This window comes from Barnesiella sp. B2-R-119 (assembly GCF_023656675.1).
GTDB lineage: Bacteria > Bacteroidota > Bacteroidia > Bacteroidales > Barnesiellaceae > Barnesiella > Barnesiella intestinihominis.
In genome coordinates this window covers 230685-461370 of sequence record NZ_JAMOKL010000002.1, presented here as the reverse complement: position 1 = coordinate 461370, position 230686 = coordinate 230685, and the positions used below count along the sequence as shown (strand labels likewise).

The following is a 230686-nucleotide window of genomic DNA, read 5'->3' as shown; positions in this document are numbered from 1 at the left end:
TGAAAGAAAACGAATGTCCCGATTTGCTTACACTGGCGAAGGCTAGGGGTTCAGTGCGATCTTTTAAGTCTTCGAAGGTCGAGCGGGCTAAACTCGAATATATTTTGGAGGTGGCGAGACTGGCTCCGTCGGCTGTGAATTTTCAACCGTGGGCTTTTGTCGTGGTTCGTGACCCGGAAAAGCTAAAAGCTTTGTACGATTGTTATCCACGTGAATGGTTCGCATCGGCTCCGATGTGTATAGTTGTTTGCGGAGACCATAGTACGTCGTGGAAGCGTTTGTCCGATAATAAGGATTTTTGTGATGTCGATATAGCGATAGCAACCGAACATTTAGTTTTGGCTGCTGCCGAACAAGGGTTAGGTTCTTGTTGGGTTTGTAATTTTGACGTGCAGCGATGTAAAAAGATTTTGAATTTGCCCGATTTATGGGAACCTATGGTTCTTTTGCCGTTGGGCTATCCTGCCGAGGGTGTGGAGACGGAGAGAAAGAGGAAACCATTTAATGATGTGGTGAGATGGGAAGACTTTTGAGTTTTATCGAAGGAGTTCTATTTTTATGTGCGTGTTGCTTAGTTTTAAGTAACTGTGGCAGTAACGGTTGTGTGGATAATCGTAGTAGTATTCCTTTGGCTCAATTTTATTCTTATGATGCACAAGAGACGGCTTTGTCTGTCGATTCCATTTCAATTTTCGGTATAGGACAGCCAACCGATTCTATGTTACTCGATTCGGCGGTTGCCGTAACACAAGTTTATCTTCCGTTGCGGTTTACACAAGACTCGACGCAATATGTCATTCATTACGAACAGCAAGGTCTTTCGTCTCCTCGTTATAACGATACGCTCACATTTGTTTATCGGTCGTATCCCTATTTCGTGTCGATCGATTGCGGGGCGATGTATAATTTTGTTATCGATACGTGTCGGTATACACGTAATATACTTGACTCTGTTTCTGTGACAGTCCCGGAGATCACGAATAAAAATGTGGAGAGTATACGGATTTTTTATACAGTTCAAACCCAGACCCCAGATGAGGAGTAAAATTTTCATATTGTTTTTAGGGGTAATCTTTGCGTCGGTTGCGCAACGACGGGTCACACCTGTCGATCCAACAGCGAAAAGAGAAATTGTACCGGTGCAAACGGATAGTGTCGTTGCGGAGCCGGAAGAGCCAGAAATAAAGGGGTATCTTTATCCCTTGCTTAATGGTCTCTCCGTAAATGTCAACATTCTTGACGGGATCGCAAATCTATTCGGACAAAGTTATGGCAATTATGAAATAGCGGCAGAATTGGATTTGCATAATCGTTTTTTCCCAGTATGGGAAATCGGGATCGGACATGCCGATAATACTCCCGAGGGATTGAACTTTACATACAGGAATAAAGCTTCTCTTTATAACCGTGTAGGAATGAACTACAATTTCGGATATAATAAAACGGCAATGAGTTTTTTCTATATCGGTATTCGGTATGGCTTTTCTTTTTTTACGTATGATATAGATAATATTTTAGTAGAGTCACCTTATTGGGGAGAATCTGAAAAACTACAAATTACCGGACAGAAATCATGGGCCCACTGGGGTGAGCTGTTGGGAGGGCTTCGGGTGCAAGTGTATAAAAATTTTTATATGGGGTGGACTGTTCGTTATCGATTGATGTTCAGCCATAAAAAGAATACTTATTCTCAACCGTGGTATATACCGGGATTTGGAACGGATAGTTCCCCGTTTGGATTTACTTATACGGTAGGTTATCGATTTTCTTTCGGGAAAAAAGAAAAGAAAATAGAGTCTCAACCAGTTGCAGAATGACGATATGGGTATGTTGGAATCAATAGAGAAGATATTGCACGATGTTGCCAATCTATTTTCTGCCAATACGGAAGCAGGGCATAATGTGGTTTATGTAATCTTGATCGTTTTGATAGCCATTTTGTGCGATGCGCTTTGTAAGTTGCTAATAAATAGATTGCTACTTCCAATCATTCGCCGTACAAAATTTGAATGGGACGATCATTTATATGACAAGAAGGTGGTGTCGAGGCTGGCTGCGTTGGCTCCAGCTTTTATTCTATATGCCTTTTTGCCTTCGGCGTTTGATATAGAGAGTAGTTGGTATATACTTATCGATCGTATATGCAAGGTTTATATCATAGCTCTTATTCTTCGATTCTTGAATGGTGTGCTGAATGCATTTCTCGATATTTTTAATGAAAAGGAAAGTTTACGCCATTATCCCATAAAGGGCGGTGTGCAGACCATACAGGTTATCTTATTTTCAATTAGTTTTATCAGTATAATAGGAACAATTATAGATCAATCTCCTGCTCGTTTGTTTGCCGGATTGGGTGCATCTGCAGCTATTCTCATGTTGATTTTTAGGGATACGATATTGGGGTTTGTAGCCGGAATACAGCTTTCGGCAAATAATATGTTACATAAAGGAGATTGGATAACGGCTCCGGCATATAATGCTAACGGTATCGTACAAGATGTGACTCTCAATACAGTAAAAGTTTTGAATTTTGATAATACGACGACCACTATTCCGCCATACGCTTTGGTGACAGGCTCTTTTACCAATTGGCGAAGTATGTTTGAAGGAGGGGGGCGTCGTATCTCCCGGCAGATACTTTTGGATATAAATAGTATTTCTTTTCTCCGTGAAGAGGATTTACTTCGATTTAAGGATCATTTTTTGATCGGTGAGTTCGTTGTTCAGCGGTTACACTCTATTCAACAGGCTTGTAACTCTGGAAATTCTTTTTTTGCAGAGGAACTTAGGGTTACGAATAGTATGTTGTTCAGAGTTTATTTGGAAAACTATATACGTCAAATGGGAAAATCCAATCCCGATATGCTTTATATGGTACGTTATCTGCCTATGGCGGAGCGAGGACTTCCGGTAGAACTTTACTTGTTCTCTGCGGAGAAAACATGGAAGATGTATGAGGCCGTTGTAGCAGATTTGATCGACCATACCATAGCCGTGACAGCCGAGTTTGGGTTGCGTTTGTATCAATCACCGGGAAGTTATGATATACAATGCCTTCGGGAAAGAGTAAATCAAATATAGGAAAAATGAGAAATTCTAGACGATATGTTTTTATAATTACTTGTAATGTAGAAAGTTATTTTTATTTACAGTTTATAGGTTAATATTTATGAACGATTGTTTGTGCATATTAATTCATAGAAAAAAATTAAATGATAATTAGGGTGTATTCTTATTCCTGCTTATATTTATTCCGTAGATTAAAAGAGCTTTGGTAGATATTTTTATAGTGCTATGATTTCTAAATATATAATAAGGGCTTTGTATAAGAAATATTCAAAACCTCCGCGAAATTTTTCCGAGTTGAATATCGATGAATTTGTATCTATTTGCGGCGATTCATACGGTATTACCGTCGACGATGTGTCTATGACATTCGGCCAGATGAGTGAAGATAATCCGTTTCGTACCATTTTGTTGCGTAATATATACGGTATGGAGAAATTCGAATATCACATGGCGTTGGTTTCTTCATCATACATTCTGTTTTTTAGTCGAGAAAGTTGTGATGTAACTGTTCATTTTAAGCCGGAATCAACCTCCTGGCTGAAACGTTTTTGCTGGTGGGTTAAATTCCGGCTTTTGCATCTAAATTAATTAGTAAATAACGGGTTCTTTTTTGGTCGTTTCATTTTTCCATTTCTGGGCATATTCTTCCAATGTATGTCCGATAATTGTCCCGATTTTTCGGTAATTCATTTCATCGAGATTTGCTAACGATACTCGTATAGACCATCGAGGTCCATCGAATCCATCACCGTTCAGAACGACTACACCGGCTTCTTTGGCTAATCTAATGACAAAGTCGAGTGGTTCGTAATTTTTTTCGAGATACTCGGCAAAATCTTTTCCATATAATTGGGTTGCCCATACCATAATATCGATTTCGGAATAGTATCCGGCCCGCAAGCTATCGGGAAGTAATTTGAATCCGGTCTTTTCCCACATGGCCGTCAGTCTATTGGTTATCATCTTCTGCAATTTGTTTTTGTATCTGTCTTGCATATCGCAAAGAGAGAAGAGAGCGAAGAGTGACATTTGTATTTGTTGAGGTGTGGATAATCCTGCCGTGTGGTTAAGTGCTACCAACCTGCTGTCGGCGACCAATCGATCGATAAATAAAATCTTGTCGGGATTGAGGTTGATACTATCGTATCTGTCGTGTAGTTCTTTTCGTTGTTTTTCGGGAAGAAGCGCTATTTGAGCATCGAATACGTTGTGTCGGGCAATAGCGATAGTCGCTAATCTCCAACCGGTGGCCCCGAAATATTTTGAGAAAGAATATACACAAGCCGTGTTATAGGGTAGTTCATACATAAGAGAACGGAAATGGGGCACGAATGTACCATATACATCGTCGGTTATAATCATGAGGTTGGGATTGTTTTCCCGTACGATTTTTATTATTCTCTTGTGGGTCGCTTCATCTAAACTGTATGAGGGAGGATTGCTCGGGTTGACCAAACAGAGCAGTTTTATAGAAGGGTCTTTTAGCTTATCTAATTCATTCTCGGGATATTGCCAAGTATGATAGCCTTCTTTTGTCAGTTGTGAGGCTTGTATATTGACTACGTCGAAATTAAATTCTTTTAGTTGGGGAATTTCGATATAAGGCGTAAAGATAGGAGTCATGAGAGCTATGCGGTCACCTTGTAATAACAGTTTATTTGCTTTCAGCGAATTGAAAAGATAGCACATAGCAGCGGTTCCACCTTCTGTCGCGAAAAGATCGTAGTGGTCGGGAGATGTTTGTCGGTCGCACATTTCTTGTATTAAATATTTTTCAACGATCAATTCGGTGTATTTGAGTATACGGTCCGGGTCGGGATATTGGTCGCCTATGATGCCATCGACCCATTCATGAATCAAGTCATCGGCATTTATGCCTTCTTTCGTGAGAAACTGAACACTTTCGTTCAACAAATGTGCAGCCGGTGTTTTTTCGTGATGTTTGAGAAAATTTTCAAACCGTTTGGCTATTTCTTCTTTTTGAGGCATTCCGGCGATACCTTCTTCGGGAAGTTCAAATGTGAGTTTTGCTTCTTCGACAGCAAAAGTACCTAAGAGGAAAAAGGCCTCCCTCGCGACTGTGTTTATCCAATTAGGATTTCCCCGACCTGCATTTAAGAATTGGCAGACGGCTTTCTGGTCGCACTCTTTGGCATAGGAAATTAGATCGTTTTTTATTTCGAAGGGACTCATCTGTTCCAGTCCTTGTTCGAATCTTTTGCCGTAATCGGCCATGGCACGAGGCAGTTTTTCTTGACTTTTCATAATTGTTACGAGTATTTGTTTATATATGTCTTTTGTTTATGCAGAGAGAAGGACTAAGACGACGCCTCCTAAAATGAGCAGAGTATTACCAATAGCATAAGTTACCGTGTATCCCATAGCCGGTAACGTGCTTCCAAGACTTTCTTGGATAGCTCCCAACGCCGCAGTTGTGGTACGGGCTCCCGCGCAGCAGCCTAAATTTATAGCTGGTCGGAATTTGAATACTTTCGCACCGATAAGCAATCCTAATAATAACGGTATTGTAGTGGCTAAAACTCCGGCAATGAATAGCATGAAACCTGCTTCACGGATTCCGGACAGGAACGTGGGGCCTGCGGTTATTCCTATAACAGCGATGAACATATTCAAACCTAAGTTATTGAATATCCAAACTGCTGGTTCGGGAACTCGTCCGAAGGTCGGGTGTTTGGTTCGTAACCAACCGAAGAATAACCCAGAGAGTAGAGCTCCGCCACTTGTACTCAAACTGATAGGAACACCACCTAAATGAATGGTTAGAGCTCCAATGATACCGCCGATGAGGATACCGAGACCTACGAATATCATATCGGTTTTATTGGTAGGCCGGTCGACATATCCTAAGGTGGGGGCTGTTTCGCTTATTTCTCGTTTTAGCCCTACGATTTCCAGTGTGTCGCCTTTATACAATACAGTTTTCGGATAGACCGGTATTTCTACGCCCGAACGCTTTATCTGTTTGATAATGATTCCGTGCATACAGGGTAACGAACGGAGATGACGAACTGTTTTTTTATGAAGTTCTTTGTTGGTAAGTAGTACGAAAATATCTTCCACGGGGAAATCCAATAGTTCTGGATCGAAAATTTCTGGCCCTATCCAGCTTTCGTCTTCTATGATGGTTTCCCGTCTTCCGCTTAAAACCACTTCATCACCTTGTTTAAGAACTGTTTTTGGGGTTATGTCGAGGACTTCTCCATCGATTCGGACACGTTCGACGAAGACTCTTCTTCCCATCTCCTTAATATGTTTTTCTATTTCTTTTACCGTTTGTGGAGTTTTGAACCAGTCCGATTCTATTTTGTAGGCCCTGAATACAACCGGCCGGTTGGCATTCATGAGTGCCGGATCGTTTTCTTCGTTGTCTTGTTTCAGTTCTTTTTCAAGTGCCCGGGTATCGTTTTTTACTTTTTCGAGTCCACCGAGTAACCGAGGACCGAGTGTACCTAAGATGTAAGCCGAGCCTATGGTTCCGAAAATGTAAGTGACGGCATAGCAAACCGGTATGATATTCAACCATTCTTGTTGTTTTTCTGCTGAAATTCCAAGAGTACCGATGGTGTCTGTTCCAACTCCGATGGCTGCCGATATGGTTTGTGCTCCGGCAAACAGACCTATGGTCATACCTGCATTATAACCCATGATTTTGGCAATTAAGTAGGTAGAGCCTATACAGACAATGCCAAATATACAAGCGAATATAACTTGATGGATTCCGTCGCTGCGTAAGGATTGGAAAAATTGAGGACCTACGCTATATCCGATAGCAAATAGGAATAGCAGGAAAAATACCGATTTGAGTGGACCGGGAATATCGATGTTCATTTGTCCTACCAATACACCTACTAATAAAACCGAAGTGACGGTTCCCAAAGAGAAGTTTTTGTATTTGAGACTTCCTATCCAAAAACCGATACCCAGAGTGAGAAAAATCGCCATCTCGGGATAGCTGCGGAAAAAATGAATGATTATATCCATATAGTTTTAAAATTAAATTAGGCTTTGTTATGTGGGGTATTTTTATTTATATGGATATAACAAGTTTCGGTGTGGATTGTTTTATTGTCGGAATATGATTATATGGTTCAGTAGAAAATCTGTGAGGGAGTCCTAAATTTCAACGATGAATTTTTTGTCTATAACCACGTTTCAGTCACTTCGATGAGAAGTCGGGAATGCTGTCATAGGATTTTGTAGAGTTTAATCTATTCGTCATAAGTGTTTAAGCCCTCCGTCCTACGGATACTTCCCCTTATTTTGTTTGACAACAAAACACAGAGGCGGAGATTTAAAATATATCTTCGATAGTGGCTTATAAATTCCCTGCTGATTTTCCACTGAGTCGATTATATTTGTAGAATAATTAAATTATGAAGCGATGGTTAAGATAATGGAGATAAGATTACCGCATTACGGGAGAGGGTATCATTTGATAACCCAAGAGCTTTTGTCTCGTCTCCCTCAGTTGCCGGAAAACGGCTTGCTGAACCTTTTTATCAAGCATACTTCGGCTGCATTGACAATCAATGAGAATGCCGATCCAGACGTTCGTTTGGACTTTGCAGCCTTCTTCGACCGAATCGTGCCTGATGGGGCTTCTTATTTTAAACATATATACGAAGGAGACGACGATATGTCGGCACATATCAAAGCATCTTTATTGGGAGCTTCTGTGACTATTCCGATAAGAGGCCGAGCCCTTGATTTGGGTACGTGGCAGGGTATTTATTTGTGTGAGTTCCGTAACGGCGGAGGTGCTCGTCGTGTCACCGTTACGATTGTAGAATAAAAAACGAGGAGAATACGGTATTCGTATTCTTCTCGTTTTTATTGAATTGTCGTTTTTTGTTACATATTGTTGTATTCGTCGTCCATATTCAGATCGGCAAATCCTTCTTCGTCGAGTTCCGAGGGATCGAAGGTTTCATCTCCGTAAAAGGTTTCATCGAAGTCGGAAGAATTATTCGCGACATTCTTTTTTTCTAGTTCTTCGAAATCCATCGTTTGTTGGGGAGGATTGCCTTCCTTACGTGTGCAGACCGGGGTCTCTAAATCTTTTCCCGGTTCGATCTCTTTCAATTCCATAAAAAACATGCGGTCGGTCATGTAATCGAATACAAAAACTAATCGTTGGCCTTCGTCTTCGATGAGGTCGCTTAGTTTTGTAGACGCCATGATCCACGTATCTTCGTCAGAATCTTTCCCCATGTCCATCAGGGTAATTTCTGTTTTTTTCTCCCAATCGTCGTCACAAATGAAGAATGAGGTCATTTGATCCTTAGAAAAGCCGACAGAATCGAGTATGGCATCGTGCAGTTCGAGAAAAGAAGCATCGGAATCGATGCATATTTCCCGTTTGAAATTGTCGACTTCGTCTGAAACAATTCTGAATTTATATATCATAATTTTTTTGTAATTAGGTTCTTTTTTTCGGTATGTAAAAGTACTAAAAATCTTTCTCCTGCCAAATAAAGGCTATAAAATTTCATGATTATAATCGATATTCAGGGAATAACTTGCGGATAAGCATAAAAGGTCGTTGTTATTTGAGGTTTGCATTTAGTACTCAAAAAAAGGACGAGGCATATCTTTCTGATATGCCTCGTGTATGATGGGAAATTAGAGGGGTGTCTTTTTATATTTCTAACCCCTCTCCTCAGAAACTATCGTTTCTTCGGTGTCTCCCCTATACCATTTCGCAGCACCCCGTAATGCTACGGGACACGGCAGAGGAGAAGGGGGGATACATCTCACCCACCTCCTCTGTGTTTTGTTGTCAAACAAAATATAGAGGAGGTGGCACGTAGTAACGGAGGGGTTAACTCATTTCGTATATTAGAAATTCCAGCCGACGCGTAACGACGGAGTCGCATGGAATCCGAATCTGCTTTGTAAATTAGAAGTAGTACCGTCTGTTTCGGTGGTCGTCGACCCTGAGACAGTTGTGGTAGTTCCTCTTTTGTAGTTCATAGAGTCGTAACCCAATCCGAGTTCGAATCCTAAATACAGGCCTTTGCACAGATAAACATCTACACCGGTAAATACATTTACGCCAAATCCCAGACCGGGACGTTTGGTCTCTGTTTTATCGTCGTTTTCGGTGTTGTCGGTTTTTGTTTTAGCGGTAGAAGTCAATAGGCCAATTTCACCGCCAACATATGGAGAGATTCTTTCGTATTTGGTGAAGTGATACTCAAAACCGGGCATAATCGAAAATGTAGTGATAGATTCTTTGCTGTTTCTTTCGTACTCTTTTTGGTCTGTCGGGCTTTCGTAATAGGTGACATCTTTATCGGTAGATGTGTTTAATCCCAGTTTCAAGCGAACAGCCATTTTTTCGTTTAAATGCAAACGAACTTTGGCGCCGTAGTCGGGTAATGAAAATTGTCCGTCAGTAGTAGCTCCGCCGGGCGAGTAGTTCAATTCTGTCGAGAAACTCATGTTTTCAGGTTTGTACTTGTTTTGTGCGTTTACACTAGTCAGTACTACGGCTGCCATAGCTGCCACTAAGAAAATTTTTTTCATAACATTGCTTGTTTTGTTTTTCCTACTCTTTTGATGGTTTTCGGAAATTCCATTAATAATATAATTGCAAATATATTTAATAGATTCTAATTCTAAAATATTTTATTTAAAATAATGCAATAAAATTATATATTATAGTATGTATGAGTTTGGGGACTTTTTTAACAAATCGCAAACATAACTTACATTATAATATAAGTAACGGGCTTATACAACAGACTACATCGTATGAATTGAGTATGGTTGTTCCCGAAACCGGAGGATTGGGATTGAGGTTGAGCTTTTAACATGGAGAAAATAAGAAAGAGCCGGTACATCACGTATCGGCCCTTTCACCTCTGATATAAATTGGTAGATATTATTATAGATATCCTTTAATGATACCCCGTTTTGAATTGCGGACGAACAATACGATTTCGTCCCGTTCTTTGGTTGCGGGCAGTTCTGCCTCGATACGTTCTATCGCGTCGCTATTATTCATGTCGGATAGATATAAGTAACGATAGATTTCTTGGATATTGCAAATGGTTTCGTTGCTGAAATTGCGCCGACGGAGCCCGATGGAGTTTATTCCGGCGTAGGATATGGGATTGCGGCCGGCTTTGATGTAGGGCGGTATATCTTTGTTGATGAGAGAACCTCCTTGTACCATCACATGTGCGCCGATGTGGCTGAACTGATGAATGAGGCTCCCGCCGCCAATCACAGCGTAGTTGTCGATAATTACTTCTCCGGCCACTTGCGTAGCGTTGGATATAATGACGTTATCTCCGACAACGCAGTCGTGAGCGATGTGTGAGTAAGCCATAATCAAACAGTTGCTTCCCACTATGGTTTTTCCTTTGGCTGCGGTTCCCCGGTTTACGGTGACACATTCGCGCAGTGTCGTATTGTCGCCTATTTCCACGGTCGTGTCTTCTCCTTGAAATTTCAAGTCCTGAGGAATCGCCGAGATGACCGCTCCCGGGAATATTTTGCAGTTTTTGCCAATACGCGCACCTTCCAGAATAGTAACGTTGGAACCTATTTGTGTTCCTTCGCCGATGATTACATTTTTGTCTATGGTTACGAATGGTTCGATTACTACGTTATTCGCAATCTTTGCGTCGGGATGAACGTATGCTAACGGTTGTTTCATTTATTTGCTTTTTAGATTTATTTATTCTTGATAATCTGTGCCATGAATTCGGCCTCAGTGACAATGCGCTCGCCGACAAAAGCATATCCTTTCATATAGGCGCATCTCCGACGCACTTCGGTCATCAGTGATAAGTGGAATATGACGGTATCTCCCGGTACGACTTTCTGGCGGAATTTGACATTGTCTATTTTCATGAAATAGGTCGAATAGCGTTCCGGTTCGTCGACGGTGCTTAATACCAGCAAACCTCCGGTTTGAGCCATAGCTTCGACCAAAAGAACACCCGGCATAACGGGTTCGGCAGGGAAATGCCCTTGAAAGAAAGGTTCGTTACCCGAAACGTTCTTTACACCCACGATGTGGCGTGTCCCCATTTCGATAATTTTATCGACCAATAGGAAGGGATAGCGGTGGGGGAGCAACTGACGGATACGATTGACGTCCATAAGCGGCTCTTTATTGGGATTGTAGGCGGGACATTGAATGTCTTGGCGACGGACTTCTTTGCGAATGAGCCGAGCGAATTGATTGTTGATTTTATGCCCGGGTCGAGTGGCGATGATACGACCTTTTATGGGTTTACCAACCAGTGCTATATCCCCTAAAATGTCGAGGAGTTTATGACGGGCCGGTTCGTTCTCGAATTCGAGCGGTTTGTTGTTGATGTACCCCAATTCATCGACGTGTTTGTGAGGAACGTTTAAAAGGTCGGCAAGCCTGTCGAGTTCGGTTTGTGAGGTTTTTTGATCGTAGATAACGATTGCATTGTCTAAATCTCCTCCTTTGATGAGATTATTTTTTACCAGCGGTTCTACTTCTCGTACGAAAACGAATGTGCGAGCCCCGGCAATTTCTTTTTTGAAATCGTGCAGATCGTCGAGACTGGCGAATTGATTGTTCAAGATAGGAGAGTCGAATGAGATGAGCGTGTTGATACTAAACTCATCGTCTGGTAATACTACGATTGAAGAACCGGTTTCTTCGTCGTGGATTTCGATTTTTGATTTGATAAGATAATATTCCCGTTCGGCATTTTGTTCTTCGAGTCCACAGCGCTCTATTTCTTCGGCGTAAACAGCGGCACTGCCATCGAGAATGGGCATTTCGGGTGCATTTACCTGAATGAGACAGTTGTCTATTTCTGCTGCATACAAAGCAGCCATCGCATGCTCGATCGTGCTTATTCTTACATCTCCGTCGGCTATGACCGTTCCTCTGCTTGTTTCTACTACGTTTTCGGCTAATGCCTCGATGACCGGTTGTCCTTCAAGGTCGACGCGTTGTATTTTGTATCCGTGATTTTCGGGGGCCGGTAGGAACGTGGCCGTAATATTCAATCCGGTATGTAATCCTTTACCGCTGACCGAAAAGCTGTTTTTTAGAGTCTTTTGTTTCATCGATATTATAGTTTATTATTTTTCAATTGTTCTTTTAATGCTTCTATCTCCCTTTCGAGAGCTTTCACCGTACGGGTAAGTTCGGGAAGCCGTTTTACATAAACGACTTGTCTGGCAAATTCTTTGGAAGGAACAGCAGGGTATCCCATGATTACGGCGTCGTTCTCAACATGATTGGGTATACCCGATTGGGCTCCGACTTGAATTCGGTCTCCCAGTTTGATATGCCCGGCGACTCCTACTTGACCGCCTATCATAGCGTGGCTGCCGACTTTTGCCGAACCGGCAATTCCCGCTTGGGCCGCAATAACCGTGTGTTCTCCTACTTCGACGTTATGTGCGATTTGTATCAGGTTGTCGAGTTTCACACCTTTTTTGATAATCGTAGAACCCATTGTAGCTCGGTCTATTGTTGTATTGGCTCCGACCTCGACGTTGTCTTCGAGTACGACGTTTCCTATTTGAGCGATCTTCGCATATTCCCCGTTGGCTTGGGGAGCGAATCCGAATCCATCGGCTCCGATAACGGTTCCCGCATGCAGAATACAATTGTTGCCAATGACACAGCTGTGATAGATTTTTACTCCTGCAAAAATGGTAACGTTATCGCCGATAACTACATCATTCCCGATATAGGTTTGAGGATAGATTTTTACGTTTTTACCTATTTTTACTCGCTCTCCGATATAGGCGAACGCTCCTAAATAGATATCGTCGGGGAGTGTGACCGACGAGGAGACATAGTTGGGTTGTTCAATACCACGTTTGGCGATAGTCGCTTCATTTACCAAATTGAGAAGCATCGCTAAACAGGCATATGGGTCATCGACTTTGATGAGAGTGGCTTCGATAGGATGCTCCGGCTCAAAGTCTTTATGTACCAGAACTATGCTGGCGTGAGTTTGGTATATATAGTGCGTGTATTTGGGATTGGCAAGGAAAGAGAGAGTACCGGGTGTTCCTTCTTCAATTTTAGACAGGTTATTGACTTCTACCGAGGGATTTCCAACCAACTCTCCATGCAGGAATTCTGCTATTTGTCGTGCTGAGAATTTCATATTGTTCTCTGTCTTTTGAGTTTACAATCGGCAAATTTCGCAATTTTTTTCAAATTCTTGGTAATAAGAAGTAGATTTTATTACAAAACGGTTACTCATTGTGATTCCATTTTATTTTATAAATCTGATTTTTAATGGTATAAAAATTTTCTGTTTGTGAAGCTAAGATTTATTCTTAAAAAAGAAGGTGATAAAAAGTTTGCATCTGTAAGAAAAATTCGTTTCGATAGATACTTTTTTAAGTGAAAAATGATTTCCTTTCGGATATTTATGTTATCTTTGCAACCTGCATTTTCAAGGTATATCGTGCCTAGAAATAGTGCAGATAGTTTATAACAAATATACATTCAGCATAAACTATGAAATTGATGCAAGAAAAACTGTCGAAGTATGATGCTCCGCAGAAGGCCAAAGCCCTTGGTGTTTATCCCTATTTTCGTAAAATAGAAAGCGATCAGGACACCGAGGTCTTAATCAACGGCAAAAAAGTTTTAATGTTCGGTTCGAACAGTTATTTAGGTCTTACCAATCACCCAAAAATTAAAGAGGCTGCTATTGCCGCTATCCGTAAATATGGTACGGGTTGTGCCGGTTCCCGATTCTTGAATGGAACATTGGACATTCATGAGGAGTTGGAACATCGGTTGGCTAAGTTCGTAGGGAAAGAAGAAGCCATTATTTATTCAACTGGATTTCAAGTCAATTTGGGGGTAGTCTCTTGTGTCACTGGACGCGGAGACTATATTTTATGGGACGAACTCGATCATGCTTCGATAATCGAAGGTCGTCGTTTGTCTTTCTCTACTCCGGTGAAATATCGCCATAACGATATGCAATCGTTGGAGGACCAGTTGCGTAATTGCAATCCTGATAAGGTGAAATTGATAGTGACCGATGGCGTGTTTTCTATGGAAGGCGATGTAGCCAATCTTCCTGAAATCGTACGTCTGGCTAAGCAGTATAATGCAGCCGTGATGGTCGATGAAGCACATGGTATAGGTGTTTTCGGACGAGACGGACGTGGAACATGCGACCATTTTGGTGTGACCGATGATGTGGATCTCATTATGGGTACGTTCAGTAAATCATTCGCTTCGTTGGGCGGTTTTATCGCTACGGATAAGGTAACGGCAAATTATTTACGTCATAACTCTCGTTCCTATATTTTCAGTGCAAGTATTACACCGGCTTCGACTGCGGCGGTGGGTGCTGCTTTGGATATTATGGAGAGTGAACCGGAACGTATAGCCAACTTGTGGGACGTGACGAATTATGCTTTGGAAGGATTCAGACGTATAGGTTGTGAGATAGGGAATACATGTACGCCTATTATTCCGTTGTTTATTCGTGATAATGAGAAAACATTCCGGGTAACTCGCGATTTGTTTGATGAGGGTATTTTTGTTAATCCGGTTGTTTCTCCGGCTGTTGCGCCTAAGGATACGTTGATAAGATTTTCTCTGATGGCTACGCATACACGAGCACAAGTAGATGTGGCTCTTGAAAAAATCGAAAAGTGTTTCAAGCACTTGGATATTATCAAATAAGTATATAAGTATAGTTTGTTTTTAATACCGTTGGAGAGGAAGTCTCCAACGGTATTTTTTTAGGCAGTAGAGTTTTATTTGAGTTATTTAAAAAACTTACCCACCTTATTGAAATAAGGTGGGTAAGTTAAAATCGGTTGAGACTAACGTATTAGTCATCTATGTCGATTAGGTTGAAATTTAAATCGAATGTAAGTTCTAATCGATTCGTAAGTTTCACTTCATAATCTCTTTTGTCCCTATCGATTTGTACAATTTGTGTATCTGGATAGTTTTGGGATACATAGCTTGCAATTTGTACAGGAATGATAGCTGTTGGCACTGTCGAATATTTACATTCAACTTCTTTCCATTCACCGTCTTTTAAAAATTCGACTTTGGAACCATTGGTGAAAACAACTTCATAACGGGTTTCCAGAAAATCCCGTTCGAGTTTTGCCAAAGCGACTTTCTCTTTCGGGAAATGTGTCTTGATGAACAGCTGTGCTTTTTGAGGTAATTGGGTAACAGCAATGGGTTTGTCGTTATCGGCGCAAGCCGTAGAAATACCAAGAGCCATTAGAATTGTTGTAAGAATCATTAGCTTTTTCATAACATTCAAAAATTATTAGTTAGACATTGTTTTAATTTGATGATACAAAGATTAGGAGCAATTTTGAAATGAATTTGAAATTCTGGGATATTATTTGAAAAAAATCGTTTTTTTAGTTTATGGCCAAGTAATGGAGAAATAGTGCTTCGACTCTTTGAACTGATATTCTATATGCAGATTGTAATATCGACAAACCGCTTTTACCAGAGCCAAGCCTAATCCGGTAGAACCTTCTTTTTTGCTTCCCTGATAAAATCTTTCGAATATGTGTTCGGTGTCCAGAGGCGTTGTTCCATCATTGGCAATTGTCAGGGTACGATTGATAAGAGTGATTTCGATATTACTGTTTTGTGTTGTATGTACATATGCATTTTTAAGTAAATTGGTAATTAATGTAGAGGCCAAAGACTCATTCATTAAAACAATGAATGTTTCAGGAATGTTTATTGTATAGGAAATATTTCGTGATGAGTATATTTCGTTGTATAGAGAGATTTGTTCTTTAATTATAAAAGCTAAATCTATATTTGTGCTCTCGGGGAATTGTCCGTTTTCAATTTTTGTAAGTAGTAGTAACGTTTTATTGAGTCGAACTATATGCCCTAATGTTCTTTGCATCTTGAATAGTTCTTCTATTTGTGTTTCATTGAGCTCTGTATTATCGAGCAGCCATTCGAGACGATTTCCTAAAATGGCTAAGGGAGTTTGTAGTTCATGAGAGGCATTCCCTATAAATTGTTTTTGTTGCTCGAAAAGTTCTTCCGAACGATTTGCCGCTTCTTGTGCTGCTACATTGAGCTTGTGAAATTCAGAAATATTCGTGTCGTTGGGTACTGGTGTATTGTGTCTGCCCGGAGTGTAATTGTCGAGCCAGTGTAACAGTGCATACAAGGGACGCATGCTGCGGTGGAAAATCCATATTGTCGATCCTATTATCGTTATGAGAAGTACGAAGTAGAGGAGTATGATCCAAAATAAAATAGTCCTGACCAAATCGTCTTTTTCGAAAGTCGGTATGGCGACTTTCAGTTCATAGTAATTATCATCATTATCTAAGAAAATGGTGGAGAGGATGCGTGCTGGTTCTGTCTCTTCTTTTTCTGGAATGTAGACTTCGGCATCGTAATATTCGATATGGGGTTTTGATGAAGCATAGGCTTCGTCAATGGGTGTTATGGAATAACTATTATTAGATCCACTATTTAAGGAGGGCAATTCTCTGCCGGCAAGCATGCGTATAATTATCAATTCGGAATAATCTTCCAGCGTATCATCGGCCTCGTCGTTGATTTCTTCTACCATCATAAAATAGAAGAGAGTCGCCCAAAGTGCCATGAGCGGAATCAAAATTAAAGATAAACGTAAAGCTATACGGTATATGAGTTTCATGAGACGGTGATTTTATTCGATTGGCGGAACGAGTTTGTATCCAAATCCATATATGGCTTTTATTTCTATGTTGGCTCCTGCATCAATAAGTTTGCGACGTAAATTTTTCATTTGAGCATATACAAAATGAAAATTGTCTGCTTGGTCTGCATGGTCTCCCCATACGGCTTCGGCAAGGACAGATTTATCTACTAAGTGATTAGGGCGTTGCATGAAATAGAATAGAATGTCGAATTCTTTTTTTAATAAGGATAATTCTTTGTTATTGACCAACACCCGGGAGCTCTCGGGTTCAAGGGATACATTCCCTAAGATCAATGCCATTTCTCCACCGCTTTTTCCTCGCCGTAGCACACTTTTTATACGGGCTAAGAGTTCGGCTGTATGAAATGGTTTAGGGAGGTAGTCATCGGCTCCCATATCCAATCCGAGAATTTTGTCATCAAGGGAATCACGAGCGGATATGATAATGATGTTTTCTCTTTTTCGTAACTCTTTCAGGTGTTTTAGTAGTTGTAGCCCATTCCCGTCGGGCAACATGATATCGAGTAAAATACAGTCGTAACTATAAGCTGCGATTTTAGCATCTGCTTCGGAATAAGTGCTGGCAGTTTCGACTACATAGCGCTCCTGTACTAGCGCTCGTTGCATAATTTCCCGTAAGGAGGGTTCGTCTTCTATGATAAGTATTTTCATGTATCAAATTTATATATTCAATTTTGTAGAGAATTTAAAATGATAAAAAATTGTATTGGGGAAAAGGAACGTAAAGTAAATAGACTTAATTATTTTACTTCCTTTTTGGAATAAATAAAAAGGAATCTACATTTTATGTAGATTCCCCATATGAGAGCAAGAAGTGGATTATTCTGTTACTTCTTCAAATGCGTCTTTCCCAAGTCCGCAAACTGGACATACCCAATCATCTGGAATATCTTCAAATGGAGTACCCGGAGCTATACCTCCATCAGGATCACCTACTGCTGGGTCATAAACCCATTCACAAGCTGTGCAAATGTACTTTTTCATACAAAATTTTTTTAATAAAACATATTTGGGGTATAAATCAGAAATATACTAATTCTACCGAAAGTAAAAATAGGTATAATTCGTTTAGAAACCAAATTATCCAGAGTTTCTTTTTATAACCATTTCAATTTTCTAACAAAAGAAGAATACTTTTGTTTTGTATCGAGGGGAGGATATTGTTCAAACCAATCCGTGCAAGGTCTATTTTTTATAGATTCGCGATACCTGTCAAATTTCGAAATAGCTATCTTTTGTTGAAAAAGAAAAACCTCAAAAGATTAATACATAATCTTTTGAGGTTTCATTCCTTGTTGTAGCGATTCCGGGAATCGAACCCGAGTCTCAACCGTGAGAGGGTTGCGTGCTAGGCCACTACACTAAACCGCCGTTCGCTTTTTGAAAAGCGATGCAAATATAACCGATTTGTTTTTATTGAACAAACTTTCGGTATGAAATTTTTTCAGTGTCTCGAATAAGATTGTTATTGTTTTGAAGATGAATGACTAAATTATTTTTTCTAACTCCTTGATGTTTTTAGCTATTTCTTCTTCTGGTAAATTGTAGTTCAGAAGGTCTCCTGCTAAATATTGGTCATAGGCAGCCATATCGATGAGCCCGTGGCCGGATAGATTGAAGAGGATGCATTTTTCTTTTCCCTCTTCTTTTGCTCTTAATGCTTCTTGTATAGTGGCGGCTATTGCATGAGAAGATTCCGGGGCAGGGATAATTCCTTCGCATTGAGCGAATAATGTAGCTGCTTTGAATGTATCGAGTTGTTCTATGTCCACGGCTTCCAAGAGGCCATCTTTTTTCAGTTGGCTGACGATCGTTCCTGCTCCGTGGTAACGTAGTCCACCTGCATGTATATTGGCCGGGGAGAAGTTATGTCCCAAAGTGTACATGGGCAGTAGAGGTGTATAGCCCGCTTCATCTCCAAAATCGTATTGAAAAATTCCTTTGGTCAATTTGGGACAGGACGCAGGTTCGGCTGCGATTAACCGAATGTCTTTTCCCTCTTTTAATTTATGGCGTAAAAATGGGAATGAAATTCCCGAGAAGTTGGACCCGCCTCCGAAGCAAGCGATGACAATATCGGGGTATTCGCCGGCCATTTCCATTTGTTTTTCAGCTTCTAGCCCGATTACTGTTTGATGTAAAGATACGTGATTGAGTACACTACCTAAAGTATATTTACAGTTGGGGGTACTCATTGCCAATTCTATCGCTTCAGATATTGCCGTACCTAAACTTCCTTGATAATTGGGGTGATCGGTTAATATTTTACGTCCTGCTTTGGTCGACATACTGGGTGAAGCAATAACTTGTGCGCCGAATGTTTGCATAATAGAACGTCGATAGGGCTTTTGATGGAAGCTCACTTTAACCATGTAGACTGCAAGTTCCAATCCGAATGCTTTTGCGGCTAAAGAGAGTGCAGCCCCCCATTGTCCGGCTCCGGTTTCGGTTGTGATGTTGGTTATACCTTGTTTTTTACAATAGTAGGCTTGTGGTATGGCCGAATTTAATTTGTGAGAACCAACAGGGCTTACACTTTCGTTCTTGAAATAGATGTGTGCAGGAGTATCCAATGCTTTTTCGAGCCCCAAAGCTCTGACAAGAGGAGTAGGACGCCATATTTTGTACATATCGCGTACTTCTTCGGGGATTTCTATCCATGCGTCGGAAGTGTTTAATTCTTGTTTACAGAGTTCTTCTGCAAAAATCGGATAGAGGTCTTCTACGGCTAGGGGAGATTTGGTTGCCGGATTTAATGGACTCATTGGCTTGTTGGGCATGTCTGCAATGACATTATACCATGCTTGTGGTATGTCTTTTTCTGCAAGGATAAATTTTTTTGTAGCCATTTTACTCCTTTGGTTTTTGTGATTTATAAAGTAAAAATAAAGTTTTTACATCTAATTGAAAAGCAAATATATGAATTTTTTATTAAATGTATAGAAAAACTATGATTTTTTTGTCTATATGAATTTATCTTTGAATTTTTAAATGCAAAAAGAGACGCTGCTCACGCAGCATCTCTTTTTTAGAATTCATCACATTATGCTTATTTTAAAGTGCTAGATAGAGTTACGCTCACGCGCGACTATGCGAATTATAGATATCTTGATTCAACAACCGACCAATCGACGATTTTCCAGAGGTTGTGCAATTGCTCTGCTCGTCTGTTGCGATAGTCGATATAGTAGGCGTGTTCCCATACGTCGAACGTTAACAAAGGAGTAAGTCCTTTGGTCAAAGGAGTGCCCGCATTATTTTCTTTACTGATAACCAGATTTCCGTCTTTATCTTTGGATAACCAGACCCAACCAGATCCAAATAGAGTAGTCCCTGCTTGTTCAAATTCTTTTTGGAAGTTTTCGAAATTTCCCCACTTCTTATTTATAGCTTCTGCCAACTTCCCTTGTGGACTTTTTTTTCCATTCGGGGAGAATGTGAAGAAATAAAATATGTGGTTCCATGCTTGGGAGGCATTATTAAATAGAGCTCCGTCGGCTTCTTTGATGATTTCTTCGAGAGGCTTGTCTGCGAAGGGTGTTCCTTCGATAAGTTTATTTAGGTTATCGATATAAGTTTGTTCATGTTTACCGTAATGGTATTCTATCGTTTCCTGACTGATTACAGGGGCTAAATCATTAATACCATAAGGTAATGGAGGCAATTCGTAAATCATAATTATTTATTTTTCTTTGTTACTTATATAACAATCGTCGGACTAAAAAAGTTTCGTATATCTAAGTATTTTTTCTGTTACTTGGAGTATACACATTTTTATAATGTCCGATTCATTCTCTAATTACTTGATTTCATTATTTCTCGGGTTTACTCGATGGCTTGGCTATCGATTCACGCATGGCAGTGTCTGCCTCGACATTTTTCATTTTATAATAATCCATGATTCCGAGATTTCCCGAACGGAAGGCTTCCGCCATAGCTCTGGGAACTTCGGCTTCGGCTTCGATTACTTTTGCTCTTGCCTCTTGTGCTTTGGCTTTCATTTCTTGTTCGAGAGCGATAGCCATGGCCCGACGTTCTTCTGCTTTTGCTTGTGCGATGTTTTTATCGGCTTGTGCCTGATCCATTTGCAAGGTGGCTCCAATGTTTTTACCGATGTCGATATCGGCTATATCAATGGAGAGGATTTCAAATGCAGTTCCTGAATCAAGCCCCTTTTTCAATACTAGTTTGGATATGGAATCCGGGTTTTCAAGAACTTGTTTATGGGACTCGGACGAGCCGATGGACGACACGATACCTTCTCCTACACGAGCCAATATGGTATCTTCACCTGCACCGCCGACTAGTTGACGAATATTTGCCCGTACTGTTACACGAGCTTTGGCTATTAACTGTATACCGTCTTTGGCCACGGCTGTAACCGGCGGTGTGTCGATAACTTTCGGGTTGACAGACATTTGCACGGCTTCGAATACATCGCGTCCGGCTAAGTCAATAGCGGTAGCCATTTGGAAGCCTAAATCTATATTAGCTTTCGAAGCGGATACGAGTGCGTGTACGACGCGTTCTACATGACCTCCGGCCAGATAGTGAGCTTCTAATTCATCACGCGTGATTGTTTTAAGTCCGGCTTTGTGGGCTTCAATCATAGCTCGAACAATGACTTGTGGCGGTACTTTTCTGATTCTCATCAAGAATAATTGGATAAGAGAGATTCTTACCCCCGATACTCGTGCCGAAATCCATAAAAGGAAAGGTACGAAGTAAAAGAATACAGCGAGTATGGCAATAATGCCAATTAGAAGAAATACGCTTAATCCTACCATAATTTTATTTTTGTTTAGAAGTGTTTATATTATTCCCTGTTTTTTCATTTTCTGTTTCTTTGCAAACAATGACTACAGTGGGTTCTATGCGGATTATTTTTACAGGTGTATCTTCGTCAATCAGTTCATTATCTGCGCGGGCTTCGATGGTGTGGACTCCCACGATGATTTTTCCCATAGGGTTTAGTCTACTTAGTGTTACTCCCATGTCGCCGACTTTAATATCAGGGGTTATCGGGGAGGGTACTACCGAGTTTATTTCGGTATGCAGAGACATTTTGTCCAAGCTTCGGGATCGCATAAATCCTATGATGACAGTAATAGTAGTGACGGCTGCAATGAATAATGTTATTACAGCCCCATTTGTCCCGAAGGCCGAATAGGCATAGTAAATTCCACCTCCATAAAATAAGACCGAACATATACCTGCGATGGTAATTCCGGGAAGAAAGAATATTTCCAGTACCGCCAGAACTAGCGCTAATATTATTAATAGTGTAACAGCTAATATATCAAACATATTTCTTAGATTTAGGTTCTATCTATATTCCTTTTGCAAATTATCGAGTTCTATCTTTCGAGCCTGATTTTCGTAATTTTCCGGTTGAGGATAGAGTGTGAGCAGTTGCGATTCCAAATTTTGAATTTCGGACGATAGTCTTTTTAAAGTTGTGCCTTTCGATTTAGTATATTGAGATCGCAGTTCCGAGAGCTTAGTTTCTATTTGAATGATATTCTTACGTAATTCTTTGGACTTTACATATAGATTGCGAGCTTCAAGACTGACGAATTGGTCAAGTTTAGTATAATGGATTCCGTTACAAATTGCAAAGATGAAATCGGGGCGAGTCTCTTTTTGGGGTTCCTTGATATTGTCCAATTGTTGCAATAAATCGGTATAATCTGCATTTTCCGGCCAAGACTCTCGAATAGATCGAATCAGAGCTAGCGATTTGATATCGGTTTTGATTTCATCGATGTTATATGTTTGTTTGCTCTCATTCGGGATAAATAGATAGATTGTCACTTTTCCGGGAATTTGTTCTCTATCCGATACAAACCAACCGATGTTTAACATCTCGTCTATTGCCATCATGTAATCGTTGTATATCGAATTGAAGGGCATACCTACGTTTTCGGGTTTCAAGTAGGTGTTATTTTCAAGATTTAAACGGGTGATAAATATGTCGTATCCTCCGATCGAACCTTCTCCATTTGAGGCAAAGTAGAGTGTAACTCCGTCGTTGAGAAAAAATGGATAGGCTTCATCTTGTTCTGTATTGACACCATTGGGTAACGGTATGATGTTACTCCATTTCCCTTCTATCAGTTTATTTTTTGTACATAATTCATATCCTTTACCTTCAAGGGGATATCCGAAAAATACATTGTCTCCGCGTTGGGGAATATAGCCGATCGTGTTTTCGGGAATATCTATGCCTAGTGTTTTATTCATTCCTATCCGTCCAGATTCGGGGGACATTTTGAAATACTTGAAAAACGAATCGGCATCAACTATCAAACTATCTATGATTTGTACCCGTTCGACATATTGCAACATTAATTTCGCTCTACGTGCACGAGCTATGGCTTTGCCGATAGAATCGGGTATTTGTTTTTTCGCTTTGGACAATGCAGCTGTATATTCTTCATAACTGCTTATGGCATCTTCAAAGCGGTATTGAGCCATATACATGTCTGCTAAATAGTGAGGCGATTCGAGAACTTTACGTTTAGCCCCTATTTTCAGATATTTTTCAGCTTCGTTATATTTTTTCTCGTGAAAAAGGCATACTCCATACCAATGGTTCAACGATCCATCATTGGGGCGGCGTTTCAGTTGTGCCTTGAATACAGGAGCGGCTTCTTTGTATTTACCGGCCTTGTACAACTCTCGTGCTTCGTCAAGCGTCAGTGCACTCGATGAGAAGATTGTCGAGAAGGCAATTAGGACTGCAAATGAATATTTTAGAATTTGTCTGAACATTTTCATGTTTGAAAAATTGTACTCAAATATACAATTATTTTTTATTCTGAATGTTGAGAGCGAGAAAATTTTTTAAGAAGTATTCTAAATCGTCATTCGATTTGAACGAATTGTATGGTAAAATGAAAAAAATATAGTTTGATAAGTGGAAGATAATGTCTGTCGAGGTATAACGTATACGGGTAATTCGTTCCCATGCTATGGATTCTGTTCGTCCATCGTCGAAAGTACAAGAAAGGCCGTTTTTGTTTATTTCGACTGTTTTTGAAAGTATGGACATACGGCAATCGGGGTGTAGAGCATAAGCGAACCACAGGTAAGAGATGATCATAGGAAATACCAAAAATAAAATGATAAGTCCTACATAAATAAATAGAGGGTTTTGAATGGATAGCCCCACGAGAAGGAGGAAAAAAGATAGAAGCCACCCCCAATTATTATGTAACCAGATTTTCAGCAGTCTGTTAAAATAGTATTGAGGAGATAACTGGTATGAAAAAGTTTCAATATGGGTTCTATTCATACAATGTTTTACTATATACTTTTACAAAGATAATATAATTGATGACAAAATCAAATTTTTGATTTTACCGAAGTATAGTCTATTTTTTATATTGTAGAGATAATATATCGGGGAAGAATAATTTTTGAAGGGGACTTTTTTATTGTACAGCTTTTAATAAATTTGACCTATGAAATTTATTCTATTTACTGCTATTTCGTGTAACTTTGCACTCCAAAATAAGACGCAATGCAAGGATTATATTCGATAGGATTACTTATTGTTTCTAATGTGTTTATGACACTGGCTTGGTATGGGCATTTGAAATTGCAAGAAATGAAGGTTATCAATAATTGGCCGCTTTATGGTGTGATATTGCTTAGTTGGGGTATAGCATTGTTCGAATATTGTTGCCAAGTACCAGCTAATCGATTGGGATTTAGAGAGAATGGAGGACCGTTTAGTCTTATGCAATTAAAGGTAATACAAGAAGTAATAACCTTAATCATATTCACTTTATTTTCGGTCGTAGTTTTTAAAGGAGAGTCGTTGCATTGGAACCATATTGCGGCGTTCGGCTGCCTTGTTCTTGCCGTTTATTTCGTATTTATGAAGTAAGCGATAATCGTATCTATTTAATGATTAGGTGTAATATAGGGTAGAGCTTTCCCGAAAGGCTGGTTTTGTCCCGACCGATTATTTTGGGACACATAAGTGTGGTAGAATCGAATGATTTTTTACAATTCTACTTGTGGAAAGTAGGAAGGAACGAGCCCTTTATAGTAAAGTACATCTTCTTCGCTTAAAAAGTAAAGGGAACTTCTTGCAGAGTTTCTCCATACATTAAGTATTTCTGTGTAATCTCGCGAAGAAGATAGGGCGATTTTATATGACATATGAGTTTATCGAACACGATACTTATTTGTTGGAGACTTGTGTTTGTGGCAATTGTCGTCGCATGACTTTCTTGAAATCCCGAACAATTTGTTCTCCCATATTTACAATAGTACTGTCGACTTTGTGTATTTCTACCGGTGTGACAGCGTTTTTGTATTTGGCTTTGCCCATACCGAACTTCATTTTATCTAAATTCCCCGAAATATTCAGTTCCAGTTTGAAGGGTATGGGCGATTTGAGTATGGATATGTGATAATTGAAATTCATATCCAAGTCTTGGTTTCCTCCTACGGCAGCCCGGTAGCGATCCATTTCTATTACAAACGGGTAGACGGTTACATTACCGTCTTCGACACTGATGTTGACAGAGATACTGTCGATCAAATTTCTCTCTTTGTTCTTGAAGAAAAATTTTTTCGATATTTCGGTAAAAGTTTCACCGTCGAGAAGGACAAGGCTATCGCCTTCAACATGGATAGCTGATCGTAATGAGGGTATTTTTATATTGAGGCATGAGTCTAAGCCCGACTCGGCCGATACATTGAAATCGACAGTTCCTTGAAATGACCGTAGCATGGGGACAATGGTATCTAACGAAGGAATAAAATCGACAAGTTTCCCTATATTGATATTATGAAGTTTGAAATCGAATCCGGCATATCCTTGCTCTGGTTGTCGGGCTTGATAGATCAGCGTCGTGCGCATAGTCGCATCCATTCCTTCCATACTGAGCTCTTTGAGGTGAATGGCTTGATTGCGTATATCTATTGCACCGTGTACGTTTTTGAAAACCATTTTCCCGTAACGAACCCGATTCAAATTGGTTTGTAATTCAAAATCGATATTTCGAGGAATAACGAATAGTTTTAGGGCAGTCGACGTAGTGTCGGATTCAGTTTCGATTTGAGCAGTGTCTTTTGGAAAAGAGATAGACCGAATTAACTGGTTACAATTTAGATTCTTAGAGGAAAGTGTTAATGTGGCCCGTAGTTTTTTATTGTGACGCATAGCGCCGTATAAATCGTGAATCGCACCGGTCGCTGTTAAATCGGATCTTCCTATTTTCATGGTCGCGTTATGTAAAGTAATAGTTCGATTACCGACAGAAATCGCAGTCTTTTGCATTCGAATAGGTAAAGCCGATTGTGGGGTACGTACAAAAAGTCGATTAAAACCTACTATGCCTTTTGGAATCCACAAAGAGTCTTTTAATTGTTGTGCCGTTATTGTAATCCCGGCTTTGTCCATGCCCAATTTAGTATCTCCGAGACGGCAGAACAAGGTGTCGGCTTCTAATGCGAATCCTATTTCGGGTCGGGTAGGATTGTTTTCTGTCGGTTGTAATTTTATAGTTGCAACGGTTTTCCCACAAAATAAATTTGATGTATCCGGTAGGGAGGCTTTTAGTTTGTTTGCATTTAGTTTACACTCTACAAAAGCGATTCGTGTAGTATCTTGTGGGTTGGTCGTTTTTATTAAAGCCGATAGATTGTTTATCGATGAGTTTAATCGCGTTGAGTGAAAAGCCATATTTCCTATTTCGATATGAGCTCCTAATACATCGTTTCCCACGAAAGACAGTGAAGCATCGCTCGTGAATTCGAATTTCTTATTTTTGTCTCGTAAAGCCAATTTGCTCATATTTATTTTTCCTTTGGCCCGAATTCGTCCTATGTCTTTCTTTTTGATAGATGACAAACGGCAACGCACGTTCATGTCGGCATCTAATTTCCCTTCGATACTCACTCCATCTTGTAAAGGGAACGTTTGTGCCAATGCCGTTAGGTCTATCGTAGATTGGGTATGAAACGAGATATCGGGATCGCCTAATAGATCATTTACTTTGGCGTCGGCCAAGATATCGGTATGAGCTCCTTTGAAGTGAAATATTTTAAGATCGAGATAAGATGGCGATTGCCGCATTAAGTCTATCTGTCCGAAAAAGTTGGCTTTAAGTTCATCTATTCCATAGGGCAATTGGGCATATTGGGCGGATGCATCGTTTATTTCTATTTTTAATGTAGCTAATGGCATTTTCCCTTTTCCATATAGACCTTTTAGATTGCCATTAACTGTAACGTCGCCTTTGGCCGAAACTTTTTCTTTTTTGAGAATACTTTCGGGAATCATGTGCAGGACTGTTTCCAACGAAGGTGCATGTAGCCCGTATTGTAGATCGATATCTAACGCTTGTGCGGTCGTGTCTTTGCAGATAGAGCCGTGTATGTCTAATTTTATGCCGTTAATCTCCATCATAGCATCGTGCAAGGAAAGAGCCCGTTTCGAACGATTTAGCTCGATGTCGGTTTGTAGGTGGGTGGCGATACGATGAGCTAGTAATTCCCCATTTTGCCAGAACAGAATGTTTTTGTTGTTGAAATCCAATGCTAACGTAGACTGTTCTTTCTTTAAATTTGCTTTTAATTTAAGATTTGCATCCCATAGATTGGCGAATACATTCGTTTCCCGATCGTCGAAAGTGACCGTGGTATGACGTAGCGAAACGTGCTTGATGTCTATTTCGTTAATAATTGGCGAAGTAGCGGTTGTTGTATCGGGTGTATTTGTCGTGTCGGCGATCAATATATTCCAGTTGGCGATTCCATCTTTTCCTTTAAAGGCGTATATGTTTGTGCTATCCAATGATAATCGGTTGATACTGATCTTTTTTTGCTGCAAATAGTCGACGAGATTGATTACGGCAACGGCTTTTCGAAAAGTGGCTAATGTGTCGGTACGTTGCCATAAAGAATCACGGATAGCCTTTGATACTAATGTGCCATTTTCCAATTTTATTCCAAAACGGGGAAAAGTTGAAAAAAAGGTCAGCTCTACGCTATTCATATCGAGCTTGGCATTTATGTTTTGATTGGCTACGTTTAATACGATGGGGGTCAATTTTTCAGGCGTAAATATAAAATTTATGGAGAAAGCTATTACTGCCGAGAGAAAGACTATTAACGCTCCCAGTGTAATACCCGTAATCTTAAACAATTTTTTTGTTCGGTTTTTCATATTAACACTCTTTTAGTCATACAAAAATAACAAGAAAGTTGTGAAAGCAGTTTGTATTTGTATGAAGTAAATATTTTTTAATTGATGTCATACTCTTTTTACATAGCTGATAGTCGTCATAGAATACACCGGTAGATTGCTATTTGATTCGTAGTGAATCTGTTTAACAAAGAATATTTGCTTCTGAAATCCGTTTCTTCTATCTTTGTGAGAGAAGTTTTGAAAAATGATAAGGATAATATTATGTTGGCATATACATACGTTGAACCCGGTAAGTTTGAATTGCAAGAAAAGCCGAAACCCGGATTGAAAGATTCTCGCGATGCGATTGTGAGGGTGACTCTTGGAAGTATTTGTACCAGCGATCTCCATATCAAACATGGTAGCGTGCCGCGTGCCGTACCGGGAGTAACGGTCGGGCACGAGATGGTGGGTGTCGTAGAAGATGTGGGAGAAGATGTTATAGGTATTAAGCCGGGAGATAGGGTTACTGTAAATGTCGAAACTTTTTGTGGCGAATGTTTCTTCTGTCGTCGTGGGTATGTCAATAATTGTATGGATCCCAATGGCGGTTGGGCTTTGGGGTGTCGTATCGATGGCGGTCAAGCCGAATATGTTCGAGTGCCCTATGCCGATCAAGGTTTGAATCGTATTCCAGATACGGTAAGCGACGAACAAGCTTTGTTTGTAGGCGATATTTTGGCAACCGGTTTTTGGTCCGTACGTATTTCGGAAATTACATCGGAGGATACGATTCTGATTATTGGAGCCGGTCCTACCGGCATTTGTACCTTATTGTGCGCTTTGTTAAAGAATCCCCGGCGTATTATTGTTTGTGAGCAGTCCCCGGAAAGAATACAGTTTTTGCAAGAACATTATCCCGACATATTGGTAACTACTCCTGAACATTGCGAGGAGTTTGTTCGTAAAAATAGCGATCATGGCGGTGCTGATGTGGTTTTGGAAGTGGCGGGAAGCGAGGATACTTTCCGTTTGGCTTGGAAATGTGCTCGTCCCAATGCTATTGTAACGATCGTGGCACTTTACGATAAACCTCAAATTTTGCCCTTACCCGATATGTATGGAAAAAATCTTATCTTTAAAACCGGAGGGGTGGACGGTTGTGATTGTGCAGAGATACTTCGCTTGATAGAATCGGGTAGGATAGATACCACGTCACTCATTACTCACCGTTTTTCATTGAATGAAATTGAGAAAGCTTACCGTATCTTTGAAAATAGAGAGGACGGAGTTATCAAGGTTGCGATAAGAAGTGTTTGAAAATAAGATGAGTCTTTGTATAAGTTTGTAAAAAGATATTGTATTCTAAAATTATAGATTTGAATTATAAATACTTTATTCCTGACCGTGTTACGGGATTTTGCGTTCCTGTACCAACCGACAGGGAATCGATTTTATCTTTTGCCGAAATTAGTACCATTTTATTTATCATGCTTGTTATGGATTGCTATTTGTTAATCTAACAACTTTTCGCAATAAGTTTTATTTACAACTCTATCTCTCATCAATTTCATATCTGTAAAATTTCGACTAATGTTTTGAATAATTTCAAGATAATTGTCAGAACCATCTTCTTTTATGTAGTAGAATGGCTTTATAGATATACAGTTCTTATGTTCAAATAATGTATTTAAGAGGGTCCTATCCGAATTACCACAAGAGTGGCCCATAATATAGACTTGATAAGGAGTTGAATTGATAAAAGTTAACATTTTACGATAATTATCGGTTTCGAGATATTTTGTGGATTTGATATTGCGTAAATGCTCATTGTTGTAAAGCTTTACAAGTTCACTAAGTTCATCACCGTTGCCAAAGATAATGTCGTCAGGCTTCTCTAAATCACCATGAATATGATTGATGGGAAACCAATACTCTTTTGTTTTGCCTTGAGGAATATATAAATCGGCAGTATGGGTATAATTAAAATTTAGTAGCAATAATCTATTGGGATATAGTAATGAGTCAGGAATGATATTTTTGTCGATCACACTTTCGATACCAAAGAACTTAATTTGTGTTCCATATTCTTTAGCAAAGTTTTCAAGAACTTGACTGTTTTTTCATGTCCATTTCTATCTTCCAATTGGTGATATATAGTTGCATACGATAGACCTTGTACCCCTGCATATTGTTCTGCTGCAAATTTTAATAAATATTCTCGGGCGCTGATTGCAATTTCATTCGTTTTTATTGGAGCAAAAATCTTATTTCTTAAACTTTGGTTGATTATCGCTCTATTAATTTTGGTACTAACGTACATATCGACACTGGAAAATCTTAGAAGGGGGCTGGTTCGGGGATTTCCCGACTCCAGCCCCTTTTCTATTTTTATCAACATAGGATATGGGTACAACATTTATAACGTATAAATACACTTCAATGTCCCCATGATGATATAATTTCCATTTCCATATTTGATTTTTGACGGGAGGAAGTTTGAGGGTAACGCACGGTGTTCCGTCCAATTCTCCCCGTCTGTAGAAGTCCAAATACGACCTCCACCACCTCCTGCTACAAATTGTTTCCCGTCAAATGTGATACACTGACAGGATATTTCTGTAAAAAGCCTTTTCCAGTTCAAACCGTCCGTTGATGTGAATACGTCTCTGTCATTTGCACAACTTGAGACCAACACGAATCGACCATTACCAAATGCTACATCGTAATAATCCACACGGGCATTGTCATAAGAAGGTTCAACCTGTTCTTTGTGCGTAAAATCCCTGTTCCATACATATATACAATAACAGTCACAAATTATCCATAAATTATTTCCAAATACCATACGCCCATTTCCAGAGTCCGTAACGGGTTCAGACCAATTTGCTCCGTCTTTTGAATATGAGATGTAATGCCCCGTTTGATTTTCTCCTGAGATTAAAAACATTTCATTGGCATATTCAATGTTCAGCCAGTCAATTCTGTCATTCTTGTGAGTCTGTACAGGCTCGCTCCATGTCTCCCCGTCCAATGAGCTGGTAAAATATCCACCATTACCGACTGCTATATATTGGGATTTCCCGATGCAGTATGTGTACATCTTTGATTATCAATAGTATAGCGCTCTAAAAGGTACAACCAACAGGTTGGCAAGTATCTGAGAATGTGTAAGTTAGTGATTTTTAGCACCATTCTCGGCTTGTACCTCCATTTTGGAAAGTAAAAGTAAGTGTAATTTCTTGAATATCAAAATGTGCGGTACAAAAACTTGTAAAAAATGGCGTTTTTTGATGAGAAAAGGTACAAAAATGGCTCTGAAACTGACGTGGTAATTAGATCCATAATTTTATTCAGTTTTGGGAATTTCTTTACTTCTGGAACGATAATTCTTCAATCTTACATTACTATTCAATATACGATCAATAATTTATAAAGAGATTGTATCTATACAAACATATTTAAGACTTTTTGCATGCTTACATTATGTAAGCGAAAAAGAATAAAAATGTGTGGTGGTATGATCGAGAACCCATTGCATTCCGCCCACCAATAATACAAAGATTCTGAATTCTATGCAGACTAAACTGACACATACTTTGGCCGATATGAAAGAAATTACAGTCATCAGATTACAGCCATTCAAAATTACTCCATCAACTCATACAGAAAAATACGTTGAACGAAGCGGGAAGAATGGTAGCAGGAGAGTATCTGTAACCCAGTAACAATAATATGTTATGCTCTACAATAAGTAGTTTTTACAATCATTGTGGAGCTTCTATAACACCCATCTTAGAGCATCCTATTCCTTATTCAATATAATCTATAGTTTGTTTTCTAAAATTCTAAATATTTATTTCTGAACTCAATGACACTTACGAGTTTTACGTTTAATTCTTCTCTCGAAGCAATCATACAACAGTTGGTAATGGAATTCTCAGTTTTCTGAAATTTCTAAAATACTTCATAGGACTTGCTTGATTCCACAGAGATGTATTTGTTGTCAGAAACTCGTTCATAGAATCCATCTCTTGCAGTTCTTGAAGTATATTATCATCGTTCCTTATCAGATCGGTAAAGGCATTTTGCGGATAGATAATCAGGCATCTGACCTCCTTATTCGATACAATAAAGTCTGAACCAAAATTTTTCAAAATAGAAAGATCTCTGCTATAACCACTGATTTCTCTAATATCTGGTACTATCCCGGTATAAGACATTTCATACTTGGGTTTATATTTCGCATCAATAATCAACCGTTCTCCGATATGGATAAAGTCAACAGCTGTCTTTCGATAACCAGGTACTTGAAAACGGATATTATCTTGGTATGCGTGATACAACTTACTATATACGTACAATTCAAACAACCTTGACATGTCTATCCAAAAACATGGAGTAAAATGATTCTTCTTACTGATATTAGACAAAGAGTAGTCGTATCTGTGAAGTATATCTTTCGCCACTTTGATTGCTTGTTCATAGTACCTAAATAGCTTGCTTCCTCCACAATATTTAACGGCAGAAACTTCTATATTGTCGGATACATTAACGAAGGCAGTCATTATTTTATTGATGCGAGCTTGCAATTCACCCGTACGTTTGTTTGAGGGCAACAGTTTCAAGAGCATAGCTTGGGCAAACAATAGTGCACGTTTTAATAACCGATTGGCCGGAATATCTGTGGTGTAAACCTGATACGTGCATACATTTCGATTTTTTCTTTGATATATAATATTCTTCTTTATTTGCTGCGAAATGACAAGGCTACCTTTGACTTTGTTCTTCAGATTCTTTGTTATTATCACATAATCCCTTTTGAGTCCATATCTGACTAGTTGCTCCATTAAAGTCACGTAATGTACCAGAAGCAATGGTGTAAGTTGGCTGAGATTCTCTGTAGTCTCAATAGGCGACTTGTCAAAGTCAATGCCATAACATTTTGAAAAATATCCCTCTCCATGTTTTGAATCCACTGAAAGCGCAACCATGAACATCTCCAAATAGTCTATATTGGGAATCTTAGGAAGAACTATCACAGGAAGTTCCCGTTCAACCAGCCACGTGGCACCAATGTAATAGCTTGCCGTAAGAGTAGAATCGATAGCAAGGCATTGAGGTGTCCCCATATAATCAGCAGGGATTCCCGGTAATTCCACATTGTGTGCCGTAAGAAAAGAATATATATCAAAATCCTCCGAAGGAACATAGGTTTGGTGCTCGGTGATAACTATTGGGGTCCTCAACATAATTAATAATCTGTATTATATTTCTCTATAAATTTCTGCATATACAGACTTTTTTCTTCTTTGCCATCTGATTTTTTGCGAATGTCTTCAAGCGGACTTTTGCAGCAAATACCATCCTTATAATATTCGTTCAGTAGAGGTAGTATCTCAAATTTCCACCGCTGTTCCAGACTTTCTTCTTCCTTGTACATAAAGTAGCTATGACCTACCATCAAATCTTCATAATCCATATCCACAGCACTTTGTTTAATATAGTTCTGAACGGCAAGATATAGTTTCTTCGCTTCGTCCTTTTGGGCATCATCAGAATAGCTATTTTCCGCAACTTCCCACAAAGATTCAAGCGTGCAGAAAGCAAAACGCCTGCGAATGGCATAGTCAATGTTTCCGACGCTTCGGTCTGTAGTATTCATTGTTCCAATAATATACAAATTATCAGGAACTGAGAAATCCATTTTAGAATAAGATAGCTTAGCAGAAATGCAATTTGTCTTTCCTTCTCTTTTGTCTGATTCGATCAAAGTGATGAGTTCTCCAAATATCTTTGATATATTTCCTCGATTAATTTCATCAATAATAAGTACATAATTCTTATCCTTACATAGCACTGGAGATTTCAGCCCAAAATCAGCATATAGTTTGTTTACAACCCCCTTATTATACCCTACCCAATATTTGGGACCATGCCCAAAATATTCAAGGCGAATATTTTCTTTTGTAAGGACTCCGTTCATTTTTTTCTCTTTGCCAGTATAAAGTGTAAGATTTTGCTTTGAATTTACTGCTACATGAAAAATAGCACCACCAGAACTTTTTATAGGGTAAAAATCAGTATTCTGAATTTCAGCCAATAACTTATCGTAACATTCATCAAAATTTGAGTCGCCTTTGATACTTGCATCTTGGCAAATTTTCTTAAATATGCCATCCTCAATATCGTATGTGACTTGCCCATTCTCCAATTGCGGCTTTAAGCCTTCAATAAAATCATCATAATCCATTGTTTGATGAAAAGTAGAGAATGCTATCTGCCCCTTTTGATTCAAGTCATTATATATTTTTATCATATCTTCACGACTTAATGACAAAGTGTTTACTCCACAAATATTAAGTGCGATTTCGATAGTACTATACGTCTTGCCCGTTCCTGGAGCTCCTTGAAGAATAATGTTCTTCTTTGTCTTCAAAACATCTATGATGGCATATAAATTCTCCTTCGATATCATAGCGTCAACTTTTAATTTAATATATTTACAGATTTCATAGTCAGCTTCATTATCTTTTTTTAATTCATAAATAGCTGGTATCCTAGCCGAACTGCCAAATGCATTGTTGTTTCCAAACTCAATTTTCTCCTTTCCTAAATCCACAAATCCGGTTAACTTTCTAGTATAAGGCCAGTCATGTGAGTTTTCAGAAGAAACCATTCCTGCAAAAAAGATCTGCTTATTTTTGTTCGCTCCACGGGCACAAATAACATAGTCTCCAATTTGCATTTCATCAAACATCTTACCTTTGTGCTCTTGAGGCGACCATCCCATCATTATAGTATGTGTCTGAAACATTTGTTCCAGATAATCTTGTATATTTCCATCGTTTTCGACATTCGGACTGATTACATAATATCTGCTCATTGCATAATATGTTTATTGTTTGAAAGGTGTAACTTATATGTTATCAAGTATCATATAACATATAAGTTGGTGATTTTAGCACCATTTTCGACTTGTATCTCCATTTTGGAAAGTAAAAGTAAGTGTAATTTGCAGAATATCAAAATGTACGGTACAAATACTTACGAAAAATGTCGATTATAGGTGATAAAAGCTATAAAAATAGCTCTGAAATAAATTTGGAAGTTTCTGTTATCCCATAAAGTACTCTGTCTTCAACCAATTAGCATAAATCGAGTCCTGGAATGAGATTGCATCAGCCTTATTATCCAATATATCATTCTTGATAAGGGTAGCCTTTGAACGGGATATTGAGGTCACTGAAAAGATTTGATAGCGATGCATCACTTCAGTCGAAGTGATGGCCTTTTCTCCGGTTATAAGAGCCTTGAGGTAGTTCAAGTTGCTGTGTGTTCAGTGTTTCGGTGATGGTTAAAAACAACAGACTTATGTGACAGCAGTCGCTATTTTTAAGATTGCCAAAGTAGTAATATTCTGAACAGAAAAGGAAGTATTATTTCTTTTTCTGTTCAAATTATTGCTATATTTTGCACTATGAATAGACAATTAAGTGAAATAGAAATCAATCATAGAATTGTTATATTCGGAACTTAAGTCTGCTGATAAGAAAGTAATATTAAAATACAGATTTAATATATTTTATCAATTCCATATTGTTGCAATTGGGAATTTCTAAACTTTTACCTCCTTTAAATCCATGTTGCAATAAATCGGATTCTGTCAATCGAGAACGATTTGATTCTGCAAGCAATTCCAGTTTATAAGTTTTATCATCAGGAGCCTTTTCTATCCAAAATTCTTTATCCTCACGTTTGCAGTTCTCTGCTGTTACAATCATTTTGAAACGGACATAACGTTCATCGGACATAAACAGATATACGATATCGCCTATGGCGAAACGAGCTCTCCCCATTCTCCAAGAAATAAACCCTAAGGTATTTATTGCATCAGCATGCCTACATCTTTTCTTATTGGCGAAGGCAATCCAAGTACGGTTACATTTATTCATAGTTTTATTATTTTGCGAAATATTCAGTCTTCAACCAATAGGCATAAATCGGGTCTTGGAACGAGATTTCACCGGCTTTATTATCCAATATATCATTCTTGATAAGGGTAGCCTTTGAGCGGGATATTGAGGTCGTTGAAGAGATTTGATAGCGATGCATTACTTCGGTCGAACTGATGGCCTTTTCTCCGGCTATAAGAGCTTTGAGGTAGTTCAGTTGCTGGGTGGTCAGTGTTTCGGTAATTGTTACAAACAACAGACTTAACTGTTCCACCAACGCTGTGTGTGCCTCACGTACGATTTCAACGGTACATACATCCTTTGTTCTGAGCCATGAAAGCTGTGCCAACTGCTGTGCGTAATATGGATGGTTATCTACGAGTTTTGCAATCAAATGGCTTGCTTCATCGTCAATGTTCTTACCGGTATCAGCGAAACGACTCTTGAAAAATTCCACAAGGCAAGGCGTCTCAATCTTATTGAGAAACATCAGGTTGCCGAACTTGTAGAATGGTTTGGAAGAGTCGGTAAACACTTCCATCATCATGTGGCGCTTGCTGCCATAGAGACAATAGGCCACACTCTGGTGCAGCTGCCAATGTGAACGCAACTTTTTCTGGAAATAGTCTGGGTCAGTAAATTCCGCGATATTTTGGAACTCATCTACGCAAATCACGATTTTCAGGCCTTTCTTCCTGGCAATCTTTTCGGCAAGATCGAGCACTTCATCGGGATTGCGCTTTACCTCCTCCCAATCAAAGTCGATTGAAACCTCATTGGTGGGGTCTGTACCGATTGAAATTTTGGGAACAAGATGCGAAAAGAAACTCTTCGCACTCTCGATTGCCTCCTCCCATTTTGTGGAAGTGGCGGCAATGACCTTCTGGGCGAGCAGCGAATAAAAATGCTCTTCGCTACGTACATTGAACAGGTCGATATGACAGATTCGGAGGTTGCTGTCCTGCGCCATCGCTAATTTTGCAGCCTTATTTACAAGCGAACTTTTACCCCAACGGCGAGGAGAGATAATAATCGTGTTGATTAGCGACGTAAAGTTCTGAACCAAGTCGGCTGTTTCTTTCTCACGGTCAGTAAAATTCTTCTCGGTAGCAATCTTTCCAAATATAAACGGAATTTCCATAACGCTCTATTTTTGATTTAGTGTACAAATATAATACATAAAATGTAACTACAAAAACTGTTGCTACAAAAAGTGTATATACGTTTATTGTAGTATTTTACTGATTTGTGTCTTCTTTGTATAAATATCAAGGTAAAAGTTGTACAATCATAATGAGTTTCGCTTTCCAGTAAGAAACAATATATTGTTTGTTATAGGTGAAATACGAACACTACGAATAATATAATAGTATTTAATGTCTTAACGTCCAATGATGTGGCCAAACTGATTACTGATTACGGAAAGAGTAAAATTGAAAATTTATTTCTGTAACATATCATAAAATAAAGTAAAACCAATAAATTTGTATATTATATGATATATTGAGTTATGACAAAAAGTACAATGTGTACCAAATTGCCAAGAAAATTGGAGCAGAAGATGCAAATTGTGGGAGAACAAATCAGACTTGCACGATTGCATAGAAACCTTAGTATCGCTCAGATTGCCGAACGTGCTACCTGTTCGCCTCTTACGGTTTCACGTATCGAGAAAGGGGCACCGACAGTAGCAATAGGCATTTATCTTAGGGTGCTTTATGCGCTTCAGCTGGATGACGATATTCTTCTGCTTGCAAAAGAAGATACAATGGGAAAGGCCTTGCAGGATTTGAGTCTCAAGAAACGTGAAAGGGCTTCCAAAAAAGAATAAGTTTATGTACTTACTGGTCTTGATTGGTTGAAAGAACCGTGATTGATCGAAGAAGTGAGTACAAATCCTTTCGTAGCTCTGACTATTATGAAAATAATCAGACTTTAAGTAAGAAAATGGAAGATGTAAGCCCAAACTACAATTTAATATGAAGCCATTTTGCATGTGTTGTTATAGTTTATGGGACCGTTTAGATAGTGTACAAATATATCTAGTACTCATGGAATAGGTTGTGTCAGATAATACGGAAAGGAAAAGAAATATGATACCATTCAAATCAAACTCAAGTGGCCGACTATCACCCAGAATAAGCCGTCTTACTTTTATAGAATCTCCCTAAAGGAATTTGCTGGTTGTCAATAAAATTCGTAAATTTATTCTATCAATTGAATGGTGTGCTATAGAATTTCAATCTGATATCAACATAACCTGTAATAATTCCCTATTCCTTAACTTTACATTGCTGAAGCTTACTCAGACGGCAGAACAATCTATGTAGTATACACTCTCATCTATTGCTGTAACTTCAGATTCGTTTTCAATCCGTATAACACAACATTCCTGATGCCTGATTGTAAAATACGCCTTTTGTGACTTTATATGTTTCGTAAGTAATGTTTTCTTGCCGTTTTTTCACCTTTCTCGATATGAATTAGTAACTTTGTTATATATTTAGATATTAAAGATAATTAAAAGACAGATAAAAAAGAGAAACATGAAATATAGGTATCAATTAATCTTATTAGGTTCAATAGAAGATTCTATTGTCGAAGAAATTAAGACTCAAATTATATTAGAAATTACCAATTTAAAATTACCTGAAGGTATTCTAAATATAATAGACCGAAGTAATTGGGAAGAAGATTATGTAGGGAATCAACCGACATTCTCTATATACTTTGGAGACAAAAATGGAAATTTTAAAGATTTACCTATTGTCGACAAATTAATTAAGGATGGAACAATGATACTTCCAGTTTATTACAACAATTTCTCAGACGAAATACCGAAAGAACTTGAAAATCAAAATGGAATTCTATATAATGATAATCAACGATGTCGGATTGCAAATGTTGTTTTACAGGCATTTGAACTCTTGAGAAACACAAGAAAAATATTTATAAGTTATAAAAGATCAGAATCAACCTCTGTGGCCATACAAATGTATGAAGCCCTCGAATCTCATCACTTCGATGTCTTCTTAGATACACATTCCATCGAAAAAGGAGAACCTTTCCAAGAGGAACTGTGGCACAGGATGACTGATTGTGATGTAATACTATTACTAAATACTCCGGGATTTTTGGAAAGTCATTGGTGTAAGGAAGAGCTCGCTGAAGCTGGTTCAAAACAAATTGGAATTGTTCAATTAGTTTGGCCCAATCATAAGGTTGATGCTATTTCCCATCTAAGTTTCCCATTAAAATTAGAAGGGGCTGATTTCGTCGATACAATCTATGACAATAAGGATAAATCAAAACTAAACAATGACAAAGTTGAAGAAATAGTGCAATTGGTAGAGTCGGTACGAGCTAGAAATTTAGCATCTAGGCAAGATAATTTAATAACCGAATTCATGAGTATTGCCAAGCAATGTGGCAGAAATATTACGGTTCAACCTGAAAGATATTTAACTGAAGTGATATCTGACAAACGAATCATTTACATCCCCACAATCGGAGTTCCACAATCTTTCAATTGCCAAGCAGCAGAGATTCAATACCGATATAATGAAAATCCGCAACACACTTGTATTAGACTGATATATGACGACTTAAGAATTAGAGATAAATGGTTAAAACATCTAGATTGGTTAAATGGCAACTTTAAAAAAGATATATTGACTTTAAAAAAACAAGATTTTAAGAAATGGCTAGAAACAACGAAATAAAAAATATATTTTTATCAGCAAGTATTCCTTTGCAAGAAAGAGATCCAGGATATATAGAAACAGCTGATATTATAGCAATACGAGATGCAGTAATAGCATTAACAACAGTAGTGCTCCCTTGCCATAAACTCATTTGGGGAGGTCATCCGTCTATTACTCCTTTAATATATAATGTTATGGAAAAGTTGAATTTGAATATTCAAGAGCACATAACACTATACCAATCAAGATTTTTTGAAAAATATTTTCCAGAAGATAATAATAAATTCAAAAATATAGTATTAACAGATATTATTGATGACGATAGAGAAAAATCTTTGTTGGAAATGAGAAACAGAATGTTGGATGAATATGAATTTGCTGCTGGTGTTTTTATAGGTGGAATGGAAGGAGTAGAGGAAGAATATAGAATGTTCATAAAGAAACATCCACATGCCATTACTTTACCTATAGCAAGTACTGGAGCAGCAGCAAAAAAAATATATGATGAACAATTTTTAGATAAGAATGAGCGATTAGTAAAAGACTATGCATACATGTCTTTATTCCAGAAATATTTACTTAATAAAATATAATCAAGATGGGCAGAAAAGTTTTCGTGTCATACAAATACGCCGATACCCTAGTTAAAGACTTAGGTGTTTATGAAAAAAATGAATGGGGACAAATGGTAAGAGTGGATACCAAAGTCCGCCATTATGTAGACAAGTTGCAAGAAAAAATAGGAAAAGACAATATAAACCTTGGGGAGAAGGATGGAGAGAGTTTAGCTGAATTTTCTGATACAACAATAGAAACAGTATTAAAGTCTAAAATCAGGCAATGCTCAATAACAATTGTATTAGTATCTAAAGGAATGAAAACGAATCAACCAGAGAAAGATCAATGGATACCTTGGGAAGTTTCATATTCTCTACGCACTGTACCTAATGGCAACAATACTAAGCAAATGAATGCTATATTAGGAGTTGTTCTTCCTGATGAAACCGGTTTATATAATTGGTATTATAAATCAGATTTATATTGTAATTGCACTACCCATTTCACAAGTCTATTGTTTAAAATTTTACAAGATAACAGTTTTAATATCAAGGAAAAACAGTTTCGACAATGTAATGGGAAGAATATATATACAAATGAAGAACCTTCATTTTTTAAAACGGTAAAATGGGATGAATTTATTGAAAATCATAATTATTACATAGAAAAGGCTATTGAAATAAAAGACAACAAAGATGCATATGATGTGCATATAAACTTAGACTAATTATGAGTTTTATATCTGAAACACAGCCATCAGTTATAGGTGCAAATTATGATTATAGTAGCTACAATAATTATCAATATATATAACTAATATCCTTTTATTATGGCAAGAAACGTATTCGTATCTTACAAGTATGCAGATGAAAATGTACAACACTTGTTTGGGCATTTTCCTACCAAGGCACGTCATTATGTGGACGAGATAGAAAAACTATTAGCTGCAGAGGATCATATATTCTTTGGAGAGCATGATGGAGAAGATTTGTCTGATTGGTCAGAAGATGAAATTTGGCAAGAGTTAAAGGACAGAATCTTTCCCACGACTATTACTATTGTCCTAATTTCCCCAAATATGAAAGAGTATGGAAAGTATGATAAATCGCAATGGATTCCATGGGAAATTTATTATTCATTAAGAGAAACGGTTCGTAGTGACAGAAAGAGTCATAGAAATGCAATACTCGCAGTTGTTTTACCTGATAAACAAGGGAATTATGAATATGCATTAAAGTCAAATACATGCTGCGAAACAGGTTGTACAACATATATCAAAGATTGGATGTTTACAATAATAAAAGAGAATTTATTTAATCAAAAATATCCGGATATTGTTGATTGTCAAAATAATACTAGAATTTGGTATGGCGAATATAGCTATATTCCTATGGTTAGATGGGATTACTTTAAATATCATGTTACCTCATTAATAGAACGCGCAGAACGAATTAAAGATGATTATGAGAAAAATAATTCTTATAAACTACACATTAGCGTTAATAAATAAGCATTTGAATATATGTCCATCTACTACCGCAAGCAGAATTATCGAGATATGATTTTCAAGAAGAACCTACATCTAAAGCATATTTCTGAAAAGTTGTTTGAAGTTATGCCAAAGAATTTCTCTTTTAAGGATTTCTTGTCTGCATTTAAAGAGTGCTATCCGTGTCAATGGGAGGATATTGTACGTTATTGTAAGGAAAAGAAAAATGATTTTTATCGAAGAAGCCGTAAAGGGCTTCGTACAGTTCCATATTATACTCCAGAACAGTATTTAAAACATACGGTTCATATGCGCTCTTTATCTAAATATTTGAATGAACAGGATAGGAATAATAAGTATGCATCTTTAGTTCTTAAAGGGCAAGAGAAGAAAAGGCGGCGTAATGATAAGCTCGCTTCAAATCTTGTTTTTGTTCAGGAGGTTTGCCCTCCATACATCAAACAACTGATCAAATCATATTTTAAAACGCGTAAGAGTTCTCCTCTTGACATCAATGCACGTTACCTGATACTCCTAGAGGCAACTCAGTTCCGATGTAATGAAACGATAGAATTCTTGAATAAGATAAATGCTTGCGAGAAAAACGATGATCTTCGAGAAATGGCCTTTTATTCCCTTCAGAGACTAGGAGAAAATCCATGGTTGTCAAAGAAACGTAAAGGTAAAAGACGTCTCTCTATGCTAAAACCAATTGACGTACAGAAAAATCCCACAGAATTAATTCAACTTATATACTCCAATCAACATATGTTGTATCAGGAATATGATGTTTTTCTTTCTCATAGTTCACTTGATGCTAATGAGCTTTTACAACTTAAAGTTCTCCTTAATCAGCAAGGAAAGACTGTATATATTGATTGGGTAAATGATAGAGTAATGCTGAATCGTCAAAATCAAAATCATGATACATGGAAAGCTCTAGAACTAAGAATGGATCAATCCAAGACGTTACTTTATGTGATGACGGATAATAGCATTAAATCGCCATGTACAGAAAGAGAGGTTATGTATTTTAAGAACGCATCTAAAAGTGTGAAAGTATACAAGCCACATCCTGTTTCATTGCCTACTCCTATTTATTTAGATGGATGTGATTTTATAACAGAAAAACAGTTACATAACCTTTGAATGCGTTTAAGAAAAGGAAGAGTTGCTGTTGGCAATGCGGTTTCCTTTTGAATGATAAAACGGTTGGCCTTTCGAGAATTTACAACCGTCTTATAGGTTGTTGTAAGTAATAATTTAAAGTATATATCAAGAAATAAAGCTGAAGCTTTTTTGATAATATCCTTCTTCGTTACTATTTCATAAAACTTCTAATAATGAATTTTTAATCATTTTCTGATTCACTGCATCTGTCGTGGAAATGCGAAGTAGGTGAAACCCTAATTTTTTGTGAATATTTGATTTCTAAACTCATAGCTTGTTTATTCGCTTCATTTCCTAATGAGACAATTGTATCAAGTTGAATTTTATAAAATTGATTTAATATATTGATAATGAATTTAATATACTAACAATGAAAATATGGGAGTATTTGGTTGTATTCTAAAGTTTTCATGATATTCTCGGATAAGTGTGTTATTTTAGCAGAAATTATATCTATCAAGAATATGAGTAATGGTTAGAGTTTTTTGTTCAGTTGGAAGTATTGATAATCCTATTCCTATATTTTTTTGTTTAGGATTAAATGCCCCCGACAATACTTCGAAAGTTTACAGAATAAAACACTTAAACATTTCTTGGACAATACAAAAGTGCGACTAAAGAAGCCTATTATATAATATAATTCACTACTTTTGTGGAATAATAGTGTTTGTATTATGAAATTGAACAGAATAAAACCTGTTTTAGCAGAAAAGGGTATTTCTCAAACATGGCTAGCTAAGAAACTTGGTAAGAGTTTCAGTATGGTCAATGCGTATGCTTGTAACCGTTCACAGCCTAATTTGGATACTCTTCAGCAAATTGCGGAGATTCTTCAAGTTGATTTGAAGGAATTGATAACCGATAAAGGAGAAAGGTAAAGTTATGGAATACAAATTCAATGAAAATACACGAGTGCAGGTTCCGGCTGCCTTACATTTGTGTAGGCTTGGATATACATATTTGGACAATATAACAGAATATGACAGCAAGACTAATATTCTGACGGATGTTTTTTTGCGTAGTGTTCAACGTCTAAACCCAGAGCTGTCCGATTTGCAGGCAAAGCAATTGCTGAGTGAAATCATATTGATACTTAATAATAATGATCTTGGAAGGGAGTTTTATAACAAACTGTCTTCCAACAGTAATATAAAACTGATAGACTTCCAAAATGCCGATCGTAACGAATGGCATGTAACCACTGAATTTGAGTGCGAGAATCAGGATAGCGGAGACAGTTTTAGACCGGACATAACATGTTTTGTAAACGGACTTCCATTAGCATTTATTGAGGTTAAGAAGCCGAATAACCATGACGGTATTTTAGCAGAAAGGGAGCGTATCAACTTGCGCATGAGTAACGAAAAATTCCGGAGATTCCTGAATATTACTCAGTTGATGATATTTTCCAACAACCAGGAATATGACAATGAAAGTCGAGTTCCGATTCAAGGTGCATTTTATTGCTGTACATCCAAAAGCAAAGCTTTCTTCAACGTCTTCCGTGAGGCTGATAAAGGTTTTGTGGCAGGGTATCCTTATAAGGTTGTATCTGATAGTACGGAGAAACAGATATTGCAACACAGAAATTGTGTCGTTATCAAAAACTTACCTGAATATAACACAAATAAAGATGTAAATACTCCAACCAACAGGATCCTAACATCTATGCTCTGTAAAGAGAGATTTCTCTTTTTACTAAGATATGGCTTTGCCTATGTAGATAGAAAGATCGAATTGGAAGATGGTAGTAAGACTACCCAGTTGGAAAAACATGTAATGCGTTACCAACAGCTTTTTGCCTCTTTTGCCATTCGAAAAAAATTGAATAATGGTGTAAAAAGCGGAATTATCTGGCATACACAGGGTAGCGGAAAAACAGCCTTGGCGTATTATTCCGTACGTAGTCTGACTGATTTTTATGCAGCAAAGAAAACCGCCGTGAAATTTTATTTCATTGTGGATCGTCTTGACTTGATGGAGCAGGCCAAGGATGAATTCGTGGCAAGAGGACTGTCTGTCAGGACGGCTAACAGCAGAGAAGAATTGATGTCAGATATACGCAGTACGAATTTGACAGAAAATGCAGAAGGAAAAGCGGAGATTATGGTGGTCAATATCCAGAAATTCAAACAGGATTCCGCCAAAATACAGATTGATTCCAATTATAGCACCCGTTTACAGCGTATTTTCTTTATCGACGAAGCGCATAGAGGTTATAACCCACAAGGAAGTTTCTTGGCAAACTTATTGGCAGCCGATAGCGATTCTATAAAGATTGCTTTAACAGGTACACCTTTGCTGAAAGAGGAAAGGGAATCCTGGCGTGTATTCGGTGATTATATTGACACGTATTATTATGACAAGTCAATAGCAGACGGCTATACACTGAAACTTATGAGAGAACCTGTCGAAACAATCTATAAAGAGAAAATAGAGAGTATTCTTGACAAACTGGCAGGTGGTATTGAAGTCAGGAAAAGTGATATTGACCGTAACAAGATCATTGAACATGAATCTTATCTTAATGCTTTAATAGACTATATTATAGCCGATTTCCGACGGTTCCGTATTGAACAAGCTGATGATACGGTGGGTGCGATGATTGTATGCAAGACAAATCCACAAGCCCGTGAAATGTATCGTTTGTGGCAAGAACGCTTTAATAAGGCATTGTATATAGAAGAGAAACATGATGAAAATCTGATGATGGCTGCTGAGCCTATGGTAGCCTATGGAAATCATACAAAACCGCTTAGGGCTTCTTTAATTTTGCATGATGAAGGAGATAAGGAAGAACGTAAGGCATACATTGATGAATACAAGAAGAAGCTATCAGTTGATATCTTGATTGTCAATCAGATGCTCCTGACCGGATTTGATGCTCCCCGTTTGAAGAAACTCTATTTGGGGCGTAGTCTTGACGGGCATGATTTGCTGCAGGCATTGACAAGGGTAAACAGGCCATACCATAAATTCAAGTATGGGTATGTCGTGGATTTTGTGAATATCAAGGAAAATTTCGATGCTACGAATGACCGCTATCTGCGTGAATTAAACCGTACTGCTGATATTGAGGAAACAGGCGAAAAAGAAACAGTAGGAGAAGCTCTCATTGTAGATAAGGAGCAGATTATAGAACAGATAAAGGAAATCCGCAACATTTTGTTCAATTATACTTGTGATAATCTTGAAGAATTCAGAAAGGAAATAGACGAGATTGAGAATAAAGAAAATCTATATACGCTCCGTTCTACTCTTGAAAATGCCAAAGCAATCATAAATCAAATAAGGGCATTTGGAGATGAAGAACTTAAAGAAAAAATTGACAGTCTTCCCAAAGGTAGTATTCCTACACTCATTACAGAGGTTTCGCACCGTATCGAACGAATGAATCTGCTGGAAAGTACCGAACATAAGGCGGATGTCTCAGGAATCATCAATGTTGCTCTTTCAGAACTGGAATTCGAGTTCAAAAAAGGAATTTCAGAGGAATTGCGTATTATTGTCAATGACATCCGCGAACGTTGCGAAAGAGTTCAGGCTGAATTTGAAGCTAACTTTGATAGAACGGAAGACAAGTATGTGATTTTAGCTGACGAGTTTCGGGAATATTTTAGGAAGAAAGGTTTTGTCCCTCAAAGTACTCAAGATGCAAAAGAAAGCATTGATTATATGGATGCGGTGATGAAGAAAATTCGTGAAATCAACCGTCGCAACAATATACTCAAAAAGAAATATCAGGGAGACGAGCGTTTTGTTCGTATTCACAAGCGGATAGAAGAGGAAAATGAAAAGCGTGAAAGGCCTATTATTTCTAAAGCCGAATACGAAATAGCAGAAAGTCTGTCAAAAATGAAACGTGAGATTGATAACCGGATTTACCTTGATATTAACATCATTGCGAATGAAAACAGTTTCAAGAGAGACACATTGGCTATGATAGGTCATCAACTCATAGATTTGGGAATAAATGCAAGTATCTCTGACCGCAAGTTTATCAACAATCTCATTGCAAATGAATATATAAACCAATACAATCAAGTTCACTTAAGATAATATGGATGCAAATACCCAGAATATATCAGAAGCTACAATAGCCCTTATCGACTCATTGAAATCGACCACTTCCCATTTCGGTCTTGCCAATAGTGGAGGTGAGTACAAGATTATTACGGAAATGTTCCTGTACAAGTATTTCAATGACAAATTCGGATATGAGGCAAAACGTGATAAAATCTATGGAGAAAGATTGAGCAAGGCAGACAAGTGGGATGCTGAATATGATAAATTTACGGAAGAAGAAGTCGAAGATTTGTTCAGCTATCTTCCAGCATCTGTTCCTTTGCTTAAACCTGAACATACATTAGCGCATTTGTACAATACCTCCGGAGCAGGAGATTTTTCTACAAGGCTGGATGCTACACTGATTGATATTGCCAATCTGAATGCAGATACTTTTTCTGTTGTAACTTCCGGGAAAAGCAGGGTCAATATATTTAGTGCGCTTACACAGTTTGTAACAGATCCGCAGAAAAGGGATGAATTTGCACGTTCATTGATGAGTTCCGTTGCGTCATTCAATTTTGAAAGTGTTTTTGCAGAAAAATATGACTTCTTCTCACGAATATTTGAGTATCTTATAAAAGATTACAATAACGCAGGAGGCGGAAAATATGCGGAATATTATACTCCAAGAGCAATTGCACAGGTAATGGCTCGTTTGTTGGTTGGTGATAATGCTGACTTGCGAGGTATAACCTGTTATGACCCATCAGCAGGAACAGGTACATTACTTATGGCATTGGCTCATCAGATAGGAGAAGACCGTTGTACGATCTTCAGTCAGGATATATCTGAAAAATCCAGTGAGATGCTTCGACTGAATCTCATTCTGAACAATCTTTCAGGAAGTCTTCCGAATGTTGTACAAGGTAATACACTTACAGAACCTTACCATAAGGAAGAAAACGGAACACTTCGAAAATTCGATTTCGTGGTTTCCAATCCGCCATTCAACCTGGATTTCTCGGATTTTAGAGACACGTTGGCTTCTGATACAGTACGTTTTTGGGCTGGTGTACCATCTATCCCGGCAAAGAAGAAAGAGTCAATGTCTATCTATCTATGCTTTATACAGCATCTTGTCAATTCGCTGAAAACGGCCGGAAAAGGGGCAATTGTTATTCCTACTGGATTCATTACAGCCAAAAGTGGAGTTGAAAGAAAGGTTTTGGAGAAAATTATTAAAAACCGCTGGGTGTATGGCTGCATCTCCATGCCAAGCAATGTGTTTGCAAATACAGGTACGAATGTTTCCGTCTTGTTCTTTGACAAAGCTGCTTCTGCCGAGAAAGTCATATTGATTGATGCAAGCAAGTTAGGAGAGGAATATAAGGAAGGGAAAAATAAAAAACTCAGATTGCTGAATGAAGACATTGATTTAATTGTCAATACATTCAAAAATAAAGAAGCCGTCGAGGATTTCTCGGTTGCTGTAAGCTACGATGAAATCATTGAGAAAAATTATTCGTTGTCTGCCGGGCAATATTTCGACATCAAGATAGATTATGTGGATATTACGGAAGAGGAGTTTAATTCCCGCATGGCAGAATATAAAAAGACATTGAGCGAACAGTTTGCTGAAAGCCATCGTCTGGAGGAAGAGATAATGAAGCAGTTGGACGCTTTAAGGTTTAATGCTAATATCGGGAACAATGAATAGCGAAATACAGTTTTTGTTATATAGTCTTCCAGATGAAGAGGGAAAGGTACAGGTAATCGTCAAAGACGAAACTATTTGGTGTACCCAAAAGGCTATGGCACAGCTTTTCGGAGTTGGGGTTCCTGCTATCAGTAAACATCTGAAGAATATTTTTCAGGAAGGAGAGCTGCAGAAAGAAGTGGTTGTTTCCAAAATGGAAATAACCACTCGACATGGCGCTATGGAAGGCAAGACGCAAACATCTTCTGTCGATTTCTATCACCTTGATGCAATTATTGCTGTAGGCTATCGGGTTAATTCACTCAGAGCTACAAAATTCCGGCAATGGGCAACCAAAATTCTGAACGAGTATATCCGGAAAGGCTTCGTACTTGATGATGAACGGTTGAAACAAGGGACTGCAGTGTTTGGCAAGGATTATTTCCGTGAATTGCTCGAAAGGGTACGTTCTATTCGTGCCAGCGAACGCCGTATCTGGCAACAGATTACTGATATATATGCGGAATGCAGTATTGATTATGACAAAAACGCTCTGACTACTCAAGAGTTTTATGCCATGGTACAAAATCGCTTCCATTATGCTATTACAGGACAGACTGCAGCAGAGATTATCTATTCGAAAGCCGATCATACAAAAGAACACATGGGACTGACTACGTGGAAAAATTCTCCTGATGGTCGGATTCTCAAATCGGATGTGTCTGTAGCCAAGAATTATCTGACTGAAAAAGAGATCCGGCAACTGGAAAGGACTGTAACATCATATTTTGATTATATTGAAAATCAGATTGAACGGCATAATACTTTCACGATGGAACAATTTGCTGCAAGTGTCAATAAGTTCCTTACATTTAATGATTATCAGATTCTTCCGGACAAAGGCCGTATCTCTGCATCACAGGCAAAAGCTAAGGCTGAAAGTGAATACGATATTTTTAATAAAACTCAAAGGATCGATTCTGACTTTGACAAACAAGTTAGAGGGATGTTAGGTAAGAAACAATAAGATGAAGTTATGGATTTGAAAAGATATAAGTTAGGAGAAATCGTAAAATTGCATACTATTACTATATCACCTAATTCTGGTACTATTTACAAATTGTATAGTCTACCTTCTTTTGATAACGGTATGCAATGTGAAATTGTGGATGGTAACTATATACAGAGTAATAAGTTTTCTGTGCCAAATAAATGTATATTATTTAATAAACTGAATGTCCGCTTTAAACGTGTATGGAGAATTAACAATGAGGACACAAACAAATTGTGTTCAACGGAGTTTTTACCACTTATTGTCGATGAGAATATTGTAGATTATCAGTATTTATATTATTTGCTGATTTCTGATGGGATTACGAATTATTTATGTGGTCAAAATACAAATACATCAGGAAGTCATAAGAGAATAGATCCGAATGACTTCCTAAATATAAATGTCTTTTTACCTTCAAAATCAGCACAAAAGCAAATTGGTAAGCTTCTTTCCTACATTGATAATAAAATCAACCTTAATCATGCGCTAAATCAGAATTTAGAGGCGATGACAAAGCAACTTTACGATTACTGGTTTGTGCAGTTTGATTTTCCTGATGAAAATAGAAGGCCGTATAAATCTAGTGGTGGCGAAATGGTTTGGAATAAGAAACTGAAGCGTGATATACCTATTTCATGGGAAACAAAGCAAATAGATGATGTTGCTGAGATTTATAATGGTGCAACTCCCTCAACTATTAATGAATTAAATTATGGAGGGGACATAGTTTGGATTACTCCAAAGGATTTATCTGACCAAAAGCAAAAGTTTGTCTATAAAGGAGAACGAAACATTTCACAGGTAGGCTATGATTCTTGCAGCACTCATTTGTTACCTTCAAATACAATATTGATGTCAAGCCGTGCACCAATAGGTTTATTGGCAATCTCAAAAACCGAATTGTGTACAAACCAGGGTTTTAAGAGCTTTGCCCCTAAATCGGGAAACATTGCCGTTTATCTATATTATTATCTACAACATCATATCAGACAGATAGAACAATTGGGTACAGGAACAACCTTCAAAGAGGTTTCTCGTGAGGATATACTGAAGTTCCCAATATTAAAGCCAAGTGATAATGTATTAGATTTATGGGAAGAAATGGTATCAGCCCTCAATGACAGACAGTTAGAGATTCAAAAGGAAAACGAAAGCCTTATTAAGCAGCGTAATGAACTTCTACCTCTTCTGATGAATGGTCAAGTATCGGTAAATTCTGATTTATAGAACGATTGATGGCAATTTTTTTATCTAAACATTGAAGAATAGACACAATGTTATCTTGGATGCTTAGACTAACATCTTCAATTGGTATAGTGGCAAATGCAACTTCCAGTTGAAGATTTTTTAATCCTGAAGTTTTACCTTCAAAATTAAAAAATACTCCAAGATTATAAATGAACTGAAAATAATAATATACATAGAGAGGATTCCAACCTTTTTTTAGCCTAAAAGCTGTACAAAAGTTAGAACATACAACAGGGCCAACATTATCCAATAATTCTTGTGATACAAAAGAAACACGCCCTGTAGATTGCGTTGGGCTACCGCCTGACTTCTCAATTATGATATCGCCTACTTGAAGGCATCTTTTTGAATATGATTGTTGACTAATATAACGTATGGGAATTGTAGAAAAATCATATTCAGATATAGGAACAATATCTGCCCCACGTACACAGGTTACTGCACAAGACGTTTCGTTGGAACAAGTTTCTTCGCCCCAATCGCCAGCTATAAATTGATCTATAATGTCTTTTATCTTCATTTACATCCTTTTGGGATGCGAAGTTACGCATTTTCAGGCAGAATCCAGTACTGTACTTCACCCTAAATACTTCTTATGGGCCAGCTTTACATTATTTTGATTAACAATGGCATAATGCAATGTGGTATCAATGCGTACATGACCGAGCAATCGCTGCACTTGTTCGATTGGCATACCTTTATCGATGGCCATTGTTGCAAGCGTACGACGAAATTTATGAGGATGGACCTTAGGCATAGAAAGGGATTGCCCAAGTTTCCGGATACGCACTTCTACACCACTGATAGTTAGGCGAGTGAATGGTGAATGTAGTGAAACAAATAAAGCAGGATTGCTATCTGTGCGTGCATCGAGGTATTGCTGCAAATGTAACTTCGTTCTGGCATTGAAATAAACGATGCGTTCTTTATTACCTTTTCCGAACACAATACATTGCCGTTCGTGGAAATCTATATCATCACGGTTCAGTTTTACAAGTTCTCCTACACGAATGCCTGTAGACGAAAGGATGTCTATAAGAGCAAGATCTCGTTTATTAGTACAACTATCACGCAGTTGTTCCAACTGTTCATCAGAAAGCACCTCCTTAACAAGTGAATCCGTTTTTACCTTGTGAATGCGTCTGACCGGACTTTTGGCAATATAATCTTCATCTTCTAACCATGCAAAGAAACTAGAAAAAATACGTCGCATATTGTCAATGGTTACTTTGCTTGATTGATGTTCTTCTTGATATTCAGAAAGATAGGAGCGAATATCTGTTGTGGTAATATGACAAATTGCAACAGATAGTACAACCAATAATCGTTCAATGGTATTACGGTAGTAGGCTAATGTTTTGTCCGAACATCCTTCTATCTTTTTTGCTGATATGAAAGAGTTTAGAAGATGTTCATTTTCTTGTGATTGTTTGCTAAGACAATCTGCTTTTTCAATAATTTCTACATTATGTAGTTCTGATGCAAGCACAGTTTTAAGCTGTGCCATTTGTCTGCTGTCTAAGTTACGCTGCATCTTCGCAACTATGGCCTGAATGATGTTCTCTTTCATAATTCTATAAGATAATGATAACATCATAATATAGAATATAATTCTAGAGAGACCAAAACTGCCCCTCTTGAATCTTTTTCATTAGTCTTCATTCCAATGCTTTTCGCATTCGGAACAGAATTTAGAACCTGCTTCTGTATAGAACTCATTTCCACAATATTCACAGATGATTTTGACCAATTTTCTTTGAATAATTTTATCGTTCATAATAAAATTAATTTAGTGATCTTATGGGAATATCCCACGTATATTTATAAATAGTGTTTTTGGGGGAAAAGGTTTAAAATAGTTGCTAAATCAGAATTTACCGACACCTGACCATTCATTAAAAGCGGTAGAAGTTCGTCGCGTTGCTTAGTGAGAGACTTTATTTCCTTATAATTTGTATCTATCTGCAAATACAATCTACAAGATATTTTTGCATACTCCTCTATCATAGAATCAGGAGGCACTACTAAATCTAGATTCTCTATATCTGATGTATTTATTGATGGGTAGGCACTTACGGCTGATTGTGCAATAGTAGATAAATTCTCTATTGTTGCAGCTTGAATAAGGAACTGATAAATGAAGTAACGATATGCACTCCAATTTGCAGTTATTACAGCAAATCCCGTGGAAACTACCATATTATAATCGGGATTCATAATAATGCCAAAATGCTTAAGATTTGGGCGCACTGTTGAGTAAACAATATCGCCTTCTTGCACTAATCGCCTTGCCCTACTCGGAATAATATCACTCGAAGGATTCAGAAATTGTAGTTCATCAATTGTATTATTGGTGATATTTGACGTATCCAAATATAGGATTGAGTGATTGAAATAACCGCTACTCGTTCTTTTGTTGAAAGAGCAACGCTCGCCAAGTTTTAAGACATTCCATCCTTTAGGAATCTCTCTCTTTAGTTTTTTATTCCACACCATCTCACCGCCATTTGACTTATATGGTCTTCCATTCTCATCTGGAAAGTCAAATTGTACAAACCAATAATCATAGAGTTGTTTCGCCATCGCCTCTAAATTCTGATTTATCGGTATATAAAGAGAAAATGAGAGGAAACACCCCCTCATTTTCTTTAAACCTAATATCAGACATTCAACTCCTTTAACGGCAACCCATAATTATATTGTCTGAAAAATCCTCTGTGGATAAGTTTCAGGCCAAGGGTCTGATAATACTTGTAGTCATCATCCTCGGTGCAGAGGTATTTGTAACCATAGCGTGGGGCGTATTCCTTGAAGAATCGGGCAAGGTCTTTCAGGTTTTCCTGCTGGTTTCGTTTGAAGTTGCTGCGTACAATGATAATGCTCCAGTCGGGGATGCTGCCAACACCACAACTGTATTCCCAAAAGCGGATGTATAAATCCATTTCGCCTACATGAACAGAAACACAAATGCCGTTGGCGTTGTGCATAATGGAACAACAGTTTCTGTAACCGAATCTCTCACACAAATAGAGATTGAAATCGTAAATAAAATCGGAATAGTTCATAATAATTTGAATTTTGATGGTTAATAAAAATTTGATTATAGACTGAAACCTCGCTTGCGTTTCGGTTTCTTTTTCTTCTTTTTAAGCCGGTTGGCCTGTATCGCTTCCTCTGTATCATAATCCGTAGGAGAGGGTATGAACAATCCCACACTGATGCCGGAATGATTCTCCTGCTGGTATTCATGCCGAGGTTCCTCGCGTATGGTTGCTGCCTGTACCTGACGCTGGTTCATGGTAGCGGAAAGAGCGTTATATCTCAGTTCCTGGTCGATGTTCAGGAAACTGAACTGACGATCAATCTTGGAACCGCTAAAAGTTAGTTGGTCACATGTGAACTTGACACCTTGCATCTCTCCGGTCGTGCGACTTAGCTTCCATTGCGTATCAATTCCGTACTTCCGTAAGGCCAGTCTCAGTTCACTCCAGCTTCGGGCGTTCGGAACTTCTCGTTTCAAGGCATGATAGATAAAATACTTTACCTTGTCATGACGACGTAACCGCATGAAATTGACATGCTCTTTTCCTTCGGCAAAATGCAAGCGGTAACGGGCTGTCAGCATCTTGCAAACCTTTTCATTTCGGTAGCGATCGTTCTTGTCGCTGATGGTGTAGCCATCATTATCCACCCGGTTGTAAACGATGTGACAATGCGGATGGTCACGATCAGTATGCCGGGCGATGATGAACTGTGTGTTCTCGATTCCCATCAACTTCATATAGTCGTGGGCGATTTTCAGCATCAGCCCATCATCGTCACGGATGCGGTCTCCGTCTTCTGCGGAGAAGCTCAATGATATATGGCCGACCGTATTCTTGACCTTGTCGTTCAGTAAAGTCTGCAACTCGAATTGTTCCGCTATTTCTTCAGGTGAACCGTAGACACCAACCGCTTTCAGCAGGCGCGATTTATCCTCTTTCAGCACATAGTTTACGCACCCGGAAAACGATGTGCCTTTGACAATCTTACCTATCATCCTTGAGCTGTTTTATGAGTTGGGAAATCTCTTGGGCGACGGTCCGACACTCATCAGCCACACGATAAAAACCGTAAACGTTGGCTCGTTTGGCAAGCTGATTCAGGTTCGTGCTTTCGCCAATCAGTTTACGGATGATGTCAATATTTTCTCTTGTAATCCGTTCGCGTACTGTACCATGTTCGATGAGCGAACGCACTACTTCGCTTTGACTGCGTTTACTGCGTCGGCTGAGTGCTCTGAGCCAGCCGAACTGTTCGTCTGTAAGACGGATTGTAACTGTATTTTTCTTGTCCATACTATTTGCTTTTGAGATTAATAATTGTGACCATCGGGAGCTGTCTCACCGTCTTTTGAGGTGAGCAAGTGGCCGGGAAATGTAATACACCGGCATAAACTTGCTCCAGTGAAAAAGAAGTGAATCAGACATCAGAAAGTCATCGTTTGAAAATTCCTTTCTAGGAACGTTGAGCCATTGCTGAAAGAGGTGTTTTCTCCACATTTACAAGCTGCAAATCGAAAGTCTCGACCAGTGTTTTTAGGGCTGGATTCAATGTGATAAGACGATTAAAAATAGCCTCCTTAGTTTCTTCTCTCAGCAGAAAATCGGCAATGTCATAACCTGCATCACGTTCTTCTTTTGTTGCATTTCTTTCCATAAAATCGAAGAGAGAAACCTCTATTCCCAGGCTTCGGATCATCTCCATTTTACTGTTCCAATAGTCGGTCGCACCCAGATCGGGGAAGAGCAGGACACGTCGGTTTCTCAATACGCTCATGGCATCCCGATTGAACGCTCCGTTCTTTCCGCCCGAAGCAATCCATAGATATTGCGGCAGATAGAAGCTGGATATCAAAGCGCTTTTCTCACTCTCCACAAGGGCAACCGGACGTTGCTGGTCGGAGGACAAAAGATGTTCACCAAACAGGCATTGCCGGAGGTTAAAATTCTCTTTCTTCAAAAGGGAATGTACCCACGTGATGTAGTTGTGCGGCTCTTTAATCCTTCTTCCGTTTTCGGGATTGTAGAGCATCACTTTTCCGGTGCGTACCCGTCCGGAAATATCTACCTGCCAGAAAACTGTAGATCCCGACCAATGCTTCGAGGTTCCTACATGGTAGCGCAACATCAGTTCTTCGGTAGCCTCCTGTCCGAAATGGAAACTCAGGAACTGAAACAGCTTGTTCGTGTGATACAGCTTCAGGGACTGCTTCATGATTTCCGGCTCTATGAATGAAGGTTCAGGAGACAGACTGGTGCGTGGCTTTGACACTGGTACAAACTCTTCACTCAATCGCTCCTTGGCAATCGGATTCTCATCAAAGTACATTTTGGGCGTATAGTTGTAGCCGCACTTTTGTTCATGGTTGCATCGCCCTACATAGTCAGGAAAGCTGATTTGTTTTTCCGTATCGATGTATTTGGCGAAACAACTTTTGCGGTGGCAGTTCGGGCATGTGTGCCGGGTGCTGACACCTTTGTATGGTTCTAACTTGAATCTGTAGTTCATTTTTCTTTCTGTTTGGATGTTACTATGCACATTTTCGCAACTTCACAAACCCCTCGGTTGCGAAAATGTGCATAGTAACAGGTTTATTTACTGTATTCTCCATGATTCTCTTTTCTGAATAATGTTCCGATGTGGCGTTTTAGAAACATCTTGAAAGCATGTTCCTTCATCCCGTAACTTTCAGCAATGCCGATACCTTCTGCCGTAGTAAACCTCTGAGGCAGGTTCAGGTAGATGTTGCGGTGCAATTCGCTCAACTGTTCCTGACTGACGGCAGTCTGCACTTTTACGGCTGTAGTCCGAAAATACTCAGTCAGCAGGATGGCACGGTTCACGCTTTCAAGGTCAATCGTATGCTTGTCGCACTCTCCGCAAGTCCATCGGGCAAGCTGGATAATCAGACAAAACCGGATAATGTAGATTTCCAGTTTGCAGTAAATACCTACCAAAGCATCATTGGTTTCCATATCACATTGGCGGGCATTTTCATGCTGCCAACTGTAAAGCTGTTGCTTGGCATCTTCATCGAATGGCAGGCATTGAGGCTGCAACTCATTATTCTCGTCATGCGGACAATCCTGTGCGATCAACTTGTCGATAATCTGTTGCCATTGGATTTCCAGTTTTTCAGGAGTTTCCCGGTCGTTCCATCTGCTTTTCAAAACAGATTCAGGCATCACGAAAAGAATACGGTCTATGAAACCGTTACTCGAACGCTCGCCCTTGACCAGTTCGCCCAAAATCTTCTTTTGGATGGTACCGATAACGGAGATATAAGGACGTCTGATAAAAATGGAACTTTGCGTACTCTTGCGGTCGGAAATCGTGGGCTTGGCATTGAACACCGAAAGCCAGAATTGTTCTTCCGAACCGTTATTGTAGCGGTTGAAATTCTTGAACCAGGCCGACAGCTCGTCCGACCAAAGGCAGAGTCCTCTGGGATTCTGGGCATGTATCAGGCTCAATCCTTCGGGAGTGATATCCGAAACAAGAAAGCGTCTGCGCACGGGAGCTTGCGGAAACTCATCCAAACCAGCTTCCATGCGTTCCTTTTTGCTCATGGACATAGCGCGTTCATACTCGGCATACAACTTCTGATACTCCTGATTCTGACAATAGTCATGTTCAATAAACGGCTGGAAAGCGAAACTCAGCGGATGACTCTTATTGGCTCCGGGGCGTCCAATCAGTGCCATGTACAGAATGGGACTTTCCTGCCAGTTGCGCTTTACCTGCACCAGATGGGAGTTTCCAATCCCCACGGCAATGGCTGCAAGGATAGCCGCAGCGACATAATCCACGGGATAGCCCTGACAATCGTGCAAACTGCTGATGATGCGCTGAATCCTGATAGGAAAGATTTCTATCGGGAACTCGCTACCGGACATCTTGGCTCCGATGCGCACAGCCTCGCCGATAATACCTTCTGCTGTTAATTTGGAGGTTTCCATAGCCGTGCAGATCAAAAGTTATAGCCTCCCTTTGGTTTGCGCTTCGCTCCATATACTATCTCCGCTGCCTGTTCCTGGAGCGATATTGCCTGCATCTGCTTGCGGCCGGACTCAATCCATTGCAGCAGCTCATCTTCATAGAAGTAGAGTTTTTTCCCTCGTTTGTAAGCCGGAATCAGTCCTTTACGCGCAAGCGTGTAAATGGTAGGCTTTGCCTTTCGTGTGATTTTACAGGCTTCGTCAATTTCAATAAGACGATGCTTGTCGGAAGAAGCCTGCGGTTGCAGTGCCGCTACCATTTGACGGATTTGTTCCATCTGTTCTGTGAGATAACCTACCGCCTGCGGCAGCTTATCAAATGTGATTTGTTCGTTTGCCATACGTACTTGTTTTTAATTGTTCGCTGGCAAAGGAAATTGGTGTTTTGATGGTGGAAAACATCACCGGAATATAACTGTGAGATAACTTTTGGTGGTGATAAATTAGTATATTTGCAAAAAAACAGACTATGAACAATACAGATAAAGTCTATCTAATAAAATGGGTTGGACCATTCTCATATGATGAGTTATATAATTGGGAAAAGAAATGGTTGGAGAATAATAATGAAAATTTTAATTTGTACTTGTTGCAAGGAAAAAGAAAATACGCTAGAAAATTTTCTTATTATTGTGGACAAACTATTAGATGCGTATATAGAAGACTAAAAGATAAGGATCATCATTTTAAAGAAATAGAACATAGCGATTATTCTATATGGATTGGTAAATTTTCCAATGTTGTACCGAATAAAACAGATATAAATGTAGTAGAGAAAATCATAACTTCAGAGCTAGCAGTATTGGAATTAGGATTTGAAAATATGATGAATGAAATAAATTTCCATCCACCAGTTTTCGATGTATATATTATTAATCAGTGGTATCATCCTATAAAAAATAATGAATGGAAGAGGATTCATTATAATTCACCTGCTAATTATATTCCAGATTTAATGATTTATGATTCAAATTCAAAAGAAATGAAGGGAACTAGAAAAATAAGGAAATTAGGAATATTGGAATAAGTTTCATGTAATATTCAGATTTAGTCTGATTTTACATCCAGATTCTGTGTGTGACATTTTACGTTCAATAGTTGAGATTTCCAGGTCGCGAAGGGTATGGGCAAAGACATTCTTGATTAAGGTAGCAGTATGAATACGCTTTCTACCAAAAGCCTTGCCAATATTCCAACCAAAGTGCATAATATCAATGCTTTTAAGTTGTGAGTCAACCTTTACGGGCGATATCTTTTGTAAGGTATCACTTGTACTATATTCTGCAACGTATGTACATAGACGGTTGAGATCTTCTTCACTCATATAGGCAACCATTGTTTGCTTCGTATAGCTAATGACCTTTTCCAATTTGCTTTGAATAGCACGATTCTTTTTTGCGATAGAATTGGTTCGCATAACTTCATATTCTGAAGGTTCAGAGATTGCTTCTTCAGTGGTAGGAGCAGGCTCAATGACATCAGGCATAGCCTGGTTTGAATCTTTGATTGTAGTGGCTGCCGGCTCAGAAACGGTTTCATTGTGATTTTTCATCGTTTGAAAAGCAGAGGAACGCAATAGAAAGGCTTCTATGCGTGGTAGCAGAAACTGATTGAAAGTTGTCTGTAAACTGGCATAGATCGCCATCAAGACAATTACTGTTGCAAAAAATGCAACACTACTACTGAAATCGTCAACACCTTTGGATAAAACAAATAGCCGAGCTAAAACGCCAACAACAAGAGTACCTACCAATACAAGGGAATAGAGTGTTATATGTTCTATACTTTTCTGATTCATAATGATATTTGCTAATCGTTTGTGTACAAATATATGTCATTTCATAGATACTATGTTATAAATCCAAGAAAGTGGCAGCATTTGTCCTCGATATGGTACTTATTTCTATGCCATCTATGCCACAGTAGAATAAAAAAGAATCCGACATTGGTTTAAAACCGAGTCGGATTCTTATAAATCAATAAACATTGTATAATAAATATATGTCTATCACTTGTTTTTAGCTTCTCTATATCAATCGACTAAAATGTTGAATAAAAGAGTATTCATGCTGAATGTCATAGTTAAAGTATATATTTATATTAATCCTCCATCAAATGTTTCCTGTCGACATTATCTTTTATAAGATATACGTTTATCGGAATCTTCATTAGCTTGAGTGTTTTAACGCATCTAAAAAGACTAATACGAGAAAAAATTGGTAACGCATCTGATTTTAATTCTTTGTTCTTATTTGAAATTATTCCATAAGTTACATGGTATTGATCGTTGTTTATTTTCTCTTCAAAATTTCTATTATGTTCTATTAAATCTTTTAACTTTTCTTTTGCTTCAGGGCTTTGTTGAAGAATTATTACAGAATTCACACCTTGGTTAAATAAATGACTTAAATATGCTGAACGAGTAGATATTTTATTATGTATTAATTCAACCACCATATTGTTTTTTAGAGCAATTAAATCACATGGCTCAATGTTACGTTGTCCTTGTGGAGCTATAGATTTCTTGTCAAGACAATAAACTTCATCTATAGGAGAATTACGTTGAGCATGAATATTGTACTCGTCTTCTCGTTTTTGATTGCATTCACATAATATTGCATGCTCATCAATAAATATAGGGTCTAGTTCAGATTTAAGTCTATCTATAAAATTGGTATTTATTTCGTACCATTCACCCTCACATAGATGATATGTTTTATTATTATAAGTACAATCAAATAAAAATGCTTTATAAATTGAATAACTCTGTATAGGACTTCCATTTTCATCCAAAATACATAAAGAGTGTTTATTGAATATTGAAATATTTTCAATTTCTACATTACGTTCGTTAAGGTATTCTCGATAATTACCAATATACACATCTTCGTATTCATTAGATGGTCTAGATGCGCCACGATATTTTACTTTGAAATTTGTTGAATAATCTACAATGTCTGGAATTCCCAATGTAAGATTAATGGAATTCTCATGAAAATCATTTAATAATAGATCTTCTAAAGAATTGATCAAATCAGGATCTTTTATTGGTGTAATGTTTTGTAAATCAGGAAACGATTCTTCGTAATCTCTACGTGTATAAATAGTATACAGTCTAGAACATAATTCAACCAATTCGTTTGGTTCACAATCAGTTGTAAATCTTAGACTGCATGCACCTGTAGCATTTCGTAATGTATCTTGATATTCATTTTTTACAGCACCTGTTAATCTCTTAACTATAGAGTCATCTGTACTAATATTAAAATGAGTCAGGTTTGATGCATTAGGGATTTGAATTCTCTGCCTTTTTGCTGTTTCAGGCATTAATAAGTCAGTTGATTTGATTTTATCAGGATCTAAAGTATTTAAAGTTGTCCTAAGCCCAAAGTCATATTCATAAGAGTTTTCTTTGAGATTATGATAACTTGTTCCAAAAGTTATGGCAAACCATCTTTCTCCAACTGGCAGAAAAACTATTGCGCCAACTGAAGTTAATCGAAGCTCCTGATTTATACCCCAATACTCTTTCCACCATGGGGATCTTATAGGATTCTGTCCATAATACATTACTCCACCTTCAGGTATGTTTGTATCATCTTCTCTAAGAAGTTGTAATTGGTGCCCTTCTTTCAAAGAATTATTCGCATTGAATTCAGGCTTTAAAAGATAGACTGAAAAATTTCTGCTTTTCGGCATAGATTAGATGGTGTTTTTTGTGAGTTCAACATATTCAATATTTTAGACAAAATACTGCTTGTATATTAAAGCTGTATATATGCATATAAAATTACTCATTTTTATTGCATAATTGATCATTTTGAAAATATTTATATCAATACCGTCTAAAAACATAAAAATTAATCCCAATAAATACATTTGGTTGACTTTGATTTTTCTTCAGTGAACTTTATCGAACAGACCAAGTTGTATTCCAATTTATAACGAATTTATAGTATTAGGAAATAAATTGCTCATTTATATCTGTTTTACCATTTAAGAGGATAATGTACAATATTTAGCCTATTATTTAATGACATTTCAATAATGAAATGGCTGTGAGATTTTAAAGTTCATTACTTTTGTGATAATTTTCACCATATATTATTGAGGACTTCTAATCAACAAGAAGTCCTCAAAATTTTTTATTTCAGCGAAATCTTATTCGCCGTCTCTCGCTTCTTGGAATTGACCAAATCGGCATAGATTTGAGTGGTGGTGACATTTTTATGCGTCAGCATCTTCGATACTGTGTAAATATCTGTACCTAAAGAGATTTGGATGACGGCGTATGAATGACGGAAGCAGTGGAAGGTTATGTGCTTTCTGATTCCAGCTTCGGCAATCCACTGTTTCAGGGGATGATGGGTCATGGAGCGGGTTAAGCCTTTGAAGACTTTTCCGGTGCCCCATTCGCCACACAACTCCAGTGCTTCCTGACTGATGGGAAGGGTAGCCTCGGTTTCTGTCTTTTCGGTACAGATACGAATATAGTAGCCTTGATCTGGCCCGACTTCAAAATCACGCCAGTCCAGCTTCAGAATATCACTGATACGGAGACCAGTCATGCAAGCAAACAGGGATGCCTGTTTCAAGACAGGAATCTTGCAGGGCGTAGCCGCCAGTTTCTTGACTTCATCAAGTGTCAGATACTCTTTCTTGACCTCTTTCCATTCTATCTTTTCCAGAAAGTCGTTCAAGTTCTCACGCAGCATCTTCTCTTTGTAGGCTATTTTCAATAAGGCACGGAATGTCGAATAATAACCAGCTGCCGAATTGCGTGAGATATAAGCATTGGGATGATTGATCTGTTTGCATTTGAGCAGATAATCCTTAAACTTTTCGCACAGTTCCACGGTAACATCGCCGAATGTACATTTGCCGCCGACAAATTTCTCAAAGTGGTTGTAAACACAATCCCATTTCTCATACTTTTCCCGTGCCTTTGTCCGGAAGTAGGCGAGGAAATCTACCTTTTGCTTGTTCTTGTCCAGGAACCCGAATTCTTCATTGATAAGCGACTGGACACGGATACAGCGGATTGCCTCTGCCTTGTTCAGCATATCCTGATTGAACATTCTTTGTTGCTCGTTTTTGGGTTTGGCATAGATATAGATGCCGAGGAATTCCCGGCGACTCATCTTCATCGTATAAGGATTGCGGATGGCCGGGTAATAATCCAGATAAAGAGATATGCGGTCGTTACGCAATGGCTTTTGTCTCAGAGTTACGTTGGTGCATGTAAGTGTCATAGCTATATTGTTTTTTATTAATACTTGTTTTTGTTGCAAATAAAATAGGTGTTCTGATGGTGGTTTTCATCACCGGAAAATAACTTTTGGCTCATTCTATCTTTGGAGGTTCAAAGAATTTGTCCAGCTCTGCCCGCAGAATCTTTGTATATTTACCGACCTTGATACGGGGGATATTATGGTATTTCACATAATGGTAGAGTTGATCCCGTGTCAGATTGAACCGCTCCATCGCTTCGGCAATGGTGTAGTATTTGGGCTCTTCGGGAGCTATGAGACCTTTGGCAATGTCCACATGCTTCTTGGAGTAGTACACCATGATGCCAACCTTCTTCTTGGGAATGGCATTCTTTGATACAAAAGAATAAATGGCCGTTAGCGTCATGCCGAACTTCTCCTGCATGTCTTGTGTGCTGTACCATTCCTTAATTTCAGGATCGGGAGCTTTCTTTGCAAAGTAGTCATCAATATGCTTTTTGCTCCAAAAGGTTTTCCCTCGATTAAAGGTTCTTGGTATATTATGCTCTTTAGCTATACGAAATATCCAAGAATCTTTGACACCGAATTTCTCTTTAATCTCATTGGTGGTATAGAAGTCTGTGATAGGAAGAGTGTCTTTAGATTGTCGTTTCTTGTAGGGGTTTCTTTTAAGCATCTCTTCTATATCGCTCTGCCGAACAAATGAAAGCCTACTGCTCAACTTATAAGCAGCAAGATGTCCAGTATAAATCATTTTATAAACAGCTTGCAGTGAAAGCCCCAACAAAGTAGCAGCCTGAGCGATCGACAAATATTCCTTGTCTTTAATATCTATCAAAGGCTTTTCACTCTTAACGATTTGAATCCTTTGCTCTTCCTGCTGAATCCGTTTTGCTCGTATGGCCTGTTTATAAGCCAAATTCGCGCATCTGTGTGAGCAGTATTTCGTAGTTACTTTTTGTGCTACGAATTCTTGGCCACACCACTCACAAATCTTTTTAATTCTAATGTTGCTCTTTGCCATTTTACTTGAATTTTTAAGGTTTATTTCTCCTTGATTTCTCCAGTTTTATTCCACCATCTTAAACTATATTCCACCATATTCAACTTTCTCCACGACCTTGCCAACGAAAATCCTCAGATTTCGTGGTGAGGTACACAGGAGGTACAAAAAATGGCGTAAAAAGGCTTAGCAACGATTATCAACGATACTTGAACAACAAAAAAGGCGCCCGTAAAGAGCGCCATATTAATCGATTGCAATCAATTTAACTATTTGATAATCAGATATTTACTTACCGATGCAAAACTTGGAAAATATGGTCCCAAGTATTTCGTCAGTAGAGATTTGACCTGTGATTTCTCCGAGGTAGTGCATGCATTCTCTAATGTCTTGGGCGAGGAAGTCTCCGGAGAGGCCGGATTGTAGTCCGTTAAGGGTACGTAGGATTGCGTCGTGGGCATTTAGCAGGGCTTCGTAATGACGTACGTTGGTGACGATAATGTCATTTTCGCCAGTTTGTGTTGACTGTATGGTATCTGTAAGCTGTTTTTCGAGTACGTCGATATTTTGGTCGTGTGAAGCTGAAAGAAAGATGAATGAAGTGTTGGGTTTTTTACGAGTGAGGCGTTTGTATAGGTCTGTGAGTTGTTGTTGGGTTGCGGATTCAATCTTATCTACTTTGTTAAAGGCAACGATGAGGCGTTTATCGGTGCAGTGGGGGAGGACTCTTCCAGCGATTTTTTCAATGTCTTGTGTCGATCCAGTGGCATCAATAAGCCAGATGACGATGTGGGCTTGGTCTAGTTTTTGGAAGGTGCGTTCGATCCCCATATTCTCGATGGCATCGTGCGTTTCCCGTATACCGGCAGTGTCGATAAAGCGGAAAGTAATTCCTTGTAATACGACGGTATCTTCGATGACATCGCGGGTTGTACCGTGTATGTCCGAGACGATGGCTTTATCTTCTTTGACAAGGCGGTTGAGCAGTGTCGATTTCCCGGCGTTGGTTTCTCCTATAATGGCAGTAGGTACACCGTTTTTGATGGCATTGCCGAGTGTGAACGAATCGGAAAGGCGCTTAATGACTCGTTCTATTTCACTGGCGAGGTCGGTTAGTTTCTCCCGATCGGCAAATTCTACTTCTTCTTCGCTGAAATCAAGTTCGAGTTCGACGAGCGAGGCGAATGTGAGTAGTTTTTCCCGTAGTTGGATAAGTTCTCGGCTGAATCCTCCACGCATTTGTTGCATAGCTAAACGATGAGAGGCCGCCGAGGTGGAAGCGATAAGGTCGGCCACGGCTTCGGCTTGCGAGAGGTCAAGTTTCCCATTGGTAAAAGCCCTACGGGTAAATTCTCCCGGTTGGGCCAGGCGGCAGCCTGCTCGCAATAGAAGGCTGATGATTTGTTGTTGAATGTAAATCGACCCGTGGCAGGATATCTCGACTGTATCTTCTCCTGTAAACGAGTGGGGAGCGATGAAAAGCGTAACGACTACATCGTCAATGGGAGTTCCATTTTCATCGGCGATTGTTCCGTAGTGTGCTGTATTGGGCTTTGCTTCGGATAGTTTTTTCTTGTTTGCGGTGTAAAATATACGATCGGTTATAATGATAGCGTTTGTTCCGCTTATGCGAATTACGGCAATACCTCCCATACCGGGAGCGGTAGAGATGGCGCAAATCGTATCTTCGGGTATTGGCTTGTTTAGTTTAAGTTCCATATTTCAAGGGATAGGTCGCTTTCTATTTTATGTTCAATACTGTCGGGTAAGTTGTGGAAAAAATCTATTCCGGTCACTCGTTCCACACTGTCGATGGTGATTGCCAACTCTTTTAGAGACGGTTGTTCCGCTTCATTGTCGAATATAAATGCGATTCCTCTGGGCGTGCCGGAATACGGAACAGCGACTACTTTGAAAAAGCGGGTAGGGACGACTATCTCGTGTCGTCCGATTGTCTTTCTCGGAGTAGAAACGATGGGTCCGCAAGTAATGAGTAGTGCACTGTCTCGTTGTACCCATTCACGTATTTGTTCTTCCAGTTCTTTCCAGCGGCCTCGGTTTAATTCGGGAATTTGCGGACAGATATTTGAGAGCAGGAATGATTCTTCCATTGCTGTTTCGTTCCATTTCATATCGGCAGCCGGAGCCATATGTCCTCGGTCGTATCCGCTATGCGTGTAATCACGGGTGTCTATCATTGTGCCCACTACATCGTAGTCGGGGGTAAATCGGTTGTTGCGTGTAGCACTACCTTGCAGTTCGTCTCGTAGTAATTCGTAACTTACCCAGTTGGGTTGTTTCCAATGGGAGTTATACGAGACCGTGTAGCCCGTACGATATAATATTTGTTCCGGCGTACCTTCGGGAGTATGGGCCATTTCAGCATCTTTTACATGACAAAGAGAGTTTGTAAACGATTGTTGAGGATTTTGGGGTTGTTGAGCTTGTTTTATTAGCCACCATATACTGTATGTAACGAGTAACAGCAGAAATAAAGCCCCCCAATTATTTATTTTTTTACTGTTCGATTTTTTCTTTTTTCTCTTTTTAGCCATATCCTCCACTTTTGAATGTGGTCGTGCAAATGTAAGAAAAAATTTTTTTACCTTTGTTCGTCGGTTGGATAATCCATCGACTTAGGTTTAGATCAAGAAAAACCAATAAAAATATATACGATGAATTTAGTAGATCGTTTCCTTCATTATGTGAGCTTCGATACTCAATCGGACGAGCTTACAAACTTGACTCCCAGTACACCGGGACAGATGCTGTTTGCCCAAAAACTGGCCGAGGAGTTGGAGCGTATAGGCCTTACCGAGGTGACGCTCGATGATAACGGGTATCTTATGGCCTCATTGCCTTCAAATATAGATAAAGATGTCCCTGTGGTAGGATTTATAGCCCATTTGGATACTAGTCCCGATATGTCGGGACGGCATGTGAGTCCGCGGATTGTTGAAAATTACGATGGTAAGGATATTGTATTGTGTGCGGAGGAGGATATCGTATTGAAACCTTCGGAGTTTCCCGAACTACATCATTATATAGGTCAAGACCTTATTGTTACGAATGGGAAGACTTTGTTGGGGGCCGACGATAAAGCAGGTATTGCCGAAATTGTGACAGCGATGGAGTATCTTTTGAAACACCCGGAGATTAAACATGGCAAGATACGCATTGCATTCAATCCTGACGAGGAGATAGGCAAAGGAGCGCACAAGTTTGATGTTAAAGCCTTTGGAGCAGATTGGGCCTATACGATGGATGGTGGTGAAATAGGCGAATTGGAGTATGAAAACTTTAATGCGGCTGTGGCTCGAGTGACTTTCAAAGGCCGTAACGTTCACCCGGGATATGCCAAACATAAAATGATAAATTCGATTCGCATAGCCAATCAATATGCTATTATGTTGCCGCGTTGGGAAACTCCCGAACATACCGAAGGTTATGAAGGTTTTTATCATTTGATTTCGTTCGAGGGCAGTGTGGAGAAGACGGTATTGACTTATATTATTCGTGATCACGATCGAGATCGTTTCGAACGCCGTAAGAAGGAACTCGAACATTTAACTCGTAAAATAAATAACGAGTTTCCGGGTTGTGCCAGTATCGAAATAAACGACCAATATTATAATATGCGTGAGAAGGTCGAACCTGTGATGCATATCGTCGATTTGGTATCCGAGGCTATGAGGGCCGTAGATGTTGTTCCGATGGTGAAGCCTGTACGTGGTGGAACCGATGGAGCGCAACTGTCGTTCAAAGGATTGCCTTGTCCTAATATTTTCGCCGGTGGGTTGAACTTCCACGGGCGTTATGAATTCGTGCCCATACAGTCTATGGAAAAAGCTACCGAGGTGATTGTGCAAATTGCCAGAATGGTAGCCGAGAAGTAATAATCTTTGTCGGGTTTGGACAGATATGGAAATTATTTTTCATATCTGTTCCTTTTATTTCATAGCGAAAAGTTCATGTCGGGCACACTCATTGTTCTTACAGGGCCTACCGGGGTGGGAAAGACCGAGCTTAGCCTTCAATTGGCAGAGCGGTATGTTTGTCCTATTGTGTCGGCCGATAGTCGGCAGTTCTATGGCGATATACCTATTGGAACGGCGGCTCCTACAATCGAGCAACTGTCGAGGGTCGAACATTATTTCGTAGGGCAGTTGGCGTTGTCTGACTATTATAGTGCTTCGTGTTATGAAGAAGATGTCTTGAAACTGCTCGATAAACTTTTCAAGACAAATGACTATGTTCTATTGACAGGAGGCTCTATGTTGTATATCGATGCGGTTTGTAAAGGTATCGACGAGATACCTACCATTACCGACGAGATACGTCGTGAAGTTGCGGCGCATTACGAGAAAGTGGGTTTAGCCGCCCTTTGCGAAGAGCTTAAAGTGCTCGATCCAGTATATTATGCAGAGGTTGATTTGAATAATCACAAGCGGGTGATTCATGCGATAGAGATTTGCCGACAGACCGGTGGCCGATACAGTGATCTGCGTACTCGTCGGGTGAAATCCCGCCCTTTCCGAATTATAAAAATAGGATTGATTCGTCCACGGGAAGAGCTATTCGAGCGGATAAGTCAGAGAGTGGAGCAAATGATTGCCGATGGCTTGGTCGATGAAGCTCGAAGGGTATACCCTTATCGTCATCTTAATTCTTTAAATACAGTGGGCTATAAAGAGTTGTTCGCTTATTTCGATGGGAAGATGACCTTAGAAGAGGCTGTCGAGAAAATCAAGAGAAATACCCGGGTCTATTCCAAGAAACAAGTCACATGGTATAAAAAGGATCTCGATATGAAGTGGTTCTCCCCAGATGATAAGGACGGGATTATCGCTTATATCGACGAGAATTCCGTTTTGTGAAAGACTAATGTGATGTTTGTTTATGCGTGATCTCGAATGGTATCTTTATAAAAAGGATACAGGATTTATATCTATAAAGTTATGAGAATATTGAAGCCTTTTATGTTACTAGCTGTTATTGGTGTTTTATATTCCTGTGCAGCTGTTCATTTGCAGACTTATCGCAATGGCTATATCATGGATAAGAATAATGTAGTTGTCGGGTATTATTGGAATGGGTATCTCCTCGATTTGGAAAAGAATATCATCGGATACTATGCAAACGGGTATATTTACGATACTCGCCATGAGGTTATAGGAAATTATGTAAATGGATATATAAAGAACTTGAAATTAAAATAGGTCTGATGTAAATTTCATGTTCTTATTTATTTGAAGGTTGGGTTCACGGGCTCTATCTGGTATTCTGTCACTCCTTTGTTGTATTTTGAAAATATCTCATGGGCTTTTTCCACGAATCCTTTCAGATGAGGCCGATGGGGATGCTCTTTCAATTCTTGTATCGCAGGTACTACCCGGAAGTTTTCTTTTTGTATAGTTGGTCGTCGGGTATAAACAAGTGTGTGTTGTGCCGATTGTAACAGTATTTTTCCCGTGATATCCCGCCGGATAACAACCTTTACCATTGCTCCGCCCACCGTATCGCGGGTTTTCATATTGGAGATGAAATTTCCCAGTGAATAGACGATGAGGGCACAAGGGTTCCCTTGTTCGTCGTATCGTAATTCCATAGGTTGTATCACGTGTGGGTGGGCTCCTATAATCAGTTGTACACCTTCTTTCACTAAAAAGTCAGCCAAATCTTCTTGTCGTTTGTTCGGCAACAGTTGGTATTCATCGCCCCAATGTAGGCAGGTAACGATAAGGTCGGCACTCAACGTTTTGGCACGAAAAATGTCTTTTTTTATTTTTTCTTTGTCTATGTAATTGACAATTAATGGGGAATGTGGCGTAAATCCATTCGTTCCGTACGTGTAATTCAGAAAGGCGATTCGTATTCCTTTTATAGAGGTTATGAACGGATAGAATCTTTCGAATGAGTCTTTTGAATCGTAGGTCCCTATATGGTCTGCTCCGATAGAGTCGAGCATATGCAATGTGCGTATAGCTCCTCGGGTATAACGGTCGAGACAGTGATTGTTGGCGGTAAGGAAAAGGTCGAATCCTGCGTTTTGTAATGCGATTGGAAATTCGTCCGGCGCAGAAAAACAGGGATAACCGGTGTAAGGTTGTCCGCCGATGGGTGATTCTAAATTGACGACTGCATAATCCGCCGCAGCTATTTCGTGAGTAATGTCTGCAAAACAAGGTGAATAATCGTATGCCTCGCCTTGTTTTGCAGATTGTATTTGGGCTTTATGTTGCATGGCATCGCCAGCGAAAAGAAGAGAAACTTCGGTAGCGGGTATTACCGGAGCTTGTCCTAAAATGAGCGGTGCTAAAAAAGATATAAGCCCTATCATACGAGTTTAGGGATAGATTGCTTTTTTCCCGGCCAACAGGGTGTTACGCATGAGCGACACGATAGTCATAGGGCCTACTCCGCCGGGAACGGGGGTGATAAAAGAGCACTTGGGAGCTACTTCATCGAATTTTACGTCTCCGGTGAGCTTGAATCCCGATTTTTTTGTAGCATCGGGAACTCGGGTCGTACCCACATCGATGATGACGGCACCCTCTTTTACCATATCGGCAGTGACGAATTCGGGAGAACCGAGTGCGGCGATAATAATGTCGGCCGTACGGCATATCTCTTTGATGTTGGGGGTTGCACTATGACATACGGTTACCGTGGCATTGCCCGGATAAGCCTTTTGCATCATGAGTGTAGCTACCGGTTTGCCAACAATGTTGCTTCGTCCCAGTACCACACAATGTTTTCCTTTGGTCTCTATTTCGTAGCGGGCAAGCAACTCCATGATTCCGGCGGGTGTAGCCGATACGAAACAGGGCAACCCGATGGACATGCGCCCTACATTGACCGGGTGAAATCCGTCGACATCTTTCCGGTAGTCGATAGCTTCGATCACCTTTTGTTCCGAGATGTGTTTGGGCAAGGGTAGTTGGACGATAAATCCGTCGATATCGGGGTCGTTGTTCAGTTCGTTTACTTTGTTCAAGAGCTCTTCTTCGGTAACATCGCTTTCATAGCGAACGAGAGTCGATTTGAACCCGCATTGTTCGCAGGCTTTTACTTTGTGCGCCACGTATGTTTCACTCCCGCCGTCGTGTCCCACCAGAACAGCTGCTAAATGAGGCCGTTTGCCTCCGGCACTGCAAATATATTCTACCTCTTGGGCGATTTCTTGTTTTATGCGGTCGGCCACCGCTTTTCCATCGATTAGTTGCATAATATTGAGATTTTGTAAAAAAAGACTACCGGACACACCCCCTTTTTGCCTGTCGGCAATCGATTAGAATCGGGAGTATATCCGGTAGTTTCATGTTGAGTGATTAAAATTATCTTCTTTTGAATCCTTTCATCATGGCTCCTTTGTTTTGGGTAACCATTCGCATCATCTTGCGGGTTTGGTCGAACTGCTTGATAAGTCGGTTCACCTCTTGTATCGAAGTTCCGCTACCTGCGGCGATACGTTGTCGGCGGCTACCGTTGAGCAGTTCGGGGTTGCTGCGTTCTTTGGGGGTCATCGAGTAAATAATCGCTTCGATACTTTTGAAAGCATTGTCATCGATGTCCATGTCCTTGATCGCTTTTCCCACACCGGGAATCATAGAAGCCAAATCTTTGAGATTACCCATTTTTTTGATTTGGTGTATCTGGCTGAGGAAGTCGTTAAAGTCGAATTGGTTTTTGGCAATCTTCTTTTGTAATCGTTTGGCTTCTTCCTCGTCGTATTGTTCTTGGGCTCGTTCTACCAAAGAGACGATATCGCCCATGCCCAAAATGCGGTCGGCCATACGAGCCGGGTGGAAGTAGTCTATGGCTTCGAGTTTTTCGCCTGTTCCTACAAATTTAATAGGTTTGTCGACTACGGTGCGGATAGAGAGTGCCGCACCGCCACGGGTGTCGCCGTCCAATTTGGTGAGAACTACTCCGTCGAAATCGAGACGATCGTTAAATTCTTTGGCTGTGTTGACCGCATCTTGTCCGGTCATGGAGTCAACGACGAACAAGGTCTCGGTCGGGTTGATTTTTTTCTTGATAGCCTCGATTTCGTTCATCATTTGCTCGTCGATAGCCAAACGTCCTGCCGTGTCGACGATAACCAAATCGAAATGGTTTTCTTTGGCATATTTTACGGCATTGGCGGAAATGCTCACAGGGTCTTTGCTATCTTCCTCGGTATAAACCGGTACATCGATTTGTTCACCTAAGACCTTTAATTGCTCGATAGCGGCAGGGCGATATACGTCGCAAGCGACCAGCAAGGGGCGTTTCCCTTTTTTCGATTTTAGCATTTTTGCCAACTTACCGGAGAACGTGGTTTTACCCGAACCCTGTAATCCTGACATGAGGATAATCGACGGATTTTGCGACAAGTTTACTTCGGCGGTTTCTCCACCCATCAAGGTCGCCAGTTCGTCGTGTACGATCTTCACCATCAATTGTCCCGGCTTCACGGCGGTGAGTACGTCTTGCCCCAATGCTTTGGTTTTTACCGTGTCGGTAAATTGTTTGGCTACTTTGTAGTTGACGTCGGCATCGAGCAGTGCGCGTCGTACGTCTTTCAGCGTTTCGGCGACGTTGATTTCGGTGATTTTACCTTCACCTTTCAGTATTTTAAAAGACCGTTCGAGTCTTTCACTAAGGTTTTCAAACATAGTTTTATAACAATATTTTTACACAGATGGATAAATCGTTGCGAAATTACTCAAAATCGTCGGAATATGCGAATAAAAATATAAGAATAACATCTTTGAACATACGACAGTATGTAAGAGAGTTGGTATATGAGTAGAAATTTGAATTTAAAATATGAGTATTTAAAAATATTTACTATTATTGTATTTGAATAAAAAATGAAAAGAACGTAAATCTTTTGAGAATAAGGAGTAGCCGTTTTTTTTGTAAATAGAATATTGATTTTAATGACGAGTATATGAAAAAGTTTTTTCAAGTTTTAGGAATTGTCACTTTACTTTTGGTGGGATTGTATTATATAGAGGAATGTTCTGGAACAAAAGATCAATCGGAAGCGGTAGAAGATGTACAAGATGACTTGGAGATGGAAAAGTCTGTTCACTTGAAATTTAAAGGAGTACCCATAGACGGGACATTGAAAGAATTTATTTCTCGAATGGAGCGTAAAGGGTTTGAACATCGTTCGTCGTATGATTCAAAGGAACGGCTGGTGGGTGACTTTGCAGGGATTAAACAGTGTATGGTTTATGTGGAAACACTTGATAATAGAGATTTGGTATCTCGCATTATTGTCGAGTTTCCCAAACAGGAACGATGGGAGGAATTGTTTGGCAATTATAAAAACTTGAAAAGTATGCTTATGGAGAAATATGGAAACTTTTCATCGTGTGTCGAACGATTCCAAAATTCCTATATCAGAACAGATGAGGATCGTATGCGTGCCGTTCATATGGGGGAATGTATGTATAAAACCAATTTTTCAATTGCCGAGGGAGATATTACACTTAGTATAGATTATGAAGAATGGGGGAAGGGGTTTGTCGTATTGAAATATCAAGATAAAATAAACAGTGCGATAATTAGAGAAGCTGCGATAGAAGATTTGTAGTAAAAATAACAAAGTTGATAAAATTTTTACTATTTTTGTAGATGGAGAGGGAAGACTTTCTCCAAGACATGTTAGAAAAAAGAAGCGTTATGCTTATCTTGTAACTTGAGAACCTAGGAAATTCGCGAGTCGTAACACAAGAGATGGCATAGTGGTTCTCACGCTATGGCGTGAGCTGCTATTATCACATTCGTGTTACGGGTTTTCCTAGGACCTTCAAGTTAGAACGTGGCATTTGCAGTCTCACGCTTCGTGTATAAAAACGGTCCTTGTGGAGACTGGGGGACGAAAGAAAATTTTTATATGAAAAAACTTATTTTTTTATTACTAATTGTAATAGGTTTTTCTTCTTGCGTATTAAATAGAACATATATTAGTGATTACAGGGAGCAAATTCGTTTGATGAAAGCTAATTTCCCAGAAATTTATGAATTGTACCGTCAAGGTGATGTTATTATAACTTCTGTTTATACTTATGAAAAAGACGGTCAAGAAAGGGTACATATAGAGTATCGTTATAGATAATCTATTGTATAAATATTATCATACTCTGTTTGAGAATAGAATATGTGTAATTATATGAAAATAGGTGATTCCGAACCATTATATCTTCTTCACTTTCCAGTTCATTTTTTTGAAAAAGAGGAAAGATAGGAGTAGTTTGAATCCCCAATAGATGTACTCTACTGTCCAACAAAAGGCTATGTCTACCCGAAGGGTAACGATAATCCAATAAATAGCCAGCGTATAGAAAACGATCGTGATCATTTCGATGAGAAAAGCCGTGCGAGTGTCGCCGGTTCCCGATACAGATTGAAAGAGGATATTTCCCGGTAGGGCTATAAGGTAGAACGACGACATGACATAGACCGAATGTGTACATTCTGCGATAAGCGAGCTATCGTTGGTATAGATGAGGAGTATCCAATGAGGAGCTAAGCATAGCAAGGCAATGAGGGGTAATACTATGGCGTAACACATTTTGACGATACGCCGCACGATTGGAATTACATCGTCGGCTCGGCGGGCTCCCATAGCATTGCTCACGAGGGTACAGGCTGTCGCTCCAAAAGCATTGACTGGCATGAACAGCAGGGTAGAGGTGCTGCGGATAATGTTGGAAATGGCCAGTGGAAGTTCTCCCAAATGTTCGACGGCTACGAAAAAGAGAAACCATGTGCCTATGGTGAGAAAGTAGAGAATCATGCTCCATACCGATACATTCAGTATTTCGCGAATGAGGCCGAATCCTCCGGAACGCAATCGGAACATCTGGTATTTTCCCCGATCTATATAAAAGAACGTGTAGAGGAAAAAGTGCAATGCGGCTGTCGCTTCTGCCAAAACGGATCCAAGTGCAGCTCCGGCAATACCCATTTCGGGTGCACCGAAGTGCCCGAATACAAAAATGTAGTTGAATACGACATTGGCGATAGTCATGATGACTGCATTCATCATCAGTACTTTGGTGCGGGTGACAGCTACGAAAAAGGCCCGGAACATCACCCCGATAGAAGTGAACAGGAGCCCGAATATCCGATATTGCATGTAATCTTCTCCGGCTTGACATACGGCAGTGGAGGAGATGAGGACTTTCAACATTTGTGGGGTCCCTATAAGAGAAGCGAAGATGAGGATTATTGAAAATATTTCCAAAAAGAGAATACCTTGCCCCATGATAGGGCCCAAAGTCCCATATTTGGCTTCACCGTTTCTACGAGCCATGAGAATTTGTGCTCCGGTGCTAAATCCGAAAGTGACCATGTAGAAAGCAAGATACAATACTCCGGCTAAGGCGGAGGCTCCTAATTCTACTTGTCCGACACGTCCCATAAAAGCCGTATCGGTGATGTTGATGAGATTTTGTACAAAAAGGCTTACTAATATGGGGAGAGAGATTCTCCAAATTTCTTTACGACTATACATGCAGGAGGTGAAGATGATTATATATTAAAAAAGCCCACCTGACGAATCGGGTAGGCATTCGCAAGCGATATTCTTTATTATATGAGTTTATTGGTCGCTGTATCTGGAAAGATAACAGCCGGCGTAAAACTTTTTGCCTCTTCGGGAGTCATTAGAGCATAGGCCATAATGATGACGATGTCTCCCGGTTGTACTTTTCGGGCGGCGGCTCCGTTAAGACATATTACTCCTGAACCTCGTTCTCCTTTTATGACATAAGTCTCGAAGCGTTCTCCATTGTTGTTGTTTACGATGGAGACTTTTTCATTGGCAATAATGTTCGCCGCATCCATTAAATCTTCGTCGATTGTGATACTTCCGATATAATTCAGATTTGCTTGGGTGACGGTGACTCTGTGAATTTTTGATTTTACGACCTCTATAAACATGGTTTCATAAGTTATTGTTCGGGGCGTCGATATGCGATGTTGTCGATTAATCTCACCTCTCCGTTATATACGGTAATACAACCTACTATATAATCGCTGTCGTTCCAGTCTGCGATAGGCTGTAACGTGTTCCCATCGACTATTTCGTAGTATTCTACTCTCATTTCCGGTATTGCATCGATGGTAGAGATTACTTCATCGATAGTCTCTTTCACCGAATGGCTGGCTGCAAAGGTACGACTTTTAAATAATGTCTCTGCTATTTTGGGCGCATTTCTTCTTTGAGACTCTGTCAATCGGGTATTACGGCTGCTTAGTGCTAATCCGTCTGATTCGCGTACGATGGGGACAGCTATGATGTTGAATGTATAGCCCATTTGAGCGGCCATAGCTCGTATAACGGCAATTTGCTGAAAGTCTTTTTCTCCGAAGTAGGCATTATCGGGGTTGACTATATCGAAGAGTTTACTGACGATTTGAGCCACTCCGTTGAAATGTCCCGGTCGGTATTTACCTTCCATGACTTCCGCTACTTTTCCCAAGTGAAATGTCCGGGTATCTTCGGTTGGATAGATTTCTTCTACCGAAGGAGCGAATGCATAATCACAATTTACCGATTTGAGTAATTGACAGTCCTTGTCGAGCGTGCGAGGGTAAAGTAGCAAATCATTTTTGTCGTTGAATTGAGTGGGGTTGACGAATATACTGACTACTGTCACGTCATTATTAGCCACGCTGGTCTTTACCAGTTGCAGGTGTCCGTTGTGTAAAGCGCCCATTGTTGGGACGAGGCCTATCTTTTTACCTGCATTTCTGTCCGAATCGAGTTGTTTACATAATTCGGCTATTGTTGAGAATACTTTCATAATTGAACATTGGTTGAAAAAATTGTGCAAAAGAAACAAATAAAACCCAAACGACGAAGATAAAGCTGTATTTTTTTATGGAGAGTAACCTTAAATGTTTCTTTTTGAGAGGGAAATATAGGGTGTCTGACGATTTTTTGGTGTTAATACTTCTAATATTTGGAGGGTTACGCTATTTTTTTTATTATCTTTGCAGAAAGATGCAAAAGTGGGCTGTATCTTGGCCTGACTTGGTTAAATTCGTTTCAAGCCACGGGTATGCCATTTTTGCAAAATAAATTGAGTTTAAGAGGAGCAGAATGAAAGAAGCCAAAGTCCTATTTATTGCACAGGAGATTACCCCTTATCTGCCAGAATCGGAAATCGCTAATATTTGTCGAAATTTACCGCAAGGTATTCAGGATAGAGGGCATGAGATACGTACCTTTATGCCTAAGTACGGTTCTATTAACGAGCGTCGTAATCAATTGCACGAGGTGATTCGGTTGTCGGGAATGAATTTAATAATCGATGATACAGATCATCCTCTTATTATTAAAGTCGCTTCGATACAATCGGCTCGTATGCAGGTCTATTTTATAGACAACGATGATTATTTTCAACGTAATGCCGACGGGGTAGTCGACGAGGATATGCGTCCCGATAATGACGAACGGAGTATTTTCTTTGTCAGAGGGGTTATGGAGACCGTGAAAAAGTTGCGTTGGACTCCTGATATTATTCACTGTCACGGTTGGATAACGGCGTTGACTCCTTTGTATATTAAGAAAAGTTATGCCGAAGATCCTTCTTTTCGGGATGCAAAGGTGATATATTCGTTATACGATAATGGTTTCAAGACTCCATTCGACCCCAATTTTGCTGCAAAATTGAAGTTGGAGGGGATACAAGACACCGATATACCTTTTGCGGTAGGAGAGTCTATTGATCCTGTTGTTCTTAATAAATTGGCTATACAGTATTCCGACGGTGTGATTCAAGCCAGTCGAGATATAAATTCGGAAATTACGGATTATGTACAAAAAACGGGCATTCCTTTCTTGGGGTATCAAGACCCTGAAAATTATATAGATGCCTATAATGATTTTTATAATAAAATTGTAGGTAACGAATAACGTCAGTTACTAAATAGAAAATGAAAATATTTAGATTTTTACCGATAGCTTTTGCGATAGTTTTAGGTTTATCTTCTTGTGGAGACGAAAATAGCGCAATCGGTTCTTCGATAGTCGATACGAATATTGAAATTGTGGTGGACTCTTCTTTTCAAGAGTTGATAACGGTTGAGTCTGTTCCGAATGATAGTGTCGTTGGAAGAACTATAACACAATTAATCGGGCGTATTTCTATTCCGGGATATGGTAGGTTAGAAACCGATTTTCTTACCCAGTTTATGCCGGCTGCAAACTTTGATACGGTTGGTGTGAATAAACTCGATTCTTTGATTTTATATTTAAGTTACAATACAGAATCCTTTACAGGAGATTCTTTGGCCCCTATGCAGTTGAGTGTATATCCGTTGGATAAACGGTTGGAGTCGCCTGTATATAGCGGTATCGATCCGGCGGAATATTATAATGCACAAGCTGCCCCGGTTGCTTTGACAAGTTATAATGCTTCGTTTTTAGGATTACCGGATTCTCTTATAGAACTCGGCTATAAGATGATTCGGGTGAAATTACCCGATGAAATGGCTGACCGTTTTTATCAGAAATATAAAGAAGATCCAACTGTATTTTCGTCTCCTAGTAGGTTTACACAATATTTTCCGGGTTTTTATGTAAAGACATCTTATGGAAGCGGGTGTGTTGTGAATGTCCAAAATACGGTAATGAATTTACATTACACCAAAACAACCGTGATTAATGATAAGGATTCTACATATAACTCGACTCAAACTCTAATGGCGGTAACTCCCGAAATAACAACGGGAAACCATATAAAATTGGAAATAGATGCAGAGATAAAAAACGAAATATCTTCGGGGAAGGTCTATTTACAGGCCCCGGCAGGGTTAAATGTTTTGATTCACTTTCCAACGCGTAAAATTATTGAGACTTTTGAAGATGCAGTAGGGGGAAGTGGTAGTGCTTCGACTGTACAAGGACTTGTGAACTCGTTGACTTTACGTATTCCCGTAAAGACGGTTTCTAGTAATTATAATCTTGATCCTCCGCAATTTTTGCTGTTTATTCGTAAATCTGAGTTGCAAGAGTTTTTCGAAAAGAAAAAACTACCTGACAATGTGAATACATTTTATGCTAAGTATGATAGTGATGACCATGTTTATAATTTTACGGGATTGAGGACCTTTATCAATAATATTATAGAAAAGAAACGGACGGGTACTGAAATCACAGATGCCGATGAGGAAATCGTTCTTGTACCGGTGTCTGTGTATAGCGAAACGGTATCTTCCGGTGGAAGTTATTACTATTATTCTTACAATGAGAAGGAGGTAGTTACCGATGTTGTTCCCTATATTTCTGCTCCATCATTGGCGTTAGTCGATGTAGATAACATTGAGTTGCGATTAACATATAGTAAACAGGATATGAAATAATTCTCTTTATATTTGAATACAAGAGGGAGAGATAAAATTTATCTCTCCCTCTTGTGTATTGTTGTGTTTAGTATTTTCATACATAGAAATCTCGTTAGAGATTTTCAAGGAAAACAGGAGAATGAATTTCTTTTTTTGTTTGGTAAGAAAAAAATAGAGAAAAAGAGTTGCGGTGTTTCTTTAAATATATTACCTTTGCACCGCAATTGCCACAATAGCTCAGTTGGTAGAGCATTTCATTCGTAACGAAAAGGTCCCGGGTTCGAGTCCCGGTCGTGGCTCAGGAAAAGAGATTCAACTTACTTTTCAAATAGTTGAATCTCTTTTCTTTTTATATAAAAGTTTAGAAATCATCATATATAGCTTTTACGATTGAGGTATAATCGAGTCTTTGGTTGGCTTTGAAAGTTCTGTTGGTTATTCATGGGTATCGGTTTTGAGAGAATGAAAATAGTAAAAGTCTGTGTTTAGGGTAGATAAGGTAGAGGTGAATTTTTTTTGTAATTTTCTTAGGAAAGATGTTGCGTAGAAATAAAAAAAGATCTATCTTTGCCGTCGCAAAACGAAACTGGTGCGGTAGTTCAGCTGGTTAGAATACATGCCTGTCACGCATGGGGTCGCGGGTTCGAGTCCCGTCCGCACCGCAGTAAAGAGATAAAATTCTTTATAACCAATTAAAATGGTGCTTGTAGCTCAGTTGGTTAGAGCATCGGATTGTGGTTCCGAGGGTCGTGGGTTCGAGCCCCATCTAGCACCCCAAAAGAAAAGGCGAGAGTTATTTACTCTCGCCTTTTCTTTTAGAGGGAAGTCTCTCAAATGAGATATTACATTTTTCTCCTGTGTTGCGTTAGCGAAATTATCGGCTGAGTCCTAAAAATATCAATGATTATACTTTTGTGAATGAGGGCTGGACTGGGTAAGGAGAAATAAAAAATTCTATTTCCCATTTTGTTTGGGCTAAACCTGTGTTTATATTTGTGGAATATAGGAGGTGTTTTGGCAAAAAAACTTAAACAAGTTTAGGTTTTTGCAGTTGACTTTCGCTATATTTGTAAAATATAGGATGCGGTTCGGCAGAGTCAAATTGGAAATGTGATTTCCGTTTGCCTTTGCGCTCACCTTTCGCTATATTTGTCAAAACTAATCAAAGTATGGGACAAAATTTTGGATTTGTAAAAGTGGCAGCGGCGATTCCTCGTGTGGAGATAGCCGATTGTATATATAATGAGAGAGAAATATATAATCAGATAATAGAGGCTGTTCATCGAAATGTACAAATTATTGTTTTCCCGGAACTTTCTATAACAGCCTACACTTGCGGCGATTTATTCGGCCATACGCTTTTATTGGAACAGGCTCGAAAGGCTTTGTCTCTGTTGGTGGAGGAGACTAGCGATTATCCGATATTATGTATCGTGGGAATGCCTGTGGCTGCTGGGAATTGTTTATATAATTGTGCCGTAGTATTCCAATCGGGTAAAATATTGGGAGTCGTTCCCAAAAGCTATTTGCCCAATTATAAGGAATTTTATGAGGAACGTTGGTTTACTTCTGGTATTTCGGCAACGATCGATACTATTGAACTATGTGGTGATAGAGTTCCGTTCGGTACAGATTTATTATTTGAGAGTGCGGGTGTCGTCGTGGGAGTAGAATTGTGCGAAGATTTGTGGGTTCCTATACCTCCCAGTTCCTACCTTGTACAGCAAGGTGCAGATATTATAGTAAATTTGTCGGCTACGAATGAGTTGATAGGGAAACACTCTTATCTTCTTTCTCTTGTCCGGCAACAATCGGCGAGGTGTGTGGCCGGATATGTTTATGCTTCGGCCGGATTCGGAGAGTCTTCTACCGATTTGGTATTTGCAGGGAATGGCCTTGTTGTAGAGAATGGTAGTATTCTTGCCGAATCGAAGCGTTTTTCTTCAACGCCTCAACTTGTAGTAAGTGAAATCGATGTGGAGCGGTTGCGTACGGAGAGAAGAGTGATGACTTCGTTTGCAAAGGGTGCTTGGGCACATGGCAGAGATGCACGTTTCATTCCGTTTGTCTTGACCGATATTCCATTGCGGTTGACTCGTAAGGTGGGGGCTTTCCCTTTTGTGCCTTCCGATTCGTTTGTCTTGAACGAACGTTGTGCCGAAATACTCGATATACAAAGTTCGGGGTTAGCCAAGAGGTTAGTACATACCCAAGCTCAAAGTGTGGTTCTCGGTATTTCGGGCGGTTTAGATTCGACATTGGCTTTGTTGGTCGCAGTCAGAACACTCGATAAACTCGGTTGGAATCGAGAGAAGATAATAGGTGTGACTATGCCGGGATTTGGGACAACAGGTCGTACCTATCATAATGCTATGATGTTAATGCGTTCGTTGGGTATAACTATTCGGGAAATTTCTATTCGGGAGGCTTGTGAGCTTCATTTTAAAGATATTGACCACGATATTTCAATCCAAGATATTACTTACGAAAATTCCCAAGCGCGGGAACGTACACAAATTTTGATGGATATAGCGAACCAGACCGGAGGATTGGTTATAGGAACCGGGGATTTGTCTGAATTGGCATTAGGTTGGGCCACATATAATGGTGATCACATGTCGATGTATGCTATCTCAACAAGTATTCCCAAAACTTTGGTTAAGTATTTGGTGAGCTGGGTTGCCGAGAATGAGCTGGTAGGCGAGGCGCGGGATACGTTGATCGATATTGTCAATACTCCTATTAGTCCAGAATTGATACCTGCCGATGAAAATGGAGAGATAAAGCAGAAGACCGAGGATTTGGTAGGTCCCTATGCTCTGCATGATTTTTTCTTGTATAATATGTTGCGATTCGGTTTCTCTCCTGCCAAATTATATTTCCTTGCCCAATATGCTTTCGAAGGGGTGTATGAGCCGGATACGATAAAAAAGTGGCTGAAAATATTCTGTCGGAGATTTTTTAATCAACAATTCAAGAGGTCGTGTCTTCCCGATGGTCCAAAGGTGGGAACGGTAAGTCTTTCTCCTCGCGGGGATTGGCGGATGCCTAGTGATGCGTCGAGTGCCATGTGGCAGAAAGAGTGTGACGAGTTATAATCTGTTTTTCCTGCTTACTGGTCGGTCTGAGGAATTTTTTCTTTGGATAAAGAGCTTTTTGTAGAAATTGTATCGTTGGGTAATATTGTGTTCCGTGGAATAGAATCGGATTGTATATCTTTGGTTTTACCGTTGTTTTTGGGATTTTTTCTAAATAAGTCTCCCCAACGGTTAAAATCGTGACGCAACATGATCCCTACGCCTTGTGTCGTCAATGCCGATTTGATGTAATAATTGCGGTCGTTATAATGATTATAGGCCTTCAATCGTATCGTTCCGCTTTTATTCAGCAAATATTCCAAATCGAAATCTCCGATGAATGTATTGTTATTGACCGTGTTGTCTCTATATCCGAAGCTCCCGTTGAAAATCAATCGATTGTTCAGTAGCTGGCTGGATAGGGCAAGCTCCACCTCCATATCGGAAAAATCACCTTTTTCACTACGGAAGTTTGGCGAAATATTCCAGTTTTCGCTTAATTGTCCCAGAATGTTACCTAATTGAGAAGATAAGGTCGAGGAAGCGACAGAGACAAGTTCGTTATTTCTACTTTGCCCCATATTCATGAAGTCCGGAGTGTAGAACCTATTCAAGGCCAATAGATAGATGATCTGACGGTTCATCATGTCGTTTGTACTGATGATACTACGTACCCGTCTGTCTACGTCTTGGGTCAAAGTAGGGAATGCTATGTCGAAGTTTAGGTCTGGTCGACGTACGTCTCCGGATACATTCAAAATAGTTTGTACGGGTACTGTCGTTCTTGATAATTCTTTGTCATTGGCGAAGTTTTCATCGAGATCGAGCAGATTGGCCGAAAGGGAGTAAATAGCCGATATATCTAAGTTGGTAGCCATAGGATCCCCGTGGAAAGAAACTCGGCTTCCTTCTTTAATAGAGAAGTCTCGTGTAATGATATCTTGCAAGCTGAAATTGTAACTCCCTTTTTCTAAGACATAGGAACCATATAATTTTATATCGCCGTCCATTGAATTATATTCCAGTAATATACTGCCCTGACCGGTCGCTTTTATCATATCTCCGGTAGATTTGTCCATGATTAGGTTCATTTGGGCTTGGTTGGTTGCTTCTATTTGCAGATTTAAATTTAATGCACTACTGTTTTGTATTTTACTGTTCTCCATCATGCGGGCATTGTTCTTAATGACAATGCTATCGGCTTGGAGCTCTCCTATCTTTGTGTTCTGTTTTCCTGAATTGGTGAAAGTAATAAAGTCATAATCTCCGGCAGCTTCCGATCCTGATAGGACGAAGGTGAATTTCGACTGGTCTCCGGTGGACATATTTACGTCGATTTGGGTTTGTCCCAGACTTCCTTTTATCATAGTAGAGCCTGTCCCGTAAATGGTTCCATAATATATGGGGCTTTGCCTTTCTGTCATATCGTAGGACAGGAAATCTTGGGCTTCGGTTATGGCAATATCGTAACTTACATCTTTGAAATTATGATGTTCTATCCAACCCGAACCTTTTGCCGTATGTTTCAATTTATCATAAATCGTAACGTTGTCAAACCAAATACGGGTAGGGGATAAATGAATACTATCGGATAGATTGTACCGAGTGTTCAAATATTCAATACCGAAATCTAAATTTTCGACATAAGCATCACCGGTAACATTTAGGGCCTTGAATCTTCCGAAAAAGTCTATGTGTCCGCTGGCTATTCCCGATATGTCGCTCATAACGGTAGAAACAAATGGTCGAAGGAATGCAATATTCAATTTATCGGGATCGAACGAAAGAGAGAGAGAGTCTTTTGTCGGAAATATATATCCGTCGATATAAGTTTGTTTATCTTCTTTATTTTCGATGAACCCTTTCATGAGAATACCTTGATTGTCGTTATCCCACATGCTGAATAGATGTAAGTCCCCGAAGATCGCTTCATTGTAGGAGAAATCTTTTACATCGAATTGTTCAGTACTTAATCGAGGTGCGCCTGTCAATAGATGTGTAGCTAACAAATTTCCAGTAGCGTTACCCCCGAAAGTGACATTTTTTATATTGAGTGTACCGAAAATATAATCGAGGTCTACGTCGTTGAGTTGTATTTTCAATTCGTCTTCTTCTCGGTTGGAGGCGATACCGTCTATAAGTATATATTGGGGAGCATGTGATATTTCAAAATCATTGATTTCTATTTGTTTCTCACAATAGGAAATATCCGAAGGGCTCATTTGCCAAATAGTATCGTTGAAAATAAGAGTGGAAGGATTGATGTGAGTTTGTATTTGTAATTTATTCCCTTCGTGGGTTCGTGAAAAATGGGTCGATGTATTCAATTCTCCATAAAATGTCGATTGGGTGTCGTTATTCCAGTTGAGTACAAGGTCGAGACTGTCTCGATAGGCCTTGCTTCTAAGGCTCCATGTCGTTCGTATTTGTTTTTTATTGTAGGAGTTCGTTTCTATGAATAAAGCCATTTCGGTGGAATCTTTTCGTGCTGAAATGAATGCATCTTCGATATGACTTTTTTTATACCAGAGATGGGGAATCGTTCCGGTTATGAGGGCTGTGTTTCGGAGGCTATTCATTTCACCTTCGATAATAGCTCTATCTGTGAATGTAACAGGTAGTTCGAGCACTTGTGCCATGTGTATATTAGGCTCTACGGTAAATCTGAATTTAAAATTATTCGGTTGTTGATTTTTTTTGTGTTCTGTTTTTTTAGGTTGGTTCTCTTGGAATGGGAATATAGATGGAAGGGATTCCGATAACAGTGTTTGTAAAGATTTTTGTAGAGTAGAGAATTTGTAATTACCTTCAATCCAACCGTTAATATAGTCCGAAGTAACAGCTATACTTTGTGGAGTGTTTTGGTTATGAGCTTCTATATTGAATTTATTTAGTCTGAATGTATCGTCGTTGTTTGTAAAAGATAAACTATCGATAGATAAGAGGCCTTCTGCGTTGTCCAAATTGTTCCCTGTAAATTTGGCGACTACATTGAATCCTAACTTGGAATTTTTATACTTGGGCATTAGTTTTAAAGCCGATACATTGAGGTCTCGTGCCTGTAAGACGAGGTCGAATTCGGAGTCTTTATCTTTTAAGACAGAAAGACCATTGACTCGGAGTTTTCCATTCGGATCGTTAATTTCGATTATACCATTATATCGATTGTCCCCGAACTCACCGTTAAGCATGATGTTTTCGTAAGGATATCCTTTGTATTCAAAATAGCTGATTCCCCCGACCACTTTGCCGGTTGGGGCCTGATATTTGGCTTTTTTACTGTCGAGTTCGACTTTGAAAATAATTTCGCCATAAGGATTTCCTTCGGTGAATAGTCCATTTAGATTAAATTTTTTCGATTCTATCAATCCGCTGTATCGAGTCGTATTCAGACTATTGTTTTGGTTGATGGATATATCGGAATGAACAGAGCCGAGATCTGTTTCTAATGTTCCGCAGGCTGTCAGATTTTGGTTTTGGTTCGAGATATTACCGGTGAAATGAATTGTACCTAACCGGGAAATAGTTTTACATTGTTCTTCGGTTAGAAAAGGTAATTTGGAAGAAATATCGGCCAATCCCGAAGATGAAGCGTTTAATGTGATAGGGTCGCAGAGTATATCTCGTTTTTGTGGATTTGTTATGTTTTTCACGGATATTTGACTGTGAGCGATGATATCTTCTTTCCCGAAATTAAAATCAAAGGTATGGAAATATAGATTGTTTGGAGTTCCTGTCAGATGCATCGAAATGAGTATCGGAGTATTTATTTTTTCCAATACCGGGATAAAGGCAGCTATATCGCTGGGATTAATTAGGGATTTCGTTATCTGTAAAGAGAATCGTGTTTGGTCGTAGAAGTGTTCGGCCGAGAGTGTATCGGGCAGCGTGGCGATAATTGGTTTGATTTCGATACGGCTATGGGGTAATTGTATTTTAAAGTCAGATAACCTTGCTTGTTGTCGGTTGGCTTCGAATTTAAATTGTAGACGATTTAAAGAAAAACCCGATTGCTCGTCGAATCCCAATCGCTTGATGGAGATATTTACTGAGTCTTCCGATAGTGCTTTGATAGATAGTTTTGACAATAAGTTTCTCAAATCGATATGGTTCGGGTCGAATTGTCCGCGTCGTATGGGTGCGGATAATATGTCGTATTTGATTTTTCCACGGCGTATGATCGCATTGTTTATTTTGAAATTTATTTTCTTTTTCGGTGTATTCTTATTGCTTTTGAAAGCGTCGATAATAAATTGCAGGTTTGTTTCAGAGCTTGGAGTCTCTTTTGTTATGCGGGCATCCAGACCGAATAGCTGTATATTCGTGAAAACCAATTCTCGATCGACGAGTAAATCTGAAAGGGAGATACCGGCCGATATTTTATTGGCATATAATAAAGTGTCTCCATTTAAGTCGGGTATATATGCACCGAACAGCTCTAACTTATTGAATGGTGATATTTGTATTCGGTCGATAGTTATGTTTGTATCTAAAAGTGCGGATAGCTCTTTTATGCCGATGTACCTGACTTTATCCTGTATGTTGGGGATAGATAACAAGATATAGCCAAGTGTATATATCGCTATGATAGAGAATATAACGATATGCACAAATATCCGAAATGCAGAATAGATTTTCCTCATCTTTATAAGTATGCAAAAGTAGTGTTTCCTTTTGAAAGTAGCGATAGGATGCTTAGCTTTTCTTTTTTATTAATGTATGAAATAATTATAAAAGTCAAATGGTTTTACCGATGAAATATGTACTTTTGCAGACCTCGATTTGATGAAGGATTGAAAGGAGTAAATGTATATGAGCATAACTATTTTAGGTATAGAATCTTCGTGTGACGATACTTCTGCCGCAGTTATTCGCGATGAGGTCATGCTGTCGAATGTGATTGCTAGTCAAGCGGTTCACGAGGCTTATGGAGGGGTTGTTCCTGAATTGGCATCTCGGGCGCACCAACAGAATATTATTCCGGTTGTGTCGGAGGCTTTAAAACGTGCGGGGGTGACTCCGGAGGATTTGAGTGCGGTGGCGTTCACCAGAGGCCCCGGACTTATGGGGTCTTTGCTCGTCGGAACTTCTTTTGCCAAAGGTTTTACGACAGCATTGAATATTCCTCTCGTCGATGTCAATCATTTGCAAGCTCATGTTATGGCTCATTTTATCAAACGGTCTCCCGATGATAACACTCAGCCTCCCTTCCCGTTTTTGTGTTTACTCGTTTCGGGGGGGAATTCGCAAATCATAAAAGTAGAGTCTTATAATGAAATGACTGTTATCGGACAAACGATAGACGATGCTGCCGGTGAAGCTTTTGACAAATGTGCCAAAGTAATGGGATTGCCTTATCCGGGAGGCCCGGTTGTAGATAGATTGGCGAAGGAAGGGAATCCCAAAGCGTTTGCACTAAGTAAACCTCACATACCCGGTTTTGATTATAGTTTCAGTGGACTGAAAACTTCCTTTTTATATTTATTGAGAGACAAAATAAAAGAAGACCCCGATTTCATCGAAAAAAACAAGTGTGACTTGTGTGCATCGTTGCAGACTACGATTGTGGACATTTTGATGGACAAACTTTATAAGGCCGTTAAACAAACCGGAATAAAGCATGTGGCTGTTGCCGGGGGCGTTTCGGCGAACTCTGCTGTGAGGGCTGCTTTTGAAGATTATGCCCGAAAGTATGGTTGGACAGTTTATCTGCCGCCCTTCTCTTTTACGACCGATAATGCGGCTATGGTGGCTATTACGGGTTATTATAAATATTTGGATAAAGAGTTTTGTGATATAGCGAAGGCTCCTTTTGCTCGGGTTGAATTATAAATACGAATGAAATGAATGTCGAGATTATTGTTATCGGCGATGAGTTGTTGATCGGACAGGTGACCGATACGAATTCTGGGTGGATTGCTCGGGAGCTGAATCATATAGGGTGGGAGGTTACCGAGATAACGACAGTTAGAGATAGGTCTCGGGAAATAACCGATGCTCTGAATAGCTCGTTCGGTAGGGTCGATGTCGTTTTGATGACCGGCGGATTGGGCCCGACGAAGGACGATATTACAAAGCAGACTCTTTGCGATTATTTCGGTGGAAAGTTGGTATTCGATGAATCGGTATTCGCCAATGTGGAAACCATTTTTCGTCGTCGTAAATTGACGATGAATGAAAGTACGCGCAATCAAGCCTATGTTCCTAATGTGTGTACAGTTATTCAAAATCCCGTGGGTACGGCTCCTGTCATGTGGTTTGAAAGAAATGGCAAGGTATTGGTGTCTATGCCGGGTGTCCCGACAGAAATGAAGACCGTCATGAAAGAGGCGGTTATAAGTCGTTTGAGGGAGTATTTTCAAGATCATTCGTCTATCTTGCATCGCACTTGTTTAGTGAAAGATTTTACGGAATCGAGGTTGTCCGAAACTTTATCCGACTTTGAAGCGCAATTGCCGGCGTGTATCAAACTTGCCTATTTGCCTACGCCGGGAGTGATTCGGTTGAGACTGACTGCTCGTGGCGATGAAGAGTCATATTTGCAGAAGATTATCGATGATGAGTTTTTTAAATTGAGGACTATATTGGGTAGCCATCTGTTTTGTGGTTCGGATACAACTCTCGCAGGAGCATTAGGGTCGATATTAACCGAAAGAGGAGAAACGTTGGCGACAGCCGAAAGTTGCACGGGAGGAAATATAGCTCATGAAATAACAAGGGTAGCGGGTAGTTCGGTCTATTTTAAAGGTAGTGTCGTGGCTTATTCCAACGAGGTGAAAGCACGCGTTTTGAATGTGTCGTCGGAGACATTATCGGGTTTTGGCGCTGTGAGTAGGGAGACCGTCTTGCAAATGGTATCGGGGGTACAAAGATTGTTGTCTTCCGATTGTGCGATAGCGACTTCTGGAATAGCAGGTCCAGGTGGAGGTAGCGTTGAGAAACCGGTAGGAACGGTGTGGATTGCAGTTCGGTATGGCGAGCGAAGCGAGGCTGAATGTTTTTGTTTCGAAGGCGATAGAGAGCAAGTAATTGCACGTGCGACCCAATCGGCTTTGTTGATGTTGATACAACTGATGACAAAATAGAACTGAATAAAAAAGTTCCGATTTTAATACCTTAAAAATTTGGAACATATTTCTAAAATGCTTTACTTTGCACTCTGTTTGCGAAAGCAGTAAGAAAAAACAAATAAAATAATAGATAGCGATGTCAAAGATTTGTCAAATTACAGGGAAAAAAGCAATGGTTGGCAACAACGTTTCGCACTCAAAAAGAAGAACGAAAAGAAGATTTAATGTCAACCTCTTTACAAAGAAATTTTATTGGGTAGAACAAGATTGTTGGATCACGCTTACACTTTCGGCTGCCGGTCTTCGTACAATCAATAAAATGGGATTAGATGCAGCTATCAAGCAAGCTGCCGGAAATGGGTATTTAACAGAAATAAAAATGTTATATTAAGATATGGCAAAGAAAGCAAAAGGTAATAGGGTTCAAGTAATTCTTGAATGCACGGAACACAAGGCGAGTGGTATGCCCGGAACATCGCGTTATATTACTACTAAGAACAGAAAAAATACCACAGAAAGATTGGAGTTGAAAAAATACAATCCCATCTTGAAAAGAGTTACTGTACATAAAGAAATAAAATAAGGAAGGATTGAACCATGGCAAAGAAAACAGTTGCATCGTTGCAAAAAGGCGAAGGCCGTACTTATTCTAAGGTGATAAAAATGGTAAAATCGCCGAAAACAGGGGCTTATACTTTCCAAGAGGAAATGGTTCCGAATGACGCAGTTAAAGATGTACTTAGTAAGTAAGTCATAATTAGCGTAATATAAAGAAACTTTCTTATACGAAATGTGTAAGGAAGTTTTTTTTTACCATGATAATTTTATAGCTTTGCATATCCACCGGGGTAACTGCGTATAGTTACTTTTCTTAAAAATTTTATATATGGGATTGTTTGATTTCTTTTCGAAAGAGAAAAAGGAAACCTTGGATAAGGGATTATCTAAGACCAAAGAGGGCGTATTTTCCAAGTTAGCGCGTATTGTTGCCGGGAAGTCGCAAGTCGATGAGAATATATTGGACGATTTGGAAGAAGTATTGATCACGTCTGATGTCGGAGTGGAAACTACACTTCGTATTATAGACCGAATAGAGAAACGGGTGGCTCGTGACAAATACATAAATACGAACGAATTAAACTCAATTCTCCGGGAAGAAATCACAGCGTTGCTAACCGAAAACGATGTTGAGGATGCCGGTGAATTTTCTGTCCCCGAAGGGAAAAAACCGTATGTAATCATGGTTGTCGGGGTGAATGGTGTAGGCAAGACTACAACTATCGGTAAGTTGGCATATCAATATAAAAAGAGAGGGAATAGTGTTTATTTGGGAGCTGCCGATACGTTTCGTGCCGCTGCGGTCGAGCAGTTGATGATATGGGGTGAACGGGTTGGAGTCCCTGTCGTGAAACAAAAAATGGGAGCCGATCCGGCATCCGTGGCGTTCGATACGTTGAGTTCGGCGAAGGCGAATAATGCCGATGTGGTAATTATCGATACGGCAGGTCGTTTGCACAATAAATTGAATTTGATGAACGAGTTGACCAAAATAAAGAAAGTAATGGAGAAAATCGTTCCCGGTGCTCCTCATGAAATCTTGTTAGTATTGGACGGCTCCACAGGTCAGAATGCTTTTGAGCAAGCCAAGCAGTTTACTGCCGCGACCGAGGTGAACGAGTTGGCCATAACGAAACTCGATGGTACAGCTAAAGGTGGTGTGGTCATAGGTATATCCGATCACTTTAAGATACCGGTTAAGTACATAGGGCTGGGTGAAGGCATAGAAGATTTGCAGGTGTTCCGCCGTAAGGAATTTGTGGACTCGTTGTTCGGAGATTGATATTCGTGAGTTTTTAGGATAGACGGCTGGGTGGTCTTGCAAAGGCTTCATAGCCGTATTTTTGTGTAATGACAATGATAAAAAATAGCGTTGATATTATTACGTTGGGTTGTTCGAAAAATCTAGTGGATTCCGAACGATTGATGCATCGTTTCTCAGAAGCCGGTTATAAGGTGAGACATGATCCTGAAAAAGTTTCGAGTGAGTTTGTCGTAGTGAATACTTGTGGCTTCATTGGAGATGCCAAAGAAGAATCTATCGAAATGATTTTACAAATGGTCGAAGCTAAAAAAGCTCATAAGATACATCATCTTTATGTGATGGGTTGTTTGTCTCAACGTTATCGGGAAGAACTGGAAACCGAGATACCCGAGGTCGATAAGTTTTATGGAAAATTCGACTGGACTGATTTGTTGACAGATTTGGGATCGCAAATTTCCGAGGAGAAAGATTTCGGGCGTATACTGACAACTCCGCCTCATTATGCCTATGTGAAAATTGCCGAAGGTTGTAATCGATTTTGTTCTTATTGTGCTATTCCTTTAATTACAGGGCGCTTCGTTTCTTATCCTATGGAACAGTTGCTCGACGAGGTGAAGAGCTTGGTTTCGCAGGGCGTGAAAGAGTTTCAGATTATTGCTCAGGATTTATCTTCCTATGGACTTGATTTGTACGGGAAATTGAAATTACCGGAGTTAATCGATCGCATGGCGCAGATTCCGGGTGTGAAGTGGATACGGTTACACTATGCTTATCCGTCACAATTCCCTTATGAGATATTACCTGTTATACAGCGTCATGATAATGTTTGCAAATATCTCGATATCGCATTGCAGCATATCAGTGACCATGTGTTGGTAGATATGCGTCGGCATGTGACGAAGCAGGAGACTTATGATTTGTTGAAACGCATACGGACAGAAGTCCTTGGCATACATATTCGCACGACATTGATGGTGGGATATCCCGGTGAGACCGATGAGGATTTCGAGGAATTAAAGGAGTTTGTTCGGGAGGCTCGTTTCGAGCGTATGGGAGCGTTTGCCTATTCCGAAGAAGAGGGTACTTATGCGGCCAATCATTTTCCCGACTCTATCCCGGAGGAAGTGAAACAGGCCCGACTCGACGAGTTGATGGCATTACAAGAAGAAATAGCACTTGAAAGCAATGCTTCAAAGGTAGGTCAAATATTTGATGTGATAGTCGATCGGGAAGAGGAGGACTATTATGTGGGGCGTACGGAGTACGATTCTCCCGAGGTCGATCCCGAAGTGCTTATTGCAAAAGATCGTTTTCTGACTGTTGGAGATTTTTGTCGGGTAAAAGTCGTCGAAGCTCTGCCTTTTGAGCTTATGGCTGTTCCCGTGGAGTTGGATTGATAAGTCGGTGAGATATGGCGAAAGAGGTTGATTCTATACATTTACTATCTTGTGCTATTGAGGCGAGTTTGGGGAATGATTTCCCGGCTTTCGCTTTTCGTCTGCCGGGCGAAGATGGTTTTTATTGGGGCGCTTGTGAGCCTGATAGACTTATGACTCTTGCCGATGGCGTTTTCCCGGAAAAACAGGAGGGCTTCTTTTTCGCACCTTTTGTGGAAGGTGAGTTGCCTCGTTACTTTTTCCCTGTGAAGATACAACGGGCCGAAGAGATAAGTTTGGAGGCGTTGAATTACGGGGCGGGACAAACTTTGGCAAATTTGGAGATAAAACCGGTAGATAGTTCTTTTGAACAGTATGAAAAACAAGTAAATACGCTTGTTGCAGCAATGTCTCGTAAAGAGATAAAAAAGGCTGTTCTTTCCCGCACCGTCACATTGAACCGTCCGGTAGTTTCCGATGGGCAGCTGTTTTTTCGACTGGCTGCAAAATACGATTCGGCTTTTGTTTCGTGGGTCAATGTGCCCGGTGTAGGACGATGGATAGGAGCTACGCCCGAAACATTGCTCGATTGTGCCGGAGTGTCATTGACTACGATGGCTCTCGCAGGTACGCGAAAGGCGGGAGCGAAGGAGCCGTGGGGACAAAAAGAACAAGAGGAGCAACAAATTGTGACCGATTATATATCGAAGGTATTTAGAGATAAAGGTCTCGAACCAATTATCGGTGAGCGGTTTTCTCGCAAGGCAGGACAGGTGGAACATCTGTGTACGCCTATTTCTCTGAAAGTCGGTTCGGCAAATGGGAGATTGGCCGAGATATTGTCGGCGCTTCACCCTACGCCAGCTGTGGGTGGGTATCCCAAAGAACTTGCGATGGAATGGATTCGTCGAGTAGAACCGCATGAGCGCAGATATTATGGCGGTTATTTGGGCCCTATGTTCGGTGAGCATGTTCGTTTGTTCGTCAATCTTCGGTGCATGGAAGTAGACGATTCCCGATTGAGATTGTATGTCGGCGGAGGTTTGACCGATAAATCGGACCCGGAAAGTGAGTGGAAAGAAACCGAGGCGAAAGCGCAGACTTTACTGTCGATTATCAATGGTTATAAGTAGAGTGAATATGAAAACGACCGATAAACAGGGCTGTAATATTCTTGTCGCACTTTTGGCGGAGCATGGTGTAAAGCGTGTCGTTCTGTCGCCCGGATCGAGAAATGCTCCTTTATTAATGGCATTTTCGCGTACACCCGATATACAGGATTATGTCGTTGTCGATGAACGTACAGCGGCTTTTATGGCATTGGGTATGTCGCAACGTAGCGGTGAACCTGTGGCACTGGTTTGTACATCGGGAACAGCGTTACTCAATTATGCTCCGGCTGTTGCCGAGGCCTATTACCAACATATTCCGTTGATAGTTATTTCGGCGGATCGTCCTATGGAGTGGATCGATCAGGACGATAGTCAAACATTGCGGCAGTACGGCGCTTTGTCTCACTTTGTGAAACGTTCGTATAATTTACGGGCGGAACTATCTCTGCCGATGGACGGGTGGTACTTCAATCGTTGTATAAACGACGCTTTGTTAACGTCATTGTCGGGAGAAAAGGGCCCTGTTCATATTAATATCGCTGTTTCCGAGCCGCTCACGCAAGAAATGGATATGCCTTCCGTACGGGAACGTTTTGTTACTCGCATACCTTCGTCAAGCATTCCCGATGAGCAATCTATGAAACTTTTGTGCGATGAGTTTATGTCGGCTCGAAAGGTGTTGGTTTTAGTGGCTTTCTCACAGCCTGACGAGCAGTTGAGTCAAGCTCTTTTACGTTTAGCGGAATTGCCGCAGGTTGTCGTTCTTACCGAAAGCATAGCCAATGTGAGGGGGAAGAATTTGATACCTACGATCGATAGGGTTTATTCGGTAATCGATAAAGCGGAATGGGAAGATTATGCACCCGATTTGCTCATTACATTAGGCGGATCATTGGTGTCGCGTATGATAAAGGCTTTTTTACGGCAGCATAAGCCCAAGTTGCATTGGCGTATATCACAAGGCGATCATGTAATAGATACGATGCAATCGTTGACTTGCCATATCGATTCTCAGGCTGCATCGTTTTTAGAGGTGTTGTCTCGAAGTGTATTCCCGATAGAGAGCGACTACTCGATGCTGTGGCATAGGAAAGAGGTGATTGCTACTCGTTTGCACGACGATTATATCGCTCATGTCGAGTGGTGTGATTTGAAAGCATTTTCATTGATATTACCTGCGATTCCGCCGGGAACAGCATTGCAGCTTTCCAACGGTACTACGGTACGCTATGCCCAGTTGTTCAAGTGCGAACAGGTGTTGCGGAGCGATTGTAATCGGGGCGTGAGCGGTATAGACGGCTCCACCTCGACCGCTGCGGGTGCGGCTTGTGTGGGTGAGGGAATGACGGTGTTGATTACGGGAGATATGAGCTTTTCGTATGATGTAAATGGGTTATCATCGACTTATCTTTCTCCTCGGTTTAAAATTATCGTAATGTGTAATGGGGGTGGGGGAATCTTTCGATTTATTAAACCGACTTCCGATTTGCCCGAACTGGAAACTTGTTTTGAAATACATAGAGATATTTCGGTCGAGAAATATGCCGATTTGTTCGGACTTCGTTATTTCGAGCTCAATGATGAGAAATCGGCCGCAGAAGTACTTTCTCTCTTTTTTGCCGAAAAAGATCGGCCGGCTATACTGGCGGTCCACACCCCGAATGTTTATAATGCCGAGGTTTTGCGAGGATACTTCCGCCGGTCGAGACAATGATGATAATGATTAAAATTAAAAATATAAGAATATGAAACCGATAGATTGGAAAACGATTAAGGAGTATGAGGATATACTTTTCGATTATTATGATGGAATCGCGAAGATAACGATTAACCGCCCGCAAGTATATAATGCGTTTCGTCCGCAAACGAATTGTGAGATGCTCGATGCCATGTTTATTTGTCGGGAACGTTCCGATATTGGCGTTATCATTCTGACGGGAGCGGGAGACAAAGCGTTTTGTTCCGGTGGAGACCAGAAAGTGAAAGGAATTGGCGGTTATATCGATGAAAACGGTGTCCCGAGGTTAAATGTTTTGGATTTGCATAAAGCTATACGTTCCATTCCCAAGCCGGTTATCGCTATGGTCAACGGTTATGCGATCGGAGGCGGACATGTGTTGCATGTGGTATGTGATTTGACAATCGCTTCGGAGAACGCTCGATTCGGACAGACTGGCCCGAAAGTGGGAAGTTTCGACGGAGGATTCGGTTCGTCCTATTTAGCTCGTATCGTAGGGCAGAAGAAAGCGCGCGAAATATGGTTCCTATGTCGCCAATATTCAGCGAAAGAGGCAGAAGAAATGGGGCTGGTCAATAAAGTTGTTCCTTTCGACCGATTGGAGGAAGAGACAATCGAATGGTGTCGAACGATATTGAAACGTAGCCCGATGGCTATACGAATGATTAAGCGGGCGTTGAATGCCGAACTTGACGGGCAGCGGGGTTTGATGGAATTTGCCGGTGATGCCACTCTCATGTATTATCTCATGGAGGAGGCGCAGGAGGGCAAGAATGCTTTCCTTGAAAAGAGAGACCCCGATTTCCAGAAATTTCCCAAATTCCCCGGATAGATGTTAAAGGCAAGTTATACTCCTTATATACTTCATTTCAAAGTCCCTAGCGGAACTTCTCGGGGCGTTCTCACGCAAAAGGAGACCTATTTCTTGAAAGTGTGGGACGAGCATAATCCCGATTGTTTCGGGATAGGAGAATGCGCACTGTTTAAGGGATTGGGAGCAGACGATCGTCCTGATTATGAAGCTATGTTGCAAACGGTTTGTCGGGGTATCGACCGAATAGATGAAATAGATTTGTCTACATGGAGTTCTATCCGTTTTGGAGTGGAGACCGCCTTACTCGATTTGCAGCATGGCGGACGACGCATGATTTATCCGTCTGAGTTTACTGCCGGGAAACAAGCGATTGAAATAAACGGATTGATATGGATGGGCGATAAGCGCACTATGGCTTCCCGTATCGATGAGAAATTAGCGGCCGGGTTCTCTTGTATTAAGTTGAAAATTGGAGCGATAGATTTCGATGATGAATGTGAATTGCTGGCTGCAATCCGGCGACGATATCGCCGGGAGGATATAGAGTTGAGGGTCGATGCCAACGGTGCGTTCTCTCCTTATGATGCATTGGAACATTTGCAACGTCTTTCGGCTTATGATTTACATTCGATAGAACAGCCCATACGAGCCGGACAATGGGAGGCGATGGCTCGGTTGTGCGAAGAAACTCCTCTACCGATAGCTCTTGACGAAGAATTAATCGGGATAACCGATTCCACCGAGAAGTTAGCGTTATTGGAGACGATTTCTCCGCAATATATCATTTTGAAGCCTTCTTTGATAGGGGGATTTTCGGGTGCGGAAGAGTGGATTGAATTTGCTCGGAATTGTCGTGTGGGTTGGTGGATAACATCGGCATTGGAATCGAATGTGGGATTGAATGCAATTGCGCAATGGACGGCGACATTGCCTATAAATATGCCTCAGGGATTGGGAACGGGAGCTTTGTACACCAATAATATACCGTCACCGTTGGAGCAGATAGGAGATGAGTTGAGATATAATCCTGATAAAACTTGGATTTTTTCGATGGATTCATGGAAATAAGGCTAAATCATCGTATTTGTCGTAATCGAGAAGAGATACTCAATGCTTCTACACCCGAAGTGGCTGCTTTTCTCGATGAGTGGTTCGCACCTTCCGATTTTGTTTGGGGACATACTTCGGGATCGACCGGAACTCCAAAGCCGGTAAGATTACTGAAACGAGATATGGAGGCTTCGGCACGGTTGACCAATGACTTTTTCGATATTACCTGTCGTTCGGTAATGTTGTTATGCTTGTCGCCCGATTATATTGCCGGTAAAATGATGATTGTAAGAGCCTTGTTATCCGGTGCTGATTTGTTGGTCGTAACTCCTTCGTCGTTGCCTTTGACGACAATAGACGAGCCTATCGATTTTGCCGCGATGGTTCCGGTGCAAGTAGTCGAATCTTTGAAAAGTACGATGCAGAAATCAAGACTTTCTCGTATAACGTCTCTAATAATAGGTGGTGCACCTTTATCTCCCGGTACTGAGGTGGAGCTGGAAAAACTTCCTGTCGATATGTATGCTACTTATGGTATGACCGAGACAGTTTCGCATGTCGCATTACGCCGTATCGGTGACTCTTTGTCGTTATATTGTGCGTTGGGTGGTATATCTTTTTCGATAGATGAACGAAATTGTTTAATCATTCACGCTCCGCACTTTTCTGTAAAAGAGTTTGTAACGAATGATGTGGTTGAGTTGGTAGATTCTCGGAATTTTCGATGGATAGGACGGTATGACCATGTGATCAATACGGGAGGGATAAAGGTTTTTCCAGAGTTGATCGAAAAGAAAATAGCAGGTCTGTTTACACGCCGTTTTTTTGTAACGTCTTGTGACGACCTGAAATGGGGTGAATCGGTTGCTCTCGTTATAGAAGGCGAGGCTTTGTCTCTGGAACAAGAAAAAATATTGCTGGAAAAGATTCGGGCAAAAGTAAATAAATATGAGTTCCCACGTAAAGTATTGTATGTGCAGAAGTTTAAGGAGACGTCTTCGGGAAAAGTTATACGGAATATTTAGTCCTTTTTCTTCGTTGAGAAAGAATTAGAAATATAAAATTTATGATTTTATTTTGATAGTAATAAAAATGTATTTGTATTAACTTGTCTTGCCGAATACTCAAATTATATTTACCTTTATTGCAAATTTAATATATCTCTAACATTTTAATATTTTACCATGAAATTTTTTCAAAATTTAGTATGGGTAGCCATTTTTTTGTTATCGGGTACAGTGGCCGCTCAAACACCTGTTTATCTTGATGAAACCAAGCCGATGGAAGACCGAATAGAGGATGCTCTGTCGAGAATGACGCTCGAAGAAAAAGTGGCATTGTGCCACGCACAATCCAAATTCAGTTCACCGGGAGTGCCTCGTTTGGGATTGCCCGAAAATTGGATGACCGACGGTCCTCATGGAATTCGAGCCGAGGTCATTTGGGACGAATGGGACCAAGCAGGGTGGACGAACGATTCTTGTATGGCATTCCCGGCATTGACTTGTTTGGCAGCGACTTGGAATCCTGAGATGGCTCTGTTGTATGGCAAATCGATAGGCGAGGAAGCGCGATATAGAAATAAGAATGTATTATTGGGACCGGGTGTCAATATCTACCGTACTCCGTTGAATGGTCGTAATTTTGAATATATGGGAGAGGATCCCTATTTAGCTTCGGAGATGGTGGTTCCTTATATCGAAGGGGTACAGTCTAACGGGGTAGCAGCCTGTGTGAAGCATTATGCGTTGAATAATCAGGAATACGATCGGCATGCTGTCAATGTGGAGGTTAGTGACCGGGCTTTATATGAAATTTATCTTCCAGCGTTTAAGGCTGCTGTACAAAAAGGAAAGGCTTGGGCTATTATGGGAGCCTACAATCGTTATAAGAATCAATATTGTTGTCATAACCAATATTTGTTGAACGATATTCTCCGAAAAGAATGGGGATTTGATGGTGTCGTAGTATCGGATTGGGGTGGAGTATTCAATACGATGGAGGCTGCTTATAATGGTTTGGATATGGAGTTCGGGACTTGGACAGATGGTTTGACGAATGGTAAAGGAGATGCGTATAGCAATTACTATTTGGCACAACCGTTTCTTGATTTGTTGAAAAACGGAACGATTCCGGAGTCTGTTGTCGATGGCAAAGTTCGAAATATATTGCGTCTGATGTTTCGTACTACGATGAATCGAAACAGACCTTACGGTTCTTTCAAAACCCCGGCTCATGCTTCTGCTGCTCGTAAAATCGCCGAGGAGGGCATTGTGTTGTTACAGAACAAAAATAATGTATTACCCATTCGTTTGTGCGAAACCAAACGCATCTTGGTTGTCGGAGAGAATGCGATAAAGATGATGACGGTAGGTGGCGGAAGCTCTTCGTTGAAAGCCCAATATGAGATATCCCCATTGGACGGATTGAAGGCAAGAGTCGGAGATGCTGCTGAGGTGATGTATGCTCGTGGATATGTCGGTAATATCGATGGATCTTATAATGGGGTGGTTTCCAAAGTCAATCTTGCTGAATCTCGGTCTGCCGATGAATTGCTCGATGAAGCTGTAAATAAAGCGAAGTCGGCCGATTATGTCGTTTTTGTCGGCGGTTTGAATAAAAATAGCCACCAAGATTGTGAAGGTGGAGATCGCACATCGTATGGGCTCCCTTATGGTCAAGACCGAGTTATCGAGGCTTTGTCTCAGGCCAATCCCCGCACGATAGTCGTATTGATTTCGGGAAACAGTGTGGCGATGCCGTGGATAGATCAGGTCCCTGCCATCGTCGAAGGTTGGTATTGTGGTAGTGAAGCCGGTAACGCATTGGCTTCTATATTGGTGGGCGATGTCAATCCTTCCGGGAAACTCCCGTTCAGTATGTATGCCAAATTGGAAGATTATCATGCTCATTCATTCAATGATTCGATTGTTTATCCGGGGTTGAATCACCAACAAATTTATAAAGACGATATTTTTGTAGGCTATCGTTGGAGCGATCTTCACAAGAAAATACGACCGATGTTCAGTTTCGGTCACGGATTGAGCTACACGACATTTGAATATGGTAAAGCCGAGATCGATAAGAAAGTCGTGCAACAAGGTGAAAGCCTCCGGGTTCGTATCCCTGTAACCAATACAGGCAATAGATTTGGGGCTGAAATCGTTCAGTTGTATGTGAGTGATTTGAAATCGAGTTTACCCCGTCCGAAGAAAGAATTGAAAGGATTTAAGAAAGTTGATTTACAGCCGGGAGAAAGTCAAATCGTAGAGTTTGAGATAGAGGAGTCGAAGCTCTCTTATTTTGATGATAAGAAACATGCCTGGGTTGCGGAACCCGGGAAGTTCGAAATATTGATAGGAGCTTCTTCGAGTGATATAAGATCGAAGGTCGCGTTTGAGTTGGAATAATTAATCTGTGTAAAACAAAGCACTCTCGACAAATTTGTCGAGAGTGCTTTGTTTTACTTATTATAGCCCAAGTGGGATATTATCCGAATTTGCTAATTTTTCGTAACCGTTCTTCATCTATAATTTGTATGCGTCGGCCATCGACTGTTATGATTTTTTCGTTTGTAAAACTCGATAGGGTGCGTATGGCGTTAGATGTGGTCATGTTCGATAAGTTAGCTAAATCTTCACGAGCCATATAGATGTTGAGTGTAAGTCCATCTTCTTCGACACCGTAATTTTCTTTAAGTACCAATAAGGATTCGGCTAATCGTCCTCGAATATGTTTTTGTGTGAGATTGACTGTGCGGGCATCCGAAATGCCTAAATCGTTGGATAGTTCTTTAATGAAAAACCAAGCCAAGCCGTTATTTTTGCGAATATGTTCTTCTACTAACGGCATGGGCAAGAATCCCACAATAGAATTTTCAATGGCTGCTGCTGCCGTTACATAAGGTTCGCGAGAGAAATATGCCCGATAGCCGAAATATTGAACCGGTCGAATTAATCGAATAATTTGGCTCCTGCCACCAACGCCGTCTTTGTAAATTTTTACTTTACCTTTTAATAAGCACATTAGTTGTGCGGGATCTTCTCCCTCACTGTAAATAATTTCATTCTTTTTGAAATTCTGAGTTTTAAAGTTTTCGGCGATAATGCGTTTTTCCTCATTTTCAAGTAGAGCCCAAAAATCAGACATTTCTTGTTGTAGTATGGATTCTAATGTGCTTTTTTTAACCATTTGCCTTATAGCTATGTTTTACAGCACAAAAATATATAAAAAATTGATACATTGTTCCTTAAAAGAGGAAAAACTATAATATTTAATAGTAAATCGGGATTTATATCAATAAAAAATAAGGAGCGAAAAAATCATTTACGCTCCTTATTTGTATAAAGAAAAAGTGTCCTTATAGGCTGTTATTTATAAGATATCGTTCGGCATCCATTGCCGCTTTACAACCCGATGCCGCCGCAGTGATAGCCTGTCTATACCGGGGATCTGCGACATCTCCGGCAGCGAATACACCTTCTATGTTAGTTTCGGTTGTGTGAGGTGCAGTAACTATATATCCGTTTTCATCGAGGGTAATGGAATGTTTGAATATATCTGTATTGGGTTTGTGTCCAATGGCAAGGAAAAATCCATCTATGGGTAAATCGTAACGCTCTTCATGCGCTGTGTCTTTGCCTTTAACCAAATGTACTCCTTCCACTCCGTTTTCTCCGAACAATCCTTCGGCCTGAGTTTCAAATAAGATTTCTATGTTAGGATTTTCATTGACACGGCGTTGCATGATATTGGAGGCTCTTAGAAAGTTTTTTCTGACGATTAAGTAAACCTTAGAGGCTAAGTGGGAAAGGTATTCTGCTTCTTCGCAAGCCGTATCGCCTCCACCTATTACTGCGACTATTTTTTTTCGGTAGAAAAATCCATCGCAAGTAGCGCAGGCCGACACTCCCATACCTGCATATTTAACCTCATCTGGGAGTCCTAAATATTTGGCCGAAGCACCAGTAGAAATGATTAAGGCATCGGCTTCTATAATTTTTTCACCGTCTATGGTTATACGATATGGTTTTTGAGAAAAATCGACAGCTGTGGCAATCCCTCGGCGAATGTTTGCCCCGAATCGTTCGGCTTGTTTTTTCAAATCTTCCATCATATCGAATCCTGATATACCTTCGGGGTAGCCCGGGAAATTTTCTACATCGCTGGTCGTTGTTAGTTGTCCGCCCGGTTGCATGCCTTCATATAGAACCGGTGATAGGTTTGCTCGTGAAGCATAAATAGCTGCCGTATAACCGGCCGGTCCTGAGCCTATAATTAGACAACGTATGCGTTCGTTTTGTTCCATAATTTCTATTTATTTGTGTTATTAGCGTAAATCGATAAGTTCTGCTTTTGGATATTGCTTTTTGTTAAAAACAAATGTCGAGTCTGGAAAGTTTTGGTCGGTAGCATATTTTGATAGGTTGATTATGCTATATGTCCGATCGCTATAATAGAGCTTAAAAGAGCTTGGATTCCATGTAGTTGTGTTGATAATAATTATAATGTGGTCTATATTTGTTCCTTTCTTCTTTGGTGTAAGTTCTGCTATACTTTCTTTGGAACTTTTTGACTTTAATGTTTTGATGGAAAAGTCTTTTTTGTAGTTATTGATGAGTATGTAGGGATTGACTGTTGCGATTTCTTCGGCCGTAGGTTCGGTTAGGTTTACTTCCTCTGTTGCCTTTACATATGCCCATTGTTGCAAACCATCGTACCATACAATCATAGATGTTGTATTCCAGTAAAATTTGTTCCCAGATAGTTTTATAGTTCCGTTTTGTTTTTCTACGGGTTCGTTCAGTGCATTAAAAACGGTCAGTGTAAAAGTAGCCGATATACCGTTCGATTGTTGGAATTTACCAACGACTTTATCCAATGCCTTTGTACCGTTTTGTGCATGTAGAGGTTCCATGCTCAATAGTAGAAAAAGTACGGAGCAGTATAGTAGAATGCGATTTGTTTTCATTTCATTAATTCTAATTTGTTTTCGAGAGCCATAATATCCACAATCAGTACTTGTCGAGGTTTACCCCCTTCGCTTGGGCCTACGATACCGGCAGCTTCCAGTTGATCCATCAGTCGTCCCGCTCTATTGTATCCGATGGAGTAGCGTCTTTGTAAAGACGATGTGGAGGCCTGCCCTGAAACGACGATCATTTTAGCGGCTTCCTCGAATAGGGGGTCTCGGTTGATTACATCGTTTCCATTGCTCCCTGCGTCACTGTCGGGATTTTTATATTCTGGAAGTTCATATGGTTCGGGGTATCCTTGTTGTTTGCTGATATACTCACAAATTCGTTTTACTTCGGGAGTATCGATAAACGCACATTGAATACGTTTCAAATCACCACCTTCGGTAAATAACATATCACCTCGTCCGATGAGCTGGTTTGCTCCGGGAGCATCGAGTATAGTCCGTGAATCGACCATTTGCATGACTCTGAAAGCGATACGTGCCGGGAAATTTGCCTTAATGTTACCGGTGATAACGGTCGTTGAAGGACGTTGTGTAGCTATGATCATGTGAATACCGACAGCTCTCGCTTTTTGTGCTATTCGAGCGATGGGCATTTCGACGTCTCTGCCTGCCATCATAATTAAATCAGCGAACTCATCGATAATCACCACGATATAGGGCATGAATTTGTGTCCGTTATTCGGATTCAGTTTTCTATGGATAAACTCTTCGTTATACTCTTTGATTGTTCTCACATTTGCTTTGGCGAGTAGGGCATATCGATTATCCATTTCGATACAGAGAGAATTTAAAGTGGCGATAACCTTGTCGCTGTCGGTAATTACGGACTTTTCTGCGTCGGGTAATTTAGCCATAAAATGTCTTTCTATAACCGAATAGATACTGAATTCGACCATTTTGGGATCGACTAATACGAATTTTAATTGAGCCGGGTGTTTTTTATAAAGTAAAGATGTGATAATGGCATTCAGCCCGACGGATTTTCCTTGTCCGGTAGCACCAGCCACCAATATGTGAGGCATTTTACAAAGATCTGCTATGCAGACTTCGTTCGTAATACTTTTTCCTAATGCAAGGGGAAGTTCATATTTACATTCTTGAAATTTTTTGGAAGCTAAAACAGAATACATGGAGACCATTTTGGGGTCTTTGTTTGGTACTTCGATACCAACGGTTCCTTTGCCGGGAATAGGGGCTATAATGCGAATCCCTAACGCCGATAGGCTGAGGGCAATATCGTTTTCCAAACTTTTTATCCGGGCTATTCTTACTCCGGGTGCTGGTTTTATTTCATAAAGAGTAACGGTAGGACCCACAGTCGCCGTAATGGAACTGATTTCTATATTGTAATTTTTGAGGGTTTCGGTGATCAGTTTTTTGTTGGCGGACTGTTCTTCCATGTTGATCTCCACCTCGCTGTTTTCCCGTTTGTCCAGTAAATCGAATGTCGGTCTTTTATAATGCGAGAGGTCTTTCGTAGGATCATAATCTTCCATAGGAGCTTGTGTGGCTAATACTTCGGTCTCAGCCGTCTCGATGACAAAGTCGGGGTCACCGGTCTCGATGGTAACTCGTTTAGTCTCCTCTTCGATAGGAAGAATATTTTCTTGTATATCTTCGAGTGTAGGGATTTCTTCGGTAGGGTCATCGGGATATTCGGGCAATGTATTTACAATATCGTTTTCCGATGAGGGTATGTTTTCAGTATTTTGGGTTTCGTTAGATTCCGTTTCCTTATTGTCATTTTCGTTATCTGTTTCTGGGTTATCCGTCCTGTTTTTTATTGCTTGGATCGCCTTCCCTGTGAGGCTGACGGACGATACTCGTCGAATATATTCGATGGTTTTATAACTTAGATGGACGAGCAATATGATAACGAGAGCTATAATGAACAGAGCCGTTCCCCATGGTCCTATCCATGCATTGAGCCATAAAGTCGCATAATACCCGTGATATCCCCCTAAATATAGGAAGGTGTTGTTATAACTGTGCATGAAAATGAATCCGAAAAAGAGAGACAAAACTATTATCGACAAGGCACAGCTAATCGTAAATCGTATCATTCGAGTATGGGCGACTTTCATGAATCGACGGCCTACGACATATAACCATAGAGAAACGATGAAAGCAGATATACCCATCCAACGATTTATCATGAGGTTGGATAAGTATGCCCCGAATGCACCCGTCCAATTTTGAATCTCGTTTCCAATGGAAGAAAGTTCTCCTACCGATAGATTCTCAACTTTACTTTGGTCGATGCTTCCTGTAAAAAAGAATGAGATGAAAGAGATAGTCAAATAGAGGGAGAATATGACTAAAATGACACCTAAAATGAAATTTACACGTTCATTTTTAAATATGTTTTTACGTATTTCTCTTTCATTCTGAGATGTATTGTTTCCCTCTTCGGGTTGGGCTTGTTTTATTTTATTTTCTTCTAAGTCTGTTGTAGGCATATTATGAGAATACTTCGCTTTGGATTTTAGATTAGATACAAATGTACAAAAAATACTTATTCTCAACAATATTATGAGTTTTTCCAAAAGTAAGATGTGAATAAAATGAGGACTGTAAACAGTTCAAGCCGGCCGATGAGCATAATGATTGACAAAGTCCATTTTCCTAAATCGGGGATAAAAGCATAGTTACCTGCCGGACCGGTTGAACCGGCCCCGGGACCGATATTGCTGAGGCAGGAAAGTGTCGAACCGAATGCTTCTTCCATAGACAACCCCAATGCCGATAGGATAATAGACCCTGCTATAAGTACCATGACATATACTAAGATAAATGCTAATATTTTGGATACTATTTCGTGAGATATGGCTTTCCCATTTACGCGTACAGGTAATATAGCATTGGGGTGTATGACTCTGTAAAGTTCATTTTTTGTATTTTTGGCGAGGACCACCAGCCTGTCTATTTTTGCTCCTCCACAAGTGGAGCCGGCACAAGCTCCGAAGAACATGAGTAGTAAAAATATAGTTGTAAAAAATGGGCCCCAAGCGACATAGTCATCTCCGGTGTATCCGGTTGACGTAACAATTGTTACAACCAAGAATAGCGATCTTCGAAAAGTATCTTCGAAGGATCCGTTTTGGTCGGTTATGTATAGTCCTGTAATGACTAATAAAGTGGCCCCTAATACAATTGCCGTGTACCATTTGGTTTCTTCATTGTGTAATAGTTTTTTGAAATCTCCGGTTACGGCTCTATACACCAAAGCAAAATTTATACCTGCGATAAATGTGAATATAGTCATGACATATTCTGTGTAAGAGGAGTTCCAAAAATTTATACCGGCTTGTTTGGTCGAAAATCCACCTGTTGCCATGACGCAAAATGCTTGACAGATAGCATCGAAAAGATTCATGGGACCCAACCACAATAGGAGACAGAGGATAATGGTGAGTATGATATATACACTCCATAATTTTTTTGCTGTTTCTCCGATTTTAGGTTTCAATTTTTCGGTTGTTATGCCGGTTACTTCGGAATTAAATAAAAGTAATCCACCCTGATGGTTGAGCATGGGCAGTATGGCGATTGTTAACAAGATGATACCCATTCCTCCGATAAAATGCATGAAACTGCGCCAAAAGAGAATACCATGTGGAAGAACGTCTACGTTTTCTATAATGGAAGCTCCTGTCGTTGTTAGGCCGGATACTGTTTCGAAAATAGCATCTGTAATACTCAAATGATTGGGCATTAAGCAAAATGGGAGCATCCCGAAAGCCGAGAAGAAAAGCCATATAGAAGTTACCAGTAAATAACTTTCACGCTTTCCTACGTCGTTACGGGAATTTCTAAAAATGTAGAATAATATACCACCTACGATTGCAGTTATTGATGCCGATTTAATAAAGGCCGGCGCATCTCCTTCTCCATAAATAAGAGCTACGACAAACGGAACGAGCATGAATATAGATTCCATGCATAGTAATATTCCGATGAATTTCAGTATGACATGAAAGTTAATTTTGGGCATGATATTCCTAATTGAAAAGCTTCTCTATTTTATGTAATGCTGTGTCGAGACAGAAAATAACGACGTGATCATTCGGTTGTATCCATGTGTTTCCGGTTACGACCATGCCGTGTCCATTACGAACCAATCCACCGATTGTTAAATCGGACGGGAGTTTTAGGTCTTTTACTGCGGCTTTGGTAATTTTAGAATTTTCTTTTGCAACCAATTCTACGACTTCGGCGTCGGATAATGCGAGACATTTAGCATTTGAGGAGTCTTCGTCGAGCAACAATTGGAAGATACGGCTGGCTGCTAGTAATTTTTTATTGATGATATTTCCTATATTTAGCCGTTCGGCAGTAGAGATGAACTGGATATTTTCGACTTCTGCAATAGTCTTTTTTACCCCTAATTCTTTGGCGGTTAAACAAGCTAATATATTTGTTTCGGAACTATCGGTTAATGCTATAAATGCATCCATGTCACGGATTCCTTCTTCTTTCAAAAGATCCACATTGCGTCCGTCTCCTTGAATAATGATTATATCGTTCATGTATTCGGCTAATTTATAACTCTTTTGCTTGTCGCATTCGATGAGTTTTATTGCCATATTATCAGGCGCGTAACTCGATATGCGTATAGCGATACGGCTGCCTCCCATGATCATTATTTTGTGAATTTCTGCTTCTGTTTCACCTGAGAGTTTTTGAATTTCTTGTATATGATTAGGAGTCGTGGTAAAGTATGCGATGTCTCCTATTTTTATTTCGTCGTTTCCTCTTGGAATAATAGTTTCATGTATACGTTTGATGGCCGCGATGTGAAATTGGCTTTCGGCTGTTGTAAGTTCATAGAGTTTTTTATTCAGAATTTTAGCGTTGTCGTGTAATTTTACACTTAGTACGATTAATTCTCCATTACAAAGTTCAAACCAGTTGCGTGTCCATGTGTGTTTTAATGCGGTTATTACTTCTTCTGCGGCCAGTTTTTCGGGATATATCAGTTCATTTACTCCCAGATTTTCAAAGAAGGCTTTATTTTCAGGTAAAAGGTATTCGTAGTTGTCCACTCTTGCCAGAGTTTTTTTTGCGCCTAGTTTCGATGCCATTGTACATGCCATGATATTACGAGACTCGAAGGGCATGACAGCAATAAATAAATCGGCTTTATATACTTGGGCTTGTTTTAATGTTTGGAATGCAGTAGGGTTCCCGATGACAGTCATTAAATTATAATTGGCATCGAGTTCTCGTAGTTTCTCTTCATCATTGTCGATTAGAATAATATCCTGTTCTTCTCGGGATAACAGTTTTGCTAAATGTGTTCCAACCTCTCCGGCTCCAGCAATGATTATTTTCATAATTATTAGTTCTCTTTTATTTCTATGATTTACCAATTACCAATAATTACCGAGTAAATGTTTTCTTCATCTATACCACATAGTTGGTGTAGTTCTTTAACTGTCCCCTGTGCTATGAATTTATCGGGGATTCCTATTCGTTTTATATGGGGTGTATATCCATTGTCGGACATGAATTCTAATACAGCACTTCCGAAGCCTCCTGTTATGCATCCATCTTCTACGGTTATGATTCGTTTGTATTTTTGGGCTACTTCGTGAAGAATTTCTTCGTCAATGGGTTTGACAAAAATCATATCGTAGAGAGCTGCTTTTACACCTGTCTTTCGGGCCCGCTCTACGGCTTGTCGTGCCGCGACACCCGCAGTCCCGATACTCAGTACGGCTATCTCATTTCCGTCATAGAGCTTGCGACCTTTCCCGATAGGAATTTCGTGCATAGGGCATTCCCAATCGACATGACTTCCGCAACCGCGAGGATAGCGAATGGCAAACGGCCCGCGGTCGGATAGTTGTGCTGTGTACATGAGATGTCGCAGATAATGTTCGTCCATAGGTGCAGCAATAGTCATATTGGGTATGCAACGCAAATAGCACATATCGAATGCACCGTGGTGGGTAACCCCGTCTTCTCCCACGAGTCCAGCGCGGTCGATACAAAATGTTACCGGTAAGTTTTGTATGGCGACATCGTGAATGACTTCGTCGAATCCTCTTTGGAGAAAAGTCGAATAGATACTGCAAAATGGTTGTAATCCTTCTTTGGCCAAACCAGCGGCAAAGGTGACGGCATGTTCTTCGGAGATACCGACATCAAAAGACCTTTCGGGAAATTTCTCCATCATGAAACAGGTAGAACTTCCCGTTGGCATTGCAGGTGTGATAACTGTTATTTTATCGTTTTTTTTAGCCAATTCGACAAGCGTGAGTCCGAATACATCTTGAAATTTGGGAGGTTTTTGCTCTTCTGTTGTGGTAATTCTATCGCCCGTTTCTGGATTAAAACAGCCCGGAGCGTGCCAAATAGTCGGTTCTTTTTCGGCCGGAGCATATCCTTTCCCTTTGATCGTACGTAGGTGAAGTATTTTCGGACCGGTCATATCTTTTATATCGTTGAGTTTATTGACGATATTAACCACATTGTGCCCGTCTATGGGACCGAAATATCGTATATTTAAACCTTCGAAAATGTTTTGTTGCTTGGTTAGTAAAGCTTTTAGGCTATTGTTGAAACGTAAAATGGCCCCCCTGTGTTCATCGTCTATCAGATTTAGCTTACGTAGGGTACGATAAGCATCGTATCTGAGTTTATTATAGCTTTTCGATGTAGTGATGTTTACTAGATATTCGTTTAGCCCTCCGACATTATGGTCGATTGCCATATCGTTGTCGTTCAGTATGATGAGCAAGTTATTGGGACTGATGGATGCGTTATTCAATCCTTCGAAAGCTAATCCTCCGGCAATGGATGCATCTCCGATGACAGCAATGACTTTTCTTTCTTTTTGTTCGTGTTTCAGTTGTGTAGCAATGGCCATGCCTAATGCTGCTGATATGGAATTAGATGCATGCCCGGCAATGAAAGCGTCGTATTCGCTTTCGGCTGGGTTTGGAAATCCACTCAATCCGTTGAGTTTACGACAAGTATAAAACCTGTCTCGTCTTTCAGTTAAAATCTTATGCCCGTAGGCTTGATGTCCCACGTCCCAAACTATGCGGTCGTATGGAGTGTCGAATACATAGTGTAAGGCCACGGTCAATTCCACGGCCCCCATGCTAGACCCAAAATGTCCCGGATTATGGGCGAGAGTATTGATAATGAAATGCCTGATTTCGTCACACACTTGGGGTAGCTCGCTAACCTGTAATTTTCGTAAATCGGCGGGTGTGTTTATTTGTTTCAGTAGTTCTGTATTGTCGGGGTTCATTTTTAGTCTCTTTTACGTAAATACAATGGTACTATTTACCTTTACTCTCTTGCTTCCATCGTTTGTAGAGTGGAACGAATACAATGATTCCCGAAGCAATGATAGCGAACAGAGCTTGCCCGTCGATGCCTCTTCCCCTAATTAGAAGAACGCATAAGAATACCCATAATAAGGCTATGCATGAAATACGGAACGTATTATATTTTCTCATGTTAATCCATAGGTTTGTTAGTGCGCTTATATATACGCCTAAGTTAACCTACAAATATAAATATTCTTTTGCAATCCATGAAAATATTGTATCAATTTCATTTTATAAAGTTGGTAAGGCAGGGCGTGTGTGAAATGAAAAAGGCTTGTGTTAAGCAAGCCTTTTTCATGATTTTGAGCTATTCTATGTTTTTTCTCACTTGGGTGAGGTATTCTTTCATTTTTATAGAATCTTTACGCTCGATAATATCGAGGAGAGACGATAATTGCTTCTGTATTCTCCGCACTTGGTCGGGGGTATTGGGATTGAAAAGAATTTCGGTTAGCAGGTAGTCGTCCTCCGAAAGTAGCCCCCTTGCTATGTCCATATGTTTTTTGAATGTCGTGCCGGGAGCCTCTTGATGTTTCATAATCGAGGCGAACACCAGCGTCGAAGTGAATGGAACCGAGAGCGAATAAGCTATGGTTTCGTCATGCTCTTTAAAACTGTATTCGAATATATTCAATCTCAGTCGCTGGTAAATATCTTTGAAAAAAATTTTGCCCATGTGGTCGCCTTCGGTAATGATGATTGTATTTTGTGTACTTAGGTCGCTCAAATTAGCGAATGTCGGTCCGAACATAGGGTGTGTCGATACGAATGGGTGTCGGGCTTGGGCGTAAAATTCGGGTAATCCGGTCTTGACCGAAGCAATATCCGATAGGATTGTGTGAGCCGGTAAATAGGGGAGAACGGTTTGAAACGCTTCTATCGTATATTTTACGGTTGCCGCATTGATGACTAAGTCGGGAGTAAAATCTTGTATTTCTTCTGGCCGGGTCATTCGCAAAGTATTGAATGCGAATCTCAGTCGATGAGGGTCTATGTCGTATAGGGCGATTTCATGGTCGAAACTGAGTACATCGGCAAAGAAAGAGCCCATTTTTCCGGCTCCGAGAATTACTATTTTCATTGTTTTTATTTATTAATAATATCCATTTGTTGATGTACCGATTCTTCGTGAATGGCTTGCATCACTTCTTTCATGAATTCTCCGCTCATTCCCAACTCAACGGCTTGTGCCATGCGTTTTTGTAGGATTTCGTCATAGCGGTTAGTTTGCAGCACGGGCATACTGTGCTCTTTTTTATATTGCCCGATTTCTCTGGATATGCGCATGCGTTTGGCTAACAGTTCGAGTAGTTGATTGTCGAGGTTGTCTATTTGGTGACGTAGTTCCGATAGGTTTTCTGTCGTCTGTGTGGTCTCTCGTATTACCAACATGTTGAGTATATAGTCCAGAGCGTCGGGGGTCACTTGCTGATTTTTATCGCTCCATGCACAATCGGGGTCGCAATGGGATTCAACGATTAGTCCGTCGAATCCCAGATCCATCGCTTGTTGGCTCAATGGAGCTACAAGTTCGCGTTTACCACCGATGTGGCTAGGGTCGCAAAAAATAGGAAGATTGGGGAGACGGCGACGTAGTTCGATGGGAATGTGCCATTGAGGCATATTGCGGTACAACTGTTTGTCGTAGCTGCTAAAACCCCGGTGTATGACTGCCAGTCGGTGGAGACCAGCGTTATAAATGCGTTCGACGGCTCCTATCCATAGTTCTAGGTCGGGATTTACCGGATTCTTGATGAGTACCGGAATGTCTACACCTTTCAGTGCGTTGGCTATTTCTTGAACCGCAAAGGGATTGGCGGTCGTGCGTGCTCCGATCCATAAAATGTCGATACCATGTTTTAATGCTTCGAATACGTGCCGTTCAGTGGCAACCTCTGTTGCCGTGTACATACCGGTTTTTTCTTTGACGTGTTTTAACCAAGCAAGGCCTTCTACGCCTATACCTTCGAATCCGCCCGGTTTGGTACGAGGCTTCCATATACCTGCACGAAATATTTTAATGCCGCGCTCGGCGAGGCTTTTCGCTGTGGTCATTACTTGCTCTTCGGTTTCGGCGCTACATGGGCCAGCTATGATAATAGGGCGTTTAGAGTCTATTCCGGGAAGTAAAATTGATTGTAAATCTTCCATAATGGTATTGTTATTTATTTGATTTGATTTTTTCTATACGGTGTAACGCTTCTTGCATCTTTTTTTCGGGGGCGCAAAGCGAAATGCGAATATATCTGTTCCCTCGACTTCCGAAAATGAATCCCGGGGTAATGAAGACGTGCGCGTTGTATAATATTTCGTCGGCTAACGATTCGGCATCTGTTGCACTATCGGGAATTTTTCCCCATACGAACAATCCTGCTTGTGACGGATCATAACTGCAACCGAGAGCTTTCATGATTTTTTCTGCGATATCACGTCGGTTACGGTACACTTCGTTTAATTGGTCATACCATTCTTGACCGCATGACAATGCTTTTGTCGCAGCCATTTGTAGCGGACGGAACATTCCTGAATCGATATTACTTTTCACTTTCAAAATCCATTCGATAAATTGAGGGTTGGAAGCAAGCATACCGATTCGCCAACCGGACATATTGTGAGATTTGCTTAAAGAATTCATTTCGATACAAATGTCCTTAGACCCGGGGACAGCTAGTATACTCATCGGATTGTCGTTGAGAATGAAACTGTACGGGTTGTCGTTCACGATGATTATGTTGTGACGTTTCCCGAAATCCACCAGCTTGGTAAACAATTCCATAGATGCTTTGGCTCCCGTAGGCATATTGGGATAGTTGACCCACATTAACTTTATACGATCGAGCGGTAACGATTCTAATTGCTTGAAGTCGGGTTGCCAATGGTTATTTTCGTCGAGGTCGTAGGTGAAAATTTCGGCTTCGGCCAGTCGGCTGACGGAACTGTATGTGGGGTATCCCGGATTGGGAACCAATACCCCGTCTCCGGCATTGAGAAATGCCAAACTGATGTGCAATATACCCTCTTTGGACCCTATAAGGGGTTGTATTTCTTTTTGAGGATCGAGTGTTACATTGTACCATCTGTTATACCAATCGGCGAAGGCTCGGCGTAGTTCGGGTAGGCCTATGTAAGGTTGGTATCCGTGAACATCAGATTTCCGGCTCTCCGTACACAGGGTTTCAATCGTTTCGGGGTGGGGCGGCCTGTCAGGCCCGCCTATGCCCAGATTGATAATATCCAAACCGCGGGCATTTAGTTCGGCTATTTCTTTCAACTTTTTTGAGAAGTAGTATTCGCTTATGTTATTTACCCGATTAGCGGGTCTGATATTAAAGGGGTTGATTGAATTCTGCATATTCTCCAAGTATTTTAAAGTCTTTTGTTAGAGGTCTTATTGCTTCGAGGGATTGTTTGTATCGAGTGAAATTATCAAATGTAAGGTCTATATAAAATCGGTATTCCCATTCTTTCCCGATAATGGGCATGGACTGTATTTTGGACAAATTGATGTCATAGAAAGAAAGTATGGTGAGTACTTTTGATAAACTGCCTTGTGTATGTGGCAAACTGAAAACAAGTGAAGCTTTGTTTATGCGTTTGCCTGCTATTAAAATTTCACGGTGAGAAGGATCGGCAAGAATTAGAAAACGAGTGAAATTTCGTTTATTGGTTTCGATACCTTCTGCCAAGATATTCATGTTATAGATTTCGGCAGCTAGTTTACCGCAAATGGCAGCATGGCCCGAAAGATGACGGTGTGAAATTTCTTGGGCACTACCGGCCGTATCGTCTTTTTCTACGACTTTCATTTTAGGGTGAGCTTGTAAAAAATCACCGCATTGCATTAATGCCATGGGGTGAGAGTTCACTTCGAGGATATCGTCCATAGTTTCTCCCGGTAGTGCGGCCAGTACGTGAGAAATACGTAATTTATATTCTCCTATGATACTTAATTCACTTTTTCGTAATAGTTCGTGATTCTGTAAAATGCTGCCTGCAATGGTGTTTTCAATGGCAATGATACCCAATAAAGAACGGTCGTTATTCATGCGGTTGAACATTTCGGGAAATGTCGAGCAGGGAACCGTTTCTATTTCTTCTTCCCCGAAATAAGATCGGGCGGCGGCCTCGTGGTAGCAACCGGCTATGCCTTGTATGGTGACTTTTTTATTCATAAGCAAGATAAATAAAAAATCCCGTTCGTATTGAACGGGATTTTATCATAAGTTTCTTAATTGTTTTCTATTTCTTTTTTTTGCATAAAACCCCGTTTCTATTTTTCTCCAAAATAAAAATAAAAGTAAAAGTAATATGCAAAATCAAAATTCTTCATTGCCTGTCAAATATAAGTTTGATGTTGCAAATGTAATGAAATCATTTTTGAATCCAAACAAATAGTTATATATTTTTGAATAAAACGAGATTTTTTTTATCGCATCGTTTTGTCTATGGTATTTGAAACTTGCTTTGTATGTGACGAATAGGAGAAAATTTTGCATAACGGCGATGTCTACGGATTTTTTCGCTATCTTTGTCGTGAATGTAAAGGTAAGTTGAGCCGGGCATGACTAAATAAATTGGTTTCCATCTTCGGTTATACTATCTTTGAAGTACAAATAATTATGTATTTATGGAAACTTCGGAATTAACACTTTTTTCTGCAATGTGTGAGTCTTTTTGTACGGCAGTGGAGAAGGCTCGTGCAGAGGCGATGTCCTTGACCGATATGTATGTGCAGGTGAAATACGATGAACAGTTGTTTTCGGTATTTGATGATACTGAAAGTATATTGGTGCAATCGGTAATTGATGGATTGGACGAGTGGCGAGATTCCAGTGGAGAACGTTCGGATGCTGCGATAATTGCTTTTCTGAGGAAGGTGTTGAGTCATGAAGATGTGAATCATGCTTTACATTCGCTGGATATTATACCCCCTTTTTCTGTCGTGTTGGTAGATAATGAGATGGAGCCCGTTGCCGATTTGGTTACATTGGACGATGAGAATATCTATTTGCACGATGATTTTTGGGAAAAAATGGATAAAGAGCTTGACGATTTTTTTGAACAATTGATGTCCGATACGAAATAAGGTGGGGTATTGGGGTTCAAAGGAGGCTGCTCTTGCGGAGTGGAAAGTCTTTTCACGATATAGGTAGAAAGAAAAAAATTAATAATAATTTGATTATCGAAAGATAAGCACTAATTTTGCGCTCTCAAATTTGCACGCTTTTTGTGGAAAGTTGAGAATAAATTTGTGAGTCTAATTTAATAAAATCATAAGAATGAACGTTTCGCATCAAAACACTGACAACCTGAATGCCGTGATTTCGATTGAAATTTCAAAGGCTGACTATCAGGAAAAAGTAGACAAATCTCTTCGTGCTTATGGGCAAAAAGCGAATATTTCCGGATTCAGAAAAGGGAAAGTTCCTTTTAGTATGCTCATGAAGATGTTTGGAAAATCGGTTCGAGTTGAAGAAATTAATCGTTTGGTTTCCGAGTCTCTGTACAATTATATTCGTGATAATAAGCTCAATATCTTGGGCGAGCCGATGACCGCAGAAGATATGACTGTCGATTTGGATACACAAGACGATTTCACGTTCCGTTTTGATGTGGCATTAGCCCCCGAATTGAATGTAAAGGTCGATAAAAAAATAAAAGTACCTTACTATACGATTACTGTCGATGATGACATGGTAAAACGTCAGAATGAATCCTTTTTGTCACGTTTTGGTAAACAGATTTCGGTAGATGAGTCTACCGATGAAAGAGACCTTATCAAAGGTTCGATGGTAGAAATGGTAAAAAAAGGGACTCCGGTAGAAGGGGGAATTACGGTCGAAAGTACCATCGTTTCTCCTGCATATTTCAAGAATGACAAGGAAAAAGCTAAATTTGCCGGTGTGAAGAAAGGTGACAAAGTGATGTTCAATCCTTCGAAAAGTTGTGATGCTTCGGTCGCAGAACTGGCCTCTATGTTGAATATCGATAAGGAAAAAGCTGCCAATGTGACATCGAATTTCGAGATGACAGTGACAGATATCACACATTTGCAACCTGCCGAATTGAATCAAGAATTATTTGACAATGTATTCGGTAAAGATGTTGTAAAAACAGAAGAGGAATATTTTGCTAAACTTCGTGAAATGATAGCACATCAATTGGTTCCTGAAAGCGATTATAAATTTTCGATTGATGCACGTGCTGCGATAGAAAAGGCAGTAGGTGAGTTTGATTTGCCCGATGCATTTTTGAAACGTTGGTTGTTGGCTACCGATAAAAATCGTAAAGCTGAAAATATCGATGAGGATTTTGCGAAGATGGTTCCCGATTTGAAATGGCAGTTGATTAAAGAACAAATCGTAAAACAATTCGATATTCATGTCGATGATGCCGATTTGTTGGCTTTGGCAAAACGGGTAGCGGCAAGTCAGTTCGCACAATATGGTATGACAGGTGTTCCCGATGATGTTCTCGAACGTTATGCTAAGGAAATGTTATCGAGCAAAGAGTCTCGTTCGCGTCTTATTGACCAAGCTACGGAGCAGAAGATTCAAACTGTTATTAAGGAGTCTGTAACGCTTACGGCCAAAGAAGTGACGATGGATAAATTCCAGAAAATGTTTGAAGTTGCCGAGTAATAAAATCGATATAATTATCGATAGCCCCGAGACGTAATGGCTTCGGGGCTTTTCATTGTTTGAAATCTTCCAATATAGTTAATTGATGCTTGTAGTTCGGTTGATGTATTATTTTTTGTGAAGATATTGGTAAAAAAGACCGGGCTGCAGAATTTTATTTGGGGTATAATTGTTTTTATTTATATCTTTGACTAAAAATAGGGATTAAAAAAACAATCTAAAAACGATATAATTATGACTAATGATTTTAGAAAATATGCGGTAAAACATTTGGGTATGAATGGACTTGCCCTTGATCAATATGCGCAGTTTACCAGTAGCTATCTTTCCCCTTCTATTATGGAGGAGCGCCAACTGAATGTAACCCAGATGGACGTGTTTTCGCGTTTAATGATGGACCGTATAATCTTTTTGGGAACTCCTATCGATGATTATACATCGAATGTTATAGAAGCACAGTTGCTTTATCTCGATTCTGCCGACCCGGGTAAAGATATATCTATTTATTTCAATACTCCCGGAGGGTCGGTATATGCCGGGTTGGGTATCTACGATACCATGCAGTTCATAAGCAGTGATATTTCTACGATCTGTACAGGTATGGCCGCCTCGATGGGCGCTGTATTGTTGGTTGCAGGGACAAAGGGAAAACGTTTTGCTTTGAAACATTCCCGGGTTATGATACATCAACCGATGGGAGGCGCACAAGGTCAGGCTTCGGATATAGAGATTACGGCAAGGGAGATACAGAAACTTAAAAAAGAACTCTATACCATTATAGCCGATCATTCGGGAAACTCGTATGAGCGTGTGGAGAAAGATTCCGATCGTGATTATTGGATGACTGCTCTTGAAGCCAAAGAATACGGTATGATTGACGACGTATTGGTAAAATCTATGAAATAATATTCTAGGAATGGCTAAGGGCGAAAAGTGTAGTTTTTGCGGAAGAGGAGAAAATGAGGTAAGATTATTAATGCCGGGGCGTGACGGTTGTATTTGCGACGAGTGTGCCGAGCAAGCCTATCTCCTTTCCGAAGAATATTTGCATAAAAAGAAAAAAGCGAGTTCCAAATGGACCGTATCCCGAGAGGATTTACCTAAACCGGAAGAGATAAAAACATTTCTCGATCAGTATGTTATCGGGCAGGACGATGCTAAACGTTATTTGTCGGTCTCGGTCTATAACCATTATAAACGTGTTTTGCAGGTAGCCGATAATGATGATGTTGAGATTGAGAAATCGAATATTATTATGGTTGGCCCTACTGGAACCGGAAAGACCTTGTTGGCGAAGACGATTGCTCGTTTATTGAAAGTTCCGTTTACGATTGTCGATGCTACTGTCTTGACCGAGGCCGGTTATGTGGGCGAGGATATCGAAAGCATTTTGACCCGTTTGCTGCAAGTTGCCGATTATGATGTCGAGGCGGCTGAGCGAGGTATTGTGTTTATCGACGAGATCGACAAGATTGCTCGTAAAAGCGATAATCCTTCGATTACCCGTGATGTTAGCGGTGAGGGCGTACAGCAAGGTTTGTTGAAATTATTGGAGGGTTCTATCGTAAATGTTCCGCCGCAAGGCGGGCGTAAACACCCCGAGCAGAAAATGATACCGGTGAATACAAAGAATATTTTGTATATTTGTGGTGGGGCTTTCGACGGGATAGAACGCAAAATCGCCATGAGGTTGAACACCCATGTTGTAGGTTATAATGGAGGTGGTAGCAATGGTCGTATAGATCGGGAAAATCTGTTACAGTATATTGCACCCCAAGATTTGAAATCGTTTGGTCTTATTCCTGAAATTATAGGACGATTGCCCATTTTAACCTATTTGCAACCTTTGGACAAGGCCGCGCTACGGAGAATTCTGGTAGAGCCTAAGAATTCGATTATCAAACAATATATCAAACTTTTCGAAATGGACGGAGTGCAACTTTCGTTTGATGAGGATATGCTTGATTATGTTGTCGAAAAGGCCGTAGAGTTCAAGTTGGGAGCCCGAGGGTTGCGCTCTATTGTCGAAACGATTATGATGGATGCTATGTATGAAACGCCTTCTTCGACAAAAAAGAAATTGCATATAACACGTAGCTATGCAGAAAAGAAGTTAGAAAAAGCAAAACTATTGGCAGTATAAGAAAAAACAGTAAGAAAAAATTTGGTAATTAAGAGGAGTTGTTTATAAATTTGTTTGACCGATAAAGGTCGGCGAATATACATAACGAGAAAGAGAGTAACCGTATGGCAAAAGAAGTAAATTTGACTGAGGAACTGAAAAGGAATTTCGGATTCGATACATTTAAGGGAAATCAGGAAGCGATTATCAGAAATTTGCTTGCCGGGAATGATACATTTGTATTGATGCCTACCGGAGGAGGGAAGTCGCTTTGTTATCAATTGCCGTCGTTGATTCTTGACGGTACTGCGATAGTTATTTCGCCTTTGATTGCATTGATGAAGAATCAGGTCGATGCTATGCGGAATTTCAGTGCCGAAGATGGTGTCGCTCATTTCATAAACTCCTCTTTGAACAAAACTGCGATAGACCAAGTAAAAACCGATATTTTATCGGGGAAAACCAAATTGTTATATGTTGCTCCTGAATCCTTGACGAAGGAAGAAAACATTGATTTTCTTAAACAGGTGAATGTGTCGTTTTATGCGGTAGATGAAGCCCATTGTATTTCGGAATGGGGACATGATTTCCGTCCTGAATATCGACGTATCCGACCTATTATTAATGAGATTGGCGTACGTCCTGTAATAGCTCTTACCGCGACTGCGACTCCGAAAGTCCAGCATGATATACAGAAGAATCTGGGCATGTTGGAAGCTACTGTATTTAAGTCGTCGTTTAATCGTCCTAATCTTTATTATGAGGTTCGCCCGAAAACAGCGAATATCGATAAAGACATTATTAAATATATAAAATCGCAGGAGGGTAAATCGGGTATAATCTATTGTTTGAGTCGAAAGAAAGTAGAAGAACTGGCAGAATTGTTACAGGTAAACGGAATTCGTGCGCTGCCATATCATGCCGGAATGGACTCTGCGACTAGGACTCAGAATCAAGATGCATTCTTGTTGGAGAAAATAGATGTTATCGTTGCCACGATAGCCTTTGGTATGGGGATTGATAAGCCCGATGTCAGGTATGTCATACATTACGATATACCCAAAAGTCTGGAAGGCTATTATCAAGAGACGGGACGAGCCGGTCGAGATGGAGGAGAAGGTCAGTGTATAACTTTTTATATCAATAAAGATTTACAGAAACTCGAAAAATTCATGCAGGGAAAACCCATTGCCGAGCAAGAGATTGGTAAACAGCTTTTGTTAGAAACTGCTGCTTATGCCGAGTCTTCTCTTTGTCGTCGCAAGATTTTACTGCATTATTTTGGAGAAGAGTATGAGGAAGATAATTGTGGAAATTGTGATAATTGCCTAAATCCTAAAAAGCAAGTGGAAGCAAAAGATCAACTTTGTGCGGTTCTTGAAACTATTATTGCACTGAAAGAAAAATTTAAAGCCGAATATGTGATAGATGTCTTGTTAGGTAAAGAAACGAGCCAAATACTTTCGTATCAACATGAAGATTTAGAGGTGTTTGGAAGCGGACAGGGTGAAGATGAGCGCACGTGGAACGCCGTCATTCGACAAGCATTGATAGCCGGCTACATAGGTAAAGATATTGAGAATTATGGACTATTGAAGGTAACGAAGGCTGGGCATGCGTTTTTGAAGAATCCGGTTTCGTTTAAGATTGTCAAAGATGTCGATTTTGACGAGGTGGAGGAAGAAGTGCCCATGAAAGGTGGAGCTTCTTGTGCAGTCGATCCCGAGTTATATTCTATTTTGAAAGATTTGCGAAAGAAAATCGCTAAACGATTGGAACTTCCTCCGTATGTGATTTTTCAAGACCCTTCATTAGAAGCTATGGCGACAACCTATCCGATTACAATTGAGGAGTTACAAAATATTCCGGGGGTAGGAGCAGGTAAAGCGAAACGTTACGGAGAAGAATTCGTTAAAGTCATCAAAGCTCATGTGGAAGAAAATGAAATTGAGCGTCCCGAAGATTTAAGGGTGCGTACGGTTGCCAATAAGTCGAAATTGAAAGTATCCATTATTCAGGCCATCGACAGGAAAATTGCACTTGATGAATTGGCCGAGTCGAAGGGCCTTGAATTTGGAGAGTTGCTCGACGAGATAGAGGCGATTGTTTATTCGGGAACGAAAATCAATATCGACTATTTCCTGCACGAGATTATGGACGACGAGCATATCGACGATATTTTTGACTACTTCAAGGAGAGTGAAAGCGATAGTCTCGAAGATGCCATTGAGGAGTTTGGTATGGAGTATAGCGAAGAAGAAATTCGTTTGATACGTATCAAGTTCCTTTCAGAGATGGGAAATTAAAAGCCGAGAAATAATAGTAAAAAAGCGACATTCCGATAATCGGTTGTCGCTTTTTTATTTTAGCTTTTGGGGTGATAAATAATTTAAAAATCTTCATGTATAGATAATAGCTTGCCGAAAAATAATTATCTTTGCATGCAATAAAATTCTAATGAACCCCATTATGTCATTTGTTGCAGAAAAAGTGGTGATGGACGGATTAACTTTTGACGATGTTTTGTTAATCCCCGCTTACTCCGAAGTCCTTCCTCGTAATGTCGAGTTGTCGACGCAGTTTTCACGCAATATCCGATTAAATATTCCATTAGTTTCGGCAGCCATGGATACGGTAACCGAGGCGCAATTGGCTATTGCTATCGCTCGTGAAGGAGGAATTGGAGTCATTCATAAAAATATGAGTATCGAGGCTCAGGCCCGTCAAGTTCATGCTGTTAAACGAGCTGAGAATGGAATGATTTATGACCCTGTGACAATCAAGTGTGGGTCGACGGTGCGCGAAGCGTTGTCTATGATGAGTGAATACCATATAGGAGGGATTCCCGTAGTGGACGATAAAAATCTTTTGGTGGGTATTGTAACGAATCGGGACTTGCGTTTTGAACGCGATTTGGAAAGATTGGTAGACGAGGTAATGACCAAAGACAATTTGGTGACGACTTCACAATCCACCGATTTGCAACAGGCTGCGGATATTCTTCAAAGGCACAAGATAGAGAAGCTCCCGGTTGTCGATAAAGACGGCCATTTGGTAGGGTTGGTTACTTATAAGGATATAACGAAAGCCAAAGATAAACCGTTTGCTTGTAAAGATAAATTAGGTCGGCTGCGTGTGGCTGCGGGGGTCGGTGTTACAGCCGATTCGATGACTCGTGTGGATGCGTTGGTAGAAGCCGGAGTCGATGCTATCGTTATAGATACGGCGCATGGACATTCTAAGGGCGTAATCGGTGTATTGAAAGATATAAAAGCAAAATATCCAGATATCGATGTCGTTGTGGGAAATATTGCGACGGGTGAAGCCGCTAAATTTTTGGTGGAAGCCGGAGCCGACGGAGTGAAAGTAGGTATAGGTCCCGGTTCCATTTGTACGACCCGGGTGATTGCCGGTGTCGGGGTTCCTCAATTATCTGCCGTTTATGACGTGGCGAAAGCATTGAAAGGAACAGGTGTGCCATTGATTGCCGATGGTGGAATTCGTTATTCGGGTGATATTGTAAAAGCATTGGCTGCTGGGGCTTACTCGGTTATGTTGGGCGGTATGCTGGCTGGTGTTGAAGAATCGCCGGGAGAAACGATCATATTCAATGGACGTAAGTATAAGTCATATCGGGGTATGGGATCTCTCGAAGCGATGGAGAAAGGTTCGAAAGACCGTTATTTCCAAGCTAATGAGACTGATACTAAAAAATTGGTTCCCGAGGGAATTGCGGCTCGTGTTCCCTTTAAAGGATCTTTATATGAAGTAGTTTATCAGATGGTCGGCGGTTTGCGTGCCGGAATGGGATATTGTGGAGCTAAGGATATAGAGGCTTTACATGATGCTAAGTTTACTCGTATTACCAATGCTGGTGTAGCCGAAAGTCACCCTCATGATGTGTCGATAACCAGCGAGGCTCCGAATTATAGTAGAGGATAACTTTTCCGATAAGGAAGGTGGATTTTTATTTTTGGGAAGAATACACTATTTTAGTGATTACGATATAATTTTCTTATATTTGAAGCGTTAAAATAGTGTATTATTTTTGTTGATAACTCGGGACTATCAAGTCTCAATAAAATGTAGTGCATAACACAATGAAAAACAAATGGCTCTTAGCGGCTTTGCTTGCCGGAAATTCTTGGTTTGGAGGGGGGGCTACCGATGTCGACCCTGTTATTATGAGAGTGAATAATAAAGATATTCACAAATCGGAATTTGAGTATATCTATAATAAGAACAGCCAGCAACAAATCGATCATAAATCTCTCGATGAATACGTTACACTATTTAAGAACTATAAGTTGAAAGTCGCCGAGGCCGAAGCTATGGGGATTGATACGACTTCGGCATTTAAAAATGAATTGGCGGGGTATAGAGAAGAGTTGGCTAAACCCTATTTGATCGATGCTTCTGTTGATGACCGTTTGGCATATGAAGCTTATGACCGAATGAAAGAAGATGTGGAGGTAAGCCATATTCTCATAGGATTGAATGCTCGGACTCCTGAGGACCGAGCCGAGGCAAAGAAAAAAGCCGAATCGGTATTGGCTGAAATCAAGGCGGGTGAAGACTTTGGAATGTTGGCAGAGAAATTCAGTGAAGACGGATCGAGGCAGAATAAGGGATATTTAGGATTTATTAGAGGCGGACGTACGGTTTATCCTTTTGAAAAGGCTGCTTTCGCATTACAAGCGGGAGAAGTTTCCGATATAGTGGAAACCCAGTTCGGATATCACATTATAAAAGTACATAGTCGTCGTCCCAATCCGGGAGAGTTTCTATTTTCCCATATCATGATATTAGTGCCTCGTGGTGCTTCTGATGAAGTAAAAGCGCAGAAAGAATCCGAGATACGAGCCATTTATGAAGAATTGAAGTCGGGAGCCGATTTTGCTACGATGGCAAAGGAGCGATCGGAAGATAAGGCTTCTGCCGTACGAGGTGGAGAATTACCGTGGGTGAGTAGTGGACAATTTGTAAAAGAGTTCGAGGATGCTGCATTTGCTCTTAAAAATAAAGGTGATATTACAGAGCCTGTATTATCCCCCTATGGCTGGCATATCATTAAGTTAATGGACCGGCGGGATATTAAGCCGTTTGAACAAATGCGCTCGGAGATTACGCGAATGATGGCACGAGACGAAAGAGGTAGCATGGCTCGTAATGCGATGGTGGCTAAATTGAAAAATGATTATGGTTTTTCTTTGGAAGAATCGCAGAGGGCGAAGTTGATGAAATTGGCTGGCGATTTAGGTAAAGTCGATTCTTCTTATATAGCGGCTATTCATAATGACCAAAGTGTTTTATTCTCGTTTGAGAACCATTCATATACAGTGGCCGATTTTGCCTCGTTTTTGTCCAAAGGCCGAGATGTGACGGTCAATGCACCCGATTATATTTCGACTATGATTGGTTATATGGCCGATATGGAAATATTAGATTTCGAGAAGGCTCATTTGGAAGATAAGTATCCCGATTTTCGCAATTTGATGAATGAATATCGAGACGGCATGTTGCTGTTTGAAATCAGCAATAGGGAAGTTTGGGAAAAAGCATCGAAAGATACCGAGGGCTTGCAGAAGTTTTTCAAGAAAAATAGGAAAAAATACAAATGGGATAAACCTCATTATAAAGGATTTTTGATTCAATGCTGTGATGCGGCTACCGCCGATGGCATAAAGAACCGGATTAAAGAACTCGATGACGATTCTGTAATCGTCGTGTTGAATCGAGAGTTCAATACCGACTCTTTAACAAGAGTAAAAGTGGAACGAGGCTTGTTTGTTGAGGGAGATAATGAAAAAATTGATGAATTGGTATTTAAGGGAGCTCCGGTAAAAGCCGATGAGAAGTTGCCGATAGCTTTTGTGTCTGGTAAACTATTGAAGAAGATGCCGGAGGCGTATACCGATGTGAGAGGACAAGTGACGGCCGATTACCAAACTTACCTTGAAAAAGTTTGGGTGAAGAAACTCAATAAAAAATATCCGGTAGAAATCTATGAAGATGTCCTAAAAACAGTTAATAGGCCGTAGTTGCCATTATTTAGTCGTAATTTAGCGGATATTTATGTAGGTAATATAGATGTATAAAGTCTCGATAATAGTATTATGCGCAGCATTTTCGGCATGCCTTTTTACGGCATGCCGAAGTGGGTTACAGAGCGATGAAAATTCATTGGTACAAGTGGGCGATGAAATACTATCGCGTCAAGAGCTTGCCGATGCCATGCCGGAGGGACTTTCGCGCGCTGATAGTACCGATTTTGCCGACAAGTATATCCGTCGATGGATTTGTGATGTATTACTATATCGAATGGCACAAAAGAATATTCCCGATATAGAACGTATTGATGCATTGGTTGAGAAATACCGACGAGATTTAGTCATATTCGAATATCGTAAGAGATTGGTTAATGAACGGATGACAAAGTCTTTTGATGAACAAGAAATGCTGGATTATTATGAGCGAAACTCAGAAATGTTTCGTTTGCATGAAGCCATCTTGAAAGGGTTGTTTCTTAAAGTACCGGAGAATACGCCCAATCTTGGACAGTTGAAAAAATGGTATTGTTCTACAAATCCCGATGGAGTAGAAAAGATCGAGAAATATGCTTTGAAAAATGCGGTGATCTATGACTACTTTTATGACAAGTGGATACCGTTTGAAGAAATCGTCAATAATATTCCATACGAGTTTGGAGATGCTGAATCCTTTTTAAAGACACATCATAAGTTGGAATTTAATAAAAACGGATATTGGTATTTACTGAATATTACAGAATATCGTTTGCCGGGAGAAGAAATGCCTTATGATTTTGCTCGGGCTCAAATTCAGGAAATTTTGACAAATAGCAATCGGTTGAACTTTGATCGGGAGCTGGAAGAAAATCTGTATCGGGATGCCGAGAAGTCGGGTGATATAAAGTGGTTGTATAAAGGTGAGAAATCTATTGAAAAAGAGAGTATAAAATAATTGAATTATGCGTAAAGTTACTGATTGGCTTTTATTTTTCTTTATGGCGGTGTCTTTGCCGGCTTTTTCCGATGACAATGTTATCGATGAGGTTGTATGGATAATAGGAGATGAAGCTATTTATAAGTCTGAGGTTGAAGAGCAATATCGACAAATGCAATACGACGGACAACGTATCGATGGCGATCCTTATTGTGTAATACCCGAACAGCTTGCCGTGCAGAAACTTTTTCTGCATCAGGCGAAACTGGATACGATTACAGTTCCTGATGCTACTGTTTTTCAACAAGTAGAGGCTCGTATCAATTATCTGATCGCTAATATCGGGTCGAAGGAAAAAATGGAAGAATACTTTAAAAAACCGGTAACCGAAATTCGTGAAGAGTTGGCGAATGTAATTCGTGATCAGGGAACCGTACAGGAAGTACAACGGAATTTGGTAAAAGATGTAAAAACCACACCGGCCGAGGTGCGTAGGTTTTATAATCAATTGCCGGCCGATAGTATTCCTTATATTCCCATGCAGGTAGAAGTCCAAATTATTACTTTGAATCCTAAGGTTCCGCAGCAGGAAATAGATAATGTGAAAGCTCGATTGCGTGATTTCAGCGAACAAGTAAATAAAGGCGAGCGAGATTTCTCTACTCTTGCGGTTCTTTATTCCGAAGATCGGGGATCTGCCATGATGGGAGGAGAAATGGGCTTCGTGAGCAAAAGCAATTTGGTGCCGGAGTTTGCCAATGTCGCGTTTAACTTGAATGACCCGAAGAAGGTTTCTAAAATTGTGGAGACCGAATATGGTTACCATATTATACAGTTGATAGAGAAGAGAGGCGACCGTATAAATGTTCGGCATATACTACTTCGTCCGCACGTTTCCGAGAAAGATATATCCGATGCTTTGGTTCGTCTCGATTCGTTGAGGGTAGATTTGATAGATAAGAAAATATCGTTCGATGAAATAACCCAATATGTTTCGCAAGACAAGGATACTCGCAATAACAAGGGACTTATGGTAAACCCTCAAACCGGAAATTCTAAGTTCGAGATGGGACAATTGCCCCAAGATGTGGCTAAGGTGGTTGCCGATTTGAAGGTGGGCGAAATTTCGAAACCGTTTGTCATGACCGACGAACGTAAAAATAAAGAGGTGGTTGCAATCGTAAAACTGAAAAACAGAATAGATGGACATAAAGCCAATATGTCTGATGATTATCAAACCTTAAAAGCTATTGTAGAGGAAAAGAAGAAGACCGATATATTGAATGAGTGGTTGGCTAAGAAGCAGAGCGAGACATATATCCGCATAAAAGAAGGTTGGCGAAACTGCGAATTTAAGTATGACGGTTGGATAAAGAAATAAGATCGACGCCAATGGGGCATCAAAAAAGAATAAGAGATGAAAAGAGAAGGCATAAAATACTGGTCGGTATTTTATGCCTGCTTACTCTTGGTATGTGGGCGGCATCGGGCACTCCCGAAAAGAAACTTCCTAAACAGGACGATCCCGATAAAGTGTACTTGGTGAATAGTGACGAACTTACTTTCGATAAGGAGCAGAGTGCCGATTATCGAGTATTGAGGGGAAATGTCGTCTTTCGGAAAGATAGTATGTATATGTACTGCGACAGTGCATATTTTTATGAGAAAGACAACTCACTCGATGCATTTAGTAATGTTCGCATGGAGCAGGGCGATACTCTGTTTATTTATGGAGATGTGTTATATTATCGTGGAGATGAGCAGATAGCTCGACTGCGGAATAATGTGCGCATGGAAAACAGAGATGTAACTTTGTTTACCGATAGTTTGAATTATGAGATGATTCCGAATATCGGCTATTATTTCGATGGGGGAAAATTGGTTGATTCTCAGAATGAATTGACTTCTGTATACGGTCAATATTCCCCCGATACCAAACAGTCGGTCTTCAATTTCGATGTGCAGTTGGTGAATGAAAAATATACATTATATTCCGATACGCTCGAATATAATACACAGACTAAGATTGCCGATATTGTGGGCCCTTCGACTATTGTGTCGGATAGTAATATCATTTATTCGTCGGCGGGTTGGTATAATACCGAAACTGATAAATCGATGCTTTTGGATCGTTCTTTGGTTACGTCGAAAGGACAGAGCCTTACGGGAGATACGATTTTTTACGATAGGCGATCGGGATTCGGCGAAGTGTTCGGTAATATGGTGCTCAACGACTCCATTCGTTCGGTGATTATGGAAGGGCAATATGGTTTCTACAATGAAAGAACCGAGTATTCGTTTGCGACAGATTCGGCACGCTTGTTGGAGTTTTCGCGAGGCGATACGTTGTATTTGCATGCCGATACTCTTAAATCTCACTTGGTATTGCCCGATTCCACCCGTCTTTTGCAGGCCTATCATGGTGTGAGATTTTTTAGGATAGATGCGCAGGGAGTTTGTGATTCTATGGAGTTTACGTCGGTAGATTCGCTCCTTCACATGTATAAACTCCCTATCATTTGGAATGAAAATTATCAGATAACCGGAGATACGATTCGTATACACATGAATGACAGTACGGTCGATTGGGCTTTGATTCCCGGGTCTGCTTTTGCTGCACAGCATAAAGATTCTGTTTTTTATGATCAAGTTTCCGGTAAGGAGTTGAAAGCATGGTTTGAGCAAGGGCAGTTACGTCAAATAGATGTAAACGGCAATGCTCAAACGATTTTCTATCCTCAGGAACGGGATTCGACATTGACAGGGCTGAATAAAGCCGAAAGCGGATTTTTGAGAATGTACTTGAAAAATCAGCAGATGGAGAAGATAATTATTTGGCCTCAACCGCAGGGAAGCATGACTCCGTTGGACTTGATAAAGCCCGAGCAGCTATATTTACCAGCCTATAAATGGTATAGTGATTTGAGGCCGGTAAGCCCCGAAGACATATTTCGAAAACCAGAAGTGAAAATAGAAGTTGTTGAAGAGAAAAAACATCGCTTCAATCATTAAGATTTGGTCGAATTATGAGTGATATCATACATTTATTGCCCGATTCTGTGGCTAATCAAATTGCAGCTGGAGAAGTGATACAACGTCCGGCCTCGGTAATTAAAGAATTGGTGGAGAATGCTGTCGATGCGGGTGCTACGTCTATTCAGATTATTTTGAAAGATGCAGGACGTACTCTTATTCAGGTGATAGACGACGGCAAAGGAATGTCTCCGACCGATGCCCGGTTAGCCTTCGAACGTCATTCGACTTCTAAAATTCGTTCGGCCGACGATTTATTCTCGCTACGTACGATGGGGTTTCGAGGAGAAGCGTTGGCTTCTATCGCCGCTATTTCTCAGGTAGAGCTTCGTACGCGCAGAGTCGACGATGAGGTAGGCACTTGTATACGTATGTCGGCTTCCCAATGTGAAGGGCAGGAGGCGATTTCTACTCCTGTGGGGAGTAATTTTGCGGTAAAAAATATCTTTTTTAATGTGCCAGCACGACGTAAATTTCTTAAATCCAATCAGGTGGAATTGAGCAATATACTCAATGAGTTTGAGCGTATGGCATTGATTAATACTCAGATTAGTTTTATTCTCGTCCATAATGACTCGGAATTGTATAATTTGCCGGCTACCAATTTGAGGCAGCGTATTGTTGCACTTTTTGGTAAGAGTCTTAATCAGCAGTTACTTTCTTTGGGAACGGAAACGTCTTTGGTGAAGATTTCGGGTTATGTGGGGCGTCCCGAAGCTGCTCGCAAAAGAGGAGCATTACAATATTTTTTTGTAAATGGCCGGTATATGCGCCACCCATATTTTCATAAAGCGGTGACGATTTGTTACGAACATTTGATACCGGTCGGTGAAATGCCCAATTACTTTATCAATCTTACGGTCGATCCCGAGACGATTGATGTGAATATCCACCCGACTAAGACCGAAATAAAATTTGAGAACGAGCAGCCCATCTGGCAAATTCTTTCTGCCTCTGTAAAGGAAGCATTGGGAAAATTCAGTACGGCTCCCTCTATCGATTTCGATATGGAAGATGCACCGGAAATTCCAACATCGAAGCCGGGCACACATGTTCTTCCCCCTACGGTTCATGTGGATACGACGTATAACCCTTTTCGAGCAGGAGGTGGCGGTTCTTCTGTGAAGAGACCGAATTATGATTGGCAGCAGCTTTATAGCAGCTTTAACAATACAAAAGAAGGTTCGACCGTTCAGCCCGATTCAGACAACGATTTTCCGTCTAAATTGGATTTCTCTGATGGATATGTTTCTAATTTTTCTAGTGAAGGGGAACAATCGGTTTTTCCTGAGTTCGAGTCGAAACTGAATCAAAGCGGTAGGACTGTGTTGCAGTTGAAAGGGAAATACATTATGACTTCTTCGGCTGAGGGGTTAATGGTGATAGATCAACATCGGGCTCATGGCATAATTTTGTTTGAGCGTTTTATGGTGGGAATATCCTCTCGCGAAATGGCTTCGCAACGTGTTTTGTTCCCCGAAATCATGCAATTGACAGTCTCTCAATCAGAAACTTTACATGGAATCTGGGAAGAATTGATAGCGCTTGGATTCGATTTAGCCGATATGGGGCAGAATAGTTATTCTATCAATGCGATACCGGCCGGTATAGAAGGGATAGATGTACGAGACCTTATTGGGCAAATGCTTGTAACTGCTTCGGAGAAAGAACATGATGCAAAGGCTTCGTTGCAAAAGCGTATGGCTTGGACTTTGGCCGAGACTGCTGCTGTACCGGTGGGACAGTCTCTTTCTCAGGAAGAAATGTTGTCTATGGTCGATGATTTGTTATCTTTGAAAACACCAGCTTATACACCCGATGGCAAATCGGTTTTTATCATCGTTTCGTATGACGAGTTGCAGAAACGGTTTAATTGATTGAGTTATGTTGATTTTGTTGTCTCCGGCAAAAACGATGGTAGGGAGTAGTAGAACTACCGTTCCTTTTGTTACCGTTCCGTTATATAAAAGTGAGGCCGAGCATATAGCGATGGAAATGGCTGGTTATTCGGTCGAAGAACTGTCGGGTATGCTGGGGATAAATCGTAATTTGGCCTTGCAGACGAAAGAGAGATATAATGTATTTCATTCGCCCGATGTGCATGGATTACCGGCTCTTTTGGCCTATACCGGTATTGTCTTTCGTTACATTTCGCCGGCCGATTTTACCGAGGCCGATTTTGAATATGCTCAGAATCATCTGCGTATGGCATCGGCTTGTTACGGATTGACTCGGCCGCTCGATGTAATAAAACCCTACCGCATGGAATATGCTGTTGAATTGCCTTCGATGGGTATTCCTGTTTCGGAATATTGGAAGCCGCTTTTAACCGATAAATTGATTGACGATACAAAAGCGGCTGGTGGAATATTGGTCAATTTGGCGAGCCGTGAAATCCAGCAATCGTTCGATTGGTCTCGAATAAATAAAAGGGTACGAGTAATCACTCCCGAATTTAAAGTATATAAAGGCGACGGGTTTAAGACAATCGTGATATATGCGAAAATGATGAGAGGGGCGATGACTCGTTATATTCTAAAAAACAAAATATCTCACCCCGACGATATTTGTTCTTTCTCGGCAGAGGGCTTCCACTTCTCGCCTGAACATTCGAGAGAAAATAATCCTGTATTTGTCGTTTAATCAGCGTTGTTGTCTTGTTATATAAATAGTTCCGGTTCTTTTCTTGTTTCGCATTTTTCCTTGAAAGCCCGAATAGATAGAAATAATTTCAGTGGATTTATTTTTCTCGCATTTTGAGGACAGACGGCGATACATCTCATGCAAGAGATACATTTGCTTTCGTCCGTCATTCGGGGATTCTCTGGGGAAATTGCGTTAGTGGGGCATAATGCCGCGCATTTCCCGCACTGTGTGCATTTTTTACCGGCACGAGGTTTCAGGGGTACTCCGTTATATATTTTATAATCAGCATTTCCTTTCACTTGTATTTCTGTGAAACTCTCTCCATTTTTCAGTTGCACCAATTTAGTTTTGATTTGTTCTGAAAAATTCTTTAAGATCGTTTCATCGTCAGAATCCGGACGACCTTTGGCATAAACCCTCATGATAGAATGCTCGGCAATACAGGCGATACAAGCAACGGTTTGAAATCCGTTCGATTCCATCGTTGTCTTTAATTCGAGTAAAGCATCGTCGTAATCCCGATTCCCGTAGACGACCACGAGTATAGCCGGGGTGTTATACCCGGTTATACGTTTCAGTCGATCTATGGCTACGGAAGGAACTCTCCCTCCATACACAGGAACAGCCACTAATAGGATGTCTTCCCCATTTAGCTCGTAAGAGTTCTGTTGCCGTGTATGGTCGGTAATATCTATTTCCGTAGCCTGAGGGTCTATCTCTTTGCCGATGATATAGGCAGCCTTTCGGGTTCCACCCGTCGGGCTGAAATAAACGATGTGCATTTTTTTATTGTTTGTTTCTACGCTCCTGAACAATGGCATCGAGAACTGCGACAGTCGTTAGGTTGACAATATCTCTCGTCGAACTGGCAATATCGGTGAAGTGAATAGGCTTGTTCAAGCCCATTTGTATCGGGCCGATAGACTCTGCCACACCCATTTCCAGCATCATTTTATAAGCCGAGTTCGCCGAACTTAAATTCGGGAAAACAATCGTATTTACTTCTCTCCCTTTCAGCTTGTTGAACGGGTACGATTTGTCTCGGAGTTTATTATTGAGGGCAAAGTTCATTTGCATTTCTCCGTCGATGATGATTTCGGGATATTGTTCGTGTAAAATTTTAATGGCTTCGTGTACTCTTAGGGGACTTCCTTGATTATCCGACCCGAAGTTAGAATAGGATACCATAGCGATAACAGGATCTTTGGCAAAAAACCTTACAGAGTCATAGGACAATTTTGCAATGTCGATTAATGTTTCGGTAGTCGGTTTCCGATTGATGAGTGTATCGGCAAGGAAATAAGTCCCGCACTTGGTGTTCATGATGTGCATGGCTCCGAAATGTTTGTATCCTTCGCGTATACCGATAACCTCTTTCGCAATCTGTATAGTCTCTGCATACTTGGAGTATGTGCCTGTGATGAAAGCGTCGGCTTCTCCGGCTTCGACCATCATCATACCGAAGTAATTGCGGTCGAACATCTTTTCATGAGCTTCGGCGTAGGTCATGCCCTCGCGTTGTCTCTTTTCTGTAAGAAGCTGTGCGTAGCGGATACGGCGGTCTTCTTCGTTCGGATGCCTCAAATTGATAATTTGCATGCCCGATAAATCTACACCTATGGACTCTGCCAACTTCCCTATTAACTCATCGTTCCCTAATAAAATAGGTTTGCAAATACCCTCTTTCATTGCCGTAGAAGCCGCTTGTAACATATTGGCATGATTGGCTTCGGCAAACACGACACGTTTGGGCTCTTTGCGGGCCATTTCGGTAAATTCCCGTAACATCTTGTTGTCATATCCCATCAGCTTTTTCAGCCGGTCATTGTAGGCATCCCAGTCGGTGATGTGATGCTGGGCGACACCAGAGTCCATCGCTGCTTTGGCGACTGCGGGGGCTACTGCGGTCAATAGTCTGGGGTCGAGAGCTTTGGGGATAATATATTCGGGACCGAACGAAAGTCTCTTTATTCCATAGGCCGAGTTGACAACATCGGGTACAGGTTCTTTGGTTAGTTTGGCAATGGCATACGTAGCGGCCAGTTTCATCTCTTCGTTAATGGCGGTAGCGCGAACATCGAGAGCTCCTCTGAAAATGTAAGGGAATCCCAATACATTATTTATTTGGTTGGGATAGTCCGACCGACCGGTAGCGAATATCAAATCTTTGCGAGAAGCCATTGCTTTATCGTAAGATATTTCGGGATTAGGATTGGCCAATGCGAATACGATGGGCTTTTCATTCATGGATTGTACCATTTCTGTTGTCAAGACATCGGCCACGGAAAGTCCCAGAAAAATATCCGCTCCGCGCATGGCATCGGCTAAGGTCTTTATATCGGTTCGTTCGGTGGCGAATTGCTTTTTTGCCGGCGACAAATCGGTGCGGCTGGTGCTGATGACCCCTTTGCTGTCCACCATGACGATGTTCTCTTTTTTAATGCCCAATCCCATGTATAATTTCGTACAAGAGCTGGCTGCGGCTCCGGCGCCGTTAACGACGAGTTTCGCCTCTTCTATTTTTTTCCCTTGTATATCGAGAGCATTTAAAAGTCCGGCCCCGGAAATAATCGCTGTTCCGTGCTGATCGTCGTGCATAACGGGGATATTTAGTTCCTCTTTTAATCGGGTTTCTATTTCGAAACACTCGGGAGCTTTTATATCTTCCAAATTTATACCTCCGAAAGTGGGGGATATGGCTTTTACTGCGGCAATAAATTTGTCAGGGTCTTTTTCATTGACCTCAATATCGAATACGTCGATACCTGCGAATATCTTGAATAGCAAGCCTTTCCCTTCCATGACGGGCTTTCCGGCCAAAGCACCGATGTCGCCTAAACCCAATACAGCCGTCCCATTGGAAATGACTGCTACCAAATTACCTTTGGCTGTGTATTCATACGCCTTTTCTGCATCTTGTTCTATTTCAAGACACGGTTCTGCTACTCCCGGAGTATAGGCTAGGGATAGGTCTCGTTGTGTACTATAAGGTTTGGTAGGAATTACTTCTATTTTTCCAGCTTTACCTTCACTGTGATATTTTAAGGCATCTTCTTTTGAAACTTTTGACATAAGTATACTATTTAGTGGTTTATCTGTTTAATTTGTATTCCCAAAAGTTAAATAACTTTTAATTTGTAAGCATATCGAGTACAAATGTAGCAAATTTATCTCATCTCTTATGTTAAGAAAAACATTTCTTTAAAAATAAAAGTTTTACAAGGGGAATCAGCTCTTTCGATATTCTTTGGGTGATAATCCGATTTGATGTTTAAAATATTTACTGAAAAAAGTTTGTGAGGGAAAGTTCAGTTCATTGCTGATTTGCTGAATCGTCATACTTGAATTTTTGAGTAATCTTTGAGCCTCCAAAATGACACACCTCTTTATCCATTCGCTAGCCGATATGCCGCTATTATTTTTTACGGTTGTAGATAAATATTTGGCTGTAATACATAGCTTGTCGGCATAGAAATTCAACTGTCTATATTTTTTGAAATTTTTTTCTACCAAATCTAAGAATTCGTAGGTAATATAGTCGGCTCTTGTCTTTTCGTTTTTTTTTGTAAGAACTTATTTGTTTCCAAACTGTCGAATAGAAAAGTGCTACGGTAAGGTGTTGTATCGATTTTATTCGGAAAGGATTATCAGTATCGGCTATTATCTTTTTTATGTAAGCACAATAGTCCAATAATGCAGTTAAAGTTTCCTGAGATAAATGATGAGATATATTGTCCTGCCGGGGGAACCTTAATAATAAAATTTCATTTTTGGAATACGATGCAATATTGCTGGCGAAGTTTTTGGTAAAAGCAATGCAAATGATATAAAAATCTTCGCTGTTACTATCGTGTTGTAAAATTTGATTGGGATAAATGCTGATTACGCAAGGAGCTATTGCATTATACTCTATGGAATTTATTTTTCCTTTAACCCAACCTTTCAGGACAATACATAATGTGAATGCTTCTGCTTTGTAAGGATAGTTGAATTTTGATAAATCCGAGATATTATCTTTATTAATCTCTATCAAAGCGAACTCGTTATCGACATGTAAAACATGTTTGTAATGATTGAAGCTCTCGTTGGGAATATCGGTTATGTGAATGGTCATAAATATTTTTATTTTTTCGGAGCAAAAATAGTCTAATTGTCTTGTAAATAATCTTGAATGAGAAAAATAGACCTGAATAGGGGGATAAAAGGACTCATTTGTATGTAAAGATGGATTTATATTTGCAGCCGAAATAAAATCTCTGAAAGAGAATTTGTAATAGAATGAAGGATATAATTTTTATTTATTTTATTTTTTCATTCTTTCCAGCTATTATACAGAGTTTATGCCTAAATTTGTAGCATTCGAAATGTGTTTGAAAAATCCCTGTTTATAGGGGTTATAAAGGTTTTATGTAGGTATTGATTAAATTTATCAATAAGTTGCGTTTAATAATTTTTAATATAAAATTTTAACTCGACTTGGAATATCAACGTTGAAAATAATTTTTGTTGCTTATGAAATTGACTAAAAATTTTATTCAGCCTATCGCAGGTGCGATGCTTTGTATTTTTTTATTTTCCTGTGGAGGAAAAAATGCCCAGAATGGAAGCGGAATGGTTCGCGAATATGCCGTAATGACATTACAGCCCGATTCGATGGAGTGGTATAGCAATTACCCTGCTGCAATTAAGGGTAAGCGGGATATCGAGATACGTCCGAATGTTAGTGGCTTTATTACAGATTTGAGAGTCGATGAGGGGTCTGTCGTAAGAAAAGGTCAAGTTCTTTTCGTTATCGATACAGTCCCGTACAAAGCTGCATTGAAAGTCGCCGAGACTAATGTAGAGGTAGCGAAAGCCAGTACCGAAACCGCTCGCCTTACGGCAGAAAACAAACGGGAGTTGCAGAGACGAGATATCATCAGCGAATATGATTTGCAAATGGCCGAAAACTCTTATGCTTCGGCTAAGGCCCAGTTGGCTCAGGCGGAAGCCCAATTGGTAAATGCCCGTAATAACGATTCCTATACGCGAGTTATCAGTCCGCTCGATGGAGTAGTGGGAGAGATTCCTTTCCGTGTGGGGAGTTTGGTGTCGCCGTCTTCGGCCACTCCGCTTACCACTGTTTCGGATAATTCCGAGATGTATGTTTACTTTTCGATGACCGAGCGGCAAATTTTGGAATTGGTGGCACAATACGGTGCTGAGAATTTTTTGCAAAAACTTCCGACTGTATCGTTGAAACTTTCCGATGGTAGTATATACCCGTTGAAGGGGCGGATCGAAACGGTCAGTGGAATTATAGATACACAGACAGGCTCCTCGAATATGCGTGCTACTTTTGAAAATCCGAATAGGTTGTTGCGTAGCGGAGGTTCGGGAGTTATCATGATTCCTATGAAAAACGACCATGCTATTTTGGTTCCGCAAAAAGCTACTTACGAAATTCAAGATAAGAAATTTGTTTATGTTTTAAATGACGACTCTACGGTGACTTCTACCGAAATAACCATTGCATCGATCGACAACGGAAAAGAGTATATGGTAACTTCGGGATTGAAAGCCGGGGATCGTATCGTGACAGAAGGTGTCAATACTTTGAAGGACGGCATGACTATTAAGGCTGCCGGTTCGCAAAATAATCAATAACAAGAACTTCAAATAGATAAAAGATTATGAAGTTAGATAGATTTATCAATCGCCCGGTATTATCGACCGTTATTTCCATTTTTATGGTCATACTGGGTGTTATAGGACTTGTATTTTTACCGATTACACAATATCCAGATATTGCCCCTCCTACCATACAAGTTTCGACAACTTATACAGGTGCTAACGCTCAAACCATATTGAATAGTGTTATAGCTCCGTTGGAAGAGTCCATAAATGGTGTGGAAAACATGCTATACATGACTTCTACGGCAACTAATACAGGATCGGCGTCGATCAACGTATATTTTAAGCAAGGAACCGATCCCGATATGGCTGCCGTGAATGTGCAGAACAGGGTCGCTAAGGCTCAAAATCTGTTGCCGGCAGAAGTAACGCGGGTGGGTGTGATTACCGAAAAACGTCAGACGAGTATGTTGATGGTATTCTCTCTGTTCAGTCCAGATGACCGGTACAGTTTGGAGTTCCTTGAAAATTATGCAAAAATTAATGTCCTCCCCTTAATTCAGCGTGTATCTGGTGTCGGTGCTGCCGATGTTATGGCGACAGACTATTCTATGCGTATTTGGTTGAAACCCGATGTTATGGCGCAATATGGTTTGATGCCGGCGGATATTGCAGGTATTTTGGCTGAGCAGAATATCGAAGCCGCTCCCGGTCAGTTCGGAGATCAGGGAAATCAATCGTTCCAATACGTTTTGACCTATAAAGGCCGTTTGCAAACCCCTGAGGAGTTTGGTAATATGGTGATACGAGCAAACGACGATGGGCAAATTTTGTACTTGAAAGATGTTGCCGATATTGAATTAGGTCGGTTGACCTATGGGTTTAAAAACTTCCAGAACGGGCATAATGCGGTAAGTGCGATGGTCTATCAGGCTGCCGGATCCAATGCCACTGCAATTATCGGCGATATTACAAATTTGTTGGAAGATATAAAGAAAGACCTTCCCCCCGGAATGGAAATCGAAACGACTTTGAATGCTAACGACTTCCTGTTTGCTTCGATTCACGAGGTAATCAAGACCCTTATCGAAGCCTTTATTTTGGTGTTCTTTGTAGTGTATGTCTTCTTGCAAGATTTCCGTTCGACGTTGATTCCCGCTATCGCTATTCCGGTGTCGTTGATCGGTACGTTCTTTGCCTTGTATTTGATGGGATTTAGTTTGAACTTGTTGACTCTTTGTGCATTGGTTCTTGCCATTGCGATTGTGGTCGATGATGCCATAGTGGTCGTCGAGGGAGTCCATGCTAAGTTGGATCAAGGATATAAGTCACCCCGTAAAGCATCTATCGATGCCATGCGCGAGCTTTCTGGCGCTATCATTTCGATTACGTTGGTGATGATGTCGGTGTTTATTCCGGTAAGTTTCATGCCGGGAACTTCGGGAACATTCTATCGGCAGTTCGGTCTCACGATGGCATTTGCCATTGGTTTCTCGGCGATCAACGCATTGACGCTGAGTCCGGCTTTGTGTGCTATTTTATTGAAACCTCACAATAAAGACGGACATGAAAATAAAAAAACATCGTTTATCGATCGTTTTCATATAGCGTTTAATGCAGCATACAACACGATGCTCTCCAAATATAAAAATGGGGTTACCCATTTTGTCCATCATAAAAAACTTTCGTTTGCGGGAGTTATCGTAGGAGTTATTGTCTTGGTTATTTTAATGAACATCACTCCTACGGGACTTGTCCCGAATGAAGATACAGGTACGATAATGATTACAGCCGATTTGCAGCCGGGAACTTCTCAGGAACGTACGGAGAAAATTCTTATGGAGGTAGATAGTATTATCGCTACTCATCCGGCAGTAAAAAGTCGTACACAAATTTTAGGATTCAGTTTTATCGGTGGACAAGGGAATACCTATGGCTCTTTTATCGTGAAATTGAAAGATTGGGACGAACGTACCGGAAAAGGTATGGATGCCAATTCTGTAATCGGGACTCTTTATATGAAGTTCGCTACGGAAATAAAGGATGCCCGTGTATTGTGTTTTGCTCCGCCTATGATTCCGGGGTACAGTATCAGTAATGGTTTCGAGTTGAACTTGCAGGACAAGACCGGTGGTTCGCTGGATCATTTTTATGAAGTCGCTCAAAATTTCTTAGCTGAGCTGATGAAGCGACCGGAGATAGCGATGGCCTCGACGACATTTAATCCTGCGTTCCCGCAGTATATGGTCGATGTCGATGTCGCCAAATGTAAACAGGCCGGTATTAGCCCGAGCGATGTGTTGGCGGCTCTACAAGGTTATTTGGGAGGTATGTACTCTTCTAACTTTAACCGTTTCGGTAAATTGTACCGTGTCATGATACAAGCAGAACCGAGTGCTCGGGCCAATCCCGAAAGTCTGAACAACATAAAAATTCGTAATGGTTCCGAGATGGCTCCGATTACCAATTTCATTACCTTGAAAAAGGTATATGGTCCCGATAATATCAAGCGTTTCAATATGTTTACGGCTATGACTATTAACGGTAATCCGGCCGACGGATATAGTTCTGGTGAAGCTATTAAAGCTATCGAGGAAGTCGCCGCCGAAACATTGCCGGTAGGTTATGGATATGAGTTCTCGGGTATGACCCGTGAAGAGCAGGGTTCGAGCAGTGGTACGACAGCTATTATCTTTATGTTGTGCTTGGTATTTGTTTACCTGTTGTTAAGTGCTCAATACGAAAGTTACATTTTGCCGCTTTCGGTAATCCTCTCGATACCGTTTGGATTGGCCGGTAGCTTTATATTTGCATTGATGATGGGAGTCGAGAATAATATCTATTTGCAAATCGCTTTGATTATGCTTATCGGTTTGTTGGCGAAGAATGCGATTCTTATCGTAGAGTTTGCGTTGGATCGTCGTCGTACGGGTATGCCTATTATCAATGCGGCCATCGATGGAGCGGCAGCCCGTCTGCGTCCTATCTTGATGACGTCATTGGCGATGGTTATCGGTTTGTTGCCTATGATGTTTGCCAGTGGAGTAGGTGCTAACGGTAACGGCACTCTGGGAGCCGGAGCCGTGGGAGGTATGCTCATCGGTATGATATGTCAGATATTTATTGTTCCGGCTTTGTTCGTTGTCTTCCAGATTATTCAAGAAAAGATTAAACCTCTTAAATGGAACGATCTTGATAATTCGGAGGTTATTTCGGAGATTGAACAATATTCCAAATAAATTTGAGGTAACTCTATAAAACAGAGAATATATGAAACGAATTCTTTTATATACCGTGTGTGGTTTAGCTATGCTCACTATGTTTAATAGCTGCCACATATATAATAAATATCATCGACCCGATGTCGATGTAGAAGGCTTGTTCCGAGATACTGTCGCGGCAGGCGATACCCTTGCGGCAGATTCCTTGAATATGGGGAATTTGCCGTGGGAAGAAGTCTTTACCGACACGATATTGCAGAATCTCATACGCATTGGATTAGAAAAAAATAGCGATCTGCAAAGTGCCATGTTGCAAGTAGAAGCGGCTCAGGCTAGTTTCAATGCCGCTCGCTTGGCGTTTTTGCCAACGTTGAATTTGACTCCGCAAGGCGGTGTAAGTAGTTTCGATGGTAGCAAAGCCTCATGGACTTACAATGCGCCGGTTACGGCAAGTTGGGAGATCGATATATTTGGAAGAGTGCTGAATTCAAAACGCAATGCAAAAGCTGTATTAATGCAAAGCGAAGCGTATGAACAAGCGGTTCGTACACAGATTATCGCTACCATAGCTAATGGTTATTACACCTTGTTGATGCTCGATAAGCAACTCGCTGTTACGGAAGAGACCGCTTTGTTGTGGGAAAAGAGCGTGGAGACGATAAAAGCGATGAAGATTGGAGGCATGACAAATGAAGCTGCGGTAGCGCAAAGTGAAGCGAATAGCTATATGATTGCGGCTTCGATACCGGCTTTGCGGCAACAGATAAGAGAAGCGGAAAACAGTTTGTCCACATTGCTTTATCAAGCGCCTCAGTCGATCGAGAGAGGAACGTTTGAAGACCAGAAACTCCCCGAAATGTTACAAGTGGGAGTCCCGGTTCAATTACTTTCCAATCGTCCCGATGTACGGTCGGCAGAGCTCTCGTTGGCTGCGGCATATTATACTACGAATATAGCGCGGTCTGCCTTTTATCCCAACTTGGTAATTTCTGGATCTGCCGGATGGACCAACTCTGCCGGGAGCATGATCGTTAATCCCGGAAAAGTGTTGCTGTCTGCGGCTGCATCGTTGGTACAACCGATATTCAATCATGGCAGTAATGTCGCGAATCTGAAAGCTGCCAAAGCTCAGCAGAAGATGGCTGCTATTAATTTCCAACAGACAATCCTTAATGCAGGAAAAGAGGTAAGCAATGCTCTTTATCAAATTCAAACGACAAAGGAAACTCTTGTAAATAGAAATCGGCAGGTTGCTTCTTTGGAAAGAGCTGTTGAAGCTACCGAGTCGTTGATGAAGCTGGGTACTTCGACCTATCTCGAAGTCCTTACGGCTCAACAGTCGTTGTTGAATGCCCAGTTGTCCCAGATTTCCGATTCGTATCAATGCATGGTCGCTGTCGTCAGTTTGTATCATGCCTTAGGCGGAGGACGGGAAATAGAGGAAAATACGAAGTGAAAATTAAAAATAATATACTATGATTAGTCCGTTAGCGTACGTCGATTCCAAAGCGGTGATTGGGAACAATGTGACGATTCACCCCTTTGCTTATATCGATAAAGATGTTGTCATTGGAGACAATTGTGTGATATATCCATACGCCAGTGTTTTGGCGGGAACTGTCATGGGAAAAAACAATCGGGTTTTTCAAGGTGCTATTTTGGGCGCCGAGCCGCAGGATTTCCATTATAAAGGCGATGCTACCCGGTTGTCTATCGGGGACGATAATATGATTCGAGAATATGTTATCATCAATAGAGCTACGACTCCCGAAGGAGAAACTGTCATTGGAAATAGAATTTGTCTGTTGAAAGGAACACGTATCGGACACGACTGCCGTGTGGACGACGATTGCATTTTAGGTATCGATTGCGACCTCTCGGGAGAGTGTCATATTCATAGTAAAGCAATTCTCGCCGGACGTGTAATCGTGAAAGAGCGCTGTCGGGTAGGTAGCTGGACTTTGGTGAAAAGCGGTTGCCGTACGGGTAAAGATATACCTCCGTATATTTTAGCTGCACATAATCCCATTACATACAAGGGAATAAATGCATTTATTCTTAGACGGCGAGGATTCGGTGAGGCTACTATCGAGAATATCGCTTTGGCTTATCGACAAATATATCAGTCGGGTACTAGTCTCGAAAATGCAGTGCTTCGTATTAAAGAAGTGGTGGAGCCAAGTCCCGAAATTGATTATATTCTATCTTTTATAGAAGATTCGAAAATGGGTATAATTGCTACCTATGGAGAAGAAAAATAAAGTAGAAAAGTAGACTGAAAGAAACCCCGGTTAAAAATAACCGGGGTTTCTTTTTATAAATGCCTATTCTCTTTTTTCTATTTTAAATATATAAATATTTGATTATTATATAATTATGTGCTTTCTGGATAGCCTAGGTCTAATAGCGTTTGTTTTTATTAACGAAATAGCACATAATTAAGCGGTGAAAACTATTTTGGTTTCCAAAGTTTTCTATACATTTGCCGCGATAATGGGATAATTATTATGAATACAGAGTTACAACAGCGAATTATCAAGCAGGCAACCCGTATGTTTTTGTGTAACGGAATTAAATCTGTTACAATGGATATGATTGCGTCTCAATTAGGTATCTCGAAACGGACTCTTTATGAAAACTTCAAGAAAAAGAACGAGTTATTATTGGCTTGTTTGGAAAGTCAGGAAATGGAAAGAAGGGCTCGGTTGGAGGTATATTTTGCCAATCGAAAGAATGTGATTGATTTGTTGTTGAATGTTTATGAAGATATCCTCCGTTTCATGCGGAATACAAGCCCCATGTTTTTTGTGGATATGGAACGATATTATCCGAGAGTTAATGATAAGTATGAGAATGATAAGGAATGCCATAAACAAGCTACGGTCGATTTATTGAAAGAAGGTGTCGGTGAAGGTGTGATACGAGCCGATATCAATATGGAGATTGTAGCGACGCTATTGACTTTTCAATTTGAACTTTTAAAAAAATCAGATCAAATATTTAATTCTAAATATACTTTTACCGAGATTTTTGAAACGATATTTAAGAGCTTTATTCGAGGAATAGCTACTCCGGAGGGAGTAAAATATACAGATGAATTTTTTGAGGAGAATAGATAAAAAGATGGTAAAAACTTTAATGATGAAAAAAGAAGTATGAACAAAATGGCGATCGTGCACCGGGTCGGTGCTATGTTGATGCTGTTCCTTTTCCCCGGAATATCTTGGGCTCAGGAACAGAAAGTTCAATCGGTAACTCTCGATTTGAAAACAGCTATCGGTATAGCGCTCAATGAGAATCCAACTATAAAGGTTGCCGATGTGGAAATAGAGAAGAAAGATTATTCCAAAAAGGAAGTTATTGCGGGTCTGTTTCCTCGAATCGATGCTTCTGCTTCATACAGTCGCACGATAGAGAAGCAGACTATGTACATGGATTCAAAAGCCTTTAACGTAGGAGCTATGTTTGATCCGGTGTTTAATGCCATGTCCCAATTGCACCCCGAATTCAAGGCTCCTGATCTTGGGGGAGGAACTAGCTCCTCCGATGGAATGAAAGTCGGTACGGACAATACCTATTCGGTAGGATTTAGTGCTTCGTTGCCGATTATCGCCCCCCAATTGTGGAAAAGCGTTCAACTGTCGAGCGCCGATGTAGAACAAGCGGTAGAAGCCGCCCGTTCCTCTCGGTTGAGCTTAGTCAACCAAGTAGAAAAAGCATATTATAACCTGTTGTTGGCGAAAAACTCCTATGATGTTATCAAAATGAGCTATGACAATGCCAAGTTAAATGCAAGGGATTACAAAAATAAGTTTGAACAGGGAACAGCTTCGGAGTACGATGTGTTAAGGGCCGAGGTGCAAGTCCGTAATCTCGAACCTACATTATTGCAAACCGAGAACAGCGTCAAATTGAGTAAACTTCAATTGAAGGTTCTGATGGGTATGGATATGACGGTTGATATAGAAGTGACCGACAAATTAGACGATTATGAGGCATCCATGTATGAAGAGACTTTGAATATCGATACCTCGCTTGAACAAAATACCGATTTGCGTAAATTGGATTTACAAACGGCCTATTTGAAAAAGGCAGTCGACGTACAACGCATGGCTTGGTTTCCCACCTTATCGGCGACAGCCAATTATAATTGGATATCGATGAGTTATGGCGGTATGTTTGATGACTTCCGATGGAATCCCTATTCTACGGTAGGACTTTCTTTATCGTTGCCGATATTTCAAGGTGGGGCACGTCACTTCAAAGTAAAACAGGCTAAATCGAATGTCTTGCAGTTGGGACTACAACGAGATAACTTGGTAAACTCTCTTTCGATGCAAGTGCAAATGTCGATGGATAATATCCAGAAATCTATAAAACAGATTGCTTCCAATAAAGAAGGTGTTCGACAAGCCGAGAAAGCATATTCCATCATGCAAAAAAGTTTCGAGATCGGTTCTGCTACCTTTGTAGAGCTTAATGATGCCGACTTGGCATTGACAAACTCCCGTCTCTCCTATAATCAAGCCATATACGATTTCTTGGCGGCAAAATCCGATTTGCAATTGCTACTGGGAAATACCGATTTGGAACAATATAAACAAGTGGAAAAGCAAGATAAGTAACCCATTCATAGAATAATATAAGAAAATAAATATATGAGAAGAAATCATTTTTTTAACGTAATGGCTGTTTGTGCGGCCTTGTCGTTTGTCGCTTGTTCCGGACAGAAGGAGACTGTCGAACAAGTTGAGGAAGAAACTGTTCAACTTGTGAAAATTGCTAAGGTTATGGAGCAGGCTGTTCCGCAGGTCGTTTCATATACAGCTACGGTAGAGCCCTATAAGCGCAATTTGATTAGTTCGTCTGTTCCCAATCGTATCAAAAAAATATATGTAGAAGTCGGTGATAAAGTCTATGCCGGACAAAAATTAGTAGATTTGGATCAAGCCAATTTAGCTCAGCAGAAGTTACAGTTGGACAATTTGGAGTTGGAGTATAACCGTGTAAAGGAGCTTTTTGCCGTAGGCGGAGCTTCTCAGCAGCAAGTAGATCAGTTGCGTACGCAATATGAGACGACCAAGACCGCTTATGAAAATTTAAATGAAAATACGGTTTTGCTAAGTCCCGTAAACGGTGTGGTGACTGCACGTAATTTTGATAATGGCGATATGGCCAGTGGAGCTATTTTAACGGTGATGCAGATACAGCCTGTAAAAGTGTTGGTCAATGTGTCGGAAAGCGATTTCACGAAAGTTAAGGTAGGTATGCCGGTCGATGTAAATGTCGAGGTATATGGCAATGAAGTTTTCAAGGGAAAAGTATCCTTGATACACCCCACGGTAGATGCAACCACCCGCACATTCGTGACCGAGATCAATATACCCAATACCGATAGCCGTATCCGTCCGGGCATGTTTGCCCGCGTCAATATCGACTTTGGAGATGTCGATCGAGTTGTTGTTCCCGATCAAGCCGTTGTAAAACGTTCCGGATCTGGCGATAGATTCGTTTATGTATATAAAGACGGGAAAGTGTCGTTTAACCAAGTTCAATTAGGGCGTCACATGGATAAAACCTATGAACTGATCTCGGGAGTGGAAAATGGAGCCGAAGTCGTGATCGCCGGTCAATCTCGATTGAAAGATGGGGCCTCTGTGAAAATTGCAGAATGATTTTGAGATACCTAATTAACTAATTCACACATTAAAGAAAAATTATATGAGTCTATATGAAGGTTCGGTAAAGAAGCCAATTATGACATCGTTGTGCTTTGTCGCAGTGGCCATAATGGGGCTCTTTTCCCTTACAAAGCTGCCGATCGACCTTTTCCCGGATATCGAGACCAATACGATTATGGTCATGACGGCATATCCCGGAGCCAGTGCTGCCGATATTGAGAATAACCTTACTCGACCTTTGGAGAATGCATTGAATGCGGTAAGCGATTTGAAGCACATTTCTTCGGAGTCGAAAGAAAACATATCGTTGATTACTCTCGAATTTGAATTTGGTGAAGACATCGATGTTCTCACCAATGACGTGCGAGATAAATTGGATATGGTAAAATCGGAATTGCCCGATGATGCCGAAAATCCCATTATATTCAAATTTAGTGCCGACATGATTCCTATCATGATGCTTTCTGTACAAGCAAATGAAAGTATGCCGGCATTGTATAAAATTCTCGATGACAACGTCGCCAGTCCTTTGGCTCGTATCAGTGGTGTCGGCTCTGTCTCTATCAGTGGAGCACCCGAGCGAGAAATACAGATTTATGTCGATCCGGTCAAACTCGAAGCCTATAATCTTAGTATTGAAGCCATTTCTTCGATTATCGGGGCAGAGAATCGTAATATCCCCGGTGGTACTTTCGATATAGGATCGGAAACTTATTCATTACGGGTGCAAGGTGAGTTTAGCGATGCCGCACAAATGAACGATATTGTTGTCGGTAATTTCGGAGGAAAGGCAATCTATTTAAGAGATGTCGCCGTTGTACACGATTCGATCGAAGAACGGGCGCAAGAAACCTATAACAATGGCGTACAAGGGGCGATGATTATCGTCCAGAAACAATCTGGCGCAAATTCTGTGGAAATCTCAAAGTCTGTTATGGAGGCATTGCCTAAATTGCAGAAAAATCTTCCTAGCGATGTGAAGTTAGGTGTGATTGTCGATACTTCGGATAATATCCGCAACACGATTGGCACGTTGGAGGAAACCGTCGTTCTGGCACTGTTGTTCGTCTCGCTTGTCGTATTCCTCTTCTTAGGAAGATGGAGAGCTACATTGATTATCGTTATTACAATCCCTATTTCGTTGGTCGCTTCGTTTATTTATTTGGCGGCTACGGGAAACTCGTTGAACATCATCTCTCTTTCTTCTCTTTCGATCGCCATCGGTATGGTAGTCGATGATGCCATTGTGGTGCTCGAAAACGTGACGAATCACATTGAACGGGGAAGCGAGCCAAGGCAGGCCGCCATACATGGAACCAATGAAGTGGGACTTTCTGTGGTAGCATCCACGTTGACGCTTATCGCCGTGTTCTTCCCGTTGACGATGGTAACCGGTATGACCGGGGTCCTTTTCAAACAATTGGGTTGGATGGTGACAATTATTATGGTTATCTCTATTATATGCGCTTTGTCGTTGACTCCGATGCTCTGTTCCCGCATGTTGAAATTGCAGCCCAAGCAGTCTAAACTTTTCAAATTGCTGTATGGACCTGTCGAAAAGGGGTTGGACAGCTTTGATAACGCCTATGCTCGTTTGTTGCATTGGGCTGTGGGACACCGTTCCGTAGTTATTGTTTCGTGTATGTCGTTCTTCCTCCTCAGTATATTCTTGGTACGTTTCGTGGGAACCGAGTTCATGCCTACTCAGGATAATGGGCGTATAGGCGTGACAGTTGAAATGCCCATCGGAACACGTACGGAAATTTCAAAAGAGATAGGTATGCGGTTGTATAACCAATGGCTGGAAAAATATCCCGAAATTGAAGTTTGTAACTTTACGGCAGGACAGGCCAGTACAGACAATACCTTTGCTTCGATGAGTAAGAATGGTTCTCATATTTTGACTTTTAATATCAGTTTGAGCGATCCGGGAGAACGGAAGAGAACACTGTCGGAGATTTGTGATTTGATGCGTAAAGATTTGGAGGAATATCCCGAAATCAAAAAATCACAAGTGAATTTGGGCGGAGGTTCCAGCGCTATGGGTGGACAAACCTCGTTGGACTATGAAATCTACGGCTATTCGTTCGAGGAGACCGATAGTGTGGCGGCTCAGCTCTCTGCTCTGCTCCGGAATATAAATGGTGTCAGTGAAATACGTATTAGCCGGGAAGATTATCAGCCCGAGTATCAGGTAGATTTCGACCGGGAGAAGCTGGCTCTTAACGGACTTAACTTGGCGACTGCCGCTACTTATTTGAGGAATCGTATCAATGGAGCTACGGCTTCCCAGTTCCGTGAGGAAGGAAAGGAATATGATATTAAAGTAATGTATGCGCCCGAATATCGTACATCGATAGAAGACATAGAAAATATTGTCGTTTATAATGCTCAGGGAAAAGGCGTTCGTGTGAAAGAATTAGGGACCGTTGTAGAGCGGTTTGCTCCGCCGACGATTGACCGTAAAGACCGTGAGCGTATCAATACGGTTTCGGCTATTCTTTCGGGAGCTGCGATGAGCGAAGTTGTTGCTGCGGCTCAGGAAAAAATAGACCAAATGTCGCTTCCTTCGGGTATCAGTATACAATTGTCCGGTACTTATGAGGATCAACAGGATTCTTTTGGCGACTTATTTACTTTGATGTATCTCATCGTGATTTTGGTGTTCATTGTAATGGCTGCCCAATTCGAGTCGTTGACCTATCCGTTTATCATTATGTTCTCGTTGCCCTTTGCATTCTCTGGTGTATTCTTGGCCCTGTGGTTATCGGGCAATACGTTGAATGTGATGTCGTTGATCGGTGCGATAATGCTTATTGGTATTGTGGTGAAAAATGGTATCGTGCTTATCGACTATATATCGTTGAACCGGGAAAGAGGTATGGGAATACGTGAAGCCGTTGTAACAGGTGGACATTCTCGTTTGCGTCCTGTAATCATGACGACTTTAACTACGATTTTAGGTATGGTTCCTATGGCTATCGGTACGGGGCAAGGTTCTGAAATGTGGAGGCCGATGGGTACGGCTGTGATCGGTGGTTTGACAGTATCTACGATTTTGACATTGATTCTCATACCTGTACTTTATTGTGTATTTGCTTCTGTCGGTGTGAAGCGCAAACGCAAGAAACATCACGAACGACTGCTTCAAGATGTAAAGATAAATTCTAATAACTAAATCAAAATGTTCTGTTTTCCTTTTCCCAGAATCGGAAAAAGGAAAACAGAACACTAAAAATATAATTCGATATGAAATCTGTTCTTATCACTTTTGATCAAGCTCACTATGTGCGAATTATCGAACTGTTGGATAAACTCTCTTGTCGGGGGTTCTCTTATTTCGAACAGATGAGAGGACGTGGTTCCAAAACAGGGGAACCCCACTATGGCAGTCATGCATGGCCTTCCATGTGTTCTGCCATTATAACCGTTGTCGAGGATAGTAAAGTAGAGCCGCTGTTGGAAAAACTGCATCAGATGGACGAGGTTACTCCCCAGCTTGGGCTACGGGCCTTTGTCTGGAATATAGAGCAAGCAATTTGACGGGTTTGTGTCCGAACATCACACACCCACCCAGAGGCTGCATCGAATATTTCGGTGCAGCCTCTGGGTGTATTAGGCCGTGAGGATATCTCAACGATTTGTCGAAAGGGGATAATTTGTAGTCCGATTGTCTTCATATTTCGGTAAAATCATTATTTTTGTATTGCATAAAATTGTGTACTATGAAACATTCAAGCATTTGGAGCTGCCTCATGATTTTTTCAGTAGTTGGTATCTCCTTATTGACATCGTGTGGGAGAAGTGGAAAAGTGGAAATCACTCCCTATATTCTCAACTTGCATTTGAAATATACGCACATTGATAATTTCGAGCACGGTATAGCTCGGGTGAGCATGGATACTAAGACTGAGTCGGGTCGCGAGACAGCTGTCTATGGTTGTATTGACGAGAGGGGCAAGGAGGTGATACCTTGTATTTATGAGCTGGTATTTGTCGAGCCTGGTGGTATCGTGGCTCTTTCGAAAGAGGGGGTGTACAAACTTTTTGTCTATCGCGACGGTGGGGTAGAGGAATTCTCCCTCCCGTCAGGTATTCAGCCGATAAGCGGTTTCTGTTGCGACCGTAGTGCGGTTTGTGACGAGTATTATAACTATGGTTATATCGATTCCGAGGGGAACCTTGTGGTGCCCTGCCGGTATGAACGTGTGAATGATTATAACGAAGGTTTGGCCGTAGTCGAACAGAATTGGAGAAAAGGATATGTCGATACCGACGGTTACGAGGTGTCTCCTGTCTCTTATCGGGAAGCAGAAATGTTTAGAAATGGCCGCGGCTGCGTGCAGAACGAGGCAGGACTCTATGGCTACGTCGACGAGACGGGCCGAGAGGTAATTCCCTGTCGGTTCGAAAAAGCCATCTCCTTTTATGGCGAGGTGACCCCGGCGTGTCTCAATGGTCTCTATGGTTTGATCGACAAAGACGGCGAGTTTATCTCGACCCCGCGTTATGAGGCGATGGGTATTTGTGACGTTGATGTGTTTTATTTCTATGAGAACGGTCTCTATGGCTTTGTCGATGCCGAGCAGAAAGAACTGACTTCGGCACGTTACGACCGGATAGGTGAATTATTCAGCGAGGGGCTGATTGATGTGGAACAGCAGGGTAAACATGGATTCATAAATAAGCAGGGCGAAGAGGTGATACCCTGCATATACAGTCGGGTGAGCCGGTTTGAAAATGGCTTTGCCCGGGTGGCTCGCAATGGGAGGGTAGGGTATATCGATACCACGGGACGCGAAGTCTTTTTGCTCCCCTCTAACAGCTATGCGAGCACTTATCGCTCGGGCTACGGTGTGTTCTGTTTTAAAAGCGGTGGTGAGATATTCATCTTTGATGAGGAGGGTAACAGGCTCGACAGTAACGGTCGGGAGACTCCGGGTGCCATCTCTGCTGGTAGTGAGACACCCGCCAGTGGTAGCGTGGGTAGTGACGTGGTGTCTGTTCCCGCAGTTTCGGCACCCGTTTCGTCGGGTAGCAATCGAAGCGATCCAGCCCGTCGGGTCGAGTGGGAAATCCGCCGCAGCCGGGCCATTGAAGAGCTGACCCGCTTACAGATGAAATTGATCGAGGACCCCAATTCGGCTGCTATCAAGCACAACATACAGTCGCAGCAGAACATCATCAATACTTGTAACGAGATGATCGCTATCTATCAGTAACAGGGTGGACATTTCCTGTTTCGTGAGGGGCTGTTGTTTCTTCGTGCGAATTGGACTATCTTTACCGAGTCTTAAATAGATCTGTTATGAAAATTCTTCTCGACGTACATACTCACACGGTTGCTAGCGGACATGCTTTCAGTACTTTACAGGAGATGGTTCGCACGGCAGCCGATAAAGGCCTGCAAATATTGGGTATTACGGAACACACGGGTGGCATTCCGGGAACTTGTTCACCCATATATTTTCGGAATTTACCGGTAGTGCCGCGGCTGATGTACGGGGTGGAACTCTTATTAGGCGCCGAGATAAATATAGTCGATTATGAAGGTTCTCTCGACTTGGAAGAAGAATATTTTAAATTTTTGGATATTCGTATAGCCGGACTTCATTCGCTGTGTTATCGGCCGGGAACGGTCGAGCAGAATACATTGGCTGTGGAAGGTGCTATACGTAATGGTCATATCGACATTATCAGTCACCCCGGTGACGGTACGGCCGATCTGTTTTTTGAACCGTTAGTGCTGGCTGCCAAAGAGAACGGGGTGTTGTTGGAAATAAACAACAGTTCTCTCAATCCATATCGCCATAAGGAGAAAGCGAGAGAAAATAATTTGGAAATCCTGCGTTTGTGCAAACACTATGAGCAACCTGTCATTTTGGGGAGTGATGCCCATATCTCTTTTTCCATCGCCGATTACAGATGGCTGTATCCTCTGTTGGTGGAGACCGAGTTTCCCGAAGAGCTTATTCTCAATGATAAGCCCGATGTGTTCAAAGCTCGATTGAGACGCAACCGGGAGGAAATGGTCGTTTAGAATTTCGTCATTCCGTATTTATCGAATGTTTTCTTACGGGAAATCCATAGGGTGAGCAAAACCGATATGAGCGAAGATGCGAAGATGGTTATCATTAGCATGATTTGATATTTGATGGCTACGCTTGGGCTGCTGCCTCCTAAAATTTGTCCGGTCATAGTTCCCGGAAGGGCGATAAGTCCCATGACAGCCATTGATGCGATCGTGGGGTTGAACGATTTGATGAGGGCTTCACGCATGAAGGGGGTCAGGGCTTCGCTGGGAGATGCGCCGTTCCCCAACAGATAAAGGTATAATTGTCGTTCTCTGTTTAGAGAGCCGTAAAACGAATTGAGAGCGATAACGTTGGCCGAGAGCATATTGCCTAAAATCATACCGCTGATGGGAATAAAATATCGGGCGGTAAAGATTTTTTCCGGGCGAACGACTAAGCCTAAAAAATAAAAGTCTATGATGAGTAGTGAGACGAGAAATGCAACGGAAACAGTCATGAATAAAGTTCGTACGGGTAAGTGGGTTCGTTTCAGTGCGGTCGATGAAGCTATGATTATCATGAGCAATATCCATAACAGATTTATCCACAGTTTATCCCATAAAAACAGGTATTCGAGATAAAATCCGATGAGGAAGAGTTGTACGGTCATACGTAGCGCGGCAATAAGCGTGTCTTTTACCAAACCGGTACGGTAACGGTAGAGAAAATAGGTAGGGATTATCAATAACAGAAATCCCAAAGCCATGTGTCCGTATCCGATATTTATTGTTTCCATAATCAGTCTCCGATGTATATTTTTCGGTCGAACGCCTCTATGAAGCGAGTGTCGTGCGACACCATCACTACGGTTGTTTCCCGCATGGCGTGAATGTAATCGATGATAAGAGAAATAGAGTCGGGATCGAGAGCCGAGGTAGGTTCGTCCAAAAGAACGATTTTTTTGTTTAACAAAGCCGTTATCATCAGCATAATGCGCTGGCGCTGTCCTCCCGATATTTCAATAGAGCGTTTTTCATACAGTTCGGGTTCCAGTCCGAGTCTTGCGAAATGATTCAGGATAGTTTCTCTCGTGGGTCTCGACGGTTGGTTTATTTTTAGCCTGAAAGGGGCTGCGATCAGTTCTTCGACTGTTTCAAACGGAAGAGTGAACTCTTGGGGCAACCATGCGGTTATCCGTCGTATTTGTTGTATGGCAACGCTGTCGAGGATTTTACCGTTTATACGGATAGAGCCTTCGTCTGGTAAAACAAAGCCGGCTACCGAAGCAAGAAGGGTGCTTTTACCGTGTCCCGAAGGTCCGTAAAGCACCACTTTCTCGCCGGAGCTGATGCAACACGAGAAGTGTTGCATCAGAGGCTTGTTGTCATAAATGAAAGTTATGTTGTCGAATTCGATCATTTTTGTTGGTCGGTAGTTGTAGCTTGCGGCTTCAACCAACGGTCGAGCCAACGGAAGAAAATTCTTTGCCACAGTACGCCGTTCTGAGGCTTCAATATCCAGTGGTTTTCATCGGGGAAGATGAGCATTTCTGCCGGAACTCCTCGCAGTTTGGCTGCGTTGAACGCCGACATACCTTGCGAGGCAAGAATGCGGAAGTCATATTCTCCGTGAGTGATGAGTATGGGGGTGTCCCATTGGTCTACGAATTTATGCGGCGATGTAGCGAACGTACGTTGTGCCGTGGCATTCTTTTTATCCCACGGAGCTCCGCCCATATCCCAGTTGGCAAACCACATTTCTTCGGTTTCTACATATTGTTGTTCGAGGTTATAGATACCTGCGTGGGCGATAAATGCTTTGAATCGTTTTTGGTGATGTCCGGCCAGCCAATAGACCGAGAATCCTCCGTAGCTGGCGCCAACTGCGCCCATGTGGTCGCCGTCGATGAACGGTTCTTTTTTCATCTCATCGGTCGCGCTGAAATAGTCTTTCATGTTTTGGCCTCCGTAATCTCCGCTGATTTGTTCGAGCCATTCTTGACCGAATCCGTAAAGACCCCGACGGTTGGGTGCGATAACGATGTATCCGTTGGCCGCCATTAATTGCAGATTCCAACGGTAAGACCAGAATTGGCTCACCGGTTGTTGAGGTCCGCCTTGACAATAGAGGATAGCGGGGTATTTTTTAGAAGGATCGAAATGGGGAGGATAAACGATCCACGTAAGCATCTTTTTGTTATCTGTCGTCTTTATCCAGCGTTCTTCGACTTTACCCATAGTGATTTGATCCAGAATATCTTTATTCTCGAAAGAGATTTCCTTTACTTCTTTGCTTTGCGGGTCGATACTATAAATTTCGTCGGGCTGAGACAAAGAGTGGCGCATGGCGATCAAACAGTTGTCGTTTACGGGAGCCAATGAGGCATAATCGTAGTATCCGGTCGTGATTTGTTCGATTTTTTTATCGAGCCCTACTTTGAAAATGTGTATTTCTCCCTGATAGGCCGAACGGATATATAGAGATTTTCCGTCGGGACTCCAAGCCAATTCATCGGTGCTGTAATCGAAGTCGGAGGTCAGGTCTTGTTTTTCTCCTGTTTCCATGTTCATGATGAAGAGTCGATTTTTGTCCGATTCGTAACCCTCGCGTTCCATGCTGCCCCATGCCAGATATTTCCCATCGGGCGAGAACGCCGGTGTAGTATCGTATCCCATCATGCCCTCGGTAAGGTTTTTGGTTTCTTGGGTGGAGAGGTCATACAGATAAATATCTGAATTTGTCGATAAAGAATATTCCATACCGGTTTTCTTTCGGCTGGTATAAGCGACGGCTTTACTGTCGGGAGTCCATGCGAAAGATTCGATACCACCGAATGGCTTCATGGGGGATTCGTATGGCTCTCCTTCCATAATGTCGGTAATATCGGTTAACTGTTTACCGTCGAATGAAGCGATATAAGGGTGGGGTATCTCTTCCACCCACTCGTCCCAATGCTTGTACATTAAATCGTCGATCACACGTCCTGTCGCCTTATCGAGGTCGGGATAGAGGTCCGAGGCTTTCTCGCTGTATTTCACGTTGCCGATGAAAAGTATATGTTTCTCGTCGGGCGAGAATAAAAAACCGTGGACACCTTTCTCATGGTAGCTTATTTGTCGGGCATTGCTACCGTCGGCATTCATAATCCATAATTGTGAATCTCCGCTCTTTCCCGACAGGTATGCTATTTGTTTGCCTCCGTCGATCCATACGGCATTACCTTCCGATTCGGGAGTACAAGTGATTTGCTTTTTGTTTTGTCCGTCGATGTCCATGACGAAGAGCTCACGGTTGCTTTTGTTCTGTTCCAGATTTTCGTAAGAGACACCATACAAAATTTTACTCTTGTCAGGAGAAACTACGGGACCGCTTACTCTGCCGAATGCCATGAGCACTTCTGTGGTCATGATTCCATTCTCGACTTTTACGGGTTGTTTGCCGATTACGTCTCCGGTTTTTCCGGTCGGCTGACAGGCCGTTACTAATAAAGTTCCTGCCATCATCATACAATTTAGTTTGTTCATAAATAACGGTTTATAGTTTATTTATTGTTCGGTTTTTTCTTTTTTTGTCTACTCTTTGTCTCACCTACGATTCTTGCCGGTTTTCTCCACGGGGTGTTCCCATATAGTTTTTCCGCCAAATCGTTTCTGTGCATGCGTTTGAGTGAATTTTGTATGTCGTTTCTCTTTTCGGGGAGATACCAGAAGAAATATTTACGTTGGTTTAACTTCTCTTCTGGTTTTCGGGCTGTGAAAACTTTCTCACCGGTGTAGGGGTGTATTCCTGTATAATAAATTTCGGTGGACAGAGTCATAGGAGTAGGCGTAAAATCCTGTACTTGTTCCAATTTGAAATTCATTTGTTTTGTCAAAGCCGCCAATTCTGCCATATCTTCCTCTGTACAGCCTGGGTGGCTCGATATGAAATAAGGGATAATTTGCTGGTTCAGACCTTTCTCCTTGTTTATTCGTTCGAAAATTCGTTTGAATTCTTCGAAGAGAGAGAACGAAGGTTTGCGCATGATGTTGAGAACTCGGTCCGAAGTGTGCTCCGGGGCTACTTTCAGTCGACCGGAGACGTGACGGGATATGAGTTCCTCTGTATAAAACCGAGTACAATGGTTTAACTCATTATCTTTGTGGCGGTGGAGCAAAAGGTCGTACCGTACTCCGCTGCCGATAAACGATTTTTTTATGCCGGGTAGGGCATCGACGGCTTGGTATATATCCAATAAAGACGAATGGTCGGCATTGAGATTCGGGCAGATTTGAGGAGCCAAGCAGGAAGGCCGTTTACACTTTCGGCAAAGTTCTTCATTTGCCCCGTGCATTCGGTACATGTTTGCCGAGGGGCCTCCCAAATCGCTCAGATATCCTTTGAAGTCGGGCATATCGATGATTTGTTTTACCTCTTTGAGAATGGACTCTTTGGAACGGGAGGCAATGAATTTGCCCTGATGTGCCGAGATGGTGCAGAATGCACATCCGCCGAAACACCCTCTATGCAGATTGACCGAGAATTTTATCATTTCATATGCTGGAATTGTTTTCCCTCTGTATTTGGGGTGGGGCATACGGGTATAAGGAAGGTCGAACGAGGCATCTATTTCCGTTTCGGTCATGGGCGGGTAAGGAGGATTGACCATAATTGCCCGCTCTCCCACGCTTTGCCAAAGTCGCTTAGCGTGGTATTTATTGGATTCTTCCTCGATGTGCTTGAAATTTTCCGATTGCTTCCGTTTGTGGAGTAGGCATTCTTCGTGTGATGCGAGGACGATATTCCCTTCGTCTTCCGTAATGCAAGGCATATTCGAAAGAGGTTGCATGCTTGCTGTTTGAGGAATGTCGTCGAGCTGTTTTATGTTCTCACCTTGTTGTAACCGGCGGGCTATTTCGATAATGGGACGTTCTCCCATTCCGTAAATTAACAAATCGGCCGGGCAGTCAGCCAGAATGCCGGGTAATAGTTTGTCTTGCCAGTAGTCGTAGTGAGTCAGGCGTCGCATAGAGGCTTCGATTCCCCCAACGATAATCGGAGTGTCCGGGAATAACCGTTTTAAGATACGGCTATAAACGATTGTAGGATAGTCGGGTCTCATGCCATGTCGGCCATTGGGAGTATAAGCATCGTCGCTCCTCAATCTCTTGTTTGCGGTATAATGGTTCACCATCGAGTCCATAGCTCCCGCCGAAATACCGAAGAATAACCGGGGGATACCCAATTTTTTGAAATCCCGCAAATCGTCTTGCCAATTAGGTTGGGGAACGATAGCCACTCTCAATCCTTCGGCTTCGAGCGTGCGTCCGATCACGGCAGCCCCAAAAGAGGGGTGGTCCACATAAGCATCTCCCGAAAATAGGATTACATCGACGTAATCCCAGCCTCGTAAATCCATCTCCTTGCGAGTGGTCGGTAACCAATCTTGTAATCGGTATTCTTTCATTTTCTTGTTAATAGAGCCCTTCGATTTTTCCGTTTACTACTTTTATTTGATGTGCTTGCGGGTGCTTGGGGAGACCCGGCATGCGTAGCATCTCTCCGGCTATGGCTACGATAAAGCCAGCACCTGCATTTAATTCTATGTCGTTGATGGTAAATTGAAAATCTTTAACCAACCCGTATCGTTTCGGATCAGCTGAAAATGAATATTGGGTTTTGGCGATACAAACCGGTAAATGATTTAGGTTCCAGTTCTTAATTTGTTTCAACTTCTTCTCGGCTTTTTGACTGAATACGACCTCTCCCGCACCGTAGATAGTGTGTGCGATCTTTTCTATTTTTTCGGCCGGGGAATCGTTATCGTCGTAGGTGAAACGTAACGGACGAGACGGATTGTTTTCTATCTCTTCGACAACGGCATGTGCCAAATCGGCGGCCCCGATACCGCCGTCGGTGTAAGCGTTGTTCACGACGCATCTTATACCTTTTTGTTCGCAATGGCGCATGATGAGTTCTATTTCTTCATCAGTATCGCTGGTGAAACGGTTGAGAGCCACCAATACAGTTTGTCCGAAAGATTGTAGGTTTTCGATGTGTTTGTCGAGGTTGGCGAATCCTTGAACGATACCCTCTCTGTTCGGTTTCGTTATGTCTGCTTCGGGAACGCCTCCGTGCATTTTCAGCGATAATGTGGTCGCCACGAGGACTGTCAAATCGGGACGAAGTCCGCTTTGACGGCATTTGATGTTGAAGAATTTTTCGGCTCCCAAGTCAGCTCCGAAGCCCGCTTCGGTTACGACATAGTCGCCGAAAGTGAGAGCCATGCGGGTGGCTATGGCCGAATTGCAGCCGTGAGCAATGTTGGCGAACGGCCCTCCATGTACGAGTACAGGATTATGTTCGGTCGTTTGCACCAAATTAGGTTCTATCGCATCGCGTAACAAGGCGAGCACAGGGCCTGTGATACCCAAATCGTTTACCGTGAACGGCTCTCCATTATAACGATGTGCAACGACGATACGGCCGATGCGTTGTTCCATGTCTTCCATATCTTTCGAGAGACAAAGAATCGCCATGATTTCCGATGCAGGAGTAATGTCGAATCCTGCTTCCGTGGGAATCCCGTTGTTGAGTCCCCCCAATCCGGTCACAATCTGCCTTAGTGATCGGTCGTTCATGTCCATTACCCGCCTCCAAAGTATGTTTTTCAGTCCACTGCCCTCGGCTCGGTTCTGGAAAATATAGTTGTCCAACTGTGCGGCTATTAAGTTGTGAGCCGACGTAATGGCATGGAAATCTCCGGTGAAGTGCAGATTGATTCTTTCGGGAGGTAGTACTTGTGCGTACCCGCCGCCGGTAGCTCCGCCCTTAATCCCGAAACATGGACCCAGCGAAGGCTCTCGTAAAGCGATGAAGGCTTTCTTACCGATATGGTTGAGTCCCATGCCCAATCCTATGCTCACGGTCGTTTTTCCCACACCGGCTTTGGTTGCGGTAATAGCGGTTACCAATATGAGGTGGCTCTTTTTTGCTTTATGGTCGTCGATAAGTTTGAGCGGTACTTTGGCTATATAAGGACCGTAGTGGAATAAGTTTTTGACAGGAATACCCGCTTTGCGGGCTATGGTATCTATTTCTTCCAAGACTGTGCTGTCGGCTATTTCAGTATCACTTTTCATAAATTCAGGTAGTCGTGGTTGTTTTTTGATATAAATCTTCTAGTTTTATAAGCTCGTCCCGATATTGTGCCGCTTCGATGAAATCCATTTTTTTTGCCGCTTCGACCATCTGTTTGCGAGTACGTTCGATGGCCTTTTGCAACTGTTCTTTCGACATATATTTGACGATAGGATCGGCGGCGATATCTACATGTTCCCGATATTCGTCGCTGTACGCTTTTGTCGGTTTGGTCGCTTTGGACGGTTGCGCCTGTTGTTTTGTATCTGCATTCGATATGAGCACCGAGCTCTTCGACTTTTGTATCGCTTGGGGAGTGATATGGTTTTCTTCGTTGTAAGCCAACTGTTTCTCTCTCCTTCTATTGGTCTCGTCTATGGTTTTTTGCATGCTTTCGGTGATTCGGTCGGCATACATGATTACCCGCCCATTGAGGTTTCTTGCGGCCCGTCCTACGGTTTGTGTCAGCGAACGATGCGAGCGTAGGAAGCCTTCTTTATCGGCATCGAGTATGGCCACTAACGAGACTTCGGGTAAATCCAATCCTTCGCGTAAGAGGTTAACCCCGATAAGCACGTCGTAAACACCCGCTCGTAAATCGTCCAAAATTTTAATACGATCGAGAGTGTCGACATCGGAGTGTATATAATTACAGTTGATGTCGAGCTTGGCGAGATAAGCGTTCAGCTCCTCGGCCATACGTTTGGTTAGGGTCGTTACCAGAACTCGTTCGTCGCGTTCTATCCTTAGTTGTATCTCTTCTAATAAGTCGTCGATTTGGTTCAGGCTGGGACGTACCTCTATGATAGGGTCGAGCAATCCCGTCGGACGGATAACTTGTTCGACGACGATACCTTCGCTCTTTTCCAATTCATAATCGGCGGGAGTGGCGCTTACATAAATGATTTGCCGAGCCAATCCTTCGAATTCGTCGAATTTCAAAGGCCGGTTGTCTACGGCGGCAGGTAGTCGGAATCCGTATTCTACCAAATTCATTTTGCGGGATCGGTCGCCTCCGTACATCGCTCGGATTTGTGGTACGGTCACATGGCTCTCGTCGATAATCGTTAGGAAGTCTTTGGGAAAATAATCGAGCAGGCAGAAAGGTCTGGTTCCCGCTTCTCGGCCGTCGAAATATCGGGAATAGTTTTCTATCCCCGAGCAGTGGCCTATTTCCCGAATCATCTCCACATCGTAGGTCACCCGTTCGTAAAGCCGTTTGGCTTCTAAGTTTTTTCCGATGGATTTGAAAAATTCTACTTGTTTACCGAGGTCGATTTCTATCTCTCCGATAGCTTTGTCTATTCGCTCTTTGGTCGTGACGAATAGGTTAGCCGGAAAAATTTTGTAAGCATCGAATGTCCCCGTGCTGTTTCCCGTCGCAGGGTCTATGGTACGTATTGACTCGATTTCTTCGCCCCAGAACTCGATACGGACAATCACGTCGTCATAGGCGAGATAAATGTCTACCGTGTCGCCCTTCACTCTGAAATTACCCCGGCTCAGTTCTATCTCGTTACGGGAGTACAGCGAATCGACGAAATGTCGCAATAGTCGGTTCCTTCCGATATTGTCGCCAACCTTTATGTCGATGACATTGCTGTGAAAGTCTTCGGGATTCCCTATACCGTATAGGCATGAAACCGAAGATACCACGATAACGTCCTTGCGACCCGAAAGAAGGGCCGATGTGGTGGATAGACGCAACCGGTCTATCTCTTCGTTGATGGCCAAGTCCTTTTCGATATAAGTGTCGGTCGAGGGGATATAAGCCTCCGGTTGATAATAATCGTAATATGAAACGAAATATTCTACTGCATTTTCGGGGAAAAAACTTTTGAACTCATTATATAATTGTGCGGCCAGAGTTTTGTTGTGGCTTAAAATGAGAGTCGGCTTCTGGACCCGCTCGATTACATTCGCCATAGTGAATGTCTTTCCCGACCCGGTTACACCCAATAGAGTCTGATAGGGAGTCCCGTCGAGTATTCCCCGACTTAACTCGTCGATAGCCTCCGGTTGGTCCCCTGTCGGATGATAAGGTGAAATGAGTTTAAAGTCCATTGAAATCGATTCTTTAATAAGATTCCGGGATTACAAAACAAAGGACTAAATAAACCAGCGGGCTGAGGCCTATTGTCCCGAGCAGTACAAAGATGATACGGACCACGGTAGGGTCTATACCTAAATATTCACCTATACCTGCGCATACGCCGCCTAACATGCGGCCGTTGCGGGGACGGGTAAGTTTCTTTATCGTATTCATTTTATGTTTGATAATTTTTCAGAATACAAAGATAGTGAAAGGTGAGAGCAGAGACAAACGGAAATGAAATTTCCGATTGGGCTATGCCGAACCGCATCCTGTTTTCGCTATTGTGCAAAGATAGTGAAAGGTGAGCGTAGGGGCAAACGGAAATCATATTTTCGACTTGGTTATGCCGAGCCTCCTCCTATTTGTATCTACGAAGATAATAAGACAAAACGAGAGAACCGGACAAAACGCACCTGTCTGTTTTTCATAAAGGCCGGTATGAAAATATGAAAGATAATATATTTGCTGATACTGACAAAAAAAGTTGGTCGATATAAACTTTATTATTACCGATAAATAAGGAGTCTTTATCCCGGTCATCGTTAAATTTCTCTTATTTCCTTTCTATATTCGTGTGAAATCTCTAACTTTGCAAACTGATAAATAAATTAATAATGAGAAAAGTAATCTGTTCGATAGTTTGTGCTTTGCTCCTTGTGTCGTGCGGCGAATATAATAAGATACTGAAAAGTACTGATTATGAGCTGAAATACGACTATGCTAAGAAGGCGTTTGAACGGAAAAAATATATGCAGGCTGCGACCTTGCTCGAAGAGTTGGTTGCAATTTTCAAAGGAACGGATAGGGCAGAAGAGTCGTTGTATTTATTGGCTCGGAGCTATTATTTGAATAAGGATTATATTACGTCTGGCGAATATTTTCAGGCGTATTATAAAAATTATCCCAAAGGGGAATATACCGAATTGGCCCGTTTTTATTGCGGATATGGTTATTATTTGGATTCTCCCGAGGCTAAATTGGATCAAACAGGCACTTATAGAGCAATCGATGAAATGCAGCGTTTCCTCGATTATTTCCCGAATAGCGAACGGGCTAAACAGGCACAAGATATTATTTTTGAGTTACAAGACAAACTTGTGTATAAAGAGCTATTGAATGCCCAGTTATATTATAATTTGGGTAATTATATGGGGAATAATTATCAATCGGCTATCATTACGGCGCAAAACGCTTTGAAAGAATATCCCTATACGCGATATAAGGAAACTTTGTCCATGTTGATTTTGAAGTCGAAATATCAAGAAGCGGTACAGAGTATCGAAGAAAAGAAACCTGAGCGTTTTCGCGATGTCATCGACGAATACTATTCGTTTATCAACGATTATCCTTCGGGAGAATATTCGAAAGAAGCCGAGAATATTTTTAAAGTGGCGAATAAATACGTAAAAGATTAATCTTTAAAATAATGGATTACAAGAAAACAAATGCACCGACAAACACCATAACACGCGATATGGTGGCGTTGTCTTCCGACACGGGAAACATTTATGAAACGGTTTGTATTATTGCCAAGAGAGCCAATCAAATTGCAGTCGAGATGAAGACCGATCTTGAAAAGAAACTTCAAGAATTCGCTTCTTGCAACGACAATTTGGAGGAGGTTTTTGAAAATCGGGAACAAATTGAGATCTCTCGTTATTATGAGAAATTGCCGAAACCGGTTCTCATTGCTACACAAGAATATATAGAGGGTAAAGTATATTATAAAAATCCCGAGAAAGAAAAATCGGCTATTGAATAATAGTCTGTAAAGTATACCTGCAAGCCGCACTATTCTGTATGATGATGGTGCGGCTTGCAGATTTCTTTGTCTGTCGGTACAATCGTTTTATTAGTTTGTTACCGAGAAAAGTAAAAAGCTCAATTAGTTCATTAAAACTATGATTAATAGAATATTAATCCGTTCCAAAGTCGTTCAAATAGCCTATTCGTATTTCCTGACGAAAGACAAGACTGTTATGGAAGCTGAGAAAGAATTGTTTTTCAGTTTCGAAAAATCTTACGAGTTGTATCATTTATTATTGACTTTGATGGTCGAATTGACCGATACGCAAGCTGCAAGGGTGGAAGCTGCTCGTATGAAATTCTTGGCGACTCCCGAGGAGAAGAATCCCAATATGCGCTTCGTTAATAACCGGTTTATCGAGCAGCTGAGGAATTGTGACGACTATAAAGATTACCACGAGAAGAAACCTGTGACTTGGACCAATGAACCGGAGTTCCTGAGAGACTTTTCGGAGCGTATCGTAAAGAGTGAATTGTATAAAGAGTATATGGATTCTTCGGACGATTCTTATGAAAACGATTGTGAGTTCTGGAAAAAAGCCCTTAGGGCTTTGATCTGCACCGACGAGGAGTTGACGGAATTGTTGGAGCAAAAGTCTTTATATTGGAATGACGATTTGGAGATTATAACGACATTCGTTTTAAAAACGATCAAACAATTTAGTGAAGAAAACGGAGGCCCGCAATCGTTATTACCGATGTTTAAAGATGACGACGATGCTGAATTTGCCAAAGAGCTGTTCAGGAATACATTGATTCATGGGGGAGAATATCGCAATTATATAGAAAATTTCATCAAAAATTGGGAGATCGAGCGTGTCGCTTTCATGGATATTGTGATTATGATGGTGGCTTTGAGCGAGTTTCATAGATTCCCTTCGATACCGACAAGAGTGACTTTGAACGAATATATCGAGTTGGCAAAGGCTTATAGTACATCGAAGAGCGGGCAGTTCGTAAACGGTGTATTGAATGCGATAGCCGATAACCTTAAAAAAGAAGGTGTTCTAACAAAAGAATAATGAAATTTGTTATATATTTGTGTACGGGTTTTAGGATCCAAGTATAAATTTTTTATTAAAAGCTAAATTATGACAGTGTTATCAATTTTTTTACAAGCTGCAACGGGGAGTGGAATGTCGAGCATTCTGATGATGGTTGCATTGATCGCTATTTTTTATTTTTTCATGATTCGTCCTCAGACGAAGCGTCAGAAAGAAATTCGCAAGTTCCGTGAGTCTCTCACCACCGGCGACAAAATCGTTACGGCAGGAGGTCTATTCGGAAAAATAAAAGAGGTTAAATCCGATTCTTTTATTATCGAAATAGCCGAGAATACTCGTGTTCGTATTGCCAAAGATTCTGTTTATCCTTCTGCTGCCGAAGCTAAGGATAGCGGAGCCGATCAAGCTAAGTAATCTATTTTTTCAAAGGACTCCTTTGCAGGAGAATAAGAAGATAAGGTTTTTTATCAAGGAACATCGGTTCTGTCGATAAAAAACCTTATCTTTGTTGTATGTAGTCGTTGCATGATATATGGAAGAGAATATTTCAGACCGCATAGTAGCAAAGTTTAAGTCGATTATCCAGAGGATTGGTACTGCATTCCGTCAGGAACGCACGCGGGAATTGTTTACATTTTTGGGGTTTGTTCTCCTTTCGTTGATATTCTGGTTTATGCAAGGGCTGAATGAGGAGGTTGAAAATTCTTTCAAAATACCGATAGAACTACAAAACCTTCCCGAGAAAACGACTCTTATTAATGATCTCCCGTCTCATATCGAGGTGAGAGTACGGGATAAAGGTCCTGTTATGTTGGGGTATGCGATAGAAGGATTGTCCCCGTTACGGATTAATTTTCAGGAGTATGATAAGGGGCGAAATTCTTTTTTGTTGCTGTCGTCTCAGCTTGAAACCATATTGCGAAAGTCCCTCCGTTCGTCAACGAGTATTGTTTCGATTATTCCCGATACGTTGAAAGTGATGTACACACACAATGCCGGTAAACGGGTGAAGCTGGTTGTGAAAGGTGTCGCATCGACTACACCTCAGTGTGTACTGAGTGGTGATATGACCGCCGATGTCGATTCGGTGATGGTTTATGGAGAGTCTTCCTTATTAAAACGAGTTAAAGAGGTTTATACGACCGATTTTGAAGCAAAAAAGTTGAACGATACCCTTCGCACGGTTGTCAAGATAGCGAAGATTCCGAATCTTCGAATTGTTCCTGAACAGGTAACCGTCACCATACCTGTGGAAGAAATGACCTCTAAAATTCTCGATATCCCTGTAATCCCGCAAAATGTACCTTCGAATTGGTCTCTTATCACATTTCCTTCGTCGGTGCAACTTTCTTGCATGATGCCGTTTAGTAAGTTTGCGGCGGTCGATGAAGATAGTTTTTTATTGGGAGTCGATTTTCTGGATTTGTCGCGGCGGCGTCTCTCTGATAAATTAGGGGTGAAGATATTGAATGCACCGGAATATGTCCGAAATATAGTGTTGTCGCAAGACAGTGTCGATTATATTTTGGAGCAGAAAAGACCTGCATTTGTAGTTCCTGTCGATTCTGCCAATCGAGTAACACCCGATTCGATATGAGACGTATAGGTATTACCGGTGGCATAGGTAGTGGCAAGTCGGTTGTCTCTCGGTTGCTGCGTATAATGGGATATTCTGTATATGATACAGACTCGGAAGCGAAGAGGCTGATGGAATCTTCGTTGGAAGTCGTGCAGAAACTATCGGAGTGCTTTGGGAGAGATATATATCATAACGGTCGATTGAACCGGGGTTTGTTGTCCTCTCGGGTATTTGGAAAGTCGGATAAGATAGTATTGCTTAATTCCATAGTACATCCGGTGGTACGCTTCGATTTCTATCGATGGTCCGAATCTCTAAACGAGGAGATATGCTTTGTGGAATCGGCTATTTTGTATGAATCCCGGTTTGACGAACTGGTAGATGAAGTCTGGACGGTGACAGCACCGGAAGAGTTAAGAATAGGTCGGGTTCGCGAGCGTAGCGGTTTGACCGAGGAAGAGATAAAAAAGCGTATGGCTGCTCAATTGTCCGAGGAAGAAAAACAGAGAAGAGCTGCTCATATTATTTGGAATGACGGTAATGTATCTGTTATCCACAGGGTTTTATCTTTATTGAAGTCATTGGAATGAGAATTTTTCGTTTTGAAGACGGTTAAACCGGACAAGAATATTATTTTTGTGGTTCGAATGATTTAAGTAATTAAATATAAAACGAAAATTTTATGTTAAAAACGATTTTATCTATTTCCGGTAAACCCGGTTTGTTCAAATTGATATCTCAGGCAAAAAATATGCTGATCGTGGAATCTCTGCAAACGGGGAAACGGCAACCTGCTTATGCCCATGAAAAAATCATATCGTTAGGAGATATCGCTATTTTCACCGATGAAGAAGACGTTCCTTTGAGTGAAGTATTGAATGCGATAAAAGAAAAAGAAAATGGAGCGAAAGTAACATTGGATATCAAGAAAGCCGATAATGAAACATTGCGTGCATATTTGGCGGAAGTGCTGCCTAATTTCGATCGTGAACGTGTCTATCCGACCGATATAAAAAAACTGATCAGTTGGTATAACTTGTTGGTCGAAACCGGTAACTCCGATTTTGTGGAAGAAGAAAAATCTCAAAAGGATGCCGATGTCGAGAACACGGCAGCTACGGACGATTCTGTAAATGAGAAAGAGGAAAAGCCCAAGACCAAAAAGGCAACAAAGAAAAAAGCAGAATAAGAAGCCATTCTAATGAACGGTAGATATAAGCCTGTGCGGTTTCCCGTACAGGCTTATTTTATGGATCGAGGGTGCGTATCCAAGCTCCTTGGGTGCGAATATCGTGGCAGGGAATACTATTTTCGAAACAGTCGTTTTGTAATTTGGTGGCTCGTCTGGGGTGAACATCGGGACCGATGATAAATTGCCGAACGGAAAATAGTTCGAGTATGTCTTCTATTCTGCCGTTGAACATCTTGCCGATAATAACATAGTCTATCGTTAGTTTTTTTTCTATCGATAGTTTATCCCATTCCTGTTTACCGAGGAGGACGAGCCGTTTCCCATAAAATTGGGCGAAGGGATAGTCTATAAAGCCGGTGTTGTCTTTGGTTTCGGGGGAGCCGTGCCGGAATATTTCGTATCGTGTCTTTCCGTTTTTCATACGGTATTCTTCTCCCGCTACCCTTTGACCGGAGGTGAGGGTGTCAGATAAGAGAATATAACAACGATCTTTGTCGCTGAGTTGAACGACTGTCGATTTTTTACTGTCATATACGATAATTTCTGGCTGGGGCGATTTATAAGTGCACAAGTCAAAAATAAGAAAACCGATAAAAAAAACCAGAGTCAGCCAAAGAGTTTTTTTCGAACGATTTTTTACGGTTATATAAGATAGTATGCCGCAAATGAAATAAAGCCATAGATAGCGAGTTTCCAACCATACGCTTTCGATGTGGCTCCACGGTAGTTTGTATATATGCAGGCTTATCTGTTGTATATATTGCAGTAAAAAATCGACGATATTTCCTAACCAATCATAGGGAATATGTAGGGCCGAGAGTAACAATAGTAAAAAAGAGAGTCCGAAAACAACGGGTAAAAGAGGCAGTACGAAAATATTACCGATTAGGAATAATAGAGGAATAGTGTGAAAATAATAGACGGCAATGGGTAGGGCTCCGATTTGGGCGGCGATGGATACTGCAACGCAAGAACTGAGCCAACGAACGATAAAGCAGGGTGAATTGCCCCCGATATTTAGTTTGGTATAGAATAGCAAGATAGCGGTTACTGCCGAGAAACTCATTTGAAATCCCACATCGAAAATGAGGTTCGTGTCGTACCATAACATAAAAAACGCTGCGGCGAAAAGTGCATTGAGAGAACTGTTGCGTCGGTTGAGAAATTCGGCGGTTAAAAGAAAGGATGCCATGATACAAGCTCGTACGGCCGATGGCGACAAGCCTGTTATATAAGCATAAATCCATAAAACGAATAAAGTGGATAGAGGCCTTAGTTTTCGGCAAGACTTGAAAAGAGAGAGGGGAAAGAACAAGAAGTAAATCAAAGAGGCTACGACACCCATGTGAAGTCCGCTTACGGCTAACACATGTGAAAGTCCGGCTGCCGAAAAGTACGATCTTAGGTCTTGTGGAAATTCCTGCCGTTCGCCTAACAACAGGGCCCTCAACAAAAGAGTACTGTTTTTAGACAAATTACAGGATTGAAGTTGGTCGGAAAGATGTTTTTGTAGATCCGAAGTAGCCTTTCGAAGATTCGATTTTGGTTTTTCTCCGATATATTTCCATTGTTTCCCGGTCAAATATTGACTTCTCGATATACCTTTGTGCTTCATGAACGAGGCGAAATCGAAAGCATAAGGATTGGTGTTGGACGGTATTACTTTCGGTCGAAATTCAAACCCGATGATGTCGCCGTATTCGAGCCGTCGAGCTTGAATACCTTTTTCAAAATAGAGAGCTATTTTTTCTTTATATTTCACGATCGACCCGTTTGTATCCGACAGGGCTGTTATCGTAACGGGACAGTAGTAAGAGTTCGTTTTTTCTACGGCTTTGTCGTTTACGTGAGCTATCGCGATAGGATAAAAACCAGAAGGCTGTTGGGATATGCGGTTTTGAGTGCCATGTAGTATCGCTCCGATAGAAAAGACGATTAGGAATAATCCGACTCCGAAAATACGTCGTTTGTGGTATTGTTCTTCGATACTGTCTCGTTTTATGAATGAGCTCCATAAAACAAAGCCGCATAAAGCGGGAATGAGGTTTCCCCATATCGGTGGACATAGGAACTCTTGGTACAGGATACCTGCCAATAGAGGTACTAACAACCGTATGAATGGAGTGCGGGCTGCCGATAGGGAGGAGCTATTCATAAGTCGATTGTTTGAATGGGGCTTATGTTCAGAATTTTCGGGTCATATAGCGCATGAAATCCGATTCGACACCACCGGTTTGACCGGTATTTTGAACAAAGCAGAATTCCCGCTCGCAATCGAAGTCGCTGATTTCGATGACTTTCAATTTTCCGTCGGCTATTTCCGATGATACGGCTTGTATGGAAACAATCCCCACGCTGTCGGTATTGTATAAAAACCGTTTGATACCTTCGGTGGTTCCCAATTGCATGATAATATTGAGTTGGGATAATTTCAACTGGCGTGTACCCAATGCTTTTTCAAAGACCTCTAAACTGCCCGACCCCTGTTCTCGAATAACCAACGGAATTCTTTTCAGTTCCTCTATCGTTATTTCTTCAAGTTTGGCCAATCGGCTGCGCGTACTGGTTATACAAACCAGTTCGTCTCGCATAAAAGGGGTGTAATGTAGATGTATTTGTCGGCTGCAACCCTCGATGAGTCCCAAGTCGATACGATGTTCTTCGACTGCTTTTTCTATATCGCTGGAATTACCATTGATTAACGAGAGTTTTATTTGTTTGAATTTCTGTTGAAATGTAGCCAGATAGGGCGGAAGCACATACTGAGCGATCGTTGTGCTTGCTCCCAAACGGAGCTCTCCGATGTGACGCTGGGTCAATAAGTTCATCTCGAAATCGAGCTGTTTGTATTGTTTGAGAATTTTTTCGGCGTGGCTTAACAGCAGTTCTCCGTCGGGGGTCAGCGTTATGTGAGTACCCATTCTCTCGAACAGTCGGGTGCTGTATTCTGTTTCAAGTTCTTGTATGTGCTTGCTGATTGCCGGTTGACTTACATATAGCTCTTTCGAGGCTTTGGTGAAGCTGAGGTTGTGAGCCACACTGCAAAAAACTTTTAATCTGAAATCTATCATGATAAGAGTCAATTTATTCGTTCCAAATCTTCCATGCCGCCAGTGCTTGCAAATGAAGCATTTCTATTCCGTTTTTTATTTTGCAACCCAGTCGGGCTGCTTTTTGGAGAAATAAAGTCGTTTCGGGATTGTAAATAACGTCGTAACAAAGATGTTCGGGGCTTAGTGCCGTGTAGGGTATGTTCGGAGATTGGTCTATGTGAGGAAACATGCCTAACGGAGTGGTATTGACAATGATTTTGTGATTATCGATTAGGTCGGGAGATAAGTCTTCGTAACTGAGTATATCTCCTCTTTTTTGTCGGGAAACGAATGTCGGTGTGATATGCAAGGCTTTTAGCCCGGCATGAATAGCTTTTGATGCACCACCGGTTCCGAGAATAAGCGCTTTTGTCATGTGGTCGTCCAATAACGGAGCGATAGAATTGGTGAACCCTATGATATCGCTATTGAATCCTTTGAGAAATATCTTGTCTCCTTGCCTCGTAATTTTGATGACATTGACCGCTCCGATTTCGCGAGCCAAAGGGTGCAATTCGTCGAGTAGGGGGATAACTGTGGTTTTATGAGGAATCGTCACATTCAATCCGCACAATTCATGGTTGTCCGAGATAAGCTGTCTCAAACAGGAAATATCCTGTATCTCAAAGTTTTCATAGGTGGCGTTTATATGCTCGTCTTCAAATTTTTGTTGGAAAAAAGAGCGGGAAAACGAGTGCCCCAAAGGATAGCCCACTAATCCGTATTTTCTTTTCATAAAGCCGATAAATTAACCGTTATATTTAGATGCCGATAATATTTCCCCTCCATTGTCGGTCGTCTCGATAATTTCGATCGCTTCTTTTTTCTTTTCGTTAGCATAAGCCTTGATGATTTGAAGTCCTATCCAGCGGCCCAATCGTCCCGGTGCATCTTGATGAAGTACCGATACGAAAGGGGCCGGCTCGATATACTTGTTGATAAGCATCGATTCGGTATTGAACAAGTGCTTTTTACCGATAAGTTGTTTCCATATTTCAGCTTCGTTCTCTTTGCACCATTGAGCTTGTTTGTCGGAATATCCCAATAGGACATATTCGTTTGTTCGAGGAAATATCTGAGACAAGCAATAAAGAATTTTCCCTTCGTATATCATTCGGTCTAATAGTGCGTTTCGCTGTGATTGGTAGGGATATAAAGTGCGTAGCCAAACTTCGACGACATCGATGGGAATGCGGTTGCTTTCATGTAAATTCCGTTCGTAATTATAATAGCGTTGTTCATAAAGGGGATAGTTTTCTCCCAAATAACAGTCTAAGGAAACCGATAGCAAAGTGGTATCGATTGTGACGATCGATTGGTTCAGTCCCGAAATGTGGGTAAGAATGCGGGGACGTTTCTGAGGAGCGAACAACTCGTTGTATCTTAGGAATGCGTTCTGTAATTCGGTAATCCATACGGTATCGTTGGAAAATTTTGTTTCTGTATCCGCATACAACTGGGATATAGCCTCGTTGGATAAAAACATTTTTAATCCTTTTTGGAACGATGGAGCATCTCCCAAACCGAGTATGTGTCGACAATAAACCGGAAAAAATGGTGTGTATTTATCTATAAAAAGAAATATTTGGGCCGAGTCTGTTTCTTGGACGTAAGAAGGTAGTCCTTTATCGAATCGTTCTATGGTTACGATCGGATTACTTGAATGGTTCGATATCTCCGATGCTTTTCCGTTGCAAGCGATAAAACAAAGGGTAAGTAAACTTACGACGACGGCATATTTGCTTGTTTTCTCGGGTTGTATCATAATACTCTCTTTTTATGTCTCTTCTGCAAATTTACTTTTTTCTTTTGAGAAACCCATAAAGAACATTTTTGTTTTGTTATACGGTGTATAGGACAATAAATATCTATTAATTCGAGGCTTTTTCGGTCTTTATTCGTACCTTTGCGATATATGTGAGGAACAGGACGTGCTTGGGCATAAGCGATAAAGCTTGTTTCTGTTCTTGGTTTACACTATCTTTGCATATAATGAGTAATAGTTTTTTTACTTATCGGGATTAAATGACGGATTATAATTTATGAAGCATTCATATTTCAGCCGGAGGTTATTGTCGGTTTTTATGGCTTTCGCTTTGGGACTTTCCGTCTTGCTGGCCAAAGATTTTGTCGTGGTGATCGATGCCGGTCATGGCGGGCACGATCCCGGCTCTCTCGGCAGCAAGGCGAAAGAGAAAAACATCAATTTGGGAGTTGCCTTGAAATTGGGACGTCTGATTGAAAATAATATGCAAGGTGTGAAGGTGGTCTATACCCGTAAAAAAGATGTTTATTTGACCTTGCAAGAGCGAGCTAATATAGCTAATAAGGTTCAAGGCGATTTGTTTATTTCTATTCATACCAATTCTTTGGATAAAAAGTCCCCTAATCGTAGGAAAGTCGCCGGTGCTTCTACTTGGACATTGGGGTTACACAGAAGCAAGGAGAATTTGGAAGTCGCAAAACGGGAAAATTCCGTTATATATTTGGAGAATGACTTTTCGACTCGTTATGAAGGATTCGATCCGAATTCGACCGAGTCGTATATTATTTTTGAATTCATGCAGTATAAACACATGGAGCAGAGTATAAACTTTGCTTCGGATATACAACGTGAATTTGTTTCGACTGCCGGCCGAGTGGATAGAGGTGTAAGACAGGCTGGATTTTGGGTACTCGCTAAAACGAGTATGCCTGCGGTTTTAGTGGAGCTCGATTTTATTTGCAATCCGACGCAGGAGAGATTTTTGAATTCCGAATCCGGTCAGGAGAAAATGGCAAAGTCTATATACAATGCTTTTGTCAAATATAAATCAGACTATGACCGCAAGCAAAATGCCGGCAAAAGGGTAGAGGAGTCACCGTCTTCTTCCGCCGTTGTATCGCCTGATAAAAAGACTCAAACGGGTGATTCGAATGTGGAAGTCTCTGAACAAGCCGAGAAATCCGGGGTTACTTATTATAAAGTACAGTTCATGGCTTTGCCTCGGAAATTGCCGGCTAATTCCAAAGAATTTAAAGGGCTTTCTCCTGTCGAATATTATAAAGACGGAGGAATGTATAAATACACCTATGGAAAATCTACCGACCGAGACGAAATACAGAAACAATATAAAAAAGTAAAATCTTTGTTTCGCGATGCCTTTATCATAAAGTTCCGTGATGGAAAACGGGTCTATTGAAAGGTATTGTGATGCTGAATAAAAAATAGAATATGAAAAAGTGGTTTGGAAAAGAAGTTAAGATAGCACTATCGGTTCTTGCGAGTATTTTGATTTTGTATGTGGGAATTAACTATTTGAAGGGAATCAACGTAATGAAACCTTCTAATTATTATTATGTACAATTCCCGAATGTTGCAGGTTTGGCCCAGTCTGCACCGGTATTTATCGATGGATACAAAGTGGGACTCGTGCAGGAAATCGTTTATGATTATGATGCGAATGGCGCGATTAAGGTGCTGTTGAATCTCGATAAAAAATTAAAAATCCCGGTCGATAGTAAAGTCTATCTCGAAACCGATATGCTTGGAACGGCATCGATTGTTATCGATCTGAACCCTCATGTGAGCGAATACTATGATCATGGAGCCGTTATTGAAGGGGAAGTGAAGTCTGGACTAATGCAAAACATACAAGGAGAGTTGTTACCCCAGTTTGCTTTGCTGTTACCGAAACTCGACAGTATTCTTTCGGGATTGCAGACGCTAGTCAATGATCCTGCTTTATCTGCTTCGGTAAAACGTATCGATCATATTACCGCTAATTTGGAGCGTTCGTCCGTGCAACTATCACAGATGATGAAAGACGATGTGCCGGCTATTCTCGACAATGTACAAGGAATAACGGCGCAGGTAAATCAGTTCTCGGGAACTTTGAATTCGTTACCTCTCCAATCTACTATGATTTCGGTTCAGAAAACTTCCGATAATTTGCAGCAAATAACCAATCGTTTGACTTCTCCCGACAATAGTCTGGGACTATTGTTGAACGACCGGCTGCTGTACGATAAAGCGAATGGCGTTTTGGGGAGCGTAGATTCTTTGATGATTGATTTAAGACTCAATCCGAAACGTTATGTTCATTTTTCTCTATTTTGATTTCGTGAATATTTTTATTATTTAGAATCATTATAAATAAAAAGAACTGTGTAATTTTTTTGTAATCTTCCCAGAGCTACGCTTATATGTGTTTATTTCCAAATTTCGTATAAAGGGAACGATTTTGGTCGTAGAACATGTGGAAGATTGTAAGATATTGTAAATAAGTGTGATAATAATTTTCTATGTCAGATAATTTGCTTTGTAGGGTCGGTGCTTATAAACGCCTTGTAATCAATTGTTTGTGCTAGAACTGTAAAAAGCAAATATTTTTGAATTTGTTTTTGATGAAAAATAATTTGAATTTTGTACTCACAAAAGTTTTTTGATAGAAGATTTACATAAAAATGGGTTCAGAACAGCATGTTCAGTTGTGGGACCGATGTTTAACAATTATCAAAGACAATATAAACGAAGAGGCTTTCGATAGTTTATTCAAGCCGATAGTCTCTTTGGGGTTTGATGATAATGTGTTGACTTTGCTTGTCCCTTCACATTTCGTTATTGAGCAGATTGAGGAGCATTATCTCAATTTGCTGAAAAAGGTTCTGCCTCGCATATACGGGGCAAGCGTAAAATTGTTGTATCGTGTACAAATCGTTCGTCAGCCGGAAGCTACCGTCGATTTGACCGCTACTACTAAATCGACTGCCGTAAAGAAGATGCAGCAGTCGATGCCCAATCTTTTAGACCCTTTCAAACAACGCGTTTACGATGAGCTCGATCCCCGCCTGAACCCTATCTATACTTTTGAAAGCTATTATCAAGGGGCGAGTAACATGCTGGCACGTACGGCAGCAGAATCTATTGCTGCAAACCCGGGGAGAAACACCTTTAATCCGTTGTTTTTATTCGGTGAGTCGGGGGTTGGAAAAACCCACCTGATTCAAGCGATAGGATTGCGTATTAAAGAGAATAATCCGGCTTCTCGTGTGTTATATTTATCGGCTCATGATTTTTTAGTGCAATATACCGATGCTGTTCGTAATAATCGGGTGAACGATTTTATCAGCTTTTACCAGAGTATAGATGTTCTGTTGATGGACGATATTCAGGAATTTGCCGGGAAGACCCAGACGCAGAATACATTCTTCCATATATTCAATCATTTGCATCAGAGCAATAAGCAATTAGTGCTCACTTGCGACAGACCTCCGGTTGAGTTGGTGGGTATGGTATTGCGCCTGCTGACTCGTTTCAAATGGGGGTTGACGGCCGAGGTCGAACGCCCTGACTATGAATTACGATACGATATCTTGATGAGTAAGGTTCGTCGTGATGGATTGTCTATTTCCGAAGAGGTTATTGACTATATAGCTCGTAATGTCACCGATAATGTGAGAGATTTGGAAGGAGTCATTGTATCGCTTATGGTACGTTCGAGTGTCTTGAAGAAAGAGATTTCGATAGACATGGCCGATCAAGTGTTGGCTGCCAGTGTAAAGATGACTCAAAAACAGATCACCATAGATTCGATAAAAGAGGCTGTTTGCGGATATTATGGACTGGAAACGTCGAGATTGTTGGAGCGTACTCGCAAGAGAGAAGTGGTCGTTGCTCGCCAAATGTCGATGTATTTGGCAAAGAAATATACTGCTCTTTCGTTGGCGGGAATCGGTGATGTGTTAGGGAAAAAAGACCATGCTACGGTTTTGCATGCTTGCAAGACTATATCGGAGCAGGTAGGTGTCGATAAAAAATTGCGCAGCGATTTGGAAGAGATAGAGCAGCGTATTCAAGGATAGTAATATAAATTACTCGAAGAAAAATAAAAGAGCTCCTTACTCAGGAGCTCTTTTATTTTTCTTCTTCAATCAGGTAAACGGAATCCCTGCTTGACGATGAAGTCAAGGAATGTTTTTGAAAATAGTTCATTGTCTTTTCGGGGAGAACGTACGTCTGTGAAGACTTGGGCTAAATTCTCTTTATAATTCTCTTCGATATATTTCTTGTTTTCTGCCAAATTCTCTTTTTCGAAGTAGAGCCGATGTATTGCTTCGGGGGTATAGTCTTGATATGCTTCGTGGTGAAGAATTGCTCCGATGGGAAGTCGTTCTATTTGCGCAGGTATATCTGCGGGATAACCTACCGTAAGAGTGGTAATAGGAATGACAAACTTGGGCAGATGCAATATTTCCGCTATCTGAGGAGCGTTATATGTGGTAGTTCCCAGATAACAGCAACCCAATCCTGAAATTTCGGCTACTGTACAAAACTGTTGAGCTACAAGCAATGCGTCGATAGCTGCCGTGACGAAGGATTGGAAATTGTCATATCCCGGTTCTGCATGGTTTTGCTCGCACCATTTAATAAATCGGTTGAAATCGGCACAAAAAGTTAATACGACAGGGGCGCTGGTTACAGTGGGTTGATTGAAATGAGCCGGAGCTAACTTTTCTTTGTTCTCCTGTTCTCGGGTTATGACGACACTGTAAACTTGCATATTTTGTGTCGTGGGGGCTCGAAATGCTGTTTCGAGTAACTCATTGAGTAATTGCTCGTCGATATCCTTATTGAGATATTTCCGTATGGTTCTTCTTTCTTTTAAAGACGATATCATATAAAGGTAGTTATTAGAGGTTAAATGTTCGATTGCAAAATTAAAAATTTATTTGATAAGTTATTTATTTCGGTTACTAATTATTAGTAACTCTTTTTATTCCTTCTCATTGCAAAAAAGAAAATTTATAAACTGTTTTTATCGAGATGTTTCTTTTTATATTGCTCTCGTTTTTACAGTTGATTTTTAAAGTTGGAAACTTTTTAAGTTTCTTGAAAATGTAATATTTTGATAATTAGTATATTATTTGTTTGACTTGGGAAACTTTTTGAAAATTGAAAATTTAAAAATGATATTGTTTGCGTATGTAGAATGTTTTTTATAAACTTGCACCGTAAATCTTTTTCATCAAGAAACCTTTGTCTAAATTAAGTAAATTAACGAAAACTGAAAAACATTTTATCTCGTGGAACCAATTGTTTATACTTACGACGAAGCATATCAGGCCTCGTTGGAGTATTTTAAAGGCGATGAGCTGGCGGCCCGTGTGTGGGTTAACAAGTATGCTCTAAAAGATTCGTATGGGAATATTTATGAAAAGACTCCCGACGATATGCATTGGCGTATCGCTAATGAAATTGCTCGTATAGAGCAAAAATATCCTAATCCTCTTTCGGCACAGGAACTGTTCGATTTAATGAAAGGTTTCCGTTATATCGTACCGCAGGGAAGTCCTATGAGCGGTATTGGAAACAATTATCAGGTAGGGTCGTTGTCCAACTGTTTTGTAATCGGTCTCGACGGAGCACCGGATTCCTATGGAGGGATTATAAAAATCGACGAAGAGCAAGTTCAATTAATGAAACGTCGGGGAGGAGTCGGTCACGATTTGTCTCATATTCGGCCCAAAGGGTCTCCGGTAAAAAACTCGGCTTTGACTTCTACGGGTTTGGTTCCGTTTATGGAACGCTATTCCAATTCCACGCGTGAAGTTGCTCAGGACGGTCGTAGAGGAGCTTTAATGTTATCGGTTTCTATTAAGCATCCCGATTCGGAATCGTTTATTGATGCCAAAATGGTCGAAGGACGGGTGACAGGAGCTAATGTGTCGGTGAAAATTCACGATGATTTTATGGAGGCTGCCATTGCCGGAAAAGCTTATCGGCAACAATATCCCATCGATTCCGACGATCCGAAAGTAACGAAAGAGGTCGATGCGCAGGCTATTTGGAAAAAGATAGTACATAATGCTTGGAAGTCGGCCGAACCCGGAGTTCTATTTTGGGATACCATTATCAGAGAGTCTGTTCCCGACTGTTATGCCGACTTAGGTTTCAAAACAGTGTCGACCAATCCTTGTGGAGAAATACCCTTGTGTCCTTATGATAGTTGCCGTCTGTTAGCGATAAACTTGTACTCCTATGTGGTCAATCCTTTTACGAAAGAAGCTTATTTCGATTTCGATTTGTTCCGTAAACACGTAGGATTGGCTCAGCGAATGATGGACGATATCATCGATCTCGAAATGGAGAAAATCGATAAGATCATAGAGAAAATCAAATCCGATCCCGAGACCGACGAGGTAAAATGTACAGAGCTTAACTTGTGGTACAAGATTCAAAAACGCACTTTGCAAGGGCGTCGTACCGGCGTGGGCACAACTGCCGAGGGCGATATGATTGCCGCGTTAGGACTTCGTTATGGAACCGAAGAGGCTACCGATTTTTCTGAGAAAGTACATCGTTCGTTGGCACTTGCGGCTTATCGTTCGTCGGTTTCGATGGCAAAAGAGCGTGGGGCTTTCTCGATTTTCGATGCCGGTAGGGAAGTCGATAACCCGTTTATCAATCGGTTGAAAAAGGAAGACGAGGAACTATATCGGGATATGTGCAAGTACGGGCGTCGGAATATTGCCTGTCTGACTATCGCACCCACGGGAACAACGAGCTTGATGACACAAACTACATCGGGAATCGAACCGGTATTTATGCCTGTTTATCGCCGTCGCCGTAAAGTGAACCCCAATGATCCTGAGGTTCGTATCGACTATGTCGATGAGACGGGAGATGCTTTTGAAGAGTACGTGGTTTATCATCACAAATTCATCACTTGGATGCAGGTGAATGGTATCGAAGTGAAAGAGAACTATACACAGGAAGAAGTCGATGCGTTGGTGGCTCGTTCGCCTTATTATAAAGCTACGGCTAACGATATCGACTGGTTGCAGAAAGTTCGTATGCAAGGCCGCATTCAAAGGTGGGTGGACCACTCGATTAGCGTGACGATCAATTTACCTTCCGATGTCAGTGAAGAGATGGTGGGTCAGCTATATGTAGAGGCATGGCGTTCTGGCTGTAAGGGGTGTACCGTTTATCGCGATGGTTCCCGGTCGGGAGTTCTCATCTCTGCCAAGAAGGAGGAGAAGAAACCCGTTGCGGCTATCAATGAACCGGCCGAGACATTGGTCCGTCCTATCGAGTTGGAGGCAGACGTGGTTCGTTTCCAGAATAATAAAGAAAAATGGATTGCCTTTGTCGGTTTGAAAGACGGAAAACCGTACGAGATCTTTACCGGTTTGGCCGATGACGATGACGGTATTTTTTGTCCGAAGAATGTGGTCAAGGGAAAAATTGTGAAAGCTGTGAATGAAGATGGTACGAAGCGGTACGACTTCCAGTTCTCCAATAAGCGTGGTTACAAGACTACTATCGAGGGGTTGTCCGATAAATTCAATCCGGAATATTGGAATTATGCCAAGCTGATATCGGGGGTTCTCCGGTACGGAATGCCTATTCCGCAGGTATTGAAATTGGTTTCGAGCCTTGAATTGGATAGTCAGTCTATCAACAGTTGGAAAAACGGGGTCGAGCGAGCTTTGAAGAAATATCTGCCCAATGGGACTAAGGCTAACGGGCAGACTTGTCCTCATTGCGGAAATGAGACGCTCATTTATCAAGAAGGCTGTCTCATTTGTACGTCGTGCGGAACTTCCAAATGTGGATAATATTCGAGCGACAAATATAGACCAAAAGGCAAAAGCGAACTATCATAGGTTCGCTTTTGTTTTTTAGAAAAAAGGTATGAAGAAGAGCGTTAATTTTGTCGGAAAGTTCTTACCTTTATGATTAAAATATAGGACATAGCGATGAAAATAACATTCGAGATATATTATCACACTCGATGGGGCGAAAGTTTATTTCTCTCCGGGAACATAGATGAGCTTGGCGCGAATGAAGAGAATCGGGCCGTTATGATGGATTATCAAGGTGACGGCCTATGGAAATATACAATGGAACTGCCGGCCTCTGCAAAGAAGTTCCATTATGAATATCTGGTAAAGTCCGGGGAGGGAATCCGTCGGGAATGGGGGAGCCCTCATAGTTTCTCTCCGGGGAGGAATGACGGGGAATATCGTTTGGTCGATCGATGGCGCGATGTTCCTGCCGATATGCCTTTTTATTCATCGGCATTCATTCAAGGTATATTCTTTCGGCAACATGCCGATTCTGTCGTAGAAACGATAGAACCGGGGACACTCACCGTTAAGGTCGATGCGTCGCAGCTAAGGCCCGATGAGAGGCTCGTTATGGTCGGCGACTGTCCGGAATTGGGCGATTGGGACGTTTTAAAAGCCCCGTTATTGAATGATTCTGCTTTTCCGGAGTGGCAGATAACCCTCGATGGGAAACACCTGAAATTCCCGTTCGAGTATAAGTTCGTTATCGTGCGTACCCATCAACGGGAAGTTGTAGCTTGGGAAACGGGAGAGAACCGTATTTGCCGGGAGAAACCGCAAAATCCGTCTGAGGCCGTGGTGGTTTCGGGACTTCGTTTCAACGGTTCCGAATCGCAGTGGAGGGGAGCCGGGACGGCGATTCCAGTATTTTCTCTCCGTACGGATTATGGGTTCGGCATAGGGGAGTTTATCGATTTGAAATATTTGGTAGATTGGGCGTTAAGAACAGGGCAGTCGTTTATACAGTTACTCCCGGTGAACGATACGACGATGTCGGGTACATGGCAAGACTCCTATCCCTATAATGCCAACTCTACATTTGCTTTGCATCCGCAGTACCTTCGATTATCCGAAATCGGGTATTTGAACGACGAGGTGGAGCAAGCCCGCTTCGATGCGCTGCGGGAAGAATTGAACCGGTTGCCCGATGTCGATTACGAGCGGGTGAACCGTGCGAAGATGGAATATTTGAGACTTTTGTTCGAGGTGCAGGGCGAGGCTACGCTATCGAGCGACGGATTCAAAGCCTTTTTTCGGGATAATAGCTTTTGGTTGCTTCCTTACGCGGCGTTTTGCAGTTTGAGAGACCGGTTCGGAACTGCCGATTTTAGCAGTTGGGAAGAACATTCGTTTTACGATGAATCGGCCATTGCCGACTATTGTGCCGTGTGGAGTCCGTGGTATAAATCGGTCGCATTGTATTATTATATTCAGTATCATTTGCATGTTCAATTATCCGAAGTCAAGGAGTATGCCCATCGGGCAGGAGTGGTTTTGAAAGGCGATATTCCCATAGGAATCAGTCGTACCAGTGTCGATGCGTGGGTCAATCCGCAACTCTTTCACATGGATAGTCAGGCAGGGGCGCCACCCGACGATTTCTCGATAGAAGGCCAGAACTGGGGATTTCCAACGTATAATTGGGAGGTCATGGCTCGTGATGGATATGCGTGGTGGAAAGCCCGGTTGCGCAAGATGTCGGAGTATTTCGATGCTTACCGGATTGATCATATTTTGGGCTTTTTCAGAATTTGGGAAATTCCGTTCGAGGCCGTTCATGGTCTGCTGGGACACTTTAATCCGGCGTTACCGTTCTCTCCCGAGGAGTTGCAGAGATACGGATTCCGTTTTGATGCTTCGTGGCAAACGGTTCCTTATATTCGGGAAGATTTTTTGGACGAGATTTTCGGTGCATATACCGGAGAAGTGAAAGAGCGGTTCTTGGTACATAAGGGAGACGGACGATGGGATTTGAATGTCTTGGTCGATACTCAGCGTAAGATAGTCGGATATTTCTCCGGGGCGAGTGACGATATGAGTATTTTGATAAGAGACGGGTTGATGCGGCTTATCGACGATGTCCTTTTCCTCGAAGATCCCGACCGTCCGGGGTATTATCACCCCCGTATCTCGGCTCAGCATACACATGTTTATCATAGCCTCGATGAAGATCAGAAGTCTTGTTTCAATCGTTTGTATGACGATTTTTATTACCATCGTCACGATGTTTTTTGGAAAGACGAGGCGTTGCGGAAGTTACCAGCTCTCATATCGTCGACCGACATGCTGGTCTGTGGCGAAGATTTGGGAATGATCCCGCACTGCGTTCCCGAAGTGATGGAGCGTTTACAGATACTCTCGTTGGAAATACAACGAATGCCTAAGGAGTCTTGGCGCGAATTTGGGGATACATGGGCTTATCCTTATCGATCGGTATGTACGACCTCGACTCACGATATGTCGGGAATAAGGGTATGGTGGGAAGAGGATAGAGCTCGAACACAACGATTTTTCAATGAAATTCTCGGCGAACAGGGCGAGGCTCCTTATTTCTGTGAACCGTGGATTTGCGAGAAGATAGTCGAGTTGAATCTCTTTTCTCCTTCGATGCTTGTTATTTTACCGTTACAGGATTGGCTGTCGATAGACGGGCGGTTACGTCGGGAAAATCCGCAGGAGGAGCGGATAAATATACCGGCTCATTCCCGTCACTATTGGCGATACCGCATGCACCTGTCGATAGAACAGCTTTTGGAAGAAGGGGTGTTTAATACCCGACTTCGGGAATTGATTGAACGTAGCGGGAGATAGGGGCTTTTACAAGGCATATCCCTCGAAATCGTATAGCACTGTCGACAGATAACGTTCTCCCGTATCGGGTAAAAGTACGACGATTGTTTTGCCTTTGTTTTCGGGTAATTGAGCCAGTTGGGTAGCTGCGAAAACAGCTGCTCCGGAGGAGATACCTACTAATAGACCCTCTGTCGCTGTCAGTTCTCTACTGGTGCGAATGGCATCGTCGTTGCTTACGGGGATTATTTGATCGACCACGGAAGCATCGAATGTCTTGGGAACGAACCCGGCGCCGATGCCTTGTATTTTATGGGAGCCGGCTTTACCTCCCGATAGAACCGGTGAGTCTTTCGGTTCTACGGCTACGATTTTTATAGCTGGGTTGTGTTTTTTAAGTCCGGCTCCTACGCCGCTGACGGTTCCTCCCGTACCTACTCCGGCGACGAATATGTCGATTTTGCCCTCGGTGTCTCTCCATATTTCTTCGGCCGTTGTTTTCGCATGAATGGCGGGATTGGCAGGGTTTTCGAATTGTTGCAGAATGATGCTTCCTTTTATCTCTTCATTCAGTTCTTTCGCCTTTTGAATGGCTCCTGCCATACCTTCGCTACCGGGAGTAAGGATTAACTGTGCTCCCAATGCTCTGAGCAGATTGCGCCTTTCCATGCTCATCGTATCGGGCATGGTCAGTATGAGCCGATAGCCTCTTGCTGCCGAAACGAATGCGAGACCTACACCCGTATTTCCGCTTGTGGGTTCTATAATTGTGGCATGGGATTTCAACAGCCCTTTTTGTTCGGCCTCTTCTATCATAGATAAAGCGATACGGTCTTTTACGCTCCCGGCCGGATTGAAGTATTCCAGTTTAGTGACCAGTATTCCGTTCAACTCGTGTTTTTTATTGTAATTCGAGAGCTCCAATAGAGGAGTATTCCCTATCAAGTCGGTTAGACTTTTGGCTATTTTCTTCATGTTTATATGTTTATAGTGATACAAAGATAGTGCAAACGAGGACAGGAGCAAATTAATTTGATGATACCGAGTGGGGCTTATAATTTGTTTTAGTATTGAAAGTCTGTTAATCTCCCTTTTCGATACGTTCTGTCTCACTTTCATGTACGAATGTTTCTTTGATTGCAAATACGCACAAAGCTCCCGCGAATAACAGAATACCCGAAATCCCCAACATGACGGGCTGGCTACCGCCTAACCATCGTAGCAGAGAACCACCTACTAAGGCCGCGAGAATTTGGGGAACACAGATCGTGCCGTTGAACAGTCCTAAATAGGCTCCCATGTTTTTCCCCGAGATGGAATTGGTGAGGATCGTGAAGGGTAGAGCCAATATGGCTGCCCAAGCACAACCAATGAGGAAGAAAGGCAGGAACATCAGATAGGCATTGTGAATGAAAGGAACCAGTGTGAAACCGGCTCCGCCGATAAGTAGGCTGAGGCTATATGCCGCTTTTCTGTTTTTTATCAAGGGGAGAAGCGGGGCCCAACATACCGAGCCTATGGCTTGTATGGCGAATAATACGCCCGTCCAGTTCCCGGCTGATTGGTAGCCGGGAGAAGCCGGATCGGTCGAGTGCCAGACATTGTCGGCGATGGCTCCTGTGGAGTAGGTCCACATATACATGAAAGCCGACCAACAGAAAAACTGAACGAGACCGACCGTCCAGAAAACTTTCGGAGCGTGGCGCAGTAGGGATATGAAATTATTCTTCTCTGTCAGTTCTTTGTCCGAAATTTGGTGAAACTTCCGGAACTCCGCAGGTGGCATTTCCTTTACCCGTATCGAAGAATAGAGGGTACACAGTATCAATATGGCTGCCCCTCCGTAGAAAGAGAAAATTACCGAATCGGGAATAACTCCGGGGGCTGCGATATTGCTGATACCGATATAGGTGAACAGGATAGGGAACAAGTAGCCGACTAAACTTCCGGCATTGGAAAGGAAACTTTGTATGGAGTAAGCGAGTCCTTTTTGCCGTTCGTTGACCATATCGCCTACCAACATTTTGAAAGGTTGCATGGCCATATTGATAAATGTGTCCAACATCATGAGGGCTATTAACCCGAACCACATTGCATGGATATATCCCTTGAATGAAGCGGCATTAGGCAATAGGCACATGACTGCTACGGCAATGGCCGAGCCGGCGATAAGGTATGGAATACGTCGCCCGAAACGATTCCAAGTGCGGTCGCTCAATGCGCCCACGATGGGTTGTACGATAATTCCTGCTAACGGAGGAAGTATCCAGAAATAACTTAAATTATGCGGATCGGCCCCTAAGGTGGCGAATATCCGGCTAATGTTGGCGCTTTGAAGAGCATAGGCTATCTGAACGCCGAAGAATCCGAAACTAATATCCCATAGCCTTCGGAAACTTAAATCGGGTTTTACTCTCATTCCATCGAAAAGAGAGGAGCATTGGGTTTGTTGTAAATCCGTTGTTCTGTTTATTCCGGGAAGGTCATGCCATACAGTTTCTCTATTTCCTGAGGCCAAAGGTTCTCATTCGGAGTTTCGAGAATCAACGGTATGTTATCAAAACGCTTATCTTGCATTAATCGTTCAAAGAACCCCATACCCAATACGCCTGCGCCTAAACTGTCGTGACGGTCTACACGGGAGTCGAGTCCTTTTTTAGCATCGTTCAGGTGCATTCCTCGCAAGTATTCGAATCCGATAATTCGGTCGAATTCCCGCCAAGTCGCATCATATCCTTCGGCTGTCGCCAAATCGTAACCTCCGGCAAAAGCATGGCAGGAATCTATGCAGACTCCTACACGACTTTTGTCCTCTATCCGGTCGATGATAACCGCTAAATGCTCGAACTTGAATCCTACGTTACTGCCTTGCCCGGCCGTGTTTTCTATAACGGCGGTAACCCCATCGGTCTTTTCGAGAGCCAAATTGATCGATTGGGCGATACGGGCTAAACACTCGTCGGTCGAAATCTCTTTCAAGTGACTGCCGGGGTGGAAATTCAATAGTTTCAATCCCAGTTGTTCGCAACGTCGCATTTCGTCCAGAAGAGCCGCCCGAGATTTGGTCAGCCCTTCTTCCTGAGGATGTCCGAGGTTGATTAGGTAGCTGTCATGCGGTAGTATATATTGGGGTGAGAATCCGTATTTTTCGCAATTCTCCTTGAATAGTTCTATGCTTTTATCCGATAACGGAGGCGATTGCCATTGCCTTTGATTTTTTGTGAACAGGGCGAAGGCTTTGGCTCCTATGGCATGTGCGTTTACCGGAGCGTTTTCTACACCGCCCGCAGCACTTACGTGGGCTCCTATAAATTTCATGATTCCGGTCGTTTTTGTTCTTTAAGCAAAATTACAAAAAAAGCCGATTGCTGCCGAGATGAATGAGTTAAGATTTGAGATGGTTCCTGAAAACTTCTTTATCTTTGTGAGTACGAAGATAAGATGCGGTTCGGTATAGCCAAATCGGAAATGGGGTTTCCGTTTGTCTCTGCGCTCACCTTTCGCTATCTTTGTAGTTACAAAGTATAGAGTATGAATAAGGTATATTATTGGATATTTTTTCTGCTATTGCTCACCGGTTGTCAGGATAGAACGGATTCGTCGTACGTGATTGCAGGAAAAGTGGTTAACTCGATGACTGACGGGAATGTCGTTTATTTGTCTCATAGTAACGGAGATGAATTGGTGAATTTGGACAGCGCGATAGTCGATGGCGGAGTTTTTTCTTTTCACGGAGTACAAGAAGAACCGATTATGGCTTATCTGCGGTTTAACCGTTATCTCGATTCTTTGGCTGTGCCCGTGTTATTTGTGTTGGAAAATGGAGCGATGGAGGCGGTAATGGATACTTCGTATTCGAGTGTCGCAGGGACGGAGCAGAATAACATATTCGAGGAATATAAACGGGAGGCGTATCGCCTCGATTCTTTACGCCGTTGTTTGTATAGCCATTACGTCGAACAGGTGGAGAAGCGTATGATGGATGCCGGTTTGGAACAATCGATGTGCGATGAGGATTTTCGTTTGAGCAGCCAAGAGGAGAAGATGGCCTACCGGTTTATTCGACGGAATCATTATTCACCGGCTGCGATATGGGTGCTGGAACAGATGCAAAGCCGTTTCGATGAAGATGAGTTGCGAAGCCTTTTGTCGGGGTTCGGTGGGCGAAGCAAGAATGCGCAGGTATTGTCCGATATTTCTTTGCGCTTGCGTAACGCCGATAAAGTCGAGCCGGGAAATCCGTATGTAGATGTTCCATTGATAGAGTATTCGGGACGGAAAGAGAATCTGTCGGGATATATAGGATATGCGAGATATACGGCTATCGGCTTTTGGCGTTCGGATAGCGAGCCTTCTTGCCGGGATATGACGAAATTCGGAGAACTGTATCGGGCGTATGGTTATCGGGGAGCGACCTTTTTGTCTGTTTCGTTGGATAAAAAACGGGATATATGGCGGGAAAAAGTGAGAACTTTGGGATTGCCTTCACATCAATGTGCGGCCGCGGAACCCGATGTAATCGAAACCCGATATGCTCTGGTGTCGGTTCCCGATTTTATGCTCATAGCCCCCGATGGGGCCATCGATTCCCGCAACCTGACGGTGACACAGTTGGAACAGAGGTTGCAAGAACTGTTACCCTATCGGGCGAGAAGAGATACTGCTGTGTCGTCTGTACCGGATACCACCGGATTTGTAAAACGATCGTCAATATAGTTCCGTCTCCATCATATCCGGCAATGTCGTAGCAATGAGATTTTTCATATTGCAAATATTGGTAATTTATCTAAAATGGGAGTCAAGGCAAATGTTCTACTTTGCCTTGACTCTGCATAGAGATCCCCTCTGCCTTTAATCTTTGAGATTGGCGAAAGGTCTGTGTCCCCTGTGCTGTTCTTTGAATCGGGCGATGAGTGCGGTTTCGATCGCTTCGGGATCTTCATCGGGAGTAGGTTTCCAGCACAACAGCAAATTGCCGGAATTTTTTATTTGCCAAATGTATCGGCCGCCCCAGTGCCCTATATTTTGTCCATTCCCGAATTTCAGATATTGATTTAATCGTTTTCTTAGGGTTGTTCCGGCTTTTCCGATGTAGACCACACAAGTATTTTTTACCCAGTTGGTTCCCAATTCGGTTATCGACACATTGGGGTCTTTCCCTTTAAAGAATCCTCCTGTACCGCGGGAGAGAAACTCGGGCATATTTTCCCCCGTATAGACGACCATATACACTCCTGCTGTTCGGGGTATTGCCGTACTGTCGGTTTGCAGTTGAGCAACCGGAATGAATCCCTCGAAGCCGGCGGCTTTCAAATCATCGATAGTGTTGAATTTCATAGCTGTATCATTTAATTTGTTTCACTATATTTGTAGTTAAGTTTGTTTTAATAAATTAGATTCCCGTTTTCATCGAGATAAAATATTTGATTTTCGTTGTTCATTCCTTCACATCCATTTCTTGCTTGGTATTTTGGACATATTAAGCATGGCTCCGAACGAAACTGTTCCGGAATTATACCGGTATCTTCACAAAACGGGCAACAAAGAGTTGGTTGGTCTAATATTTGTGTTTGGATTGTATATTGGTTTTCCTTTGCTCTTTGTTTATTCTGTTTATCCAATTTTTCTTTTTCCGCCTTCCCTTTTTCAGATAAAGGGATTCTCCATTGTTTTGGAGATTTTTGCGTTTGATAGGCGTGAGGAATCAGTCCTGATTCTACTATTTTTTTCAAGGCTTTGTTATCAGCGATTAAACGGGTAAAGGTAAGTAAACGATTAGCTTCCGCTAAAAGCATATAAGGCTTGTTTTTTTGTATAAGCTGAATATCTATTGCCTGTATGATTTTTTCGATATTTCCCATAACGATAATTTTAGTGTAGAATGTCTGGGTGATTTGTAATAACAAGTCTTGGGGTATTGTATTTTATTCGGTATTTTATTCGTATCGTTAATGATTTTCAGTACTTAGTCGCACTCTGTTTCAATAGGTTTGTTTCGTTCGGCGGCTTGTCGCAGCGTATCGTACAGGCGGGTGCGCAGGGTGTGTGGCGCGACTACTTCGACCGATCGGCTGCGGGAAAGCAGTTCCATGACGAAGTCGTTGGTAATGCGCAATCGCAGTTTGACGGTGATACTTGTTTCGTCTTCGGAGAGTATTTGTTGCGAGTGATGCAGGGGTAGTGTTTTCACAAAAGCTCCATCGACCGAATCGTATTTAAGAACGATTTCTTCCACGGGGTCTTCGGGATTGTTCCATATACCGTAACTTTCCCGAAAGAGGGAGGGGATATCTATGTGTTCGTCACGGAGGAATTGTGTATCTTCGAGAATATTTATCGCCGAGATACGGTCCACTCCGAACGATTTCAGTTTGCCGTCGGTGTCGTAGCCGATGAGATACCATCGGTATTGCGATTCTTTCAAGAAATGGGGCATGAGCCGTTTGTGAACGATTTTTCCGTTATGGCTATTAAGGTGTAGTCGAATTCAATGGGATTCCTTTTCCGTATCGCTTTTAGGAGGGGAGCGATGAGTTCGTGCCGTATGGCATTCCGGCGATGCTCGGCGAGGACGTATTTTTGCAAAACACTGTCGGTGTTGATAGAACTGAGCAGCTCGAAGTTGAGCAGTAGTTCTTTGTAGTTGTCGGTCATCTCGTCGAGTTCGGCAATGTAGTATCCTCGTGATTTGTCATTACGAATGACTATACCGAACATTTCGTCGATAAGTCCGAAATCGCGCTGCATAGTTCGTTGCGAATAGTTCGAATCTTTGTTGTCGTATAGGGCGAGGGTATTCTCTACATGTGCGATGAGTGCGTCTGTCGGGACGTATCGAACTGCCGATAGTTTGTTGATGAGTATCGCCAAGCGTCGTATTTGACTGAGTTTTGCCATATCTGTTTGTTTTTGCTTCTTGTGCAAATATAATGATGCAGAACGACAAAACGTGTCGTGTTGATAAATAAGTGGGAATTTAAAAAGAAGAACGCCCGATTTTGTCGGGCGTTCTTACTATAAGACGTTTCGATGATTATTCGGCAACGACTTCGAAGGGGATTTCTACGCTGACTTCTTTGTGAAGTTTCACGATAGCTTTGTAGTTACCCACTTCTTTAACCGTATCTTTAATAACGATTTGTTTGCGGTCTACGATATGTCCCAATTTTTCGAGGGCTTCGGCAATCTGAATGTTGTTTACAGAACCGAAGATCGTACCGGTCGAGCTGGTTTTAGCACCGATGGTAAGAGACACGCCTTCGAGAGCGGCAGCCAAAGCCAAAGCATCGGCTTTGATCTTTTCGAGCTTGTGAGCGCGTTGTTTCAAATCTTCTTCGCGAACTTTCAATGCAGAAGGAGAAGCGATCACTGCTTTTCCTTGCGGGATAAGGTAGTTGCGACCATATCCGCTTTTCACTGTAACGACATCGTCTTTGTAACCGAGGTTAGCGACATCTTCTTTCAATATTACTTGCATGCTAAATTCCTCCTTCGTTTAATTATTTCATCATATCAGTTACATAAGGGAGCAGCGCCAAGTGACGGGCTCTTTTCACAGCTTGTGCAATACGACGTTGAAATTTCAACGAAGTTCCTGTGATACGACGGGGCAGAATCTTGCCTTGTTCGTTCAAGAATTTTTTCAGGAATTCGGGATCTTTGTAATCGATATACTTGATACCGTTTTTCTTGAAACGGCAGTATTTTTTCTTTTTGATGTCGACCGAGGGAGGGGTCAAATATCTGATTTCAGATTGTGCTTGTGCCATTTTTTAGTTCTCCTTTACTTCTTCTTTGTTAGACGATTTAACACTTCTTCTCTTTGCTGCGTATTCGGCTGCAAATTTATCCATTCTGAATGTCAAGAAACGGATTACACGTTCGTCACGACGGAATTGGATTTCCAATTTAGCGATGACAGAAGGTTCGGCGTCGAATTCCAACAGGGTGTAGAACCCGGTGGTCTTTTTTTGGATAGGATAGGCGAGTTTGCGCAATCCCCAGTTTTCTTCATTCACGATTACTGCGCCTTGTTCGGTGAGAATCGTTTTGAATTTTTCTACCGCTTCCTTCATCTGTACATCAGACAAAACGGGAGTTAAGATGAAAACGGTTTCGTAATGATTCATACTCGTTTAGTTTAACGTAATTAGTATAATGTTTTTTTATTTGCGGGGGCAAAGGTAGGTATTATTTTGTAATTATGCAATGTTTTATACTCGTTTTTTGAGGGAACATTCACTCTTAGAAGCTGTTTTAAATTTATAGAGAAATAATATTATCATTGTAGGCAGGTATGTTCCGGCCAGATTGCGCCCCTGTCTCGCATCTTGAATCCCTTGATTTTTGTCAATAGCCCGCTATTGACTGCATATCTCGGACTCCAATCTGCTTCAACATAGGGCTCAATCTGTCTCGGAATAAATTTAAAACAGCTTCTACTGTATTTTGCATATTCTGTGGTTTAAATATCACGCTTTCTTCGGCTCGTATTTTTTGTAAAACAGCGTGAGGAGGATAAACCCGACGAAGGCGAGGGGCGCTCCTATCAGGGCGGGATATTGATATCCCAGTCCGGCTTGCAGGGGTAGACCTCCGATATATGCGCCGATGGCATTGCCGAGATTGAAAGCCACTTGTATACAGGCTGCTCCCAGTAACTCGCCTCCTTTGGCAAAGTGAATGATAGAGATTTGTTGAGGACTCGACACAGCGAATAGCCCGGCTGTACAAAGGCACATGAGCAGGGCTGTGAGCCAATTGATATGGGCTACGAAGAAAATGCCCAATAATGCCATAAAGAGTATGAATTGGGTAGAGGCGGCCACACGTCCGGGGGTATATTTGTCGGATAACTTCCCGCCCAAGAGATTCCCGACTACCATACCGAATCCGGCCAATACCATCAATAGGGTAATGCTTTCTGTGGAAAATCCGGAAACTTTCGTAAGGAGGGGATTTATGTAGCTATACCAACAAAATACGCCTCCGTTTCCCAACATGGTAGCTCCACTGTATTTTGCATATTCTGTGGTTTAAATATCACGCTTTCTTCGGCTCGTATTTTTTGTAAAACAGCGTGAGGAGGATAAACCCGACGAAGGCGAGGGGCGCTCCTATCAGGGCGGGATATTGATATCCCAGTCCGGCTTGCAGGGGTAGACCTCCGATATATGCGCCGATGGCATTGCCGAGATTGAAAGCCACTTGTATACAGGCTGCTCCCAGTAACTCGCCTCCTTTGGCAAAGTGAATGATAGAGATTTGTTGAGGACTCGACACAGCGAATAGCCCGGCTGTACAAAGGCACATGAGCAGGGCTGTGAGCCAATTGATATGGGCTACGAAGAAAATGCCCAATAATGCCATAAAGAGTATGAATTGGGTAGAGGCGGCCACACGTCCGGGGGTATATTTGTCGGATAACTTCCCGCCCAAGAGATTCCCGACTACCATACCGAATCCGGCCAATACCATCAATAGGGTAATGCTTTCTGTGGAAAATCCGGAAACTTTCGTAAGGAGGGGATTTATGTAGCTATACCAACAAAATACGCCTCCGTTTCCCAACATGGTAGCTCCCAAAATAAGCCACGGGGCTCCGGTTTTCAAGAAACGGAATTGCCCTTTGAACCCTGTATCGGGTAGTCCTTCGACTTGGGGAACCCATTTCCAGATGTAATAAAGTATGATGATACCCCATACTCCTACTAGCATGAATGTGAGTCTCCACGATAACAACGTGCTGAGCGATGTTCCTAACGGGACTCCGAACAGGTTGGCGATGGTCATGCCGGCAATCATGATGGAGACTGCCTCGGAGCCTTTTCCCTTGTCGGCAAGTTTCTCCGCGACAACCGATGCGACGCCGAAATAGGCTCCATGTGGTAACCCCGATATGAATCGGGCGACAAGCATAGTCCAGTAGTTGGGCGACAGTGAGGCAAAGATGTTTCCTACCATCATGATCGCCACCAGTCCTAACAAAATATTTTTTAACGGGAGTTTACGGGCGAGGGTAAGCATGGGCGCTCCTGCGCAAACACCGAGAGCATAGGCCGAAATCAAGTGTCCGGCGGTCGGGATACTGATGTGCAGATCGGCTGCTACATAAGGCAGTATAGCCATCATGACAAATTCGGCTATACCTAATCCTAATGTGCCGAATGCCAGTGCGATAAGACTCTTTTTCATTTCTATTTAATTACCTATTGAGCAGTGAGGCCGCGTGATTTTTGTGGACCTTCTGAAAAAATCGGGTGCAAAGGACGTGAATAAGACTGTTTTGTCCAAAATAATCGACTTATTTTTTTCGTGAGAGACTAAATTTTTTTTGGCATCTTTTAAATGCGAACAGATAGTATCTGTCGTGTAGTATTTAAAACAGCTTCTTATTGAAATGAAGATATTGCAAAAAAAAAAAAAAAAACTGCAAATCCTTCTTCAACAAGGATTTGCAGTTTCGATGAGCCAGATTTACATTATTTGACCTCGATTGTTTTTACGACTCCATCATTACTTTGAACGGGTAATTTAGGAAGTTCGACAGACAGAACACCGTGTTCGACGTGAGCCGCTATCTTGTTTTTGTCTACGTTATCGGGCAATATCATTGTCTGTTGGAATTTAGAATAAGAAAATTCACGACGCAGATAGTGCTCTTTTTTTCTTTCTTCCTTATTTTCGCTTTTCTTTTCCATCGTGATAACGAGATTGTCATTGTCATCGATGTGGATTTGAAAATCGTCTTTTGTCATACCCGGAGCCGCCACTTCAATGCAGTAGTCGTTTTCATGCTCTACCACATTGATTGCCGGAGCCGTTGCATTAGCTTTTTCCATCCAATCGTTATCGAAGAAATCATTGAAGATACTCGGTAACCAACCTTGATTTTTTCTTGTGGGTAACATAGTTTTAATCTCCTATTTTTAAGTTGTTTAATCTTTTCTTTGACTTCGGCTCTTTCGATAACCGACGTCATTCGGATATTTGCAAACGACGTGCCAATATATTTTTCGAGGTTTATTGTTCGGGTATGTATGACAATAGTTATCCAAAGTGGACAAAATTATTCCGTAGAGTAATTATTGTCACTTTTTTCGGGCAGGGGAGGACGTTGGGAATCGATAGGTAAGTCATAGTTTTTTCGATTATGCCATAAATCGGTTATGGTGTGATTATACTTTTGCTCAAAAAAAAGAGAAGAGTATGGAAATACAAGAACAACAATTTGTCCGGGAACTGGCGGAGAGCCGTATGCAAATAGAATTATTGAGGAATCGAGTGTTGTTGCGTTATTACGCCCAATTGCTCGAACTCGATATCATAGAGCAAACCCAAGAAGTGAAAGCTCTCATGAGCAGTATCAACACGCTCGAACGCTATGCCCGTAAATATGAACCGAAAGAACCGGCCGTGGAGCCTGTCCCCGTAGAAAACGGGGGATCGGGAGAAGTTTCCCGGAACAAAGAGGGAGAGTCGGAAAGTATCGATGTACTGTCGGGGAAAACTATGCCTTGTGTTTCTGCTCGTTCGGGGGTAGAGAATATGACGGCTGTACCTTCCCGGTCGGCGGCAGTGCGAAATCTCCCTAACGGATTGAAAATAAAATCGGTTACGACTCGTGGAAAATCGCATCGAAAATAGAATGTAGATGAAAAGGCACAAATTTCTATTCGGTAAGGTTGTTTTGAAAATTGTTTGAGTTATCTTTGCGCAGGATGCGAAAATAGGCTGCATTCGGCAAAGTCAAGCGAGCTTGCTTTTGCCCTCATTTGCCCTATCTTTGCGTATATTGTGAAAGCAGGCCGGGCTCGGCGTAACAAATGGAATTCGGTTCTGCTCCCTTTGCTTGCATGGACTCTACAATTTTACGGAACGATGAAAACGATACGAGAGATATATCGCATAGGGTATGGCCCTTCGAGTAGTCATACAATGGGGCCGAGAAAGGCTTCCGAAATATTTTTGAACCGCCACCCTGAGGCTGTGGCGTTCGAGGTCATTCTGTACGGTAGTCTTGCTGCTACGGGAAAAGGGCACTTGACCGATGTGGCGATTCTCGATACCCTTCAACCTCATGCCCCGGTCGAGATTGTGTGGAAACCGTCGGTATTTCTGTCGTTTCACCCGAACGGCATGACTTTTCGCTCGAAAAATAGTTCGGGCGAAGTGACCGACGAATGGACCGTGTTCAGCGTGGGAGGAGGGGCTTTGGCCGAAGAAGGGAAGCCTTTCGACAAGACACCGGAATTGTACGAAATGAATAGTATGACTCAGATTCTCTCTTGGTGTGAACGGACGGGCCGTAGTTATTGGGAATATGTGCAGGAATGCGAAGACCACGATATTTGGGACTATTTGGCCGAGGTGTGGTCGACTATGCGCGAGGCTATCGAACGAGGGCTCGATCAGGAGGGTGTATTGCCCGGTCCGTTGAATTTGCGGCGGAAAGCCTCTTCTTATTATATAAAGGCGAAGGGTTATAAAGACAGTTTGAAAAGCCGGGGATTGGTATTTGCCTATGCGTTGGCCGTGAGTGAAGAAAATGCAGCGGGCGGGCGTATTGTAACCGCACCCACTTGCGGATCCTGTGGAGTCGTGCCGGCAGTATTGTACCATTTGCAAAAGAGTAGGGAATTCAGCGATACCCGCATTTTAAGAGCGTTGGCGACCGCCGGTTTGGTGGGGAATATCGTGAAGCAAAATGCTTCTATATCGGGAGCCGAAGTGGGGTGTCAAGGCGAAGTGGGAGTGGCATGTGCTATGGCTTCGGCGGCAGCCAGCCAGTTGTTCGGCGGTAGTCCCGCACAAATCGAGTATGCCGCCGAAATGGGGCTGGAACATCATTTGGGTATGACTTGCGATCCGGTGTGCGGATTGGTACAGATACCTTGTATCGAACGGAATGCCTATGCTGCGGCGAGGGCTTTGGATGCTAATATCTATTCGGCTTTTACCGATGGGAATCATCGTGTATCGTTCGACAAGGTGGTGGCTGTAATGAAACAGACGGGGCACGATTTGCCCTCCTTGTACAAGGAGACCGGGGAGGGTGGTCTTGCCAAAGATTACGAACAGATGTAAAAAACAGATTTGTAAATCACTCTGGAAATTTCGACCGAGACAAGTCTCGACCAGTCGATTCCCTGTCGGCTGCTTGTGTCTATGTTCTTGTCCCCCCGTAGCTGTTTTTGGGCTCAGTAGGAAATCAGTAGGGATTGCCTTTTTATATTTCTAACTCCTCTCCTTAGAAATTACCATTTCTTCGGTTTCACTACTATATTGCTATGCAACACAAGAGAGAAGGGGTAAGGTACACCAAGAGACAGATGGGTTAAAACAACAAAAGAGCGATGTTGCTGGAAAATTTTTACACTCCTCCCCTGCCGTGTCCCGTAGCCTTACGGGGTGTTTTGCAACGTAAAATATAGGGGAGGTGGCCACAGGCCGGAGGGGTTAAAGAAATGTTTCTTTGGTTTTACCACTATATTGCTCTATAACAAAGGGGTGAAAGGGTTACACACACACCAAGTGACGGAAGGATTAATAGATAAGTATGTCAGGAGGTTAAATACATTCCCTTTTCTCGGAGAGTGAGCAAAAAGGGAGGTGAATTTGTTTTTATGGTGAAGTTACTTTATATTTGTAGTTGTTTAAGCAATGATTAATATATGAACTTTTCTGAATTGAATATAGAAATGGTGTTCGCTTTGATGAGCGGTAAATTGTCTGCTGCGATTAATCGGAAATTATATCGTAGTTTTCGAAAATTGTCTATCGATATAACTCCCGAACAATGGACTGTATTGTATTATTTATGGTCGCGGGACGGAGTGACTCAGCAGGAATTGTGTAATGTTACATTTAAAGACAAACCGAGCATGACCCGGCTAATAGATAATTTGGAAAAGCAACAGCTTGTCGTCCGTTCTCCGGGCGTGAAAGACCGGCGTATCAATTTGATTCATCTTACCGATAAAGGTCGGGAGTTGGAGGTGGCTACGAAGCCTTTGGTGACAGCTATTATGAGAACGGCGTTGGACGGCTTTTCGGATAGAAAAGTCGAGATGGCCGGGAGAATGTTGACCAAAGTTTTCGGTAATTTGAAAAATTCATTGGAGGATTAAGAAAATCTGTCATGATTAAATATATGAGGCATATATTCATTTTTATAGTTGTATGGCTTGCGGCAGGGACGATTTGTTCTTTCGCGCAATACAAGCTCGATCGTTTGGGAGAAGGTTTCGAAGCGAAAACTATTGCCATGCCGGACGATTACAGCGGAAAGGTAGTGACGACTCTTGTTCGGAGTTTGTCGTCGTGCGACACGCATAAAGCGGTGCTTTACGTGCACGGATATAATGATTATTTCTTTCAGAAAACGCTGGCTCGGACGTTTAACGATTCCTGCTTTAATTTCTATGCCGTGGATTTGAGAAAATACGGGCGCTCGTTATTGCCGGAACAAACGCCATTCGAGGTTCGGGATTTGCAGGAATATTTTGCCGATATAGATACGGCTCTGACTCTTATTCGGGAGGAGGGAAATACCGATATCGTGTTGATGGCTCATTCGACGGGAGGATTGATAACATCGCTTTATTGTGAGGCTCATCGTAACGACTTGCCGGTACAGGGACTCATTTTGAACAGTCCGTTTCTCGACATGAATATGAATTGGTTCTATGAGAAGATTCTGGTTCCTATCGTGTCGGCTTGGGGGCGTTGGTTTAAAGGAACGAAGATAAGTCAGGGAAACTCTACCGCTTATGCCGAGAGTTTGCTAAAAGATCATCATGGGGAATGGAATTATGATACCGACTTGAAATTTAAGGTATCTCCGCCTGTTTCTTCGGCATGGATACGGGCGATACATCGCGGTCACAATCAAATTCATAAAGGGTTGCATATTCCCTGTCCCGTTTTGTTGATGTATTCGAGTCAATCGGTAGACGGGAATAAATGGACGCCTCAACATCAATCGGGAGATGCTGTACTCGATGTAAAAGATATTGCCCGCTATGGTCGCATGTTGGGACCAAAAGTCACAGAGTTTGAGGTTCAGGAAGGAATGCACGATCTCGTACTTTCGAAACCTTCGGCTCGTCAAGCTGCTTATTCCGAGATGTTTCGTTGGCTTCGGAGCAATGGATTGAACGAATGATCCCCCAAAGTTCGTTTATTCTCCGAGAGTCATCGAAAATACGATGTGGGGCATATCGATGCCTCGGTAGTGTTTTACGATGGTATCGCCGGGAGTCATACCGATTCGTTTTGCGACTCCTTGCGAAGGAAGGTTATTGTCGCGGATAATGGAGTAAATGCGTTTTATACCCAAAATGTGGGAGGCATAGTCGGCACATGATCGTGCGGCTTCGGTAGCATACCCGTTGTGCCAGAAATTTTTGCGAAGGAGATAGCCTATTTCGGGAACGGTTTGTTCTCTGTATGGTTGCATAGTGATGCCGCATTGTCCGATGAGCTCTCCGTTTTCTTTAAGAACGGCTCCCCATAAACCGACTTTGTCTTCGGCATATCTCTTTATTTGTCGGTCTAACCATTCCCGGACTTCTGTGCCGTTGAATGCGCCTTCGTAGGCGTACATCACCTCGTTGTCTTGTAAGAGTTTACAAACTTCATGAAAGTCGTTTGGGCATAACTCTCTAAGAATTAATCTCTGGGTTTCTAATATCGTTCTCATTTCACAGGTCTCCGGTTAAAGACGTTGTTATTCGGCATTCTGTTCGGATTGCTGTTTTTCCAACTGTAAGACTTGTTTGTCTGCGAGTTCGAGCGTGCGTACGTTCAGTTGATATTCTCGTTTGAGGTCATCGACATTTTTCATGAGGTTGGCGAGCTCACGGGTCGCTTTAACGGCTTCGCGAGTGACGGGGTCGAGCGATAGAGTGTATCGGTTTCCACCCAAGTAAGTGAGGGTTATTTTTTTACTCGTATTATTCGCTATGAGTGCTGCGACGGCAGAACATTGACCGTCTTTGTATGTCACGATTTCGGTATATTTGCCGTCGTTGGTGAACCGGTAATTATTGGCTCCGTCGTACCCGATAACGAGAGTTTCGGCTTTACTTTTGTCCGGGAGCGTCGCCCGTATGGAACTGTGTTTTATCGGTGTGCTTCCGTAATATACACTTGCCAACTGCATTTGTCCGTTTTCTGTGACCAAAACTTTCAATTGGCTACGATTTATCGCGGCTTGTTTGGGAAGTTTCTTATATATATAATTCCCTTCCGTTTGGTATTTGGCGTCTTTTTCGAACCGGAAGTTTTTCTTGGCTGCTTCGAGTTCGGTTTGTCTCACTTTGAGTACACTGTCTATATAAAGCAGGTTTTGCTCGCTTTCTTTTTGTTTTACGCGGCACATGAGCAACATACCCGCTTTTATCTGTTTGAAGGCTTTGGGGTATAATAATTCGATACTGTCGATAGCATTTTTAGCATTGGCGTATTGACCGTTTTCGAATAACTTCCGAGCTTTTTCATATTGAGCGTTAGCTTCATTACTATTATCTCCACAGGAGAATAATACTATCGCACAGGAGCATATCCAAAAGTAAAGATATTTAGCCATAATTGATCGGTGTATTGTATTTGATGTTTAATTCTATCTAATAGACCCTCTCTGTACATCTTTGACCCCCTTAACGGTTTTGAGCTTTTTCATCAGACTGTTGAGGGAGGAGATGTCATCGACCGTGACGGTGATATGCCCTTGAAAAAGGCCGTCGTTCGAGTCGATCGAGATGCCTCTCATATATATGTTTTTCTCTTTTGAAATAATCGATGTAATGTTCGTTACGATACCGATATCGTCGTTTCCGATAACTCGCAGGACGGTAACGTATTTGGACCCCATTTTGCCCGACCAGCGGGCATTGACTACTCTGTAACGGTAACGACTGTATATGTGCCGCGCGTTCGGACAATCTTTACGGTGTATTTTGATAGTTCCTTCCGTGGAGACGAATCCAAAGATTTCGTCGCCGTAAATGGGGTTGCAGCATTTGGCCAATTTATAGTCGATACCTTTGACATCGCCGCCTATGACGAGCTCGTCTTCTTTCGATTCGTCGGGTTCTTTTTGTAAAGTAAATTCTTCTGCCGTACGAGTTTCGTATTGCTCTTCGTTTTCTTTTTTATCGATTTCGAGATAAAGGTCGATTACGCGATTGACGTCGATATGTTCATCGGCCAATTCGTTGTAAAAATCGGTGACGGTCTTATAGCCCATTTTTTTTATAAGGCGCATCATTACACCGTCTTCCATCTCTATTTTGCGGTTTTTGAACCGTCTTTGCAAAAGCTCTTTCCCATATTCCGCCGCTTTATTCTGCTGTTCGTTCAGGGCTTGCTTTATCTTTACCCGCCCTTTCGATGTCGCGGCTATGTTGAGCCAGTCTTGTTTCGGGGTCTGGTTGGGAGAGGTAAGTACTTCGATCGTATCGCCGCTTTTCAGTTTATATTTTATGGTTTCGATCTTTTCGTTTACCTTGCCGCCGACACATTTGCAGCCTAACCCGGTGTGAATGAGGAATGCGAAGTCCAGTAACGTGGCTCCCAAAGGCAATTTGTATAGGTCTCCTTTCGGAGTGAATACGAATACCTCTTTGTCGTAGAGATCCATTTTGAAATCGCGCATGAGTTCCAAAGCTCCACCGTTTCCGGCCGCTTCGAGTACTTCGCGCACATTGTTCATCCAATCGTCCAGCCCGTTCTCGCTTTTAATTCCTTTGTATTTCCAGTGGGCGGCAAGTCCTCGTTCGGCTATTTCGTCCATTCGCCGGGTACGTATTTGTACCTCTACCCAGCGTTGTTTCGGTCCCAGCACAGTGATGTGTAACGATTCGTATCCGTTCGATTTGGGAATGGAAAGCCAGTCCTTCATTCGCTTGGGGTTGGGCTGGTACATATCGGTAACGATCGAATATACCTTCCAACAGTCTGCCTTTTCCTGTTCGAGGGGAGTTTCCAGTATGACACGAATGGCAAACAGGTCGTAAATGTCTTCCAAATCGGCTTTTTGTTTCTTCATCTTATTCCAGATGGAAAAGATGGATTTCGTGCGGCCCTTGATTTCGAAATGTAGACCTTCGGCTTCGAGTTTTTGTTTTACCGGTTGGATAAATTCCATGATGTATTTATCCCTGTTCCTCTTGGTTTCGTTGAGCTTGTGGGCTATCTGGTCGTAGATTTCCCGATTGGTGTATTTCAGGGAGAGGTCTTCCAGTTCCGATTTTATGGAGTATAGTCCCAATCGGTGCGCCAGTGGAGCATAAAGATAGGAGGCTTCACAGGCGATGTCATAACGGTATTTTTCGTTGGGGTGGTGGTTTATCATTTTCATGACGCAAAGCCGGTCGGCGATCATGATGATGATAACTCGTATATCTTCGGCGAACGATAGTAACAGTTTGCGGAAATTCTCGCTTTCGACGGCAGCCTGTTTGGCATACAAGCTGTTCGATTTAATGAGACCCCGAATGAGCTGGGCTATGTCGTCCCCGAATTCTTTTTTTACGGTTTCGATAGTGAGGAATTCGCTGACGACCAAGTTGAAAAGTAGAACCGAAATAAGCATACTGCGTTCTAATCCTACCCTGTCGCATAAGATGAGCGCAGTATTCAGATTACGGACAACCGGATTTATTCCTTGTTTGTTTCGCTGATAGTGCCCTGTTTCGACGGCTTCGGAAATGAGGCGACGCATGCGGTTGAAGTCTTCGACTCTTAAAACCGGGCGACTATTGCGTAACAGTTGCCGATAGACCGATAGGACATTTTCTTTTTCGTCGAGTGTAAAATAGCTTTTTTCGGGCATAAGGTGCGACTGTTTTCAAAAATTCTGTCTCAAATATATATTTTTGTGGGTAAAAATGCGCTTTTTTTTAGAGCTTTTTGTAGTTTTGGGAACGGAATTAAAATTCATTATTCATTACAAGCTATGTTTACACCGGAAGATTTAGATTTGTTTGCCGAAAAAGGTATTGACGTACATACGGTTGAGGAGCAGTTGGTCTCGTTTAAAAGCGGATTTCCTTTTTTAAGGATATTATCTTCTGCTTCTGTCGGGAACGGTATCTTATCGCTTGACGAACAGCAAACGCAATATTATCTCGATTTGTGGGAAGGTTACTTGAAAGATAATCATAAGGTCGTGAAGTTTGTTCCGGCATCGGGTGCTGCGAGTCGTATGTTCAAAGATTTGTTCGCATTCCTTTCTGCCGATTACAGTGAACCACAAACTGATTTCGAAAAGAAATTTTTCAATTCGATCGAACATTTTGCTTTTTACTCCGATCTTGACGAAGCCTGTTTGAAGAATGAAGGAAGGAGCATAACCGATTTGATAGAATCGGGCAATTACAAAGCGGTGGTGTCCAATCTGCTCGAAGCGAAGGGCTTGAATTATGGTTCTTTGCCGAAAGGGTTATTGAAATTCCATCGTTATGCGACGAATAACCGTACGGCTATGGAGGAACATTTGACGGAGGGAGCTCTTTATGCCGCCAGTTCCGACGGGGAGGTCAATATTCATTTTACGGTATCTCATGAGCACCTTGCCGATTTTAAAGCATTAGTAGCCAAGAAGAAAGTGGATTATGAGCGACGTTATGGTGTACGTTATCATATTAGTTTTTCCGAGCAAAAGCCTTCTACCGATACTATTGCGGTCGATGCGAATAACGAGCCGTTCCGAGAGAATGGTAGGCCGTTGTTCCGTCCGGGGGGACATGGGGCTTTAATCGAGAATCTGAACGACATAGATGCCGAAATCATATTCGTAAAAAATATAGATAATGTAGTGCCCGACAGACTGAAAGAGCCGACCGTGCGGTTTAAGAAAATCATCGGAGGGGTGCTGGTATCGTTACAAACGGAGATAAACCGTTATATTACCATGTTGAAAAGCGGGAAATACACGATCGACGATTTACGGGAAATGATACAGTTTTTGCATAAAAAGCTTTTCGTCAGAAATGAGGAAACCAAACATTTGGAGGATGCGGAGCTAGCTTTGTATTTGTTGCGGAAGTTGAATCGTCCGATTCGTGTATGCGGAATGGTTCGCAATTCCGGAGAACCCGGCGGGGGGCCCTTTATTGCTTATAATCAGGACGGAACCACATCTTTGCAGATTTTGGAGAGTTCCCAAATAGATATGTCGAATCCAGATGCTAAGGAACAGTTCGAGTCGGGTACTCATTTTAATCCGGTAGATTTGGTTTGTGCCGTGAGGGATAATAAGGGAGAGAAATATGATTTGCCGAAATACGTAGATAAAAATACCGGTTTTATTTCGCTTAAATCGAAGAATGGCAGAGAGCTGAAAGCTCTTGAATTACCGGGACTTTGGAACGGGGCCATGAGCGATTGGAGTACTGTTTTTGTGGAGGTTCCCGCAGAGACGTTCAATCCGGTCAAGACCGTTAACGATTTACTCCGTCCGCAGCATCAGTAGGGTGTGGGATTCGGCATGGAATAGAGGGCGATATGCAGTGGTATATCGCCTTTTTTTGTAACTTTGCACTTGCGAGGATAAGCATCGCCGTGGTATGGACCCAATAGAATTTTGTTTATACCTCTGGCCTGTATTGCCATTGCATATGATTGATGAGAATAGTGGGGTATGAAATCTAACCGATTTTTATTCTTCGGCTATTCGTTAAGTAAAAAAGAAAAACAAGAATAGAAAATATGACGTTTGAAGAGTTCGGATTGTCCGAAGATGTTATGCGAGGGCTGGATGCCATGAATTTTAAGGAGGCGACTCCTGTTCAGGAACAAACCATTCCTGTGATATTGCAAAAAAGAGATTTAATAGCTTGTGCTCAAACCGGTACGGGAAAGACGGCCGCCTATATACTGCCATTACTGAATCTGCTTACAGAAAAGCAGGGCGACGGAGATAGAGTGCGTGCTGTGATTGTCGCTCCTACGAGGGAGTTGGCGCAACAGATCGACATGCAGTTCGAGGGATTTTCCTATTTTCTTCCTATTTCTACTGTTGTGGTTTCGGGTGGGGGAGACGGCGCTTCATGGGACCAGCAAAAGCGGGGGTTAACGATGGGTGCGGACATTATTATCGCCACACCGGGACGACTTATCTCTCATTTGAATATCTCGAATATCGATTTTTCGGGAGTGGAGTGTTTTATTCTCGATGAGGCCGACCGGATGCTCGACATGGGTTTTTATGACGATATTATGAAAATAGGTAAAAAATTGCCCGAGAATCGTCAAACGGTCATGTTTTCGGCGACTATGCCTCCCAAGATTAGGCAGTTAGCCAAGAATATCATGAACGAACCGGTAGAGGTCAATGTGGCTATCTCGAAACCGAACGAGGCCATAGACCAGTCGGCTTATGTCTGTTATGAGAGTCAGAAGATGGGAATCGTCGATTGGCTTTTCAAGGAACCGACCGGAACGAAAACGATCGTTTTCTCTTCTTCGAAACAGAAAGTAAAAGAGTTGGCATTTTCCTTGAAACGAAAAAAATATAAGGTAGAGGCGATGCACTCAGACTTGGAGCAATCGGAGCGCGAATCGGTCATGCTTGATTTTAAAAATAATAAAATCGATATTTTGGTGGCAACCGATGTTATTTCCAGAGGTATCGATATCGATCAAATAGGATTGGTCATTAATTATGACGTACCGCATGACCCGGAGGATTACATTCATCGTATCGGTCGCACGGCCCGAGCCAATGCCGACGGTACAGCCATTACGTTCGTGTCGGAAAAAGAACAAGGCAAATTCCATCGAATCGAATTGTTTTTGGGGTATGATATTCCTAAACGGGAATTGCCCGAAGGGTTGGGCGATGCTCCGGTTTATTCTCCCAAACAAGGTCGGGGAGGTCAACGAAATCGAGGCGGTAAGAGAGGCAGAACCGGTGCTAAAAATTACGGAAAGGGAGGTAAGAGGAAGCCTAAAAAGAACAATCGAGGTTCACAGAGTACCGAAATTTCAAGAAAACCCGAAAGGCATCATGGTCGTTCCAAGTCGTCCGGGAAACAATCGGGCGGTGTGGAACAATAGTTGTAAGGGGTTAATTATAAGTTTTTGACTATTATTAGAACGAGTGAGGTTCTTTTGTAGTATTTGACTTTTTCTTGTGGAAATATTGAATAACTAACTTCTAAATTCATATTTATGGAATGTAGTAAGGCTCAAAGTATAGATGAACAGAGCTTGCAAAAAGCGCAATTTCTGTTTGAATCCGGAGATATTGACAAAATAGAGGTGGGAACAATAAAAGGTCTGTGTCAAATCCATAGGTCTCTTTTTGAAGGATTGTACGATTTTGCTGGTAGGATACGGAATTTGAATATAGCAAAAGGTGGGTTTCGTTTTGCGAATAGTCTGTACTTAGAAGTTATTCTTCCTGTAATAGAAAAGATGCCGGAAAGTACTTTTGAGGAAATTATAGCTAAATATGTAGAAATGAATATTGCCCATCCGTTCATGGAAGGTAACGGGCGTGCTACTCGCATCTGGCTGGATTTGATTCTAAAAAAGAATCTTGGTAAAGTCGTTGATTGGCAAACGATAGATAAAGACCTTTATCTCCAAGCTATGGAACGCAGCCCTATTAACGATTTAGAATTACGAGTATTGTTACAACCTGCTTTGACTGATAAGGTAAATGATCGAACCGTTATCTTCAAAGGAATTGAACAGTCTTATTATTACGAGGGATATAGCAGAAAATAATATTCAAATTTATCTACAAAGATGGAAACATTTTGACTTCTTCTGTTATAGTGACAATGATAATCTGAAATGGTAAATACGTTGTTTGCTCCTTTCAATTCGGGAACTGTATGTCATATTTGATTGTTTCCTATTATTAAGATAGATTGGAATGGATACTTTGGAGAAAAAAACGAAAGTAAAAGAGTTGTGGCAACTTTGTTTCCATGATGACGAGCGATTTGTGAATCTCCTGTTCGACAATTTATACCGGGACGAGAATACCGTCTGTTTTGAAAAGGGGGGAGAGGTGACTACTGCGTTGCAGATGTTACCTTATCGCATGAGTTTCGGCGAGACTTCACTCGATGTAAGTTATATTTCAGGAGCTGCCACGCGACCGGAGTATCGCAATAGGGGATTGATGGGACGTTTATTGAAAGAGTCGTTCGAGATTATGAGGTCTCGTAATATTCCGCTTTCGGCATTGATTCCGGCTGAATCGTGGCTTTATGATTATTATGCTTCGAAGGGTTATGCTTCTGTATTTTTCCGTCAGGAACTCAATTTTTCATCGGCGCATCGATTTTATGGAGACGGATATCATCGGGTAGCTATGTCGATGGACGAGCTTTATCGGTTTTTCGATGAACAAATGAGGCGACGTTCGTGTTGCATACAACATGGACGGGAGGATTTCAATGTGATTTGCGGCGATATTTATTTGGACGGCGGAGATGTGGTCGCATTAGCCGATTCGCAGAATCGGCTTTCGGCATTGGTATTTGTCGTTCCCGGAGATGATGCGGTTTTTGTGAAGGAGTTGTTGGCGATAAATACCGAGGCAAAAGAGGCTATGCTGCATGAGGTTCAGTCGGCGTTTCCCGGATATTCTCTTCGAGTCTTTACGGAGCCGACGTCGGAGAATGGGTCGGCGGTTCTTATGGGAATGATTCGCATTGTGGACGTTCGGAGGGTACTCGAAGCGGTCGCAAAAAATAATCGTTCGTTGAGACGAGTATTTAGAGTGCACGATTCTTTATTGCCGGTTAATGACGGTGTTTTTCTTGTGGAGGAAGGTGAGTGTTACGAGGGCGTGACGAGTCCGTGTGATTTTGATGTCGATATAATGGAGTTGGCAGAAATTATATTCGGCGGTTCGAAACTATCGTCATTGCTGGATTTCCCTTCTGTACGTCCATATATGAGTTTGATGCTCGATTGATAAAAAGAGTTATTTTTTTTCTTCTCTTGATTTTTTGTGCTTATTTTTGCTTGCTGAAAAAGGTATGAAAAGGTTCGGTTATGCAATAGTATCGATATTTCTTGCAGTGGTGGTTCTCCTCACCAGTGGAGGAATTTCTATTGTCCGCTGTTGCCAGACACATTGTTTTTGTTTGCAAAATTCCGGTACGCAAGAAGTAGATCTCCTTTCCGATCGTTATTCTTCGGAGAGTCGTAATGATTGTTGTAAAACCGGCGGTATAGCAGATAAGCACGCTACGAAAGGACATTCTCCTTTTTGTAAACATGTGAAAGTAGAAAAACTGAATTTACCGATCGTAGATATTCCTACCGGGACAGATTGGGGGATACAGGGGACAATCGATTTGACCTATTCGTTTTGGTCGGTCATATTCGCTCCTGTCACTTCTGTTGTAAAGTATATAACTACTTCCTATATGCCGCCACCGCGGGATTATCTAAAACAAATCGCTATACTTTTGATTTAAAATCCGATATATGTAATTGGAGGGCAGGGAATGTGCCCTTTCGTGAAATTTTTGTCTTATGTGATATAGGACTGTTTTATTATATAATCGGATTAAAAAGATGATAAGATATTTAATATTTCCACTTTTTTTATTAGGTAGTTTGTCTTCGGCTTTTTCCCAAGTACGAGGGATTGTAAAAGATATAGCCGGAGAACCAATTATCGGGGCGAATGTCTTCTGGTTGGGAACTACGACAGGAACTACGACAGGGGAGTCGGGTAAATTCAGCTTACCTGAAACGGGGACGAGCGATAAGCTGGTTGTCCGTTTTGTAGGATATCGCAGTGATACGATACATATCGACAGGGTCGATACCGTTTGGGAGATTGTTTTACAGGACGGTGCGGTGATGGACGAGGTTCAAGTTTCGGCTCGACGTATGGGCACTATGAAGATACGGGCTGGGATATTGAATCAGGACATGATTTCCACGGCCGAGCTTTCTCGGGCCGCTTGTTGTAATCTGGGAGAGAGTTTTACAACGAATCCTTCGGTCGATGTCAGTTATTCTGATGCGGCGACCGGTGCTAAGCAGATTAAGTTGTTGGGGCTTTCGGGGACTTATGTACAAATGCTTGCAGAGAATATTCCTAATTATAGGGGTGTTGCTTCTCCTTATGCATTGGGCTACATTCCCGGTCCGTGGATGCAGAGTATTCAAGTCTCGAAGGGCGCTTCGTCGGTTAAAAACGGCTATGAATCGATTACCGGCCAAATCAATGTGGAATTTAAAAAGCCACAGACAACCGAGTCGGTTTCGGCCAATTTGTTTGCCAATTCGTTAGCTAAGATAGAGGCTAATTTCGATGGCAATATTCATTTGAATCAGAGGGTGAGCACGGCGTTATTGGCTCATTATGAAAACAATCTCATGGCGCACGATTCCAACGACGACGGTTTTATGGATTTTCCCCGGGTAGAACAATATAATTTTCAAAACAGATGGGCTTATATGGGAGACCGTTATGTGTTTCAAGCCGGGATAAAGGCTCTCATGGAAGATCGTACGGGAGGACAAATGCGTTCTTATCGAGCGACGGACGGAATGCCTCGGTATGATATAGATATTCGAACGGAACGATATGAGGCTTTTACCAAAAATGCCTATATTTTCGATAAGGAGAAAAATACCAATGTCGCTTTGATTTTATCGGGTTCTTTACATCGTCAAGATGCCGGTTACGGGTATAAATTATATGATGTGGACCAATGGAACGGGTATGCGTCGCTGATGTTCGAAACAGAGTTCGATAAACGGAATAGTCTTTCAACCGGTTTAAGTCTTAATTATGACGATTATGACCAGAGTTATAAATTGTCACATACGGGTGATACTTTGGGTGCAAGGGATAAAGAGATCGTACCGGGGGCGTATGTGCAATATACATATAACTGGAATGACAAACTCATGATTATGGCCGGATTACGTGCAGATTACAGCAGTGTATACGGAACTTTCGTAACACCACGTGCCCATGTCAAATGGGCTCCTAACGAGATTTTCAATCTTAGGGCTTCTGCCGGGAAAGGATACCGGGCCACTCATGCCTTAGCCGAGAATAATTATTTGCTGGCCAGTAGCAGACGAGTCGTGATAGATCCCGATTTGGATATGGAAGAGGCTTGGAATTATGGTGTCAGCGCGGCTCTTTATATTCCGCTGTTCCATAAGACTCTGAACTTGAATTTGGAGTATTATTATACCGATTTCCTTCGTCAAATGGTCGTGGATATGGACAGTGACCCTCATGAGGTACATTTTACCCAATTAAAGGGGAAGTCTTATTCACATACGTTTCAGGCGGAAGCGAGTTATCCGTTTTTCAAAGGTTTTACTTTGACGGCTGCTTATCGTTTGACCGATGTCAAGACTACTTATGGAGGTGTGTTGAGGGAACGTCCGTTCGTCGGTCGATATAAAGGATTGCTGACTGCCTCGTATCAAACTCCTTTGGGCATTTGGCAATTCGATGTAACTTTGCAGTTGAACGGGGGAGGTAGACTACCGCAATCCTACATGCTGGAACAGGGGATTCCTGCGTGGAATAACCGGTATAAGGCGTATGAACAGTTGAATGTTCAAGTGACTCGTTATTTCAGGCATTGGTCGATATATGTCGGCGGTGAAAATCTTACCGGCTTCAAACAAAAAAATCCGATTATAGACGCTTCTAATCCGTGGGGAAGTAATTTTGATTCCACCCTTACTTGGGGACCTATGCATGGGGCTGTTTATTATGTAGGGGTTCGGTTTAACTGGGAGAGATTATAGATTTAAGTATATGAATTATAAAAATGTATGTGAAAAATGAAACAGGTAAAAATTTTATGGTTAGTAGCCGCGTTGTTTTGTGCGACGACGGCTTTCGGGAAAGATATTAAAACAGTAGTTTTCAAGACAACTCCCGAAATGTATTGCAATAATTGCGAGACGAAGATCAAGAACAATCTCCGCTTTGAGAAAGGGGTGAAGGAGATTGTGACCGACCTCGGCGATAAAACGGTTACCGTGAAATACGATGCCGATAAGACGACTGTCGAAGCTCTTATTAAAGGGTTTGCCAAAATCAAGTATTCGGCAGTCCCTGTGACAGAGAAAAAAGAGGGCGGAAAAAGTACTTGTCCAGAAAAGACTACTTGCCCAGAGGAAACGGAAGAGTGCTGTACTCCTTCCAAGTAAAGTTTTGGAAATTATTTGATCGATGATAAGGGTGTTTGTCCTGTGTGGCGAACACCTTTTGTCTACTTAAAGGTAGACGCGATAACCGACAGCGAGGCTTATATTACGCCCTTGAAAACCTTTAACGACTTCTCTGATGGTTTTGGTAAGACCCAGTGTATAACGGGCGTCTACGAATACTCCGAAGTTAAATTCGTAACCTAGTCCGAAAGCAAGGCTGAAATCGACAGCCGAATCCCGGTATATGGAGTAGTCGTCGTTATTTATTCCTTTCCATTTGTCCGAGAGGGAAAGTCCTATACCTAATTGAGGGCCGAATTGCACGTTTAGTCCGTTACAGGGAAAGAACTTTACCAATACGGGAATATCCAGATAGTGGGTTCTGCATGTGTAGGTATTGCTGATGACAGCTCCGCTTTCATCGGTAAGGTGAAATTCATCGTCCGTATATCCTCTGGCAGAGTAGAATAGTTCGGCTTGCATATCGAAGTAGTTGTTGAATTGGTAAGTTGCGATAATTCCACCTTGAAAACCGGATAAATAGTCTGCGTGGTCACCCAATTTGCTCCATGGATAATTGATTGTCGACCAGTTGATTCCGGCTTTTCCACCCAAGCTCCATTGGGCTTGAATAGAAACGGATATGAATGCAATACATATTAGCAGGAAATATTTTTTCATAGTTTTTCCTTATTTATATTGTTCGATACGGGAATTGTCGATAGCTGTTTCTTTTCTTCCCATTTTTGAGAGTTGCAAGATACTAGAAAAAGTAATGAGATACAGACAATAAAATATATGAGTTTCATGTTTACATGTTTAGATACCTACAAATATACATGATATATTTTATATTCGCTTTTGTTATATTTGCATAAATGTAAAAAGATGTGTTTGATTGAACGGCGGGTATGTCTGTTTTATCTCTTGCTCATGGCTGTATAAAGTTATAACGGGCGGAAGTCTTTTGTGTGTTTTAGATAATTGAGTATGGAAGGGAATGAGGTGGAAGAAAAGATTGTTGGAGATTTGGACTGGGACGGGTTGCATCGTCCTCGTATTTATTATGCCGTAGCCACTACTTTTTGTGGATTGTTTCTTTCGGTACTCGACGGTTCGATATGTAATGTGGCGTTGCCTAGTATTGCCCGGGAGCTTGGTGTTTCATCGTCGGATTCTATTTGGATAGTCAATGCGTTCCAGTTGGTTATTATGATGACTATCCTCCCTTTTGCGTCGATGGGTGAGCGCTGGGGGTATAAGCAAGTTTATCTGAGGGGTGTTATCGTGTTTACAATCGGTTCGTTGTTTTGTGCACTATCTCATAATTTGTCATTGCTCGTGATTTCTCGTGTATTTCAAGGCTTTGGAGCGGCTATGATTATGAGTGTGAACACTTCATTGATTAAGCTGATCTATCCCAAGCGGAGGTTGGGTGAAGGGGTTGGGCTCAATGCGACCGTAGTGGCCATAGCATCGGTCGCGGGACCTACTTTGGCCGCCGGTATATTGTCTGTCGCTTCTTGGCCCTGGTTGTTCGCCATCAATGTCCCTGTTGGTGTAGTTACCTTTTTTATGGGGCGTAGATATTTGCCCGATAATGCAGTTAGAGTTTTGGGGCATCGGTTTAATTGGAAAGAGGCTTTGTTGAATGCTGCGACGTTCGGGTTGTTCATCGGGTGTGTAGAGGCCTATTCCCATGATGTTCCTGTTACTTGGGTTTTGGGAGGTATTGTTTCGTTTGTCATTATAGGTACATTTTATGTGCGTATGCAACTTAGGGAGAGGTATCCAATGTTACCGTTCGATTTGCTTAAAATCCCTATTTTTTCGATGTCGGTTGTGACGAGTATTCTTTCATTTACGGCTCAAATGTTAAGTTTGGTAGCCATGCCTTTTTATTGGCAACCACTTTCCATTATGATGCTGTTGGCACGGGGTTGTTAATGACCTCGTGGCCGTTGGTAATTGTGTTTGTCGCACCGCTTGCGGGATTGATGATCGGGAAGGTTCACCCCGGTATTTTGGGTGGGGTTGGGTTAACTATTATGAGTGTCGGTTGTTTTTGTCTTTCATTTATTCCTACCGAAACAGGGCACTTCGGGCTTGTGTGGCGGTTGATGTTGTGCGGAATGGGTTTCGGATTGTTCCAGTCTCCGAACAATCATATGTTGCTTAGTTCTGCTCCACCTCAACGTACAGGTAGTGCTAGCGGAATGTTGGCGACAGCTCGGTTGATAGGTCAAACCGTAGGAGCGGCTTTGGTTGCGTTGCTATTTCATTTGTATGGTGATTCCGCTCCTCATGATGCCATGTTGTTGGCCGGAATCTTGACTTTGTGCGGTGCGTTTTCTTCTTGTTGTCGATTGAAGGTGAGTATGCCGAAGTAATAAAAATAGAATCTAAATGTATCGAGTTTGTGATCGGTTTGAAAAGCCGGTGTATTATTGTATCGTTTAAAGGCTCTGTCATTGTGGAAGACTTTGTCCTATCTTTGTTTTCTACTTGATAAAAGAGGGTAATTTTTAATCTTTTTGTGAGGACGATAGTGTAATCGGGATTTCCGATTGTCTGCCCTTGCATTGCCGAAAGCGGTCATGGAGTAGCGGAGTTTGTTGAGAATTTTGTGTATATTTAAAAATGCTAAAAGCGTAATGCTTTATTATACAAAATGTTACGCTTTTTACTTGCGGAAAGAGAGGGATTCGAACCCTCGGTACCCGTAAGGGTACAACGGTTTTCGAGACCGTCCCGATCGACCACTCCGGCATCTTTCCAATGGTCTATTATTTTCGAGGGGCAAAGGTAGAGAAAAGAATCGAGTAGAGATTATTTTAATTGTAAAAAAAAACTAAAATAAATTGACTATTCTTTTTCTTTCCATGTTTTATAGGGGTGTTTTGCCAGATTGGAATTGTAATAGCGGGGGTCGCCTGTAACTTCTGTTTCTATGAAAGGAGGTAAATCGAATTGTTCCGACTCTGATTTTAACTCGATTTCGGCAATAACCAGTCCGTCATTATTGCCCATGAATTCGTCTATTTCCCATCGGTGTCCGGCATAGGGATAAATGTACCTTTTCTTTTCGATGATTGAAGGAAGACAGAGTGATCCGAGCATTTCGGCAGCATCGGCTACCGGAATGGGGTATTCGAATTCTTTACGGGTACAACCTGTGGTAACGCCTTTGAGAGTAATGAATGCATTATTCCCGGAAATTCGTATGCGCACGGTTCTTTCTTTATCGATTGAGATGTATCCTTGTTTATAATATTTGCATTCGATTGATTCTTGTCGGTATGACTGGTCTTTTACTGTGTATTTGCGTTCTATTTCGGTACTCATGATTTAACATATATAAATAGAATGCCGAATATAGTACATTTATTTGGTTTAAGAAGCAGAATAGAAATCCTGACATTATTAAACATTGTTAAACCCATAAAGTGAAGATAATAAAACTCCGAGAGCCGACAGTTTTTTTGTACTTTTGCATTTTGAAAATTCGAGAGAATCGAATATCGGGACCAATTATAATATACAGTTTGTGAGACTTTTATGATAAAAAAGATATATGTGGTATTAACCCTTTGCCTATTATTTATAGGGCTTCCTATTTCGGCTACGGCACAAAAGGCGACAGTGATAAAGGGGATAGTACGAGATTCCATAACCCATGAGCCTATATCTTATGCTTCTGTTTTTTTTGTGGGGAGCGATAAGGGACTTATGACGGACGATGACGGTAAGTTTGCCGTTTCGGTACGTGATAATTTTCTCAATGTTCGATTTTCTACGTTGGGTTATCGAGAGAAGACTGTTTTTGTAAAAAAAGGAGCCGAGAATGATTTGGTTATCGATTTGGTTCCATCGGATTATGTCTTGAAAGAGGTGGTTGTGAAACCGAAAAAAGAGAAGTATAGCAAGAAAAATAATCCGGCAGTGGAGTTTGTAAAAAAATTGATAGAGCGTCGCCACGTAGGAGATCCGAAAAATCACGATTTTTATAATTATGAAAAGTATGAGAAGATGACTTTTGCCCTGAATGAATTTTCGGAGGAACAAAAGAAAAAGTGGCTTTTCAAAAAATTCCAATTTATTTTTGACTATGTCGATACTTCGGAGGTTTCGGGCAAACCTATTCTGACTGTTTCGATAAAGGAGAAGATCGCCGAGAATTATTATCGTCGCAGCCCGGAAACTGAGAAATCTGTGGTGACCGGTATTAAGCGGGCAGGAATCGACGAAATATTCAGCCAAGAAAGCGTGCAAATGTTGTGTGAGGATTTATTCCGGGAAATCGATATTTTCAGGAATGATATTACTCTGTTGAATAATAGATTCGTGAGTCCTTTGTCCAACATAGGTACTTCGTTTTATAAGTATTATTTGTTAGATACGATTCTGGTAGACGGCGTGAAATGCGTGGATTTAGGCTTTGTTCCGTTTAATTCGGAGTCGTTCGGCTTTACAGGTCATATTTATGTGCCCGAAGGAGATTCGACCTATTTTATCAAGAAGGTGAAGTTGAACGTGCCTCGGGATATCAATCTTAATTATGTCGAGAATATGTATCTCGAACAGGATTATGAACGTTTGGAAGACGGGACGCGTATTAAAACGAAAGACGATGCCATTATAGAGTTCCGGATCATGCCTGCCACGCAAGGATTGTATGCAAGGCGTATGACCACATATGATAAATTTACCTTTACTCCTCCCGACGATTTGTCGGTTTATGATTTTGAAGGTCGGGAGAGAGTAGAAGTGGATGCTCAGGCAAAACCGGAAGAATTCTGGGTAGACAATCGCCATGTGCCGGTAAAGAAAAAGGAGAATGCCGTAGATAAACTTTTAGCTCGACTACGAGAGGTTCCGGTGTTCTATTATACGGAGAAAGTTTTGGGAATACTAATCAGCGGTTATATAGAAACAGGGAAAGACAGTAAGTTCGATTTCGGGCCGATGAATACGACTATTAGTGCAAATGAAATAGAGGGGGCTCGTTTCAGAATAGGTGGACTAACCACCGCCCAACTAAATCCACATTGGTTTGCTCGCGGTTATGTAGCTTACGGAACCAAAGATGAAAAGGTTAAATATTCGGGCGAAGTAGAATATTCGTTCAATAAGAAGAAATTTCATTCCCGGGAGTTCCCCATCAATTCTATCAAGCTGAGCCATTCGTACGACATAGACCAATTGGGACAGCATTATCTGTACACGAATAAAGACAATGTTTTCCTTTCTTTGAAACGTAAGGGCGATAATAAAGCTACTTATTTAAGAAAGACCGAGTTGTCTTATTTGCAAGAACGAAAAGGCGGTTTTTCATTCGGTTTGGGTATTCGTAACGAAATACAGCAGATGGCGACCGACCGTATCGCTTTTGTCGATGGATACGGTAAAACGATAAAGGATTATATGCAAACCAATTTTGAGGTGAAATTGCGCTTCGCTCCCAATGAAAAATTTTACCAAACGAAAAGCCAACGTTTCCCAATCAATTTGGATGCTCCCGTGTTGACACTCTCTCATAATTTTGCTTTCAAAAATTTCTTGGGCAGCAAATATTCATATAATCATACCGAATTCGGGGTTCAGAAACGTTTTTGGTTCTCGGCATTCGGTTATTTCGATGCTATTGTGAAGGCCGGAAAGGTATGGGACAAAGTTCCTTTTCCTATGTTGATACTTCCTAATGCGAATCTTTCTTATACGATTCAACCGGAATCATATGCTTTGATGAATGCTCTCGAATTTATCAACGACCAGTATGTGTCGTGGGATTTTACTTATTATGCAAACGGAGCTTTGTTCAATCGTATCCCTCTGTTGAAATATATGAAATTGAGAGAGGTGTTTGCGTTCAGAGGTTTGTACGGTAGTTTGAGCAAGAAGAATAATCCACTGTATAATAAAGATTTATTCGTATTCCCGAAGGGTAGTACCGAAATGGATAAAATGCCCTATATGGAATGTAGTGTAGGTCTCGATAATATATTTACCATTTTGCGGGTAGATTATGTATGGCGATTGACCTATCGGGAAAGCCCGAACGTGAGCAAAGGTGGGGTACGTATCGCCTTGCATTTTTCGTTTTGAGGGTAGCTTCTCTTGACTCTTTTTGTGATAGTGTATTGCCCGGTCGAAACGATGGCGTGGCTAGGGGAATCGTTTGCCGTCTTGTTTTCATTTTTGTAACCCCTCCGTCCTACGGACACCTCCCCTATATTTTGCATGGCAAAACACCCCGCAATGCTGCGGGGCACGGCAGAGGAGTTTTAAAATATTTCTGATAATGAAAGCTGAGACACCCTGCAAGGCTATGGGATATGGTAAAAGAAGGGGGATAATGCTCTTCTGTCACATTATTTTAGCGAATGAGATAGATTGATTGTATTTGGCCTTCTCCCTTGTGTTGCGTTGGCATAATAGGGGAGAAACCGAGAAAACAACAGTTTCTGAGGAGAGATTCATCTCTAAAATTCAAATCTACTCCCACGAATTTTCTACTGAATCGTTTTTCCTTTTAATTGCGTTTTGTGGTTATTTGTGTTACCTTTGCAATTTAACTTAAAAGATGTATTTATGAGAAAAGTATTTGTATGGATGTGGTCCGCTTTATTTTTAGGCGGGTTGATTTCGTGTGCCTCCTCGGGAGATTCGTCTCGATGGGTGTTGGTGTGGGAAGATGACTTCAATGGTACTTCTTTCGACACGGCAACATGGTCTAAAATTCCGAGGGCCAATCCTGAATGGGCTCGGCATATGTCGGACAATGAGGCTTGTTATGAAATGCGAGATGGTAACTTGGTATTGAAAGGTATTGTGAATACCGATCTCGAAAATGATACTGCTCCGTATATTACCGGGGGTGTATATACCAAGAATAAACGAGGATTTCATGGCGGCCGTCTCGAAGTGAAAGCTAAATTGCAGGGTGCGCAAGGAGCTTGGCCGGCTATTTGGCTCAAACCTTGTGACGAGGCTCAATGGAAGTGGCCGTGGGCCGGAGAGATCGATGTCATGGAGCGTTTGAACCACGATTCGATTGCTTATCAAACGATACATACCGCTTATACGATCGAGAGAAAACAGACACGTAACCCGCGTCACGGTTCAAAAGGAACTATTAATCCCGATGATTATAATGTGTATGCCGTAGAAATGTATCCCGATAGCCTTGTTTTCTTTATCAATGAAAATCGCACCTTTACTTATCCGCGCATAGATACGGGAGAGGGTGACGAATTGCAATTCCCGTTTAAGAAACCTTACTATCTGTTGATCGATATGCAGCTGGACGGTGGTTGGGTAGGTCCTGTGGATACGCTCGATTTGCCGGTCGAAATGGTCGTGGATTGGGTACGTTATTATAAAGAGAAAGAATAATGGGATAGATATCTGATGAAAAAAGGAGCTCTGTACAGAGCTCCTTTTTTTTGTAAACGACCTGTTTGTTGGCTTTACTTAATGATTCCGTCACGCCGCATTAATGCATCTATCGTGGGTTCGCTTCCTTTGAAGCGTTTGTATAGAATCATGGGATTTTCCGTACCGCCCCGCTTCAAGATATTGTCGCGGAATGATGTGGCTGTAACCGGGTCGAAAATGCCGTTAGCCTTGAATACGGAGAATGCATCGGCATCAAGAACTTCGGCCCATTTATAGCCGTAGTATCCTGCGGCATAACCACCCGAAAAGATGTGACTGAATTGAGGTGCAATGAGTGTACCTTCTACATCGGGTAATACTAATGTTTTATCGATAGCGGCTTTTTCAAAAGCGATAGCGTCGTCTACCGGGGCAGTGATTGTATGATATGCCATATCGAGGTTCCCGAAAGTCAATTGACGTACGCAAGAATAGGCAGCAAGGTATTGACTGGACTTTTTAATTTTTTCCACCAATTCGACCGGAATTTTTTCACCGGTTTTGTAGTGGACTGCAAAGCTGTCGAGAAATTCTTTTTCGGAAAGATAGTTCTCATTGAATTGTGAAGGAAGTTCCACGAAATCGCGATATACGTTTGTCCCGGAAAGCGAGGCGTAAGTGACGTCGGAAAGTAATCCGTGCAGAGCATGTCCAAATTCATGTAGGAATGTTTCTACTTCGTCGTAAGTTAATAGGGCAGGAGTATCCGACGTAGGGCGAGAGAAGTTCATGACAATCGTTACATGCGGACGACTGTCTTTTCCGTTTTCTTCTTTCCATTGTCCTTTGAACTCTGTCATCCAAGCTCCGGCTCGTTTCCCGTCGCGGGGGAAAAAGTCGGTATATATAACTCCCACGTAATTCCCGTCATTGTCGGTTACTTCGAATGCTTCGACTTCGGGGTGATATACCGGGATTTTAGGATTTTTTGTAAAGTGTAATCCGTATAGGCGAGTGGCTAACCCGAATACTCCTTTTATCGTATTGTTTACTTCGAAGTAGGGGCGTAGCATTTCATCGTTGAGGTCGTATTTGATGTGTTTAAGTTGTTCGGAATAGTAACTGAAATCCCACGGCATTAGGGTTATGTCTTTCCCTTCTTTTCCGATGGCGAAACCTTCGACTTCTTTAACGTCTTGCAGGGCTGCCGGTTTGTAGGCATCGAGCAGTTGGTTCAGCAAGTTGTAGACGTTGGCACTGTTACCGGCCATAGTGCGTTGGAGTTTATACTCTGCATAGTTGGGCTTGTCGAAAAGTTTTGCCATTTCGAGTCGCACTTCGGCGATACGTTTTAAGACGGGAATGTTGTTGTATTCGCCCGACAGATTACGTGAATTGTATGCGCGATATAGTTTTTCTCTTAAATCTCTGCGAGAAGAATATTTCATGAAAGCGCTGTAACTGGGATAGGAGAGATTGACCATAAATCCTTCTTTCCCTTTGCTCTTTGCTAGTGCCGCAGCGGCATCTTGCGCGCTTTGGGGGAGTCCTTCCAAATCGTTCTCGGAGAGCATCATGCTGAAAAGATTGGTTTCTTTCAAAACATTTTGTCCGAATGTGAGTGTGAGCTGGCTTAGTTCCGAGGATAATTTTCTGTATTGTTCCCGGTCTTCACCTTTCAATTCGGCTCCGCTTAGAGCGAAAGACTCGTAGGTCTCTTTGAGGAGTGTTTTTTGCTCGGGCGTGAGATCGAGCTGGTCACGACGGTCATAAACGAACTTGATGCGGTCGAAAAGTTTTTCGTTCAAGCTGATGTTGTTACTGTGCTCCGAAAGCATGGGTTGTACTCGTTGGGAGATTTCCATCATTTCGTCGTTGCTTTCGGCGCTCAGTAAAGCGAAAAATGCACTAGCGACCCGGTTTAGCATTTGACCGCTTCGATCGAGCGCTTCGATGGTGTTTTCGAATGTGGGCATCGAACGTTGATTGACAATCGCGTCGATTTCTTTCTGATTTTCTTCTATGGCTTTTTTAAAAGCCGGTTCGTAATGCGACAATTTTATTTTGTCGAACGGTACGGTTTGGTGGGGCGTTTTATAAGTCCCGAAAAAAGGATTAGCAGCTTGTGCCATGATTGTAAAAACAGTTAAGGCTGATAATAAAATTTTTTTCATTTCTACTGTATTATGTAATGTAATTTCTATTTGTAAACAAAGGTCACAATTTATAATTATTCTAACTAATCTTCGACACTTAATAAATATTAAACAAAGTAATTCGTACATGTATTTCGAGTTTGCCGTTCTTTTTTATATTACTTTTACACTCCGTAAAAATGACAGAAATATGAAGAAACGTATCCTCTTTCTGATAGCCGTGTATTTTTGGTTTTTCATTATGTTTGTTTTGCAGAAACCTCTATTCATGTTGTTTCATTGGGATATTTACGGTGAGATTCCGTTAATGGAGTGGTTTTCTGTGATGTGGAACGGGTGGCCATTGGATTTTTCTATGGCGGCTTATCTTACGGCCATACCTGCATTGTTTGTCGTGGCAACAGTGTATTTACAGAAAAAATGGTGGATTCCGGTGTATCGTGTTTATTTTGCTATTGTTTCGTTCGTGGTGGCTGCCATAACGTTGGGCGATGCCGTGCTGTATAGCTATTGGGGATTTAGGATAGATGCCACGCCTCTTTTTTATCTCACGTCCCCGGCCGATGCTGTCGCCAGTATTCCGGCATGGGAAACTGTGCTGATTGTCTTTCTTATATTTGTTTATGCCGCTCTGTTGTTATGGCCCATGTGGAGATTATCAGGAAAAACGGGTTCTTGGCAAAGACCTAAGAAATCGATTTTGTCCTTTGCTTGTTTATTGTTGCTTGCCGCTTCTCTTTTTATTCCCATTCGAGGCGGGTTTACGGTGTCGACCATGAATGTGGGCAAGGTTTATTTCAGCGATCGTATGGCGCTTAATCACGCCGCTATCAATCCGGTATTCAGTTTGATGTCGTCATTGTCCAAATCGGAAGACTTTTCATCTCAGTATCGTTTTTTCGAACCGGAAAAGGCCGATGTTATTTTTGAACCTTTACGTGGCGGGGGGCCTTCGGTATATCCTGCCGACAGCTTGCAATGGGTGAAAGCTCGCCCGAATGTGTTGTTGATTGTTCTTGAAAGTTTTTCGGGGGTAGCTATGGAGAGTTTAGGTGGGATTCCCGGAGTGATGCCCAATCTTGAAAAAATAGCTTCGGAAGGAATTTTGTTTACTAATTTTTATGCCAATAGTTTCAGAACCGATCGAGGGTTAACTTCTATCCTTAGCGGCTACCCGGCACAACCCACCGCATCGATTATGAAGTATCCCGCCAAGTCGCAATCGCTTCCGGGTATATCGAAATCTTTACGTAAGGCCGGCTATGACACGCAGTTTCTTTATGGGGGTGATGCCGATTTCACGAATATGCGTTCCTATTTTATTTCTATGGGTATGGACAATATCGTGTGCGACCGTGATTTCCCTTTGTCTCAGAGATTGAGTAAGTGGGGTGTTCCAGACGATGTGACGTTTGAAAAGTTTTATTCATTGATAAAAGAGCAATCTCGGGAGCCTTTTATGAAAATGTTTTTAACGCTAAGCAGCCACGAACCGTTCGATGTTCCCATGAACCGGTTGGAGGATAAGTATTTGAACTCGATAGCTTATACCGATAGTTGTGTAGGAGACTTTGTAGAGAAATTGAAGAGGCTCCCTGTTTGGGACAATACGCTTATCGTCTTTGTCGCCGACCATGCCAAGCGTTATCCCCAAAATGTGGAGAACCACGATATTGTCCGTCATCATATACCTATGGTTTGGGCCGGAGGAGCCGTAAAGCGCCCTTTGGTTGTCGATGAATATTTGTCGCAAATGGATTTGGCAGCAACTTTATTAGCTCAGTTGCATATTCCTTATGATGATTTTACGTTCAGTAAAAATCTTACGGATTCGACCAAAGAGCATTTCGTTTTTTATGCTTTTCCCGATGGGTTCGGATTTGTCGATAAAGATGGAGCGGCAGTATATGATTGTGCGTCTCAATCGATTCTGATCGGGCAGAACGATAGTAATGCCATTCACTTGAACAAGGGAAAGGCATATCTTCAAAAATTATATGACGATTTAGCTCGTCGGTAAAAATATAGAGTGGGTTAATTGTATTTGTTTAGAAGATGGAAATAAGAAATACATTGCCTGAGGATATGGACCGTGTGATGTTTATATTCGAGCAGGCCAGACAGTTTATGCGGTTGAACGGAAACTTGCATCAATGGACGGGCGGATATCCTTCGGAAGAGGTTCTCGAAGCCGATATTTCGTCAAATAGCAGCTTTGTTTGTGTAGATGACCAAAAAGAAGTGGTGGGCACTTTCTGCTTTCGTTACGGGTTTTCTCCCGAGCCGACGTATAACGTGATTTATGACGGAGGGTGGTTGAATGAGAAGCCTTATGGCGTGATACATCGGATTGCATCTTCGGGAAAAGTGGGAGGGGTCTTTTCCGCTTGCTTGGAATGGTGTTCTCGATACGTCGATAATATTCGTATCGATACTCATCGGGATAATAGGGTGATGCAAGAATTATTGCTTCGGCATGGGTTTCGCCGTTGTGGAATTATTTATTTAGCAAACGGGGACGAGAGGATTGCTTTTCAAAAAGAGGTTTAAATTAGAATTTATATTAAAGAAAGGGGGCGGGAAATGACATTCCCGCCCCTTTCTTTTTGTGGAGGACAATTTTTACTTAACCGTTAGTTTTGTCGTCATATTGGTTTTATCGCCTGTGATATGAATAAAGTAAATTCCCGCAGCGAGATCGCTCAAATCTAATTGATTTTGTTCTCCTGCATTTATATTGCCCATGTATCGTGAGTATATTTCTGTTCCATTGAGGGTATAAATCGAGACATTTACGTTTTTATCGTCGTTTTGTAGAAGGAAATAGCAAATGTCTGTGGCTGGATTGGGGTATACCATCGGCCGGGTTGGAGTTCCTATCTGTTCTATACCAGAGTGGTTTAGGCAGTATACCAAGCCATCGTATGCATTGATTTTCCCATATCCCCATCGGTTATTTCCTACACCGGCAATGTTTCCGGTATAGCTGTCGGTTGTTGCGGTATTAGATAGAATTTCACGGACTTGTTCCGGTGTGAGCTTCGGATTGGCTTGCAACCATGTAGCCAGAATACCGGTGACTACGGGGGTGGCCATGGAGGTTCCTTCCATCGAACCGTAGTAATAGTTTACGGTATTTACATTTTCTTGTTTGACGACATAGTTATAATCTTCGCCGTTACGATTGCTACTTGTGGAACTATTGAACGAAGATATTAACATAGAGCCGGGGGCGGTAATATCGGGTTTCATACGACCGTCGGCGGTAGGCCCTAAACTTGAAAAGGAGACTAACTGATTAAGGGTTTGACCGGAGTTATTCCACATAGAGCTGTTTTTGTGATCTATGTAATTACAGCTGGTGTAAGCTCCGACAGTAATGATTCGTTTTCCGGTTCCTCCGATTTCACCCATAGTAGAATTATTGTCTCCGTTCGTAAATTCACTATTGCCAAAGTTGGAGAGCCAAGACATGTAAGCATCGGTCCATGCATTGATTGTGGTTTCTTCGGGGCCAGAAATTTCGAATCCTATATAATAGTTTCTATTGTCGAATGAAGATAAATTCAAATCGATAGTTATATTCCCTTTTTTATTGTAGGGATTGGTTGCAGTGGATATGTAAATATTTCCGTCAGCTCCTGTCGGATTGGATATTTTTTTACTGGCACTTGCGGTTGTCGAAAAAGATTCTGATGAATAAACTTCCTTTTTATTTAGAATGTCATATACAAATACTCTTGCCGATAGTTGTTTTTCTGCATCTCCCCAGATATCGACGGTACTTGTCATTGAACCGTAGAGATACCAATTGGAGACAAATTCGACTAACGATTTCATGTTGGTATCTCCTTTTTTCAAGGTTTTTGTTGCATGTATATTGTATTCAGCTTCATTTCCCGAAGCTCCGACCAAAAGTCGGCCTTCTCCTTGCAATTCGTCGCAAATACGGTCGAATGTGGAAGTGCCATCGTGCGGACCGATATGATACCCGAGGCTCATATTGATGACACAGGGTTTACCGACGGATTCGGCATAGTCGTAGATATATTTAATACCGTCTGTGATGCTTGTATTGCTACTACTATTGTCGGATATGTTATAGCTGACGAGAACCAAATCTGCATCAGGAGCGATTCCATAGTATTCGTTTCCTTTATATGCTCCGGCTGCAATTCCCGTGACGTGGGTAGCATGGCTGGCTGCATAATCCTGTTTTGCCGTGATGATTTCCTCGGCATTCGTATATTCTGTTCCATAATAATAGCCGGTGGGTGGCGTTCCCGCCTGGTTTTGATTCCATACTCTTTTGATACGCAGATTTTTACCTTCTGTATCGTAGAAATTGATATGGTTATATTGGAATCCACCGTCGATGATGCCGACTATAACATCTTTGCCGGTATAGGCTTGGGTGAGCCCTGTCCCTTCGTGTATTTTGTTTACATTGCTAAATTGTTCGGAACGAACGTTGTTCATTCGTTGATGAACCGGACGTCCTATTTCGATGTACTTTACCGATGGTAGTTGCGACACGGAAATCAAATTATCTGCCGGGATATTGGTGGAAAGTATAGTCCCGTATTGGGCATTGATGATGACTTGATTTTCTTCGAGTCCATCGAGATTATTTTCATCTACCAGGTGGAGAAATGCCGAAACAGCCATTTCACCGTTGTTTTGGTTGATTGCGTATGTCGATTTGAGTTTTGCCCGTTGGCTGATAGTAGAGGTAGATTCGTAACTTCTCAAAAAATTTTGTGTCGATGGAGACATTTTTTCTTCTGCGTTTAACAGAAATGAGCCGAGTGTCGCCATTAAGCAAAGTGATAGTAATAATTTTTTCATCGATTTAATTATTAAATGGTCTTTGATAACTAACGGTTGCGTACCGGAGAGGAACATTCGATATATGTAATTCCCGGTAAAGTAATGAATTGTGGTAATATTTTTAATGGTATAGCAAAACTATATATCGAGTCGCTATATTTTATACAATGTCCCCCGATATGGAGGAGATTCTCTTCCTTGAAATCGGCAGCCGTGTGTAAGTAGCCTGTCAACAGATAATTCCCATTTTGATTGTGCAATGAAAATCTTTTTATCAACAATTCGGACGGGATATATTTTTCTAAATTATTGCCGGATTGTCGGAGATCGGCGTTCCACGCATCCCAAAACATGCGAAAAGAAGCGGAGACGGACAAATGTTCCGGCAAGGTATAGTTAGCCGTGCTGGCTGGCTTGTCGGATTTTTCCAGTGTTTTATTTGTATGACATGCTGTAAAGGCTATCATTAAAAAGGCTGCGTATATATATTTCCACATCATAATAGAAAAAGAATATTTAAAGAAACAAATATAATTATTTATTTCTTTAATATTATATTTTTGAGATGGTATTTTAATGTATAGTTTTTTCTCCTATTTGTAATCTCGTTTGGATTATTTCTGACAATCTTTCAAGATAGGATTCGGTTTGACAACCGAAATAAATTTTGTCCAGTATTTTCCTCTCTTTATCTTTGCTGAAAAAAATTATGATTTTCTATTTTTCGGCAACGGGTAATAGCCAATACATTGCACAGAGGTTGGCAGAAGTTACGGGTGAAACTCTTGTTTCAATAACAGAATGTCTGAAAAATCATAAATATACATGGGAGCTGTTGCCCGGAGAGAGGGTCGGTTTTGTGACTCCTGTTTATTTTTTTGGATTGCCGTCTATTGTCTCGGAATTTATCCGTAACTTAGATTTATGTGTTCGAGGGCAACATTTCGTCTATCATGTCGTAACTTTTGGAACTATAACGGGACAGTCCCATTATATGATGGAAAAGGCATTGAGAAAGAAGAGATTAAATTTGGACGGTAGATATATCGTCAAAATGGTAGACACCTATACATTGATGTTTGATTTGTCTGATGAAGAGAAATGTGAGAAGGTTACGAAAGATGCGGAGGTGTGTATAGATCGTGTTATAGAAAAGGTTGTCAACAGAGTTCGGGGTGATTTTGATAATAGGAAGATTCCTCACTGGCTCGCTTTTCCCTATACTTATTGCAATCGAAAGAAATCGACTGCCCCTTTCGTGGCATTAGGCCGATGTATCAGATGTGGGGCGTGTGCCAAGAAGTGTCCGATGGGTGCAATAGAAATGCGAGATAATCGTCCGATTTGGATAAAGGAGCAATGTTTGCAGTGTTTGGGGTGTTTGCATCGTTGTCCGGTATTCGCTATTCAGTATGGGAAAAAGACAATCAAACATGGTCAGTTCGTCCATCCGGGGGTAAAGATATGAAAATCGATTTCGATACAGCATTCTCTGTTGTGAAATTTTTATTGTTTTAGTTGGTTCGATAGAATGTTACTCAGTTGTTTTTCCGAAGGATTATTGGCTATGATTTTACCGTCGGGTCCGAGTAATATGAGGTGAGGAATTCCTTGTATGGCATACGTAAGTATAGCGGTGGATTCCCAACCTTTTTGATCTATGAGTTGTGCCCATTTTATTTGGTTTTTCTGTATATATTCTTTCCATTCTTCCCGGTTTGTATCGAATGAGATACCTACAATGGAGAATTGCCGTTTGTCATATCGTTCGAATAATTGTTTTAAATAAGGAGTTTGTCTTCGACAAGGGGGACACCATGATGCCCAAAAGTCGAGGAGAATATATTTCCCTTTGTCGATATATGTCGATAAAGAAGTCTCTTTCCCTTCGATTGTCTGTAAAGGTAAGTCGATATACGGCATACCGGGTTCTACGTTTTTCAGTCGATCCAACATGTGGGAAACTTTTTTTACCGCCGGATTTTTTTTAAAAGAAGGAGCTGCATGGGCGATTAGCTCTCGCTGTTCTTCGGGGGAGAATAAAAAGCTGTTTTGTAGAAACAGATAGATAGAAGTTACGTTGTCGGTATTTGCCAGAATATAGTTTCGAGTGAGTGTTTCAAGACCTTTTTGTTCTTTATCGAAAGCCTTTTTCAATATTACAAAAGTACTGTCGGATAATTGTCCCGATAAATAATCTTTCAGATATCGGTTCGTAATGTTTCGTATGCGGGTATCGTAGGAGCGGCGTTTTGTCTCATACATCTGTAATCTGTCGTTCAGCGGTGTCCCGGATATGTGAGAGACAGAATCGAGCGTAACATAAATATCTCCCTCTTCCAACGCTATCAGTTGGGGTGGAATTTGTGATTGTTTGTCGTTCAAATGTACCAATATTGCTATCGCCGGACTTTTTTGTTCTCCTTTGAATGAGAATGAACCGTTAGTGACAGTAGCACTATCGACTATTTCGAATTGTTCGTTGTTTTGTTTTTGCAGTAAGATGGTTTCTCCATCGGGTATAAGATTGGTTTTTCCGGTGATTTTATATTTTCCGCCGCAGCTTGCCATAATCACTCCTATCAAACCGATCCATATCAATTGTCTTTTTTTCATAGTTATTCCGAATTTGTCGTTTATGGTATAAACAGAAGATTTTCAACATAGTTTAACCGAAACGGAGGATTAACAATTGGATATGTGGTTGATGAGAGCGGTTGTTGATGTTGGGTAGCTTTTGTGTGAGAAAAGATTTTCGATGATGAAGAGTGGACGGAGCTTTACCGAAATTTTCGGAATATGCGAAAAATTCGTGATATTAGTCTGAATCCCCATATAGCACTTTCGATCATTGTGAAGCCATTTAATAAACGGCCTCCGATATATCCTGAAACCGATTTCGCATCTGAGAACGGTGCTACTACTTGTCGGTAGGCTTCATTGACGTTTTTTTGCTGTTCGGCGATGGCTATTTTTAGAGCTTGTTTATGAACAGCTATTTCTTCGAGGGTCAACCCTTGTTGATTTGTATGGTTTTCGTTCATTTTATAGAAGAGTTTTTTCATTATCCAGTAACACTTTGGAGATAAAACGAGTGATAGGAACCAATATGAGTTTTTTCTTGAATAGGATAACAATCGCTATGAGTAACAGGAACACAGCACCGACGATCGCATAACTTCCTACGATTCCTACAAGAGGCTCTAAAAGATAGACCAGTGCAAAGGAAAGATATATGCCGGCTCCAACAGAGAGCACCAAGATGACAGCGAGGAGAACCGACATGCCCAGTATAACCGAAATTTTTTCAGTAGCTGTCAGTTTGGCGTAGTCAATTTGTAAATTGATGTATTTCTTTCCTTCTTCAAATAGTTTTCGGAAAGCGTTGTTTTGAGTATCGAACATAACTGTGTTTTTTAGAGGAGAGAAAAATACAGATGAGAGTATCAAAGGTACGAACCGGTACCCTTTGATATCCTCATCTTCATTTTAGAGGAGTTACTTCCCGCCCTTTACCTCTTCGGCAATTTGGTCGACCAAGTGTTCCATATCTTCTTTTTTTAATTGGATTCCTTTGTCGTGAAGTAATTTACAAATGCGCGCTCTGGTATCGACCCCTTTTTCGGGAGCAAACAGAATTCCGGCGGCAGCACCCACGGCGGCTCCGCCGAGAAATGCAAACAATAAATTTAGACCTTTCATAATTTTTACATTTTAATGTGGTTATACAAAGATAACAAAATAATCGGGATTTTGTTAGTCTGCTTGAAAAAGATTTTCGGCTTAATCGGTTGACAAAAAACTATAAAGGATAAATAGGGGTTGAATTATGTATCGTTAAAGTCGCTATCTTTGTAGATACGAAGAAGGGATGCGGTTCGGCATAGTCAAATCGGAAATGAATTTTCCGTTTGCCTCTGCACTCACCTTTCGCTATCTTTGTAGATACGAAGAAGGGATGCGGTTCGGCATAGTCAAGTCGGAAATAAAATTTCCGTTTGTCTCTGCGCTCTCCTTTCGCTATCTTTGTAGATACGAAGAAGGGATGCGGTTCGGCATAGTCAAGTCGGAAATAAAATTTCCGTTTGCCTCTGCGCTCACCTTTCGCTATCTTTGTAAAGTTTAAAAGAAAAGGTATTATAAGATTCCTAGAATTATGTCTGAACATTCTATCTTTATTAAAGGGGCGCGAGTCAATAATCTCAAAAATATCGATGTAGAAATTCCCAGAGATCGTTTTATCGTTATTACGGGATTATCTGGGTCGGGAAAATCATCGTTGGCTTTCGATACTTTATATGCCGAGGGACAACGTCGTTATGTAGAAAGTTTGTCGGCTTATGCAAGGCAATTTTTGGGGCGTATGAGTAAACCCGAATGTGACTATATCAAAGGCATTCCGCCTGCCATAGCCATAGAACAGAAAGTAAATACAAGGAATCCTCGATCGACGGTGGGAACTTCGACCGAGATATATGATTATATGAGGTTGCTGTATGCTCGCATCGGGAAAACTTATTCTCCTGTGTCTGGGGAGTTGGTTAAGAAGCATCAGGTAGACGATGTCGTGCATTGTGCCTTAGGTTTTCCCGATGGAACTCGTTTCGCTTTGCTTACGAATTTGGTTATACCGGAAGGGCGAGACTTGAAAACTCACTTACAAATTTTGCAAAAGGAAGGTTTTCCGAGGGTAGAAGTGAACGGGCGTTTCCAAGCCATAGAAGATTTGTTGACCGATGGAGAATTACCGGAGCCCAACACTGTCCGTTTGGTAATAGACCGAATGAGTGTTTCGCATGAGACCGATACAGTCAGCCGATTGTCCGATTCTGTCGAGACTGCCTTTTTTGAAGGTGGGGGAGAGTGTATCGTTTTGGTTTATGACGGCGAAGAAATACGGGAGTTTAGTTTTTCGAAAAGGTTCGAGGCAGACGGTATCACATTCAACGAGCCGAGCGAGTTGATGTTTAACTTTAATAATCCGGTGGGTGCATGTCCCACTTGTGAGGGATTTGGGAAGGTTATCGGTATAGACGAGGATTTGGTTGTCCCGAATAAAACCTTGTCGGTTTATGACGATGCTGTGATGTGTTGGCGTGGGGAGAAAATGAGTGAATGGAAAAACGATTTGATACGCCAAGCAGACTCTTTGCACTTTCCCATACATCGTCCTTATTTCAAATTGACCGACCGGGAGAAAGATATATTATGGCATGGAGCCGGCGATTTCGAGGGAATAGACGGATTTTTCGCCATGCTTGAAGCCAATCAGTATAAAATACAATATCGTGTAATGCTCGCCCGATACCGGGGAAAGACCATCTGTCCTGTGTGCAAAGGCAGCCGATTGAAACCTGAGGCTGAATATGTGAAGGTGGGAGGGCGTTCAATCTCAGAGCTTGTGAATTTACCGATTAGCGAGTTGAAAGAGTTCTTCGATCGTCTCGAACTCGATGAACATGATGCTTTGATTGCGAAACGATTGTTGACCGAGATTAGGAATCGTATTTGTTTTTTGCAAGAGGTGGGGTTGAGTTACCTGACTTTGAACAGGTTGTCTTCTACTCTCTCGGGCGGAGAAAGCCAGCGTATCAATTTAGCCACTTCTTTGGGCAGCAGTTTGGTCGGTTCTTTATATATTCTCGATGAACCGAGTATAGGGCTTCATTCCCGGGACACAGGTTTATTGATAAAAGTTTTGAGGCAGTTGCAGGAGTTGGGCAATACCGTTGTCGTTGTCGAACATGACGAAGATATTATACGGGCGGCCGATTATATTATCGATATAGGTCCGTTGGCCGGTCGTTTGGGTGGTGAAGTCGTTTATCAAGGAGGCTTGTCTCGATTACCCAAAGCAACTCGTAGCTATACCATGCGTTATTTGACGGGTGAGAGTAAAATAGAGTTGCCTGCAAATCGCCGGAAATGGAATCAATATATCGAAGTAGAGGGGGCTGCTCAGAACAATCTGAAATCGATCGATGTGAAGTTTCCCCTTCATGTTATGACCGTTGTTTCGGGTGTCAGTGGTTCGGGTAAATCGTCGTTAGTCAGAGATGTTTTTTATCGGGCTCTTCTTCGGCATTATG

194 protein-coding genes, 5 tRNA genes and 5 pseudogenes (2 of these 204 only partly in view) are annotated in these 230686 nt (G+C 41.4%); 101 read left to right on the top strand and 103 right to left on the bottom strand.

Translation table 11 applies throughout. From position 1 onward, the window contains the following. The 5 genes from NBH06_RS05150 to NBH06_RS05130 form a co-directional block, all read left to right on the top strand. Positions 1-533 carry the 3' portion of a nitroreductase family protein gene (locus NBH06_RS05150; RefSeq protein WP_250793120.1) on the top strand. 10 nt of this gene lie to the left of the window's left edge, so 533 of the gene's 543 nt are visible here — the last part of the coding sequence; its start codon lies beyond the left edge, outside the window; it ends in the stop codon at positions 531-533. After that, complete coding sequence (locus NBH06_RS05145; RefSeq protein WP_046415715.1) at positions 518-1045, top strand: DUF6452 family protein; 528 nt, start codon at positions 518-520, stop codon at positions 1043-1045. The genes NBH06_RS05150 and NBH06_RS05145 overlap by 16 nt, the downstream gene beginning before the upstream one ends. Continuing rightward, the gene (locus NBH06_RS05140) at positions 1035-1817 is read left to right on the top strand and encodes a DUF6048 family protein (protein WP_250793118.1); all 783 of its coding nucleotides are present in this window, start codon (positions 1035-1037) and stop codon (positions 1815-1817) included. Before NBH06_RS05145 ends, NBH06_RS05140 begins: the two co-directional genes overlap by 11 nt. Before the next feature lie 10 nt (positions 1818-1827). After that, a complete protein-coding gene (locus NBH06_RS05135; protein ID WP_250793116.1) occupies positions 1828-3081 on the top strand; it encodes a mechanosensitive ion channel family protein in 1254 nt (417 codons plus the stop codon). Positions 3082-3294: 213 nt separating this feature from the next. Continuing rightward, on the top strand, positions 3295-3657 hold the full coding sequence (locus NBH06_RS05130; RefSeq protein ID WP_250793114.1) for a hypothetical protein: 363 nt from the start codon (positions 3295-3297) through the stop codon (positions 3655-3657). Here NBH06_RS05130 and NBH06_RS05125 read toward each other — a convergent pair whose 3' ends face one another. Beyond that, positions 3658-5334 (bottom strand): bifunctional aspartate transaminase/aspartate 4-decarboxylase, encoded by a 1677-nt coding sequence (locus tag NBH06_RS05125; RefSeq protein ID WP_502800945.1) that lies wholly within the window; start codon positions 5332-5334, stop codon positions 3658-3660. 36 nt (positions 5335-5370) lie between these two features. Continuing rightward, positions 5371-7071 carry an aspartate-alanine antiporter gene (aspT, locus tag NBH06_RS05120; RefSeq protein ID WP_008861648.1) on the bottom strand — a complete coding sequence of 567 codons (1701 nt, stop codon included), beginning with the start codon at positions 7069-7071 and terminating at the stop codon, positions 5371-5373. Positions 7072-7471: 400 nt separating this feature from the next. Between aspT and NBH06_RS05115 the strand changes: the two genes are divergently transcribed. Then, on the top strand, positions 7472-7882 hold the full coding sequence (locus NBH06_RS05115) for a secondary thiamine-phosphate synthase enzyme YjbQ (RefSeq protein WP_195491193.1): 411 nt from the start codon (positions 7472-7474) through the stop codon (positions 7880-7882). A 59-nt stretch (positions 7883-7941) separates the two neighbouring features. On the opposite strand, the gene NBH06_RS05110 is transcribed toward NBH06_RS05115, so the two are convergent. From NBH06_RS05110 to lpxD, 5 genes are all read right to left on the bottom strand, one after another. Further along, positions 7942-8496, bottom strand: a complete 555-nt coding sequence (locus tag NBH06_RS05110; protein WP_008861650.1) for an IS1096 element passenger TnpR family protein — start codon at positions 8494-8496, stop codon at positions 7942-7944. Positions 8497-8928: 432 nt separating this feature from the next. Continuing rightward, complete coding sequence (locus tag NBH06_RS05105) at positions 8929-9618, bottom strand: BT1926 family outer membrane beta-barrel protein (protein WP_021892640.1); 690 nt, start codon at positions 9616-9618, stop codon at positions 8929-8931. A 361-nt stretch (positions 9619-9979) separates the two neighbouring features. After that, a complete protein-coding gene (gene lpxA / locus NBH06_RS05100) occupies positions 9980-10756 on the bottom strand; it encodes an acyl-ACP--UDP-N-acetylglucosamine O-acyltransferase (protein WP_021892639.1) in 777 nt (258 codons plus the stop codon). 17 nt (positions 10757-10773) lie between these two features. Next, positions 10774-12156 (bottom strand): bifunctional UDP-3-O-[3-hydroxymyristoyl] N-acetylglucosamine deacetylase/3-hydroxyacyl-ACP dehydratase, encoded by a 1383-nt coding sequence (locus tag NBH06_RS05095; protein ID WP_250793112.1) that lies wholly within the window; start codon positions 12154-12156, stop codon positions 10774-10776. A 5-nt stretch (positions 12157-12161) separates the two neighbouring features. Then, positions 12162-13214, bottom strand: coding sequence for a UDP-3-O-(3-hydroxymyristoyl)glucosamine N-acyltransferase (lpxD, locus tag NBH06_RS05090; RefSeq protein ID WP_250793110.1), 1053 nt, complete (start codon positions 13212-13214; stop codon positions 12162-12164). A 359-nt stretch (positions 13215-13573) separates the two neighbouring features. Between lpxD and spt the strand changes: the two genes are divergently transcribed. Beyond that, positions 13574-14761: a serine palmitoyltransferase gene (gene spt, locus NBH06_RS05085; RefSeq protein WP_040296001.1), complete on the top strand. Its 1188-nt coding sequence runs from the start codon at positions 13574-13576 to the stop codon at positions 14759-14761. Between the two features lie 151 nt (positions 14762-14912). Here spt and NBH06_RS05080 read toward each other — a convergent pair whose 3' ends face one another. The 4 genes from NBH06_RS05080 to rd form a co-directional block, all read right to left on the bottom strand. Then, positions 14913-15353, bottom strand: coding sequence for a PepSY-like domain-containing protein (locus NBH06_RS05080; RefSeq protein ID WP_155012646.1), 441 nt, complete (start codon positions 15351-15353; stop codon positions 14913-14915). Positions 15354-15470: 117 nt separating this feature from the next. Further along, positions 15471-16742, bottom strand: a complete 1272-nt coding sequence (locus NBH06_RS05075; protein ID WP_250793108.1) for a sensor histidine kinase — start codon at positions 16740-16742, stop codon at positions 15471-15473. A 12-nt stretch (positions 16743-16754) separates the two neighbouring features. After that, positions 16755-17438, bottom strand: coding sequence for a response regulator transcription factor (locus NBH06_RS05070; protein WP_021892635.1), 684 nt, complete (start codon positions 17436-17438; stop codon positions 16755-16757). A gap of 168 nt (positions 17439-17606) precedes the next feature. Continuing rightward, the gene (gene rd / locus NBH06_RS05065; protein ID WP_008861661.1) at positions 17607-17771 is read right to left on the bottom strand and encodes a rubredoxin; all 165 of its coding nucleotides are present in this window, start codon (positions 17769-17771) and stop codon (positions 17607-17609) included. A gap of 36 nt (positions 17772-17807) precedes the next feature. Between rd and NBH06_RS13695 the strand changes: the two genes are divergently transcribed. Further along, positions 17808-18029: a glycogen debranching N-terminal domain-containing protein gene (locus NBH06_RS13695; protein WP_502800947.1), complete on the top strand. Its 222-nt coding sequence runs from the start codon at positions 17808-17810 to the stop codon at positions 18027-18029. 56 nt (positions 18030-18085) lie between these two features. On the opposite strand, the gene NBH06_RS05060 is transcribed toward NBH06_RS13695, so the two are convergent. The 7 genes from NBH06_RS05060 to NBH06_RS05030 all read right to left on the bottom strand — a co-directional run bounded on the left by NBH06_RS05060 (position 18086) and on the right by NBH06_RS05030 (position 24084). Then, positions 18086-18158, bottom strand: a tRNA-Glu gene (locus tag NBH06_RS05060). Positions 18159-18274: 116 nt separating this feature from the next. After that, entirely contained in the window at positions 18275-19636 is a 1362-nt protein-coding gene (locus tag NBH06_RS05055; protein ID WP_046412960.1) for a TrpB-like pyridoxal phosphate-dependent enzyme, read from the bottom strand. 248 nt (positions 19637-19884) lie between these two features. Then, positions 19885-20463: a superoxide dismutase gene (locus NBH06_RS05050; RefSeq protein WP_008861712.1), complete on the bottom strand. Its 579-nt coding sequence runs from the start codon at positions 20461-20463 to the stop codon at positions 19885-19887. 136 nt (positions 20464-20599) lie between these two features. Further along, positions 20600-21574 (bottom strand): flotillin-like protein FloA, encoded by a 975-nt coding sequence (gene floA, locus NBH06_RS05045; protein ID WP_008861713.1) that lies wholly within the window; start codon positions 21572-21574, stop codon positions 20600-20602. A 4-nt stretch (positions 21575-21578) separates the two neighbouring features. Beyond that, on the bottom strand, positions 21579-22094 hold the full coding sequence (locus NBH06_RS05040; protein WP_250793106.1) for an NfeD family protein: 516 nt from the start codon (positions 22092-22094) through the stop codon (positions 21579-21581). Positions 22095-22112: 18 nt separating this feature from the next. Continuing rightward, positions 22113-23567 carry a tetratricopeptide repeat protein gene (locus tag NBH06_RS05035; protein ID WP_250793104.1) on the bottom strand — a complete coding sequence of 485 codons (1455 nt, stop codon included), beginning with the start codon at positions 23565-23567 and terminating at the stop codon, positions 22113-22115. 28 nt (positions 23568-23595) lie between these two features. After that, complete coding sequence (locus NBH06_RS05030; protein WP_021892632.1) at positions 23596-24084, bottom strand: YcxB family protein; 489 nt, start codon at positions 24082-24084, stop codon at positions 23596-23598. A gap of 228 nt (positions 24085-24312) precedes the next feature. On the opposite strand from NBH06_RS05030, the gene NBH06_RS05025 reads away from it, so the two are divergent. Further along, on the top strand, positions 24313-24681 hold the full coding sequence (locus NBH06_RS05025; protein WP_008861717.1) for a DMT family protein: 369 nt from the start codon (positions 24313-24315) through the stop codon (positions 24679-24681). A gap of 300 nt (positions 24682-24981) precedes the next feature. Here NBH06_RS05025 and NBH06_RS05020 read toward each other — a convergent pair whose 3' ends face one another. Then, positions 24982-27975 carry an AsmA-like C-terminal region-containing protein gene (locus NBH06_RS05020; protein WP_250793101.1) on the bottom strand — a complete coding sequence of 998 codons (2994 nt, stop codon included), beginning with the start codon at positions 27973-27975 and terminating at the stop codon, positions 24982-24984. A 243-nt stretch (positions 27976-28218) separates the two neighbouring features. Here NBH06_RS05020 and NBH06_RS05015 point away from each other — a divergent pair, with 243 nt between their 5' ends. Beyond that, complete coding sequence (locus NBH06_RS05015) at positions 28219-29256, top strand: alcohol dehydrogenase (protein WP_250793100.1); 1038 nt, start codon at positions 28219-28221, stop codon at positions 29254-29256. A gap of 194 nt (positions 29257-29450) precedes the next feature. On the opposite strand, the gene NBH06_RS05010 is transcribed toward NBH06_RS05015, so the two are convergent. Together NBH06_RS05010 and NBH06_RS05005 are read right to left on the bottom strand one after the other, a co-directional pair. Further along, the gene (locus NBH06_RS05010; RefSeq protein WP_250793099.1) at positions 29451-29987 is read right to left on the bottom strand and encodes an AbiH family protein; all 537 of its coding nucleotides are present in this window, start codon (positions 29985-29987) and stop codon (positions 29451-29453) included. Positions 29988-30355: 368 nt separating this feature from the next. Next, positions 30356-31039 carry a beta propeller repeat protein gene (locus NBH06_RS05005; protein WP_250793098.1) on the bottom strand — a complete coding sequence of 228 codons (684 nt, stop codon included), beginning with the start codon at positions 31037-31039 and terminating at the stop codon, positions 30356-30358. Between the two features lie 472 nt (positions 31040-31511). On the opposite strand from NBH06_RS05005, the gene NBH06_RS05000 reads away from it, so the two are divergent. Next, a complete protein-coding gene (locus NBH06_RS05000; RefSeq protein ID WP_250793097.1) occupies positions 31512-31664 on the top strand; it encodes a hypothetical protein in 153 nt (50 codons plus the stop codon). Between the two features lie 186 nt (positions 31665-31850). Here the strand turns inward: NBH06_RS05000 and NBH06_RS04995 are convergent, their stop codons facing one another. The 5 genes from NBH06_RS04995 to NBH06_RS04980 form a co-directional block, all read right to left on the bottom strand. Further along, positions 31851-33188, bottom strand: a complete 1338-nt coding sequence (locus NBH06_RS04995) for a 5-methylcytosine restriction system specificity protein McrC (protein WP_117702400.1) — start codon at positions 33186-33188, stop codon at positions 31851-31853. 2 nt (positions 33189-33190) lie between these two features. Further along, positions 33191-34822: an McrB family protein gene (locus tag NBH06_RS04990; protein WP_117702399.1), complete on the bottom strand. Its 1632-nt coding sequence runs from the start codon at positions 34820-34822 to the stop codon at positions 33191-33193. A gap of 231 nt (positions 34823-35053) precedes the next feature. Further along, on the bottom strand, positions 35054-35206 hold the full coding sequence (locus NBH06_RS13690; protein ID WP_488199269.1) for a hypothetical protein: 153 nt from the start codon (positions 35204-35206) through the stop codon (positions 35054-35056). 292 nt (positions 35207-35498) lie between these two features. Then, positions 35499-35891, bottom strand: a complete 393-nt coding sequence (locus NBH06_RS04985; protein WP_117702398.1) for a hypothetical protein — start codon at positions 35889-35891, stop codon at positions 35499-35501. A gap of 7 nt (positions 35892-35898) precedes the next feature. Then, positions 35899-37032, bottom strand: coding sequence for an AAA family ATPase (locus NBH06_RS04980; protein ID WP_117702397.1), 1134 nt, complete (start codon positions 37030-37032; stop codon positions 35899-35901). A gap of 369 nt (positions 37033-37401) precedes the next feature. Here NBH06_RS04980 and NBH06_RS04975 point away from each other — a divergent pair, with 369 nt between their 5' ends. From NBH06_RS04975 to NBH06_RS04925, 11 genes are all read left to right on the top strand, one after another. After that, on the top strand, positions 37402-37722 hold the full coding sequence (locus NBH06_RS04975) for a helix-turn-helix domain-containing protein (RefSeq protein WP_117702396.1): 321 nt from the start codon (positions 37402-37404) through the stop codon (positions 37720-37722). A gap of 715 nt (positions 37723-38437) precedes the next feature. Next, positions 38438-39613, top strand: a complete 1176-nt coding sequence (gene thcB4 / locus NBH06_RS04970; RefSeq protein ID WP_117702395.1) for a Thoeris type III anti-phage system protein ThcB4 — start codon at positions 38438-38440, stop codon at positions 39611-39613. Continuing rightward, entirely contained in the window at positions 39592-40188 is a 597-nt protein-coding gene (gene thcA, locus NBH06_RS04965; protein WP_117702394.1) for a Thoeris type III anti-phage system protein ThcA, read from the top strand. Before thcB4 ends, thcA begins: the two co-directional genes overlap by 22 nt. A gap of 5 nt (positions 40189-40193) precedes the next feature. Then, entirely contained in the window at positions 40194-40880 is a 687-nt protein-coding gene (locus NBH06_RS04960) for a TIR domain-containing protein (RefSeq protein ID WP_117702393.1), read from the top strand. Between the two features lie 102 nt (positions 40881-40982). Then, on the top strand, positions 40983-41663 hold the full coding sequence (locus NBH06_RS04955) for a TIR domain-containing protein (RefSeq protein ID WP_117702392.1): 681 nt from the start codon (positions 40983-40985) through the stop codon (positions 41661-41663). Positions 41664-41711: 48 nt separating this feature from the next. Continuing rightward, positions 41712-42791, top strand: a complete 1080-nt coding sequence (locus tag NBH06_RS04950; protein ID WP_181976337.1) for a toll/interleukin-1 receptor domain-containing protein — start codon at positions 41712-41714, stop codon at positions 42789-42791. Positions 42792-43486: 695 nt separating this feature from the next. Continuing rightward, complete coding sequence (locus NBH06_RS04945) at positions 43487-43690, top strand: helix-turn-helix domain-containing protein (protein ID WP_117702390.1); 204 nt, start codon at positions 43487-43489, stop codon at positions 43688-43690. 4 nt (positions 43691-43694) lie between these two features. Further along, positions 43695-46871 (top strand): type I restriction endonuclease, encoded by a 3177-nt coding sequence (locus NBH06_RS04940; protein ID WP_250793096.1) that lies wholly within the window; start codon positions 43695-43697, stop codon positions 46869-46871. Position 46872: 1 nt separating this feature from the next. Continuing rightward, a complete protein-coding gene (locus tag NBH06_RS04935) occupies positions 46873-48537 on the top strand; it encodes an HsdM family class I SAM-dependent methyltransferase (RefSeq protein WP_250793094.1) in 1665 nt (554 codons plus the stop codon). Further along, positions 48530-49543, top strand: a complete 1014-nt coding sequence (locus tag NBH06_RS04930; protein ID WP_178265903.1) for a virulence RhuM family protein — start codon at positions 48530-48532, stop codon at positions 49541-49543. The genes NBH06_RS04935 and NBH06_RS04930 overlap by 8 nt, the downstream gene beginning before the upstream one ends. Before the next feature lie 9 nt (positions 49544-49552). Then, positions 49553-50797, top strand: coding sequence for a restriction endonuclease subunit S (locus NBH06_RS04925; RefSeq protein WP_250793092.1), 1245 nt, complete (start codon positions 49553-49555; stop codon positions 50795-50797). On the opposite strand, the gene NBH06_RS04920 is transcribed toward NBH06_RS04925, so the two are convergent. The 10 genes and pseudogenes from NBH06_RS04920 to NBH06_RS04880 all read right to left on the bottom strand — a co-directional run bounded on the left by NBH06_RS04920 (position 50730) and on the right by NBH06_RS04880 (position 58199). After that, a complete protein-coding gene (locus tag NBH06_RS04920; protein WP_250793090.1) occupies positions 50730-51338 on the bottom strand; it encodes a restriction endonuclease subunit S in 609 nt (202 codons plus the stop codon). The genes NBH06_RS04925 and NBH06_RS04920 overlap by 68 nt on opposite strands. 57 nt (positions 51339-51395) lie before the next feature. Next, complete coding sequence (gene xerA / locus NBH06_RS04915; protein ID WP_117703051.1) at positions 51396-52388, bottom strand: site-specific tyrosine recombinase/integron integrase; 993 nt, start codon at positions 52386-52388, stop codon at positions 51396-51398. Between the two features lie 419 nt (positions 52389-52807). After that, positions 52808-53284: pseudogene (locus tag NBH06_RS13685) on the bottom strand (restriction endonuclease subunit S); the annotation flags it as partial. Further along, positions 53269-53422: pseudogene (locus tag NBH06_RS13680) on the bottom strand (restriction endonuclease subunit S); the annotation flags it as partial. The pseudogenes NBH06_RS13685 and NBH06_RS13680, both read right to left, overlap by 16 nt. A 56-nt stretch (positions 53423-53478) precedes the next feature. Beyond that, on the bottom strand, positions 53479-53883 hold the full coding sequence (locus NBH06_RS04905) for a hypothetical protein (protein WP_250793086.1): 405 nt from the start codon (positions 53881-53883) through the stop codon (positions 53479-53481). Between the two features lie 35 nt (positions 53884-53918). After that, positions 53919-54857, bottom strand: a complete 939-nt coding sequence (locus NBH06_RS04900) for a relaxase/mobilization nuclease domain-containing protein (RefSeq protein WP_178265899.1) — start codon at positions 54855-54857, stop codon at positions 53919-53921. Beyond that, complete coding sequence (locus NBH06_RS04895) at positions 54847-55155, bottom strand: MobC family plasmid mobilization relaxosome protein (protein WP_057317457.1); 309 nt, start codon at positions 55153-55155, stop codon at positions 54847-54849. The genes NBH06_RS04900 and NBH06_RS04895 overlap by 11 nt, the downstream gene beginning before the upstream one ends. A 160-nt stretch (positions 55156-55315) precedes the next feature. Further along, positions 55316-56368, bottom strand: a complete 1053-nt coding sequence (locus NBH06_RS04890; protein ID WP_250793084.1) for a DUF6371 domain-containing protein — start codon at positions 56366-56368, stop codon at positions 55316-55318. An 83-nt stretch (positions 56369-56451) separates the two neighbouring features. Further along, positions 56452-57819: a DUF3987 domain-containing protein gene (locus NBH06_RS04885; RefSeq protein WP_250793082.1), complete on the bottom strand. Its 1368-nt coding sequence runs from the start codon at positions 57817-57819 to the stop codon at positions 56452-56454. 11 nt (positions 57820-57830) lie between these two features. After that, positions 57831-58199, bottom strand: a complete 369-nt coding sequence (locus NBH06_RS04880; RefSeq protein ID WP_250793080.1) for a helix-turn-helix domain-containing protein — start codon at positions 58197-58199, stop codon at positions 57831-57833. A gap of 128 nt (positions 58200-58327) precedes the next feature. Here NBH06_RS04880 and NBH06_RS04875 point away from each other — a divergent pair, with 128 nt between their 5' ends. Beyond that, positions 58328-58885: a hypothetical protein gene (locus tag NBH06_RS04875; RefSeq protein ID WP_250793077.1), complete on the top strand. Its 558-nt coding sequence runs from the start codon at positions 58328-58330 to the stop codon at positions 58883-58885. A 3-nt stretch (positions 58886-58888) separates the two neighbouring features. Here the strand turns inward: NBH06_RS04875 and NBH06_RS04870 are convergent, their stop codons facing one another. The 6 genes from NBH06_RS04870 to NBH06_RS04845 form a co-directional block, all read right to left on the bottom strand. Then, the gene (locus NBH06_RS04870; protein WP_250793069.1) at positions 58889-59656 is read right to left on the bottom strand and encodes a mobilization protein; all 768 of its coding nucleotides are present in this window, start codon (positions 59654-59656) and stop codon (positions 58889-58891) included. A gap of 302 nt (positions 59657-59958) precedes the next feature. Beyond that, complete coding sequence (locus NBH06_RS04865) at positions 59959-61557, bottom strand: DUF6119 family protein (protein ID WP_250793067.1); 1599 nt, start codon at positions 61555-61557, stop codon at positions 59959-59961. A 446-nt stretch (positions 61558-62003) separates the two neighbouring features. Then, a complete protein-coding gene (locus NBH06_RS04860; protein WP_015532034.1) occupies positions 62004-63110 on the bottom strand; it encodes a site-specific integrase in 1107 nt (368 codons plus the stop codon). A gap of 91 nt (positions 63111-63201) precedes the next feature. Then, positions 63202-64113, bottom strand: a complete 912-nt coding sequence (locus tag NBH06_RS04855) for a helix-turn-helix domain-containing protein (protein ID WP_250793066.1) — start codon at positions 64111-64113, stop codon at positions 63202-63204. 267 nt (positions 64114-64380) lie between these two features. After that, complete coding sequence (gene mnmE, locus NBH06_RS04850) at positions 64381-65787, bottom strand: tRNA uridine-5-carboxymethylaminomethyl(34) synthesis GTPase MnmE (protein ID WP_195330923.1); 1407 nt, start codon at positions 65785-65787, stop codon at positions 64381-64383. Between the two features lie 8 nt (positions 65788-65795). Beyond that, positions 65796-66647, bottom strand: coding sequence for a DNA/RNA non-specific endonuclease (locus NBH06_RS04845; protein ID WP_195330874.1), 852 nt, complete (start codon positions 66645-66647; stop codon positions 65796-65798). Positions 66648-66767: 120 nt separating this feature from the next. Between NBH06_RS04845 and pepT the strand changes: the two genes are divergently transcribed. From pepT to NBH06_RS04830, 3 genes are all read left to right on the top strand, one after another. Beyond that, positions 66768-67988, top strand: a complete 1221-nt coding sequence (gene pepT / locus NBH06_RS04840) for a peptidase T (protein ID WP_195330871.1) — start codon at positions 66768-66770, stop codon at positions 67986-67988. A gap of 75 nt (positions 67989-68063) precedes the next feature. Next, positions 68064-68969: a tRNA (adenosine(37)-N6)-dimethylallyltransferase MiaA gene (gene miaA / locus NBH06_RS04835; protein ID WP_250793366.1), complete on the top strand. Its 906-nt coding sequence runs from the start codon at positions 68064-68066 to the stop codon at positions 68967-68969. Between the two features lie 81 nt (positions 68970-69050). Next, complete coding sequence (locus NBH06_RS04830) at positions 69051-69311, top strand: hypothetical protein (RefSeq protein ID WP_250793065.1); 261 nt, start codon at positions 69051-69053, stop codon at positions 69309-69311. 26 nt (positions 69312-69337) lie between these two features. Here the strand turns inward: NBH06_RS04830 and NBH06_RS04825 are convergent, their stop codons facing one another. From NBH06_RS04825 to ffh, 3 genes are all read right to left on the bottom strand, one after another. Beyond that, a complete protein-coding gene (locus tag NBH06_RS04825; protein ID WP_250793064.1) occupies positions 69338-70432 on the bottom strand; it encodes a CapA family protein in 1095 nt (364 codons plus the stop codon). Positions 70433-70438: 6 nt separating this feature from the next. After that, entirely contained in the window at positions 70439-71320 is an 882-nt protein-coding gene (gene folD, locus NBH06_RS04820; RefSeq protein ID WP_021891423.1) for a bifunctional methylenetetrahydrofolate dehydrogenase/methenyltetrahydrofolate cyclohydrolase FolD, read from the bottom strand. Positions 71321-71429: 109 nt separating this feature from the next. Further along, positions 71430-72752 (bottom strand): signal recognition particle protein, encoded by a 1323-nt coding sequence (gene ffh, locus NBH06_RS04815; RefSeq protein ID WP_008861750.1) that lies wholly within the window; start codon positions 72750-72752, stop codon positions 71430-71432. A 278-nt stretch (positions 72753-73030) separates the two neighbouring features. Between ffh and NBH06_RS04810 the strand changes: the two genes are divergently transcribed. Together NBH06_RS04810 and NBH06_RS04805 are read left to right on the top strand one after the other, a co-directional pair. After that, positions 73031-73681 carry a hypothetical protein gene (locus NBH06_RS04810; RefSeq protein ID WP_250793063.1) on the top strand — a complete coding sequence of 217 codons (651 nt, stop codon included), beginning with the start codon at positions 73031-73033 and terminating at the stop codon, positions 73679-73681. Positions 73682-73984: 303 nt separating this feature from the next. Continuing rightward, positions 73985-74206 (top strand): hypothetical protein, encoded by a 222-nt coding sequence (locus tag NBH06_RS04805; protein WP_155012610.1) that lies wholly within the window; start codon positions 73985-73987, stop codon positions 74204-74206. Positions 74207-74284: 78 nt separating this feature from the next. On the opposite strand, the gene NBH06_RS04800 is transcribed toward NBH06_RS04805, so the two are convergent. The 3 genes from NBH06_RS04800 to panC all read right to left on the bottom strand — a co-directional run bounded on the left by NBH06_RS04800 (position 74285) and on the right by panC (position 76901). Further along, positions 74285-75607: an MATE family efflux transporter gene (locus NBH06_RS04800; protein ID WP_250793062.1), complete on the bottom strand. Its 1323-nt coding sequence runs from the start codon at positions 75605-75607 to the stop codon at positions 74285-74287. Positions 75608-75684: 77 nt separating this feature from the next. After that, the gene (gene panD / locus NBH06_RS04795; protein ID WP_008861754.1) at positions 75685-76035 is read right to left on the bottom strand and encodes an aspartate 1-decarboxylase; all 351 of its coding nucleotides are present in this window, start codon (positions 76033-76035) and stop codon (positions 75685-75687) included. A gap of 11 nt (positions 76036-76046) precedes the next feature. Next, positions 76047-76901, bottom strand: coding sequence for a pantoate--beta-alanine ligase (panC, locus tag NBH06_RS04790; RefSeq protein WP_250793059.1), 855 nt, complete (start codon positions 76899-76901; stop codon positions 76047-76049). Positions 76902-77200: 299 nt separating this feature from the next. Between panC and NBH06_RS04785 the strand changes: the two genes are divergently transcribed. The 6 genes from NBH06_RS04785 (at position 77201) to NBH06_RS04760 (ending at position 82544) form a co-directional block, all read left to right on the top strand. Further along, positions 77201-78016 carry a glycogen/starch synthase gene (locus tag NBH06_RS04785; protein ID WP_046410884.1) on the top strand — a complete coding sequence of 272 codons (816 nt, stop codon included), beginning with the start codon at positions 77201-77203 and terminating at the stop codon, positions 78014-78016. A gap of 20 nt (positions 78017-78036) precedes the next feature. After that, positions 78037-79464 carry a DUF4270 domain-containing protein gene (locus NBH06_RS04780; protein ID WP_250793057.1) on the top strand — a complete coding sequence of 476 codons (1428 nt, stop codon included), beginning with the start codon at positions 78037-78039 and terminating at the stop codon, positions 79462-79464. 208 nt (positions 79465-79672) lie between these two features. Continuing rightward, positions 79673-79745, top strand: a tRNA-Thr gene (locus NBH06_RS04775). 289 nt (positions 79746-80034) lie between these two features. Continuing rightward, a tRNA-Asp gene (locus NBH06_RS04770) sits at positions 80035-80108 on the top strand. 38 nt (positions 80109-80146) lie between these two features. Next, a tRNA-His gene (locus NBH06_RS04765) sits at positions 80147-80223 on the top strand. Positions 80224-80615: 392 nt separating this feature from the next. After that, entirely contained in the window at positions 80616-82544 is a 1929-nt protein-coding gene (locus NBH06_RS04760; RefSeq protein ID WP_250793055.1) for an NAD(+) synthase, read from the top strand. A 14-nt stretch (positions 82545-82558) separates the two neighbouring features. On the opposite strand, the gene NBH06_RS04755 is transcribed toward NBH06_RS04760, so the two are convergent. Further along, positions 82559-87166 (bottom strand): translocation/assembly module TamB domain-containing protein, encoded by a 4608-nt coding sequence (locus tag NBH06_RS04755; RefSeq protein WP_250793053.1) that lies wholly within the window; start codon positions 87164-87166, stop codon positions 82559-82561. Between the two features lie 169 nt (positions 87167-87335). Here NBH06_RS04755 and tsaD point away from each other — a divergent pair, with 169 nt between their 5' ends. The 13 genes from tsaD to NBH06_RS04690 all read left to right on the top strand — a co-directional run bounded on the left by tsaD (position 87336) and on the right by NBH06_RS04690 (position 100915). After that, positions 87336-88355, top strand: a complete 1020-nt coding sequence (gene tsaD, locus NBH06_RS04750; RefSeq protein ID WP_195491351.1) for a tRNA (adenosine(37)-N6)-threonylcarbamoyltransferase complex transferase subunit TsaD — start codon at positions 87336-87338, stop codon at positions 88353-88355. 11 nt (positions 88356-88366) lie between these two features. After that, the gene (locus NBH06_RS04745; protein WP_250793051.1) at positions 88367-89608 is read left to right on the top strand and encodes a competence/damage-inducible protein A; all 1242 of its coding nucleotides are present in this window, start codon (positions 88367-88369) and stop codon (positions 89606-89608) included. Between the two features lie 121 nt (positions 89609-89729). Beyond that, entirely contained in the window at positions 89730-89984 is a 255-nt protein-coding gene (rpmB, locus tag NBH06_RS04740; RefSeq protein WP_008861763.1) for a 50S ribosomal protein L28, read from the top strand. A 3-nt stretch (positions 89985-89987) separates the two neighbouring features. After that, complete coding sequence (gene rpmG / locus NBH06_RS04735) at positions 89988-90176, top strand: 50S ribosomal protein L33 (protein ID WP_008861764.1); 189 nt, start codon at positions 89988-89990, stop codon at positions 90174-90176. Between the two features lie 14 nt (positions 90177-90190). Continuing rightward, positions 90191-90343, top strand: coding sequence for a DUF4295 domain-containing protein (locus NBH06_RS04730; protein ID WP_008861765.1), 153 nt, complete (start codon positions 90191-90193; stop codon positions 90341-90343). A gap of 136 nt (positions 90344-90479) precedes the next feature. Beyond that, positions 90480-91433: a signal recognition particle-docking protein FtsY gene (gene ftsY / locus NBH06_RS04725; RefSeq protein WP_250793049.1), complete on the top strand. Its 954-nt coding sequence runs from the start codon at positions 90480-90482 to the stop codon at positions 91431-91433. Between the two features lie 74 nt (positions 91434-91507). After that, the gene (rimO, locus tag NBH06_RS04720; protein ID WP_250793047.1) at positions 91508-92812 is read left to right on the top strand and encodes a 30S ribosomal protein S12 methylthiotransferase RimO; all 1305 of its coding nucleotides are present in this window, start codon (positions 91508-91510) and stop codon (positions 92810-92812) included. Positions 92813-92826: 14 nt separating this feature from the next. Further along, a complete protein-coding gene (locus NBH06_RS04715) occupies positions 92827-93924 on the top strand; it encodes a chorismate-binding protein (RefSeq protein WP_250793045.1) in 1098 nt (365 codons plus the stop codon). Positions 93925-93931: 7 nt separating this feature from the next. Further along, on the top strand, positions 93932-95617 hold the full coding sequence (gene menD, locus NBH06_RS04710) for a 2-succinyl-5-enolpyruvyl-6-hydroxy-3-cyclohexene-1-carboxylic-acid synthase (RefSeq protein WP_250793043.1): 1686 nt from the start codon (positions 93932-93934) through the stop codon (positions 95615-95617). A 31-nt stretch (positions 95618-95648) separates the two neighbouring features. Continuing rightward, complete coding sequence (gene menB / locus NBH06_RS04705) at positions 95649-96473, top strand: 1,4-dihydroxy-2-naphthoyl-CoA synthase (RefSeq protein ID WP_250793040.1); 825 nt, start codon at positions 95649-95651, stop codon at positions 96471-96473. Continuing rightward, entirely contained in the window at positions 96474-97523 is a 1050-nt protein-coding gene (locus NBH06_RS04700) for an o-succinylbenzoate synthase (protein ID WP_008861771.1), read from the top strand. Further along, positions 97514-98530 (top strand): AMP-binding protein, encoded by a 1017-nt coding sequence (locus tag NBH06_RS04695; protein WP_250793033.1) that lies wholly within the window; start codon positions 97514-97516, stop codon positions 98528-98530. Before NBH06_RS04700 ends, NBH06_RS04695 begins: the two co-directional genes overlap by 10 nt. Before the next feature lie 159 nt (positions 98531-98689). Beyond that, on the top strand, positions 98690-100915 hold the full coding sequence (locus NBH06_RS04690) for a glycoside hydrolase family 3 C-terminal domain-containing protein (protein ID WP_250793031.1): 2226 nt from the start codon (positions 98690-98692) through the stop codon (positions 100913-100915). Between the two features lie 79 nt (positions 100916-100994). Here the strand turns inward: NBH06_RS04690 and NBH06_RS04685 are convergent, their stop codons facing one another. The 12 genes from NBH06_RS04685 to NBH06_RS04630 all read right to left on the bottom strand — a co-directional run bounded on the left by NBH06_RS04685 (position 100995) and on the right by NBH06_RS04630 (position 115006). Beyond that, positions 100995-101696: a Crp/Fnr family transcriptional regulator gene (locus NBH06_RS04685; RefSeq protein ID WP_250793029.1), complete on the bottom strand. Its 702-nt coding sequence runs from the start codon at positions 101694-101696 to the stop codon at positions 100995-100997. A gap of 169 nt (positions 101697-101865) precedes the next feature. Continuing rightward, a complete protein-coding gene (gene trxB / locus NBH06_RS04680; RefSeq protein WP_250793027.1) occupies positions 101866-102813 on the bottom strand; it encodes a thioredoxin-disulfide reductase in 948 nt (315 codons plus the stop codon). Positions 102814-102834: 21 nt separating this feature from the next. Continuing rightward, positions 102835-103476, bottom strand: a complete 642-nt coding sequence (gene lolA1, locus NBH06_RS04675; protein WP_250793025.1) for an outer membrane lipoprotein periplasmic chaperone LolA1 — start codon at positions 103474-103476, stop codon at positions 102835-102837. Beyond that, positions 103473-105947: an FtsK/SpoIIIE family DNA translocase gene (locus NBH06_RS04670; RefSeq protein ID WP_155012598.1), complete on the bottom strand. Its 2475-nt coding sequence runs from the start codon at positions 105945-105947 to the stop codon at positions 103473-103475. Before NBH06_RS04670 ends, lolA1 begins: the two co-directional genes overlap by 4 nt. 71 nt (positions 105948-106018) lie before the next feature. Continuing rightward, a complete protein-coding gene (locus tag NBH06_RS04665) occupies positions 106019-107428 on the bottom strand; it encodes a TrkH family potassium uptake protein (protein ID WP_229037033.1) in 1410 nt (469 codons plus the stop codon). Positions 107429-107489: 61 nt separating this feature from the next. Next, positions 107490-108824 (bottom strand): Trk system potassium transporter TrkA, encoded by a 1335-nt coding sequence (gene trkA, locus NBH06_RS04660; protein WP_008861779.1) that lies wholly within the window; start codon positions 108822-108824, stop codon positions 107490-107492. Positions 108825-108853: 29 nt separating this feature from the next. After that, entirely contained in the window at positions 108854-110752 is a 1899-nt protein-coding gene (gene dxs / locus NBH06_RS04655; RefSeq protein WP_195632379.1) for a 1-deoxy-D-xylulose-5-phosphate synthase, read from the bottom strand. Positions 110753-110783: 31 nt separating this feature from the next. After that, the gene (locus NBH06_RS04650) at positions 110784-110963 is read right to left on the bottom strand and encodes a hypothetical protein (protein WP_008861781.1); all 180 of its coding nucleotides are present in this window, start codon (positions 110961-110963) and stop codon (positions 110784-110786) included. Positions 110964-111141: 178 nt separating this feature from the next. Beyond that, positions 111142-111915 carry a prephenate dehydrogenase gene (locus NBH06_RS04645; RefSeq protein ID WP_250793023.1) on the bottom strand — a complete coding sequence of 258 codons (774 nt, stop codon included), beginning with the start codon at positions 111913-111915 and terminating at the stop codon, positions 111142-111144. A gap of 5 nt (positions 111916-111920) precedes the next feature. Continuing rightward, the gene (locus tag NBH06_RS04640) at positions 111921-112985 is read right to left on the bottom strand and encodes a bifunctional 3-deoxy-7-phosphoheptulonate synthase/chorismate mutase type II (RefSeq protein WP_046414001.1); all 1065 of its coding nucleotides are present in this window, start codon (positions 112983-112985) and stop codon (positions 111921-111923) included. Between the two features lie 10 nt (positions 112986-112995). Next, on the bottom strand, positions 112996-114186 hold the full coding sequence (locus tag NBH06_RS04635; RefSeq protein ID WP_195632376.1) for a pyridoxal phosphate-dependent aminotransferase: 1191 nt from the start codon (positions 114184-114186) through the stop codon (positions 112996-112998). Continuing rightward, positions 114161-115006: a prephenate dehydratase gene (locus NBH06_RS04630; RefSeq protein ID WP_250793021.1), complete on the bottom strand. Its 846-nt coding sequence runs from the start codon at positions 115004-115006 to the stop codon at positions 114161-114163. The genes NBH06_RS04635 and NBH06_RS04630 overlap by 26 nt, the downstream gene beginning before the upstream one ends. Before the next feature lie 455 nt (positions 115007-115461). Between NBH06_RS04630 and NBH06_RS04625 the strand changes: the two genes are divergently transcribed. From NBH06_RS04625 to NBH06_RS04570, 12 genes are all read left to right on the top strand, one after another. After that, on the top strand, positions 115462-115920 hold the full coding sequence (locus tag NBH06_RS04625) for a hypothetical protein (protein ID WP_046414005.1): 459 nt from the start codon (positions 115462-115464) through the stop codon (positions 115918-115920). A 193-nt stretch (positions 115921-116113) separates the two neighbouring features. Continuing rightward, positions 116114-117475: a trigger factor gene (tig, locus tag NBH06_RS04620; RefSeq protein WP_250793018.1), complete on the top strand. Its 1362-nt coding sequence runs from the start codon at positions 116114-116116 to the stop codon at positions 117473-117475. Positions 117476-117709: 234 nt separating this feature from the next. Further along, a complete protein-coding gene (gene clpP / locus NBH06_RS04615; protein ID WP_008861788.1) occupies positions 117710-118381 on the top strand; it encodes an ATP-dependent Clp endopeptidase proteolytic subunit ClpP in 672 nt (223 codons plus the stop codon). 10 nt (positions 118382-118391) lie between these two features. Beyond that, on the top strand, positions 118392-119618 hold the full coding sequence (gene clpX, locus NBH06_RS04610) for an ATP-dependent Clp protease ATP-binding subunit ClpX (protein ID WP_250793016.1): 1227 nt from the start codon (positions 118392-118394) through the stop codon (positions 119616-119618). Between the two features lie 104 nt (positions 119619-119722). Next, positions 119723-121903 (top strand): DNA helicase RecQ, encoded by a 2181-nt coding sequence (gene recQ / locus NBH06_RS04605; RefSeq protein WP_008861790.1) that lies wholly within the window; start codon positions 119723-119725, stop codon positions 121901-121903. 163 nt (positions 121904-122066) lie between these two features. After that, entirely contained in the window at positions 122067-123539 is a 1473-nt protein-coding gene (guaB, locus tag NBH06_RS04600) for an IMP dehydrogenase (RefSeq protein WP_021891394.1), read from the top strand. A 158-nt stretch (positions 123540-123697) separates the two neighbouring features. Continuing rightward, positions 123698-125638 (top strand): peptidylprolyl isomerase, encoded by a 1941-nt coding sequence (locus NBH06_RS04595; RefSeq protein WP_250793014.1) that lies wholly within the window; start codon positions 123698-123700, stop codon positions 125636-125638. Between the two features lie 49 nt (positions 125639-125687). Further along, entirely contained in the window at positions 125688-126578 is an 891-nt protein-coding gene (locus tag NBH06_RS04590; protein WP_195491377.1) for a peptidylprolyl isomerase, read from the top strand. A 7-nt stretch (positions 126579-126585) separates the two neighbouring features. Beyond that, positions 126586-127941 (top strand): peptidylprolyl isomerase, encoded by a 1356-nt coding sequence (locus tag NBH06_RS04585; RefSeq protein ID WP_195491378.1) that lies wholly within the window; start codon positions 126586-126588, stop codon positions 127939-127941. 11 nt (positions 127942-127952) lie between these two features. Next, positions 127953-129572, top strand: a complete 1620-nt coding sequence (locus NBH06_RS04580; protein ID WP_008861795.1) for an OstA-like protein — start codon at positions 127953-127955, stop codon at positions 129570-129572. Positions 129573-129586: 14 nt separating this feature from the next. After that, positions 129587-131470 (top strand): DNA mismatch repair endonuclease MutL, encoded by a 1884-nt coding sequence (gene mutL, locus NBH06_RS04575; protein ID WP_155012593.1) that lies wholly within the window; start codon positions 129587-129589, stop codon positions 131468-131470. A 7-nt stretch (positions 131471-131477) separates the two neighbouring features. Next, positions 131478-132236 (top strand): YaaA family protein, encoded by a 759-nt coding sequence (locus tag NBH06_RS04570; RefSeq protein WP_250793012.1) that lies wholly within the window; start codon positions 131478-131480, stop codon positions 132234-132236. Between the two features lie 17 nt (positions 132237-132253). On the opposite strand, the gene NBH06_RS04565 is transcribed toward NBH06_RS04570, so the two are convergent. From NBH06_RS04565 to NBH06_RS04555, 4 genes are all read right to left on the bottom strand, one after another. Then, a complete protein-coding gene (locus NBH06_RS04565) occupies positions 132254-133021 on the bottom strand; it encodes an EFR1 family ferrodoxin (RefSeq protein WP_250793010.1) in 768 nt (255 codons plus the stop codon). A gap of 4 nt (positions 133022-133025) precedes the next feature. Continuing rightward, positions 133026-135311: an NADP-dependent malic enzyme gene (locus NBH06_RS04560; protein WP_021891387.1), complete on the bottom strand. Its 2286-nt coding sequence runs from the start codon at positions 135309-135311 to the stop codon at positions 133026-133028. Positions 135312-135467: 156 nt separating this feature from the next. After that, positions 135468-135719 (bottom strand): helix-turn-helix domain-containing protein, encoded by a 252-nt coding sequence (locus tag NBH06_RS13600; RefSeq protein WP_350449409.1) that lies wholly within the window; start codon positions 135717-135719, stop codon positions 135468-135470. Between the two features lie 4 nt (positions 135720-135723). Continuing rightward, positions 135724-136353 carry a hypothetical protein gene (locus tag NBH06_RS04555; RefSeq protein ID WP_250793008.1) on the bottom strand — a complete coding sequence of 210 codons (630 nt, stop codon included), beginning with the start codon at positions 136351-136353 and terminating at the stop codon, positions 135724-135726. Positions 136354-136751: 398 nt separating this feature from the next. On the opposite strand from NBH06_RS04555, the gene NBH06_RS04550 reads away from it, so the two are divergent. The 11 genes from NBH06_RS04550 (at position 136752) to NBH06_RS04500 (ending at position 152794) form a co-directional block, all read left to right on the top strand. Next, positions 136752-137885 carry an efflux RND transporter periplasmic adaptor subunit gene (locus NBH06_RS04550; protein WP_008861802.1) on the top strand — a complete coding sequence of 378 codons (1134 nt, stop codon included), beginning with the start codon at positions 136752-136754 and terminating at the stop codon, positions 137883-137885. Positions 137886-137911: 26 nt separating this feature from the next. Next, positions 137912-141091, top strand: a complete 3180-nt coding sequence (locus NBH06_RS04545) for an efflux RND transporter permease subunit (RefSeq protein ID WP_008861803.1) — start codon at positions 137912-137914, stop codon at positions 141089-141091. 31 nt (positions 141092-141122) lie between these two features. After that, the gene (locus NBH06_RS04540) at positions 141123-142529 is read left to right on the top strand and encodes an efflux transporter outer membrane subunit (protein WP_021891384.1); all 1407 of its coding nucleotides are present in this window, start codon (positions 141123-141125) and stop codon (positions 142527-142529) included. Positions 142530-142548: 19 nt separating this feature from the next. Next, on the top strand, positions 142549-143334 hold the full coding sequence (lpxA, locus tag NBH06_RS04535; RefSeq protein WP_008861805.1) for an acyl-ACP--UDP-N-acetylglucosamine O-acyltransferase: 786 nt from the start codon (positions 142549-142551) through the stop codon (positions 143332-143334). 246 nt (positions 143335-143580) lie between these two features. Then, positions 143581-144192 carry a TetR/AcrR family transcriptional regulator gene (locus tag NBH06_RS04530; protein ID WP_195331165.1) on the top strand — a complete coding sequence of 204 codons (612 nt, stop codon included), beginning with the start codon at positions 143581-143583 and terminating at the stop codon, positions 144190-144192. 36 nt (positions 144193-144228) lie between these two features. Continuing rightward, a complete protein-coding gene (locus tag NBH06_RS04525; protein WP_250793006.1) occupies positions 144229-145698 on the top strand; it encodes a TolC family protein in 1470 nt (489 codons plus the stop codon). Positions 145699-145731: 33 nt separating this feature from the next. Next, entirely contained in the window at positions 145732-146748 is a 1017-nt protein-coding gene (locus tag NBH06_RS04520) for an efflux RND transporter periplasmic adaptor subunit (RefSeq protein WP_250793005.1), read from the top strand. A 46-nt stretch (positions 146749-146794) separates the two neighbouring features. After that, on the top strand, positions 146795-149932 hold the full coding sequence (locus NBH06_RS04515; RefSeq protein WP_250793003.1) for an efflux RND transporter permease subunit: 3138 nt from the start codon (positions 146795-146797) through the stop codon (positions 149930-149932). Positions 149933-150003: 71 nt separating this feature from the next. Next, on the top strand, positions 150004-150297 hold the full coding sequence (locus NBH06_RS04510; RefSeq protein WP_250793001.1) for a PG0541 family transporter-associated protein: 294 nt from the start codon (positions 150004-150006) through the stop codon (positions 150295-150297). Positions 150298-150479: 182 nt separating this feature from the next. After that, entirely contained in the window at positions 150480-151976 is a 1497-nt protein-coding gene (locus NBH06_RS04505; RefSeq protein WP_195491398.1) for a WG repeat-containing protein, read from the top strand. A gap of 86 nt (positions 151977-152062) precedes the next feature. Next, a complete protein-coding gene (locus NBH06_RS04500) occupies positions 152063-152794 on the top strand; it encodes a phosphatase (RefSeq protein WP_008861813.1) in 732 nt (243 codons plus the stop codon). Here NBH06_RS04500 and NBH06_RS04495 read toward each other — a convergent pair. Genes NBH06_RS04495 through NBH06_RS04465 form a run of 7 tightly spaced genes read right to left on the bottom strand, consistent with a single transcriptional unit; the run spans position 152791 to position 162153 of the window. Next, positions 152791-153564, bottom strand: a complete 774-nt coding sequence (locus tag NBH06_RS04495) for an ABC transporter permease (RefSeq protein WP_021899655.1) — start codon at positions 153562-153564, stop codon at positions 152791-152793. The two genes, NBH06_RS04500 and NBH06_RS04495, sit on opposite strands and share 4 nt — an antisense overlap. Before the next feature lie 2 nt (positions 153565-153566). Then, complete coding sequence (locus tag NBH06_RS04490; protein ID WP_250792999.1) at positions 153567-154259, bottom strand: ABC transporter ATP-binding protein; 693 nt, start codon at positions 154257-154259, stop codon at positions 153567-153569. Then, positions 154184-156292, bottom strand: a complete 2109-nt coding sequence (dpp5, locus tag NBH06_RS04485; protein WP_195491400.1) for a dipeptidyl-peptidase Dpp5 — start codon at positions 156290-156292, stop codon at positions 154184-154186. Before dpp5 ends, NBH06_RS04490 begins: the two co-directional genes overlap by 76 nt. A 17-nt stretch (positions 156293-156309) precedes the next feature. Continuing rightward, positions 156310-158214: a YgiQ family radical SAM protein gene (locus NBH06_RS04480; RefSeq protein ID WP_046409655.1), complete on the bottom strand. Its 1905-nt coding sequence runs from the start codon at positions 158212-158214 to the stop codon at positions 156310-156312. Between the two features lie 7 nt (positions 158215-158221). Further along, positions 158222-159889 (bottom strand): formate--tetrahydrofolate ligase, encoded by a 1668-nt coding sequence (locus NBH06_RS04475; protein ID WP_250792998.1) that lies wholly within the window; start codon positions 159887-159889, stop codon positions 158222-158224. A gap of 4 nt (positions 159890-159893) precedes the next feature. Further along, entirely contained in the window at positions 159894-161951 is a 2058-nt protein-coding gene (gene uvrB, locus NBH06_RS04470) for an excinuclease ABC subunit UvrB (protein ID WP_250792997.1), read from the bottom strand. Between the two features lie 13 nt (positions 161952-161964). After that, the gene (locus NBH06_RS04465; protein WP_195632342.1) at positions 161965-162153 is read right to left on the bottom strand and encodes a PspC domain-containing protein; all 189 of its coding nucleotides are present in this window, start codon (positions 162151-162153) and stop codon (positions 161965-161967) included. Positions 162154-162593: 440 nt separating this feature from the next. Here NBH06_RS04465 and NBH06_RS04460 point away from each other — a divergent pair, with 440 nt between their 5' ends. The 7 genes and pseudogenes from NBH06_RS04460 to NBH06_RS04430 all read left to right on the top strand — a co-directional run. Continuing rightward, positions 162594-163397, top strand: coding sequence for an outer membrane protein assembly factor BamD (locus NBH06_RS04460; RefSeq protein ID WP_195343062.1), 804 nt, complete (start codon positions 162594-162596; stop codon positions 163395-163397). 11 nt (positions 163398-163408) lie between these two features. Continuing rightward, on the top strand, positions 163409-163744 hold the full coding sequence (locus tag NBH06_RS04455; protein ID WP_250792996.1) for a DNA-directed RNA polymerase subunit omega: 336 nt from the start codon (positions 163409-163411) through the stop codon (positions 163742-163744). A gap of 139 nt (positions 163745-163883) precedes the next feature. Further along, on the top strand, positions 163884-164810 hold the full coding sequence (gene nusB, locus NBH06_RS04450; RefSeq protein WP_021899661.1) for a transcription antitermination factor NusB: 927 nt from the start codon (positions 163884-163886) through the stop codon (positions 164808-164810). A gap of 69 nt (positions 164811-164879) precedes the next feature. Continuing rightward, positions 164880-165206 carry a preprotein translocase subunit YajC gene (gene yajC / locus NBH06_RS04445; RefSeq protein WP_021891370.1) on the top strand — a complete coding sequence of 109 codons (327 nt, stop codon included), beginning with the start codon at positions 164880-164882 and terminating at the stop codon, positions 165204-165206. A gap of 118 nt (positions 165207-165324) precedes the next feature. Beyond that, positions 165325-166389 (top strand): YbbR-like domain-containing protein, encoded by a 1065-nt coding sequence (locus tag NBH06_RS04440; RefSeq protein WP_021891369.1) that lies wholly within the window; start codon positions 165325-165327, stop codon positions 166387-166389. Beyond that, on the top strand, positions 166386-166961 hold the full coding sequence (gene coaE, locus NBH06_RS04435; RefSeq protein ID WP_250792995.1) for a dephospho-CoA kinase: 576 nt from the start codon (positions 166386-166388) through the stop codon (positions 166959-166961). Before NBH06_RS04440 ends, coaE begins: the two co-directional genes overlap by 4 nt. 92 nt (positions 166962-167053) lie before the next feature. Further along, positions 167054-167470 (top strand): annotated as a pseudogene (locus NBH06_RS04430) (DUF5606 family protein); the annotation flags it as partial. 148 nt (positions 167471-167618) lie between these two features. Here the strand turns inward: NBH06_RS04430 and NBH06_RS04425 are convergent. Genes NBH06_RS04425 through gldB form a run of 4 tightly spaced genes read right to left on the bottom strand, consistent with a single transcriptional unit; the run spans position 167619 to position 172420 of the window. Further along, the gene (locus NBH06_RS04425) at positions 167619-169718 is read right to left on the bottom strand and encodes a ComEC/Rec2 family competence protein (protein WP_250792992.1); all 2100 of its coding nucleotides are present in this window, start codon (positions 169716-169718) and stop codon (positions 167619-167621) included. A gap of 28 nt (positions 169719-169746) precedes the next feature. Continuing rightward, complete coding sequence (locus tag NBH06_RS04420) at positions 169747-170634, bottom strand: LysR substrate-binding domain-containing protein (protein ID WP_008861829.1); 888 nt, start codon at positions 170632-170634, stop codon at positions 169747-169749. Between the two features lie 13 nt (positions 170635-170647). Next, positions 170648-171391 carry a shikimate dehydrogenase family protein gene (locus NBH06_RS04415; protein WP_008861830.1) on the bottom strand — a complete coding sequence of 248 codons (744 nt, stop codon included), beginning with the start codon at positions 171389-171391 and terminating at the stop codon, positions 170648-170650. A gap of 12 nt (positions 171392-171403) precedes the next feature. Beyond that, positions 171404-172420, bottom strand: a complete 1017-nt coding sequence (gldB, locus tag NBH06_RS04410; protein WP_008861831.1) for a gliding motility lipoprotein GldB — start codon at positions 172418-172420, stop codon at positions 171404-171406. Between the two features lie 277 nt (positions 172421-172697). On the opposite strand from gldB, the gene NBH06_RS04405 reads away from it, so the two are divergent. The 3 genes from NBH06_RS04405 (at position 172698) to dnaA (ending at position 176499) form a co-directional block, all read left to right on the top strand. Next, complete coding sequence (locus NBH06_RS04405) at positions 172698-173837, top strand: N-acetylmuramoyl-L-alanine amidase family protein (RefSeq protein WP_008861832.1); 1140 nt, start codon at positions 172698-172700, stop codon at positions 173835-173837. Positions 173838-173869: 32 nt separating this feature from the next. Continuing rightward, a complete protein-coding gene (locus NBH06_RS04400; protein WP_008861833.1) occupies positions 173870-174754 on the top strand; it encodes an MlaD family protein in 885 nt (294 codons plus the stop codon). A 347-nt stretch (positions 174755-175101) separates the two neighbouring features. Further along, entirely contained in the window at positions 175102-176499 is a 1398-nt protein-coding gene (gene dnaA / locus NBH06_RS04395; RefSeq protein ID WP_250792986.1) for a chromosomal replication initiator protein DnaA, read from the top strand. Positions 176500-176564: 65 nt separating this feature from the next. Here dnaA and NBH06_RS04390 read toward each other — a convergent pair whose 3' ends face one another. Next, positions 176565-177314, bottom strand: a complete 750-nt coding sequence (locus NBH06_RS04390) for a nitroreductase family protein (RefSeq protein WP_250792982.1) — start codon at positions 177312-177314, stop codon at positions 176565-176567. Between the two features lie 406 nt (positions 177315-177720). On the opposite strand from NBH06_RS04390, the gene NBH06_RS04385 reads away from it, so the two are divergent. After that, positions 177721-180258 carry an adenosylcobalamin-dependent ribonucleoside-diphosphate reductase gene (locus tag NBH06_RS04385; RefSeq protein ID WP_008861836.1) on the top strand — a complete coding sequence of 846 codons (2538 nt, stop codon included), beginning with the start codon at positions 177721-177723 and terminating at the stop codon, positions 180256-180258. A 141-nt stretch (positions 180259-180399) separates the two neighbouring features. After that, positions 180400-183081 (top strand): 4-alpha-glucanotransferase, encoded by a 2682-nt coding sequence (locus NBH06_RS04380; protein ID WP_250792978.1) that lies wholly within the window; start codon positions 180400-180402, stop codon positions 183079-183081. A gap of 6 nt (positions 183082-183087) precedes the next feature. Here the strand turns inward: NBH06_RS04380 and cysK are convergent, their stop codons facing one another. The 3 genes from cysK to nfo all read right to left on the bottom strand — a co-directional run bounded on the left by cysK (position 183088) and on the right by nfo (position 186378). Then, positions 183088-184035: a cysteine synthase A gene (gene cysK / locus NBH06_RS04375; RefSeq protein WP_250792972.1), complete on the bottom strand. Its 948-nt coding sequence runs from the start codon at positions 184033-184035 to the stop codon at positions 183088-183090. A 106-nt stretch (positions 184036-184141) separates the two neighbouring features. Beyond that, a complete protein-coding gene (locus tag NBH06_RS04370; protein WP_195491417.1) occupies positions 184142-185479 on the bottom strand; it encodes an MFS transporter in 1338 nt (445 codons plus the stop codon). 50 nt (positions 185480-185529) lie between these two features. Further along, positions 185530-186378, bottom strand: coding sequence for a deoxyribonuclease IV (gene nfo / locus NBH06_RS04365; RefSeq protein WP_195491419.1), 849 nt, complete (start codon positions 186376-186378; stop codon positions 185530-185532). 213 nt (positions 186379-186591) lie between these two features. On the opposite strand from nfo, the gene NBH06_RS04360 reads away from it, so the two are divergent. Beyond that, positions 186592-187776 carry a DUF4369 domain-containing protein gene (locus tag NBH06_RS04360; protein WP_250792971.1) on the top strand — a complete coding sequence of 395 codons (1185 nt, stop codon included), beginning with the start codon at positions 186592-186594 and terminating at the stop codon, positions 187774-187776. A 135-nt stretch (positions 187777-187911) separates the two neighbouring features. Here NBH06_RS04360 and NBH06_RS04355 read toward each other — a convergent pair whose 3' ends face one another. The 10 genes and pseudogenes from NBH06_RS04355 to NBH06_RS04310 form a co-directional block, all read right to left on the bottom strand. Then, positions 187912-188397, bottom strand: a complete 486-nt coding sequence (locus NBH06_RS04355; RefSeq protein ID WP_250792969.1) for a GIY-YIG nuclease family protein — start codon at positions 188395-188397, stop codon at positions 187912-187914. 47 nt (positions 188398-188444) lie between these two features. Continuing rightward, complete coding sequence (locus NBH06_RS04350; RefSeq protein ID WP_250792964.1) at positions 188445-188921, bottom strand: hypothetical protein; 477 nt, start codon at positions 188919-188921, stop codon at positions 188445-188447. Between the two features lie 104 nt (positions 188922-189025). Then, positions 189026-189496 (bottom strand): helix-turn-helix transcriptional regulator, encoded by a 471-nt coding sequence (locus NBH06_RS04345; protein ID WP_250792961.1) that lies wholly within the window; start codon positions 189494-189496, stop codon positions 189026-189028. Beyond that, entirely contained in the window at positions 189481-189957 is a 477-nt protein-coding gene (locus NBH06_RS04340; protein ID WP_250792957.1) for a hypothetical protein, read from the bottom strand. The genes NBH06_RS04345 and NBH06_RS04340 overlap by 16 nt, the downstream gene beginning before the upstream one ends. Before the next feature lie 136 nt (positions 189958-190093). Further along, complete coding sequence (rplI, locus tag NBH06_RS04335; RefSeq protein ID WP_008861845.1) at positions 190094-190537, bottom strand: 50S ribosomal protein L9; 444 nt, start codon at positions 190535-190537, stop codon at positions 190094-190096. 22 nt (positions 190538-190559) lie between these two features. Beyond that, positions 190560-190829 carry a 30S ribosomal protein S18 gene (gene rpsR, locus NBH06_RS04330; protein ID WP_008861846.1) on the bottom strand — a complete coding sequence of 90 codons (270 nt, stop codon included), beginning with the start codon at positions 190827-190829 and terminating at the stop codon, positions 190560-190562. Between the two features lie 3 nt (positions 190830-190832). Then, positions 190833-191189 carry a 30S ribosomal protein S6 gene (gene rpsF / locus NBH06_RS04325; RefSeq protein ID WP_021891355.1) on the bottom strand — a complete coding sequence of 119 codons (357 nt, stop codon included), beginning with the start codon at positions 191187-191189 and terminating at the stop codon, positions 190833-190835. A 342-nt stretch (positions 191190-191531) separates the two neighbouring features. Further along, positions 191532-192071, bottom strand: a pseudogene (locus NBH06_RS04320) (MFS transporter); the annotation flags it as partial. A 31-nt stretch (positions 192072-192102) separates the two neighbouring features. After that, positions 192103-193254: an MFS transporter AraJ gene (gene araJ, locus NBH06_RS04315; RefSeq protein WP_250792953.1), complete on the bottom strand. Its 1152-nt coding sequence runs from the start codon at positions 193252-193254 to the stop codon at positions 192103-192105. Between the two features lie 287 nt (positions 193255-193541). Next, positions 193542-193970, bottom strand: a complete 429-nt coding sequence (locus NBH06_RS04310) for an Hsp20/alpha crystallin family protein (protein WP_008861850.1) — start codon at positions 193968-193970, stop codon at positions 193542-193544. 298 nt (positions 193971-194268) lie between these two features. On the opposite strand from NBH06_RS04310, the gene NBH06_RS04305 reads away from it, so the two are divergent. The 4 genes from NBH06_RS04305 (at position 194269) to NBH06_RS04290 (ending at position 198226) form a co-directional block, all read left to right on the top strand. Next, entirely contained in the window at positions 194269-194706 is a 438-nt protein-coding gene (locus NBH06_RS04305; RefSeq protein ID WP_250792942.1) for a hypothetical protein, read from the top strand. A 234-nt stretch (positions 194707-194940) separates the two neighbouring features. Then, positions 194941-196146 carry an L-serine ammonia-lyase gene (locus NBH06_RS04300; RefSeq protein ID WP_250792940.1) on the top strand — a complete coding sequence of 402 codons (1206 nt, stop codon included), beginning with the start codon at positions 194941-194943 and terminating at the stop codon, positions 196144-196146. A gap of 587 nt (positions 196147-196733) precedes the next feature. Beyond that, on the top strand, positions 196734-197189 hold the full coding sequence (locus NBH06_RS04295; protein WP_250792937.1) for a MarR family winged helix-turn-helix transcriptional regulator: 456 nt from the start codon (positions 196734-196736) through the stop codon (positions 197187-197189). Between the two features lie 11 nt (positions 197190-197200). Then, positions 197201-198226, top strand: a complete 1026-nt coding sequence (locus tag NBH06_RS04290; RefSeq protein WP_250792935.1) for an alpha/beta hydrolase — start codon at positions 197201-197203, stop codon at positions 198224-198226. Positions 198227-198241: 15 nt separating this feature from the next. Here the strand turns inward: NBH06_RS04290 and NBH06_RS04285 are convergent, their stop codons facing one another. Genes NBH06_RS04285 through NBH06_RS04275 form a run of 3 tightly spaced genes read right to left on the bottom strand, consistent with a single transcriptional unit; the run spans position 198242 to position 201898 of the window. Further along, positions 198242-198763 carry a GNAT family N-acetyltransferase gene (locus NBH06_RS04285; RefSeq protein WP_250792933.1) on the bottom strand — a complete coding sequence of 174 codons (522 nt, stop codon included), beginning with the start codon at positions 198761-198763 and terminating at the stop codon, positions 198242-198244. A gap of 27 nt (positions 198764-198790) precedes the next feature. Further along, positions 198791-199651 (bottom strand): hypothetical protein, encoded by an 861-nt coding sequence (locus tag NBH06_RS04280; protein WP_046409603.1) that lies wholly within the window; start codon positions 199649-199651, stop codon positions 198791-198793. A gap of 33 nt (positions 199652-199684) precedes the next feature. Next, positions 199685-201898 (bottom strand): RelA/SpoT family protein, encoded by a 2214-nt coding sequence (locus tag NBH06_RS04275; RefSeq protein WP_250792931.1) that lies wholly within the window; start codon positions 201896-201898, stop codon positions 199685-199687. Between the two features lie 123 nt (positions 201899-202021). Here NBH06_RS04275 and NBH06_RS04270 point away from each other — a divergent pair, with 123 nt between their 5' ends. From NBH06_RS04270 to NBH06_RS04240, 7 genes are all read left to right on the top strand, one after another. Further along, complete coding sequence (locus NBH06_RS04270) at positions 202022-203539, top strand: DUF4301 family protein (protein ID WP_008861858.1); 1518 nt, start codon at positions 202022-202024, stop codon at positions 203537-203539. A 236-nt stretch (positions 203540-203775) separates the two neighbouring features. Beyond that, positions 203776-205125, top strand: a complete 1350-nt coding sequence (locus tag NBH06_RS04265) for a DEAD/DEAH box helicase (RefSeq protein WP_195343041.1) — start codon at positions 203776-203778, stop codon at positions 205123-205125. A 114-nt stretch (positions 205126-205239) separates the two neighbouring features. Beyond that, a complete protein-coding gene (gene fic, locus NBH06_RS04260; RefSeq protein ID WP_195343040.1) occupies positions 205240-205800 on the top strand; it encodes a protein adenylyltransferase Fic in 561 nt (186 codons plus the stop codon). 151 nt (positions 205801-205951) lie between these two features. After that, the gene (locus tag NBH06_RS04255; protein ID WP_195343039.1) at positions 205952-207004 is read left to right on the top strand and encodes a GNAT family N-acetyltransferase; all 1053 of its coding nucleotides are present in this window, start codon (positions 205952-205954) and stop codon (positions 207002-207004) included. A 64-nt stretch (positions 207005-207068) separates the two neighbouring features. Next, the gene (locus NBH06_RS04250) at positions 207069-207512 is read left to right on the top strand and encodes a hypothetical protein (protein WP_046409592.1); all 444 of its coding nucleotides are present in this window, start codon (positions 207069-207071) and stop codon (positions 207510-207512) included. Positions 207513-207615: 103 nt separating this feature from the next. Then, positions 207616-209826, top strand: coding sequence for a TonB-dependent receptor plug domain-containing protein (locus tag NBH06_RS04245; RefSeq protein WP_046409668.1), 2211 nt, complete (start codon positions 207616-207618; stop codon positions 209824-209826). Positions 209827-209862: 36 nt separating this feature from the next. Beyond that, positions 209863-210234 carry a heavy-metal-associated domain-containing protein gene (locus tag NBH06_RS04240; RefSeq protein WP_250792929.1) on the top strand — a complete coding sequence of 124 codons (372 nt, stop codon included), beginning with the start codon at positions 209863-209865 and terminating at the stop codon, positions 210232-210234. Positions 210235-210300: 66 nt separating this feature from the next. On the opposite strand, the gene NBH06_RS04235 is transcribed toward NBH06_RS04240, so the two are convergent. Continuing rightward, positions 210301-210915 (bottom strand): porin family protein, encoded by a 615-nt coding sequence (locus NBH06_RS04235; RefSeq protein ID WP_250792927.1) that lies wholly within the window; start codon positions 210913-210915, stop codon positions 210301-210303. 309 nt (positions 210916-211224) lie between these two features. On the opposite strand from NBH06_RS04235, the pseudogene NBH06_RS04230 reads away from it, so the two are divergent. Beyond that, positions 211225-212624 (top strand): annotated as a pseudogene (locus NBH06_RS04230) (MFS transporter). A gap of 300 nt (positions 212625-212924) precedes the next feature. On the opposite strand, the gene NBH06_RS04225 reads toward NBH06_RS04230, so the two are convergent. Beyond that, positions 212925-213011, bottom strand: a tRNA-Ser gene (locus tag NBH06_RS04225). Between the two features lie 88 nt (positions 213012-213099). Then, the gene (locus NBH06_RS04220) at positions 213100-213579 is read right to left on the bottom strand and encodes a CYTH domain-containing protein (protein WP_250792925.1); all 480 of its coding nucleotides are present in this window, start codon (positions 213577-213579) and stop codon (positions 213100-213102) included. Between the two features lie 213 nt (positions 213580-213792). Here NBH06_RS04220 and NBH06_RS04215 point away from each other — a divergent pair, with 213 nt between their 5' ends. Both NBH06_RS04215 and NBH06_RS04210 read left to right on the top strand, forming a co-directional pair. Then, positions 213793-216339, top strand: coding sequence for a DUF5686 family protein (locus tag NBH06_RS04215; protein WP_250792923.1), 2547 nt, complete (start codon positions 213793-213795; stop codon positions 216337-216339). Positions 216340-216825: 486 nt separating this feature from the next. Further along, positions 216826-217629 carry a glycoside hydrolase family 16 protein gene (locus NBH06_RS04210; RefSeq protein ID WP_407934820.1) on the top strand — a complete coding sequence of 268 codons (804 nt, stop codon included), beginning with the start codon at positions 216826-216828 and terminating at the stop codon, positions 217627-217629. Positions 217630-217703: 74 nt separating this feature from the next. Here the strand turns inward: NBH06_RS04210 and NBH06_RS04205 are convergent, their stop codons facing one another. Further along, complete coding sequence (locus NBH06_RS04205) at positions 217704-219785, bottom strand: M3 family metallopeptidase (protein WP_250792921.1); 2082 nt, start codon at positions 219783-219785, stop codon at positions 217704-217706. A gap of 172 nt (positions 219786-219957) precedes the next feature. On the opposite strand from NBH06_RS04205, the gene NBH06_RS04200 reads away from it, so the two are divergent. Both NBH06_RS04200 and NBH06_RS04195 read left to right on the top strand, forming a co-directional pair. Beyond that, positions 219958-221787, top strand: coding sequence for an LTA synthase family protein (locus NBH06_RS04200; protein ID WP_250792919.1), 1830 nt, complete (start codon positions 219958-219960; stop codon positions 221785-221787). 35 nt (positions 221788-221822) lie between these two features. Next, complete coding sequence (locus NBH06_RS04195) at positions 221823-222317, top strand: GNAT family N-acetyltransferase (RefSeq protein ID WP_021891166.1); 495 nt, start codon at positions 221823-221825, stop codon at positions 222315-222317. A 72-nt stretch (positions 222318-222389) separates the two neighbouring features. On the opposite strand, the gene NBH06_RS04190 is transcribed toward NBH06_RS04195, so the two are convergent. Both NBH06_RS04190 and NBH06_RS04185 read right to left on the bottom strand, forming a co-directional pair. After that, positions 222390-224615, bottom strand: a complete 2226-nt coding sequence (locus NBH06_RS04190; protein ID WP_250792917.1) for a S8/S53 family peptidase — start codon at positions 224613-224615, stop codon at positions 222390-222392. Positions 224616-224644: 29 nt separating this feature from the next. Further along, positions 224645-225097 carry a hypothetical protein gene (locus tag NBH06_RS04185; RefSeq protein WP_008861882.1) on the bottom strand — a complete coding sequence of 151 codons (453 nt, stop codon included), beginning with the start codon at positions 225095-225097 and terminating at the stop codon, positions 224645-224647. Between the two features lie 209 nt (positions 225098-225306). Here NBH06_RS04185 and NBH06_RS04180 point away from each other — a divergent pair, with 209 nt between their 5' ends. Then, positions 225307-226065, top strand: coding sequence for an EFR1 family ferrodoxin (locus NBH06_RS04180; RefSeq protein ID WP_250792915.1), 759 nt, complete (start codon positions 225307-225309; stop codon positions 226063-226065). A 38-nt stretch (positions 226066-226103) separates the two neighbouring features. On the opposite strand, the gene NBH06_RS04175 is transcribed toward NBH06_RS04180, so the two are convergent. The 4 genes from NBH06_RS04175 to NBH06_RS04160 all read right to left on the bottom strand — a co-directional run bounded on the left by NBH06_RS04175 (position 226104) and on the right by NBH06_RS04160 (position 228299). After that, positions 226104-227213, bottom strand: coding sequence for a TlpA disulfide reductase family protein (locus tag NBH06_RS04175; RefSeq protein ID WP_250792913.1), 1110 nt, complete (start codon positions 227211-227213; stop codon positions 226104-226106). 164 nt (positions 227214-227377) lie between these two features. Then, a complete protein-coding gene (locus NBH06_RS04170; protein ID WP_046409562.1) occupies positions 227378-227641 on the bottom strand; it encodes a hypothetical protein in 264 nt (87 codons plus the stop codon). 1 nt (position 227642) lies between these two features. After that, positions 227643-228002 (bottom strand): phage holin family protein, encoded by a 360-nt coding sequence (locus tag NBH06_RS04165; protein ID WP_046409561.1) that lies wholly within the window; start codon positions 228000-228002, stop codon positions 227643-227645. Between the two features lie 93 nt (positions 228003-228095). Further along, positions 228096-228299: a YtxH domain-containing protein gene (locus NBH06_RS04160; RefSeq protein WP_008861887.1), complete on the bottom strand. Its 204-nt coding sequence runs from the start codon at positions 228297-228299 to the stop codon at positions 228096-228098. A gap of 454 nt (positions 228300-228753) precedes the next feature. On the opposite strand from NBH06_RS04160, the gene uvrA reads away from it, so the two are divergent. Then, positions 228754-230686, top strand: the 5' portion of a protein-coding gene (uvrA, locus tag NBH06_RS04155; protein WP_155012552.1) for an excinuclease ABC subunit UvrA. It continues 878 nt past the right edge of the window; 1933 of the gene's 2811 nt are visible here — the first part of the coding sequence; the start codon lies at positions 228754-228756; its stop codon lies off the right edge, out of view.

Coding starts and splice junctions, on each gene's coding strand:
- NBH06_RS13690 (WP_488199269.1), bottom strand. CDS start 35,206: ATGCATCGCTATCAAATCTTTTCAGTGACCTCAATATCCCGTTCAAAG.
- NBH06_RS04425 (WP_250792992.1), bottom strand. CDS start 169,718: ATGAATAGCTCCTCCCTATCGGCAGCCCGCACTCCATTCATACGGTTG.
- NBH06_RS05080 (WP_155012646.1), bottom strand. CDS start 15,353: ATGAAAAAGCTAATGATTCTTACAACAATTCTAATGGCTCTTGGTATT.
- NBH06_RS04280 (WP_046409603.1), bottom strand. CDS start 199,651: ATGGCTAAATATCTTTACTTTTGGATATGCTCCTGTGCGATAGTATTA.
- dnaA (WP_250792986.1), top strand. CDS start 175,102: ATGGGTTCAGAACAGCATGTTCAGTTGTGGGACCGATGTTTAACAATT.
- NBH06_RS04690 (WP_250793031.1), top strand. CDS start 98,690: ATGAAATTTTTTCAAAATTTAGTATGGGTAGCCATTTTTTTGTTATCG.
- NBH06_RS05115 (WP_195491193.1), top strand. CDS start 7,472: ATGGTTAAGATAATGGAGATAAGATTACCGCATTACGGGAGAGGGTAT.
- NBH06_RS05125 (WP_502800945.1), bottom strand. CDS start 5,334: ATGAAAAGTCAAGAAAAACTGCCTCGTGCCATGGCCGATTACGGCAAA.
- rpsR (WP_008861846.1), bottom strand. CDS start 190,829: ATGGCACAAGCACAATCTGAAATCAGATATTTGACCCCTCCCTCGGTC.
- NBH06_RS04545 (WP_008861803.1), top strand. CDS start 137,912: ATGAAGTTAGATAGATTTATCAATCGCCCGGTATTATCGACCGTTATT.
- NBH06_RS04580 (WP_008861795.1), top strand. CDS start 127,953: ATGGGGCATCAAAAAAGAATAAGAGATGAAAAGAGAAGGCATAAAATA.
- NBH06_RS04235 (WP_250792927.1), bottom strand. CDS start 210,915: ATGAAAAAATATTTCCTGCTAATATGTATTGCATTCATATCCGTTTCT.
- NBH06_RS04405 (WP_008861832.1), top strand. CDS start 172,698: ATGAAGCATTCATATTTCAGCCGGAGGTTATTGTCGGTTTTTATGGCT.
- ffh (WP_008861750.1), bottom strand. CDS start 72,752: ATGTTTGAAAACCTTAGTGAAAGACTCGAACGGTCTTTTAAAATACTG.
- NBH06_RS04565 (WP_250793010.1), bottom strand. CDS start 133,021: ATGCACATCGTTTATTTCAGCCCGACGGGTGGAACCCGAAAGGCTGCC.
- panD (WP_008861754.1), bottom strand. CDS start 76,035: ATGTTTATAGAGGTCGTAAAATCAAAAATTCACAGAGTCACCGTCACC.
- NBH06_RS04370 (WP_195491417.1), bottom strand. CDS start 185,479: ATGAGAGTAAAACCCGATTTAAGTTTCCGAAGGCTATGGGATATTAGT.
- dpp5 (WP_195491400.1), bottom strand. CDS start 156,292: ATGAACAAACTAAATTGTATGATGATGGCAGGAACTTTATTAGTAACG.
- lolA1 (WP_250793025.1), bottom strand. CDS start 103,476: ATGAAAACAAATCGCATTCTACTATACTGCTCCGTACTTTTTCTACTA.
- rplI (WP_008861845.1), bottom strand. CDS start 190,537: ATGCAAGTAATATTGAAAGAAGATGTCGCTAACCTCGGTTACAAAGAC.
- floA (WP_008861713.1), bottom strand. CDS start 21,574: ATGGTAGGATTAAGCGTATTTCTTCTAATTGGCATTATTGCCATACTC.
- NBH06_RS04540 (WP_021891384.1), top strand. CDS start 141,123: ATGAAACGAATTCTTTTATATACCGTGTGTGGTTTAGCTATGCTCACT.
- NBH06_RS04810 (WP_250793063.1), top strand. CDS start 73,031: ATGAAAAAGTTTTTTCAAGTTTTAGGAATTGTCACTTTACTTTTGGTG.
- NBH06_RS05110 (WP_008861650.1), bottom strand. CDS start 8,496: ATGATATATAAATTCAGAATTGTTTCAGACGAAGTCGACAATTTCAAA.
- tsaD (WP_195491351.1), top strand. CDS start 87,336: ATGAGCATAACTATTTTAGGTATAGAATCTTCGTGTGACGATACTTCT.
- NBH06_RS05035 (WP_250793104.1), bottom strand. CDS start 23,567: ATGAAAATGTTCAGACAAATTCTAAAATATTCATTTGCAGTCCTAATT.
- NBH06_RS04880 (WP_250793080.1), bottom strand. CDS start 58,199: ATGGCAAACGAACAAATCACATTTGATAAGCTGCCGCAGGCGGTAGGT.
- NBH06_RS05140 (WP_250793118.1), top strand. CDS start 1,035: ATGAGGAGTAAAATTTTCATATTGTTTTTAGGGGTAATCTTTGCGTCG.
- NBH06_RS04935 (WP_250793094.1), top strand. CDS start 46,873: ATGGATGCAAATACCCAGAATATATCAGAAGCTACAATAGCCCTTATC.
- trxB (WP_250793027.1), bottom strand. CDS start 102,813: ATGGAACAAAACGAACGCATACGTTGTCTAATTATAGGCTCAGGACCG.
- NBH06_RS04870 (WP_250793069.1), bottom strand. CDS start 59,656: ATGAATCAGAAAAGTATAGAACATATAACACTCTATTCCCTTGTATTG.
- tig (WP_250793018.1), top strand. CDS start 116,114: ATGAACGTTTCGCATCAAAACACTGACAACCTGAATGCCGTGATTTCG.
- NBH06_RS04210 (WP_407934820.1), top strand. CDS start 216,826: ATGAGAAAAGTATTTGTATGGATGTGGTCCGCTTTATTTTTAGGCGGG.
- NBH06_RS04265 (WP_195343041.1), top strand. CDS start 203,776: ATGACGTTTGAAGAGTTCGGATTGTCCGAAGATGTTATGCGAGGGCTG.
- NBH06_RS05130 (WP_250793114.1), top strand. CDS start 3,295: ATGATTTCTAAATATATAATAAGGGCTTTGTATAAGAAATATTCAAAA.
- NBH06_RS04550 (WP_008861802.1), top strand. CDS start 136,752: ATGAAATTGACTAAAAATTTTATTCAGCCTATCGCAGGTGCGATGCTT.
- NBH06_RS04980 (WP_117702397.1), bottom strand. CDS start 37,032: ATGGAAATTCCGTTTATATTTGGAAAGATTGCTACCGAGAAGAATTTT.
- NBH06_RS04685 (WP_250793029.1), bottom strand. CDS start 101,696: ATGGTTAAAAAAAGCACATTAGAATCCATACTACAACAAGAAATGTCT.
- NBH06_RS04650 (WP_008861781.1), bottom strand. CDS start 110,963: ATGAGAAAATATAATACGTTCCGTATTTCATGCATAGCCTTATTATGG.
- NBH06_RS04215 (WP_250792923.1), top strand. CDS start 213,793: ATGATAAAAAAGATATATGTGGTATTAACCCTTTGCCTATTATTTATA.
- NBH06_RS04160 (WP_008861887.1), bottom strand. CDS start 228,299: ATGAAAGGTCTAAATTTATTGTTTGCATTTCTCGGCGGAGCCGCCGTG.
- lpxA (WP_021892639.1), bottom strand. CDS start 10,756: ATGAAACAACCGTTAGCATACGTTCATCCCGACGCAAAGATTGCGAAT.
- NBH06_RS04560 (WP_021891387.1), bottom strand. CDS start 135,311: ATGTCAAAAGTTTCAAAAGAAGATGCCTTAAAATATCACAGTGAAGGT.
- pepT (WP_195330871.1), top strand. CDS start 66,768: ATGAATTTAGTAGATCGTTTCCTTCATTATGTGAGCTTCGATACTCAA.
- NBH06_RS04420 (WP_008861829.1), bottom strand. CDS start 170,634: ATGATAGATTTCAGATTAAAAGTTTTTTGCAGTGTGGCTCACAACCTC.
- NBH06_RS04595 (WP_250793014.1), top strand. CDS start 123,698: ATGAAAAACAAATGGCTCTTAGCGGCTTTGCTTGCCGGAAATTCTTGG.
- NBH06_RS05040 (WP_250793106.1), bottom strand. CDS start 22,094: ATGTTTGATATATTAGCTGTTACACTATTAATAATATTAGCGCTAGTT.
- nfo (WP_195491419.1), bottom strand. CDS start 186,378: ATGAAATTTATAGGAGCCCACGTAAGTGCTGCGGGCGGTGTAGAAAAC.
- rpsF (WP_021891355.1), bottom strand. CDS start 191,189: ATGAATCATTACGAAACCGTTTTCATCTTAACTCCCGTTTTGTCTGAT.
- yajC (WP_021891370.1), top strand. CDS start 164,880: ATGACAGTGTTATCAATTTTTTTACAAGCTGCAACGGGGAGTGGAATG.
- ftsY (WP_250793049.1), top strand. CDS start 90,480: ATGGGATTGTTTGATTTCTTTTCGAAAGAGAAAAAGGAAACCTTGGAT.
- NBH06_RS04830 (WP_250793065.1), top strand. CDS start 69,051: ATGAGAATATTGAAGCCTTTTATGTTACTAGCTGTTATTGGTGTTTTA.
- coaE (WP_250792995.1), top strand. CDS start 166,386: ATGAGACGTATAGGTATTACCGGTGGCATAGGTAGTGGCAAGTCGGTT.
- gldB (WP_008861831.1), bottom strand. CDS start 172,420: ATGATACAACCCGAGAAAACAAGCAAATATGCCGTCGTCGTAAGTTTA.
- NBH06_RS04195 (WP_021891166.1), top strand. CDS start 221,823: ATGGAAATAAGAAATACATTGCCTGAGGATATGGACCGTGTGATGTTT.
- NBH06_RS04905 (WP_250793086.1), bottom strand. CDS start 53,883: ATGAACTATTCCGATTTTATTTACGATTTCAATCTCTATTTGTGTGAG.
- xerA (WP_117703051.1), bottom strand. CDS start 52,388: ATGAAAGAGAACATCATTCAGGCCATAGTTGCGAAGATGCAGCGTAAC.
- NBH06_RS04845 (WP_195330874.1), bottom strand. CDS start 66,647: ATGGCTAAAAAGAGAAAAAAGAAAAAATCGAACAGTAAAAAAATAAAT.
- trkA (WP_008861779.1), bottom strand. CDS start 108,824: ATGAAAATAATCATTGCTGGAGCCGGAGAGGTTGGAACACATTTAGCA.
- NBH06_RS04295 (WP_250792937.1), top strand. CDS start 196,734: ATGAACTTTTCTGAATTGAATATAGAAATGGTGTTCGCTTTGATGAGC.
- NBH06_RS04285 (WP_250792933.1), bottom strand. CDS start 198,763: ATGAGAACGATATTAGAAACCCAGAGATTAATTCTTAGAGAGTTATGC.
- clpX (WP_250793016.1), top strand. CDS start 118,392: ATGGCTAAGGGCGAAAAGTGTAGTTTTTGCGGAAGAGGAGAAAATGAG.
- NBH06_RS04865 (WP_250793067.1), bottom strand. CDS start 61,557: ATGCCGAAAAGCAGAAATTTTTCAGTCTATCTTTTAAAGCCTGAATTC.
- NBH06_RS04645 (WP_250793023.1), bottom strand. CDS start 111,915: ATGAAAATAGTAATTCTCGGAGCCGGAAAAATGGGCTCTTTCTTTGCC.
- folD (WP_021891423.1), bottom strand. CDS start 71,320: ATGCAACTAATCGATGGAAAAGCGGTGGCCGACCGCATAAAACAAGAA.
- NBH06_RS04700 (WP_008861771.1), top strand. CDS start 96,474: ATGTTAAAGGCAAGTTATACTCCTTATATACTTCATTTCAAAGTCCCT.
- NBH06_RS04955 (WP_117702392.1), top strand. CDS start 40,983: ATGGCAAGAAACGTATTCGTATCTTACAAGTATGCAGATGAAAATGTA.
- rd (WP_008861661.1), bottom strand. CDS start 17,771: ATGAAAAAGTACATTTGCACAGCTTGTGAATGGGTTTATGACCCAGCA.
- NBH06_RS04270 (WP_008861858.1), top strand. CDS start 202,022: ATGTTTACACCGGAAGATTTAGATTTGTTTGCCGAAAAAGGTATTGAC.
- NBH06_RS04275 (WP_250792931.1), bottom strand. CDS start 201,898: ATGCCCGAAAAAAGCTATTTTACACTCGACGAAAAAGAAAATGTCCTA.
- cysK (WP_250792972.1), bottom strand. CDS start 184,035: ATGAAGAAAATAGCCAAAAGTCTAACCGACTTGATAGGGAATACTCCT.
- NBH06_RS04180 (WP_250792915.1), top strand. CDS start 225,307: ATGATTTTCTATTTTTCGGCAACGGGTAATAGCCAATACATTGCACAG.
- NBH06_RS04895 (WP_057317457.1), bottom strand. CDS start 55,155: ATGGACAAGAAAAATACAGTTACAATCCGTCTTACAGACGAACAGTTC.
- NBH06_RS05005 (WP_250793098.1), bottom strand. CDS start 31,039: ATGTACACATACTGCATCGGGAAATCCCAATATATAGCAGTCGGTAAT.
- NBH06_RS04505 (WP_195491398.1), top strand. CDS start 150,480: ATGAAACATTCAAGCATTTGGAGCTGCCTCATGATTTTTTCAGTAGTT.
- NBH06_RS05025 (WP_008861717.1), top strand. CDS start 24,313: ATGCAAGGATTATATTCGATAGGATTACTTATTGTTTCTAATGTGTTT.
- NBH06_RS04250 (WP_046409592.1), top strand. CDS start 207,069: ATGAAAAGGTTCGGTTATGCAATAGTATCGATATTTCTTGCAGTGGTG.
- NBH06_RS04525 (WP_250793006.1), top strand. CDS start 144,229: ATGAACAAAATGGCGATCGTGCACCGGGTCGGTGCTATGTTGATGCTG.
- NBH06_RS05000 (WP_250793097.1), top strand. CDS start 31,512: ATGCAGACTAAACTGACACATACTTTGGCCGATATGAAAGAAATTACA.
- NBH06_RS05075 (WP_250793108.1), bottom strand. CDS start 16,742: ATGAAACTCATATACCGTATAGCTTTACGTTTATCTTTAATTTTGATT.
- NBH06_RS04440 (WP_021891369.1), top strand. CDS start 165,325: ATGGAAGAGAATATTTCAGACCGCATAGTAGCAAAGTTTAAGTCGATT.
- rpmG (WP_008861764.1), top strand. CDS start 89,988: ATGGCAAAGAAAGCAAAAGGTAATAGGGTTCAAGTAATTCTTGAATGC.
- NBH06_RS04940 (WP_250793096.1), top strand. CDS start 43,695: ATGGAATACAAATTCAATGAAAATACACGAGTGCAGGTTCCGGCTGCC.
- NBH06_RS04755 (WP_250793053.1), bottom strand. CDS start 87,166: ATGAGGAAAATCTATTCTGCATTTCGGATATTTGTGCATATCGTTATA.
- NBH06_RS04785 (WP_046410884.1), top strand. CDS start 77,201: ATGAAAGAAGCCAAAGTCCTATTTATTGCACAGGAGATTACCCCTTAT.
- lpxD (WP_250793110.1), bottom strand. CDS start 13,214: ATGAAATTCTCAGCACGACAAATAGCAGAATTCCTGCATGGAGAGTTG.
- araJ (WP_250792953.1), bottom strand. CDS start 193,254: ATGAAAAAGAGTCTTATCGCACTGGCATTCGGCACATTAGGATTAGGT.
- NBH06_RS04175 (WP_250792913.1), bottom strand. CDS start 227,213: ATGAAAAAAAGACAATTGATATGGATCGGTTTGATAGGAGTGATTATG.
- NBH06_RS05020 (WP_250793101.1), bottom strand. CDS start 27,975: ATGAAAAACCGAACAAAAAAATTGTTTAAGATTACGGGTATTACACTG.
- rimO (WP_250793047.1), top strand. CDS start 91,508: ATGATAAAAAATAGCGTTGATATTATTACGTTGGGTTGTTCGAAAAAT.
- NBH06_RS04345 (WP_250792961.1), bottom strand. CDS start 189,496: ATGCCCCATTTCTTGAAAGAATCGCAATACCGATGGTATCTCATCGGC.
- NBH06_RS05050 (WP_008861712.1), bottom strand. CDS start 20,463: ATGATTTACGAATTGCCTCCATTACCTTATGGTATTAATGATTTAGCC.
- NBH06_RS04695 (WP_250793033.1), top strand. CDS start 97,514: ATGGAAATAAGGCTAAATCATCGTATTTGTCGTAATCGAGAAGAGATA.
- NBH06_RS04900 (WP_178265899.1), bottom strand. CDS start 54,857: ATGATAGGTAAGATTGTCAAAGGCACATCGTTTTCCGGGTGCGTAAAC.
- NBH06_RS04800 (WP_250793062.1), bottom strand. CDS start 75,607: ATGTATAGTCGTAAAGAAATTTGGAGAATCTCTCTCCCCATATTAGTA.
- dxs (WP_195632379.1), bottom strand. CDS start 110,752: ATGAACCCCGACAATACAGAACTACTGAAACAAATAAACACACCCGCC.
- NBH06_RS04305 (WP_250792942.1), top strand. CDS start 194,269: ATGGAAATACAAGAACAACAATTTGTCCGGGAACTGGCGGAGAGCCGT.
- NBH06_RS04170 (WP_046409562.1), bottom strand. CDS start 227,641: ATGAACGAAAACCATACAAATCAACAAGGGTTGACCCTCGAAGAAATA.
- NBH06_RS04855 (WP_250793066.1), bottom strand. CDS start 64,113: ATGGCAAAGAGCAACATTAGAATTAAAAAGATTTGTGAGTGGTGTGGC.
- NBH06_RS04875 (WP_250793077.1), top strand. CDS start 58,328: ATGAACAATACAGATAAAGTCTATCTAATAAAATGGGTTGGACCATTC.
- clpP (WP_008861788.1), top strand. CDS start 117,710: ATGACTAATGATTTTAGAAAATATGCGGTAAAACATTTGGGTATGAAT.
- NBH06_RS04300 (WP_250792940.1), top strand. CDS start 194,941: ATGAAAACGATACGAGAGATATATCGCATAGGGTATGGCCCTTCGAGT.
- NBH06_RS04515 (WP_250793003.1), top strand. CDS start 146,795: ATGAGTCTATATGAAGGTTCGGTAAAGAAGCCAATTATGACATCGTTG.
- NBH06_RS04665 (WP_229037033.1), bottom strand. CDS start 107,428: ATGGAATCTATATTCATGCTCGTTCCGTTTGTCGTAGCTCTTATTTAT.
- NBH06_RS04165 (WP_046409561.1), bottom strand. CDS start 228,002: ATGTTCGATACTCAAAACAACGCTTTCCGAAAACTATTTGAAGAAGGA.
- guaB (WP_021891394.1), top strand. CDS start 122,067: ATGTCATTTGTTGCAGAAAAAGTGGTGATGGACGGATTAACTTTTGAC.
- NBH06_RS04975 (WP_117702396.1), top strand. CDS start 37,402: ATGACAAAAAGTACAATGTGTACCAAATTGCCAAGAAAATTGGAGCAG.
- NBH06_RS04950 (WP_181976337.1), top strand. CDS start 41,712: ATGATTTTCAAGAAGAACCTACATCTAAAGCATATTTCTGAAAAGTTG.
- NBH06_RS04995 (WP_117702400.1), bottom strand. CDS start 33,188: ATGTTGAGGACCCCAATAGTTATCACCGAGCACCAAACCTATGTTCCT.
- NBH06_RS04495 (WP_021899655.1), bottom strand. CDS start 153,564: ATGGAAACAATAAATATCGGATACGGACACATGGCTTTGGGATTTCTG.
- NBH06_RS04255 (WP_195343039.1), top strand. CDS start 205,952: ATGGATACTTTGGAGAAAAAAACGAAAGTAAAAGAGTTGTGGCAACTT.
- NBH06_RS04480 (WP_046409655.1), bottom strand. CDS start 158,214: ATGAAAGAATACCGATTACAAGATTGGTTACCGACCACTCGCAAGGAG.
- uvrB (WP_250792997.1), bottom strand. CDS start 161,951: ATGGACTTTAAACTCATTTCACCTTATCATCCGACAGGGGACCAACCG.
- NBH06_RS04185 (WP_008861882.1), bottom strand. CDS start 225,097: ATGATGTGGAAATATATATACGCAGCCTTTTTAATGATAGCCTTTACA.
- NBH06_RS04290 (WP_250792935.1), top strand. CDS start 197,201: ATGATTAAATATATGAGGCATATATTCATTTTTATAGTTGTATGGCTT.
- spt (WP_040296001.1), top strand. CDS start 13,574: ATGAAATTGATGCAAGAAAAACTGTCGAAGTATGATGCTCCGCAGAAG.
- NBH06_RS04415 (WP_008861830.1), bottom strand. CDS start 171,391: ATGAAAAGAAAATACGGATTAGTGGGCTATCCTTTGGGGCACTCGTTT.
- mutL (WP_155012593.1), top strand. CDS start 129,587: ATGAGTGATATCATACATTTATTGCCCGATTCTGTGGCTAATCAAATT.
- NBH06_RS05105 (WP_021892640.1), bottom strand. CDS start 9,618: ATGAAAAAAATTTTCTTAGTGGCAGCTATGGCAGCCGTAGTACTGACT.
- NBH06_RS04240 (WP_250792929.1), top strand. CDS start 209,863: ATGAAACAGGTAAAAATTTTATGGTTAGTAGCCGCGTTGTTTTGTGCG.
- NBH06_RS04520 (WP_250793005.1), top strand. CDS start 145,732: ATGAGAAGAAATCATTTTTTTAACGTAATGGCTGTTTGTGCGGCCTTG.
- recQ (WP_008861790.1), top strand. CDS start 119,723: ATGGCAAAAGAAGTAAATTTGACTGAGGAACTGAAAAGGAATTTCGGA.
- NBH06_RS04635 (WP_195632376.1), bottom strand. CDS start 114,186: ATGCAGAATTCAATCAACCCCTTTAATATCAGACCCGCTAATCGGGTA.
- NBH06_RS04640 (WP_046414001.1), bottom strand. CDS start 112,985: ATGGAAGATTTACAATCAATTTTACTTCCCGGAATAGACTCTAAACGC.
- NBH06_RS04625 (WP_046414005.1), top strand. CDS start 115,462: ATGGAAACTTCGGAATTAACACTTTTTTCTGCAATGTGTGAGTCTTTT.
- NBH06_RS05145 (WP_046415715.1), top strand. CDS start 518: ATGGGAAGACTTTTGAGTTTTATCGAAGGAGTTCTATTTTTATGTGCG.
- rpmB (WP_008861763.1), top strand. CDS start 89,730: ATGTCAAAGATTTGTCAAATTACAGGGAAAAAAGCAATGGTTGGCAAC.
- NBH06_RS04960 (WP_117702393.1), top strand. CDS start 40,194: ATGGGCAGAAAAGTTTTCGTGTCATACAAATACGCCGATACCCTAGTT.
- NBH06_RS04220 (WP_250792925.1), bottom strand. CDS start 213,579: ATGAGTACCGAAATAGAACGCAAATACACAGTAAAAGACCAGTCATAC.
- NBH06_RS04805 (WP_155012610.1), top strand. CDS start 73,985: ATGAAAAAACTTATTTTTTTATTACTAATTGTAATAGGTTTTTCTTCT.
- NBH06_RS04555 (WP_250793008.1), bottom strand. CDS start 136,353: ATGACCATTCACATAACCGATATTCCCAACGAGAGCTTCAATCATTAC.
- NBH06_RS04990 (WP_117702399.1), bottom strand. CDS start 34,822: ATGAGCAGATATTATGTAATCAGTCCGAATGTCGAAAACGATGGAAAT.
- NBH06_RS04860 (WP_015532034.1), bottom strand. CDS start 63,110: ATGACACTTACATGCACCAACGTAACTCTGAGACAAAAGCCATTGCGT.
- NBH06_RS04590 (WP_195491377.1), top strand. CDS start 125,688: ATGTATAAAGTCTCGATAATAGTATTATGCGCAGCATTTTCGGCATGC.
- NBH06_RS04400 (WP_008861833.1), top strand. CDS start 173,870: ATGAAAAAGTGGTTTGGAAAAGAAGTTAAGATAGCACTATCGGTTCTT.
- NBH06_RS04745 (WP_250793051.1), top strand. CDS start 88,367: ATGAATGTCGAGATTATTGTTATCGGCGATGAGTTGTTGATCGGACAG.
- NBH06_RS04190 (WP_250792917.1), bottom strand. CDS start 224,615: ATGAAAAAATTATTACTATCACTTTGCTTAATGGCGACACTCGGCTCA.
- NBH06_RS05095 (WP_250793112.1), bottom strand. CDS start 12,156: ATGAAACAAAAGACTCTAAAAAACAGCTTTTCGGTCAGCGGTAAAGGA.
- menB (WP_250793040.1), top strand. CDS start 95,649: ATGAAACCGATAGATTGGAAAACGATTAAGGAGTATGAGGATATACTT.
- NBH06_RS04945 (WP_117702390.1), top strand. CDS start 43,487: ATGAAATTGAACAGAATAAAACCTGTTTTAGCAGAAAAGGGTATTTCT.
- NBH06_RS04760 (WP_250793055.1), top strand. CDS start 80,616: ATGGGACAAAATTTTGGATTTGTAAAAGTGGCAGCGGCGATTCCTCGT.
- NBH06_RS05015 (WP_250793100.1), top strand. CDS start 28,219: ATGTTGGCATATACATACGTTGAACCCGGTAAGTTTGAATTGCAAGAA.
- NBH06_RS05135 (WP_250793116.1), top strand. CDS start 1,828: ATGTTGGAATCAATAGAGAAGATATTGCACGATGTTGCCAATCTATTT.
- NBH06_RS04455 (WP_250792996.1), top strand. CDS start 163,409: ATGGATTACAAGAAAACAAATGCACCGACAAACACCATAACACGCGAT.
- NBH06_RS04670 (WP_155012598.1), bottom strand. CDS start 105,947: ATGCCTACAACAGACTTAGAAGAAAATAAAATAAAACAAGCCCAACCC.
- NBH06_RS04890 (WP_250793084.1), bottom strand. CDS start 56,368: ATGAACTACAGATTCAAGTTAGAACCATACAAAGGTGTCAGCACCCGG.
- NBH06_RS04355 (WP_250792969.1), bottom strand. CDS start 188,397: ATGAAATTCAACACTATCGATGATTTGAAAGCCGCCGGCTTCGAGGGA.
- NBH06_RS04585 (WP_195491378.1), top strand. CDS start 126,586: ATGCGTAAAGTTACTGATTGGCTTTTATTTTTCTTTATGGCGGTGTCT.
- NBH06_RS05070 (WP_021892635.1), bottom strand. CDS start 17,438: ATGAAAATACTTATCATAGAAGACGAACCCTCCTTACGGGAAATTATG.
- NBH06_RS05055 (WP_046412960.1), bottom strand. CDS start 19,636: ATGGCTACAAAAAAATTTATCCTTGCAGAAAAAGACATACCACAAGCA.
- NBH06_RS04925 (WP_250793092.1), top strand. CDS start 49,553: ATGGATTTGAAAAGATATAAGTTAGGAGAAATCGTAAAATTGCATACT.
- lpxA (WP_008861805.1), top strand. CDS start 142,549: ATGATTAGTCCGTTAGCGTACGTCGATTCCAAAGCGGTGATTGGGAAC.
- NBH06_RS04570 (WP_250793012.1), top strand. CDS start 131,478: ATGTTGATTTTGTTGTCTCCGGCAAAAACGATGGTAGGGAGTAGTAGA.
- NBH06_RS04985 (WP_117702398.1), bottom strand. CDS start 35,891: ATGAATAAATGTAACCGTACTTGGATTGCCTTCGCCAATAAGAAAAGA.
- NBH06_RS04715 (WP_250793045.1), top strand. CDS start 92,827: ATGGCGAAAGAGGTTGATTCTATACATTTACTATCTTGTGCTATTGAG.
- NBH06_RS04630 (WP_250793021.1), bottom strand. CDS start 115,006: ATGAATAAAAAAGTCACCATACAAGGCATAGCCGGTTGCTACCACGAG.
- NBH06_RS04200 (WP_250792919.1), top strand. CDS start 219,958: ATGAAGAAACGTATCCTCTTTCTGATAGCCGTGTATTTTTGGTTTTTC.
- NBH06_RS04360 (WP_250792971.1), top strand. CDS start 186,592: ATGAATAAGGTATATTATTGGATATTTTTTCTGCTATTGCTCACCGGT.
- thcA (WP_117702394.1), top strand. CDS start 39,592: ATGGCTAGAAACAACGAAATAAAAAATATATTTTTATCAGCAAGTATT.
- menD (WP_250793043.1), top strand. CDS start 93,932: ATGAAAACGACCGATAAACAGGGCTGTAATATTCTTGTCGCACTTTTG.
- NBH06_RS04730 (WP_008861765.1), top strand. CDS start 90,191: ATGGCAAAGAAAACAGTTGCATCGTTGCAAAAAGGCGAAGGCCGTACT.
- NBH06_RS04920 (WP_250793090.1), bottom strand. CDS start 51,338: ATGAAGATAAAAGACATTATAGATCAATTTATAGCTGGCGATTGGGGC.
- aspT (WP_008861648.1), bottom strand. CDS start 7,071: ATGGATATAATCATTCATTTTTTCCGCAGCTATCCCGAGATGGCGATT.
- fic (WP_195343040.1), top strand. CDS start 205,240: ATGGAATGTAGTAAGGCTCAAAGTATAGATGAACAGAGCTTGCAAAAA.
- NBH06_RS04500 (WP_008861813.1), top strand. CDS start 152,063: ATGAAAATTCTTCTCGACGTACATACTCACACGGTTGCTAGCGGACAT.
- NBH06_RS04475 (WP_250792998.1), bottom strand. CDS start 159,889: ATGAAAAGTGATACTGAAATAGCCGACAGCACAGTCTTGGAAGAAATA.
- NBH06_RS04885 (WP_250793082.1), bottom strand. CDS start 57,819: ATGGAAACCTCCAAATTAACAGCAGAAGGTATTATCGGCGAGGCTGTG.
- NBH06_RS04825 (WP_250793064.1), bottom strand. CDS start 70,432: ATGATAGGGCTTATATCTTTTTTAGCACCGCTCATTTTAGGACAAGCT.
- NBH06_RS05030 (WP_021892632.1), bottom strand. CDS start 24,084: ATGAATAGAACCCATATTGAAACTTTTTCATACCAGTTATCTCCTCAA.
- NBH06_RS04465 (WP_195632342.1), bottom strand. CDS start 162,153: ATGAATACGATAAAGAAACTTACCCGTCCCCGCAACGGCCGCATGTTA.
- NBH06_RS04340 (WP_250792957.1), bottom strand. CDS start 189,957: ATGGCAAAACTCAGTCAAATACGACGCTTGGCGATACTCATCAACAAA.
- NBH06_RS04205 (WP_250792921.1), bottom strand. CDS start 219,785: ATGAAAAAAATTTTATTATCAGCCTTAACTGTTTTTACAATCATGGCA.
- NBH06_RS04510 (WP_250793001.1), top strand. CDS start 150,004: ATGAAATCTGTTCTTATCACTTTTGATCAAGCTCACTATGTGCGAATT.
- miaA (WP_250793366.1), top strand. CDS start 68,064: ATGTCGGGCACACTCATTGTTCTTACAGGGCCTACCGGGGTGGGAAAG.
- NBH06_RS04780 (WP_250793057.1), top strand. CDS start 78,037: ATGAAAATATTTAGATTTTTACCGATAGCTTTTGCGATAGTTTTAGGT.
- NBH06_RS04350 (WP_250792964.1), bottom strand. CDS start 188,921: ATGGGAAATATCGAAAAAATCATACAGGCAATAGATATTCAGCTTATA.
- nusB (WP_021899661.1), top strand. CDS start 163,884: ATGATTAATAGAATATTAATCCGTTCCAAAGTCGTTCAAATAGCCTAT.
- thcB4 (WP_117702395.1), top strand. CDS start 38,438: ATGAAATATAGGTATCAATTAATCTTATTAGGTTCAATAGAAGATTCT.
- NBH06_RS04380 (WP_250792978.1), top strand. CDS start 180,400: ATGAAAATAACATTCGAGATATATTATCACACTCGATGGGGCGAAAGT.
- NBH06_RS04930 (WP_178265903.1), top strand. CDS start 48,530: ATGAATAGCGAAATACAGTTTTTGTTATATAGTCTTCCAGATGAAGAG.
- NBH06_RS04310 (WP_008861850.1), bottom strand. CDS start 193,970: ATGTTACCCACAAGAAAAAATCAAGGTTGGTTACCGAGTATCTTCAAT.
- panC (WP_250793059.1), bottom strand. CDS start 76,901: ATGAAAGTATTCTCAACAATAGCCGAATTATGTAAACAACTCGATTCG.
- NBH06_RS04390 (WP_250792982.1), bottom strand. CDS start 177,314: ATGATATCGTCTTTAAAAGAAAGAAGAACCATACGGAAATATCTCAAT.
- NBH06_RS04530 (WP_195331165.1), top strand. CDS start 143,581: ATGAATACAGAGTTACAACAGCGAATTATCAAGCAGGCAACCCGTATG.